Consider the following 230686-nt stretch of genomic DNA (forward strand, 5'->3'; position numbering starts at 1 on the left):
AGGCTGAGTGGAGGGATTGATCCGGGCGTGGGAGCGCAGCGACCGTCTGGCGCAGCCAGACACAGCGGAAGGAGGTGCAGCGAAGCAAACCGGAGCCGCTGCGCCCGGATCAGTCCCGGAGCGAAGGAACCCGAGCCTGCGAGGGCCGAACGCAGGAGCAAGCGTTTTTTGCTTACTTTTTTTGGCGCTTGTAAAAAAGTAAGTCGCCGTCAGGCGAAACCGCCAGCCGCCGCACCGAAACCTTCGGATATTCACACCAGACAAACCAAGGCATGGTCGGCCCAGAGGCCGCCAAGACAACCCGAGCGAGAAAATGTTAGCGTGCTTGCAATCAAGCCCCGACGAGCCCAACCCCAATGAAAAAAACAGTCCTGGCCTTCAGCCGCATCACCCCGCCCATGATCGAACGCCTGCAAGAAGAATTCGACGTCATCGTCCCCAACCCCAAGACCGGTGACATCAACGCCCAGTTCGACGAAGCCCTGCCCCACGCCCACGGCCTCATCGGCGTCGGCCGCAAACTCGGCCGCGCACAACTGGAAAGCGCAACCAGACTCGAAGTGGTCTCGAGCGTCTCGGTCGGCTACGACAACTACGACCTCGACTACTTCAACGAACGCGGGATCATGCTCACCAACACCCCCGACGTGCTCACCGAAAGCACCGCCGACCTCGCCTTCGCCCTGATCATGAGCAGCGCCCGCCGCGTCGCCGAACTCGACGCCTGGACCAAGGCCGGGCAATGGCAGGCCAGCGTCGGCGCCCCGTTGTTCGGCAGTGATGTGCACGGCAAGACCCTCGGTATCGTCGGCATGGGCAACATCGGCGCCGCCGTCGCCCGCCGTGGCCGTTTCGGCTTCAACATGCCGGTCATCTACAGCGGCAACAGCCGCAAGACCGAGCTGGAACAGGAACTCGGCGCGCAGTTGCGCAGCCTCGATGAGCTACTGGCCGAAGCCGACTTCGTCTGCCTGGTGGTGCCACTCAGCGACAAGACCCGCCACCTGATCAGCCACCGCGAGCTGGCGCTGATGAAGCCCGGTGCAATTCTGGTCAACATCTCTCGCGGCCCGGTGGTCGATGAGCCGGCACTGATCGAAGCCCTGCAAAACAACCGCATCCGTGGGGCCGGCCTGGACGTCTACGAAAAAGAACCGCTGGCCGAATCGCCGCTGTTCCAACTGAAGAACGCCGTGACCCTGCCGCACATCGGCTCGGCCACCACCGAAACCCGCGAAGCCATGGCCAACCGCGCCCTGGCCAACCTGCGCAGCGCCCTGCTCGGCGAACGGCCGCAGGATCTGGTCAACCCGCAAGTCTGGCGCGGTTGAAAATAAGGGCCAGCGCAACATTGCGCTGGCCCTCACCTTACATAACTTGCAACCGAACAAGAACGCCAGACCAAGTAACTGCCATATAAGCTCTCGCAACTTATCAACTCATTGATTAATTGCCATGGAGAGCCAATCCCGTGAACACCCTGACCACCGACAAACTCATTCGTTACAGCAAAGTCATCCTGATGGCTTATATAAGTTTCTTTGGCCTGCTGGTGATGATTCATAACTTCACTGACTACGAGTCCAACTACACTTACGTTGCACATATCCTGAGCATGGACACCACCAACTCCAGTGAAAACATCATGTATCGCGCGATCGATTCGCCGATGATCCATCACCGGATCTACTGGTTCATCATCACCATGGAAGTCACCTATACAGTGCTTTGCCTGATCGGTACTTGCCAGTTGTATCGCTACATCGATGCATCGCCAGCGGCATTCCATGAAGCCAAGAAATTTTCGATCATGGGCATATTGGTCGCCATTTTCATTTATTACGTATGCCTGCAAACGGTCGGTGTCGAGTGGTTCGACATGGACACTTCGCAATCCTGGAATGCCAAGGACTGGGCAAGACACATTGTCGACTTCGTCTTCCCGGCAATGATTTACATCACTTTGAAAGTCGAGCGCTGACTATCAGCGCTCGAGTTATCAAGCCAACTTCCCATGCCCGGCAGACACCAACGCTTTGGGTTTACGGAACACCAACACGTTGCCCAGCATCACCAGCACCAGCCCGACCAACGCCGGTGTTGTCCATTGATATCCTTCGGCAAACGCCGACACGTTCAGCGCCACCACCGGGAACAGCACCGTGCAATAAGCCGCCCGCTCCGGCCCCATGCGCCCGACCAGCGTGAGATAGGCAGTGAAGCCGATCACCGAGCCGGGAATCACCAGATACAACAGCGCCCCGACATAACGGGGCGACCAGTCCATGTCGAAGGGGATGCCTTTGAACAGACACCACACCGTCAGCATCGCCGCGCCATAAGCCATGCCCCAGGCGTTGGTGGTCAGCGGTCGGAGGCCGGCCTTCTGTTGCAGACTCGACAACATGTTGCCCGCCGAAAAACACAGGGTGCCGCACAACGCCAATCCAAGGCCGAGCAGGGTTTGCGGACTGGCCTGATGCCCGGCCAGTTCCGGCCAGAACAACAGCCCCAGACCCGACAGCCCCAACGCACCGCCCAGCAACACATTGCGCGCAATGCGCTGGCCGAAGAACACCCGCGCATTCAGGGCGTTCCACAGTGTTGCCGTGGAAAACACCACCGCCACCAGCCCGCTGGGAATCCACTGGCTGGCCGTCAGAAAGCACATGAAGTTCACGCAGAACAGGCACAAACCCTGTGCCACGCAGATCAAATGGCCACGGCGGTTCATCGGTTGCAGGCGTCGGCTGAGCAGCAACAACGCAAACAACACCAACGCCGCGAGGCCGAAGCGATAGACAATCGACACAGGGATTTCGACCACGCCCAATTGCCATTTCAAGGCAATCCAGGTGGTGCCCCAGATCAGCACGGTCAGCAGGTACAACGACAGGTTCATGGCACACACTCCTTAAGCAGGCCTTGAGTGTCTGCCTCGGGCGTCATTCGGCGCTTGCACAATCTTGCGCTTTTGTCTGGCGGCAGGCTGGCAGCGCTGCGTCTACGGAGTAGGATGCAAGGCGTTGGAGAGAACCGAACATGGCCGCTATCGATACCCTGCAAGTCTTTCAAGCCCTCAACCGCTCGCCGAATGCACGCCTTGTGCACAGCGCCGAGCTCGGTGACGGCATGTCTGCGGCCTTGTGGACCAACCACCACGATGCCCAGGAATACGAAGCGCCAAGTCATCACACGCTGTCGTGCTACGTCGCCGGCGGCACCGGCACCTTCCGTCGTGGCCAGCCGGGCCGCAAGGGCGGGCCGGACAAGCTGTGCATCCTGCCGGCCGATCATGAATCGGGCTGGGTGATCAATGGCGATATCCGTCTGGCGCACCTGTATTTCAGCGCCGAACAATTCGCCCTCGGTTGCGTGACGTTGCTCGATCGCGAGCCGCGCGAGATGCAATTACGCGAGCAGACCTTTCTCGAAGATCCACAGCAGGCGCAGCGTTTCCGGCAATTGCTCAACCTGAACTGGGAAGAGCCGGCCGAGCGTTTGCTGACCAGCAGCCTTGCCCATGAATTGATCAGCCACACCTTGCTCAGCCAGGTGGGCGCACGACAGGGCCTGCGCCTTAAGGGCGGGCTGGCGCCGCATCAGCGCCGACAATTGGTGGAGTTCATCGACAACCAGTTGAGCGAAGCCATCAGCCTGGGACAACTGGCCGGATTGTGTGCGCTGTCGGAATATCACTTTGCGCGGATGTTCCGCGTCAGCTTCGGGCTACCGCCGCACCAGTACGTGCTGGCGCGGCGCTTGAGCCGGGCGCGGGAATTGTTGCGCGGCACGGCGTTGCCGCTTGGCGAGATTGCGCTGGCGTGCGGGTTTGCCAGTGCCAGTCATTTCACTAATCGGTTCAGGCAGGTTTTGGGCGGGACGCCGGGCGAGTATCGGCAGGCGTTTTTGCGGTAACCCCATTCCCCTCACCCCAGCCCTCTCCCGGAGGGAGAGGGGGCCGACCGAGGTGTCTTGCGGTGTACATCGACCTGAAAAATCGCATCGATTATGGATTCCAAGCATTACTTTCAGGTCGGTGTATCTCTCGAATATCCCACGGTCAGTCCCCTCTCCCTCCGGGAGAGGGCTAGGGTGAGGGGCTTTTGATCTTGCCTCAAAACTCCAGAGTGCTGGAAAGCGAAACCTGCCGCGAATCCCCCATCGACACAAAGAAGCGGCTCGCCGACGAGGTGTAATAGGTGCGATCAAACAGATTCTTCACGTTCAACTGAAACTTGACCTTCTGCCCTTCAACCATCGTGTCGTAAGTGGCAAACGCATCCGCTACGGTGTAGCTCGGCAGATCGAAATCATTCACCGCATTGCCTGCGCGTTCGCCGACGTACCGCGCACCGGCACCGACACGCAACTGATCACCACCAAACACATTGCCGAAGTCATACACCGCCGACAGCGAGCCGGAATTCTTCGCTACGTTTTGCAGGCGCTTGCCTTTGTATTCCGGGTCTTCGGTGACTTCGGCATCGGTGTAGGCGTAGCTGCCGATCAGGTTCCAGCGCTCGCTGAGTTGCCCGCTCAGGTCAACTTCCAACCCACGGGAACGCACCTCGCCTGCCGCACTGTAAATCGTTGTCGGGCCTTCGGAGTTGGCCACCAGCACGTTGCGTTTCTTGATGTCGAACAGCGCGATATTGCCGGTGATGCTGCCGGGCATATCCAGCCGCGCCCCCAGCTCCCACGACTTGGCTTCTTCTGGCGCAATGCTGCCGTCGAGCACGGCACTGCTGCCGCTCAGGGGGGCGATGGTCGAGTTGGGTTTGAACGATTCGGTGTAGCTGCCGTAGAACGACAGCGCGTCGGTGTAGCGATACACCAGCCCTGCGCGCGGCACCCACTTCTGCCCGTTGCTGTCGGTATTGGCCTTGAACGGCACGCCTTTGCCGGCGTACTGGTCGTACTCCTGAAAACGGCCGCCAGCGACCAGAATCCACTGCTCGTTGAGGTGAATCGAATCCTGCAGGAACAGCGAATCGCTGCGCAGTTTGTCGGTCTGCGCGCTGTCGGGCGCACTCACCGTAGTGCCCATCACTTCGCGACCATAGACCGGGTTGAGATAGCTGAACGTGGTCAGGCTTTTCTGCCGGATCAGATCCTCGCGGTAGATCTTGCGGTATTCGTCATCAACGCCGAACACCAGATCATGCTGCATGCCCAGCACATTCACTTTGCCTTCGAGGCTGGCCGTGGTGAAGCGGTCGGTGCTGATCGCATTCTGGGTGCCGTCCATGCTGCGGGTCAGTGTGCCTTTTTTCGTGTCGATCGCCGTCACGCGGACTTGGCTGGCGTCGTAGGTTTCACGGTTCCAGCTGTAGCCGAAGTGAGCTTTCCAGTCGTCGTTGAGTTCGTGGTCGGCTTCGAAATGGTAGAGGTCCGAGCGCCCTTCCATGTCGTTGAACGGCTCATCGAGACGCTGCTTGCGCGAGATATCCAGCGGATGATTGGTGCGCGGATCGATCAAGGTGCCACGGTCGAACGGCGTGAGAAATTCGCGGTGTTCGTAGGCGAACAACAGCTTGGTGCGCTCGCCGTACCAGGCCAGCGACGGTGCGATCAGCGTCTCGCGGTGGGTGCCGAAGTTGCGCCAGTAATCTTCGTCTTCATGATCGACGACCATGCGATAAGCGAAGCCGGAATCGCCCAGCGCCCCGGTGCTGTCGAAGGCGCCGCCGCTGCCGTTCTTGCCGTCACCGTAGGTCGAACCGCGTACGGTCACGGCGTTGTACTGGGTCAGTTCCGGCTTCTTGCTGACCAGGTTGACCACACCACCCGGATCCTGAATCCCGTAGAGCAACGAGGCCGGGCCCTTGAGCACTTCGACGCGATCCACGGTCGCGTTCATGCCACGGCCCTGCACCAGCGGCATGCCGTCGCGCATGATCGAGCCGTTGCGGTTGTCGCCAAAACCGCGAGTCATCACCGAGTCTTGGGTACTGCCCAAGGTGTTGCCCTGGGTGATGCCGCTGACATTGGCCAGCGCGTCGTCGAGATTGCGCGGCGCCTGATCGCGAATGACCTGCGCCGGGATGACATTGACCGTCTGTGGAATTTCTTGCAGCGGCGCCGATGAGCGCATCACCGAACTGGTTTCCGGCGGCTGATAACTCATCGATTCGTCGCGCGTGGACGTGATAGTGGTGGCGCCGAGATTGAGCGCGCCTGCGGTCGGTATCGGCTCCAGCGCCAAGGTATGACTGTCGGTGCGGCGAAGGCTCAGGCCGGAGTTGCCGAGCAGGCGTTGCAGGGCCTGTTCGGCGCTCATCTGGCCGTTGACTGCCGGAGCATTGAAGCCGTACGGCGCTTCGTCGGTGTAGACCACGCTCTGCCCGGTCACGCGGCTGAAATCGCTCAGGGCCTGCGGCAACGGTTTGGCGGCGAGGGCAAAATTGAATTGCTCTTGCGCCTGACTACCTACCGCTTCTGCCGCCAACGCGATACTCATCGGCAGCAATGCCAACGCGGAAAAACTCAGCGCCGACATGCCCAACCACTGTTTGACCGAACCGGATTTTGCCCTGGACTTCATTGCTCAATGACCTGTGTAGAACCGCAACGGATGCGAATGGCTCGCAGTTTCAGTCACTACACGGATGGGGCTGGGGGTTACCTCACCTTTAATTTGAAAATATTTTTCGGGGAATTTGTTGCCTGGGCTGACGCCTTCGCGGGCAGGCCCGCTCCCACCTTTGGAATGCGTTCCCTGTGGGAGCGAGCCTGCTCGCGAAGAGGCCGGCAGCCTTAGCGCAAAATAATCAGCTGCCCCAACACCCGATGCTGCTCAAACCCCAACACCCCCTGCAACGAATTGAGCACTGCTTGCGGGTCCTTGCTCGGAAAGCTGCCGCTGACCTTGCGCGCCGCCAGCTCATCGTTGAGCAGCACAATCCGCCCCGGGTGATAGCGGCGCAGATCCTCGACGACATCGGCCAGCGTGGTCTTGTAGTAGGTCAGCCAACCCTGACGCCAGGCCAGTTGCGCTTCACTGTCCACGGCAAGCAGTTTTTCCGCAGTGCCGTCGGCATAAGCAACCTGCTGGCCGGCCGTGAGAATCTGTTGTTGGCCATGCTCATCTGCCGTCACCGCGACACGTCCGGACAACACCGTCACTTGCGCGCCATGAGGTTGCCGGCGCACTTCGAACTGCGTGCCGAGCACCCGCGCCTCGCCCTGCTCCGCCGCCACCACAAACGGGTCGCCGGTGTGGGTGACGCTGAAGAAAGCAGCGCCTCTGATCAATTTCACGCGGCGCTGGCCATGACTGAAATCCACAGCAATCGCGCTATCGGCATCCAGCGTCACTTGCGATTGATCGGCCAGTGTCACCGTGCGAATTTCCCCAGGCGCCGAGACATGATCGGCGCGCAGATCGTCGAGCCAGCGTTGCGCCTGCCACCCCGTGCCGAGGCTGATCATCAACAGCAGACACGCGGCCAGCGCCAGCGCGCCCGACCAATGCAAAATCGGCGAGCGACGCGGGGCGTCCATCGCCTGCAGATAACCCTGCAGCGCGAGCGCATCTTCATCGGCCAGCGTGCGCGCGGGGCTTTCGCTGAGTTCCCAGATCACCTGCGCCTGCGCATACGCTTGGGCATGGGCCGGATCGGCGCGCAGCCATTGGCTGAAGGTCAGCTGATCGCCAGTGCTCGGGCGGTCGTGCAACAGGCTCAGCCAGGCCAGCGCGGCCTGCTCCTGGGCCGGCGTCGGTGTGATCGGATCGGATGGCTTCACGGTGCTTTCCCTGGCAGGCGTGGCGCGGGATCGCGCAGGCTGGCCTTGCAGGCCTCGAGGGCGCGCATCATATGTTTTTCCACGGCACTTTGGGACAGGCCCATGGCCTTGGCGATGTCGGCGTACTTGCGCCCATGAATGCGATTGAGCAGAAAAATCTGCCGCGTACGCTCGGGCAAGGCGCGCAACGCGGCTTCGACATGGCGCAGATCGTTGCCCGCTTCCAGCGCGGCCTGAGGCTCACTGCCGTGGCTGTCGGGTTCGTCCGGCTGCCAGCCTTCGTTGACCCGCGTGCGCGTGCCTTCACTGCGCAAATGATCGATGGCGATGTTGCCGGCGCAGCGCAGCAGATAAGTGCTGAGCTCTTCGACCTGGACCAGCGGCCGCCGCCAGAAGCGCAAAAACAGATCCTGGACCAGATCCGCCGCGGTCGCCCGACAACCGACGCGCCGATTCACCAGCGCCTCCATTTGCGCACGCTGGGACAGAAACACCTGAAGAAAATGCGCACGCGCGCCACGCGCTTCGTCATCGCGCGATTCCGGTGGCAGACCGATCAGCACTTCAGCACTGCGCCCAGGCGGCGACCGGGCTCGCCAACAGGCTCAACCCGGCCAGTGCCATGGCCAGACGCGGGCGATACGGCAGCAACAGCACCAATGCCAAAGCGCTGAGCATCAGCACCGCGAACCAGTCGACCAGACCGAAACTCCAGCCACTGGCCGCGACCGCCGCCCACAGCGAAAGCGCCAGCAACAGCCATCCCGCCAACGCCAGACCCTGACGGCGGCGCGTCGACGGTTTGGCGCCGAGCAATTCGGCGTGATGACGTGGCATCGACAGGCACAACGCGGTGAAGCCGGCATAGGTGAGCAACAGGGCCAGCAGCATCAGTTGGCCCCCTGTTCGACTGTGATCGAGCGAGACGAAGAACTTGCTTTGCGAACGCTGACGCGCTCGCCCGCACGCTGCATCTTGCGTGCAGCCCAGCCAAGAAAAAGCCCCGTCGCCAGACACGTCAGATCAAATCCGGCCAGTGCCCAGTCGCGCTGCATCAGGCTGGCGCCAAGATTCCACGGCGTAGTCAGCGCATTGATCAGCGGCACCGCGATAAACAGCGCAGCGCCGAGCGTCAGCTGTTCGATCCACGCCTTGCGTCCCGGACGCAACACCGCGTGCACCACGCTCAGACCCCAAGCCATGAAAAACGCATTCACTTCCCAATCGGCCCGCCCTGCCAGACTCACCGGCAGCAGTCGATTGGCCAAAAAGAACACCGCCACCGCCGATACCAGGCCGGCCATGCTGGCGATATTCAGCACCTCGACCAAGCGCAATTCGAACGGCAGCGCCGCGCTTTTCACGTGCTTGAGCTGCCGCTTGCCGAGCCAGATCACCAGCCCGGTGCCAATCATCGCCGTGCCGGCCAATCCGCAAACGAAATACAGCCAGCGCAACAGCGGCCCGGCGAAATGGCCCATGTGCAAACCGTAAAACGCGCCACCCACCGCCATCGCTACGGGTTGATCGGGTGTACTGCTCAGAAGCTGCCCGGTGACGCCGTTGAACGTCACCGCCCGGCCGAAATCATGCACCACCCGATCGCCCGCGCGGGACAGCACCACCGTGGCGCTGGCATCGCCCGGGTTGCTCACCGACAGGCGCGCGGTATGGCCACCCGGCCACTGCTCGCTGGCCTTGGCCAGTAGCGGCGCCATGGCGGTCAGCGGTGCGGCGACATCGGCGCGCTCGGGCGTCTTCGAGGCGGGAAAGACTTCGTCGTAGAACTTGCGCACGTCGCTGCCGTAAGAGGCAACGATGCTCGCCGGCATAACCATCGACATGAAAATCACCAGGCTGCTGTAAGTGATCATCAAGTGAAACGGCAGCACCAGCACACCCACGGCGTTATGCCCGTCGAGCCAGGAACGCTGGCCCTTGCGCGGGCGGAAGGTGAAGAAGTCCTTGAAAATTTTCTTGTGGGTAATGATGCCGCTGATCAACGCAACGAACATCACCATCGCGGCGAGGGTCGCCAGCCAGCGCCCCCACGGGTAAGGCATCTGCAACTGGAAGTGAAAGCGGTAAAAGAACTCGCCGCCCATGCTTTCGCGGCCCTGTACTTCGGCCCCGGTCTGAGCGTCGAGAGTTCGGGATTCGAAGCGGCCGCGCTCGCCGGGTTTGCCCGGCGCCTGCTGCCAGCGCACCGTCAGGCCGGGGTCGCGGGCATCGGGCAAATCGATCAGCCAGCGCGAGGCGCCGGCGGTGTGTTGTTGCAGATAATCTTGCGCCAGCGCCAGGCTCGCTTCGCTATCAAGCGAATGTGCAGCGATTTCCGGCTGCATCCAGTGGCTGATTTCATCTTTGAAATAAGCGAGCGTGCCGGTGAGAAAAATCGCGAACAGCAACCAGCCGAACACCAGCCCGGCCCAAGTGTGCAGCCATGCCATCGCCTGCCGGAAGCCCTCTTTCATGCCAGCCCCAGACCGCGCGCGGCACCGGAAACGGTGGCGAGAATCACGCTCGGCACCAACAGGCCGACCCACGCCGACCACGCGCTGCGGCAGGCAAAGCACCAGAGCACTGCGACCAGATAGACCAGAAAGGACACGGTCATGCCAGTGACCACCGCTTCGGCGCGGTTCAGCGGCAGCCACAACGTCAGGGTGACACTGGCCAGCGCCGCGACCAGATAGCCGCCGAAAACCGCCGCCAGCACTCGTGAAGTGACGGCCAGACGATAGGACATGGGGAGCGTGGCGAGTTTGCCTTTCATGTTTCGACCCTGAAACGAAAAACGTTCGGCCGACAAGCCGAATCTACAGGCGAGCAATATTAATGATAAATATTCTCATACGCAAAAGCATCTGATTGCCGGACACTGTCGTCAGCCTCTACAATGCGAACCGTTCTTGTTCTCTAATGCACGTTCTCTACGCAAATTTTGCGTCCGGAGTGATTTCGTTGCCGCCCGCCCATCCCGTCGAATCGCTCTACCACGCTCATCACAGCTGGCTCACCGGCTGGTTGCGGCGCAAGCTCGGCTGCCCGGACAGTGCGGCGGACCTGGCTCAGGACACGTTCATCAAGGTGCTGACCGCCCGCGAGCCACCAGTGATCATCGAGCCGCGCGCCTTTCTCACCACGCTGGCCAAGCGTGTGCTGTTCAATCATTACCGACGTCAGGATGTGGAACGCGCCTACCTCGAGACGCTGGCGCAGATGCCGGAAATGGTCGCGCCGTCGGAAGAGCACAAAGCGATCATCCTGCAGACGCTGGTCGAACTCGATGAGCTGCTCGACGGTTTGCCGCGCCAGGTCAAACGCGCCTTCCTGCTCGCTCAGGTCGATGGTCTGACTTATCCACAGATCGCCGCAGAACTGGGAATCTCGGTGGCCACGGTCAAACGCCATCTGAACAAAGCGGCCATGCGCTGCTATTTCGCCCTGTGAATCGCGCGCCGGATTTCTCCGCGCAGGTCGCCGAACAGGCGGTGCACTGGCTGCTGGAAATGCAGCAGGGCACGCTGACCCCGCGCCAGCAACAGGCCTGGCAACAATGGCTGGATGCGCACAGCGAACACCGCCGGGCGTGGGAACACATGCAACGGGTCAACCAGCGCCTACGCGGCGTGGCGTCGCCGTTGGCCCACGCGGCGCTGAATGGGCCGAAGTCGGGCAGCCGCCGTCAGGCGTTGAAAATGTTGCTGATTCTCGGTGCCGGCTCAGCAGCGACCTGGGGCCTGCGCGAGCACACGCCACTGCCATCGCTGCTCGCCGATTACCGCACGCCGGTCGGCCAGCGGCGCAAGATTGCCTTGGGCGGTGCCGATTCGTTGCAGCTCAATACCGCCAGCTCGGTTGATGTTGATGATGCGCAGCGGTTGATTCGTCTGCTTGAGGGCGAAATGCTGTTGAGCGCTGCAAATCCGTTCGAAATACGCACGGCACACGGCGTCCTGAAAACCCAAGATGTGCGCCTCAATGTGCGGCAGTTTGTTGATCGCACGCAGATCGCCCTGTTTGAAGGACGTGTCGAACTCATCGCCGAGCACCGCGCGCCGATGCTACTGCCGGTCGCGCGGCAGTTGAGTTTTACGGCCAGCTCCGTCAGCGCGGCCAAACCACTGGACGCCAACAGCGGTGCCTGGACTGACGGCATGCTGGTCGCCGCCCATATGCGCCTCGGCGATTTCCTCGAAGAGCTTGGCCGTTATCGTCGTGGGCAGCTGCGGTGCGACAGCAAGGTTGCCGATCTACTGATTTCCGGGACGTATCCGCTGGATGACAGCGAGCGGATTCTTGACCTGTTGCAGATCAGTCTGCCGGTGCAAGTGAAGCGCTTTACCCGTTATTGGGTGAGCGTCGAAGCGCGGGTTTGAACAGCAAGATCAAAAGATCGCAGCCTTCGTGTAGGAGCTGCCGAAGGCTGCGATCTTTTGATTTTTTATAAAAATGAGCCGTTTTTCAGATCTGGCGTGACAGAGAAGGAAAGCCCCCTTGATTCCACCTTCTCAGGATCATCCACATGCAGCCCACCCGTCTTACGCCACTGACCCGCAGCCTGCGCAATCTTCTGCTCGGCGCCAGCCTGAGTTTCACCGCCCTGCCCGCTGCGCTGGGCGCCGAGACCAAGGTTTATCACATCGCCCCGACGTCGCTGGAAACCGCGCTGAACCAGTTTGGCCGGGAAGCCGGCGTACTGATTTCCTTCGGTTCACAAGTCACCAGCGGTGTGCAGAGCCGGGGTCTTGAGGGCAGTTACACGACGCAACAAGGCCTCGATGCCTTGCTCGAAGGCACCGGCCTGCAAGCCCGCGCCGAAGGCGACAATGCCTTCAGCCTGCAACCGCTGGCTGACGCGGCGCTGGAGCTGGGCACCTCGACCGTGGTCGGCGACTGGCTCGGCGATGCGGCGCAGATCAACGTCTTCGAACACCCGGGCGCGCGCGATGTGATCCGCCGCGAAGAATTCGAACGCCAGGGCGCGACCCAGGCCCGCGATGTGCTCAATCGCATCCCCGGTGTGAATGCGCCGGAGAACAACGGCACGGGCAGCCATGATATGGCGCTGAACTTCGGCATTCGCGGTTTGAATCCGCGCCTGGCCGCACGCTCGACAGTGCTGATGGACGGCATCCCGGTGCCGTTCGCGCCGTATGGTCAGCCGCAGCTGTCGTTCGCGCCGATCAGCATGGGCAACATGGATGCGGTGGACGTGGTGCGCGGCGGCGGCGCGGTGCGTTATGGCCCGCAGAACGTCGGCGGCGTGGTCAACTTCGTGACCCGGGCGATTCCCGACGAGCCAACGGTCAAGGGTGGATTCCAGACTGAAACCAGCCCATCGTCGAGCCACGACGGTTTCAAGACCAGCGCCAATCTGCTGGCCGGCGGCACCAACGCCAACGGCCTCGGTGGTGCGCTGTTGTACTCCGGCACCCGTGGCGGTGACTGGCGCGAACACAGCGATACCGAGATCGACGACCTGATCCTCAAGGGCAAGTACCAGCTCGACGAGGCCAACAGCTTCAACGCCATGGCCCAGTATTACGAAGGCAAGGCCGACATGCCCGGCGGTCTCAACGTCGCCGATTACGATGCCGATCCGTATCAGTCGACGCGACCGAAAGACCAGTTCTGGGGCCGCCGCACGATGTTCAACTTCGGCTATCGCTATCAGGAAGATCGCCGCGAATTCACCGCCAACACCTTCTTCACCAAAACCCTGCGCAGCGGTTATCTGGATCAGGGCACATTCCTTTCGTTGTCGCCGCGCGAGTATTGGGTACGTGGTCTGGAAACCCGTTTCGCCCAAGGCTTCGATCTGGGTCCTAGCAGCCACGAAGTCGGCGTCGGCTACCGCTACATCAACGAGGCCGGCCACGAACTGCGTTATCGCACGCCGATCAGCGCCAACGAATACCCGACCACCAGCAGCCGCAACGACCGCGACACTCGCGGTGGTACCGAGGCCAACGCATTCTTCGTCGATGACCGCATCGACATCGGCAAATGGACCATCACCCCGGGCGTGCGCTACGAGATGATCGAGTCGCAGCAGACCAACAACCTGACCAACGTCAAATACAAGGGCGACTACAACACCGCGCTGCCGGCGCTGAACGTGCTCTATCACCTCACCGACAGCTGGAATCTGTATGCCAACACCGAAGGCTCGTTCGGCAGCGTGCAATACAGCCAGATGCCCAATCGCGTGAGCAGCGGCGAAGTGAAACCGGAAAAGGCCCGCACCTGGGAACTCGGCACGCGCTATGACAACGGTGCCCTGCGCGCGGAAATCGGCGCATTCCTGATCAACTTCGACAACCAGTACGAAAGCAACCAGACCAACGACTCGGTGATCGCTCGCGGCGAAACCCGCCATCAGGGCATCGAGACCAGCGTCAATTACGCGCTGGATGACTTGAGCCCGGCGCTGGCCGGTTTCGATGTCTACGCCAGTTATGCCTATGTCGACGCCACCATCCGCGAGGACGGGCCGAACAAAGGCAACCGCGTGCCGTTTTCCTCCAAGCACAAAGGCACGATTGGCGTCGGTTATACCGAAGGGCCATGGAAGCTGAATCTGGACAGCAGCTTCCAGAGCGACCAGTTTGCCGACAACGCCAACACTTCGAAGGAAAGCGCCGATGGCAGCACCGGCAAGATCCCCGGCTACATGCTGTTCAGCAGCCGCGCCGGGTATGACTTCGGACCGCAGTTGTCTGATCTGAACGTGGCGGTAGGAGTGAAGAACATCTTCAACACGCAGTACTTCACACGCTCGTTCGATGACAACAACAAGGGCAAGTACGTGGGGGAGCCGCGGACGGTTTATGTGCAGACTTCGGTGGCGTTCTGACCGCAACCCATTGAAGATCAAAAGCCCCTCACCCTAACCCTCTCCCAGGGGGAGAGGGGACTGACCGAGGTGTATTTACGATTTGCGCTCGCCTGCAATATCGAGCCGAACGCTGGACTTGAAAACAACCGGAATCGGCCCCCTCTCCCAGACGGAGACGGAACTGACCGAGGTGTATTTACGATTTACGCTCGCCTGCAATATCGAGCCGAACGCTGGACTTGAAAACAACCGGGTTCGGCTCCCTCTCCCTCGGGAGAGGGCTGGGGTGAGGGGCTACGGTCTTAAACCCTGCGAGCAATCACCAACACCACAAACAAAAAAACGGGCCTGCATCAGCAGGCCCGTTCTCCTTTGGTGACTTGTGAACTCAGCGCATCAACTGTTGATCGCTGCCTGTTCGTTCTCATCGAATTCTTCCGCCAACAGCTTGTCATTGGCCTTGCCGGTAAACGGCACTACAGCGGCGCGTGGTTTACCTCGCAGTTTGCCGAACAGGTGCTCCAGTGCGTGCTCAAGTTTTTCGGCAGCGCCGTCGATTGCCAGTTCCAGCGAATCGGCTTTGTGGGTCACGGAAATCGGTTGGTGGCCTTTTGGCCGCGCTTCCAGCTGGCAGCGCAAGTCATGGGGACCTGGTTTGTCACCGTTCTCGTCGCTCAGGTGGACTTCGACACGGGTCAGGTCTTCTTCATAACGTTCGAGCGTGCTCTCAATAGTTGTACGTACCCACTCCTCCAGTCGCTGACTACTTTGAATATGGTTATCGCTGTTGACTTGGATTTGCATAGTTCATCCCTTATTTCAGCTAGCTCGCTGGAGGCCTTGAAGTGAATTTCCTGACCTCCTGGTTACAACAATCGGCCCGACTGCCGAACATTTCAACCCCTGAAAAAAGAAAAATATTCATTCGCAAAAAAAGCCGGACAACCGAGCGAGGCGCTGTTAATGTCGGGAGTTGGGTCGACCCGCTCCGCAGAAAAATCTGCTCACATCTGCTGCTCATTCAGCGGGTGAAGACTGCGGAAAATTCCCGCCTCCTCCACCAGCCAGTCATGCACAGCGCGCACGCCCGGATGGCTCAACGCCCCCGGCGCATACAGCAGCACATACCGTTTATGGTTGGGCACCGACAAGCCGAACGGCACGATCAACGTGCCGCGCTCCAGCTCATCGTTGAGCAACGTGCGCCGGGCAATCGCCACGCCCATGCCGGCGATCGCCGCTTCGATGGTCAGGTGATTGCGATTGAAAGTGTGGCCGCGTCGCACATCGGCGCCTTCGAAGCCGATCGCGTTCAAATAGAACTCCCATTCCGCGTATTCGTAACTGCCACGCCAGGCGGTGATGTCGTGCAGCAGCGGGAAATGCACCAGATCGGCCGGCCCGTGCAACGGCGGGCGGCCGCGCAGCAGGCTCGGCGCGCACACCGGAAATATCTGCTCGTCGAGCAAGGCTGTGGATAACAATCCGGGGTAACTGCCATCGTTGAGATCGATGGTCAGATCGAAATCGCCCTCATGCAGCGGCACGCTGCTGTCCTCGGCCACCAGGCGCAACTGGATATCCGGAAAGCGTTGCTGCAAGCGCGGCAGGCGCGGGGTCAGCCACTTGCCGAGAAACGACGGGATCGAACGCAACCGCAGAGTCCCGCTGATCATCCCCGCGTCGAGTCGGCGCAATTCGGCATCGATGCTGCCATAGGCTTCGTTGACGGTAATCGCCAGCCGCTGCCCCTGCGCACTCAACTCAACGCCCCGCGCGCGCCGATGAAACAGGCGAAAGCCCAGGCGTTCTTCCAATTGACGAATCTGCTGGCTGACCGCGCCCGGGGTGATGTGCAGCTCTTCGGCACAACGGGTGAACGACAGGTGCCGCGCCGCACAGGCGAATACCTGCAGCCAGACGTAGGTCTGGGAATGCAATTGACGACTCATTGTTTAGTCCTGCTAAAGGCTGTCTTAGAAGGTTTCGTTGGTCAGCTCGAACCGAGCGAGGCAGTATCGCCGACATTGCGCTTGTCCGACAAAAAATGGCAGCGATTCCTACTCCATTGCTTGTGAGGGTTTAGCATGGCTATCAGTGTTTTCGATCTATTCAAAGTCGGCATCGGCCCGTCCAGTTCCCATACCGTCGGTCCGATGCGCGCAGCGGCGACGTTTGCCCAGGCTTTGATCGATCAGCATCTGCTCAACGATGTGCGACGAGTTGAAATCCGTTTGTACGGTTCGCTGTCGGCCACCGGCATTGGCCATGCCACTGACCGCGCCACGGTCATGGGCCTGATGGGCGAGTGGCCGGACAGCGTCGATCCTTCGACCATCGATCCACGCATCCAGCAACTGCGCGAAACCGGGCAACTGTCCCTCGCCGGTCAACGTTCGATTGCCTTCGACTGGCAGAGCGATCTGCTGCTGCTCGACGAAAGCCTGCCCTACCATCCCAATGCGATGTCGCTGAGCGCCTTTGGCGCAAGCGCCGAGCTGTTCACGCAAACCTATTACTCGGTGGGCGGCGGTTTCATCGTCGAAGCGGCTGAAGCCGAATCTGGCGTGGCGCCCGCCAGCGACGTGGTGTTGCCCTATGATTTTTCCAGTGCCGCCGAGCTGCTCGCTTTGTGCAAACAGCACAATCTGCGCGTGTCCGAACTGATGATGGCCAACGAGCGCGCCTGGCGCAGCGACGCCGAAATCCGTCACGGCCTGCTGCACATCTGGTCGGTGATGCGCGAGTGCGTCGAACAAGGTTTGCGCCACGAAGGCATCCTGCCCGGCGGTCTGAAAGTACCGCGTCGCGCAGCGAAACTGCACCGCAGCCTGTTGGAAATCGGCAAACCGAATGTGATCAGTTCGACTCTGTCGGCGATGGAATGGGTCAACCTGTTCGCTCTCGCGGTCAATGAAGAAAACGCGGCCGGCGGGCGCATGGTCACCGCGCCGACCAATGGTGCTGCCGGGATCATTCCGGCGGTTCTGCACTACTACATGAAATTCAACCCGGATGCGTCTGACGATGACGTCGTTGCGTTCTTTCTAGGCGCAGCCGCAGTCGGCATTTTGTGCAAGAAAAACGCATCGATCTCCGGTGCCGAAGTCGGCTGCCAGGGCGAAGTCGGTTCGGCTTGCGCAATGGCCGCCGCCGGCTTGGCCGACGTCCTCGGCGCGACACCGGAGCAACTGGAGAACGCTGCCGAAATCGGCCTGGAACACAACCTCGGCCTGACCTGCGATCCGGTCGGTGGTCTGGTGCAAGTGCCGTGCATTGAGCGCAATGCCATCGCGGCGGTGAAGGCGATCAACGCCACGCAAATGGCCCTGCGCGGCGACGGCAATCACTTTATTTCCCTCGACCGGGTGATCCGCACCATGCGCGACACCGGCGCCGACATGCACGACAAATACAAGGAAACTTCACGAGGCGGGCTGGCGGTGAACTGGGTGGAGTGCTGATCGGCCTGATTGCACTGTCAGCGATCATCGGCCCATTCCTGCCCTGAAAACGCGCCATAAAAAACGGCGAGCCCCGAGGCTCGCCGTTTTTTTCGCCGTGTTTATTGTTCGACAATTTTTCCGGCATGCCCCTTGCTACACCACCCTTGAGGCAAACGGACATTGCAAACCTCAGCGAACGAGATGCCAGTGGTCTGGTGTTGCGAACCAAATCAGATCATGGCCGGTCAACAACTGCACGTTCAATCAGGCGGTGACGCATCATGGACAACCCATTTCAAATCATTACCGATGCTTTCGCGCCGGACTATCAGATCAATCTGAGCATTCAGGGCCTGGACGGCAGCATCATGCTGACCCTGTCCAATGCCGGCCGCATCGTGGCCAAGCGCATGATCAGCGCCGAACAGCGCAACGATCCCGAGCGTTTGAAACGGCTGGTACAAAGCATCCAGTTTGGTATCGCCATCGAACAGGGCCACAGCGCCATGTCGATTCTTGAAGCCATGACCAGCGGCGCCGGGCTGACCCCGCCACCGCCACGCGTCAAAGGCCAGCCGGGCCAGGCGGCGGGTCTTTAGAGCTCGCCCTTCTCCACTTCCGGATGCTCGCTGGAGCCCGTGCCGATCTTGCGCTGCGGGTTCTCGATCTTCACCGAAGGGAATTGCGAGGAAGCGTAACGCACCACCAGGATCGCAAACGCCAGCAGCAGAATGCCGCCGCACAGGTAGATGATGCCCATGTCCGGCGGGTTGTGGTGCGAGACGTTGGAGATCAGCAGGCGCGTCAGCGCGGTGATCGCAACGTAAATCAGAAAGCGCACCGGCATGTGGTTGGTCTTGAAATACATCTGACCAATTCTGAGCAAAAATGTTGACGCAACATCCCACCCAGGCTCCATCCGCATCTCAAAAATCTCTGCCGCACTTTCTATTTTCGAAATTCTCGCCCAAGACATTTGCACTCAGTTGACATTGCTATCCTTGACACTATGATGGCACTTGGCCTACGCGTATTAGATGGTTTTTCTAGGAAAGCAAATCACCTTAGACAACGGAAGTCTCATGATTATAGAAAACCGCCTAGAAACATTAGAACTTTTGAAATTGCTGATCACATACCTTGCTGGTCTGATGGGCTTGTATCATCCGCCGCGACCGCAACACATTACATTAGCCGACAGCGTAACAATTTATACATTCTGGATTCGATTACAGGCAACTCCAGTATAGGTACCAAAAAACCACACAGACTCGTTGGTAAGCTTTCGCCTTATCGCTAACAGACCTAACTCAAACAATCCTGAAAAACCAAACTTAAGGACATTATATGCCATCTAAGAAAATAGATGATTTGGAAAATCAAATTCTAGAGCAGCAGAAAACCGTAGACTTCGACACTAGAGAGTTCACGATTGAGATAATTGTTCAAAAATACCTTGAAAATATTGACTCGGACGAGAATGAAATTTATGTTCCTGACTACCAAAGGGAGTTTGTTTGGGACGTCATTAGGCAGTCTAGGCTTATAGAATCCATAACTCTCGGCCTTCCTATCCCCATCATATTTGTTGCTGAGAACTCTAGCGGTCGATTAGAAATAGTCGACGGTTCGCAGCGTGTAAGAACATTAGCGGCATTCTTAAATGGCGAATTAAAGCTGAGTAACCTTGAAAAGCTTACAAAGATGAACGGATTTAGTTTTAGTGAACTACCAATCTCAAGACAAAGAAAAATAAAAAACACACCCATAAGAATGATCGTTCTTTCAGAATACGCCACTGAAGATGTCAAGAATGACCTATTTGAGAGAATCAATCGGGGTAGCGATCTTCTACGAAACATGGAAAAACGCAAGGGAATTTATCGAGGCCCATTCACCAGTTTTATATATGACGAATGCGCAAAGAACCCCCTTCTTAAGGCACTCGCACCTCTCGCAAAAACAGTCGACAACCGTCAAGAACATGAAGAACTGATCCTAAGATTCTTCACATTAATAGACAACGCCCCGAAGTATTCATCCTTCAACAAAGGAGTTGGCTATACGCTTGATGACTATCTGAAAAATCAAAATTTAAATTTCACTGAGAATGAGAAACAAATAAAGAAAAAACAGTTTGACGACATGCTGAATTTCGTCGCAAAAAATTACGAGCACGGATTCTGCAAACGCCCAGGCCAAGGAGTGTCTCGTATATTCTTCGAAGCAATATCTGTAGGCTCTCATTTGGCCCTACAAGAAAGACCCGATCTTACATTGAATAAAATCAACGTATCCACATGGCTGAGCGACCGTAATTTCCATTCTGCGGTGGCAGGTAAATACCATACCCATACTCCTGAAAAGATACGACTCCGAATCGACTACGTAACAAGAAAATTGATTGGCGCATAAGCATACTGCAACAAGGCAGCTTATAGCTGCCTTTCGGAGATTTATGAAACAGATTCTAAATGACAAAAATTCGCGAGCAAGCTCATGCACAATACTTTTAAACCACATTAAAGAACTTGAAGAAAAAGCCGGAAAAATTTTAGAGTCATCAATTATTAAATCCAGCCTATTAATTATGCTCTATAACAACATAGAAGCAACCGTATACGCTGCCTTTGAAAAGATCCACGCCACCGCCAATGCTATTGAGTATGAAGATCTTTCTATTTTCACAAAGAAAATATGCACCAACTACCACTTCAACAACCCTAAGTATGCATTTGAGAACATAGAGAAGATACTCTCCAAGTCATTATCTCTACCGCTGCTAGAAGAGTATGGAAAAAGAATCAATTTATTTTCTGGGAATCTTGATGAAAAGAAAATAAATGCTATAGCTAAGGTGTATGGCATACCAATAACAAAGCCTTCAGGAACCAAAAACATGCTAGTCGTCAAGCAAAAAAGGAATAAACTAGCTCATGGCGAAGAGAGCTTTTTAGCATCTTGTCGAGGATATACCTCAAAAGACCTTTCACAAATACAGGAAAGTTGCGAAGACTTTTTATCTAGATTCATAATCAATGTGGAATTATATTTAAATAAGCGAATGTATTTAAAAAAACCAGCCGTTTGAATTGGTAGAACACAGTCGAGGCTAGCTTTGGAAAGCAATGACAATCCAAAGCCAAGCTCTCATAAATCAATGTTACTCAGACCAATCCTTCCTCCTCACCTACGGCCTCTGATAAAAACTCGATATCGTCCATCTATGAAAATCACTCTGCTCTTTCCTTGGCAGATGGAAATCTTGCTGACGCAAATCGCACAACTAAAATAGAAATAGAAAGCAGCACCACCCCACCAGTCAGGTAGAGAATCCCTTCGTCTGGAGACTTGTGATGCGAAACGTCGCTAATCAGCAGTCGAATTAAAGCGGTTACGCCTATGTAGAGCAGAAACCTGAGCGGCATATGATTTGTGCGAAAATAGATTCCGCTCATCGCCAGCAATTCGAGATAAATGAACAACAGCAGAATGTCATCGACGCTGATTTTGTCTTGATGAAGCATGTCGATGAATGTCGTAATACCTGCATATACAGTGATCGTACCGATTCCAAACAGGGCGAGGTAGTGAAACAGTTCAACCCCAAGATTCCCAAGGCTGTTCGCCCCTGCATGCAACCTTAGCCGCATCCTATCTGCCCATTTCATACTACCCCTCCCCTCGCACACCAAACCAATAAAAAATATCTGAACAGAAATTCAGAGCCTCAGAAATGCGACCTATGCCATAACCTATGATTTTTCTGGTTTTTCTAAATTTCGAAGGACCGAGAAAAATTGTTAGTAACGGGTAGCTTGGTCTTGAAATAAATCCCGACCATCGCGCCCAGTTCCAGATAGATGAACAGCAACAGAATGTCATCGATCTTGATGTGCCCGACTTCGAGCATCCCGAGAAACTCCATCACCGCCGCCCACGCCGTCACCGCACCGATGGCAAACAGCGCCAGGTAATGAAAGGTTTCGACGAACAGGTTGCCCAGGGACTCGGCCAGTTGATGCACGTTACGCCGCAGTTTCTCGGCCCAGTTTATTTTCACGATGAGTTTCCTTAGCCCGTTTCGGGCGGATGATGCGTATCGCACGTGACGGTTTTGCGCGCGCGCCTTGTTGCAATGGTTTTCATGCAGGTTCAGGGCCACGCATCATGGCGATCCGCCGCAAATCCCGCGCCGTGGCGTTTGGTCGCAGGCTCGCGGCTTTGCACAATCCCCGTGGGAGCGAGCCTGCTCGCGAATAGCAGCCACACCGTCGCCCTGACAAACGCCAAATCCGGTCTACATTGAAAAGCCACTACCCATGGCGCAGGGATTCGCTTATCCTTTTCGCTGTACATGGATACAGTAGTCGTCAAGACAACTTAACGTGAAGGCATGTGAGGTGGTGAATGGCCGTCGAAGTGGTATACCGCAGCAGCCGAGATCTGGAGCGCTTGTTCATGGATAAAGCCGAAGCTGATCGTCATGACAAAATGCTCGAACTGGCCGAATATCTGGCCGATGTGCTGCAAAAAGCCGTTCCGTCCCTGACCGAACAGCAAGTGGAAGAAGCCGGGATCTACATGGCGAAGAATCGCGATGTGTTCGCCCGGGCGTTCAAGAGCCAGCCCGATGCGCTGTCGGAGCTGATCAACGCGCCGGCCGAGCCTGTCGAAAAAGCTGAAGCGGCAGAACCTGACGAGGCGCCGGCGAAGCCCGCCAAAGCAGCGAAAGCGCCGAAGTAATTACAAAGATCGCAGCCTTCGGCAGCTCTTACATTCTGAGTGTAAGAGCTGCCGAAGGCTGCGATCTTTTGCTTTTTTAGCGATACAAAACTTTCTCCGCCAACTCATCCGCCACCCGCGCCGGCGAACGTTTTTCCGCCTGCGCGTGAGCGAAGACTTCTGTGAGCCGCGAACTGATTTTCGACAGATGCGCCGTAATCGTCGGCAACTCCTCGCCACGATGTTTAAGCGAAACGTAAATCAGCCCGCCGGCATTGATCACATAGTCAGGCGCATAAAGAATCCCGCGCCGTTCCAGTTGATCCGCCACATCCAGATGGGAAAGTTGATTGTTCGCCGAACCGGCCACAGCGGAACAGCGCAGTTGCGACACCGAGTGACTGTTGAGCACACCGCCCAACCCACAAGGCGCGAGAATGTCGCACGGCGTGCTGAGCAATGCGTCGTTGGCGATCGGGTGAGCATTGAGCTGTTCCATCGCCAGTTGCACTTTGCCGTGATCGATGTCACTGACCAGCAACTCGGCGCCCGCCGCGTGCAGTTGCTCGGCCAGTGCATAACCGACATTGCCTAGCCCCTGAATCGCGATGCGCAGGCCTTCGAGGTTGTCGCTGCCCAGACGCGCCATCGCCGTGGCGCGAATGCCGGTGAACACGCCCATGGCCGCATGCGGTGCCGGGTCGCCTGCCGAGGTGGTGCTGGTGACATGCCGCGTCTGTTGGGCAATGCAGTCCATATCCGCCACTGAAGTACCGCTGTCGATCGCGGTGATGTAGCGACCGTCGAGCTGCTCGATGCAACGGCCGAAAGCCTCGAACAACGCGGCGCGATTCTCGACATGGGCCGGGCGCACGATCACCGCCACCCCGCCGCCCTGCGCAAGGCCGGCCAGCGCGGCTTTGTAGCTCATGTTTTGCGCCAGGCGAATGGCGTCCTCGACCGCAGATTCGTCGTTGGGATAGGCAAGGTAACGGCAGCCGCCCAGGGCTGGCCCCAGGCGACTGTCATGAATGGCAATGACCGCCTTCAACCCGGTGACCGGGTCCACGCTCAGGTGCAGCGATTCCAGGCGAGTGCTTTGCATGAGAGCGAACATCGACAGGCTCCCGAATCACTTCTTGTAGAACGCCAGTATAGGCTTGCCCCTGAAAATTGCTGGCGCGCACCGGCATGAGCCGCCGAGCGGACAATGTTGCGCCGCTATAACTCGCGCTCAACGCGCCCGGTACTGGACGAACAACCCGGACGGGGCTAAAACGAGGCATTGGAGGGAGATTCAGATGAGTGCGCGCCAACGCTTTTTCGAATGCCTGCATCGTTCACCGCCAGCCCTGCTGGAAGCTGCGCTGTGGATAAGTGCCGAGCACGACAAAACCCTCGAGCCCGAGGCATGGTTGCGCACCTTCAAGGATCTGCAACTACGCGTCAGCTATGGCCTGCCGATGCTGCCGGTCAGCGAACTGGCGCAACCGTTGTTGCGGCGCATGGTCGATCTCGGTTTTGCACAGGATGATTTCCTGCCGCTGCGCCCACAGGCGGCGCTGCTGCACCGCGTGTTGCACACCCAGCGCGGTCAGCCGCTGGCATTGGCGTTGATCGCACTGGAACTGGCGCATGGCCTCGAGATTCCTTTGGTCGGGGTCAACTTCCCCGGGCATTTCCTGTTGCGGGTACCCGGCGCCGACCACTTGCTCGACCCTTGCGGCGGGCGACGCTTGTATCCCAACGACTGTCGCGAACTGTTGCAACGCCAATACGGGCCGAACATGCAGCTCAGCGCCGAACATTTGCTGAGCGCAACGCCAGTGCAGATGCTGCAGCGTCTGTCACGCAACCTGCGCCAATTGCACCTGACCCACGACGATTACATTGCCGCGCTGATCGACGCGGAACGAGTGCTCGAACTGGGCGGCGCCAAAGCCGCCGATTACATGGCCCGGGCCAGTCTGTATCAACGGCTGGACTGCCCAAACGCCGAGCGCTTCGACCTTGAGCACGCGTTGCTGCTCAGTGAAGACCCGATCCAGCGCCTGCGCCTGACCGAACGCCTCGGCCATCTGCCGCCCAACTCCGTCGTGCATTAACTACCTTCCGCGGGCTGCCCCCATCCTTGAGGCCCCACAAACCTGTGTGGGAGCGAGCCTGCTCGCGAAGCAGGCACCTCAGTCTCCGGTCAAACCACGTTATCGTTCTTCGCGAGCAGGCTCGCTCCCACGGTGGCTCGGGAGGCATCAGTGGGCGAGCGCACCTGAATGATCAGCAGTGCGGCAATCACCGCCGGGATCGCGCAGAAGAAGAAAATCTGCGCCACCGGTATGTGCATCGCCAGCAGCAGGCTGCCGAACAGCGGCCCGAGGATCGAACCGAAACGGCCCACACCCAATGCCCATCCGGTGCCGGTGGCACGCACATGGGCCGGGTAGAAGTTACTGGCAAAGGCATTCAGCGTCAGTTGCCCGCCGATGATGCAGAACCCGGCGGCAAACACACAGGCCACCAGAAAACGCGGATCGTCGTGGTTGAGCCCGAGCAGAATCGTGCACAGCGCCGCCCCTGCCAACACCCCGGACAGCAGGCGCACCTTGCGTTGCAAACGGTCGGCGAACCAGGCCATGCAAATCGCTCCGAGGGTCCCGGCGAACAGGAACATCGACGTCACCAGATTGGCTTCGTTGAGTTTCAATCCGCTTTCCAGCAGCAGCGTTGGCAGCCAGCTGATCATGAAATACAACAGAATCAGGCTGACAAAAAACGTCGCCCAGATCAGCAAGGTTGGCCGCGCGTAGCCGTTGCGAAACAACTCGACCACGGTCAGTTTGCTGCCCTGCTCACGCTCGTTCTGCTCGACGCTGGCCAGCGGTGGCTGCCAATCCGGCAACATCTGCGCGCTGACTTTGCGCAGCCGGGCATACGGCGGTGCATCACGCAGCAAACGCGGCAGCGATTCCGGCAACATCCACCAGAGAAACGGGAACAGCAGCAACGGCGTCACGCCGCCGGCGAGGAACACAGCCTGCCAGCCGAACTGATCGATGAAACCGGCGGCAACAAAACCGCCCGCCGCCCCACCGAACGAGAAACCACAGGCAGCCAGCGTCACCATCAGCGTGCGCAGACGCGGTGGTGAATATTCCGACATCAAGGCCATGGCGCTGGGCATCGCGCCGCCCATGCCGATGCCGCAAATGAATCGCGCGATCATCAGCGTGTTCAGCGAATCGGCGAAAACCATCAGCACCGTCAGCGTGGCGTAGATCAATACGCAGGCAAGCAGAATGCGACGCACACCGAAGCGGTCAGCCAGCGGCGTAACCGCGAGCGACCCGAGGGTCAGGCCGAGCAGGTTGGCACTGAAAACCGGCCCGAACGCGGATTTTTCCAGCCCCCAGTCCTGGGCCAGCGCCGGCACTACATAACCGAGCACCTGGGCGTCATAACCGTCGGTGACCAGCAGCAACGCCAGCAGAATCAACAGCAACCACTGATACCGGGACACAGGCCGGGCGTCGAGCGCCGCACGGAAACTGGCAATCTGGTTATGCATCGCAAGGTACCTGTTTTTTGTTTTTATGATTATTTCGCTATTGCCACCTCGATCCCTGTGGGAGCGGGCTTGCCCGCGATGGCGGCGGCACATTCAACACAAGGGTGTCTGGACGATCGCTATCGCGGGCAAACCGCCCCCACAGGTTTTTGGTCTTCAGTTACGGGGTGTCCGGTTGATTGGCAGGATGCGCGTTGATAAACGCCGGATGTTCAGCCGCCAACGCAGCCACACGGCAAATCTTCGGATACGCCTCCAGGCTGACGTTGAACCGCTCTGCGGCATACAACTGCGGAATCAGATACACATCCGCCACACACGGCCATTCGCCAAAACAGAAACCGCTGTCGCCGATCAACTGCTCCACCGTCGCCAGCCCTTGGCTGATCCAATGCCCGATCCACTCCATTACCTGCGTTTCATCCTGCCCGGACTGGCGCAGGCGATTGAGTACGCTGACGTTGTGCAGCGGGTGCACGTCGCAGCCGATCACCGCCGCCACACCGCGCACCCGCGCGCGGGCCAGCAGATCATCCGGCAGCAGCGGCACCTGTGGATAACGCTCCTCCAGATACTCGATGATCGCCGGCGACTGAATCAGCAGCGCGCCGTCATCGGTGCGCAAGGTCGGCACCCGCCCCTGCGGATTGAGCGCCAGATACGCCGGTTGCCGATGTTCACCACCCGACGATGCGATCAGGTTGACCGGCAGCGCCTGGTAATCGAGGCCCTTCAACGCCAGCGCGATCCGCACCCGGTACGACGAAGTGGAACGGTAATAAGTGTAGAGATCCATGAGCCGCTCCCGTCAGCGCGCAGCGATCACGGTGCCGCGACATTCGCCGAAGCCGATCGAGGCAAAACCTTCGCGGGCGCAGCGAGCGCGCAGGATGATTTCGTCACCGTCCTCAAGGAATTTGCGCACCTCGCCTGAGGCCAGTTCGATCGGCTTTTTACCGCCCTCGGTGATCTCCAGCAGGCTGCCGAACTGGCCGTTTTCCGGGCCGGACAAAGTGCCCGAACCGAACAGGTCACCGGCCTGCAATTGGCAACCGTTGACGCTGTGGTGCGCGACCATTTGCGCGACGGTCCAGTACATGTAGCGGGTGTTGCTCAAGGTCAGGCGATGGGCCGGCAGATTCTGCTCGCGCATGGCTTCGGTGCGCAGCAGCACTTCCAGTTCGATGTCGAAGGCGCCGCCGTCCTGATCTCGCTTGTCGAGCAGATACGGCAACGGCTGCGGATCACCTTCAGGACGCGCCGGCTGTGCCGTGCGGAACGGCTCAAGCGCTTCGGCCGTCACCACCCAGGGCGAAACACTGGTGATGAAACTCTTCGACAGAAACGGCCCGAGTGGCTGGTATTCCCAAGCCTGGATATCCCGTGCCGACCAGTCGTTGAGCAGGCAGAAACCGGCGATGTGCTCGGCAGCGTCACCGATGGCAATCGGCTCGCCCATCTCATTGCCCTGGCCGATCCAGATGCCCAGTTCCAGTTCGTAATCCAGACGTGCGCAGGGGCCGAATACCGGTTCGGTCTGCCCGGCTGGCAGCGTCTGGCCTTTCGGCCGACGCACGTCGGTGCCGGACGCTCGCACCGTGGAAGCGCGACCGTGGTAACCGATCGGCACGTGCTTGTAGTTCGGCAACAGCGGGTTATCCGGACGGAACAGTTTGCCGACGTTCTGCGCGTGCTCGATGCCGACGTAGAAGTCGGTGTAATCGCTGATTCGCGCCGGCAGGTGCATCTGGCAATCGGCAGCCAGTGGCAAGACTTTCGCGCCTTGCGCTTCGATGCTGCCGCGCAGGGTGCTGCCTTCACTGAACAGTTCGACCAGGCGTTCGCGCAGGGCAACCCGCGCCTCACGGCCAAGTTCGAAGAACGCGTTCAACTGCCCGCCGTGCATGGCTTCCACCGCACTGCGTGCGACACCGTCGAACAGCCCGGCCTCAAGCGCCACCTGCAAATCGAAGATGTGCTCGCCAATCGCTACGCCCGCGCGCGGCGTCGAACCGTTGAGACTGAACACGCCCAGCGGCAGATTCTGCAAGGGGAAATCGCTGTGACCGTTGGCCGAAGCGACCCAACTGCGGGGGATGGAATTCTGTGTCATGGGTTATCTCCGGGTCGGGTCGAACGTGGCGGGCAGCGAGGCCCAGCAAGCGTCATAACTGGATTGCAATTGAGGGCAGTCGAGGGCGAAACGGCTTGGGCGCAGCACCTGGCTGGTCTCGAACATGAAGGCCATGGTGTTATCGATTTTTGCAGGTGCAAGCTCGGCGTTGATCGCCCTGGTGCAGGTCTCGCCGTCGGGGCCGTGGGCGCTCATGCAGCTGTGCAACGAGGCGCCGCCGGGCACGAAACCTTCAGCCTTGGCGTCGTATTCGCCCTGGATCAGGCCCATGAATTCGTTCATCAGGTTGCGATGGAACCACGGCGGCCGGAAGGTCTTTTCGGCGACCATCCAGCGCGGCGGGAAGATCACGAAATCGAGGTTGGCCAGACCGTGCACGCTGGTCGGCGAGGTCAGTACGGTGAAGATCGAAGGATCGGGATGATCGAAACTCACTGTGCCGATGGTGTTGAAACGGCGCAGGTCGTATTTGTACGGCACGTTGTTGCCGTGCCAGGCGACCACGTTGAGCGGTGAATGATTGAGTTCGGTGGCCCACAACTGGCCAAGGAACTTCTGCACCAGAGTGGTCGGTTGCTGGAGGTTTTCGTAGGCAGCGACCGGGGCAAGGAAATCCCGTGGATTGGCCAGACCGTTGCTGCCGATCGGCCCCAGATCCGGCAGGCGCAGCGGCGCGCCATGGTTCTCGGCGAGGTAACCGCGTGCCTGCGGGTCGAGCAATTCGACGCGGAATTTCAGGCCACGCGGCAGCACGACGATTTCCAGCGGCGCCACTTCGAGTACGCCCAGTTCGGTGGCGATACGCAGGCGACCGAGTTGCGGCACCAGCAGCATTTCACCGTCAGCGTTGAAGAACACCCGCTCCATCGAACGGTTGGCGGCGTAGTTATAAATGCTGATGCCGGACGGTTTCTCGGCGCCGGCGTTTGCGGCCATGCTGACCAGGCCATCGATGAAATCCGTCGGTTCGGTCGGCAGCTCCAGTGGATTCCAGCGCAGGCGATTGGGCGTCACTTCACCCAACGGTCCGCCGGCCAGTTGCCGTTCCAGTTTGACGAACGCCGGGTGATTGGCCGATGGCTGAATCCGGTACATCCAGGTGCGGCGCGCTTCGCTGCGCGGCATGGTGAACGCGGTGCCGGAGAACAGTTCGGTATACAGGCCGTATGGGGCTTTTTGCGGGGAATTCTGGCCAACGGGCAGCGCGCCGGGCAACGCTTCAGTGCTGAATTCGTTGCCGAAGCCGGACTGGTAAACCAAGTCCTGCGCGGTTGAATCGAGGTTCATGGAGCCTCCTGAACAGGGAGTCGGCAATGGCCCATCGCTCTGGCTCAGAGGTCTCGGCACGCCGGGGTTGTTATTATCGTAATCTGATTACGCATAACGTAATTTGCTCGCTATCCAGCGTCAAGCTATAAAGACGCCCACTCGAACCGGAACCGCCAGCCCCATGGAAAAAACCAGCGACAGCAACGGCAAACAGAAAGTCCGCTCCGCCGAGGTCGGCACCGACATCCTCAAGGCTTTGGCCGAGTTGTCACCGTCGACTTCGCTGTCGCGTCTGGCCGAACACGTGCAGATGCCGGCGAGCAAGGTGCATCGCTATCTGCAGGCGTTGATTGCTTCGGGATTTGCCGAACAGAACGCCGCCACCAACCATTACGGCCTCGGTCGCGAAGCGCTGCGGGTGGGCCTGGCCGCGCTCAACAGCATGGACGTGTTGAAGGTCGCTGCCCTGCCGCTGTCCGAGTTGCGCGATGAACTCAACGAAACCTGCTTCCTCGCGGTGTGGGGCAATCAGGGCGCAACCGTGGTGCACATCGAACCAGCGGTGCGCGCGGTGACGGTGGTGACGCAATTGGGTTCGGTGCTGCCGCTGCTCAGTTCGTCCACCGGGCTGGTGTTCAGCGCTTACCTGCCGCATCGGGAAACCGACGACTTGCGTGAGCAGGAAATCGCTGTCGCGGAGCATCCGCTCAAGGATGAAACAGCCTATGCAGCGCTGTGTGAACAGATCCGCGAACGCGGTCTGCATCACGTGCATGGTTTGTTGATGCCGGGTGTGGATGCGCTTTCTGCGCCAGTGTTCAACGCGGTCGGGCAGATCGCTGCGGTGCTGACCATCGTCGGCCCGACCTCGCTGTTCCACGCCGACGAAAACGGCCCGGCGGCGCAGCGGTTGCTGGCGGCTACGCGGGCCGTGAGTTGGCGGATGGGCTACGAACGATAACGCTCTTGCCCATTGAACGAGCGGTAACTATTCACAATACGATCAATGAACGGTGGTTTTGCTCAGGCTGGCATCAGCGCCTTCCATCAACGTGTTGAACAGTTCGACGAGTATCTCTTTCAAGTCTTCCTGGCCGGTGTAATACGTGACCAGTTCCGCAACCGTCCGCGCGTCCTCGAACAGGCTGAGAAACGACCGCTGTGCATGGGTGACTTCCTTGACCGGGTTACCCGCCGCCACGGCTTTGCCCAGGGTCAACAGGCCGGTCAGTGTTTCCTGCACATGTCCCAGCGCAGCGCGGTAGTCGCCTCGTTTATGCGATTGAGAGGCGTCGTAAATGCTTTTCATCATCTGCACAGCCACCACGACAGTGCCCACAGGAGGCACCAGCAGGCTCACGATGTTTGCCGCTTTCAACAGGTTGTCGTAAACCAGACCGACGATGATTTCATTGAGACTGGTGGTGCGCTCGTCGATATCACTCAATGCACGGCGCACTCGCTCGTCATGGAAAGTGAACAGATCCGGCAGTAACGACCGCTGCTGCGTGCGAATGACCGGTTTGGCATCGACTGTTGCAACCAGCTTGTCGAAATAGTCGTTGATCACCTTTTGGTCTACCAGCAGTATCCGCTCGCTGTAGTAGCTCCTGAACGGATCGTTTCGCAGACGAATCGAGGGAATGAACTCAGCGATTGGCCGGAAGCTGACCAGGTCCGGCGCATCCGGCGTATAGAGCAAATCGGCGAACCCTGAAGACAGCTTCAGTCGGAAAATATAAACGCCGCCAACCGTACGATCCCCGGCAGTCGTCAGACCCAGCGCGCCGATATTGAATTTATACACACCGACGTCACCTTCGGAGACGCTATTGGAGATTGACTCATAGCCGCCGCTTTCTTTCAGATTATCGATGACCCGTTGGATGGCCGAGAACGACTCCGTGGATAACCTGCCGTTGGTAAAGTCGGCAAAAGCATTGCAGTACATCTCACAGCGGATTTTGCAGGCGTGCACTGCACGTTTGAATGCGTAACCGGGATGCGCCTTGTTCTGATATTGCTCTTTCAGCATCGCGGCATATCGATCACCTGGACGGAACGTTTTCGACAGCGAGGACAGGTCTCGGATATCCAGTTTTTCAACGAGGGGATGCCCATTCACCAAATAGTACTTCGGGCTGAATTTCGTTTCGTAAGCTGGGTTTACCGCGTCAAAAGCGAGCCCCTCAAGCAATAGGTCGGTAACGCTTTTACGGAAATCTTCGGTCTGAACAATAATCTGGTCAGGATTGACCGAAACGTTGCTGCCACGTGTACGCAAAATATCTTCTATCTGAGTTTTCACCGAGTCATAGGTGAACTGCTCAAATGTCGGGAAACCATTGTCTCGAGCATCAACCGTAGACAGCGCCTTGAGTTCGGTGGACAGGCGCGAATAGCGCTTGCGGCCTTCAACGCCAAGCGCTCGATAACCTACTGGTGCAATAGCCTTGTGCAGGGCAACTTCGGCTCGGTAGGCGGCATTCACGTAATCGGCAAGCGGTGCTTTGGTATCCAGATGAAGATCGGCCGGACGGCTATCGAGGGTGTAGCGATAGCTCAGTTGTGTGCGAGCGCTGCCGAGCAACTCGCCTGCTTCGTGCAGGTAGTCTGGATGGATCAGCAAGGCAGCGTATTCACGATCGGCGGACATTGCCGACTCCAGCCAACGGTTCGCCGCATAAAGATCGGAAAACTTCTGCAGCTCGAATTCACCGCCAGGCATTCTGACCAACATCAGCGAAGGTACATATTCTCTGGCCGAAATAACCAGGACGTCTTTCAATGCCGGCGCCTGCAATCTGATTCGCAAACCCTGGACGGTCACCGCAGGGTCATTGGCCATGGCGCGAGCAATGATATTCGCATCGGTGGAATCCAACTTCCCAGAATGTCGAGCAACGAAAACTGCAAACTCCATCTGGCTATACAGGCAGTTTCGATAAGCCTGCTGATAATCATCGGAAGGCGAGAATGCAAAACTTCCGGCAAACTCCAGTCGCAGGTTACGATGCTCCAGCCATTGTTCTAGCGCCTGCGTCGTCAGCCGGCTTCCGACAGGAGCGCCAATGATAGTCAGATTGGCTTTATAACCATTGTCGTGCAGACCGGAAACAATAAACTCTGTCAGCGTTCGTGTTTCTTCCTGCTCGATAGTTCGCCCGCCGATCTGCAAAGTGTAGGAACTGTGGACACGTATCACTTGCGCATCAAGATGTTCGCCCAGCACGCTGTCTGCCCATTCAGCGAACTTCCGCACCACATAATCCTTGAGTGAAAAACATGCATCGAACGCATTCGAATAAATAGCCTGGTATTGGTCCCTGGACTTTTCCAGCTGGCTATATCGCTCTTGAATGTCGCTACCAGCGGTCTGCAGCCAAAGCGGCCAGTCGGTACGTTTCAGTGCAGCCCAGAGCAGATCGAAGCGGCTATCGATACCGCGGCGCAGCACGTGCAGGCCCTGATTGTCCTGCAGCGCGGATATGAGCGGGTTATCTCGGCTATTGACCAAGGACGACACGCTTTCAAGCTGGCCTTTGAGATGAGTCTCTACACTAAAGGCATAAGGACTTTGCGTGGCTTTCGGATATCTGATCTGGTCGCTACCCAGCAACAGCCGCTTCTGAAGTTCGCGATGCAAATCAACATTCTTGTCAAAATACTCGAAGCCTTTTTCCGGCGTATGCAAGAGGTAAGAGGTGGATTCATTTACCAGCGGCATCTCTGCGCCCGCACGCTCGGCGTTGTCCAGAACGAAACAGGGCTGGCACGCCAGAAGGTAATTCTGCGGCGGTTGCAGGTTGACTTCAAACGCCGCGCGACCGCTGTCCGATCTGAGCAGAAGGGCGAATCGCTCACCCAGCCCGGCATCAAGCACATTGGCCATGACCGACAGCGACAGCTCTGCACTTGTGACCATGGCATAGGCTTGGATGAAAGCCTGCTTATTGGACAACGGCGCACTGTCAGCCAGAACGGCTTTCACGGGCGCCGCCCAGAATTTTGCGATCTCGCCGCGCAACGTTTTTTCCAGTCCGGCAGCTACGGCAGCAATCAGATCTTCGACAATAATGGTGTCGATGATCTTTACTTTGAACTGCTCACTGAACGTGTCCGGCAGATAAAAAACCCCATCGCCGCCCATAATGTAAGCAGGACTGACATTGTTATCGAGGCAGTAAACGGTGACTTCCCAAAGAGTGCCCGAAGGCCGGTCTGCACTGGCGGGAAAAGCAGGATCGGTATTGACATAGACCTTGTCGATATCGACTGTTTTGCCCAGACGTTTCAATTCACCTTGAAGCATATTGCGCAGAATATCCATAACGCTCGGCACGGCGCCGATAATCTTGAACATCTCCGTTTTGACATGGCTTGCCTTTTTCCACTCTTCAGCCCATGAAACCTGTTCACCCAGCGAATCACACATCAAACTTTTAAATAACTTGATCACAACGTTCCCTTACTTGACCATCCAGAGCCGCAAGTGCGGCCACTGCAGATAGTTGCAAGGTAGTTTCTTTTCCAAGCCACTTGAAGCTTGAACAATTTACAAAACATGCCCACAAATAAAGCAAACCATTTACATTCAAAGCAAAGCAAAATACTAAACAAGTATTCCCAGCAACTTCGCCTTGGCCACAGCCTGAGTTCTGCGCTCCACACCCAACTTCCCATTAATACGTCTCGCATGGGTTTTTACAGTATGCAGCGAGATAAAAAGTTGTTCTGCAACTTGCTGGTTCGAAGCACCTTGGGCAATCAACATCAGCACTTCGCGTTCGCGCCGACTGAGGCCTGGTGCCTGATCAACCTCGTCGCATTGCCAGTCAGGAACCTGCCTGGCAGACGTTGTGCCGATGTTGCCTCGGCGTAATTCCCACTCGCGCAGGGCTTGCTGCAACTGGCAGCGCTCCACCAGCATTGCGGCTCGCTGGAAAGCCTGCTGCGCCTGCACCGCCTCACCGCTGGATTCGGCCAACTGGGTGTAGGCCAGCAGCAACTCCGTTTCTGCCGCCAACATGCCTTTGGCCTGAACATGTTTCAACAATCGATCAATGCCTGGCAGACCGGTTTCGTCCGGATTCAATTGCGCATGCGCGCAGGCCAGCAAGTATTCGATGCGAATAATCAGTTCGAACGTCGCAGGTGGCGCCTGCAACGCAGAGGGTCCTCGGTAATGCCGTAGCAGTCGGCCCAACGCTTCCTGGACAAGATGCGGTCGCCCCTGCTGCAACCAGAACTGGCTGCTGACCTGCAACACGACACCGCGATAGACCGTATCGGGAATCTGCCGCTGCTGCATGACCCTTTCGGCCTCGCGCAGGCGCTCGAAAGCGCACGCGTAATCACCGCGATTGCCGGCCAGTTGCGCCTGCCCCAGATAACCATACAGGACCCGCTTGTCCTGGCTGCGCAAGCAGTCTTCGAGACCTTGGCTGAACAGCTGCGCAGCCTGCTCTTCAAGCCCCATGCACAGCGCCAGCCGTCCGCGTCGCAGGGCAATCCGCCCCAGCAGCGGCGTGGGCACCATAGTGCGCTGACGCAGCAATTGCTCGATGTCCACCAGCAGACTTTCAGCGCGTACAGGCGCTCCTCGCTGCTCAAGCCATTGCGCATGATCAAGCTCCAGCAACCCCTCGAACAACAGGGAGCCATGCGCGCGCGCCAGGCACAGCGCCTCGCGGTTAAGGGCGTGGGCCTGATCGAGTTCACCGCATAGCAACGCCTGCTGGGTCAGTCCCGACAGGCACATCACACGCGCCTGCCAGGCATCGTCAGCCAGCGCTGACAACGCCTCCTGAAAACAGGCGCGCGCCGGCTCCATTTGCCCTTGCAGGTGGCAAAGCCAACCCTGTTGCGCCTGCCAGCGGGCCAAGAGTTGCTGCTCCAGTTGCGCTGTCGGCTGCGGCATGAAGCGGCCGAGATGGACCATGCATTGCCCGGCCTGTTGAAATCGCCCGGCAAACAATAAGGCGCCCGTGACCAGTCCGACCAGCTGCGGTGTCATCAGGGTCAGCTCCTGACTTTGCTGCTCGTGCAAGCGCAACAGCAGGACGACCGCCTGGTCCTCGAACAAGTCTTCGAAGTTGAAATGCTGCAACAGGCTGACGGCGGTTTCGTACTCCTCGGCCAACAACGCTTGCTCGAACGCTGCTCGCCAATCCTGCGCCGCAGTGAACCACTGACAGGCGCGCCGGTGCCAGGAGCGTGCACATGGCCAGTGCGACGCCTGCATGATTCGCGACAGCGGCCGGAAGACCTGCAACCAATCGGCGGACTCCTGCCATGGCTCGATAAAGCAGCCCAGTACTTGCAGATCATGCAGCAGCCGGGCGCCTTCGCCGGGGCCGAACAAATGCTCGCACAACGACGCATTGAACCGTGGCAGGTGCGCCAGAACACGCCATGCCTCGTCCTGCTCCGGCGTCAGGTTGCTGAAGAGTTCGTGCTGCAGATAATCCAGAAGAGTGTCGACACGCTGCTGTGGTTGCGGGTTTTGCGACCAGTCACATTTTTGCAGGAGTGCCATGCGCGCCCCCGCGCACCAGCCACCGGTACGCTGAATGATGCGGCCAGCGACACGGTCCGCCTGATCTGGCGGCAAATGGCGCAACACCGATACCACCTCATCGTGAGTCAGCGCCAGGCTGGCGGGTTCGGATTCGTAGAGTTCATCATCGAGCAACAGCCGCGGCCAGTTGCACTGCGGCCGGCGGCGAGTGCTGATCCACCAGGTGAGCGCCGGGCTGCTGATTGCCAGCAAGCGATCAAACAACGCATCCAGAGCCGGATCCGGCAGACGACTGTAATCGTCAATAAACAGCGAAGTCGGCCTCGACCAATGGGCCAGCTCCGCCATCAGTTGCGTTTCGTCAAGGCCTTCGACCAGCCCGAGCGCCCGCCTCAGACGCAGGCAGAATTCTTCGGTGCTGAGCGCCGCGCCTGCCAGCGGCAGCCAGATTGCCTCGCACTCCGTACGCACCTGCAGAAGACATTCGGTGAGCAGTGCGGTTTTGCCACTGCCCGCGGGCGCGCACAACAGCTTCACCCGCGCGCTGGATGCCAGCAAAGGTGCGCTCAAACGGCTGCGAGGTTGATGATGCGAAGAAAGCCTGGGCAAAAATCCGGGTCGATCCAGGCACGGGGTCATGGCGGTCATCGGCTGAGCCTTCTTATCGTTGTGCGCTCACCCTAGCCCTCTCCCGCGCCCTTGTTGACGAGTATTCAGCACGCTGATTGATGGCCATAAAAAAAGGCGACCGTGCGGTCGCCTTTTGTCCAGCGGTGCAGCTCAAGCGTTAGCGCACACCCTCGGCGCGCAGGGCCGAGGGTGTGTAATCCGCGGCCTTGGCTTCAAAGCCGAATTCGAAGCTGTGCTTCTCTTCGTTCTTCATGCCCAACGCAATGTAGCGGCCGGCAATGATGTCGTAGAGCGCTTCCAGCGTGTAGGCCTGGGCCTGATGATCGTAGTAGTACTGCGCGTGACCTTCGGCGACGCGCCACAGTTGCCCGCGACCGTCGTAGTGATCGGCCAGTGCCACTTGCCAGCTGTCCTCGTCGATGTACATGTGGCGCTTGGCGTAGATGTGCCGCTCGTTCGGTTTCACCGTGCCGATCACTTCCCAGACGCGGTGCAGTTCGTAACGGGTCAGGTCCTGATTGATATGCCCGGCCTTGACGATGTCGTCGTACTTGAGCTTCGGCGAGTCGAGTTTGTAGCTGTTGTAGGGAATGTACATTTCCTTCTTGCCGACCAGTTTCCAGTCGTAGCGATCCGGCGCGCCGGAGAACATGTCGAAGTTGTCGGAAGTCCTCAGGCCATCGGCCGCGGTACCCGGACCGTCATAGGCCACTTGCGGTGCCCGACGTACGCGGCGTTGACCGGCGTTGTAGATCCACGCCAGACGCGGTTCCTTCACCTGATCGAGGGTTTCGTGCACCAGCAGCACGTTACCGGCCAGCCGCGCCGGAGCAGTCACCGATTGCTTGAAGAAGGTCAGCACGTTGGCGGCTTTTTCCGGGTCGATGTCTTTCATCAGTTGCGGCACGGCGATCTCTTCTTCGAAGCGGATCGGCGTGTAGCTGCCGTTGGTCTGCGGCGTGACCTGGGTGATGATCCGCCGCAGATTGCCACCGTGATAACGGGTGATGTGGTTCCACAGCACCTCGACGCCGTTCTTGGGAATCGGGAAGGCGTAGTAGCGATTGCCGGTGAAATTGGCCAGGCCGTTGCCGTCGTTGATCGCGTTGACGTTCAGCGCGCTGCGCTTGGCCGACTCATAGATTTCCGCTGGCGCGCCCACGGTGCGGTGGGTCGGGTAGACCGGAATCTTGTAGGTTTCCGGGTAGCGTTTGAACATCGCCACCTGGCCATCGGAGAGCTTGCTTTTGTACTGCTCGACGTTCGCGGCGGTGATGGTGAACAGCGGTTTTTCGTTGGCGAAAGGGTCGGCGAGGAAGCCCTTGCTGTCCACCGCGCCGGCGTTTTTCGGGATGCCCCCGGTCCATGCCGGGATCGAACCGTCCGCGTTGCCGGCTTTTTCCGCTCCGAGCGGGGTCAGGCTGGTGCCGAGTTTGTTGGCTTCATCCGGCGACACCGCCGCCATCACGTTGGCCGCCAGCAAACTCAAGGCCAGCACGCCACATTGCAGAATCGTTTTGCGCATTGCAGTCATCCTTCTCGGGCAGATCAGAAGTTCACGCCGAAGCTCAGGGCCACGAAGTCACGGTCTTCGAGGACGTTGTAGTCGCCACCGAAAAAGTCGGTGTAACTGAGGCTTGCGGTGTAGGTGTTGCGGTAGTCGGCATCGACGCCGACGCTGATGGCTTTCGCACCTTCGTTGAACAGGCCGTTGGGGCCGTAACCGGCGACGTCATGGGACCACGACAGGTTGGGCTTGAGGTTGATCCCGCCGATGACGTTGGCGTAATCGAGAATCGCCCGGGCGCGATAGCCCCACGAAGTCGAGGTGACGAAGCCGTCGGTATCGCCGCCGAAACCGTACTGGCCATAGACCGAATCACGGCCATAACGCAGCTCACTGCGGGACTCCAGACCACCGACATGCACCACCGCCGCTTCACCGACCACGGTCAGGCGTTCGGCGCCGAGCACCTGATCGAAGAAGTGCGTGAGGGTGCTCTGGACCTGTGTGACTTCCTTGCGCCGGTAGCCTTTGTTGTCGGCACCCGGCGAAGTGGCGAGTGGCGATGCGGTGCCGCCGGCAATCGGGTTGACCAGCGCCAGGGTCAGGTCGTTGGTGTTGACCTGCACCGGCGCGTTCGGCCGGTAGCTGATCTCGCCGGTCCACGCGGTGCCGGTGGGCAGCGTGGTGGAGAAACTCGCGCCGTACAGACGAATGTCTTCCGGGTATTCGAGGTAATACTGACCGCGCCCGAGCATCACGCTCTGCGCCAGCCCCGCACCGCTGCCAGGCGCGAGGCCGTTGGCAATGCCGACCATGCCTGGCAACGCCGCCAGTGTCGACAGCCCCGCCGTGGTGGTGCCGACCGTCGGTGTACGGCTGTGGTAGTTCATGAAGTAGAGGCCGTATTCGGTGTCTTCGCCGAGCCAGCGCAGCGCCGTGCCCCACTGCCCGGAATCGCGCGCATCGCGATCGCCGCCACGGGGGATCACCACGCCCTCGCGGGTGACCTGAATGCCTTGGCCGAACGCGGTGGTCAGCGGCACCAGTGGCGCCACCGCCGGACTGCCGACGGTGTAGCCGTTGTTGCAACCGTCCGCCGCGACGTCGACGCCAAAGAACGTGCCGCAGTTGTCGAGAACGGTCTGGTCCCACTCCAGTTGGTAGAAGCCTTCGACCGAAAGTTTGTCGGTCAGGCTCTGCGAGCCAAACAGCATGTTTACCGGAATCAGGCCTTCCTTGATCTCGGCACCGGGACGGCGGAATGCTGAGACGTCAACCGGGTTGATGCTGTTGATCGAGTTGCCGATGAAGGTACTTTCGCCCCAGCTCACCACCTGCTTGCCGGCCCGCACGGTGCCGGGCAAATCGGCGATGGCGTAGTTGTGATAGACGAATGCATCGAGGATCTGCGCGCCGGAAGATTTGGCGCCTTCCTTGCGGCCGCTGTCGCTGATCTGTTTGAACTCGCGGTCTTCGTCCTTGAGTTCGAAGTCGTACCAGTATTTGCCCCGCACGAACACGCCGGTATCGCCGTACTTCAGTTCGAGGTCGTGGATACCCTTGAAGATTTTCGAGAAGGTTTCGCCCTTCTTGAAATTCAGCCGCCCGTCATCACCGGTGGACGATTGTCCGCTGCCGCCATTGACCGTGCCGACCAGCGAACTGTCGGCATCGCGCAGGCCCCAGCTCGCGCCGACCGAAAGTGACGAGTCGAAGGTGCCTTCGATTTCGCCGATGTTGAAGGCGACCGCGTGCGCCTGGGCGCAGCAACCCAAAGCCACCGCAGCGGCCAGCGCCTGCGGTGTGAAGATGGCGCGCATTGTTGTTTTTGTCATGCGTCTTCCCCGGTGAGTGACAGAAGGCCCCACCCTACTGCCGGGCGCTGCGGTCGATAAGCGCACCAAGGAGGTATTTGCGTTGTCGCTCGAAAGGATGAATGGCCTTGCCCCGCGTGGGCTGGAGCGGTTCATGGACTGGCTGGATGGCGCATCATCAGCGCCATGCATGGGCACGCCACTGTTGCGCGCCCCGTAACAGTGCATGTCCGGAATCGGTATTTTTCCTACAGGCTCAAGCACTTATTCTGAGCGCGCTTTCCCGGACATTGCGGAAAGCGCTGAGCCCGCTCCGCTGCATGCGGCTGCGATTGGCTACAGGTTTCGGATAAATCGATTTTCCGGTTTATCACCCCGGTGTTCACTGACGTTGATTTGTAGCTCCTTGATCCAACGTCTTACCTTGGCCGCTGCGTTTGCAGCGGCCTTTTTTATGGGCGTTTAAAAAGGCTGGATAGCGGTTCGGCAACGCTTCCGATCAGCGCGTCGGACATTTCTTCGAAGCTCGGACGAATTCCTTCTGCATCGATGAAAACCCGCGAAAACCCTTTCGACACAAGGCCCTGTTACTGACGGGCTTCTCGGATTTGATAACCGTCACTCTGATGTAACTTGAAACACCTCAACCATTCGCTGGTGACACGGATGTCATCGCCATCCGTGCGCACTTTCAAGCGAGTGAAAACGCACATTCAAAAGGATATGAATATGCCAAAGCCTCCACCGTTGGAACTGGATCCAGTACATATCAGGGAGCTCGGCCCTGATGGCTTCGAACCATTCAAAGAACGCGACATGAATTACTCCTACAGCGGCATGTTCGGCCCTGCCGGCGCCAATCCGCAGACGCGTGAATTGATGCATGAAACGCAAGTCGCCGTGGAACAGGAATTCAACGCAAGAACCGCCTCGATTCCACAAACCATTGAGGTCGAACTGGCGGCGACCAGGCTGGAAGGACCGACGAATCCTCTGCCACCTGCCGCAGCACTGGCCGGCGAAGTGGGCGTCAGGAACACGTTGATTCAACGCAAGAGCGCCGAGTTTCAACGGCAGACTGCCATCGCCAACCGCTTTTATGGCAGCGATCCACTGGGAAAAACCTTCAAGGATTACCTGAATCAGGCATCGGCCAATCGCCGAGCCCACGGCGCAGCGGTCCGCAGCAGAGCGTTGTGGAGCGAGTCCTTTCGGGCCGCCCACGAAGCGCGGCTGCTGGGCCAGACATTGGCGCTGCTCAACCAGCAACAGGCTGGCGTACTCAATTGGCTGGCCACCGTGCAGGCCCAGGATCAGGCCCAGGCGGCAGCGGCAGAGGCGCAACGCCAAGCTGCAGAACATGCCCGCATTGCCGCGGAGCAACAGCGCCAGCGTGACATTGCCGAAGCGGCGCGCCGGGAGCAGGAAGAAATCCGCGCACGCGAACAGGCACGTCTGGCCGCGTTGGCGGAGCAACAGCGTCGCGATGCCGAACAGGCTCGACTGGCGGCTGAGACCGCGCGCCTGAATGCTGAGGCTGAAGCTCGGGAGAAAGAGCGGATGGCTGCGTTGAAAATCGCCCAGGCCGAGGCAGATGCCAAAGCTGAAGCAGCGGCGCTGGCCCATGCGGCAGAACAGGCTCGGTTACAGGATGAAAGGAAACATGTCTTTCCGGCTTCTGGAGCAGTGGCAAGCAACGGCCCGGCCGTCTCTTTCGCTTCGACAGCCGTCCCGCTCAGCCCGGCTATCTCGGCGGGAATACTCAATGCGCTACGTACGGCAAAAGCGACCCTGACAGCGACGGGCACGGCGCTGTTCGGCAGTCCGGTACTGATGGGATTCGCAGCGCTGTTGATGCCGTCACCTTTGGGCAACGGCGAACGCTTCGCCATGAGCGTTCCACTGGCCGAGTTGTCGTCCGAGCCGGCCGAGACGCTACGTGAAATCGCGGACCGGCAGGGTAGTTTGGAGATGCAGGTCGGGCTAGGCGTCAGGCGACTCGGGGCTGGCACGCAAGTGTTCGTCGCTACGAGTGATGACTTCCATATTCGCTCAAGTGTGCTGGTCCTCAATGCCGCATACGATTTGCTCAACGACGTATACAAGGTCGCACTATCGGACTCGCCCACCGATTTCCTGACCTGGACGCCGGCAATCTCGCCGGGTGACCAATCGACCGCTTTGCCAATAGTGGATACCGATTCGCCCGCCTATTCCGGCGCTTCTCTTGTTCCGGTTGAAGGGCGGCTGGATCTGAACCCGATCCTGGTTGAAGGCTGGGATCGATTCATCATTGTGTTTCCGGCTGATTCGGGGATTGAGCCGCTTTATGTGGTGTTCAGCAGTCCTTATAAAGGGGCGACCGTAGAAGGGAAGCACAGTGGGCGTAGTTTCAACCCTGACGAGATTGGAGATGAAATATCAGATTTGCAGTGGGCAACAGCCGCTGTTTCATCGGAAGGAACGGACATTGTGAAGTTACACATTTCAAAGTTTCCGCAATCAGCTGCCAATGACGTAATGCTTGATCGCCTGGAGCGAATCGCTCGTGGAGAACTCGAAGCTACCGACACTGACAGACGTTTCTACACTCACGAGATAAGAGAGTTCGAACGATTCACAGCTTTAGGCTTCGGTGATACCGAGATGCCAGAAATCGGGTCACCGATCTGGAATAACGTGCATACAGCAACGTTGGAAGATTTCCGGCTAAAAGATGATCCGGCGCTTCTTTACACGCCCGAAGCACTGGCTGCCGCAATGGAGCAGGAAGAACGTGATTATCAGAAGTTGCTGAAGGAGATGTGGCAATGAGCACCGTTGAGATGATTGTTAAAAATGAACCTCTGGATGACATTGTCACGGTGTTCGCGTTACTTCAGGCAACGCCACATCTGGACATGATGATCAGACGCCACAATCGAGACCTGATCAACGAGTATGGGACCCTGGAAGCATCGTACTCTCGGCTCTTCGCTGCAGGAATCTTGCTGGAGGGAGAAAAGGGCCTGGCTATCAAAGGACCTAACTGGAAGCCGCCCAAGTTCATGACAGAAAAAAGATACATTTGACAACTGGAGCCACCAGCCGCGAGGGCTGGTGGCTCCGTTACCTTCAAATCGAATATTTCTGCAAATTCGCCATCATTTCCTTCAACGCTTCAATATTGTCCTTGGGATGCGCCGCGCCCTCGAAATTACAAATCTGCTGCCAGTGCGCCGCCACATCCTCTGGCGAGAACCCCTCGCGCGGATCGAAGCCGGCACCGAGGCTGCGCTCCCAGCGCACCTTGCCCATCCAGCCGCCGCCGACTTCGAACAGGCCGGACGTTTCCTGGCATTGCTCGCTGGCCAGATATACGACCAATGGGCTGACCAGTTCCGGCTTCAGTTGCTCGAATACTTGCGGCGGGATCAGGCCCTCGGTCATGCGCGTGCCGCCGGTTGGGGCGATGGCGTTGACCAGAATGTTGTTCTTGCGCCCTTCGATCGCCAGCGTTCGGGTCAACCCGTACAGCCCGAGTTTGGCCATGCCGTAGTTGGACTGGCCGAAATTGCCGTAGATGCCCGAAGTTGATGCCGTGAAAATCACTCGACCGTAGTTTTGCTCGCGCAGATGCGGCCAAGCGGCACGGGTGACCTTGTAGGCGCCTTCGACGTGGACGCGATAGACCAGATCCCAGTCGGCGTCGTCCATCTTGTGAAATGACTTGTCGCGCAGGATCCCGGCATTGTTGACCACGACGTCGACGCGGCCGAAGGCATCGAGGGCGTTCTGTACCAGTTTGTCGCCGTCGGTCACCGAGTCGTGGTTGGCTTCGGCGATACCGCCGGCCTCGCGGATTTCCGCCACCACGCGGTCGGCAGCCGAGGCGTTGGCGCCCTCGCCCTGTGTCGAGCCACCGAGATCGTTCACCAGCACCTTGGCGCCCTGTCTGGCGAACAGCAGCGCATGGGCACGACCGAGGCCACCACCGGCGCCGGTGACAATCACGACTTTATCTTCGAAACGCACAGGTTCATTCATCGCGGCAACTCCAGCAGGCCAAGGGATATTGCCCCGAGTGTCAGGCACGGCGCTTTGGCTCACAACGAACACGGCTGCGGCTGAATGGTGCGCGATAAGGCTGGGGGATGATCGAGACTGTCAGGTCGCCGAGAGCTTGTGCACTCGGCGAAAATCAGGAGTACGCCACCTTGCGCTGAGGCAAAACCAGACGATCGCGAAACGCCAGATAGTGCTTGAGCACCTGTACCGGCGCCTCGGTTTGCGGATAGTGGCCGATGCCCGGCAACAGCACAGTGTCCGGATCGGGGATCAACTCGTGATAACGCTCGACCATGTGTACGCCGGAAATCGGATCGACCGCACCGTCGATGACCCGCAAAGGAATATCACCACGCTGCATGGCCGTCACCCAGCGCTCGCGCTGCACCCGGCGCTCAGGAATGTAAGTGATCAATTTGTGCATGATGCGCGGGCCATGGTTGCTGTCGACCAGGCTCCAGTAATCATCCAGCTCGCTTTCAGTCGGCTGGGTCTGCGGGCCGAAGATCTGCCGGAAACCCTTGACCAACGCCTCACGGCTGAACGCGCGGCCGAGCAACCAGCCAATCGGACTGAGCAGCAGTTTCTGCATCAGCAACGGACGATGGGTTTCCGGAAACAGACCGCCATTGAGGAACACGCAACTGGCAACTTCGATGCGTTTTTCGTAGTGCCGAGCGAGCAGCTCCTGAGCAACGCTGTCGCCGTAGTCGTGGGCGAGGATGTGCACGGCTTGTTCAACCTGCAGATGGGCAAGCAGTGCCTGTTGCAGATCGGCCTGTTCCAGCAGGCTGTAGGTGTGATTGCGCGGTTTTGCCGAATCGCCGAAACCGAGCATGTCGCAGGCGATCACCTTATAACGCTGGGCCAGTGGCTGCCACAGGTAGTGCCAATCCCAACTGGCGGTGGGAAAACCGTGAATCAGCAACAGCGGTTCACCCTGCCCGACTGTCCAGTAGCGGATCGACTGGCCACGAAAGACAAAAGTCCGGCTGCGCTTGCGCCAGACACTCAGAGGAATCTCGGCGAGTGGCATTAGAATTTATACCCCGGATCCTGTAGATCGAGTTTGCGCAGCAGCGCCGGCCACGCCAGCGCGCCGCCCATGCCCTGCGCGCTCTTGGTGACGCCGGCAATCATTGCCTTGGCGCCGGCGAGAATCTGCGGTTCGATAGCGATCAGTTCGGCACCTCCCGTCTGCGCCATGACCTGAATGTCGCAGGCTCGCTGGAAGGTGAACATCATCAGAAACGTATCGGCAATAGTGCCGCCACAAGTCAGCAGACCGTGGTTGTGCAGCATGAGGAAACTGTTGTCGCCGAGGTCGGCTTGCAGGCGCGCCTTTTCTTCATGATTCAGGGCCACGCCCTCGTAGGCGTGATAGGCCAGGCTCGACAACACAAACAGTGACTGTTGACTGATCGGCAGCACCCCCTGCCTTTGCGCCGACACCGCAACGCCTGACGCAGTGTGGGTGTGCAGCACGCAAACCACATCGTGGCGCACTTCGTGGACGGCGCTGTGAATGGTGTAGCCGGCGGGGTTGATTTCGTACGGGCTGTCCATGAGCTTGTTGCCGGCCTGATCGACTTTCACCAGGCTCGAAGCGGTGATCTCGTGGAACATCAGGCCAAACGGATTGATCAGGAAATCTTCGGTGCCGGGCACCTTGGCGGAGATATGGGTGAAGATCAGATCGTCCCAGCCGTGCAGCGCCACCAGACGATAACAGGCGGCAAGATCGACGCGGGTCTGCCACTCGGCAGCGCTGACCTGGTCTTTGACATTCGGCGACGATTGGACGGGGGCTACGCTCACTGTATGCACCTCTGCGTTCTTCTTGTTCTGCTCGTGTCAGCAGTCTAGTCAGGCGCAGGGCATCGCGTAGTTGCATTGGCAGCCAGCTTGATGACTGAACGGGTCAGCCGGGCAAACATCCTGGATCCGTTGCAATGCAACAACGCTTAGAAGGTGCAGCGATTATTGCCCGCGATCAGCCCTTGAGCGCTTCAATCAACTGCGCCAGCCACGGCTCGGCATCGGTTTCCGGCGTGACGCTTTCGCTGGCGTCGATGCGCAGCATTTCCTGAACCTCGTTCACGCCCAGTTCGGCAAACAACTCCCGCATCTGCTCGCCACCGCCGCAGAAGGTGTCGCCATAGCTGGCATCACCCAACGCAATCACCGCGCCGGGCAGACCGCGCCATGCCGCAGGCAATTGATCACGAATAGCCGAATACAACGGTTGCAGGTTGTCCGGCAGCTCGCCCATGCCAGTGGTCGAAGTCACAGCCAGAAGCGCCTCGGGGCCGAACGCCTGGATATCGGCCAGCGTGGCGCGCGAGTTGTAGAAGGTTTCAAAGCCGGCGGCTTTCAGCAGGTCCTGGGCGTGGCGGGCGACTTCTTCGGCGGTGCCGTAGACTGAACCTGAGAGGATGGCGACTTTCATCAATCTGATCCTGGAACTGAAAAAAAGAGCCGCGATAGTAACAGCCCATGCCGCGAAGTTGCGATTGGCTCTCAATGCAAGCTGCTGGCCTATAGACAGCCTGTGGCTTTCTTCTAGAATGCCTGCCACTGACATAACGGAAGGGATTCTCGGATGATCAACGCCAGCCTGCTGCAAATGGTGATCAACGCATCAAACGACGGAATCGTGGTCGCTGAAAAGGAAGGCGAGCAGGACAACATCCTGATTTACGTCAACCCCGCTTTTGAACGGCTGACCGGCTACAGCAGTGAGGAGATTCTTTATCAGGATTGTCGTTTCCTGCAGTCTGGAGACCGCGACCAACAGAGCCTGGAACTGATTCGCGATACATTGCGCGAGGGCGGCTCATGTCGTGAAATCCTGCGTAACTACCGCAAGGATGGCACCCCGTTCTGGAACGAACTGTCGCTTTCGACCGTTAAGAACGCCGATGACGGGCAGACTTATTTCATCGGCGTGCAAAAGGATGTGACGGTTCAGGTCAAGGCGCAGCAGCGGGTTGCGCAGCTGGAAGCGCAAGTGGCGGCGCTGCAAAGCGAGCTAGCGGCGTTGAAAGCGACGAACGGCGCAAACAAAACCGCGAACTGATGGTCATTAACTACAATCACCAATGACTTTGTAACTATCCACTTCGAGTTAGCCATGCAGCGCGACGCCCTCCTCACTCAGGACGAGCTGGATTTCATCCAGACCATGCAGCACAACCCGCAATTGAACGTGCGGGATGCGACGTCGAGTCTGCTGGTTAATGGCGGTTCGCAGATCCGCGATCTGCTGACGCGCCTTGCAGCACATGAGCAAGTGACGATCCAGGCCAACTTCGAAAATCAACAGATGACCTTCCCTCTGCATCTGGTTGAAGACGAGTTCCACGCGCTGCATCTGCGTCTCGGTGTGCCGAGCATCTACGAAGACGGCCCGATGGTGCGCCCATGGCGTCTGGTTCTTGAAGAGCCGGTGGCGCTGGAAAACGCCAAAGGCCAGCCCGGCACGCTGTGGGTACACGAGGTATCGCACAAAGGCGTGTTGCTGGAAGTGCGCAACAAGACCAAACCACCGAAACATTTCGCCCTGTGGTTCAGCCCTTCCGGTTATGAGCGCATCTCGTTGCGCGGCCATTTCGAGCGTGAAACCGAGCAAGGTTTCTTCGCCTACGAACTGAGCCAGACCGATGCCGACGAAACCGAGCGCTTGCGCCAGTTCATTCTGCAACAGCATCGTTTGACCCACCCCGCCCTGCACGCCTGAGTTTCAGGTATCCAGCGTGCCTGCCATGAATTGCTTCATGCGTTGACGCATTGTTGCGCCCTCATTCCCCAGACATGCCACGGATGAACCGGCCAGACTATCTTCTGCAAGTTCGGAGGCATCGCCGGCCAGCATCAACTGACAGTCGAGGCTAAGCGCGAGGCGATTCAGACGCCGTGGCAGTTCAGCGCCAGGCGCATGATTGGAAAATAGCACCAGTACGTCAGGTTTGACCTTTTCGCAGACCAGCGTCAATTCATCGAATGGCTGGCCCGTGGTCAGCACCCGCACGCCAGAGTCGTTGCCACTGAGAAACAGCGCCGCGACCAGCAACTCAAGCTCTCTGCATTGCCCCGCAAGCGCACTGACGACCACCCGGCGCGGTTGAGCCCCCCGCAGCATGACGATGCGCTGCAGCACGCGCGCCCTCAGAAATCCATCGAGAAACAACCATTCGCTGGTTTGCCCGAAAGCGTCCTGGCGCTGCAGCAATTGCCGCCACAACGGCATGATGATGGCTTCGAACACCACCGGCAGCGTGTACGACGAGAAAATCTGCCCGTAGACGCGATCCAGCTGCTGATCGTCGAACGCACTCACCGCCTGCTGAATCTGCTCCTGCCATTGCCTGTAATCGGCCTGCACATGGTCATCGGGGATGAAATTGGCCAACACCTTCAACGGCTCTGTCTTCGCCAGAATCTTGCCGACCTTGCTCACGGCCACGCCGCGATCGATCCAGTCGACGATGCTGCGAACACGCTCGATATCGTTCATGGAATACAAACGATGCCCGCTTTCGGTGCGGGTCGGCTGGATCAATCCGTAGCGACGCTCCCAGGCCCGCAGGGTCACCGGATTGACGCCGGTCAGGCGCGCCACTTCGCGGATGGGGAACAGCTCTTCGCGTTCGAGCGTGCCGGGTGCTGTTGAGGCCGGGCGAGTATCCGTGATTACAGGCATCTGGCGGTCAACTTCCATGTCGGTTTATTGGATCCCATTTTAAACATGATGGACTGGAAACCTTCAAGTAGTGATCTGCGACGAATATGGCTGGTTTAATCGACAAAATCAGGAATAATCCTTGCTTGTTGTAAAGCGCAGGCCTCTACCCCGGCCTGCGTCAGGCGAAGTTCCTACCCGGAACGACGCGCTCGAAATACGGAGATACAAAATGTCTACTTCCCCCGTTACGTTGATGGTAGCGCGTCGCGTCGCTGATGGCCGCTATCACGATCTCATTGCATGGTTGCGCGAAGGCGAACAACTGGCCACCGACTTCCCCGGCTACCTGGGTTCCGGCGTCCTTGCGCCACCGCCCGGTGACAACGAATTCCAGATCATCTTTCGCTTTGTCGATGAGCAGACCCTGCATGCTTGGGAATACTCGGCGTCGCGTACCGCCTGGCTTAACCGCGGCAGCGATTTGTTCCAACATCCCAAAGAGCACCGGGTCAGCGGCATTGAAGGCTGGTTTGGTGCTGCCGGGCAACGCCCACCGCGCTGGAAACAGGCCGTGGCGATCTGGCTTGCGTTTTTCCCGGTGTCGCTGATTTTCAACTTTATCCTCGGCCCACTGCTGGCTGAGTTGAGCCTGTTGCCGCGGATATTGATCGGCACGGCGTGCCTGACGCCGCTGATGGTGTATTTCTTCATCCCGTTGTCGACGCGCCTGCTGGCGAACTGGTTGAACAGCACGCCGACCCGGCCACTGGCGGCCACACCGTCGGCGCAAAATCGCTGATCTGCTGCGGGCGGCGAGCCTGTTATAGTTTTCGCTTCAACCGCGATGCGAGCCGCCCATGCCAGATTCCGCAGCCCCGATCCTCATCACCGGCGCCGGCCAGCGTGTCGGCTTGCACTGCGCGCAGCGCTTGATCGAGGACGGCCACCCGCTGATTTTCACTTACCGCACCGAGCGCCCGGGCGTGCAGGCACTTCGCGATCTTGGCGCGACAGCGCTGTTCGCGGACTTTTCCAGCGAGGCAGGAATACTGGCCTTCATTGATTCACTGAAAGCGCACACCGACAGCCTGCGCGCCATCGTGCACAACGCCTCCGAATGGCTGGCAGAAACCCAGGGCAGCGAAGCACAAGCCTTCAATCGCATGTTCAACATTCACATGCTCGCGCCTTACCTGATCAACCTGCACTGCGCCGAGTTGCTGCAGCGCTCGACACCTGCCGACATCATCCACATCAGCGACGATGTCACCCGCAAAGGCAGCAGCAAGCACATCGGTTATTGCGCCAGCAAGGCCGGGCTCGACAGTCTGACCCTGTCGTTTGCCGCGCGCTTTGCGCCGGCCATCAAGGTCAACGGCATCGCCCCGGCGCTGTTATTGTTCAACCCAGACGATGACGCGGCGTACCGCGCCAAGGCGCTGGCCAAGTCCGCGTTGGGTATCGAGCCCGGCAGCGAGGTGATCTATCAGAGCCTGCGCTATCTGCTCGACAATCCCTATGTCACCGGCACGACCCTCACCGTCAACGGTGGACGGCACGTCAAATAGGCCGTCCCGCTTCGGCCGCGAGTCGAGTAAGATCCACCAGAACGCCTGCAATAGACTGGACGGAGCAAATCAATGCCACAACTTCAACCGGGGATGGCGCGCATCCGGGTCAAGGATCTGCGCCTGCGCACCTTTATCGGCATCAACGAGGACGAAATCCTCAACAAGCAGGATGTGCTGATCAACCTGACCATCCTGTACGCGGCACAAGAAGCGGTGCGCGACAACGATATCGACCACGCGCTGAATTACCGCACCATCACCAAAGCGATCATCGCCCACGTCGAAGGCAACCGCTTCGCCCTGCTCGAACGCCTGACCCAGGAACTGCTCGACCTGGTGATGACCAATGCATCGGTGCTGTACGCCGAAGTCGAGGTCGACAAGCCGCACGCCCTGCGCTTCGCCGAGTCGGTATCGATTACGCTCGCGGCAAGCCGCTGAGCTTCAAGCTTCAAGCTTCAAGCTTCAAGCTTCAAGCTTCAAACGGTAAGCTAACAGCCGACCCCGATCCATCTTGCAGCTTGCAGCTTGCCGCTTGAAGCTGTCTCGAAGAGACCCCCCATGACTGATCAACAACGCCTTGAACTCGAAGCCGCCGCCTTTCGCCGACTGGTCGCCCACCTCGACAGCCGCAAGGACGTGCAGAACATCGACCTGATGAACCTCGCCGGGTTCTGCCGCAACTGCCTGTCGAAGTGGTACAAGGCCGAAGCCGACCAACGCCAGATCGAGGTCAGCCTCGATGACGCCCGCGAAGTGGTGTACGGCATGCCCTACGCCGAGTGGAAAGCTCAATACCAGCAAGAAGCCAGCGCCGAACAGCAAGCGGCGTTTGCCAAAGGAAAACCCAATGACTGATCTGAACACCCTGCGCGCCAGCCTCAAGAGTGGCGAGCATGCTTTCGCCGACACCCTGGCGTTCATCGCCGCCGGTTACGACTACCAGCCTCAAACGTTCAACAACGGCGGCGTGGAAAACGCTGCCGGCCAGAACGAAGGCTCCTGCAAGACACTGGGCCTGGCATTGCTTGAGGGTCTGAGTGATGAAGAAGCGCTGCTGGCGTTCGGCGAGCATTACCGTTCGGTACTGGCGACGCCTGAGGGCAGCGATCACGGCAATATTCGCGCGTTGATCAAGCACGGCCTGGCCGGGGTGAAATTCACCGCGCAACCGCTGAGCCGCCGCTGATCCCAATAGCCACACCTATCCCCTGTGGGAGCGAGCCTGCTCGCGAAGACGGACTGACATTCTTCGATGATGTCGACTGATACACCGCTTTCGCGAGCAGGCTCGCTCCCACACTGGATGCGTGGCGGCTGCGAATCTCGGGCACAAAAAAACCGGCCAATCTCTGGCCGGTTTTTTTGTGCCCTGCGGTCTTAGAACGTGGCGTTCTGCAGGCCGTCCAGGTAGCGCTCGGTGTCGAGTGCCGCCATGCAACCGGCGCCGGCCGAGGTGATGGCCTGACGATAAACGTGGTCGGCCACGTCACCGGCAGCGAAGATGCCTTCGACGCTGGTGGCCGTCGCATTGCCTTCGCGGCCGCCCTGCACAACCAGGTAACCGTCCTTCAGAGTCAGCTGACCTTCGAACAGCGAAGTGTTCGGGGTGTGGCCGATGGCGATGAACACGCCGTCGACTTTGATCTCGTCGAAGCTGCCATCGTTGTTGCGCAGACGCGCGCCGGTTACGCCCATGTTGTCGCCAAGGACTTCGTCCAGATTGGCGTTCAACTTCAAGATAATCTTGCCTTCGGCCACACGGGCGTTGAGCTTGTCGATCAGGATCTTCTCGGCGCGGAAGGTTTCGCGACGGTGGATCAGGGTTACGGTGCTGGCGATGTTGGCCAGGTACAGCGCCTCTTCGACAGCGGTGTTGCCCCCGCCAACCACGGCGACCGGCTTGTTGCGGTAGAAGAAACCGTCGCAGGTCGCGCAGGCCGACACGCCTTTGCCCATGAACGCTTCTTCCGACGGCAGGCCCAGGTAGCGGGCGCTGGCACCGGTGGCGATGATCAGAGCATCACAGGTGTAAACCGCGCTGTCGCCGGTCAGAGTGTACGGCTTGGCAGCGAAGTCCACGGCGTTGATGTGATCGAAGACGATCTCGGTCTCGAAACGCTCGGCGTGCTCGCGCATGCGCTCCATCAGCACCGGGCCGGTCAGACCGTGGACATCACCCGGCCAGTTGTCGACTTCGGTGGTGGTAGTCAGTTGACCGCCGGCCTGCATGCCGGTGATCAGCAGTGGCTTGAGGTTGGCGCGGGCCGCGTAGACCGCAGCGCTGTAGCCGGCGGGGCCGGAACCGAGAATGATCACTCGCGAATGACGGACTTCAGACATGAATCTGCTCCTGTTGGCCGGCCATGAAAAATCTGGCACGGACGCCGGACGGCCGGCGGAATAAAAAAGGACCGTGGACACCTTGGGGAAGGCTTGAACTCGACAGTCCTGTAAAAAGTTGGGTGCAGCGTATCGAGGGGGGCAAGATTAAGGAAATACGGTTTAACAATCCAGCTCATAGGTGGTCTCTATGCCGAGACGCTGACGAGATAGACCTCTTTGTTACAGTGAATGTCGATTGCCCTGCCGCGCTTTCGCCGCTGTGGCAAAGCCGGTAACGTCGGCGCGTTTTCCCTTGCTTCGGAGCACCTTATGCCCGCCCCTGTTCTGTCCGGCCCGCAATACCTGCGCGAAGGCCTCAAACTGGTCCTGAGCCCTGGCCTGCGCCTGTTCGTGTTGTTGCCGCTGGCGATCAACCTGGTGCTGTTCGTCGGATTGATCTATCTGGCCGGCCACCAGTTCAGCCTGTGGGTCGACACGCTGATGCCGTCGTTGCCTGAATGGCTGAGTTTCCTCAGCTATATTCTGTGGCCGTTGTTCGTGGTCCTCGTGACCTTGATGGTGTTTTTCACCTTCACCATGCTCGCCAACATCATTGCCGCACCGTTCAACGGCTTCCTTGCAGAAAAAGTCGAAGTGGTGGTGCGCGGCACCGATGATTTCCCGGCGTTCAGTTGGGGCGAACTGATCGCGATGATCCCGCGCACCCTTTCCCGGGAAATGCGCAAGCTCGGCTACTTCCTGCCGCGCGCCATCGGCCTGTTCATCCTGTCGTTCATCCCGGTGGTGAATATCGTCGCCGCGCCGTTATGGCTGCTGTTCGGCGTGTGGATGATGGCCATCCAGTACATCGACTACCCGGCGGACAACCACAAACTGGGCTGGAACGAGATGCTTGCCTGGCTGCGGCAGAAGCGCTGGCAGAGCATGAGTTTTGGCGGGATCGTCTATCTGGTGTTGCTGATTCCGGTGGTCAACATCCTGATGATGCCGGCGGCGGTAGCCGGGGCGACGTTGTTTTGGGTGCGTGAGCGTGGCGCCGAAAATCTGGTGATCCAACACTGACCGCGTCACAAATCCATCATCCGACCGTAACAAGCTCGACATGGCCTCAGCCGACACTGAGGTCATGACGACAGCTCTACATATCACTCTCATCAGCGAAACCTTCCCACCGGAAATCAACGGCGTGGCCAATACCCTTGGCCGCTTGTGCGAGGGTTTGCGCGCACGTGGGCATCAGGTGGAGCTCGTGCGCCCGCGCCAGGCCATCGATCCGCAACGCAGCGAAGACGATGCACTGTTGCTGTGTCGTGGATGGCCACTACCGGGCTATCCGGGGCTGCAATGGGGCCAGTCGTCGATGCATAAACTGCTGCGCCGCTGGAAACGCCAGCGCCCGGATGTGCTGTACATCGCCACGGAAGGCCCGCTCGGGTTGTCGGCACTGCGCGCGGCACGGCGGTTGGGGATTGCGGCAGTGAGCGGCTTCCACACCAACTTCCAGCAATACACCAGCCAGTACGGCCTCGGCCTGCTGACGCGAATGCTCACGCATTATTTGCGCTGGTTTCACAATCGTTCGGCAATGACTTTGGTGCCGAGCGCCAGTCAGCGCCTGGAGCTGGAGCGGCGGCATTTCGAACGGCTGGCGTTGTTGTCGCGGGGTGTGGACAGCCAGTTGTTCCATCCGAGCAAACGTCAGAGCGCGTTGCGTGAGCAATGGGGACTCTCTGATAAAGATATCGCGGTCATCCATGTAGGAAGGCTCGCCCCCGAGAAAAATCTGGGCCTGCTCAAACGCTGCTTCGAGACCCTGCGGGAAACTTATCCACAGCGCCATCTGAAGCTGATCGTGGTCGGAGATGGACCGCAGCGTTCGGCGCTGGAGAAAGAACTGCCGGAGGCGATCTTCTGCGGCGCGCAGCGGGGAGAAGCACTGGCGGCGCACTACGCCTCAGGAGATCTGTTCGTATTTCCCAGCCTGACCGAAACCTTCGGCAATGTGGTGCTGGAAGCCCTGGCTTCGGGACTCGGCGTCGTTGCCTATGATCAGGCAGCGGCGGCGCAGCATATTCGCCACGGCTACAACGGCGTGTCAGCCATGCCCGGTGATGAGCAGGCGTTCTGCGAAGCGGCGGCGTGGTTACTGGAGGAGGATGAGCGGTTGCGCTGTGTGCGGCTGAATGCGCGGCAGCATGGCAGTCGCCAGGGCTGGGCGGCAATTATCGAGCAGTTCGAGGGGTATTTGCGTGGGGCTTGTGTGGGGGAGCTGGTGGTGCCTGGGGCGCAGACACAACCTTAGATTTTCGGCGACATAGAAACAGCTTTCGCGAGCAGGCTCGCTCCCACATGGGTACTGCATTCTTTCAGATGGAATGCGGTCGAAGGTGGGAGCGAGCCTGCTCGCGAATGGTTCGAACTGGCGCCGCTTAGACCAAGGTCATCAACGCCTCACGACTAAACGGAAGAATGTCCTGCTCCCGCCCTTCACGGACTTTCTGCGCCCAGTCCGGATCGACCAGCAGCGCGCGGCCCACTGCTACCAGGTCAAACTCTTCTTTGTTCAGACGCTCCAGCAGGTTTTCCAGGCTGGCCGGTTGCGCGACCTTGTCGGTGTTGACCATGAACTGCAGGAACTCGCCATCCAGGCCGACGCTGCCCACGGTGATGGTCGGTTTGCCGGTCAGCTTGCGGGTCCAGCCAGCAAGGTTCAGATCCGAACCGTCGAACTCCGGCTCCCAGAAGCGTCGGGTCGAGCAGTGGAAAATGTCCACGCCGGCGTCGGACAGCGGCTTGAGAAACTCGCCCAGCGCTTCGGGGGTTTGCACCAGACGCGCAGTGTAATCCTGCTGTTTCCATTGCGAAAAACGGAAGATGATCGGGAAGCCCTCACCGACAGCCGCGCGCACTGCTTGAATCAATTCGATGGCAAAACGCGAACGATTGGCCAGGCTGCCACCGTATTCGTCGCTGCGCTGGTTGCTGCCTTCCCAGAAGAACTGGTCGATCAGATAGCCGTGGGCGCCATGGATTTCCACACCGTCCATGCCGATGCTTTGCGCATCTTTGGCAGCCTGGGCAAATGCAGCGATCACGTCCTGGATGTCCTGCTTGGTCATGCCGTGAACCACGACCTGACCATCCTTGAGTTTTTCCGACGGACCGTAGCCCGGCACGCTGGCGTCCGGCTCGGTGCCAAGGCGACGTACGCTGCCGACATGCCACAGTTGCGGGACGATCTTGCCGCCCTCGGCGTGCACGGCGTCGACAACTTTTTTCCAGCCGGCCAGCGGCGCGTCACCGAAAAACTGCGGCACGTTAGGATAGCCGTTGGACGCGATGTGGCCGACCGTGGTGCCTTCGGTGATGATCAAGCCAACCCCAGCGGCCGCGCGACGGCGATAGTACTCAATGACTTTGGAATTCGGCACGCCGCCCGGCGAGAACGAGCGGGTCATTGGCGCCATGACCACGCGGGTCGGCAGTTCGAGGGCACCGAGATGGAACGGTTTGAACAGGGCTTGAACAGGCATCGAGAGGCTCCATAGCGATCGATTTATGACGGCGATAATATGGAGGGCCGGAGCCTTTGAACAGCATTATTGATTTGGGTGATTAAGGATTAAAAGAATGAAAAGCAAAAGATCGCAGCCTTCGGCAGCTCCTACACGGGATTTGTGGTCCCCCTGTAGGAGCTGCCGAAGGCTGCGATCTTTTGATCCTGCTTTTCAGCCCAGCGCTTTTTCAATCGCATGCACGATCGTCGGATCATCCGGCGCCGTGCGCGGCGAGAACCGCGCCAGCACGCGGCCGTCCTTGCCGAGCAGAAACTTTTCGAAGTTCCAGGTGATGTCACCGGGAAACTCGGCGCCCTCGCCCGCCAGCAGGCGATACAACTGATGCCGCTCGTGGCCGTTGACTTCGAGCTTGCTCGACAACGGAAAGGTCACGCCATAGTTGAGGCTGCAGAACTCCTGGATTTCTTTCTCCGAGCCTGGCTCCTGACCGGCAAACTGGTTGCACGGCAGGCCCAGCACAGCAAAGCCTTTATCTTTGTATTGCTGGTAGAGGTTTTCCAGTGCCGCGTACTGAGGGGTCAAGCCGCATTTGGAGGCCACGTTGACCACCAGCACGACTTGGCCCTTGAACGGCGCCAGCGGTAGCTCCTGACCATCCAGGGCTGTCAACTTAAGGTCGTGAAAAGCACTCATGCCGAACTCCAGGATTCTCGTGTTCTACTCGAAACAGCCACTTGGCGAGGCCACCAAGGACAGCCGCGGACTAAAAAGGCGCCCACAGGCGCCTCTCCAGTACTCGAAGCTTAGCGCAGAAAATCAGTGGTGATGGCCACCTTCGCCATGGACGTGACCATGAGCGATTTCTTCCTGGCTGGCGTCACGGATATCAACGATCTTCACTTCGAAGTTCAGGCGCTGACCGGCCAGAGGGTGGTTGCCATCAACGGTGACGTCGTCGCCGTCCAGATCACGGATGGTGACGATCTGCATCTGGCCGTCCGGCGCCGAAGCGTGGAACTGCATGCCGACTTCCAGCTCGTCAACGCCTTCGAACATGCTGCGGCTCAGGGTGCTGACCAGTTCAGCGGCGTATTCGCCGTAAGCGTCTTCCGGCTCAACGGCCACTTTCAGCTCGTCACCGACAGCTTTGCCTTCAAGGGCTTTTTCCAGGCCCGGGATGATGTTGCCTGCGCCTTGCAGGTAAACCAGCGGAGCGCCGCCGGCGGAGCTGTCGATGACCTCACCAGAGTCGTTGGTCAGGGTATAGTCGATGGAGACAGCCTTATTGGCGGCGATCAGCATGGGGCGAGACCTTTTGCATAAGAATATAGAAAGGCCAAGTTTAGCGAAGCAATCGCGTGAAAGCGACCACAAGCCGGACAAACGGGTTTCGACCATCACCGGCTTCCATCAGGACGAAGACGGCCATTGGGTGGTCGAGCTTTCCTGTGGCCACACCCAGCACCTGCGCCACCAGCCGCCGTGGCAAACCCGCGCCTGGGTCCTGGATCCGGCGCAACGTATTGAAAAAACAGGTCAACCCTTTGCCTGCGGTTGGTGTGCACAAGGCTCGGTTAGCGCTAACCTTGGCGACTGAATTTCGGTAGTCGGCCAGACATAGGCTGACACCCTTGCATAGAGAATTCCCATGCAAACTTTTTTTATCGCCCCCACCGATTTTGGCGTGGGTCTGACCTCCATCAGCCTCGGGCTGGTGCGCACGCTTGAACGCGCCGGCCTCAAGGTCGGCTTCTTCAAACCGATCGCCCAGCCGCACCCGGGCGACACCGGCCCTGAACGATCCACCGAACTGGTGGCGCGCACCCACGGCCTGAAACCGCCGCAGCCGTTAGGCCTGGCGCACGTCGAACGCATGCTCGGCGACGGTCAGCTCGACGAACTGCTCGAAGAAATCATCGCCCTGTATCAGCAAGCGGCGGTCGGCAAAGACGTGCTGGTGGTCGAAGGCATGGTGCCGACCCGCAGCGCCAGTTACGCGGCGCGGGTCAACCTGCACTTGGCCAAGAGCATCGATGCCGAGGTCATTCTGGTCTCTGCGCCGGAAAACGAAGTGCTCGCCGAGCTGTCCGGCCGCGTCGAGTTGCAGGCGCAAATGTTCGGCGGCCCGAAGGATCCGAAGGTCCTCGGGGTGATCCTCAACAAGGTCAAGACCGACGAGAGCATGGACGCCTTCGCCACGCGTCTGAAGGAGCATTCGCCGTTGCTGCGCAGCGGTGATTTCCGCCTGCTCGGCTGCATCCCGTTTCAGCCGGAACTCAACGCGCCGCGCACCCGCGACGTCGCCGACCTGATGGGCGCACAAGTGCTCAACGCGGGCGACTACGAAACCCGGCGCATGAGCAAAATCATCATTTGCGCACGGACCATGCGCAACACTGTCGAGCTGCTCAAGCCCGGCGTGCTGGTGGTAACGCCGGGCGATCGCGACGACATCATCCTCGCCGTCAGCCTCGCAGCGATCAACGGCGTGCCGCTGGCCGGCCTGTTGCTGACCAGCGACACCCTGCCCGACCCGCGCATCATGGACCTGTGCCGGGGCGCGTTGCAGGCCGGTCTGCCGGTGTTGTCGGTAAGCACCGGCTCGTACGACACCGCCAATCTGCTCAATGGCCTGAACAAGGAAATTCCGATCGATGACCGCGAGCGCGCGGAGATCATCACCGATTTCGTCGCCAGCCACCTCGACGCCAACTGGCTGCACCAGCGCTGCGGCACGCCTCGGGAGATGCGCCTGTCGCCGGCGGTGTTCCGCTACCAATTGATCCAGCGCGCGCAAGCGGCGAACAAGCGCATCGTGTTGCCCGAAGGCAGCGAGCCGTTCACCGTGCAAGCGGCGGCGATCTGTCAGGAACGCGGGATCGCTCGCTGCGTATTGCTGGCCAAACCCGAAGACGTCGAAGCCGTCGCCCGCGCGCAAGGTATCGTGCTGCCGCCGGGTCTGGAAATTCTTGACCCGGACCATATCCGCGAGCGCTACGTCGAACCGATGGTCGCCCTGCGCAAGAGCAAAAGCCTCAACGCACCGATGGCCGAGCAGCAACTGGAAGACACTGTGGTGATCGGCACCATGATGCTTGCGCTGGACGAGGTCGACGGCCTGGTCTCAGGCGTGATCAACACCACCGCCAACACCATCCGCCCGGCCCTGCAACTGATCAAGACCGCACCGGGCTGCACGCTGGTGTCGTCGGTGTTCTTCATGCTCTTCCCGGAAGAAGTGCTGGTCTACGGCGACTGCGTGATGAACCCGCACCCGAGCGCTGCCGAACTCGCCGAGATCGCCCTGCAAAGCGCTGACTCGGCGGCCTCATTCGGTATCACTCCACGGGTGGCGATGATCAGCTATTCCAGCGGGGAATCGGCGCGCGGTGAAGAAGTCGAGAAAGTCCGCGAGGCGACCCTGCTCGCCCATGAGCAACAAAATTCGCTGTTGATCGACGGCCCGTTGCAATACGACGCTGCCGCCAACGCCGACGTGGCGCGGCAACTGGCGCCGAACAGTCAGGTCGCCGGGCGCGCCACGGTGTTTGTGTTCCCCGATCTGAACACCGGCAACACTACGCACAAAGCCGTGCAGCGCAGCGCTGATTGCGTCAGCCTCGGGCCGATGCTGCAAGGCCTGCGCAAACCGGTGAACGACCTGCCGCGCGGCGCGCAAGTCGATGACATCGTCTACACCATCGCGCTCACCGCGATTCAAGCCGCCAACCGACCTATGGATGTGTAAATGCTGGATTTTCTCCCTGCACCGTTGCGCGGCGTGATCGCCTCGCTGCTGTTGGCGCTCAACACGATTCTGCTCTGCTCGTTCCTGTTCTGCGTGGCGTTGGTCAAGGCCCTGCCGTTTGCCTTTACCCAGCGCATCGCCGGTTGGCTGATGAGCCACACCCATGAAGCGTGGATCAGCAATAACAAGGGCTGGATGAATCTGGTACGGCGCACCCGCTGGCACGTCAGCGGCCTGCAAGGCCTCGACTATCAGCACTCGTACCTGATCACCAGCAACCACCAGAGCTGGGTGGATATTCTGGTGCTGCAATACGTGCTCAACCGCAAGATTCAACCGCTGAAGTTTTTCCTCAAGCAGGAGCTGATCTGGGTTCCGGTGATTGGCCTGGCCTGGTGGGCGCTGGGCTTTCCGTTCATGAAGCGCTACTCCAAGGCGTACCTGGAAAAACACCCGGAGAAGAAAGGCAAGGACCTGGAAACCACGCGCAAGACCTGCGCGAAATTCCGGCATAACCCGGTGGGAATTTTCAACTTCGTCGAAGGCACACGCTTCACCGAAGGCAAGCATGCGCAGCAGCAGTCACCGTTCAAGTACCTGCTCAAGCCCAAGGCCGGCGGGATCGCCTTTGTGCTGGATGCGATGGGCGAACAGCTGGAGTCGATCGTCAACGTGACCATCCACTACCCGGCCGGACGTCCGGGGTTCTGGGACTTGCTCTGCGGCAATGTGCGCGATGTGGTGGTGCATTTTGAAGAAATCAAAATCCCGCCGGCCTTCATCGGCAAGAACTACGACCAGGACGGCGAGTATCGATTGCAGTTCCAGGGCTGGATCAACCAGCTGTGGCTGGACAAGGATGCGTTGCTGGAGCAGATGCACCGCGAATATCCAACCAAACACTAACCCCCTGTGGGAGCGAGCCTGCTCGCGAAAGCGGTGGATCAGCTTGCAAAGATGTTGAATGAGATAACGCTTTCGCGAGCAGGCTCGCTCCCACAGTTTTGATCGCCGTATGCCCGAATAAAAAAGCCCGCCGATGATTGCTCATCGGCGGGCTTTTTGGTTTGCAGCCAACGCTTAAATCGCGCCACGCTTGCGCAGCAGATCCAGCACTTGCTTGACGCTTTCTTCCAGCGTCAGCGACTGGGTATCAATCACCAGATCAGCATTCAGCGGCACGTCATACGGGAAAGACTCACCCGGAATGTTATCGCCACCCGCCGCATACAACCCTTGCGGATCACGCTCGGCGCACACGGTCGGCGAGGCCTGCACATAGACCGTCAGCAAGCGATCCTTGCCGATCAGTTCCTTGGCCTGCTCGCGACCTTCGGCACTCGGCGCAACGAACGCGGCCAGGGTCAGCAGCCCCGCTTCGTTGAACTGACGCGCCACGTGGGCGGCTCGACGCCAGTTCTCGGTACGCCCGGCGCGATCCTGTGGCAGACCTTTGTTCAAGTCATGACGCAGGTTCTGGCCATCCAGTACAAACACCGCGCGGCCCATGTCGAACAGCTTGCGCTCGACCGCGTATGCCAGGGTGCTTTTACCCGCGCCCGACAGGCCGCTGAACAGCACGGTGGCCGGTTGCTGGCCGAAGCGCTGGGCACGCTCTTCGGTCGCCACGTGCGCCAGTTTGCCGTGATGCGTGGCAGTGCCGTGCGCTACAGGCTGAGCGACGATCATGCCAGCGCCAACGGTGCCATTGGTCAGGCGATCGATAACGATGAACGCGCCGGTGGTGCGGTTGCTTTCGTAACCGTCGAGGGCGATCGGCGCATCAAGTGCGATCTTCACCTTGCCGATTTCATTGAGCTGCAACGCGCTCGCCGGGCCTTCTTCCAGAGTGTTGACGTCGACCTTGTTGACGATGCTGGCGATCGAGCCCGGCACGTAACTGGTGGCGCGTTTGATGTCGTATTTCTTGCCCGGCAGCATCGGCTCTTCAGCCATCCACACCAGCATCGCTTCAAAGCTGTCGGTGACCGGCGGCACGTTGTCGGCATGCACCAACAGGTCGCCACGGGAGATGTCGATTTCGTCTTCCATGGTCAGCGTTACCGCCTGACCTGGGCCTGCGTGTTCCAGTTCACCTTCAAAAGTGACGATGGACTTCACGCGGCTGCTCTTGCCCGACGGCAGCACCACGACTTCGTCGCCCTTGTGCACGATGCCGCTGGCCAGGGTGCCGGCGAAACCACGGAAGTTCAGGTTCGGACGGTTGACGTACTGCACCGGGAAACGCAGATCGGTGAAGTTGCGGTCGCCCGCCACTTCCACAGTCTCGAGGATTTCCATCAGCGACTGGCCTTTGTACCACGGCGAGCGCTCGGACTTGTTCACCACGTTGTCGCCTTTAAGGGCAGACATCGGCACGAAGTGCATGCTGGTCGGCTTCATCTTCAAGCCTTCGGCGAACTTCAGGTAGTCGGCCTTGATCGACTCGAACACGCCTTCGTCGAAGTCCTTCAAGTCCATCTTGTTGATGGCGACGACGATGTGTTTGATACCCAGCAGGGAAGCGATGAAGCTGTGGCGACGGGTCTGGGTCTGCACGCCGTAACGGGCGTCGACCAGAATGATCGCCAGGTCACAGGTGGACGCACCGGTGGCCATGTTGCGGGTGTACTGCTCATGGCCGGGGGTGTCGGCGATGATGAATTTGCGCTTGGCGGTGGAGAAATATCGGTAAGCGACATCAATGGTGATGCCCTGCTCACGCTCGGCCTGCAGACCGTCGACCAGCAATGCCAGGTCGATGTCGTCACCGGTGGTGCCGACTTTCTTCGAATCGCGGGTGATCGCTTCGAGGTGATCTTCGTAGATCATTTTCGAGTCGTGCAGCAGGCGCCCGATCAGGGTGCTCTTGCCGTCATCGACGTTACCGCAGGTCAAAAAGCGCAGCAGCTCTTTACGTTCGTGCTGGCCCAGGTAGGCGAGGATGTCCTCGCTGATCAAATCAGAAACATGCGACATGACAGCCCCTTAGAAATAGCCTTGACGTTTTTTGTCTTCCATCGAGCCTGCGCCATCGTGGTCGATGACCCGGCCCTGGCGCTCGGAAGTTCGCGTCAGGAGCATTTCCTGAATGATGTCCGTCAGGCTTTCGGCCTCGGACTCCACCGCGCCCGTCAACGGGTAGCAGCCAAGGGTGCGGAACCGCACTTTCTTTTTCACGATGCGCGCTTTGTCTTCATCGGACAGGTGCTCGAGGATGCGCTCGTCGTCGATCATGATCAGCGTGCCGTTCTTCTCGATCACTTCGCGTTCGGCGGCGAAGTACAGCGGCACAATCGGGATGCCTTCGAGGTAGATGTACTGCCAGATGTCCAGTTCGGTCCAGTTCGACAACGGGAACACACGAATGGATTCGCCCTTGTTGACCTTGCCGTTGTAGACGTTCCACAGCTCCGGACGCTGGTTTTTCGGGTCCCAGCGGTGCTTGCTGTCGCGGAACGAGTACACGCGCTCTTTGGCGCGGGATTTCTCTTCATCGCGACGGGCGCCGCCGAACGCTGCGTCGAAACCATGCTTGTCGAGTGCCTGTTTCAGGCCTTCGGTTTTCATGATGTCGGTGTGTTTGGCACTGCCGTGGGTGAACGGGTTGATGTTCTGCGCCACGCCATCGGGGTTGATGTGGGTGATCAGGTCCAGGCCCAAGTCTTCGACCATCTTGTCGCGGAACTTGTACATTTCCTGGAATTTCCAGCGGGTGTCGACGTGCATCACCGGAAACGGCAGTTTGCCCGGGAAGAACGCCTTGCGTGCCAGGTGCAGCATCACGGCGGAGTCTTTACCGATGGAGTACAGCATCACCGGGTTATCGAACTCGGCGGCCACCTCGCGGATGATGTGGATGCTTTCCGCCTCCAGCTGTTTCAGATGCGTCAGTTTGTCGACCATGGCTACTCACGAAAGCTTTCTTATGAACGGCCAGCGGGCCGTGTTCGAGCGAGGAATCCTAGCACAGCGACCTCTTCTAATCAGGACGCCAACTAGATCGAAAGGGTATATGAATATGCCCACCAGTTCGGCCCGTCAGGGCCGAATGTGGGAGCGAGCCTGCTCGCGAAAGCGGATTGTCAGGCACCTTTGTATTGAAGGTCTGAGGCGTTCGCGAGCAGGCTCGCTCCCACAGGAGTTTGCGGCGAGCTCAGATCGGATTCGGGCAATCGATGAAGATGTGCTCAAGGGCAAAGCGCTTCGCCAGATACTCGCCCAGCGCCTGCACGCCATAGCGTTCGGTGGCGTGATGGCCAGCGGCGATGAAGCTGATGTCGTTTTCCCGGGCGCTGTGGAAAGTCTGCTCGGAGGCCTCGCCACTGATGAACAGGTCGACCCCCGCCGCCACGCCCTGATCGATATAACCCTGGCCACCGCCGGTGCACCAGCCGACGCGGCGGATCATGCCGCTGCCTTCGATCAGCAGCGGCTCGCGCCCCATGACTTCCTGCACCTTGCGCGCGAAATCCCGCGAAGTCATTGGCTCATTCAGCGAGCCGACCAGCCCGACGACTTTCGGATTGCTCGGGTCGAGCGAACCTTCGACAGTGATGTCGAGCTGACGCGCCAGTTGCACGTTGTTGCCGACGTCCGGGTGCAGATCCAGCGGCAGGTGATAGGCGAGCAGACTGATGTCGTGCTTGAGCAAAGTCTTCAAGCGGCGCTGTTTCATGCCGGTGACGCAAGGATTTTCGCCTTTCCAGAAATAACCGTGGTGGACCAGGATCAGGTCGGCCTCGGCTTCGACGGCGGCATCGAGCAACGCCTGGCTGGCGGTGACGCCACTGACGATGCGCATCACCTGCGGGCGGCCTTCGACCTGTAATCCGTTGGGGCAATAATCGGCAATTTTCGCACTGCCCAGGTAACGGTCGGCTTCTTCGACGAGGGTGCTGAGGGCAACGGCCATGAAAGACTCCTAAATATCCCGTTCAGAGGCGCGCGCGGCCTCGTATAATGCGCGACATTATGGGCGGTCTGACCTCGCCTGCAACCTTTCCAGGAACGTGCTTAATGCTCAAGGCGCTGCGTTTTTTTGGCTGGCCGCTGTTGGCCGGTGTGCTTATCGCTCTGTTGATTATTCAGCGTTACCCCGAGTGGGTCGGGCTGCCGAGCCTCGACGTCAATCTGCAACAGGCCCCTCAGACCACGATCGTGCAACAGGGGCCGGTGTCCTATGCGGATGCGGTGGGCATCGCCGCGCCGTCGGTGGTCAACCTGTACACCACCAAGGTCATCAACAAACCGGCGCATCCCTTGTTCGAGGATCCGCAGTTCCGCCGCTTCTTCGGTGACAACTCGCCGAAACAGAAGCGCATGGAATCGAGCCTCGGTTCCGGGGTGATCATGAGCCCGGAAGGCTACATCCTCACCAACAACCACGTCACCAGCGGCGCCGACCAGATCGTCGTGGCGCTCAAGGATGGTCGCGAGACGCTGGCACGGGTGATCGGCAGCGATCCGGAAACCGACCTTGCTGTCCTGAAAATCGATCTGAAAAACCTGCCCGCAATCACCGTCGGCCGCTCCGACAGCATTCGCATCGGCGACGTTGCGCTGGCCATCGGCAACCCGTTCGGCGTCGGCCAGACCGTGACCATGGGCATCATCAGCGCCACCGGCCGCAATCAGTTGGGCCTGAACAACTACGAAGACTTCATCCAGACCGATGCGGCGATCAACCCGGGCAACTCCGGCGGTGCGCTAGTCGACGCCAACGGCAACCTCACCGGTATCAACACGGCGATCTTTTCCAAGTCTGGCGGCTCGCAAGGCATCGGCTTTGCCATTCCGGTGAAACTGGCGATGGAAGTGATGAAATCGATCATCGAGCACGGTCAGGTGATTCGTGGCTGGCTGGGCATTGAAGTGCAACCGCTGACCCAGGAACTGGCGGAGTCGTTTGGCTTGTCCGGGCGTCCGGGGATTGTCGTCGCGGGGATCTTCCGTGACGGCCCGGCGCAGAAAGCCGGCCTGCAACTGGGCGATGTGATTCTGAGCATCGATGGCGAGCCCGCCGGCGATGGTCGCCGCTCGATGAACCAGGTGGCGCGGATCAAACCGACCGACAAGGTGACGATTCAGGTCATGCGCAACGGCAAGGAGCTGAAGTTGACCGCTGAAATCGGCCTGCGTCCCCCACCGGCACCGGTGAAAGAAAAAGAAGAGTAAAAATGTTTTCGCGCCAGCGGCGCGAATAACAGACATTCTCAACGGGCATGTTATATTGTTTCAATTCTAGCAATTGGAACAACATAACATGTCGTCTCGCAAAAAGGCCTCGCTGTTGGGCCTGACTCTGGGTTTGCTCTGCGATCCCGCCTTCGCCGATGAGCCGCAGCCCGTTGAGCTCGAAGCCATCAGCGTCACTTCCGACTACGAATCACCCACCGGCCCGGTCAGCGGATATCGCGCGACTCGCTCGGCCAGTGCGACCAAAACCGACACGGCGATTCGCGATATCCCACAAGCCATCAGCGTCGTGCCGGCCAGTGTGCTCTCGGATCTGGGCAGCACCAGCGTTGAACGCGCGCTGGATTTTGCCGGCGGCGTGTCGAAGCAAAACAACTTCGGCGGCCTGACCCTGTACGAATACAGCGTGCGCGGCTTCACCACCTCGGAGTTCTACAAGGATGGTTTCAGCGCCAATCGCGGTTACCCGAGCACGCCAGATGCGGCCAATATAGAACGCATCGAAGTGCTCAAAGGCCCGGCCGCCAGCCTGTACGGCCGGGGTGATCCCGGCGGCACGGTGAACATCGTCACCAAGAAACCGCAGCCTGAAGCGTTCACCACTCTGCAGACCAGCGCCGGCAGTTGGGACCGCTACCGCACCGCGCTGGACGTCAACACGCCCCTTGATGATCAGGGCAATGTGCTCTCGCGCATCAACCTCGCCGTGGAAGACAACAAAAGCTTTCGCGACCACGTCGACAGCCAGCGGGTATTCGTCGCGCCTTCGATCAGTTGGCAGTTGAACCCGGACACCTCGCTGCTGGTGGAAAGCGAAATCGTCCGTCACAACTCGACGTTCGATCGTGGCGTGGTGGCGCCGAACAACAAGTGGAGCGGCGTATCGCGCTCGACGTTCTTGGGCGAGCCCAACGACGGCAACATCGACAACCACAACAACCTGCTCCAGGCCACCCTTGAGCACCATCTGAACGACAGCTGGAAACTGCGTCTGGCCAGTCACTACAAGGAAGGCAAACTCTGGGGCGACGCCACGGAACAACGCGCGCTGAACGCCGACGGCCACACGGTCAATCGCCGCTTGCGCGAACGCGATACGAGTTGGCACGACAGCATCACCCAACTGGAACTGCGCGGTCTGTTCGACCTCGGCCCGTGGCAGCACGAATTGCTGATCGGCACCGAGTACGAGAATTACCGCAAGGACGAACGCGTCACCACCATTGCTGGCGGCCCCTACGCCATCGACATCTATAAGCCGGTTTACGGTCAGCCTAAGCCCAACGACGCACGCTCGGGCACCGACTTCTTTGAACACGTCGAAAGTCATGCGCTGAATCTGCAGGACCAGATCATCATCACCGACAAGCTGCGCGGCATGGTCGGCGCGCGCTTCGAGCATTTCGATCAGCGCATCGACGATCACAGCCGCAACGCCAAAAGCCAGCAGCGCCACGACGCACTGACTCAACGCGCCGGCCTGCTCTATCAGCTCACGCCGAACACCGGCCTGTTCGCCAACGCCTCGACCTCGTTCAAACCGAACAACGGCCTGGATGCATCGGGCAAATCCTTCGACCCGGAAGAAGGCGTCGGTTACGAAGTGGGGATCAAGAACGAGCTGTTCGATGAGCGGGTGAGCAACACCCTCTCCTTCTTCCACATTGACAAGGAAAACGTTCTCGCCCTCGATCCGGGCACCGACACCAGCCGCGCCATGGGCAAGGCGCGCAGTCAGGGTTTCGATTGGCAAGTGAGCGGTCAGGTGACCGACGCAGTGCGGGTGATCGGCGCCTTCGCCTACATCGACGCCGAGGTGACCAAGGGCGACGCGACCATTCCTACCGGCAGCCGCATCCTCGGCGTGGCTAAACGCAGCGGCAGTCTGCTGGGTGTTTATGAATTTCAGGATGGCCATCTGCGCGGTTCAGACGTCGGTGCAGCGTTCACCTACGTCGGTGATCGTTCGGGCGAATCCGGCAGCGACTTCGAATTGCCGGCCTACCAGACCGTCGACTTGCTCGCGCATTACAAGGCAAGCGACAACGTCACGCTCGGCCTGAATCTGAACAACATCTTCGACGAGAAATACTACGAGCGCTCCTACAGCAACTACTGGGTCAACCCCGGCGAGCCACGCAATTTCACTGTCAGCCTGACACTCAACCTGTAAAAGGACGTCACCATGCACTACGGCAAATCCCTTCTGCTCATCGCTGCGCTGTTCACCGGTCAGGTGTCAGCCCACGGCCTGTGGACAGAGGAACGACGCGGCAACATCGAAGTGATCTACGGCCACGGCGCCGAAGACAACGCCTTCAAGGCGCAGAAAATCAGCGGTGCCTGGGCTTATGACGCAAGCGGCAAAATGATCCCGGTCAGCGTCGAGCGCCTGGCCGATCATGCCCGTTTGAAACCATTGAAGCCGCCGGCGCTGATGGCCGTGGCGCTGAACAACGGCATGTGGTCGCAGACGGCGGACAAGAAGTGGATCAACGAAGGACGCAGCAAAGTACCCGGCGCCACCGAGGCCACGCAGACGTTCAAGTACAGCCTGGCGATTTATCAGCCAGGGGCGAAGTTGCCGAAACTCGATCAGATCAAACTGCTGATCCTGCCGGAGGTCGATCCGTTGACGGTCGGGCCGGGTAAATCGTTACCGGTGCGGGTGCTGCTCGATGGCAAACCGGCGGCGGGGGTGAAGTTGTATGGCGACTATCGCAGCGCGCCAAACACCCTGAGCACCGAGACCGACAAGGATGGGCGTGCGCAGGTGCTGGTGCGTAATGAAGGGTTGAATGTGATTGCGGCGCAGGTTGAAGTGCCGGTGAAGGACAGTGTGGATGTGGAAAGTAGAGGTTTGTTTACCTCACTGACCTTCCTTGGCGAGCCGCATCACGAGTGAGCAAGGGTCGTTTTCAAAATCCATGTTCGATCTGAATACCATCCCCCTCACCCCAGCCCTCTCCCCCAAGGGGGCGAGGGGGAAAGGGAGCCGATCTGTTTGCTTTTCAACACTGGAGTTCGACTCGGTATCTCACGTCGGTGCAACTCTAAAGTGCGCCTCGGTCAGTCCCCTCTCCCTCTGGGAGAGGGCTAGGGTGAGGGGCTTTTGCTTTTAGAGGTCGCCAAGGCCGTTGATCAACGCCTGATTCTGCTCAGGCGTCCCCACCGATATCCGCAGGAACTGCGCAATCCGCTCCTGCTTGAAGTGCCGCACGATCACGCCCTGCTCGCGCAGCTTGGCCGCCAGGCCCGCCGCATCATGCTGCGGGTGGCGAGCGAAGATGAAGTTGGCCGCCGACGGCAGCACTTCAAAGCCCTTGGCCTGCAACTGCGCCACCACCCATTCGCGGCTCTCGATCACCTGACGACAGGTCTTGTCGAAATACTCGCGATCGGCAAAAGCCGCCGCCGCGCCGACAATCGCCAGACGATCCAGTGGATAGGAGTTGAAGCTGTTCTTGATCCGCTCCAGCGCTTCGATCAGGTCCGGATGCCCTACCGCCAGACCGACACGCAGGCCGGCCAGCGAGCGTGACTTGGACAGCGTCTGCGTCACCAGCAGATTCGGATAGCGGTCCACCAGAATGATCGCCGTCTCGCCGCCGAAGTCGATGTACGCCTCATCCACGACTACGACCGAATCAGGACTGGCCTTGAGGATTTGCTCGACCGCGTCCAGCGCCAGCAGGCATCCGGTCGGGGCGTTCGGGTTGGGGAAAATGATCCCGCCATTCGGTTTGGCGTAATCGGCCGGGTTGATCTGGAACTGCGCATCCAGCGGCACCGCGTCGAATTCAATGCCGTACAGACCGCAGTAAACCGGATAGAAGCTGTAGCTGATGTCCGGGAACAGCAGCGGCTGATCGTGTTGCAGCAAGCCGTGAAAGATGTGCGCGAGCACTTCGTCCGAACCGTTGCCGAGGAACACCTGACTGGTTTGCACGCCGTAATATTCGGCAACGGCGTTTTTCAGCAGATCACTGTTCGGGTCCGGATACAGGCGCAGGTTGTCGTTGAGCTCGGCTTGCATCGCCGCCAGCGCTTTTGGCGACGGGCCATACGGATTTTCGTTGGTATTGAGCTTGACCAGTCTGGTCAGCTTCGGCTGTTCGCCCGGCACGTAGGGCACCAGATCCTTGACGAACGGGCTCCAGAATTTACTCATCGCTCAGTTCCCCTGCCCTTTCAGAAAGTCTTGGTCTTTGATGCGGTATTCGGCGCTGCGTGCGTGGGCGCTCAGCGATTCACCACGGGCCAGTACCGATGCAGTTTTGCCCAGCTCGGAAGCGCCGGCCTCGGAGCAGAAGATGATCGACGAGCGCTTCTGGAAGTCGTAGACGCCCAGCGGCGAGGAGAAACGCGCGGTGCCGGAAGTCGGCAACACGTGGTTCGGGCCGGCGCAGTAGTCGCCCAACGCTTCGGAAGTGTGGCGGCCCATGAAGATCGCACCGGCGTGGCGGATCTGCGGCAGCCAGGCTTGTGGATCAGCGACCGACAATTCCAGGTGTTCCGGGGCGATGCGGTTGGCGACTTCGATGGCCTGGGCCATGTCGCTCACCTGAATCAGCGCACCTCGGCCATTGATCGAAGTTTCGATGATGGTCGCGCGGTCCATGGTCGGCAGCAGTTTGTCGATGCTCGCGGCCACCTTGTCGAGGAACTCGGCGTCGGGGCTGACCAGAATCGCTTGCGCGTCTTCGTCGTGCTCGGCCTGGGAGAACAGGTCCATGGCAATCCAGTCCGGATCGGTCTGGCCGTCGCACACCACAAGAATTTCCGAAGGGCCGGCGATCATGTCGATGCCGACCTGGCCGAACACATGGCGCTTGGCCGTGGCCACATAGATGTTGCCCGGGCCGACCACTTTATCGACGCGCGGCACGCTTTCGGTGCCGTACGCCAGGGCGGCAACCGCTTGCGCGCCGCCGATGGTGAACACGCGGTCGACACCGGCGATGCAGGCAGCGGCCAGCACCAGCTCGTTGATTTCACCGCGCGGGGTCGGCACGACCATGACCACTTCGGTCACGCCGGCCACCTTGGCCGGAATCGCGTTCATCAATACCGACGACGGATACGAGGCCTTGCCGCCCGGCACGTAAAGGCCTGCGCGATCCAGTGGCGTGACCTTCTGGCCCAGCACTGTGCCGTCAGCCTCGGTGTAGCTCCAGGAATCCTGCTTCTGTTTTTCGTGATAGCTGCGCACGCGGGCGGCGGCTTTTTCCAGAGCCTCGCGTTGCGGCACAGTGATGCGGGTCAGGGCCAGTTCAAGGCGCTCGCGCGGCAGGATCAGGTCGGCCATCGAGGCGACTTCAAGACCGTCGAACTTCTGGGTGAATTCGACCAGCGCCGCGTCACCGCGCTCGCGCACAGCCTTGATGATGTCGAGCACGCGCTGATTGACCGAGTCGTCAGACACACTTTCCCAGCTCAGCAGATGATCCAGATGATGCGCGAAATCCGGGTCAGCAGCGTTGAGTCGGCGAATTGCAGTCGGTGCGGTCATAGCGAGAGCCTCATAGGAATTGGCAAAAAAACTCAGGCGCCCGAAACTAGCATTCGATCCGCTTGGGCACCTGAGAATTCTGGCTATGAGGCGGATAGACGGCGCGGCCTCGGGCCGCGCTGGTAGATCAGCCGCGGTGTCGCGATTCCACTGCGTTGCGCAGGGTGTCGATCAACGCCTGGATTCGGGCGTGCTGCATTTTCATCGAAGCCTTGTTGACCACCAGACGCGAGCTGATCGTGGCGATCAGTTCCTGTGGCTCCAGGCCGTTGGCGCGCAGGGTGTTGCCGGTGTCGACCACGTCGATGATCTTGTCGGCCAGGCCGATCAGCGGCGCCAGCTCCATCGAGCCGTACAGCTTGATGATGTCGACCTGACGGCCCTGCTCGGCGTAATAACGCTTGGCAACGTTGACGAACTTGGTCGCCACGCGCAGACGGCCCTTGGGCTCGGCCGCGCCGATCTTGCCGGCGGTCATCAGCTTGCACTGGGCGATCTGCAGGTCCAGCGGCTCGTACAGGCCCTGGCCGCTGTATTCCATCAGCACGTCCTTACCGGCGACGCCGAGGTCGGCCGCGCCATGCTCGACATAGGTCGGCACGTCGGTGGCACGCACGATCAGCAGACGCACGTCGTCCTGGGTCGTGGGAATGATCAGCTTGCGGCTCTTGTCCGGATTCTCGGTCGGCACGATGCCCGCTTCAGCGAGAAGCGGCAGGGTGTCGTCAAGGATGCGGCCCTTGGACAGTGCGATGGTCAACATGGGAAACGTCAGTCCTTATCAAGGTACTCATGCCCGGTCGCAATCGGCGCCGGACACACATCGAGGGTGCGTACACCCTCGACTCGAAACGAATTCAGTGGACACGTCCTTGTGTCCCGATGCAGCGGTCAGCCCGGAACGCGGCGGATCTTGGCACCCAGCATTTGCAGTTTTTCTTCGATGCACTCGTAACCACGGTCTATGTGGTAGATGCGGTCGATCAGCGTGTCGCCTTCGGCAACCAGCGCCGAAATCACCAGGCTGGCCGATGCGCGCAGGTCGGTGGCCATGACTGGCGCGCCCTTGAGCTTCTCGATACCGGTGACGATGGCAGTGTTGCCTTCAACCTGGATGTGCGCGCCCATGCGGTGCAGTTCGTACACGTGCATGAAACGGTTTTCGAAGATCGTCTCGATCACCGCACCGGTGCCTTCGGCAATGGCGTTGAGCGAGATGAACTGGGCCTGCATGTCGGTCGGGAACGCCGGGTACGGCGCGGTGCGCACGTTGACCGCTTTCGGGCGCTTGCCGTGCATGTTCAGCTCGATCCAGTCTTCACCGCAGGTGATTTCCGCACCGGCTTCACGCAGCTTTTCCAGCACCGCTTCGAGGATGGTCGGATCGGTGTCCTTGACCTTGACGCGACCACCGGTGACGGCAGCGGCGACCAGGTAGGTGCCGGTTTCGATACGGTCAGGCATGACCTTGTAGAACGCCGAACCCAGACGCTCGACGCCATCAATGGTGATGGTGTCGGTGCCAGCACCGGAAACCTTGGCGCCCATGGCATTGAGGAAGTTCGCCAGGTCGACCACTTCAGGTTCGCGAGCGGCGTTCTGCAACACGCTGCGGCCTTTGGCCAGTGCAGCGGCCATCATGATGTTCTCGGTACCGGTCACGCTGACGGTGTCGAAGAAGAAGTGTGCGCCGCGCAGGCCGCCTTCAGGCGCCTTGGCCTTGATGTAGCCGCCTTCGACGTCGATGACCGCGCCCATGGCTTCCAGACCGCGGATGTGCAGGTCGACCGGACGCGAACCAATGGCGCAACCGCCAGGCAGTGCGACTTCGGCTTCACCGAAACGCGCGACCATCGGGCCGAGCACAAGGATCGACGCGCGCATGGTTTTCACCAGTTCGTACGGCGCGATCAGGGTCTTGATGGTACGTGGGTCGATTTCGACGCTGAGCTTCTCGTCGATCACCGGCTCAATGCCCATGCGCCCGAACAGCTCGATCATGGTGGTGATGTCGTGCAGGTGCGGCAGGTTGCCAACGGTAACCGGGCCATCGCACAGCAACGTCGCGGCCAGAATCGGCAGGGCGGAGTTCTTCGCGCCGGAAATGCGGATCTCGCCATCGAGACGAGCGCCACCGGTAATAATCAATTTATCCATTAGTATCTCGACGCCCTAGGGCTCAGGTGCGCTCGGCCCAGGCCGTGCTGCTGAAAAATTTCATAGTGACCGCATGGATGCTGCCATCGACGATCCATGGGTTCAAATGGGCATAGACCTGCTGCTGACGCTTCACCGGGCTCAACGCCGCCAGTTCATCGCTGATCACGTTCAGCTGGAAGTTGCAGCCTTCGCCTTCAACTTCTACCAGCGTTCCTGGCAGCTTTCCTTCAAGGAAGCTCTTCACTTCTACGGCCTGCATGCTCAACCTCAATCGGCGCCCTGTGCGCACGGGTCGGACATCATACAAAAAAGCCCCGCGCCTGCGAACCCCGCAACGCAGGACTCTGACGGGGGGCTTCTTTATAGATGCTGGTTCAGGGATGCGCCAACAGCTCGGTCAGTTCACTGACCTGAGCGATTTCGCGCATGTCTTCGGGCATCGCGCGGATGCTGACGGCCTTGCCGGCCGCCTGTGCATCACGCATGAAGCACAGCAGCAACGACAGGCCGACGCTGCTGGACTTCTGCACCGCCGAACAATCGATGACCAGCGCCGACGCCTTGCTCGACTTGATCAGCGCCTGTCCTTCCTTGCGCAGCTCAGGCGCGGTGCGGTAATCCAACACGCCGCTGAGCACCAGCTCGTCGACATCACTCATACGAACTGCCGCCTCACTCATTGCGCTGGCTTCGCGGCGGCTTTGTCGGTTTCCTGCTTGGCCTTGGCCACTTCACCGGCCCAGCCATCGATGGTCTTGTCCAGATCGTTGCCATTGCGCTGCATGGCGTCGGCGAACTGGTCACGGAACAGCTTGCCGATGTTGATGCCGTTGATGATCACGTTACGCAGCTTCCACTCGCCGCTGATCTTCTCAAGCGTGTACTGCACCGGATAGATCGCGCCGTTGCTGCCCTTGACGGTCATGTTGACGCTGGTGCGCTCGCCCGATTCGTCTTTGGCCGGGTCAACGGTGATGCCCTGGTTGTTGTATTCCAGCAGAGCGTTACCGTAGAACTGGAACAGACCACGCTTGAAGTTTTCCTGAAAGCGCTGCATCTGCTCAGGCGTGGCCTTGCGCGAATACTTCACGGTCATGATGCTTTTGGAGATGCCCTCGGCATCCACCACCGGGCCGACAATGTTGTTCAGCGCCGCATAGAAATCCTGCGGATCCTGCTTGTACTTCTCTTTGTTTGCCTGCAAGTCGGCAAGCATCCGGTTCGTGGTGTCCTGAATCAGGTCATGAGCCGATTGCCCCGGTGCAGCGTTAGCCATCAACGGCAGGGCCGCGAGCAACACCAACAGGCCACGTCGCAAGATAGAGATCATTCAAAAGCTCCTCATTTGGCGTCTTTGCTAACGGTATTGAGCAGGAATTTACCGATCAGGTCTTCCAGTACCAGTGACGACTGCGTGTCGTGGATGGTTCCACCGTCTTTCAACTGGGTGTCTTCACCGCCGACGCTGATACCGATGTATTTCTCGCCCAGCAGACCCGCGGTGAGGATAGACGCTGTGGAATCGACCGGCAGGTTGTCGACCTTCTTATCCACTTGCAGCGTGACCCGACCGGTGAAGCTGTCGCGATCCAGATCGATAGCGGTGACCTTGCCGATGGTCACACCGGCCATGGTCACTTTGGCTCTGACCGTCAGACCGGCGATATTGTCGAAATACGCATACAACTTGTAAGTGTCGGTGGACGAAGTCGGAGACAGGCCGCTGACGCGCAAGGCGAGCAGCAGCAAAGCCAGGATCCCTGCCAGCAGGAACAGGCCGACACCGATTTCCAGGGTGCGGTTTTGCATCAGAAATCTCCAAACATCAAAGCGGTCAGAATAAAGTCCAGGCCGAGCACTGCCAGCGAGGCAAACACCACGGTCTTGGTGGTGGCACGACTGATCCCCTCGGAAGTGGGCTCACAGTCATAGCCTTGGAATACGGCGATCCAGGTCACCACAAAGGCGAAAACGACACTCTTGATCACGCCATTGAGCACGTCACTGGTGAAATTCACGCTGTTCTGCATGTTCGCCCAGTACGAGCCTTCATAAACGCCCAGCCAGTCGACTGCGACCCACGAACCGCCCCAGATGCCGACGACGCTGAAGATCATCGCCAGCACCGGCAGGGAAATGAAGCCGGCCCACAGGCGCGGGGCAATGATGTACTTGAGCGGATCGACACCGATCATTTCCAGGCTGGACAACTGCTCGGTGGATTTCATGTTGCCGATCTCGGCGGTCAACGCCGAACCGGCGCGCCCGGCAAACAGCAACGCGGTGACAACCGGCCCCAGTTCACGCAGCAGCGTCAGGGCGACCATCTGCCCCACCGCCTGCTCTGAACCATAGCTGGAAAGAATGCTGAAGCCCTGCAACGCCAGGACCATGCCGATGAAAATGCCGGAGACCACGATGATCACCAGCGACATGACGCCGACCGAATGCAGCTGCTTGACCAGCAGGCCGAAACCACCGCTGATACCGCCACGGCCCAGCAGGGCGTGAAACAGGAACAGGGTCGCCCGACCAAACACCGCGACCGCGTCGATCGCCGATTCGCCGAACCGACGCACGCGTTCCATCAATGAAATTCTGCGCATCAGCGCTTCCCCAGAAGATCTGCGCGGTAATCCGTCGCTGGAAAGTGATACGGCACCGGGCCATCGGGATCACCGGTCATGAACTGGCGGATACGCGGGTCATCGGATTTCATCAGCTCATCCGGTGTGCCTTGGCCCAGCACCTGACCATCGCCCACTACATAGATGTAGTCGGCAATGCTCGCGGTTTCTGCAAGATCGTGCGAGACCACGATGCTGGTGATGCCCAGGGCATCGTTGAGCAGGCGGATCAGGCGCACCAGCACGCCCATGGCGATCGGGTCCTGGCCCACGAAGGGCTCGTCGTACATGAGAATCTGCGGATCGAGGGCAATCGCCCGGGCCAGCGCCACGCGGCGCTTCATGCCGCCGGACAGTTCGTCCGGCATCAGATCGATGGCGCCACGCAGACCCACTGCCTGCAATTTGAGCAGGACGATGTCGCGGATCATGTCTTCCGGCAGTTGCGTGTGCACCCGCAGCGGGAAGGCCACGTTCTCGAACACATCAAGGTCAGTGAACAGCGCACCGCTCTGAAACAGCACGCCCATGTGCTTCCGCGCATCGAACAGATCACTGCGCGACAGCGTCGGCAGATTCTGCCCGTTGACCCAGACTTCACCGCTGGACGGCCGCAACTGTGCGCCCATCAGGCGCAGCAGCGTGGTCTTGCCGCAGCCGGAAGGCCCCATGATGCCGGTGACCTTGCCGCGGGGGATGCGGATATCGACGTTATTGAAAATGCTCCGCGCACCGCGCTTGAAGGAGACTCCCTTCAGCTCGACCGCGTAGGCGTTATCGGCACTCATCTAAACTCCTTGCGATGCAGCCTCTCACTGGGATGCCAGACTTTCCTCGGAAACACCTGCATCCCGGGCAGGCCGAACTGGCGGCGAACTATATCACTGCAAAGGCTGAGCGCCCAAGCGAGAACCCGGCCAGAATCGCCGACACATGAGGGTCGCAGCGACTTTCAGAGTGTTTTGGTAACCAGTAATGACAAAGCACGACGAACTTGCGTGAGGCTTTGCCACATAACCGCTATAATCGCCGCCTTTTCATCGGCCCATACGATTCTGACATGAGCAAAACCCGCGACCTGATTCAGTCGGCACAACGCACCATCCGCCTCGAAGTGGAAGCCGTCCAAGGCTTGATGGCCCATATCGACGCCGATTTCGTACGCGCTTGCGAGATGATTCTGGCCAGCAAGGGCCGCGTCGTCGTGGTCGGCATGGGCAAATCCGGGCACGTCGGCAACAAGATCGCCGCCACCCTGGCCAGCACCGGCACCCCGGCGTTTTTCGTGCATCCGGCCGAAGCCAGCCATGGCGACATGGGCATGATCACCCGCGACGACGTGATTCTGGCACTGTCGAACTCCGGCTCGACCAACGAAATCGTAACGCTGCTGCCATTGATCAAACGCCTGGGCATCCAGTTGATCAGCGTTACCGGCAACCCGCAGTCGCCCTTGGCGAAGGCCGCCGAGGTCAATCTCAATGTGCATGTCGAGCACGAAGCCTGCCCGTTGAATCTGGCGCCGACTTCTTCTACTACTGCAGCACTGGTCATGGGCGATGCCCTCGCCGTGGCCTTGCTGGAAGCGCGTGGTTTCACCGCTGAAGACTTTGCCTTCTCGCATCCGGGTGGCGCCCTTGGCCGTCGCCTGCTGCTGAAAGTGGAAAACGTCATGCACGCCGGGCAGGAGCTGCCGCAAGTACAACGCGGCACCCTGCTCAAAGACGCGCTGATGGAAATGACCCGCAAGGGTCTGGGCATGACCGCTATTATTGAAGCCGATGGCAAGCTCGCCGGGATCTTCACTGACGGCGATCTGCGCCGCACCCTGGATCGTGCCATCGACATTCGCAGCGCCACCATCGATCAGGTGATGACCGCCCACGGCAAGACCGCCCGGCCCGACATGCTCGCCGCCGAAGCCCTGAAAATCATGGAAGACCATCGAATCAACGCCCTGGTAGTCGTCGACGAGGAGGATCGCCCGATCGGCGCCTTCAACCTCTCCGATCTGCTGCGCGCAGGAGTCATGTAATGAGCAACGATCTGCTGCAACGCGGCAAAGCAATCAAACTGGCAGTGTTCGACGTCGACGGTGTGCTCACCGACGGCCGCCTGTACTTCCTCGAAGACGGCAGCGAGTTCAAGACCTTCAACACCCTCGACGGCCAGGGCATCAAAATGCTGATGAATGCCGGCGTGCAAACGGCGATCATCAGTGGCCGCAAAACCCCGGTGGTCGAGCGCCGCGCGAAAAACCTCGGCATCCCGCACCTGTTTCAGGGGCGCGAAGACAAACTGGTGGTGCTCGACGGCCTGCTCGGACAACTGGGCCTGAGCTATGAAGAAGTCGCCTATCTCGGTGACGATCTGCCAGACTTGCCGGTAATCCGCCGTGTAGGGCTGGGCATGGCGGTGGCCAACGCTGCCGACTTTGTCCGCGAACACGCCCACGGGGTTACCCGCGCCCGCGGCGGCGAAGGTGCCGCCCGCGAATTCTGCGAATTGATCCTGCGCGCCCAGGGCCGCCTTGAAGCGGCCAACGCCGCGTACCTGTGAGCCTGACCATGTTTAGCAAAAAGTTTCGCAACTTCCTGCTGTTCGGCTGCATCGCGGCGATTTTCGCTGCGGTCGGCTATTGGAACATCAGCCCGGAACGCTTCCTCGACAAGCCACCGCTTTCGGCGGCCGAGAATCCGATCGACTGGTACGCGACCAACACGCATACCATTCAGTACCTGCCCGACGGTAAGGTGCAGTACGAGATGACTTCCGACAAGGCCGAGCACGTCAAGGCTACCGATATCACCCTGGTGACCAAGCCTGATTTGAACATGTACCGCGGCACCGACTTCCCATGGCACGTGACCAGTGAGCGCGGCGAAGTGAATTCGGGCGGTACCGAAGTGGAATTGATCGACTCGGTACGCGTACAGCGCACCGACGAGAAACAGCGCGGCACCCTGATCACCAGCACCCGCATGACCGTGTTCCCGCAGCAGGAATATGCGCAGACTGCGCAACCCGTTAGAATCGAGGGCGCTGGCGGTGTATCGACTGGCGTCGGAATGAAAGCGTACCTGAAGGAAAGCAGGATACACCTGCAATCGAACGTAAGAGGACAGTATGAGGCTCGTTAAAACCCTCCCTATTTTGCTCAGTCTGGGCGCAGCACTGGGAAGCGCGAGCGCCTGGTCCCTGCCGAACGATCAGCAGCAGCCTATCCGCATTCAGGCCGACGACGCGCAACTGGACGACAAGAATGGCATCGCCACCTATAAAGGTGACGTGATCATTACCCAGGGTTCGATGATCGTCAAAGGCAACACAGTGACCATGACTCGCGCGCCCAATGGCGACATCGACGTGGTGACCTCGGTGGGCAACCTGGCTTACTTCGAGCAGCTGCAGACCCAGGGCGACGCCAACCCAGTCAAGGGCTACGGCGTGACGATTCAATACCACGCCCAGCAGAACCGGGTGGTGCTGATCGACAAGGCCAAGGTTATCGACAAGGATAACAACGTCACCCAGGGCGAAAAAATCGTCTACGACACCGTGAAGAAACTGGCCAGCGCCGGTCGCGCCACGGGCAGCAAGGTCACCGAATCGCGTCCGCGCATCGACATGGTGATCCAGCCGAAGAAGAAAACCGAAGAGAAATCCCAGTAATGGCAACTCTGAAAGCTCAGCACCTGGCCAAGGCCTATAAAAGCCGCCAGGTCGTGCGTGACGTCAGCCTGTCGATCGACAGCGGGCAGATCGTCGGCCTGCTCGGTCCGAACGGCGCCGGCAAGACGACCTGTTTCTACATGATCGTCGGCCTGGTGCAGGCGGATCAGGGCCGCGTGCTGATCGATGATCTGGACGTCAGCCATCAGCCGATGCACGGCCGCGCCAAGGCCGGTATCGGCTATCTGCCGCAAGAAGCGTCGATCTTCCGCAAACTGTCGGTCGCCGACAACATCATGGCGATCCTCGAGACCCGCCCGGAACTCGACAAGGCCGGCCGTCGCAAGGAGCTGGAAAGCCTGCTGCAGGAATTCCACATCAGCCACATCCGCGACAACCTCGGCATGAGCCTGTCCGGTGGTGAACGCCGCCGAGTGGAAATTGCTCGCGCGTTGGCCACTGCGCCGAAGTTCATCCTGCTCGACGAACCGTTCGCCGGTGTCGACCCGATCTCGGTCGGCGACATCAAGCAGATCATCCATCACCTCAAGGCCAAGGGCATCGGTGTGCTGATCACCGACCACAACGTCCGTGAGACGCTGGACATCTGCGAAACCGCTTACATCGTCAACGACGGTCAACTGATCGCTGAAGGCGATGCCGAAACCATCCTGGCCAACGATCTGGTCAAGGAAGTGTATCTGGGTCACGAGTTCCGCCTGTAAGCGCGACAGCGCTGTATCGATTCAAGGCGCATTTATCCGCTTTAATTGTTACAGCGCTCTAGGCAAACACTTCAGTTTCAGGCATATAATTTGCTTAAGTTTGGCGCTTCGGCGCCCTGTAGTGGATGGCGCAAAGCGCCGGCGAATAAGGTGTTAAGCCCCTGCCATGAAACCATCGCTAGTCTTGAGAATGGGCCAGCAGCTGACGATGACACCGCAGCTGCAACAGGCCATCCGCCTGCTCCAATTGTCGACCCTGGACCTGCAACAGGAGATCCAGGAGGCTCTGGAATCCAATCCGATGCTCGAACGCCAGGAAGAAGGCGACGACTTCGACAACGCCGATCCTCTGGCCGACAACGCCGAACAGAAGCCCGCCGAAATCCAGGAACCCTCCTACCAGGAAACCGCCCCGACGGTGGACAACCTCGAGGATGGCGAATGGAACGAGCGCATCCCCAACGAACTGCCGGTGGATACCGCCTGGGAAGACGTCTACCAGACCAGCGCGAGCAGCCTGCCCAGCAGCGATGACGACGAGTGGGATTTCACCACCCGCACCTCGGCCGGCGAGAGCCTGCAAAGCCATCTGCTCTGGCAACTGAACCTGGCGCCGATGTCCGACACCGATCGCCTGATCGCCGTGACCCTGATCGACTGCATCAACAATCAGGGCTATCTGGACGAAACACTCGAAGAAATTCTTGAGGCGTTCGATCCTGAACTGGACATCGAGCTCGACGAGATCGAAGCCGTCCTGCATCGCATCCAGCAATTCGAGCCCGCCGGTATCGGCGCCCGCAACCTCAGCGAATGCCTGCTCCTGCAACTGCGCCAGCTGCCCGCGAAGACGCCGTGGCTGACCGAGGCCAAGCGGCTGGTCGCCGATTACATCGACCTGCTGGGCAGCCGCGATTACAGCCAGCTAATGCGCCGGATGAAGCTCAAGGAAGACGAGCTGCGCCAGGTCATCGAGCTGGTACAGAGCCTCAATCCGCGTCCGGGCTCGCAGATCGAATCAACCGAAGCCGAATACGTCATTCCCGATGTGATCGTGCGCAAGGACAACGAGCGCTGGCTGGTCGAGCTGAACCAGGAATCGGTGCCACGCCTGCGCGTCAATGCCCAGTACGCCGGGTTTGTTAAGCGTGCCGACACCAGCGCCGACAACACCTTCATGCGCAACCAGTTGCAGGAAGCCCGCTGGTTCATCAAGAGCCTGCAGAGCCGCAACGAAACCCTGATGAAAGTGGCCACGCAGATCGTCGAACATCAGCGCGGCTTCCTCGAATACGGCGACGAAGCGATGAAGCCGTTGGTATTGCATGACATCGCCGAAGCGGTCGGCATGCACGAATCGACGATTTCCCGGGTGACCACACAGAAATTCATGCATACCCCGCGCGGTATTTATGAGCTGAAATACTTTTTCTCCAGCCACGTCAGCACCTCCGAAGGCGGCGAATGCTCGTCCACGGCGATCCGCGCGATCATCAAAAAACTGGTCGCAGCGGAAAATCAGAAAAAGCCGTTGAGTGACAGCAAGATCGCTGGTTTACTGGAGGCACAAGGCATTCAGGTGGCTCGCCGCACCGTCGCCAAGTACCGCGAATCCCTCGGAATCGCGCCTTCGAGCGAACGCAAGCGGTTGATGTAAGCCACGTTACAGCGTTCCAGTGGCAGGCTTTTCGGCCTGCCGCTTTATGCACTGGCAACGAAGGAGAAGCTGTATGCAAGTCAACATCAGTGGACACCAACTGGAAGTGACCCAACCTCTGCGTTCCTACATCGAGGAAAAACTCCAACGACTGGAGCGACATTTCGACAAGATCACCAACGTGCAAGTCACGATGTGCGTCGAAAAGCTGAAGCAGAAGATCGAAGCCACCTTGCATATCCCCGGCAGCGAAGTGGTCGCCAACGCAGAAGATACCGACATGTATGCTGCGATCGACTCACTCACCGACAAGCTGGATCGCCAACTCAAAAAGCATAAGGAAAAGACCCAGAGCCTCCTCCAGGGCGCGACCGGTCGTTAACCCCCCTATCCCATGATCCGACTTGAAACCATCCTGACCCCCGGCCGTTCCCAAGTGAACGCGCCGGGCGGCAGCAAGAAAAAAGCCCTCGAACATATTGCCAACCTGATCCACCGCGAAGTGCCGGATCTGGCGATGCAGGATGTCTTTGAGGCGTTGATCGCCCGTGAAAAACTCGGTTCTACCGGTTTTGGCAACGGCATCGCCATTCCTCACTGCCGCCTCAAGGGCTGCACGGCGCCTGTCAGTGCCCTGCTGCATCTTGAAGCGCCAATCGATTTCGACGCCATCGACGGCGCTCCGGTCGACCTGCTGTTCGTGCTGCTGGTCCCGGAAGCCGCGACCGATGCGCATCTGGAGTTGCTGCGCCAGATCGCCAGCATGCTCGACCGCAAGGAAGTTCGTGAAAAACTGCGCAGCGCCGCGAGCAACGAAGCCTTGTACCAGGTTGTACTGGACGAGCAGAACGGGCACTAATCATGCGTTTGATCATTGTCAGTGGCCGTTCGGGCTCGGGTAAAAGTACCGCCCTGAATGTCCTTGAGGACAACGGCTACTACTGCATCGACAATCTGCCGGCCGGTTTGCTGCCGGAACTGGCCGAGCGGGCGCTGATTCACACGGAACTGGCGCAGCCGCTGGTCGCCGTGTCGATCGATGCGCGCAACCTGCCCAGCCATCTGTCACGCTTCCCTGAACTGCTTGAAGACGTGCGTGCCAAGCATATCAAGTGCGATGTGCTGTACCTGGACGCCGACGAGGAAACCCTGCTCAAGCGTTTTTCCGAGACCCGTCGTCGTCACCCGCTGAGCAACGCCAATCGCTCACTGGCCGAGGCAATTCACGATGAAACCGCCCTGCTCGGCCCGATCGCCGATCTGGCTGACCTGAAAATCAACACCACCAACCTCAATCTGTATCAACTGCGCGATACCCTGAAGTTGCGCCTGTTGAATCAGCCGGAGCCCGGCACGGCGTTTCTGGTTGAATCATTTGGCTTCAAGCGCGGCATGCCGGTCGATGCCGATCTGGTCTTCGATGTGCGCTGCCTGCCCAATCCGTACTGGAAACCGGAGCTTCGTGCGCAGTCGGGCCTTGATGCACCGGTGGCGGAGTACCTGGCGCAGCAGCCGGATGTCGAAGAAATGTATCAGGACATCTACGCCTACCTGAACAAGTGGCTGCCACGTTTCGCCGCCAGCAACCGCGCTTACGTGACCATTGCCATCGGCTGCACCGGCGGGCACCACCGCTCCGTCTACCTGACCGAACGTCTGGGTCAGGCCCTGCAGAAAACCCTGAAGAACGTCCAGGTTCGCCACCGCGACCTCACCTAAAGGATTCACACCGCGATGCCTGCTCGTGAAATCGAAATCATCAATAAGCTGGGCCTGCATGCTCGGGCATCGGCCAAATTCGTCGGCGTGGCGGGTCAGTATCCAGACTGCACGATCAGAGTGGGACGCACACCTGAAACGACTGTCGACGGCAAGAGCATCATGGCAATGATGATGCTCGCGGCGGGTAAAGGCACCAAAATCCATTTGAGCACCGAAGGCGAACAGGCTCAGGAAGCCATGGACGCATTGGTCGATCTGATCGAAAGGTATTTCGACGAAGGTGAATAATCCTCGAGGCGGGGACACTGTTCCTCGCCTCCATTCACCCCAACGCCGTATCCATCACCATCATCAGACAAAACCCGACCAACAGGCCCAGACTGGCCAGCTTGTCATGCCCATGACGACGCGACTCCGGAATCACTTCGTGGGTCACCACCAGCAACATCGCCCCGGCCGCCAACGCCAGCCCCAGCGGCAACAGCACTTGAGCCAGACTCACCAGCCACGCGCATAACAGTGCAAATACCGGTTCGACCAGCCCAGACGCCGCGCCAATCAAAAATGCCCTGACCCGCGACATCCCTGCCCCGGCCAGCACCAACGCAATCACCAGCCCTTCCGGCACATCCTGCAGAGCGATGCCCATCGCCAGGCTGTCGGCGTCCGTCATCCCGCCGCCGGCAGATACGCCAACCGCCATGCCTTCCGGAATGTTGTGCGCGATGATGGCGAACACGAACAGCCAGATTCGCGGTGGAATCACCGGATGCTCCAGCGTGCCGACGAGCATCTCCGGCGAGGCACCCGAAACGCGCCGATCCACCAGATACAGACCGAACGCGCCGAGCAGGATGCCGAAGCAGGTCAGGCTACTGGCGGCCCACGGCGTCAGACCAAGACTTTCGGCCGCAGCGATCCCCGGCACGATCAACGAAAACGCCGTCGCCGCCAGCATCACCCCGGCACCAAACCCAAGCAAGGTATCGCTGAGTGCCTGCGGCATGCGCCGGATCACCAGCACCGGCACGGCGCCAAGCGCCGTGCCCAACGCGCAGATGGCACCGCCCTGCAAGGCGCGCAACAGCCGCGGTTCCAGATTCAGCCACTGCAAACCGTGGGCGACCAGCAAAGCCATCCCCGCCAGCAGCAACAGCGAGCCCACCGCGTAACGAAACATGCGCCCGCTGGCAATCGCCAGTGTTTCCGTGCCCATAGTCAGCCCTGATTGTTTTTATGGAAGGCTTAAACCAGTGCGGCCTGATAGCGCGCAGCAACTTCCGGCCAGTTGATCACGTTGTAGAACGCGTTGATGTATTCCGGGCGACGGTTCTGGTAACGCAGGTAGTAGGCGTGTTCCCAGACGTCGAGACCGAGGATTGGGGTATTGCCGTTCATCAACGGGCTGTCCTGATTGCCGCTGCTTTCCACGACCAGTTTTTTCTCCGGGGTCACGCTGAGCCAGGCCCAGCCGCTGCCGAAACGGGTCAGCGCGGCTTTGGTGAACGCGTCCTTGAAACTGTCGAGTCCGCCCAGTTGCTCATCGATGGCCTTGGCCAGCTCGCCGTCAGGTTTGCCGCCACCGTTGGGCACCATCACTTCCCAGAACAGCGAATGATTGGCGTGACCGCCGCCCTGATTGATCACCGCCGCGCGAAGCTTTTCCGGCAGTTGCTGAACGCTGGCGACGAGTTTTTCCACCGGCCACTCGGCGAACTCGGTGCCTTCCACGGCTGCGTTGAGGTTGTTGATGTAGGTCTGGTGATGCTTGGTGTAATGGATTTCCATGGTCTGCGCATCGATGTGCGGCTCGAGGGCATCGTAGGCGTAGGGCAAGGCAGGCAAGGTAAAAGCCATTTCAGTGGACTCCATACTGATGGGGATTTGAGGCGCGGCGAGCATTGCCGGTGTCTGGATGCAGCAGACGCTGGGTGCGCGGGTATTCGCCGTGCTCGCTGATGAAATTCAGCAGCTCGACGTAGGTCTTGCTGCTCTGGCGTAACGCCGCTTCACGCAGGGCCGGGCGCAGGCGTTCGTCCTGCATGGTCTGCAACAAACGTTGATGGATAGCGCACAGGTATTCGGCGCTCTCCTCCGGTTGGTTCAGGCGCAAATGCAGGTCGGCGAGGTTGTGATGAGAGACGACGCAGGCCGCCACCGCTTCGTCGGCATCCGCCCAGCGTTCGAACAACACTTGCGCCAGGGCCAGGGCTTGCAGGTAAGCCTCACGGGCGTCGATCAGTTCGCCCAGCATGAAGCAGCGATTGGCCCGTTCGATCGTGCGTTTCCAGTGCTCCATGGTGAGCCTCCAAAGCGGTTGCGGGGTTTACACGCCGCCGGCGGTGAGTTTCTCGGGGTTGAGCAACTCTTCCAGTTGGCTGCGCGACAGGTCGGTGTGTTCCAGAGCGACGTCGATCACCGCGCGGCCTTCCTTGTAGGCCTGCTTGGCGATTTCGGCGGCTTTCTGGTAACCGATGATGGGGTTGAGCGCGGTGACCAGAATCGGGTTGCGCGACAACGCTTCTTGCAAGCGCGATTCGTTGACCTTGAAAGTAGCGATTGCCTTGTCACCGAGCAGGCGACTGGAATTGGCCAGCAGTTCGATGCTGCTCAGCAGGTTGTGCGCGATGATCGGCAGCATCACGTTCAGTTCGAAGTTGCCGGATTGACCGGCCACGGTGATCACCGAGTCGTTGCCGATCACTTGCGCAGCGACCATCGCAGTGGCTTCCGGGATCACCGGGTTGACCTTGCCGGGCATGATCGATGAACCCGGTTGCAGCGCTTCGAGTTCGATTTCGCCGAGACCGGCCAGCGGACCAGAGTTCATCCAGCGCAGGTCATTGGCGATTTTCATCAGCGACACGGCGGTGGCCTTGAGCTGGCCGGAAACGGCGACGGCGGTGTCCTGCGAGCCGATCAGCGCGAACAGATCCTTGCCTGGGGTGAACTGCACGTCGGTGAGTTGGCTCAGATGCCGACTGAATCGGGCGGCGAACTCCGGATGCGCATTGATCCCGGTGCCGACCGCGGTGCCGCCCTGCGCCAGCGCTTGCAGGCTTGGCAGCAAATCCTGCAGATGGCCGATATTGGCCTTGAGCTGCTGTGCCCAGCCGTTGAGCACCTGGCTCATGCGCACCGGCATCGCGTCCATCAGGTGGGTGCGCCCGGTCTTCACATGATGATGCACCTGCCCGGCCTTGCGCTCGATGGCCTGGACCAGATGCAACAGCGCCGGCAGCAATTGTTCATGCAGGGCCAGCGCGGCGCTGACGTGGATGGTGGTCGGGATGATGTCGTTGCTGCTTTGCCCGCAGTTGACATGATCGTTGGCGTTGACCGGCTCGCCGAGCATGCGACTGGCCAGCGTGGCGATCACTTCGTTGGCGTTCATGTTCGAGCTGGTGCCGGAACCGGTCTGGAAGATATCCACCGGGAAGTGCTGCATGAAATCGCCTTCGAGCAGACCTTGCGCGGCATCGCTGATGGCTTTGCCTTGCGCAGCGCTGATCTGGTTCAGCTCAACGTTGGCCCGGGCAGCGGCGGCTTTGGCGAGGATCAGCGCGCGGATGAACTGCGTCGGCATCGGTATGCCGCTGATCGGGAAGTTGTCCACGGCGCGCTGGGTCTGCGCGCCATAGAGCGCATCGACCGGCACCTGCAGTTCGCCCATGCTGTCGCGCTCAATACGTGTCTTGGTCATGCGAATGTCCTTGCAGCAAATCAATGAGAGGAATCGACGGTTGCAACTCGCAAGTGGCGAGCTGCCAGGTGTAGCGTTGCCAGCGCCGCAAGCGGCATTGGCATAGCGACAGGCGCTCCATTTCACGCAAGGGGCGCCAGGCTTGATCGAGACAGACGCTGCGCCAGTGCCACGGCAACGCAATGTCGGTGGCGGTATCGAGCAGCAGACGGAAAGACGTTTCGGCGACAGTCCAGGGCGAAGTGGCTGTGCAACAGGGGAGATAGCGCCCTTCGGCGAGGTAGTGTTCGATCAGGCGCGGTTCGTCAGGATCCAATGCGCAACGGATCTGGCGGCTCATCCAGCGCCAGCTTTCGAGGTAGGGCTGCTCGTGCAAGGCAGAACTCATGATCCGGGACTCGTTCGGAGATGAGATTTATTATTAGATGATAATGAGAACCAACACAAGCACTCGAGTTTGCGCTGCTCACTTGTGGGAGCGAGCCTGCTCGCGAATGCGCTGTGTCAGTCAGCACATTTACAACTGATCCACCGCTTTCGCGAGCAGGCTCGCTCCCACAGGGGATTTGTGCGAAGCGAATAAAAAAGGCGCGCCTTCCAGAACGGAGGGCACGCCTTTTTTTGTTGGCGAATTCGCGGCTTAGCTGCCGGCGACAGTCATCCGCTCGATCAACACCGAGCCGGTGCGGATGTTGCTGCGCAGCTCCAGATCATTACCCACCGCGACAATCTGCTTGAACATGTCGCGCATGTTGCCGGCGATGGTCACTTCCTGCACAGCGAACTGGATCTCGCCGTTCTCGACCCAGAAGCCCGCCGCACCGCGCGAATAGTCGCCGGTGACCATGTTCAGGCCGTGGCCCATCAATTCGGTGACCAGCAGTCCTCGGCCCATGCGCTTCAACAGCGCTGCCTGATCCTCATCACCGTGGGTGACGAACAGGTTGTGCACCCCGCCCGCGTTGGCGGTGCTCGGCATGCCCAGTTTCCGTCCGGAGTAAGTGCCGAGGATGTAGGAGACCAATTCGCCCTTTTCGACGAACGGTTTGGCGTAGGTCGCCAAGCCGTCACCATCGTAGGAAGCACTGCCCATGGCGCGCATCAGATGCGGACGCTCATCGATGGTCAGCCATTCCGGGAACAGCTTTTGCCCGAGTGTGCCTTCGAGAAACGACGATTTGCGATACAGGCTGCCGCCGGATACTGCCGAGAGGAAGCTGCCGAACAGACCGCCCGCCAGTTCGGCGGAAAACAGCACCGGCACTTCGCAGGTCGGCACCGGCCGCGCGCCCAGACGGCTCGCCGCCCGTTGCGCGGCACGCTGGCCGATGCTCACCGGATCGGCGAGCAAACTGCCCTGGCGATTGACGTCGTACCAGTAATCGCGCTGCATCTGGCCGTCAGCTTCGGCGATCATCACGCAGCTCAGGCTGTGCCGGGTCGACGCGTAGCCGCCGATGAAACCGTGGCTGTTGCCATACACCCGGCAGCCCTGATGGGTGCTGAGGGTGGTGCCGTCGGCGTTCTTGATCCGCGCATCAGCATCGAACGCCGCCGCCTCGCAGAGCAAAGCCTTCTCGATGGCCTGCTCCGGGGTAATGTCCCACTCGTGGAACAGGTCGAAATCCTGCACATCCCTGGCCATCAGTGCGGCGTCGGCGAGGCCCGAGGCTTCATCTTCGGAAGTGTGCTTGGCGATGGCCAGTGCTGCTGCGACGGTTTCACGAATCGCCTCCGGCCCGGTGGCCGAGGTGCTGGCCGAGCCTTTGCGCTGGCCGACATACAAGGTAATGCCAAAACCCTGATCACGATTGAATTCAACGGTTTCGACCTCGCGCTGACGCACCGAAGTCGACAGCCCCTGCTCCAGCGACACCGCGACTTCACAGGCGCTGGCGCCCTGGCGCTTGGCTTCGGCGATGATCTGCTCGACCTGTTCTTGCAGTGCCGGCAATGCCTGCGGGCCGACGCTTTGAACTGCACTCATGCTCATCTCCACTCAAATTCTGCTTTCGGCTGGGGTCATCGAGCGACCGGGCCGGACAAGCGGCCCCCGACTGGTTATCATGGCGGCGTTTCTTTGCGGACTGCCACCATGGTTGATTCTTACGACGACTCCCTCGATACGGGAGAAAAAAGCAAATCTCAGGTCAAACGCGAGTTGCATGCGCTGGTTGACCTCGGCGAGCGCCTGACCACACTCAAGCCTGATCTGGTCGCCAAACTGCCGTTGACCGACGCTTTGCGCCGGGCATTGGCCGATGCGCCCAAGCACACCGCGAACATCGCGCGTAAACGGCATTTGCAGTTCATCGGCAAACTGATGCGCGACCAGGACACTGACGCGATTCTGACTCTGCTCGATCAACTCGATGCCTCCACTCGCCAGTACAACGAGCGCTTCCATAATCTGGAACGCTGGCGTGACCGCCTGATCGCGGGCGATGACGCCGTGCTGGAGAAATTCGTCATCGAGTACCCGGACGCCGATCGCCAGCAATTGCGTTCCCTGATCCGTCAGGCCCAGCATGAGGTTGCGCAAAACAAACCGCCTGCTTCGAGCCGCAAGATCTTCAAATACATTCGGGAGCTGGACGAGACTCAACGCGGCCTGCGTTGAAAATCGCCACCGGGTGGCCGTCCTGCGCGCCACCCGAAAGCCCCACCGTTCTTATGCGCCCGTGCCACCCACGGTGATCGCATCGATTTTCAGCGTTGGCTGGCCGACACCCACCGGCACCGACTGCCCATCCTTGCCACACGTACCCACACCGCTGTCCAGCGCCAGATCGTTACCGACCATCGACACCCGGCTCATCGCCTCGGGACCATTGCCGATCAATGTCGCGCCTTTGACCGGTGCAGTAATCTTGCCGTCCTCGATCAGATAAGCCTCGCTGGTGGAGAACACGAACTTGCCGCTGGTGATGTCGACCTGACCGCCGCCGAGGTTGGCGCAGTAGATGCCCTTCTTCACCGAAGCGATGATTTCTGCCGGATCGCTTTCACCGCCGAGCATGTAGGTGTTGGTCATCCGAGGCATCGGCAGGTGCGCATAGGATTCGCGGCGACCGTTACCGGTGCGCGCCACGCCCATCAGCCGCGCGTTGAGCTTGTCTTGCATATAGCCCTTGAGTACGCCGTTTTCGATCAGCGTGGTGCACTCGGTCGGCGTGCCTTCGTCATCGACGCTGAGCGAACCGCGACGGCCGCTCAAGGTGCCGTCATCGACGATGGTGCATAACTTGGAGGCAACCATTTCGCCCATGCGCCCGCTGTAGGCCGAGCTGCCCTTGCGGTTGAAATCGCCTTCCAGGCCATGGCCGACCGCTTCGTGCAACAGCACCCCGGACCAGCCGGAACCCAGCACCACCGGCAAGGTACCGGCCGGCGCCGGAATCGCTTCCAGATTGACCAGCGCCTGACGCAACGCTTCACGGGCATAACCCATGGCGCGGTCTTCGGCGAGGAAGTAGCGGTAATCGGTACGCCCACCGCCGCCGTGCCCGCCGCGTTCGCGGCGGCCATTCTGTTCGACGATGACGCTGACATTGAAACGCACCAGCGGACGCACATCGGCAGCCAGGCCACCGTCCGTCGAGGCCACCAGAATTCGCTCCCAAACCCCGGCCATGCTCACGCTGACTTGCTGAATCCGTGGGTCGAGCGCGCGGGTAGCAACGTCGATACGCTTGAGCAGCTCGACTTTTTCCGCGCGGCTGAGCACTTCCAGCGGATTATCCGGCGCGTACAGTTGCGCGACGTCCTGGGTGCTGAACGCCTGCACCGTGCCGTTCTGCCCGGCGCGGGAAATCGAGCGCGCAGCACGGGCAGCAGCACCGAGGGCTTCGAGGGTGATCGCGTTGCTGTAGGCAAAACCGGTCTTCTCCCCGGACTGCGCGCGCACGCCGACACCCTGATCGAGGTTGAAGCTGCCTTCCTTGACGATGCCGTCTTCCAGCGCCCATGACTCGGAAATCTGGCCCTGGAAATACAGGTCGGCGGCATCGATGCCCGGCCCGGCCAGATCGCCGAGCACGCCTTGCAGGCTCTCGATCGTGACACCGCCGGGTGCCAACAGGTGATCACTGACTGAGGACAACAACTCGCTCATAGGTTTACGCCTTAAATTCGTGTTCTGAAGCAGGCCGCTGGGCGCCCTGCGAGAAAAACCGCCGATGACGCGTCACCGGCATGCGCGCCCGGATGGACGCTTGTTCATCGCTGTCGCGGGCGGCCAGCAACACCGCCTCGCCTTGATCCTGCTGGGCCAGCACACGCCCCCACGGGTCGACAATCGCCGCATGCCCGAAGGTCTCGCGTGGCCCTGGATGACTGCCGCCCTGTGCGGCCGCGAGGATATAACACTGTGTTTCGATGGCCCGCGCGCGGATCAGTACATCCCAGTGCGCGGCGCCGGTTACGGCCGTAAAGGCCGACGGTGCAGTAATCAATTCGGCACCGGCGGCACGCAATTCACTGTACAGCTCCGGGAAACGCAAGTCGTAACACACGCTCAGACCGACGCGCCCCACCGGCGTATCCGCCACCACTACATTACCGCCATAAGCATAGTCATCGGATTCACGGTATTGGCCGCGATTGTCGGCGACATCGACATCGAACAGATGCAGCTTGTCATAGCGCGCGACGATCTCGCCGTATTCATTGATCAACAACGAGCAGGCATTGGCTTTGGCCGTGGGTTGACCCAACGGTGGCAACGGCAATGTGCCGGCGACTATCCATAAGGTGAGGTCACGGGCGGTCTGTTTCAACCAGGGCAGGATCGGCCCTTCGCCCAAGGCCTCGGCGCGGCCGATATCGGCGACGTCACGACGGCCCATGGCGGCGAAGTTTTCCGGCAACACCGCAAGTTTCGCCCCGCCGGCGGCGGCCTGTTCAAGCAGGCGTCGGGCCTGGGCCAGATTGGCCGGCACGTCGCTCTGGCTGACCATTTGAATCACCGCTAAAGACATGGCCGCTCCTCGGAATTTGCATATGACTGTGTAGGAGCTGCCGAAGGCTGCGATCTTTTGATTTTTTTTTAAGAGCCAGATCAAAAGATCGCAGCCTTCGGCAGCTCCTACAGGGGTAGTGTCTGCTAGTTAAAAAGGCTTGTCGAAGGTGATTTTAGGCTCTTTCCATGGGCCTTTGACGGTGTACTTGACGCTGGCGAAGCGCGCCACGCGGTCGCCGATCAGCTTGTCGATGAGGAACAGCGCGCCGCCGACCGCCGGTGCGCCGACGAGCAGCGCGGCAATCGGCAGGTTGTTGGTCACCGGCAAGGTCACCAGCAATTTCGCATCGACCTTGTCACCGACCAGATCCAGCGTGCCGTCCAGCTCAAGATTGCTCGAAGGCCCGGTCAGGCGAATCGGCTCACGGGTGACGTAGACACCGTTGTTCGCCACCAGCAAACCTTTGACCCGGTCGTAGCTCAGGCCTTTGCCGAACAGGTCGGAGAAGTCCAGACGCAGACGCCGGCCGATGGAGTTGAAGTTGAGCAGGCCGAACACCCGCAGCGCCTGAGCACCGCCTTCCACTTCAACGAACTGGCCCTTGTTCAGCGAGGCATCGAGCGTGCCGGAGAAGCGCTTGGTCGCCAGCCATGCTGGCGATCCTGGCCAGCGGCCATCGACGTCCATGTGGAATTCTTCGCTGGTCACGCTCGGGGCGAAGCCCCAGCCTTTGAGCACGTCAGCAAGGTTCTTGCCGCCGACCCTTCCCTTGTACCAACTGCTGGTCGCCCCTGGCGCGCCTTCCCAGCCACCGTTGCCTTGCAGCAGGATGCCTTTGAGGCCCATGTCGAGGTTGTTCAGGGCGATGCCCTTGGCGGTCGGCCGCACTTTCAGCGACCAGCCACCGACCAGATCAGGGCCGAGAAACAATTGGTTGAGGGTAATATCGAGTGCCGGGATTTTCGTCGGGTCGACCGATGCCAATGGATCAGGCGCATTCTCGTCTGCCTGCACTGCCGGGTCCGGCGCCGGCAGTTTCACGTATTGCAGATTCACCGCAATGGGCACGCCTTTGGCGTCCGGCAGGCTGGCACTGCCCTTGGCCTGTTGGCTGTCGAGCGCCAGATTCCACGCGCCGGGCTTGCGATTGATTTGCACCGAGGCCTGATCCAGCGTGGTGCCGAACGCTGTCAACTTGCCGACTTTGACGTCAGCGCTGCTGAGCAATTGTTTGGCGCTGCCGCCCGGATCCTGGCCGGCGTACTTGCTGGCCAGATCCTGCCACGGCGCGACATCGAGTTCCGACAGCACCCCGCGAATGCGCAGGCCCTTGGCGCCCGGCAACACCGCTTCGCCAGCGCCGAGAAACAGTTCGCCACGGCCATCGGCGAAATTGCTCGGCGGCGCGGCAAAGGTGAAATTGGCCAGTTGATCGTAATTGAACCAGTACCGCCGCTCCTGCCCTTGCAAGGTCATCCGGAACACCGTGTCGCGCCCGACATCGGCGGCCATGCCGAACGGCGCCGGCAGATCCACTGCAACGCCTTTGAGGCTGGAACTGACTATCAACTGACTGTCGGCCCCTGAGAGGTTCAGCTGCAATTGATAAGGAACAGTCCCGGACACAGGCAACGGCTGGGTCACGCCGAGCCAGTCAGTGAGCTTTTTCACTTCGACCTGCCCCGAGGCAGCCACCCGAGTCTTGATCTGGTTGGGGCTGCCGTCGGCGAATATCTGCGCAGTGACCGGTTTGTCGAAGGCCCGTGCAGAGATGTTCTGGCCGCTGAGGCCTTTATTGCTGTCGAAGCGGAAATCGCCCTTGAGCTGGCTAAGTTCCAGTTTCGGTTCGGCCAGTTTCAAACGCGCATTGGCGGTCTTGAAATCGACGAGGATTTTCGGTTGTTCGCCCTTGGCCAGCGGAATATCCAGCTTGAGCTTGCCGTTCAGATCACCCGCGCCCTCCCAACCGGCAAAGGTTTCGCCGGTGCCGATCGGCGCGTCCTGAAGAATCTTCAAGCCATCGCCCAGGCCACCAGCAAACGCGCCGTCGAGGAACAGATGGCTATTCTGCCCGGCCGGTACGTGCGGAATATTGACGAAGACATCGCTGACTTGGGTATCGAGCAACTGGCCCTTGCTGGCCCAGATGCGCACGCCGCTGTCCTCGATGAACACGTCGCCGCTGACCTTGCTCACATGCGGCCAGCCCGGCTGAAAGGCCAGTTCGGCGTCATGGACCTTGAAGAACAGGCTGATGCTGCGATCAGCCTCGCCGGCGTTCTTGCTCAGTGAGCCCTGATACTGGAAGAAGCCCTGGTCCACCGCGCCTTTGAGGATCGCCGTGCGCAGCCACTCATCGAGCGCCGGGCTCAACACAGCCGGCAGGTATTTGGCGGTGTAGCGACCGTCGCCATCGACCAGGCCGACGCGCAGGTCCATGTAGTCTTCCTGGCTATGGTCGAAGTGCAGGCGGATGAGGAAGTCGCCGGCAATCTTGCCCTCCTCGCCCAGCACCTTCAGGTACGGCGCAATCAGCGTGAAGCCGTCCTTGTCGAGCTTCCAGGTCAGCCGCGCATTGGCCTGCAAGTATTGCCATGGCTTGGCGAAAATCGGATCGAGGTGCAGGACGAAGTCCTTGCTGTCGAGGCGCAACTCACCGCCGTCCAGATTGCCACTCAGGCTGCCACTGACATTCCGCGCCGCCGGAGCGCCGTGGTAGGCATTGAAACCGACGTTGTCGAGATTGGCGGCAAAGCCGAATTTGCTGCCATCGGTGGCGGTCGGGCGGAAGTCCAGCATCACATTACGCAGGCCGCCGGTTACCTTCAAACGCTCGACCACAGTGGCGAAGCTTTGCGGTAACGGCCCCAGCGCATTGAGCAGCGGCGTGATCGGGGTCAGATCGAGGCGATCGGCCTGCAAATGCCAGAGCTCTTCAGCGTTGGCGCTGGCGCGAGTCTGCTGCACCTGCACATGGGATTCCCAACGGGTGTCGCCGAAGCTCATCGCCAGTGAATCAAGAGTGACCTTTGCGCCCTCGGCGGTGTTGCGGTAATAGGCGTTGAGCGCCAGATTGTTGATCTGGATCGGCTTGCGCTCGGCGTAGGCACCGGTCACTTGCGGCGCATTCAGGCGCAACGCGGCGCTTTGCAACGCGCCTTCGGCCCAATCGACCCAGAGTTCACCGCCGGCCTTGATCTCGGAAAAATTCCATTGCTGGGTCAGGCGCTCGGGCAGCCATTTCGACCAGTCGCTTTGCGGCAGGCTGGCATAACCCTCGATGACGCTGTTCTGCCACTGATCAGGACGCAATTGGCTGCGCAGGCTCAGCGCCACAGGCTGGCCGTCGGGCAAGGTCAGACGCGCATCGAGACGCTGGCGACTGGCGCCGGTACGCACATTGAGGCCGACATAGGTGAGCGTCATGGGCGGGTGATCGAGCGGTTGCAGGGTCACCTGGCTGTCTAGTACCGACAGTTGCTTGATCATCTGCGAGCGCTGGAACAGTTGTGCCGCATCGAACGGTTGATCCTTCTGCACCGGCAGGCCTTCCAGCGCCCAGGTGCCGTCTTCGGCTTCCTTGAGGCTGATCTTCAAACCGTTGAGTTCGATATGCGCGAGGCGCACTTCGCGGGCGAGCACGCTGCCCCACATATCCGGCACCACCCGCACGCGGTCGAGGCGCAGAGCGTTGGCACCGTCGCCGACCATCACGTCGTGGGCCAGCAGGATCGGCGCGAAACCGCTCCAGTTGCCTTCCAGCTCACCGATCTGCAAGGGCATGCCGAGGGCGGCGCTGGCCTTGTCTTCGATGTCGGCGCGGTATTCCGCCACCAGAGGGGTCAGCTCGCGGCCGAGGCTGACGTACAACGCCATCAACACCAGAACCAACGCGCACAGGCCCAGCCCCCAGCGGGTGAGTGCGGCCAGAATGCGTGTCAGACGCTCCATGTCAGTTGGCTCCCATGGCAAAAATACTGCGAAAAGCTGAGGCCAGCCGCGTTGAATGAGTGGTGATGCAGGGCTTCAGAGCAGCACCACGTCATATTGTTCCTGGGAATACATGGTTTCCACCTGGAAGCGTATGGTGCGGCCGATAAAGCCTTCAAGCTCGGCGACGTTACCGGACTCTTCATCGAGCAGACGATCGACTACTTTCTGGTTGGCCAGCACCCGATAACCCTCGGCCTGATAGGCCCGCGCCTCGCGCAGAATCTCGCGGAAGATCTCGTAACAGATGGTTTCAGCGGTTTTCAGCTTGCCGCGTCCCTGGCAACTGCTGCACGGTTCGCACAGCACCTGTTCGAGACTTTCACGGGTGCGCTTGCGGGTCATCTGCACCAGGCCCAGCTCGGTAATGCCGATGATGTTGGTCTTGGCGTGATCGCGCTCCAGCTGTTTCTCCAGAGTGCGCAGGACCTGACGCTGGTGCTCTTCATCTTCCATGTCGATGAAGTCGATGATGATGATCCCGCCGAGATTGCGCAGGCGCATCTGCCGGGCGATCGCCGTGGCCGCTTCGAGATTGGTCTTGAAAATGGTTTCTTCGAGATTGCGATGACCGACGAACGCCCCGGTGTTGACGTCAATGGTGGTCATGGCTTCCGCCGGATCGATCACCAGATACCCCCCGGACTTCAGCGGCACCTTGCGCTCCAGCGCGCGCTGGATTTCGTCTTCGACGCCGTACAGATCGAAGATCGGCCGCTCGCCCGGATAGTGTTCCAGACGATCGGCGATTTCCGGCATCAGTTCGGCGACGAATTGCGTGGTTTTCTGGAAGGTTTCCCGCGAGTCGATGCGGATCTTCTCGATCTTCGGATTGACCAGATCACGCAGGGTGCGCAGGGCCAGGCCGAGGTCTTCGTAGATCACGCTGGGCGCGGCGATGGTCTTGATTTGCTCGTTGATCTGGTCCCATAGGCGCCGCAGGTAGCGGATGTCCATCAAGATTTCATCAGCGCCCGCGCCTTCAGCGGCTGTACGCAGAATGAAACCGCCGGCCTCCTTGATGCCTTCTTTGGCCACGCAATCGCTGACCACCTGCTTGAGACGCTCGCGCTCGGCTTCGTCTTCGATCTTCAGGGAAATTCCAACGTGGGCAGTGCGCGGCATGTACACCAGATAACGCGAAGGAATCGACAGTTGCGTGGTCAGGCGTGCGCCTTTGGAGCCGATCGGGTCTTTGGTGACTTGCACCACCAGGCTCTGACCCTCGTGCACCAGCGAACTGATGCTTTCCACTGCCGGGCCTTCGCGCAGGGAGATTTCGGCGGCGTGAATGAAAGCCGCACGATCGAGGCCGATGTCGACAAATGCCGCCTGCATGCCCGGCAGGACGCGGACGATCTTGCCTTTATAGATGTTGCCGACGATCCCGCGTTTCTGCGTGCGCTCGACGTGGACTTCTTGCAGCACACCGTTTTCGACCACCGCCACGCGCGATTCCATCGGCGTGATGTTGATCAGAATCTCTTCACTCATGGCAGGATCTCGTTCAGGCATGTTCACGATAGTGGCCGCATCTGGATTCGTACGACGCTCAGGGCGTGTTCAGGTTTTGCCAACAGGGTATGCCGAAATGGCCCAACACCTCGCAGGTTTCGCACAACGGCAGGCCGACCACCGCCGAATAGCTGCCGTCGAGCCCGGCGACAAACACCGCCCCCAGGCCCTGAATGCCATAGCCGCCGGCCTTGTCGCGCGGTTCGCCACTGGCCCAGTAGGCGCCGGCCTCTTCGCGGCTGATGCTGCGAAAACGCACGCGACTGCGCACCACCCGCGACTCGCAGCGCTCACCTTCAAGCACGGCGATGGCGGTCAGCACTTCGTGTTCGTTGCCGGACAACATCATCAGCATGGCGCATGCATCGGCTTCGTCCACCGGTTTGCCAAGTATTTTGCCGTCGAGTACCACAGCGGTGTCGGCGCCAAGCACGCAGAACGGCTGGTCAGAGACGACCGAGCGGCGCCCGGCCTCAGCCTTGCCACGCGCGAGGCGCTCGACATAGGCCGATGGGGATTCTTCAGAAAGCGGGGTTTCGTCGATGTCCGCGCTGATGGCAGAGAAATGCACGCCGATCTGCGTGAGCAATTCACGGCGGCGCGGTGAGCCGGAGGCGAGGTAAAGCAGTTTCATCAAAACATCTCCCTGTTCAGTGCCCTGCTTCACCGGCTCAATAAATTCTGTAGCGTCGGCACATCCCGCGTAGGGCGAAGCTGACCCACGGCCAGAGCAAGGCGCTGACCAGCGCCGGCAAGACCAGCGCCAGGGTTGGCTGACGGTTGCCGGTCAGAGCGCTGAGCCACAGTTGCGCCAATTGTGCGAGGCCGAAGATCACCAGGATCACCAGACACTGCTGCCACATCGGGAACATGCGCAGACGCTGCTGCAACGACAACACGAGGAAGGTAATCAGGGTCAGGATCAGCGCGTTCTGCCCGAGCAGGTCCCCCTGCAGAACATCTTCGGCCAGCCCCAGACAGAACGCCGTGACCATGCCGACCGTGTGCGGCATGTACAGCGCCCAAAACGTCACGAGCAAGGCCAGCCACAGCGGGCGCAGGATTTCCATAAAGATCGGCAACGGTGAAACGCTGAGCAGGATGCCGACGAAGAACGTCAGCCAGATCATCCAGCCGTTTGCAGATTTTTTCGCGCCGACCATTACTCTCGTCCCCCGGTAGTCGCTGGCGGTTTCGCCGGTGGTTTGCTCGCGGCCGGCGGTTTGGCAGCGGCCGGAGCGGCAGCGGGCGGCTTGCTCGCGGCGGGCTTGGCAGGCGTGGTGGCAGGCGTGGTGGCAGGCGCCGCTGCTTCAGCGGCCGGCGCTGCGGCAGCGGTCGACGGCGTGGCAGGCATGATCAACGGTTTCGGCACGCTGGCCGGCAACATCGGGCCGCCGCCGTGGGCATCGAGCTGTTCCTGGGCCTGGGCGGCGTCATTGGCGCGTTCCTCGGCGGTGCGGCTATCGCTGAACACCAGCAGCAGGTAGCGGCTGCGGTTCAGGGCGGCGGTAGGTACCGCACGGACAATGGCGAACGGTTGGCCGGAGTCGTGGATGACTTCTTTTACCGTCGCCACCGGATAACCGGCCGGGAATCGCTGGCCAAGACCGGAGCTGACCAGCAGATCGCCTTCCTTGATGTCCGCCGTGTCGGCGACATGACGCAATTCCAGGCGTTCCGGGTTGCCGGTGCCGCTGGCAATCGCGCGCAGACCGTTACGGTTCACCTGCACGGGAATGCTGTGAGTGGTGTCGGTCAGCAGCAGGACACGCGAGGTGTAAGGCATCAATTCGACCACCTGGCCCATCAGCCCGCGCGCATCAAGCACCGGTTGGCCGAGCACCACGCCGTCGCGCTCACCTTTGTTGATGATGATGCGATGGGTGAAGGGGTTGGGGTCCATGCCGATCAACTCGGCCACTTCGACCTTTTCATTGACCAATGCGGAGGAATTGAGCAACTCGCGCAGCCGAACGTTCTGCTCTGTCAGGGCCGCGAGCTTTTGCATGCGTCCCTGCAACAGCAGGTTTTCGGTCTTGAGTTTTTCGTTTTCGGCGACGAGCTCGGTGCGGCTGCCGAACTGACTGGCGACCCCTTCCCACAAGCGGCCGGGCAGGTCCGTGATCCAGTAGGCATCCATGAGCACCAGCGACGCTTGCTTGCGCGCGGGCTTGAGCAGGTCGAAACGTGCATCGACCACCATCAGTGCGACCGCAAGCACGGCCAGCACCAACAGGCGCACGCCCAACGAAGGGCCTTTGGTGAAAAGCGGTTTAATAAGCCGCTCCTCCCAGGCAAATGTTCTGTTTATTCATACGGCATCAAACCGGCCTGGATGAAGACTGACAGAAGATAAACGCCAACAGGCAGCACTGCAAAGTGCTGCCTGTGCGTTCACCCACGTATTGCATTCGAAGCTTATTCGCTCGAAAGCAGATCCATGGTGTGCTTATCCATCATTTCCAGCGCACGGCCCCCGCCGCGAGCGACACAGGTCAGCGGGTCTTCGGCAACGATCACCGGCAGACCGGTTTCCTGGGCCAGCAACTTGTCGAGGTCACGCAGCAGCGCGCCACCACCGGTCAGCACCAGGCCACGCTCGGCGATGTCGGAAGCCAGTTCCGGCGGCGATTGCTCCAGCGCGCTTTTCACCGCCTGAACGATGGTGGCCAGCGACTCTTGCAGAGCCTCGAGCACTTCGTTGGAGTTCAGGGTGAATGCGCGTGGAACGCCTTCGGCCAAGTTGCGACCGCGAACATCGACTTCGCGCACTTCGCCGCCCGGGTAGGCAGTACCGATTTCCTGCTTGATGCGCTCGGCGGTGGATTCACCGATCAGGCTGCCGTAGTTGCGGCGCACGTAGGTGATGATCGCTTCGTCGAAACGGTCGCCGCCGACACGTACGGATTCGGCGTAAACCACACCGTTGAGGGAGATCAGGGCGATTTCAGTGGTACCACCGCCGATGTCCACGACCATCGAACCGCGCGCTTCTTCAACCGGCAGGCCGGCACCGATCGCAGCAGCCATCGGCTCTTCGATCAGAAACACTTCGCGGGCACCGGCGCCAAGGGCCGATTCACGGATGGCGCGACGCTCAACCTGGGTGGACTTGCATGGAACGCAGATCAGCACACGAGGGCTGGGCTGCAGGAAACTGTTTTCGTGAACCTTGTTGATAAAGTACTGCAGCATCTTTTCGCAGACGCTGAAGTCGGCGATCACGCCGTCCTTCATCGGACGAATGGCGGCAATGTTGCCCGGCGTACGGCCGAGCATGCGCTTGGCCTCGGTGCCGACAGCGACGACACTTTTCTGGTTACCGTGTGTCCGAATGGCCACAACCGATGGCTCATTCAGGACGATACCGCGCTCGCGCACGTAAATAAGGGTGTTGGCAGTGCCCAGGTCAATGGAAAGATCGCTGGAAAACATGCCACGCAGTTTCTTGAACATGGGAAAGGGACCCTAGGCAACGCGTGGGTAAAAAAGTGCGGCAAACTCTAACAACGACAGGGATTTTGGGCAAGGCGCCAATATGTTAAATTGGCCGCTTTTCTGTGCACCAAGCCCCACAATCGCGGCCTTATGACCGTAGAAGTGCGGTAGTGTTCCGACAATCTAACACACGGACGCCGTCCGTTCTGTTTTCCACTGGAGAATCCCGATGGCGCTAGAACGCTCCGACGTGGAAAAAATCGCGCATCTGGCCTGCCTTGGCCTCAACGATGCCGATCTTCCGCACATTACTTCCGCCCTCAACAGCATTCTCGGGCTGGTCGACGAAATGCAGGCCGTTGATACCGACGGTATCGAGCCGCTGGCCCACCCCCTGGAAGCCAGTCAGCGCCTGCGCGCCGACGTGGTGACCGAGACGAATAATCGCGAGGCCTACCAGTCCATCGCACCAGCGGTCGAAAACGGCCTGTATCTGGTTCCGAAAGTCATCGACTAAAGGGAAAGAGCCTGCAATGCATCAAATGACTCTGGCCGAGATCGCCCGCGGTCTCGCCGATAAAAAGTTTTCCTCCGAAGAGCTGACCAAAGTCCTGCTGGCGCGTATTACCCAGCTCGATCCGCAGCTCAACAGTTTCATCAGCCTCACCGAGGATCTGGCCGTCGAGCAGGCGAAAGCCGCCGATGCACGCCGGGCCAATGGTGAGAGCAGCGCCCTGCTCGGCGCGCCGATCGCCCACAAGGATCTGTTCTGCACCCAGGGCATCCGCACCAGTTGCGGCTCGAGGATGCTCGACAACTTCAAGGCTCCCTACGACGCCACCGTGGTCGCGAAACTGGCCGCTGCCGGCGCTGTGACTCTGGGCAAGACCAACATGGACGAATTCGCCATGGGTTCGGCCAACGAGTCGAGCTGGTACGGCGCAGTGAAAAACCCGTGGAATCTGGAACACGTACCGGGCGGTTCGTCCGGCGGCTCGGCGGCGGCGGTTGCTGCTCGTTTGTTGCCAGCGGCCACGGCCACCGACACCGGCGGTTCGATCCGTCAGCCGGCGGCGTTCACCAACCTCACCGGCCTGAAGCCGACCTACGGTCGCGTTTCGCGCTGGGGCATGATTGCCTACGCTTCCAGCCTCGATCAGGGCGGCCCGTTGGCGCGCACGGCCGAAGACTGCGCGATCCTGCTGCAAGGCATGGCCGGCTTCGACCCGAACGACTCCACCAGCATCGATGAGCCGGTTCCGGATTACTCCGCCAGCCTCGGCGAGTCGCTGCAAGGCCTGCGCATCGGCGTGCCGAAGGAATACTTCAGCGCCGGTCTCGACCCGCGCATTGCCGAGCTGATCCAGAACAGCATCCAGCAGTTGCAGAAGCTCGGTGCGGTGATCAAGGAAATCAGCCTGCCGAACATGCAGCACGCGATCCCGGCTTATTACGTGATCGCCCCGGCAGAGGCCTCCTCGAACCTGTCGCGTTTCGACGGCGTGCGTTTCGGCCATCGCTGCGAAAACCCGGAAAACCTCATCGACCTGTACAAGCGTTCCCGTGGCGAAGGCTTCGGCGCGGAAGTGCAGCGCCGGATCATGGTCGGTGCCTACGCGTTGTCCGCCGGTTACTACGACGCCTACTACCTGAAAGCGCAGAAGATTCGTCGCCTGGTGAAGAACGATTTCATGGCTGCCTTCAATGAAGTCGACATCATCCTCGGCCCGACCACGCCGAACCCGGCCTGGAAGCTTGGCGCGAAGAACAGCGACCCGGTCGCTGCCTATCTGGAAGACGTCTACACCATCACCGCCAACCTCGCCGGCCTGCCGGGCCTGTCGATGCCGGCCGGTTTTGTCGATGGTCTGCCGGTGGGCGTGCAGTTGCTCGCGCCGTATTTCCAGGAAGGCCGTTTGCTCAACGTTGCGCACCAGTATCAGCTCAACACTGACTGGCACACCCGCACCCCAACCGGCTTCTGAGGAGACACACATGCAATGGGAAGTCGTGATCGGGCTGGAGATTCACACTCAGCTCACCACCCGGTCGAAAATCTTTTCCGGTAGTTCCACCACCTTCGGTTCCGAGCCGAACACCCAGGCCAGCCTGATCGACCTGGGCATGCCCGGTGTGCTGCCGGTGCTCAACCAGGAAGCGGTGCGCATGGCGGTGATGTTCGGTCTGGCGATTGACGCCGAGATCGGCCAGCACAACGTGTTCGCCCGCAAGAACTACTTCTACCCGGACCTGCCGAAGGGCTACCAGATCAGCCAGATGGAGTTGCCGATCGTTGGCAAGGGCCACCTGGACATCGCCCTGGAAGACGGCACGGTCAAACGCGTCGGCATCACCCGCGCGCACCTGGAAGAAGACGCCGGCAAGAGCCTGCACGAAGAATTCAACGGTGCCACCGGCATCGACCTGAACCGTGCCGGCACGCCGCTGCTGGAAATCGTGTCCGAGCCGGACATGCGCAGCGCCAAGGAAGCCGTGGCTTACGTCAAGGCCATCCACGCGCTGGTGCGCTACCTGGGTATCTGCGACGGCAACATGGCCGAAGGCTCGCTGCGTTGCGACTGCAACGTCTCGGTGCGCCCGAAAGGCCAGGTTGAGTTCGGCACTCGCTGCGAGATCAAGAACGTCAACTCGTTCCGCTTCATCGAGAAGGCAATCAACTCCGAGATCCAGCGTCAGATCGAGCTGATCGAGGACGGCGGCAAAGTGATCCAGCAGACTCGCCTGTACGACCCAAACAAGGATGAGACCCGTCCGATGCGTTCGAAAGAGGAAGCCAACGACTACCGTTACTTCCCTGATCCGGACCTGCTACCGGTGGTCATCGAAGAGTCGTTCCTCGGTGAAGTGCGTTCCACCCTGCCGGAACTGCCACCGCAAAAGCGCGAGCGCTTCCAGAGCCAGTTCGGTCTGTCGGCCTACGACGCCAACGTGCTGGCCACCAGCCGTGAACAGGCGGATTACTTCGAGAAAGTCGCAGCCATCGGTGGCGACGCGAAACTGGCGGCGAACTGGGTGATGGTCGAGTTGGGCAGCCTGCTCAACAAGCAGGGCCTGGACATCGAGGATTCGCCGGTTTCCGCCGAGCAACTGGGCGGCATGCTGCAGCGCATCAAGGACAACACCATCTCCGGCAAGATCGCCAAGGTGGTGTTCGAAGCGATGGCCAACGGCGAAGGCAGTGCTGACGAGATCATCGAGAAGCGCGGCCTCAAGCAAGTCACCGACACCGGCGCGATCTCCGCCGTGCTCGATGAAATGCTCGCGGCCAACGCCGAACAGGTCGAACAGTACCGCGCGGCAGACGAAGCCAAACGCGGCAAGATGTTCGGCTTCTTCGTCGGCCAGGCCATGAAAGCCTCGAAAGGCAAGGCCAACCCGCAGCAGGTGAACGAACTGCTGAAAAGCAAGCTCGAAGGCTGACCACCAATGGAGCCGGATGCAAAGCCTGGCTCCATCCCCTGTGGGATTGATCTTCTGTGGCAGAAGATCAGTCCCACATTTGTATTCGGGAAACCTTGAATGAAGCGTCTGTTGCTGAGCAGCGCCCTGCTCTCTCTGCTGGCCGGTTGCGCCAGTACCGACACCATCGACCCGCACGGTTACGACCAGACCGGCGTCGCCTCCTACTATGGAGCCAAACATCACGGTAAGCGCACCGCCAGCGGCGAAGCGTTCAACCAGCATTCCCTGACCGCCGCCCACCGCCAGTTGCCGTTCGGCACGCGGGTGAAGGTCACCAACCTGAAAAACGATGAATCAGTCGTGGTCCGCATCAATGACCGTGGCCCGCACACCCGTGGCCGGCTGATCGATCTGTCACGCGAGGCCGCCGATGAGATCGGCATGCTGCGCAGCGGCACCGCACGGGTTCGCGTGCAGGCCCTCGACTGATGGAGCGCCGACCATTTTCGGACTAGCCGATCTGCCGCTGATCAACGTCATCGAATTGCTCAGCGGCCTGGTTCTTTTGCTCATCGGCGCCGAGCTGATGGTGCGCGCCGCCGTGCGTCTGGCCGAGCGCCTGCATGTGCGTCCGTTGATCATCGGCCTGACCATCGTCGCCCTCGGCAGCAGCGCGCCGCAAATGACCGTGAGCCTGCAAGCGGCGTTGACCGACAACCCGGACATCGCCGTCGGCAGCGTGGTCGGCAGCGGCATATTCAATATCCTCGTAACCCTTGGCCTGTCGGCACTGATCATTCCGCTGCGCGTGTCGCGGCAGTTGGTGCGTCTGGATATCCCGCTGATGATCGGCGCCAGCCTGCTGGTATTCATCCTCGCCTGGAATAAAGACCTCGGGCGTTTCGACGGCGTCCTGCTGCTCGGGGCCTTGGCGCTGTACCTCGGCTTGCTGTTGCGTCAGTCGCGACATTCGACTCGCCCCCATACCGAACGCTCGCAGGATACGCAGCAATCCTGGCTGATCAGTGTGCTGATGATTCTCGCTGGCCTGGCCATGCTGGTGTTCGCCGGGCGTCTGCTGCTCGGCGCCGCCGTGGTCGTGGCCACCGACTTGGGCCTGTCCGAACGGGTCATCGGCCTGACCGTGGTCGCGGTCGGCACTTCGCTGCCGGAACTGGCGACTTCGCTGATCGCTGCGTTGCGCGGCCAGCGCGACATTGCCGTGGGCAATGTGATTGGCGCCAACCTGTTCAACCTGCTCGGGGTGCTGGGGCTGACCGCGCTACTCGCACCGACGCCGCTTTCCGTTTCCCCGAATGCGCTGGATTTCGACTTGCCGGTGATGCTCGGCGTCGCGGCGCTGTGCTTGCCGGTGTTCTATTCCGGCTATCGCGTGACCCGGGCCGAAGGCTTGCTGCTGCTTGGTTTGTATCTGGTCTACGGGCTGCATGTGGTGTCGTTCACCACTGGTATGCCGCTGGCCGGCAAACTCGAGCGCTTGATGCTGTTTTATGTCCTGCCAGCGCTGCTGACGTTTCTGCTGTTCACGTCGATCCGCGCCTGGCGTCGCCAACACCACAAGAGAGATGTGCCATGAGCGAGTCGAAGCAGTCCGGGGTTGAAATCCGTCGTCAGGTCATGGGCGATGCGTTCGTTGATCGCGCCCTGGGCAACGCCACCGAGTTCACCCAGCCGTTGCAGGATTTCGTCAATGAACACGCCTGGGGCGGGGTGTGGAATCGTGAGGGGCTGCCGCTGAAAACCCGCAGCCTGATCACCCTCGCCGCGCTGACCGCGTTGAAGTGCCCGCAGGAGTTGAAAGGCCATGTGCGCGGTGCGCTGAACAACGGCTGCACGGTGGAAGAGATTCGCGAGGCGCTGCTGCATTGCGCGGTGTATGCCGGCGTACCGGCGGCGATCGATGCGTTTCGCGCGGCGCAGGAAGTGATCGATACCTACCAGAAAAGCTAAAAGATCGCAGCCTTCGGCAGCTCCTACAGGAGACCGCATTTCCATGTAGGAGCTGCCGAAGGCTGCGATCTTTTGATCTTGCCTTTAGATCCACCCACCCCACTGCAACACAAAGATCCCGACATTGGTGGTAATCGCCGCCATCAACGTGGTCATCACGATGATCGCCGCTGCCAGCTCATGATTGCCCTGCGCTGCCCGGGCCATGACGAAACTTGCCGCCGCCGTCGGGCTGCCAAAGTAGAGAAACAGAATCCCCAGCTCCGCCCCGCGAAAGCCCCACAGCCAAGCGCCCACGGTTGCCAGTAACGGCAGACCGACCATCTTCACCAGGCTGGAACTGAGCGCCATCTTGCCGCTCTTGCGCAACGCCGCCAGCGACAGCGTGCCGCCGATACAGATCAGCGCCAGCGGCAAAGTGGTCTGCGCCAGATACTGGCCGGAGGTTTCCAGCCAGCCCGGCAAACCGATCTTGAAATAAGCGAATGGCGCCGCCGAAATCACGCTGATGATCAGCGGGTTGCTGAACACGCTTTTGCAGATGCTCCACGGATCGGACTTGATCACCGGGCTGTACACCGCCAACACGATGGTCGACAGCGTGTTGTAGAACAGGATCACCAGCGCCGCGAGAATTGCCCCGAGGGAAATGCCGTAATCGCCGTACATGCTCGCCGCGAGCGCCAGACCGATCACGCCGTTGTTGCCACGAAACGCGCCCTGGGTGTAGATGCCGCGATCTTCCCGCGGACATTTGAAAATCGCCCAGCCCCAGGCCACGGCGAAACTCACCAGGGTGGCAAGGGAGAAGTAGATAAGCAGCGAAGGTTGCAGGGCGGCGTGCAGGTCGGCGTGGAGAATGCCGAGGAACAGCAGCGCCGGCATGGTCACGTTGAACACCAGCGACGAGGCGGTGTGGATGAAGTTGTCGTTGATCCAGTCGATGCGCTTGAGCAGCACACCGAGAAACAGCATGGCAAACACCGGCGCGGTGATGTTCAGGGTTTCAAGAAAGATTGCCAGCATGCCGGAGAGCCTTGGGTGAGCGTCGATAGGGGGCTAATGATAAGCCACTTTCACCCTGATCGTTCCCACGCTCTGCGTGGGAATGCAGCCCCGGGACGCTCTGCGTCCCAAAGCGTGACGCGGAGCGTCACATGAGGCATTCCCACGCAGAGCGTGGGAACGATCACAGGCACCGCAAGTCCTTCGGCGTCTGGCAGATCGCATTCGCGAGCAGGCTCGCTCCCACATTTGCAATGCATATCCCTGTGGGAGCGAGCCTGCTCGCGAAGAACGATGACGCGGTCTCAGGTAATCGGCGCCGGGTTGAACAGGGTGATGTCGTTATGCAGCTTGTGCTTTTCCGCCCAGGTCTGTTGCTTGCCACTGGCAACATCCAGGTAATAGTGAAACAACTCCCAGCCGAGTTCTTCGATGGTCGCGCGTCCGGTAGCGATACGCCCGGCATCAATGTCGATCAGATCTGGCCAGCGCTGCGCCAGTTCGGTCCGCGTCGACACCTTGACCACTGGCGCCATGGCCAACCCATAAGGCGTGCCGCGACCGGTGGTGAACACGTGCAGGTTCATCCCCGCCGCCAGTTGCAACGTACCGCAGACAAAATCGCTGGCCGGCGTCGCGCAGAAAATCAGGCCCTTGTGCTTGAAACGCTCGCCCGGGCCAAGCACGCCGTTGATCGCGCTGCTGCCCGATTTGACGATCGAACCCAGCGACTTCTCGACAATGTTCGACAACCCGCCCTTCTTGTTGCCCGGCGTGGTGTTGGCGCTGCGATCGGCTTCGCCCTTGGCCAGGTAACGATCGTACCAGTCCATCTCGCGCACCAGCTCTTCGGCGACGGTTTGCGTTTGCGCCCGCGACGTCAGCAGATAGATCGCATCGCGCACTTCGGTGACTTCGGAAAACATCACCGTCGCCCCCGCACGCAACAGCAAGTCCGAGGCATAACCCAGCGCCGGGTTGGCGGTGATGCCGGAGAACGCGTCGCTGCCGCCGCACTGCATACCGAGAATCAGCTCGGAGGCCGGCACGGTTTCGCGGCGGCGCTGGTCGAGTTTCTTCAAACGCACTTCGGCCAGTTCCATGATCTGTTCGATCATTTCGGTAAAACCGTGACTGGAATCCTGCAAGCGGTACAGCCACGGATCGCTGAGATCCACCGAGGCATCGTCCTCGTGCATCACCTGCCCGGCCTGCAATTTCTCGCAGCCCAGACCGATCACCAGCGCCTCGCCACCCAGGTTCGGGTTGCGCGCAAGATTGCGCACGGTACGAATCGGGATATAGGCGTCGGTGGCGGTGATCGCCACACCGCAGCCATAGCTGTGGGTCAGCGCCACCACGTCATCGACGTGCGGGTACTTCGGCAGCAGCTCTTCCTTGATGCGCTTGACCGCGTGATCGAGCACGCCGGTGACGCACTGCACGGTCGTAGTGATGCCGAGAATGTTGCGCGTGCCGACGGTGCCGTCGGCGTTGCGATAGCCCTCGAACGTGAAGCCTTCCAGCGGTGCCTGCGCGTCCGGCACCTCGGTGGACAGCGGCAGGCTGTCCAGCGGCGGCGCGGTGGGCATGCGCAGTTGATCTTCCTTGACCCAACTGCCGCGACGGATCGGCTGCAAGGCGTAGCCGATGATCTGCCCGTAACGAATCACCGGGCCGCCTTCGGGAATATCCTCCAGAGTGACCTTGTGGCTCTGCGGCACGAAATCCAGCGTGACCAGGCCGTCGGCGAACTCGGTACCGGCCGGTACGCCCTGATCGTTGACCACCACTACAACGTTGTCCCGCTCGTGCAGGCGGATGTAGCGCGGCGAGTCGGAATGTTCAATCAACTGCATGACGCCGCTCCTCAGGAATGCGCTTGAGACAAATTGCCGGTGGCTTCATTGCCGCCCTTGGCTGGCGGCTCTTTCAAGACCACACGCTTGATCGGGCCGACGATCACCAGATAGCTGAACACCGCGACCAGTGCGTTGGCGCCGACAAACACCAGCGCCCACTTGAACGAGCCAGTGGAGCTGATGATGTAGCCAATGACGATCGGCGTGGTGATCGAAGCGATGTTGCCAAAGGTGTTGAACAGGCCACCGCTCAGACCGGCGATCTGTTTCGGCGAAGTGTCGGAGACCACCGCCCAGCCCAGTGCGCCAACGCCTTTGCCGAAGAATGCCAGAGCCATGAAGCCCACGACCATCCATTCCACTTCAACATAGTTGCACGCGACGATGCTGCTCGACACCAGCAGGCCGGCGATGATCGGCGCCTTGCGGGCGAAGGTCAGCGAGTGGCCCTTGCGCAGCAGGTAGTCGGAAATCACCCCGCCAAGCACGCCGCCGATAAAGCCGCAGATCGCCGGCAACGAAGCGATGAAACCGGCCTTGAGAATGGTCATGCCACGCTCTTGCACCAGATACACCGGGAACCAGGTCAGGAAGAAATAGGTGATGCCGTTGATGCAGTACTGGCCCAGATACACGCCAAGCATCATGCGGTTGGTCAGCAGTTGACGGATGTAATCCCACTTCGGACCGTCGGACTTCTTGCCCTTCTGATCCATGTCGACCATGCCGCCGTTTTCAGCGATGTGCTTGAACTCGGCCTCGTTGACCCGTGGGTGCTCGCGCGGGCTGTAGATGACTTTCAGCCACACCAGCGAGAACACGATACCGAGAATACCCATGACGATGAACACGTGCTCCCAGCCGAAGCTGTAGACGATCCAGCCCATCAGCGGCGCGAACAACACGGTGGCAAAGTACTGCGCCGAGTTGAAGATCGCCGAAGCGGTGCCGCGTTCAGCGGTCGGGAACCACGCCGCCACGATGCGAGCGTTGCCGGGGAACGATGGCGCTTCGGCCAGGCCCACCAGAAAGCGCAACATGAACAGCGCAACCACTGCCGTGGACATGCCGAATTCACCGACAAAGCCTTGCAGCACGGTGAACAGCGACCAGGTGAAAATGCTCAGGGCATAGACTTTTTTCGAGCCGAAACGATCGAGCAGCCAGCCACCGGGAATTTGCCCGGCGACGTAGGCCCAACCGAATGCGGAGAAGATGTAGCCGAGGGTAACGGCGTCGATGCCAAGATCCTTTTGCAGGCTGGAGCCGGCAATGGCGATCGTGGCACGGTCGGCGTAGTTGATCGTGGTCACCAGAAACAGCATGAGCAGGATCAAATAGCGGACGTGAGTCGGCTTGGAGGATTGCATGCAGATGTACTCCCACTGATTATTTTTATGCGGGGTGAAGCTTCTTTGGTCTTGCATCTATTCCCTGTAGGAGCTGCCGAAGGCTCGGGCCGCGATCGGACGATCTTTTGATCCTGATCTTAAAAACAGGATCAAAAGATCGCAGCCTTCGGCAGCTCCTACAGGGGTATTGCGTGTATCAGGAGCCTACGTAGGCGGTTTTCACCACGGTGTAGAACTCTTGTGCATATCGGCCTTGCTCGCGGGAGCCGTAGGACGAGCCTTTACGCCCGCCGAACGGTACGTGGTAATCCACACCGGCGGTCGGCAGATTGACCATCACCATCCCGGCCTGGGAGTGGCGCTTGAAGTGGTTGGCGTACTTCAGCGACGTGGTGGCGATGCCGGCCGACAAGCCGAATTCGGTGTCGTTGGCCATTGCCAGCGCGGCTTCGTAATCGGCCACACGAACAATGTTGGCCACCGGGCCGAAGATCTCTTCGCGGCTGATGCGCATCGACGCTTCGCTGTCGGCGAACAGGGTTGGCGCGAGGAAGTAGCCCTCGGTGTCGCAAGTCACCACACCGCCGCCGCTGACCAGACGCGCACCTTCGGACTGACCGATGTCGATGTACTTCATGTCCTGTTCAAGCTGCGCCTGGGAAACCACCGGACCGATGTCGGTGCCGGCCTTCAGCGCGTGGCCGACCTTGATCGACTTCATGCGCTCGGCCATCGCTTCAACGAACTTGTCGTGGATGCCAGCGGTGACGATCAGACGGCTCGACGCTGTGCAGCGCTGGCCGGTGGAGTAGAACGCGCTCTGCACCGACAGCTCGACCGCTTGCTTGAGGTCGGCGTCGTCGAGAATGATCTGCGGGTTCTTGCCGCCCATTTCCAGCTGCACCTTGGCCTGGCGCGAAACGCAGTTGACCGCGATCTGACGACCCACGCCCACCGAACCGGTGAAGCTGATGCCGTCGACTTTCGGGCTGTTGACCAACGCCTCGCCAACCACGCGACCGCTGCCCATTACCAAGTTGAACACACCGGCCGGGAAGCCCGCGCGGGAGATGATTTCCGCCAGCGCCCAGGCGCAGCCCGGCACCAGATCGGCAGGCTTGAGCACGACGCAGTTGCCGTAGGCCAGGGCCGGGGCGATTTTCCACGCCGGGATGGCGATCGGGAAGTTCCACGGGGTGATCAGACCGACCACGCCCAGCGCTTCGCGAGTGACTTCGACGTTGACGCCCGGGCGTACCGACGGCACGTAGTCACCGGACAGGCGAAGGCATTCACCGGCGAAGAACTTGAAAATGTTGCCGGCGCGGGTCACTTCACCGATCGCTTCCGGCAGGGTCTTGCCCTCTTCACGGGCCAACAGCGTGCCGAGCTCTTCGCGACGGGCGAGGATCTCGCTGCCGACTTTATCCAGCGAATCGTGACGGGCCTGAATGCCCGAAGTGGAGTACGCCGGGAACGCAGCGCGAGCAGCGTCGATGGCGGCGTTGACCTGGGTCAGGTCAGCCTTGGCGTAGTCGCCGATGGTGTCGCTGAGTTCGGACGGGTTGATGTTGGCCGAGTAATCGGCACCGGCGACCCATTCGCCATTGATGTAGTTGTCGTAGCGTTTTGCAGTTGTCACAGGGCAGCCCTCAACTCTAAAAGCCTTCACGCAAAAAGCCGCTGATTGCTCAGCGGCCTCGCTTTTCTCGTTTATTGCGCGCCTTGCTTGTCGATCAGCGCGGCGAGCATTTCGTACTCTTCGCCGGTCAGGTCGGTCAGCGGCGCACGCACCGGACCTGCGTCATAGCCGGCGATTTTTGCACCTGCCTTGACGATGCTCACGGCGTAACCGGCCTTGCGGTTGCGGATGTCCAGGTACGGCAGGAAGAAGTCGTCGATGATCTTGCCGACGGTGGCGTGATCTTCGCGAGCGATCGCGTGGTAGAAGTCCATCGCGGTTTTCGGGATGAAGTTGAACACCGCCGAGGAGTAGACCGGCACGCCCAACGCCTTGTAGGCAGCGGCGTAGACTTCAGCGGTCGGCAGACCACCGAGGTAGCTGAAGCGATCACCGAGGCGGCGACGGATCGACACCATCAACTCGATATCGCCCAGGCCATCCTTGTAGCCGATCAGGTTCGGGCAGCGCTCGGCCAGACGTTCCAGCAGCGGCGCGTTGAGGCGGCAAACGTTGCGGTTGTAGACGACCACGCCGATCTTCACCGATTTACACACGGCTTCAACGTGAGCGGCAACGCCGTCCTGGCTCGCTTCAGTCAGGTAGTGCGGCAGCAGCAACAGGCCCTTGGCGCCCAGACGCTCGGCTTCCTGAGCGTATTCGATGGCCTGGCGGGTCGAACCACCGACGCCAGCGAGGATCGGCACGCTGGTTGCGCAGGTGTCGACGGCAGTCTTGATGATTTCCGAATACTCGCTGGCGGCCAGGGAGAAGAACTCACCGGTGCCGCCGGCGGCGAACAGAGCCGAAGCGCCATACGGAGCCAGCCATTCCAGGCGTTTGATGTAGCCCGCGCGGTTGAAATCGCCCTGCGCGTTGAAATCGGTCACCGGGAAAGACAGCAGGCCGGCAGAGAGGATGGACTTCAGTTCTTGTGGATTCATTATTCGAACACCCTGGTAGCAACGTTTTATTGTGAGTGGACCGTTCAGCCTTCGCCGAAGTTGTAGGTCATCGTACAACTTAAAAAATAACCGTCAACTGCATTTCATCGTTGGCAGCGCTTTTTTGTCGGACAAGATTGGCTTTCGCGCTTAACGAAATGGCTACGAGGCGCGTGCTTGACGTCTTCGATGGCTGAAATATCCGGTCTGGATTCGTTTAATTCTGAGGGGACCAGCGGCTCGTAAAGTACGTCGACTGCCACGAAGGATCGTGGCGAACCACTCAAAGGAAGCCGTTATGTCGATGCACTTTGCTGCCCCTACCCTCACCCACATCGCCCCCGCACAGGACGACTGCGTCACGCTTCAGCTCTCGCAATTGCCGGACATCCTCACCGTGCAGGTCCCGGATTCCAGCGATTTCGCAGCAAACTGGAGCGTCTATGCGATTCTCGGCAGCGATGGAGAAGAACCTGAATGGGAAGGTGATGAAGTGGACACTGGCGCCTGGGATGACGCCGAGGATGAAATGGAAAAGCTCTTCGACATCGAGGTGCAGCTGCCGAAAGAAGCATTGCAACCGTACCTGAACCGCGAGGTGGAACTGCGCTACAAGTTTCGGGATGAGTCGAGTATGGAGCCGTATTCGCAGGGGTTGAGGTTGCGGATCGAGGCGTGAACACGGCGTTTCTCATCACCATTTCACGTTTCCAGGCGCAGCCGCTTTGCGTGACGACCGTTGGTCGGGACTGGTATTTCTAACAGGTGCGCAAGAAGGGGCCTAACTGAGCTAATGACCGCAGGGGATAGCGAACCGGCTCCTATCGTAGCGCGTCATTACTACGGAATTAAAAGGTTTGATTAGGTATAAAAGGAATTTCAATCATGACTGCAAACCCAACAAACCTCGCCCCGCCTCAACTTCTCGAAGCCACCGTGCATGACGGGAAACTCACGCTTTACATCCATAATTTGGTTGACCCTGCTCACGGCAGCGTCGAGTCGTACCCAAATGTTATGGAGGGAGACAAGGTGATCTTCGAGGTGAGCACTTCCACAGGGAACCAAGATAAGCAGGAGCTCGAAGTAAAATCACCCACCGACGCCTCATTTGTATTCGTTATTGCGAAAAAAATCTTTGCAGAAAAATTTGAGCCGGGTGCCATCGCTACATTGAGCTATAGCGTGCAGAGATCATCTGGTAATACTGCACAGTCTGAAGAGCAGAAGGTTTATCTCGAACTCTGACAACATCACCCCTGCGCCTGCGCCTCTTCATGGGCCTGGCGCAGTCTTTCGCGGCTGTTCGTCAGGTGCAGACGCATCGCCGCACGCGCTGCATCGGAATCCTGGCGGGCAATCGCGTCGTAGATTTCTTCGTGCTCGCGGCTCAGGCGGCCCATGTAGTGCTGCTGATCATCATGGGCCAGGCGCGCCGAGTTCAGCCGCGTACGCGGAATGATGCTGGTGCCCAGGTGCGTCATGATGTCGGTGAAATAACGGTTGCCAGTGGACAGGGCAATTTCCAGGTGGAAAGCGAAGTCCGACGACACCGCATCGCTGGCATGCGAGGCGCTTTCGTTCAAAGCGTCGAGGGCGGCGCGCATGGTTGCCAGCTGTTCGGGGCTGCGGCGTTGCGCGGCGAGGCCGGCGGATTCGACTTCGAGGCTGATGCGCAATTCGAGAATCGCCAGCACATCACGCAGAGTGACAACGGTGGCCGGGTCGATGCGGAAACCGCTCGGGCTTGGCGTGTCGAGGACGAACGTGCCGATGCCGTGGCGGGTCTCCACCTGGCCGGCGGCCTGCAGACGGGAAATCGCCTCGCGCACCACGGTGCGGCTGACACCATGGGCTTCCATGATCGCGGACTCGGTGGGCAACTTGTCGCCACGCTTGAGCAGGCCATCGCGGATCTGCTCGCTCAACACCGTCACCAATTCCTGGGCGAGGCTGCGGCGCTTGCGGGGGAGGCGCGGGGTGTCGATCAGCTTTTCCATGGTCTGCATCTTGTCTCGAAAGTTCGGCTTGGCGCCATCATAGCTCAAGCGAGTTGTACGATCACCGGGCAGATCACATTACCCCACTGTGGGAGCGAGCCTGCTCGCGAAAGCGGTGGTTCAGACGACAGATTCGTCGACCGATATGGCCCCTTCGCGAGCAGGCTCGCTCCCACAGGTGAGTGTTCAGACAGTTATGGCCTGTTCGACCAGACGCCCACTATCGATCCGCACATGCCGTGGATGGAATCGTTTCAAACTGCTTCGGTGACCGACGCTGACGATGCTCAGACCCGGAATCTCGTCGATCAACGCCTGATACAACGTGGCCTCGTCTTCTTCATCCATCGCCGAAGTGGCTTCGTCCATGTACAGCCATTGCGGTGCATAAAGGAGCGCGCGGGCGAAGGCCAGGCGTTGCTGTTCACCGGGCGAGAGCATGCGCTGCCAATGATTGGCTTCATCCAGCCGCCCAACCAAGTGCGGCAGACGACAGGTTTCCAGCACCTGTGCATAACGCTCCGGCGTGTAAGTGTCGCCCGGTTGTGGATAACTCAACGCTTCACGCAATGTGCCGATCGGCAGATAAGGCTTCTGCGGCAGGAACAGATAACGCGCCGCCGGCAAACGAATATTGCCGTGCCCCGCCGGCCACAAATGCCCCATCGCCCGCAACAACGTGGATTTGCCGCTGCCGGAACGGCCGCTGAGCATCACTCGCTCGCCCGGTTCAACAGTCATGCCGGCGTTGGTCAGCAGGTGACGACCATCGGCCAGATCGAGGCCGAGGTTGTGCACCTGCAACTCACTGCCCTGGTTCTGCACATTGATGGCGGGCACCCGCTCTTCGTTGTTGCTCATGGCATTGCGGAAACTCAGCAGACGATCGCAAGTGGCGCGCCACTCGGCCAGATCCTGGTAAGCACTGATGAACCAACTGAAATTCTCTTGCACATTGCCGAACGCCGAGTTGATTTGCATCAGCTCGCCCAGCTCGATCTTGCCGCTGAAATACCGTGGCGCCGCAACGATGAACGGGAAAATAATCGCGATCTGCCCATAGCCCGAAGTGAAGAATGTCAGACGCTTGGACACCCGCATGATGTCCCAGAAGTTATGCCAGACCAGGCCGAAACGATTGCTCAAGCGGCGGTTCTCATTCGGCTCGCCGTTGTAGAGGGCGATGCTTTCTGCATTTTCACGAACCCGCACCATCGAAAAACGCAGGTCAGCTTCGAAACGCTGCTGGTTGTTGTTCAAGCCGATAAGGCGTCTGCCGATCAGATGGGTCAGCCAACTGCCGACCGCCGCATAGACCAGTGCACACCAGAACATGTAGCCGGGAACAGTGAAACCGAACACCTCGATGCTCCCGGAGACGCCCCACAGGATGATCGAAAAGGACACCAGACTGACGATCGTGCGGATCAACCCCAAGCCAAGGGCCAAGGTGTTCGCGGTGAATTTATTGAGGTCTTCGGAGATGCGCTGGTCCGGGTTATCGGTATAACCGCCCTGCTCCAGCTGGAAGTAATTCTTGTGTTCAAGCCAACGGGTGAAGTGTTTTTCGGTCAGCCACGCCCGCCAGCGGATGGTCAGCATCTGCGTCAGATACTGCCGGTAAACCGCGGCGAGAATCGCCACAGCGGCAATACCGCAGAAGTACAGGATCAACTGCCAGAACGCCGCCTCATCCTTTTTCTGCAAGGCGTTGTAGAAATCCTTGTACCAACTGTTCAACCACACGGCGATCCATACGCTGAACAGCGTCAGCGCGATCACGGCAATCAGCAACGTCCAGGCTTTGCCCTTCTCTTCGCTGCGCCAGTAAGGCGTGGTCATCGCCCAGACCTTGCGAAAAAACTGCCCGCGCACAGCATCGTTGACCGCGGAATATTCAGCGTTCTGATTCATGGATAAGGCTCGATAGTAAAAAGAACGGACACGCGCCGATCATAGATGATCGGCGCGATTTATCGCGAGGGCTGGCGATAGTCGTTCAGCGCAGGTTCAGCGACGCACCGGGCGCTTCTGCAGTTTGCGCTGCAAGGTGCGGCGGTGCATGCCCAGCGCGCGGGCCGTGGCGGAAATGTTGCCTTCGTGCTCGGTGAGCACGCGCTGGATGTGCTCCCATTGCAGGCGGTCGACCGACATCGGGTTTTCCGGCACCAGACTGTCGAGGTCGGCGTGCTCGGACAGCAACGCGGCCAGCACGTCGTCGGCATCGGCTGGTTTGCACAGGTAGTTGCAGGCGCCACGCTTGATCGCCTCGACCGCCGTGGCAATGCTCGAATAACCGGTGAGGATCACCACGCGCATTTCCGGATCGAGTTCCAGCAGCTTGGGCAGCAGGACCAGACCGGAATCGCCGTCCATTTTCAGGTCCAGCGCGGCATAGTCAGGCAGATCGGCCTGGGCGATGGTCAGGCCTTCTTCCGCAGAACCGGCAGTGCTGACGCGAAAGCCGCGGCGGGCCATGGCGCGGGCCATGACGCGGGTGAAGGTCGCGTCGTCGTCGACCAGCAGCAGATGCGGCAGTTCTTCGCCTTCGACTTGGATTTCGTCACTCATGTTGGTCTCCTCGGGCGCCGTGGGGCAGGCGCAGCTCGGTGAGCGTGCCGCCTTCCTCATGACTATAGAGTTTCACTGAGCCGCCGGCGCGTGTCACGCTGGCCTTGCTCAAAAACAGGCCCAGGCCGAAACCTTTGCCCTTGGTGGTAAAAAACGGCTTGCCAATCTGCTCGGCGATGGCCAGCGGCACACCGGCGCCGTGATCGCGAATGCTGATGGTCAAAGTCTCTGCGTCCCAGTCCAGCGTCACCTGGAGGTTTTCCGGGCAGGCGTCAGCGGCGTTATTGAGCAGATTCAGCAAAGCCTGGGTCAGATCCGGCGGCGGCGCCATGCGCGGCACCGCCCCCTGGCCGAGACGCTGGAAGCGGTAACTGGCCTCCGGGCGCATCAGGTGCCAACGGTTCAACGCCTCGTCGAGCCAGTCGGTAACGTCCTGCATCTCCACCGCCAGGCGCCGATTGGCCTCAGCGGCGCGGACCAGTTGCTGCAAGGTTTCCTTGCACAGCTTGACTTGATCCTGCAGCACTTTCAGATCGTCCTGCAGCAGCGCATCGGGATGGTCCTGCTGCATTTCCTTGAGCAACACGCTCATGGTCGCCAGCGGCGTACCCAGCTCATGCGCCGCACCGGCGGCCTGGGTGGCAACGGCGAGCAACTGCTGATCGCGCAGCCCCTCCTCCCGACGGATCGCGCGCAGTTCTTCCTGCCGGCGCAGCTCTTCAGCCATGCGCGCGGCGAAGAAGGTAATCACCGCAGCGGCCAGGGCAAAGCTCAGCCACATGCCGTAGATCTGCAGATTCTCACGGGCGACCGGCAGGGTTTCCAGCGGATAGAAACGCGTCAACATTACCGTGTAAAGCGCCAGCGCGATGCCCGACAGAATCACCGAATAACGCCACGGCAGCGTCACCGCCGCGATGGTCAGCGGCACCAGATAATAAGAAACGAAGGGGTTGGTCGAGCCGCCGGAGAAATACAGCAGCGCACTGTGAATCACCAGATCGCAGGCCAGTTGCAGCGCGTATTCGAGCTCGGTCACCGGCCACGATGTGCGCAGGCGCACGGCAGTGAACACGCAGAGCAGAATCGAGCAGCCCAGGGTCATCGCCAATTGCACCCACGGCAACGGCAACAATTGCAGCCAGTAGGCCAGCCCCACGGACCCGGCCTGCGCGGCGAGCACCAGGGTGCGGATGAAAGTCAGCCGCCAGAGGTTCTGGCGAGTGGCGGAAGTCAGTTGTACGGGGGCGAGCATGAGCTCTCCTGATGAGCGCTCCAGGCGGATCGCACGGAGTATAACCAACGTGCGGGGTTCAGAGGCGAAAGTGCGGCAAACGACCACATGGCGGCGATGGAGAATTCATCTGAGTTGAAGAAGATGCCGAGGGCTATTGGAGATCAATTGTGGCGAGGGGATTTATCCCCGCTGGGTGGCGGAGCCGCCCCAAGTCATGCGACCTCATTTAACCCGACATACCGCATCAGCCGGATTTGCGACTGCTGCGCAGCCGAACGGGGATAAATCCCCTCGCCACAGAAGCACTTCCCACTGCGCGCAGGTATCTGTATAGAAGTTGTAACTGGGCGAACCGGATCATAGAAGTTAGGGTCTGATGGTTCACGCAGGCCGCGACCCATCACCTGCGCCTCACTCAAGGAGCCTTCATGCACACATTTCGCCGCAGCGCCGCCCTCCTCGCTTTGACCGTCGGCAGCGTCGCCAGCCTCCCGGCGCTGGCCGCCGATGAGCTGCACTACAACCAGATTTCCCTGCGCGCCGAAGTCAGCCAGGAAGTGGCCCGCGACCAGATGATCGTGACGCTCTACACCGAAGAGCAGAACACCGACCCGGCCAAACTCGCCGCCGCCATCAGCACCACCATGAACAAGGCCACCGCCCAGGCCAAACAAGTCAAAGACATCACCCTGCGCACGGGCAGCCGCAACAGTTATCCGATCTACGACACCAAAGGCCAGAAGATCACCGGCTGGCGCGAACGCGCCGAACTGCGCCTGGAAAGCACCGACTTCGCCGCCCTGTCCAAACTCACCGGCGAGTTGCTGACCGAGCTGAAAATGGGTGGCATGGACTTCGCCATCGCCGATCCAACGCGCAAGGCCAGCGAAGACCAGTTGCTCAAAGAAGCCGTCACCGCCTTCAAGACCCGCGCGCAACTGGCCACCGATGCACTGGGCGGCAAGGGCTACAAAATCGTCAACCTGAACCTCAACAGCAACGGTTACCCACAACCGTACCTGCGCGCGCCGATGATGATGAAAGCCGCGGCCATGGATTCCGCGCCGGTGACCCCGGAAGTTGAAGCCGGCACCAGCCAGGTCAGCATGACCGCTGATGGCTCGATTGAAGTGCTGATGCAGTGATTTGAGCTTGGCTGAATGAAAGACCGGCAATCAGTAAATGGTTGCCGGTTGTGTCCGGGTTTTGTAGTGAATGATCCACCGCTTCGCGAGCAGGCTCGCTCCCACAGGTTGAACGCATTTGAATGTGGGAGCGAGCCTGCTCGCGAAGAACGATGACGCGATCTCAAGCGTGCGGATCAACCCGATCCAGCGCCCGATTCACCGCCAGCTCCGCCAGCATAATGATCTGCTGAATCGCCAGCGCCGTATTGCGCTGCGGACGACCAAGCTGATCGGCGAAATCGCTGGCCAGCGTATTGGCTGAAGCAAGGGACTCACAGGCGTGAGCCAGCAGGCTTTCGGTGTCGATGTCGGGCCGGATCTGAAACATCGTGCCGGGTGGATGGGGTTTGCCGGGGGGCGGGCAGAGATAGAAATCGAGGGCACGCTTGATGGCTTCGCGGTTTTTTGCGAGATCGTCGGCGCGCAGCGCGGCTTCGAGGGGGGTTGAGGTTTCTTCGGGTGGGTCGGGGACTGGTTTGGTCATTAAATAGCCCTACTTTGCTAAATGAACGCCATCACCTGCCGTTTCTCACGCGGCGAAGTGGGTGGCAACTATGTGCGGGGTGAGAAACCGGAAAAATAGGAAAACCGGCCAGACCGAAGTCTGCCCGCACACAGTCGCCATATCGCTATTGCAGACAACTGAAGAGCTGGCGGCAATTATGCGGACATGCGCACTGAATCACTAATTTTCCGGGTTCTCACACCCGATCGCTGAACAACCAGCGACGACCCAAGCCTAGAGAGCGGACGTCCGACGGACAACCTGAAAACCTTGTGGGAAGGTTCTGGCTGTTTCGCATCGAATTTAAACAGCCAAAAAGCAAACCCTCACCCTAACCCTCTCCCAGAGGGAGAGGGGACTGAACGAGGTGTTTGGGGGAGATACGCCAACGTGAAATTCCGAGTTGAACTCAGGATTTGAAAAGCACACAAATCAGCCCCCTCTCCTCGGGGAGAGGGCTGGGGTGAGGGGCAAATCCACAACAAAAATAACGCCGAACACCCGCTCTTCACCACTCAATAGGCCGAGTGCCAGCTCGCCTGCTCTTGATCTTGATCCACCGGCGACGTCGGAAGGCTGAGTGGAGGGATTGATCCGGGCGTGGGAGCGCAGCGACCGTTCGACGAAGTCGAACACAGCGGAAGGAGGTGCAGCGAAGCAAACCGGAGCCGCTGCGCCCGGATCAGTCCCGGAGCGAAGGAACCCGAGCCTGCGAGGGCCGAACGCAGGAGCAAGCCTTTTCGGTTACCTTTTTGGCGTTTGAAAAAGGTGACTCGCCGTAAGGGCGAAACCGCCAGCAGCCGCTACCGAAGCAACGGATATTCACCCAAACCAACCAACACCCTGATCGGCCCAAAGCCCGCCAAGGTGCCACCAATCGAAACACCCAGTTGCACCAAGTAAAACTCCCCAATCCCTGCCCCAATCCACCCCACCCTAAGCCACCCCAAAAACCCCTCAACCCCGCCCATCCCCAAGGGTATAAATAAGTAACACCAAGCCCCACCCAAGCGCACCCGACACCTCCAGCGCACCAATTCAGTGCCCCGAATGCACCGCAAAAACCACCCGCAAACGGTCAAATGCGTCAAAAGTTATACGGATGCGACATTAAGGTACGTTCGTGCCACCGTTTAACGCCGCCGACCGCTCTGGATCTTGCATTGGGTATGGGGCCTGCATAAGTATCCGCAGGCACGACTCACGAGGTCGTACCTCACAACTAAAAAATGACAACAAATCATGAGGCCAACATGCTTAAACACGCGGTCATTCCGTTTCTAGTCGGCGCAGGCTTGTTAGCCTCCGCACCTTTCGCCACCGCTGCGACTAACCTGGTGTTCTGCTCCGAAGGGAGCCCGGCCGGTTTTGATCCAGGCCAGTACACCACCGGAACCGACTTCGACGCCTCAGCCGAAACCATGTTCAACCGCCTGACCCAGTTCGAGCGCGGCGGCACCGCCGTGATTCCTGGCCTGGCGACCAAGTGGGACATTTCCGATGATGGCCTGACCTACACCTTCCACCTGCGTGAAGGCGTCAAGTTCCACACCACCCCGTATTTCAAGCCGACTCGTGAATTCAACGCCGACGACGTGCTGTTTACGTTCAACCGCATGATCAACAAGGACGACCCGTTCCGTAAGGCCTACCCGACCGAATTCCCGTACTTCACCGACATGGGGATGGACACCAACATCACCAAGATCGATAAAGTCGACGACCACACCGTCAAGTTCACCCTGAAAGAAGTCGACGCCGCGTTCATCCAGAACATGGCCATGAGCTTCGCGTCCGTGCAGTCCGCCGAATACGCGGCCCAACTGCTCAAGGATGGCAAAGCCGCCGACATCAACCAGAAGCCGATCGGCACCGGCCCGTTTGTGTTCAAGAGCTACCAGAAAGACTCGAACATCCGTTACACCGGCAACAAGGATTACTGGAAACCTGAAGACGTGAAGATCGACAACCTGATCTTCGCCATCACTACCGACCCGTCGGTGCGTATTCAGAAGCTGAAAAAGAACGAGTGCCAGGTCACCCTGTTCCCGCGTCCGGCCGATCTGAAAGCGCTGAAAGAAGACAAGTCGCTGAAGATGCCGGATCAGGCCGGCTTTAACCTCGGCTACATCGCTTACAACGTGATGGACAAGGTCAAGGGCAGCAACGAGGCCAACCCACTGGCTGACCTGCGCGTGCGTCAGGCGCTGGACATGGCCGTGAACAAGCCGCAGATCATCGATTCGGTTTACCAGGGCGCCGGCCAACTGGCCGTCAACGCCATGCCGCCGACCCAGTGGTCCTACGACACCACCATCAAGGATGCCAAGTACGACCCTGAGAAAGCCAAACAGCTGCTCAAGGAAGCCGGCGTCAAGGAAGGTACCGAGATCGTCCTGTGGGCGATGCCGGTGCAGCGTCCATACAACCCGAACGCCAAACTGATGGCTGAAATGCTCCAGTCCGACTGGGCCAAGATCGGCTTGAAAGTGAAGATCACCAGCTACGAGTGGGGCGAGTACATCAAGCGTTCCAAAGGTGGCGAGAACCAGGCCATGATCATTGGCTGGAGCGGTGACAATGGTGATCCGGACAACTGGCTCAACGTTCTGTTCGGCTGCGACTCGCTGAGCGGCAACAACTTCTCCAAGTGGTGCGACAAGAAGTTCGACGGCCTGGTGAAAGAAGCCAAACGCACTACCGACCAGGGCAAGCGCACCGAGCTGTACAAACAGGCGCAACACGTCCTCAAAGATGCAGTTCCAATGACACCTATCGCTCACTCGACGGTGTATCAACCCATGCGCGCCAACGTGCAGGATTTCAAGATCAGCCCATTTGGCCTGAATTCCTTCTACGGCGTCAGCGTCAGCAAGTAAGACATTGCAACGGCGGCGTTTCTGACGTCGCCGTTGCTTTATCTACCGGGAAAAAAGGAAAAGGCCTACACCCAAATCCGCCGCAGATGATTGCTTCGGTATAGGCGCGTCGACTTTTCCTACGAGCATTAAGGCAATTACGTATTTACTGCCAGAGGCACGGTGCCTACCGTCGCGTACTGACCAGTGTCTGCGTGGGCCACCGGTTTTGCCGTACGTATTGGATTGAGCTCAATGCGACCAGAAAGTCCCGGGATAGGGACCCTGACGCATTGCACAACACTAAAAAGAGGGAGCGTCATGCGCCATACCTTGATTTTTTCCGCACTGTTGGGCGCCGGCCTGTTGGCCGCCACGTCTGCAAGCTACGCCGCCAGCGACAGCCTGGTGTTTTGCTCGGAAGGCAGCCCGGCGGGTTTCGATACCGCGCAGTACACGACGGCCACCGACAACGACGCCGCCGAGCCGCTGTACAACCGCCTCGTCGAGTTTGAAAAAGGCGCGACCAATGTCGTACCGGGCCTGGCGACCAAGTGGGACATTTCCGAAGATGGCCTGAAATACACCTTTCACCTGCGTGAAGGCGTGAAATTTCATACAACCCCTTACTTCAAGCCGAGCCGCGATTTCAACGCTGACGATGTCGTGTTCACGTTCACTCGCATGCTCGATGCGCAACAGCCGTTCCGCAAGGCGTATCCCACCGAGTTTCCGTACTTCAACGGGATGAGCCTGAACAAGAACATCGCCAAGGTCGAGAAGACCGGGCCGCTGACCGTAGAGTTCACGCTCAACAGCGTCGATGCCGCGTTCATCCAGAACATCGCGATGAGCTTCGCTTCGATTCTGTCTGCCGAATACGCCGACAAGCTGCTGGCCGACGGCAAGCCGAGCGACATCAACCAGAAGCCGATCGGCACCGGGCCGTTCGTATTCAAGAGCTACCAGAAAGACTCGAACATCCGCTATACCGGCAACCCGCAGTACTGGGATCCGAGCCGGGTCAAGCTGAAGAACCTGATTTTTGCGATCAACACCGACGCTTCGGTACGCGTGCAGAAGCTCAAGGCCAACGAGTGCCAGATCACCCTGCACCCGCGGCCTGCCGATGTTGAAGCACTGAAGGCCGACCCGAAACTGCAACTGATTTCCAAGCCGGGCTTCAACCTCGGCTACATCGCCTACAACGTGCGCCACAAGCCGTTCGATCAACTGGAAGTGCGTCAGGCACTGGACATGGCGGTGAATAAACAGGGAATTCTCAACGCTGTTTATCAAGGCGCCGGCCAACTGGCCGTCAACGCCATGCCACCGACCCAGTGGTCCTACGACGACACCATCAAGGACGCCGCCTACAACCCGGAAAAAGCCAAGGAACTGCTCAAGGCCGCCGGCGTGAAAGAAGGCACCGAGATCACCCTGTGGGCAATGCCGGTGCAGCGTCCATACAACCCGAACGCCAAGCTGATGGCCGAAATGCTCCAGTCCGACTGGGCCAAGATCGGTCTGAAAGTGAAGATCGTCAGCTACGAATGGGGCGAGTACATCAAGCGCACCAAGAACGGCGAGCACGACGTCAGCCTGATCGGCTGGACCGGTGACAACGGGGACCCGGACAACTGGCTGGGCACGCTGTACAGCTGTGACGCCATCGGCGGCAACAACTATTCGATGTGGTGCGACCCGGCGTACGACAAGCTGATCAAACAGGCCAAGGTCGTCACCGACCGCGACCAGCGCACCGTGCTTTATAAACAGGCCCAGCAATTGCTTAAACAGCAAGTGCCGATCACGCCTGTCGCCCACTCGACGGTCAACCAGCCGTTAAGCACCCGGGTCGAAGGGTTCAAAGTCAGCCCGTTCGGCCGCAACGTGTTCTCGGGTGTCAGTATCGATTAAACCAACCGATTAGCCGCAATGCTGAGGGGAGCCGTCTACTCCCCTCACGCAAGCGCTTTGCCGAAATTCGCCCATCCGGCTTTTTGCAAACGTTTGCGATGTGTGAACGAGTTCTAAACCAATAACCGGCATACCAAAAAAAGCCGGGATAAAAAGAAAGTAAAGGAGCTTCACCCATGAAACTGAGCAGCACCGCGATACTGGCCCTGGCCATCAGCAGCATCACTGCTACCGCGTACGCCGAACCTGCAAGTCAGGAGTTCGTCCCTACCACATTGGCCGGCAGCAGCGCCCAAAGCGAGGCCAAAGGCTTTATCGATGGACAAAGCCTGGGCGGTACAACCCGTAACTGGTACGCCAACGAACTGAAGCGTCGTGATGACCGTTTCAGCTACGTGAAAAACAGCGACAAGAATACTTCGCCATTGGTCAAGACGCCGACTGCGCGTCGCATCAACTGGGTGCAAGGCACCATCGTCAACTACACCTCGGGCTTCACCCAAGGCACCGTGGGCGTGAGCACCGAAGTCGCCGCTTACAACGCCATTGTGCTGGATCGTGATCGCAAGGACATCGCCGGCGGTTCCAACCGTACTCTGGCGGACTCCGACGGCGACGCCGTTGACCAGTGGAGCAAACTGGGTCTGGCCAACGTCAAGTTCCGCGTGTCGAACACTACCCTGACTGCCGGCCGCCAGAACTTCAGCACGCCGATCGTTGATGTCATCGGCAACCGACCGCTGCCTTCGAGCTTTGAAGGTATCAGCCTGCACAGCGAGGAATTCAACAACCTGTCGTTCGACCTGGGCGGTTTCGACCGCGTATCGCCGCGTACCGAGCAGAGCCTGTCGAAATTCCGCACCGAATATTCGCAAACGGGCGTGGAAACCGACAAGGTCTACACCGCAGGCGTGAACTACCAGCCGCTGAAAAGCCTGAAAACCAGCCTCTATGTGGCCAATGTCGAAGACTTCTGGAACCAGTACTACTTCGGTGGCACCCACGAACTGGGTGACAGCCAGGTGCTGAGCCTGACCACCGGTCTGAACTACTACAAGACCGTCGATGAAGGCAAAAAGCTGATGGGTAACATCGACAACGATACCTACTCGCTGTCGCTGGGTCTGACTCACCAGGCCCATAGCCTGACGTTCTCGTACCAGGAAGTTAACGGTAACGAGTACTTCGACTACCTGCACGAAACCAACGGCATCTACCTGGCCAACTCCCTGCTGTCGGACTTCAACGGTCCGAACGAGAAGTCGTTCCAGATTGCCTACGGCATCAACATGGCCGAATACGGCGTACCTGGCCTGAAGTTCAATATCTACCAGGCACGCGGTTGGGGCATCGACGGTACTCACTACCGCGGCACCGCCTACACCGATCCGGGCGCCAAGCGCGGCGACCTGAGCCTGATGGATGGCGAGTCTCACTATGAATACGGTGTCGGGGCTTCCTACGCTGTGCAAAGCGGCCCGCTCAAAGCCACTGCAATTCGCGCGACGTACACCACTCACCGCGCCAGCGAGCATCAGGCTGACGGCAACATCAACGAGTTCCGTCTCGTGACCACCATCCCGTTCAACATTCTGTAAAAACGCCAACCGACGGCTGACTCATGATGAGTCGGCCGTTCGGTTTTCTGTCTTCAACCGATTGCAGAGGGTTATCGATGAAAATGCTTCCCCTACGTGCGGCCATCGCGGCTGCGTTGCTGAGTGTCGCTGTCGGCGCCTCGGCCAAACCCTTGGTGGTCTGCACCGAAGCCAGCCCGGAAGGCTTCGATATGGTCCAGTACACAACTGCAGTCACGGCGGACGCTGTGGCCGAAACCATCTTCAACCGCCTGGCCGATTTCAAGCCCGGCACCACCGAGGTGATCCCTGCACTCGCCGAGTCGTGGGACATCAGCGAAGACGGCCTGACCTACACGTTCCACCTGCGCAAAGGCGTCAAGTTTCACACCACCGAATATTTCAAGCCGACCCGCGACATGAATGCCGACGACGTGGTCTGGAGCTTCCAGCGTCAGCTGGACCCGAATCACCCGTGGCACAAACTGTCGAGCGTGGGCTTCCCGTACTTTGAAAGCATGGGCTTCAAGGAATTGCTCAAAAGCGTAGAAAAAGTCGACGACAACACAGTCAAGTTCACCCTGACCCGCCGCGAAGCGCCGTTCCTGGCCGACATCGCCATGGCCTTCTCGTCGATCTACCCGGCCGAATACGCCGACCAGTTGCTCAAGGCCAACAAGACTGGCGATCTGAACAACAAGCCGATCGGCACCGGCCCGTTCATCTTCCAGCGTTACGCCAAGGATGCGCAGGTGCGCTTCAAGGCCAACCCGGATTACTTCCGTGGCAAGCCGCCGGCCGACGCGTTGATCCTGGCGATCGCCACCGACAACAACGTGCGCCTGCAAAAGCTCAAGGCCAACGAATGCCAGGTCGCGCTGTATCCGAAACCGGATGACATCCCGAGCATCAAGAAAGACAGCAAGCTGAAAGTCGACGAGCTGGACGCGATGACCGTTTCGTACATCGCCATGAACACCCAGCACAAGTACATGAGCGACGTGCGCGTGCGCAAAGCCATCGACATCGCGTTCGACAAGGAAGCCTACGTCAACGCGCTGTTCGGCAAGGGCAATGCGTCGGTGGCGGTCAACCCGTACCCGCCGACCCTGCTCGGCTACAACCATGATCTGAAGAACCCGCCGCGCGACCTCGACGCAGCGCGCAAGCTGCTCAAGGAAGCCGGGGTTCCGGAAGGCACCACCTTCACCCTGTTCACCCGTAACGGCGGCGGTCCGACCAACCCCAACCCGATGCTCGGTGCGCAGATGATGCAGGCTGACCTGGCGAAAGTCGGGATCAAGATCGACATCCGCGTGATGGAATGGGGCGAGATGCTCAAGCGCGCCAAGGCCGGCGAGCACGACATGGTCTCGGCCGGATGGGCGGGCGACAACGGCGACCCGGATAACTTCCTGACGCCTATGCTCAGTTGCGAGGCCGCCAAGAACGGCGAAAACTACGCACGCTGGTGCAACGAGAAATTCCAGGCACTGCTGGATGAAGCACGGGCTAAAGTAGATCCGGCCGAACGCGCCGCGCTCTACGAACAGGCCCAAGTGCTGTTTAATCAGGACCAGCCATGGATCAGCATGGCCCATACTCGGATGTTCACTGCAATGCGCAACAATGTAGAGGGCTACCACATCAGCCCTCTCACCACTAATAACTTCGCCACCACCCAGGTGAAGTAGATAAGAAACGCCCGGTGCTCCTGACCTATGGAACACCGGGCACGCCTAACCGGCTGATGAGGTACCACACAAGATGTTTAGTTTTATTGCCCGCCGACTGGGGTTGTTGATCCCCACGTTTTTCGGCATCACCTTGCTGACTTTCGCGTTGATTCGCATGATTCCGGGCGACCCCGTGGAAGTGATGATGGGCGAACGTCGGGTCGACCCCGAAATGCACGCTCAGGCAATGGAACGCCTGGGGCTGAACAAGCCGCTGTATGCCCAGTATCTGGACTACATCGGCAAACTGGCCCAGGGCGATCTCGGTGAGTCCTTGCGTACCCGTGAAAGCGTGTGGACCGAGTTCACCTCTCTTTTCCCGGCGACCCTGGAACTGTCCATGGCCGCCCTGCTGTTCGCTGGCATCCTCGGGCTTCTGGCCGGGGTGATCGCGGCACTCAAACGAGGATCGCTGTTCGACCACGGGGTGATGGGCATCTCCCTCGCGGGCTATTCGATGCCGATCTTCTGGTGGGGCCTGATCCTGATCATGTTCTTCTCGGTGAGCCTGGGCTGGACCCCGGTCTCCGGGCGCATCGACCTGCTGTATGACATCGAGCCGAAAACCGGCTTCATGCTGATCGACACGCTGCTGGCCGATGACGTCGGCGCGTTCTTCGACGCCCTGCATCACCTGATCCTGCCGGCGATCGTGCTCGGCACCATTCCGCTGGCGGTAATCGCGCGGATGACCCGTTCGTCGATGCTCGAAGTGCTGCGCGAAGACTACATCCGCACCGCCAAGGCCAAAGGCCTGTCGCCGTCGCGCGTGGTCTTCGTGCACGGTCTGCGCAATGCGCTGATTCCGGTGCTGACCGTGGTCGGCCTGCAGGTCGGCACGCTGCTGGCCGGTGCGGTCCTGACCGAAACCATCTTCTCCTGGCCCGGCATCGGTAAATGGCTGATCGAAGCCATCGGCGCCCGGGACTATCCGGTGGTGCAAAACGGCATCCTGTTAATCGCCTGCCTGGTGATTCTGGTCAACTTCGTGGTGGACATCCTCTACGGCTTTGCCAACCCACGCATCCGTCATCAGCGCTGAGGTCAATACCCATGAGCACTCCAACATCCTCAGTAGCCACCGCCACGTCCGCCGTGGATCAAAGCCTGCTGTACCCGTCGCCGTACAAAGAATTCTGGCAAGCGTTCTCGAAGAACAAGGGCGCCGTTGCCGGCCTGCTGTTCATGCTGCTGATCATCTTCTGCGCGATCTTCGCGCCGTGGGTCGCGCCGCACAACCCGAGCGAGCAATACCGTGACTTCCTGCTGACGCCACCGGCGTGGCTCGAAGGCGGGCAGATGCAGTTCCTCCTCGGCACCGACGAACTCGGCCGTGACCTGCTGTCGCGTCTGATCCAGGGTTCGCGCCTGTCGCTGCTGATCGGCTTGTCGTCGGTGGTGATGTCGTTGATTCCGGGGATCCTGCTGGGTCTGTTCGCCGGTTTCTTTCCGAAAGTGGTCGGTCCGACCATCATGCGCCTGATGGACATCATGCTGGCTCTGCCGTCGCTGCTGCTGGCCGTGGCGATCGTCGCCATCCTCGGCCCTGGCCTGATCAACACCGTGATCGCGATTGCTGTGGTTTCCCTGCCGTCCTACGTGCGTCTGACCCGTGCCGCCGTCATGGGCGAACTGAACCGTGACTACGTCACCGCCGCGCGTCTGGCCGGTGCTGGTCTGCCGCGCCTGATGTTCATCACCGTGCTGCCCAACTGCATGGCGCCGCTGATCGTGCAGGCAACCCTGAGCTTTTCTTCGGCCATTCTCGATGCCGCCGCACTGGGCTTCCTCGGCCTCGGCGTACAACCGCCAACCCCTGAGTGGGGCACCATGCTGGCCTCGGCCCGCGACTACATCGAACGCGCCTGGTGGGTGGTGAGCCTGCCTGGTCTGACCATTTTGCTCAGCGTGCTGGCAATCAACTTGATGGGCGACGGCCTGCGCGATGCGCTGGACCCGAAACTCAAGAACGCCGCCTGAGGAGATTCAAATGTCACTGCTAGAAATCAAGAATCTCAACGTCCGCTTCGGCGACAAGACCGCGACCCCGGTGGTCGACGGCCTCGACCTGAAAGTCGACAAAGGCGAAGTATTGGCCATCGTTGGCGAGTCGGGTTCGGGTAAATCCGTGACCATGATGGCGCTGATGGGCCTGATCGAGCATCCCGGCATCGTCACCGCCGACTCGCTCAGCTTCGACGGCAAGGACATGCTCAAGCTGAGCAATCGTCAGCGTCGGCAGATCGTCGGCAAAGACCTGTCGATGGTCTTCCAGGACCCGATGACCGCGCTGAACCCGAGCTACACCGTCGGTTTCCAGATCGAGGAAGTGCTGCGCTTGCACCTGAAAATGTCCGGCAAGCAAGCGCGCAAGCGTGCCATCGAACTGCTGGAAAAAGTCGAAATCCCGGGCGCCGCCAGCCGCATGGACGCCTACCCGCATCAACTGTCTGGCGGTATGAGCCAGCGTGTCGCGATCGCCATGGCGATTGCCGGCGAGCCGAAACTGTTGATCGCCGACGAACCGACCACCGCGCTGGACGTGACGATTCAGGCGCAGATCATGGATCTGCTGCTGGCGTTGCAGAAAGAGCAGAACATGGGCCTGGTGCTGATTACCCACGACCTCGCCGTCGTGGCTGAAACTGCCCAGCGCGTCTGCGTGATGTACGCCGGCCAGGCGGTTGAAGTCGGTCAGGTGCCGCAACTGTTCGACATCCCGGCGCACCCGTACAGCGAAGCGCTGCTCAAGGCGATTCCCGAGCACAGCCTCGGCGCCTCACGCCTGTCGACCCTGCCGGGCATCGTTCCGGGCCGCTACGACCGTCCGCAGGGTTGCCTGCTGTCGCCGCGCTGCCCGTACGTGCAGGACAACTGCCGCACCCAACGTCCGGGCCTTGATCCGAAAGCCAACAGCCTCGCCCGCTGCTTCTACCCGCTGAACCAGGAGGTGGCGTAATGGCCGTCGTACTTACCGCCCGCGACCTGACCCGTCACTACGAAGTCTCCCGTGGCCTGTTCAAGGGCCACGCCACCGTGCGCGCGCTCAACGGCGTGTCGTTCGAACTGGAAGCCGGCAAGACCCTCGCCGTAGTGGGGGAGTCGGGCTGCGGCAAATCCACTCTCGCCCGCGCCCTGACGCTGATTGAGGAGCCGTCATCGGGCTCGCTGCAGATCGCCGGTCAGGAAGTTGCCGGCGCCGACAAGGCCGAGCGCAAGCAACTGCGCAAAGACGTGCAGATGGTGTTTCAGAGCCCGTATGCGTCGTTGAACCCACGGCAGAAAATCGGTGATCAACTGGCCGAGCCGCTGCTGATCAACACCAAGCTGTCGGCCACCGAGCGTCGCGAGAAAGTCCAGGCGATGATGAAGCAGGTCGGCTTGCGCCCCGAGCATTACCAGCGCTATCCGCACATGTTCTCCGGCGGTCAGCGCCAGCGTATCGCTCTGGCGCGGGCAATGATGCTGCAACCGAAAGTGCTGGTCGCGGACGAACCGACTTCGGCGCTGGACGTGTCGATTCAGGCCCAGGTGCTGAACCTGTTCATGGATTTGCAGCAGGAGTTCAACACCGCCTACGTGTTCATCTCGCACAACCTCGCGGTGGTGCAGCACGTAGCCGATGACGTGATGGTGATGTATCTCGGTCGCCCGGTTGAACTGGGCCCGAAGAACGACATCTACGAGCGCCCGCTGCACCCGTACACCCAGGCGCTGCTGTCAGCGACCCCGACCATTCACCCGGACCCGAACAAGCCGAAAATCAAGATCGTCGGCGAACTGCCCAACCCGCTGAACCCGCCATCGGGCTGCGCCTTCCACAAGCGCTGCCCGTATGCGACCGAGCGTTGCACCACGGAAGAACCGCTGTTGCGTGAACTGGATAACCGGCAGGTGGCTTGCCACTACGCCGAGCAGTTTCTCGACGGCGCGGCGTAAGACCACGGAATATCCATGTGGGAGCGAGCCTGCTCGCGAATGCGGTGTAACAGTCACCAACATTGTCGACTGAAATGACGCTTTCGCGAGCAGGCTCGCTCCCACAGGGAGTTCGTGTTGATTCAAGAATTCATGCGATAACAAAACCCCCTCCACCTCGATTGCGCATCAGTCGAGGCCGAAGGGTTTTTTGTTTGGCCGGCGATCTATGTCTGGCTATCGCCTTCATCATCCGGGTCATCGGTATCCGGATCGTCCGTGGTCGAGTCGTCGTCATCGGCGCTGCCGCCCTGATTCATATCCCCCGGTTCCGACTCGGACTTGGCGAGCATCAGCCCGCTATGCCCGACCTGCCCATTGAACGCCTGAGATTCGTGATCCTCGCACTCGGCCCATGCCGTTGCGGTGCCGAGGGATAGCATCACCATCACTTTCAACAACATCAAAATCCGTAGCAATCTGCTTTTCATGGCCGACTCCATCCTGTTGCGCTAAGACATGCTTGCCGGACTGGCTCCGTGTGAAATCTAGTTGCGATCCGACCGGCTCACCACTTAGGACGCGACCGCGCAGGCAGAAATGCCATTGACCGCCAGATTGCTTTCGAATAACCCCGATAACCGAAACAGCTAAGCGCCGCGCGTCGCCTGCCACGTCAGCGGGATGGAGATCAGTACCAGCAGCGCACTCATCAGCCAGACGCTGTGCCCGCCAAACTCGCCATAAAGCTGACCGCTGAGCACCGGCGACAACAGCGCGCTGGCACTCCAGCTCATGAAGAACAGCCCGAAGTACTGACCGCTCTTGCCGCTCTGCGCAAACTGCATCGCCAGTACATTCAACGGGGGCATGAACAAGGCCTCGCCCAGCGTCCAGATCAGCGTCGACAGACAGACAAAAGCCAAGCCGGAACCGAACGGCAACATGCCCAATCCGCAGGCCAACAGCACACTGCCGACGAGCATTTGCCAACGCGAGCCCCAACGCTCGACCGAGTGCGACAGCGGAATCTGCAAAGCGATCACCAACAGCGCATTGAGCCCGAACTGCCAACCGATCGCTTCGGTGCTCAGGTGGTAGTAATCACGCAGATAATTGCCCAGCGTGCTGTAGACCGTGTCGAATGCAATGCCGAGCACGGCCGTCGCCGCCAGCAGCCAGAGGAACGGCTTGTCGCGATACGGCACGCTTGAGCCATCGGCGGATTCGTCTTCAAGCACCAGCACCGGCCGCCGCCACGTCGTGCGCACGAACCAGAGCAACGCCAGCATCGTCATCGCCGCACTGACAAAGAACACCCAACGAAAATCCGCCTGCGCCAACACTCCGCCCGCCACCCCGGCAGCGGCCATGCCCAGATTACGCGCCACCCGACTCAGGGCCTGCGCACGGGAACGTTGCGCGACTTCGCAATACTCCATGATCAGCCGCTGATGCAACGTCCGAATCGCCCCATCGATGACACCGCTGAGCAACAACAAAGCGGCCAGCCACGGCACCTGCGTCACCAGCCCCAACAGCATCAGCACCCACACCGAAACGAAAAACAGCGCCGCCGTCAGCCGCGCCGTGCGCACATGATCACTGAGCCAACCACCGAGCATCGAACCGACCAGCAACCCGGCGCCATAGGCTGAAAGCAACCAACCCACGGTTTCAATCGCCAGGCCCAATTCCTGACGCAGGTACAGCGCCATGAACAGCTTGACCATGGCGTTGAGGCGGTTGATGAACAACAGCGCCGCGAGGACCCAGGCCATGGGGGTGAAATAGCCGTTGGGGCGCAGGAGTTGGGTCAGTCCTTTGAGCATGTAACGTCCGATGGGCGCGAGGGTTTGCTGAACAGTAGACGGGTTGGATTGGAATGTCGTGGGGGTGAGGTCAGCCGAAGTAAAACCAGAGTATGGCTACGACGTAGAGGGAAAACGTCTTACGGAAAAAATCGCCGCGCCCGAATTCAACTTGATTTTGCACGCGGCGTTAAAGACCAAAAGCCCCTCACCCTAACCCTCTCCCGGAGGGAGAGGGGACTGACCGTGGTGATTGGGCGAGGTACGCCGACGTGGAATACCAAGTCGAATGCAGATTTTGAACAACCAACAGATCGGCTCCCTCTCCCTCGGGAGAGGGCTGGGGTGAGGGGCAGCAACAATGCAAATCAAAAGCCGAACACCCACGCTTTTCACCACTCAATAGGCCGAGTGTCAGCTCGCCTGCTCTTGATCTTGATCCACCGGCGACGTCGGAAGGCTGAGCGGAGGGATTGATCCGGGTGTGGGAGCGCAGCGACCGTTTGACGAAGTCGAACACAGCGGAAGGAGGTGCAGCGAAGCAAACCGGAGCCGCTGCGCCCGGATCAGTCCCGGAGCGAAGGAACCCGAGCCTGCGAGGGCCGAACGCAGGAGCTAGCGTTTTTTGCTTACTTTTTTTGGCGCTTGTAAAAAAGTAAGTCGCCGTCAGGCGAAACCGTCAGCAGCCGCTACCGAAGCAACGGATATCCACCCAAAACGAAAAGCAAAGAAAAACCCCCAAGGCATTCACCTTGGGGGCTTCAGAAAAACCAACTCAAACCTTAATGATGCTCCCGCGTCGCGCGGAACTTCACATCAGGCCAGCGCTCTTCCATCAATGCCAGATTCACCCGCGTCGGCGCCAGGTAAGTCAGGTGACCACCGCCATCCAGCGCGAGGTTCTCCACCGCCTTGTTGGAGAATTCCTCAAGCTTCTTCTTGTCGTCACACTCGATCCAGCGCGCCGAATACACAGTGATCGGCTCATATGAGCACTCAACCTTGTATTCCTCTTTCAAGCGGCTGGCGACCACATCGAACTGCAGCACACCGACGGCGCCGAGAATGATGTCGTTGCTGCGCTCCGGGAAGAACACCTGCGTCGCGCCCTCTTCCGCCAACTGCTGCAAGCCCTGACGCAACTGCTTGGATTTCAGCGGATCACGCAGACGCACGCGACGGAACAGTTCCGGGGCGAAGTGCGGGATGCCGGTGAAACCGAGGACTTCGCCTTCGCTGAAGGTGTCGCCGATCTGGATCGTGCCGTGGTTGTGCAGACCGATAATGTCGCCGGCGTAGGCCTCTTCCAATTGCTCACGCTCGGAGGAGAAGAACGTCAGGGCGTCGCCGATGCGCACGTCCTTGCCGGTACGCACGTGGCGCATCTTCATGCCTTTTTCGTACTTGCCCGAGCAGATACGCATGAAGGCAATGCGGTCGCGGTGTTTCGGGTCCATGTTCGCCTGGATCTTGAAGATGAAGCCCGAGAACTTCTCTTCCACCGGCTCGACAGTACGCTCGTTGGCCACACGGGCCAGCGGACGCGGCGCCCAATCGACGACAGCATCGAGCACGTGGTCGACACCGAAGTTGCCCAGCGCCGTACCGAAGAACACCGGGGTCAACTGGCCGTCGAGGAATTCCTGCTGGTTGAATTCGTGGCAGGCGCCCTGCACCAGTTCCAACTGCTCGATGAAACGATCGTACTCGTCGCCCAAGTGCGCGCGCGCCTCGTCGGAGTCGAGTTTCTCAATGATCTTGGTTTCGGTGCGCTCGTGACCGTGACCGGCGGTGTAGACAATGATGTAGTCGTCGGCCAGGTGATACACGCCCTTGAAATCGCGGTAGCAACCGATCGGCCAGGTGATCGGCGCAGCCTTGATCTTCAGGACCGCTTCGATTTCGTCGAGCAGTTCGATCGGGTCGCGGATATCACGGTCGAGTTTGTTGATGAAGCTGACGATCGGCGTGTCACGCAGACGGCAGACGTCCATCAGCGCAATGGTCCGTGGCTCAACACCCTTACCGCCGTCGAGCACCATCAGGGCCGAGTCAACCGCTGTCAGGGTGCGGTAGGTGTCTTCGGAGAAGTCTTCGTGGCCCGGGGTGTCGAGCAGGTTGATCATGTGTTCGCGATAGGGGAACTGCATCACCGACGTGGTAATGGAAATACCCCGCTGCTTCTCCATCTCCATCCAGTCGGATGTCGCATGGCGATCGGATTTACGGGATTTCACCGTACCGGCCACTGCAATCGCCTTGCCCATCAACAGGAGCTTTTCGGTGATCGTGGTTTTACCGGCATCGGGGTGGGAAATAATGGCGAAAGTGCGGCGTTTCGCGACTTCGGCGGCCTGTTGGGTCATGGGAAATCGCCTGGCGGTGATTCAAAAAAGGGCGGCGATTATAGCCCAACTCGATGCAATAACCGAACCGTTGAGCACATTAAGGGTGGCCAAATGCTGCCGCAGATGGGAACCTTTTAAAGCATGGAGACGTCCATCCCCTGTTACGAATCTTCGTCAGGGGCTGAAAAATCAGCAAGTTAGCCTGACGAGGCTGCGCTCATGGCTCGCTTTCGCACCGCTTGGCCGGTGCTGGAAAACGGCTACTTTTCGCGAACGCTGACTTCGGCAGCCAGGAATGGCTTGCCACGCGGAGCAGCGCTCGCCGACTACAAAAAAAGGAGTCCGCCTGTGGCTATCCGCTATGGCAAAGGGCTGATGGGAGGTGCGGTGGTGATCGCGCTCCTGGCCCTGCTGGTCCACTGGATCGGCATCAACACGATCGAACACTACCGCGACGATTTGTTGTTTTACCTGCAAGCTCATCTGATTCTCGTCCTCGCCTCCATGCTGGCCGCCCTCGTCGTGGGCATCCCCGCCGGTATCTTCCTCAGCCGCCCGAGCATGGTCGGCCGCGCCGAACGCTTCATGCAGATCTTCAATATCGGCAACACCGTGCCACCGCTGGCGGTGCTCGCGATTGCGCTGGGCATCCTCGGCATCGGCAGTGGCCCGGCGATCTTCGCCCTGTTCCTCGCCTCGCTGTTGCCGATCGTGCGCAACACCTATGAAGGCCTGAAAAATGTGCAGGGCTCGCTGAAAGAAGCCGCTGTCGGCATCGGCATGACCCCGCGCCAAGTGTTGTGGAAAGTCGAATTGCCCAACGCCGTGCCGATCATCGTCGGTGGTGTGCGTGTCGCACTGGCGATCAACGTCGGTACCGCGCCGCTGGCGTTCCTGATCGGCGCCAACAGCCTCGGCAGCCTGATCTTCCCCGGCATCGCCCTGAACAATCAGCCGCAACTGCTGCTCGGCGCCGCGTGCACCGCGCTGTTGGCGCTGTTGCTCGATGGCGTGGTCACCCTCGCCAGCCGCTTATGGCTGGAACGCGGTTTGCGCCCGTCTTAAGGCTTTGCGAAGGAATATTTATGAAACGATTTAGCTCGTCTTTGGGATTGATAGCAGGCTGCGTCCTGCTGTTCGCAGGAATCGCGCAAGCCGCTGAAAAACCGGTCATCCGCCTCGGCGCCCGGGTCTTCACAGAGCAGACCCTGCTCGCCGAAATCACCGCGCAATACCTGCGCAGCAAAGGCTACGACGCGCAGATCACCGGCGGTCTGGGCAGCAACCTCGCCCGCAGCGCCCACGAAAGTGGCCAATTGGACCTGCTCTGGGAATACACCGGCGTGTCGCTGGTGGCCTACAACCATGTCACCGAGAAACTCGACAGCGCGCAATCCTACGCCCGGGTCAAAGAACTCGACGCGAAAAAAGGCCTGGTCTGGCTGACGCCGTCGAAATTCAGCAACACCTATGCCCTCGCTTTGCCGAAAAAAGTCGCCGAGCAATACCCGCAGATCGGCAATATCAGCCAGCTCAACGAAGTGCTGCGCGCCGAGGCCAAGACCAACCACCTGGTGGCGCTGGATACAGAGTTCGCCAACCGCTCCGACGGTCTCGACGGCATGGTCAAGCTCTACGACATGAACCTGACCCGCAAGAACATCCGCCAGATGGATGCCGGCCTGGTCTACACCGCGCTGCGTAACGGTCAGGTGTTTGCCGGTCTGGTCTACACCACCGATGGCCGCCTCAATGCCTTCGGCCTGAAATTGCTGGAAGACGACAAGCATTACTTCCCCGACTACACCGCCGCTCCCGTGGTGCGTCAGGCCACGCTGGACGCCAACCCGAAACTGGCCGAACAACTCAAGCCGCTGGCCGAACTGTTCGACGACGAAACCATGCGCCAGCTCAACGCGCGGGTCGACGTCGACCACGAGAGCCCATCGTCCGTTGCCGCCGATTTCCTGCGCCAGCACCCACTGAATTAAGAGAGGAGAAGTCATGGAATTTCTGAACGCCTTTTCCCATCTCGACTGGCAGCAGGTGATGCACCTGACCTGGCAGCACATCACTCTGGTCGGCATCGCCGTGACCCTGGCGATCGTCATCGGCGTGCCGCTGGGCATCCTGATGACGCGCTTCCCCGCCCTCGCCGGCCCGCTGCAAGCCAGCGCCACGGTGCTGTTGACCGTGCCGTCGATTGCCCTGTTCGGTCTGCTGCTGCCGTTCTACTCCAAGTTCGGCCAGGGCCTCGGGCCGCTGCCGGCAATCACCGCCGTGTTCCTCTATTCGTTGCTGCCGATCATGCGCAACACCTACCTCGCCCTCACCGGCGTCGAGCCGGGCATCCGCGAAGCCGCGCGCGGCATCGGCATGACCTTCGGCCAGCGCCTGCGCATGGTTGAACTGCCGATCGCGGTGCCGGTGATTCTTGCTGGCGTGCGCACCGCCGTGGTGATGAACATCGGCGTGATGACCATTGCCGCAACCATCGGCGCCGGCGGCCTCGGTGTGTTGATCCTCGCCTCCATCAGCCGCAGTGACATGTCGATGCTTATCGTCGGCGCGCTGCTGGTCAGTCTTCTGGCGATTTTCGCCGACCTGTTTCTCCAATGGCTGCAACGCTCGTTGACTCCAAAAGGACTCCTCAAATGATCGAACTTCAAAACCTCAGCAAAACTTTCCAAAGCAACGGCAAAGATGTCAAAGCTGTGGACTCGGTAAGCCTGACCGTCAATGAAGGCGAGATCTGCGTGTTCCTCGGGCCATCGGGTTGCGGCAAAAGCACCACGCTGAAAATGATCAACCGCCTGATCAAACCGACCTCGGGCAAGATCCTGATCAACGGCGAAGACACCACCGATCTCGACGAAGTGACCCTGCGCCGCAACATCGGCTACGTGATTCAGCAGATTGGTCTGTTCCCGAACATGACCATCGAAGAGAACATCGTCGTGGTGCCGAAACTGCTCGGCTGGGACAAACAGAAATGCCACGACCGCGCCCGCGAACTGATGAGCATGATCAAGCTCGAGCCCAAGCAGTATCTGCATCGCTACCCGCGTGAATTGTCCGGTGGTCAGCAACAGCGTATCGGTGTGATTCGTGCGCTTGCGGCTGACGCCCCACTGTTGTTGATGGACGAGCCGTTCGGCGCGGTCGACCCGATCAACCGCGAGATGATCCAGAACGAATTCTTCGAGATGCAGCGCGCACTGAACAAGACCGTGATCATGGTCAGCCACGACATCGACGAAGCGATCAAGCTGGGCGACAAGATCGCCATTTTCCGCGCCGGCAAGCTGCTGCAGATCGACCATCCGGACACCCTGCTGGCGCATCCGGCGGATGATTTCGTCAGCAACTTCGTCGGCCAGGACAGCACGCTCAAACGCTTGCTGTTGGTGAAGGCCGAAGACGCGGCGGACAACGCGCCGTCGGTGAGCCCGGAAACGCCAGTGGCCGATGCGCTGGAATTGATGGACGAGCACGACCGTCGCTACGTCGTGGTCACCTGCGCCGAGAACAAGGCGCTGGGTTACGTGCGCCGTCGCGACCTGCATCGCCAGACCGGCACCTGCGCGCAATTCCTGCGTGAGTTCAACGCCACCGCAGCGTACGACGAGCACCTGCGCATCCTGCTGTCGCGCATGTACGAGTTCAACCGCGCCTGGCTGCCGGTGATGGATGCCGAACGAGTGTTCCTTGGCGAGGTGACGCAGGAATCGATCGCGGCGTACCTGAGCTCGGGACGTTCGCGGGGGATGAAGACCAGTATCGTCTCGCCGGCTGAGACGGTGGTCGCGTAAACCATCTGCGCTGGTTGAAACCCGATCCCTGTGGGAGCGAGCCTGCTCGCGAAGCGCAATTTCAGTCGACGCTGATGGCGGCTGTGAAAATGCCTTCGCGAGCAGGCTCGCTCCCACAGGATCTGCGTGATTTTGTTGATCTTCGCAGGGTGACAAAGAATCTCAACAGCCTCTCCTGCAAGAGCGTCGTCAATCCAGCTTCTTCAAGATCCAAATCCCCCTTCAACACCCTCTCTCGACGCCAACGTCGCCGATGTTGCGGCTATCACACTTACCTGTGATCTAGCCGACAAAAGCCACGAACGTGCAGATATGTTTAACACCCGAAAATTCGCCGGGAACATCTGCCCGTCATCTCGGTCGGGTAGAAGGAGTGATGAACGCGACGCACGTCAGAAGCGTGCAAAAACGCGACATTTTTAGTTGATCTCGCGCCCCTCACGCCCTAAAGTTCGCGCCGAACGTCCATGCTGGAAACGATCCATCCGGCTCAAGTACTGACGACGAGACAGCGAGGCCAAGGGATAGCTGCACATCTCTGGGCCTTTTTTGCTTTCGGCGACATGCCTTGGGAAGTAGGCGAACCAAAGTGGGGATACGGAGGGCGTTCATGCACCCATTGTTTTTACGAGTTTGCCCATAGGAGCACCCAGCATGTCGATCCAGGTCGAAGATTATTTCGCGCGCGCTACATTCGACAAAATGAAGGCGTTCGCCGACAAACAGGAAACCCCGTTCGTGGTGATCGACACCGCGATGATCGCCCAGGCCTACGATGACCTGCGCGCCGGTTTCGAATTCGCCAAGGTCTACTACGCGGTCAAGGCCAACCCGGCCGTCGAGATCATCGACCTGCTCAAAGACAAGGGTTCGAGCTTCGATATCGCCTCGATCTACGAGCTGGACAAAGTCATGGATCGCGGCGTCAGCCCGGACCGTATCAGCTACGGCAACACCATCAAGAAATCCAAGGACATCCGCTACTTCTACGAGAAGGGCGTGCGTCTGTTCTCCACCGACTCCGAAGCCGACCTGCGCAACATCGCCAAGGCTGCACCGGGTTCGAAAGTCTATGTGCGCATCCTCACTGAAGGCTCGACCACCGCTGACTGGCCACTGTCGCGCAAGTTCGGCTGCCAGACCGACATGGCCATGGACCTGCTGATCCTCGCCCGCGACCTGGGTCTGGTGCCGTACGGCATCTCGTTCCACGTCGGTTCGCAACAGCGCGACATCAGCGTCTGGGACGCGGCGATCGCCAAGGTCAAAGTGATCTTCGAACGTCTGAAAGAAGAAGACGGCATCCACCTCAAGCTGATCAACATGGGCGGCGGCTTCCCGGCCAACTACATCACCCGCACCAACAGCCTGGAAACCTACGCCGAAGAGATCATTCGCTTCCTCAAGGAAGACTTCGGTGATGACCTGCCGGAAATCATCCTCGAGCCGGGCCGTTCGCTGATCGCCAACGCCGGTATTCTGGTCAGCGAAGTGGTACTGGTTGCGCGCAAGTCGCGCACCGCTGTCGAGCGTTGGGTGTACACCGATGTGGGCAAGTTCTCCGGCCTGATCGAAACCATGGACGAAGCGATCAAGTTCCCGATCTGGACCGAGAAGAAAGGCGAGATGGAAGAAGTCGTGATCGCCGGCCCGACCTGCGACAGCGCCGACATCATGTATGAGAACTACAAGTATGGCCTGCCGCTGAATCTGGCGATTGGTGATCGTCTGTACTGGTTGTCGACCGGTGCGTACACCACCAGCTACAGCGCGGTCGAGTTCAATGGCTTCCCGCCGCTGAAGTCGTTTTACGTTTAAGAGGCAGCGGCAAGTTTCGAGCTGCAAGCTGCAAGAGAAAAGCCCACGAATTTGTGGGCTTTTTTGTGGGTGTTCGGCTGGGGAGGTTTTTTGTACTAGATACCATAGCCCCTCACCCCAGCCCTCTCCCGAGGGAGAGGGAGCCGACCGAGTGGTCTTCCGTCCGACATCGACCTGAACCACCTTGGCGATTATGGATTCGGCAAAACCATTGCAGGTCGGCGTACCTCCCAAACATCCCTAGGTCGGTTCCCTCTCCCCCTGGGAGAGGGCTAGGGTGAGGGCTCGGCGGTTTCAGCCGCGCTGCAACTCTGCATACCGAGCGGCATACCGACTAGCCATCGCCTGAATTCGCAAGCCTGTCGCATCAGCCAGCGTCTGGCTCGCCACCCGCAGAAAATTCAGATTGCCGGCGGCCAAGGCTTTCTCCAGCCAATCGACCGTTTCATCAACCCGTCCCTCAGCCGCCAACACCGCGGCATAACTGAACTGCCCACGAAAATCCCCACCCTCGGCCGAACGCCGATACCACTCGCGTGCAGCAATTGGATCCGCCTGACACACCTGCCCTTCCTCCAGATAGCGCCCCAGCAGGTTCATCGATTTCGCATGGCCCAACTCAGCTGCACGCCGGTACAACGCCAGCGCCTGCTGATGATCAACCGTCACCCCGCGCCCGGTGGCCAGTAGATTGGCCAGGTTGTACATCGCCCAGTCCAGCCCCGACTCGGCAGCGATTCGATAATGCTGCGCCGCCACCGAGGCATCCGCCGCACATCCCCAACCATGCTCATGACAACGCCCGAGCATGTTGCGCGCCATCAGATGCCCGCGCCCGGCGGCGATGCCGAACCAGCGCAATGCAAGCGGTTGATCCTGCGCGATGCCCTGACCGTCCAGCAGGATCTGCCCAAGCAGCGCCTGCGCTTCAAGCTCGCCCTCGCCCGCCGCCAGCAAAATCGCCTGCGCAGCGCGGGCCGGGCTTTCTTCAAGCATTGCCGCCAACCCGGCGGCGTCGAGAACTTCCTCGCGGCGCAACTGGAAACTCATACCTCGACCCAGCGCCGCAGCAAGTTGTGATATGTGCCAGTGAGGCGGATCAGCGAGGGGTGATCGGGAACGTCCTGGGTCAGCTGCTGAATCGCCCCGTCCATTTCGAACAGCAACGCGCGCTGGCTGTCTTCGCGCACCAGGCTTTGCGTCCAGAAAAACGAGGCATAACGCGCACCACGGGTGACCGCATTGACCTTGTGCAAACTGGTGCCCGGGTACAACACCATGTCGCCGGCCGGCAGCTTCACCCGTTGCGTGCCGTAGGTGTCCTGGATTTCCAGCTCACCGCCGTCGTAATCTTCCGGTTCACTGAAAAACAACGTCGCCGACAAATCGGTGCGCACTCGCTCGATGCTGCCCTTCGGCTGGCGCACGGCGTTGTCGATGTGAAAATCGAAACTGCCGCCGGCCGTGTAGCAGTTCACTAGCGGCGGGAAGACTTTGTGCGGCAGTGCGGCAGACATGAACAGCGGATTTTTCCACAACCGCTCCAGCATCGCCGCGCCGATTTCCTTGGCCAGCGGGTGGCCTTCGGGCAGTTGCAGATTGTGCTTGGCCTTGGCCGACTGGAAGCCGGCGGTGATCTTGCCGTCGGCCCAATCCGCTTGCTCCAGGGCCTGGCGGATGCGCTGCACTTCGTCTTTTGCGAACAGCCCGGGAATGTGCAGCAGCATGGCGATGTCACCTGATGGCAAGAAGGCGGCAATGGTATTGATTCTTATTGACCGTGTAAAACCCGCAAGACGAATGAACGGGCAGAAACCGTAAGGGCAAATTGTAAAGAATGTAAATTCAATGCGAATAACAATGTTTCGCAATTGATACGAATACCTGTTTACCCTATATTCCGCCGCCTCAAATCCTTGGGGAGGGGAATAAAAATGGCACGTCAACACGCACAATTACCGGTCAGTTCACCACGTCTGCTCGCCTCGGCAATCGGTGTCGCAATCACCGCCGGCTCCGCTGGGCAGATGGTCTTCGCGGCGGAAAAAACCGACAGCAAAGCGTCCGGCAACGCCATCGCCCTGGACGCCACCGCCATCACCGGCGAAGCCCAGGACTCGACGTCCTACCAGGTCGAAAAAGCCTCCTCGCCCAAGTACACCGCGCCGCTGGTCGACACGCCGCGCTCGGTCACCGTCATCCCGCAACAAGTGCTCAAGGACACCGGCGCGCTGAACATGCAGGACGCGCTGCGCACCGTGCCGGGCATCACCTTCGGCGCCGGTGAAGGCGGCAACCCGCAGGGCGATCGTCCGTTCATTCGCGGCTTCGACGCCCAGGGCGACACCTATCTGGACGGCGTGCGCGACACCGGTTCGCAGAGCCGCGAGATCTTCGCCGTGGAAAACATCGAAGTCAGCAAAGGCCCGAACTCGGCGATTGGCGGTCGTGGCGCGGCCGGCGGCAGCATCAATCTGGTGAGCAAGAAAGCGCACCTGGGCAACTCGTTCGACGGCGGCTTCACCTACGGCTCCGACCAGACCCAGCGCTACACCCTCGACGGCAACTACCAGTTCAGCGACAGCGCTGCCGGCCGCCTCAACCTGATGAGCCACGAGAGCAACGTCGCCGGTCGCGACAAAGTCGATTACGACCGTTGGGGCATCGCGCCGTCGCTGGCCTTCGGCCTGGGCACCGATACCCGTGTAAACCTCGACTACTACCATCTGGAAAGCAACGACACCCCGGACTCGGGCATCCCGTACACCATCCCAACCGGTGGTTCGGCCGCACGCACCAAGTCCAACCCGGACAAGCCATACGCCGGGGGCGATCACGACAACTTCTACGGTCTGGATCGCGATTTCCGCAAGGGCCGCACCGACACCGCGACCTTCGCCATCGAGCACGACCTGAACGATGCGCTGACCATCAAGAACACCCTGCGCCACGGCAGCAGCATGCAGGATTACATCCTCACCCAGCCGGACGACAGCAAGGGCAACGTCAACAACGGCAGCGTCTGGCGTCGGGCCAACACGCGGGTGAGCAACACCGAAACCACCACCAACCAGACCGACCTGTTCGGCACCTTCTACGTGGCCGGTTTCAAGAACAGCTTCTCCACCGGTGTCGAATACACCCGCGAGCAGAGCGAGAAATCCTCGTACAACGTCAACACCGACACCACGCCGCGTACGACCAATGTGCCTTCCAGCAGCAACTGCACACCGGCGATGATTGGCGCCTCGAGCAATTACAACTGCACCTCGCTGTCGAACCCGAACCCGAACGATCCGTGGAACGGCGCGATCTCGCGCAACTACGCCGGCACCGACACCCAGGCCGACACCTACGCGCTGTACGTGTTCGACACGCTGGAGTTGTCCGAGCAATGGCTGGTGAACATGGGGCTGCGCTACGACCACTTCGACACCGACTACAAAACCTACAACGCCGCAGGGACCACCAGCTCCAAGGGTGATGACACCAGCGAATTCGTCACCGGCCAGTTCGGCGTGGTCTACAAGCCGGCGGAAAACGGCAGCATCTACGCCTCTTATGCGACCTCGGCGACGCCGCCGGGCAACACTTTGGGCGAAGGTCAGGAAGGCAACCCGCTGGGCGGCACCCCGGATCGCAGCGGCAACCTGCTGAGCAGCGACATGGAGCCGGAAACCACCAAGAACTACGAGATCGGCACCAAGTGGGATCTGCTCAATGATCGCCTGTCGCTGACCGCCGACATCTTCCGCACCGAGAAGGAAAACGCTCGCGTGCAGGTCGACACCAGCTCCTACGAGAACGCCGGCAAGACCCGCGTACAAGGCTTCGAACTGTCGGCCAGCGGCAAGATCACCGACAAGTGGCAGGTGTTCGCCGGTTACGCCTTCATGGACAGCGAACAGGTTGACGGTGGTCCGTTGGGTCGCGCCAACGACGGCAACGATCTGCCGAACACGCCAAAAAACAGCGCCAGCCTGTGGACCACGTATCAGGTCACGCCCAAGCTGACGATCGGTGGTGGCGCGTTCTACGTCGACGACGTCTACGGCAGTGTTGCCAACACAACGATGGTCGATTCGTACGTGCGTTACGACGCGATGGCGGCCTACAAACTGACCAAGAACGTCGACCTGCAACTCAACGTGCAGAACCTGACCGACGAAACCTATTACGACAAAGCCTTCTCGACCCACTTCGCCAATCAGGCGGCGGGACGCACGGCGCTGTTGAGCACCAATTTCCACTTCTGACCGATGTGAAAACCTGTGGGAGCGAGCTTGCTCGCGAAAGCGGTGGCTCAGTGAAGTCGATGCTGACTGACACGACGCCTTCGCGAGCAAGCTCGCTCCCACATGAGATCTGCGAAACGGATCAGGCCCCGTTCATTCAGTTGAACGGGGCTTTTGTGTGTTACGCAAAACGCTTCTTGATAACCCACGGCATAATGCGCGCCGTGATGACAATTTCCGAACGGACGGCGAGTGACGTGTTGAAGAAAACCCTGTTCCAGTTGCACTGGTTTTTTGGCATCACCGCAGGACTGGTGCTGGCCCTGATGGGCATCACCGGCGCGGCCTATTCGTTTCAGGACGAGATCCTGCGAGCGCTGAATCCGTCCGTTCTGCAGGCGGAAAAACAGGTCGCCGGCGTGCTGCCGCCAGTGGAACTGGTGGAGCGCATTGAAGCTGCGTCCGGCAAGAAAGTCGCGATGCTCTGGGTCGAGACCGACAGCGGTCACGCCGCACGGGTATTCTTCACTCCGCCCAAGGGCGAACGGCGTGGCGAGATGCGCTACTTCGATCCGTACACTGCCGAATTCAAGGGCGATGCCACCGGCCAGGACTTCTTCGGCCTGATGCTGCAACTGCACCGCTTCCTCGCCATGGGCGACACCGGGCGCAACATCACCGGCGCCTGCACCTTGATGCTGTTGTTCTTCTGTCTCTCTGGCCTGTATTTGCGTTGGCCGCGCCAGTGGAACAGCTGGCGCGTGTGGTTGACCCTGGACTGGAAAAAGAAGGGCCGCGCGTTCAATTGGGACCTGCACTCGGTGGCCGGCACCTGGTGCCTTTTGGTCTATCTGCTGCTGGCGTTGACCGGTTTGTCATGGTCGTACGAGTGGTACAACAAAGGCCTGACCCGACTGCTTTCCGACGCGCCGCAAAACGAACGCGTACGTGGCGGTCGCGGCCCGGCGCCGGAAGGTCCGCCACCGACCGCCGACTACGCGGCGATGTGGAGCAGCATCTACAGCGCTGCCGGCCCGGGCCTGGCCGCGTACAACATTCGCATGCCGGCGGTGGCCGGCCAGCCGGCGACGGTGTTCTACCTGCTCGACAGCTCGCCCCATGACCGCGCGCTGAATCAGATCACCCTCGATCCGGCCACCGGAGTGGTCAAACGCGTCGACCGCTATGCCGACAAAAGCTTCAAGGCCCAACTGCTGACCAGCATTTATGCGCTGCACGTGGGCAGCTACTTCGGCCTCGTCGGGCGCATCATCGTGACGATCGCAGCGGTGTGCATGCCGCTGTTTTTCATCACTGGCTGGCTGCTGTATCTGGACCGTCGACGCAAGAAAAAGCAGATCAAGGATGCCCGCCAAGGTCTCGCACAACCGTCCGCCGATGCTTCGGCATGGCTGATCGGTTTCGCCAGCCAGAGCGGTTTCGCCGAACAACTGGCGTGGCAGACCGCCGGACAATTGCAGGCCGCCGGATTGCCGGTCAACGTGCAGCCGCTGGCCAATCTGAGCGAACAGGATCTGCGTGAGTCGAACAACGCCTTGTTCGTGGTCAGCACCTTCGGCGACGGCGAAGCGCCGGACAGCGCCCGTGGTTTCGAGCGCAAAGTGCTGGCCAAGGCCTCGACACTCGACAGCCTCAACTACGCCGTGCTCGGCCTCGGCGATCGGCAGTACGCGCACTTCTGCGGCTTCGCCAAGCGCTTGCATCAATGGCTCGGCGAGCACGGCGGCAAGACCTTGTTCGCCCCGGTGGAGGTCGACAGCGGAGATCCTTACGCGCTGCGTCACTGGCAAACCCAACTCGGCCAGCTCACCGGACAGGCGCCGAGCGAAACCTGGCAAGCACCGAGCTACGACAACTGGACGCTGGTCCGTCGCGAATTGATGAACCCCGACAGCAGCGGCGCGCCGGTCTACCTGCTCGGCCTCAAAGCCCCGGACACCCGCAGTTGGCTCGCCGGTGACCTGGTCGAAGTGCTGCCACGCAACTGCCCGTGGGCCATCGAACATTTCCTCGACGGCCTCGGCATCCGTGGCGAAACTCAGGTGAAGGTCAACGGCATCGACGAGCCGCTGGAGGTTGCCCTCGCCTCACGCCAACTGCCCGAACACCGCGCACATCTGGTCGGTTTGCATGCGCAGTCGCTGGTCGACGCGATGGTGCCGCTGGCGATGCGCGAATACTCGATCGCCTCGATTGCCGCCGACGGCGTGCTGGAACTGATCGTGCGCCAGGAACAGCACAACGACGGCAGCCTCGGCATCGGCTCCGGCTGGCTCACCGAACACGCGCCAGTGGGCGGCAGCATCAGCCTGCGCGTGCGGCGCAACAGCGGTTTCCATCTGCCTAACGAACCCGTGCCGATGATCCTGCTGGGCAACGGCACTGGCCTGGCCGGCCTGCGCAGTTTGCTCAAGGCGCGGATTGCCGATGGTCAGCAGCGGCAGTGGCTGCTGTTCGGCGAGCGCAACCGTGAGCACGACTTCCTCTGCCGCGCCGAGCTCGAAGAGTGGCTGGTCAATGGTGATCTGGCGCGGCTGGATCTGGCGTTTTCCCGCGATCAGGCTGAAAAGGTTTATGTGCAGGATCGCTTGCGTGAGTCGGCGGATGAATTGAAGAAGTGGTTGGCAGAGGGAGCGGTGATTTACGTGTGTGGCAGTTTGCAGGGGATGGCTTCGGGGGTGGATCAAGTCCTCAATGATGTGCTGGGTGCTGATGAAGTTGAACGACTGATCGAGCTGGGACGGTATCGCCGCGACGTTTACTAACGCCTGCGAGAAGCCCCTCACCCTAACCCTCTCCCAGAGGGAGAGGGGACTGATTGGGGGATGCGGGAGAACGACGCCGACCTGAGCGTTTTTCACTGAATCCAAAGCCATAATCGGCCCGGTGTCTCAGGTCTGTGCGTGATGCAAGACACCTCGGTCGGCTCCCTCTCCCTCCGCGAGATGGCTGGGAGGGAAATGGGCTACTGTTAAATCTCCAGTCAACTTCACAAGGACCGTGAAGCCATGCCAAGCCGCCCTACCCTCGCCCAATTCGCCCGCCACTTACGCACCAACCAGACAGATTGCGAACACCTGCTCTGGCAGCGCCTGCGTTCCCGGCAAATCGCCAATCTGAAATTTCGCCGACAGTTTCCATATCCGCCGTTTGTGCTGGATTTCTATTGTGTAGAGTTGAGGTTGGCGATTGAGCTGGATGGTGGCCAGCATTATGAGACGGCCGGGGTGCTTCACGATCGGCGCCGGTCGAACTTCCTGTCTCAACAAGGCATTGACGTCGTGCGATTCAGCAATCTTGAGGTGCTTCAGCAGATGGATGATGTGTAGGAGCAGATCATCAGAATTGCGGCAGAGCGGAAAATGCCCTCACCCTAGCCCTCTCCCAGAGGGAGAGGGGACCGACCGCGAATCATTCACGCTATGTGCCGACCTGAACGTCATTCGCCGAATCCAAATCCGACACGACCGCGTGCTCGACCCTGAACTCAGACGACGAAAGTTCCTTTATCCTCAATCACCTCGGTCTTCCAGGTCGATGCATGACGCAAGACACTTCGGTCGGCTCCCTCTCCCTCCGGGAGAGGGCTGGGGGGAGGGGCTTTTGATCCAGCGTGATTAAACAGGCTGCAACTTCTGCTCAAACACTGCTACCCCATCCAGATCCCGCAACACCACACTCATCTCGCCGCTCTGCCCTTCGATATTCACCTCACCAAAAAACTGAAACCCGGCAAACGGCGAGGTGTTCTGTGCGGGCGGTGCTTTCTCGAAAACCACCTCCGGGCCAAACGTCTTGTCCAGTGGATTCGGCCCGAAACTGCCGGCGTTCAACGGCCCGGCGACGAATTCCCAGAACGGTTCGAAATCCTGGAACGCGGCGCGGTCCGGGTGGTAGTGATGCGCCGCGCAGTAGTGCACGTCCGCCGTCAGAAACACGAAATTGCGCACCTGCTGCGAGCGCAGAAAGCCGAGCAATTCGGCAATTTCCAGTTCGCGCCCCTGCGCCAGGCCGGGATCGCCGTTGGCCACGGCTTCCCAGCGTGCAACGCCCGGGCTGACCTCGCCGTCGGGGACGCCCAGGCCGATGGGCATGTCGGCGGCGATGACTTTCCACTGCGCCTTCGATGCCTGCAACTCACGCTTGAGCCAGTCCAGCTGCTCGCGGCCGAGAAACGGTTTTGCAGCGCCCAGGTTGGCATCGTTGGCTTCGCGATAGCTGCGCATATCCAGCACGAATACGTCGAGCATCGGCCCGTAACTGAGCTTGCGATAAATGCGCCCGCCGCCGTCCGCCGCTTGCAAGCGCATCGGCGCATATTCCAGCCACGCCTGCCGGGCGCGGCCGACCAGCTTGTGGATATCTTTCTCCTGATAACGCTCATCCAGCTGCTTGCCCGGCGACCAGTTGTTGACCACTTCGTGGTCGTCCCACTGCCAGATCTGCGGCACTTCGGCGTTGAAGCGGCGGATGTTTTCGTCCATCAGGTTGTAGCGATAGTTGCCGCGATAATCGTCGAGGGTCTGCGCGACTTTGCTCTTGGCTTCGGTGGTGATGTTGCGCCAGATGCGCCCGCTTTCGGTGGTCAGTTGCGCGGGCACCGGGCCGTCGGCGTAGATGGTGTCGCCGCTGTGGATAAAGAAGTCCGGCAGGCGCAGGCGCATGGCTTCGTAGATGCGCATGCCGCCGATGTCCGGGTTGATCCCGAAGCCCTGGCCGACGGTGTCACCGCTCCAGACAAAACGGATATCGCGTTTTGTCGTTGGCACGCTGCGCAGATGGCCGAACCACGGTTCGCTGGCGACGCCACTCTGGGCATCTTCGAAGTGCACGCGATAGAAGATTGCCTGGTTGGCCGGCAGGCCGGTGAGTTCGACGCGGGCGGTGAAATCGCTGCGCGCATCGGCCAGTGGCGAGACGAATTTGCGCGGGTTGCCGAACAGGCTGCCGGTGTCCCACTCGACCACCATGCGCGCCGGGCGATCGCTGCGGCTCCAGATCATCGCGCGGTCGCCGAGCAGGTCGCCAGACTGCACGCCGTCGGTGAGCTGGGGACGATCCTTGACCGAAGCAATCACCGCCGGCGCCAGCCCCGGCAGCAACAGACCGGCGCCGACCGCTTGCATGACGCGACGCCGACCGAGATTGAAATCGCTCATGGTGTTCTCCCTGCAAAAGGGAAAACTTAAGCATGGGTGTATGAACCCGCTATGACAATGCAGACTCCTGTGGGAGCGAGCCTGCTCGCGAAGGCGTCCCGCCAGCTACCACATCTTCAGCTGACACTCCGCTTTCGCGAGCAGGCTCGCTCCCACAGTGATTTAGTGTTGTCGGTCAGGCGTTGACGGGTTCGACTGCCAGTTCGACAGCCTCCGGCCGTTTGAGCAGCGCATACACCACCGCCGTAACCAGGCTCCCCGCAACAATCGCCAGCAGATACAGCAGCGCATGGTTGATCGCATTGGGGATCGCCAGCACAAACAAGCCACCGTGCGGCGCCATCAGTTTGCAGCCGAAGTACATCGACAAGGCGCCGGTCAGCGCGCCGCCGGCGATGCTCGCCGGGATCACCCGCAGCGGGTCTTTCGCAGCAAACGGAATCGCCCCTTCGGAGATAAAGCACAGGCCGAGCACGAAAGCCGCTTTGCCGGCCTCGCGCTCGGTCTGGGCGAACTTGCGCCGGGCAATGAAGGTGGCGATGCCCAAGCCAATCGGCGGCACCATGCCGGCGGCCATGGTCGCGGCCATCGGTGCGTAACTCTGCGAGGCCAGCAGCCCCACCGAAAACGCATAGGCAGCCTTGTTGATCGGCCCGCCGAGGTCGACGCACATCATGCCGCCGAGCAATACGCCGAGCAGAATCGCGTTGGTGGTGCCCATGCTGTCGAGGAACTGGGTGAGCGCGGCGAGCATGCCGGCGACCGGTTTGCCGACCACGTAAATCATCACCAGGCCGGTGGCCAGACTGGCCAGCAACGGGATGATCAGAATCGGCTTCAACGCTTCCAGGCTCTGCGGCAACTTCACATAGCGGGCGATGGCTTTGGCCGCATAACCGGCGATGAAGCCGGCAATGATCCCGCCGATGAATCCAGCGCCCAGAGTGCCTGCGAGCAAGCCGCCGATCATCCCCGGCGCCAGGCCCGGGCGGTCGGCGATCGAGTAGGCGATGTAACCGGCGAGTAGCGGCACCATCAGTTTGAACGCGGTTTCGCCGCCGATCTGCATCAGCGCCGCCGCCAGCGTGCCTTCTTCCTTGTACGCGGTGATGCCGAACACGAAGGACAACGCGATCAGCAAACCACCCGCCACCACCATTGGCAGCATGTACGACACACCCGTGAGCAGGTGCTTGTAGACGCCGGTTTTCTCGGACTTAGCCGGGGCCTTGCCGTCGCTTGCCGCACTTTCCACTGCGCCTTCGGCCAGGGCTTTTTTCAGGGTCGCTTCGGATTGCTTCAGGGCAACGCCAGTGCCGCAGCGATAGATTTTCTTGCCGGCGAAACGCTCGGTGGCGACGTCGATATCCGCCGCCAGCAGCACCACGTCAGCCTCGGCGATGGCCGTTGCGCTAAGCGGGGTTTTCGCGCCCACCGAGCCTTGGGTTTCGACCTGCAATTCATAGCCCAGGCGCTTGGCAGTCTGCTGCAACGCTTCGGCGGCCATGAAGGTGTGGGCGACGCCGGTCGGGCAGGCCGTGATGGCGACGATGCGTGGCGCACGTGGCGTATCGATCGCCGGTTCGACTGCCCTGGCGACGTAGACTTCGGCTTCTTCAGCACCACGACGCAGCACCGCTTCGACATCCTGCAAGGCCTGCGCCGGAGCGATCTGGAACACGCGCTTGCCGACGAAGCGACTCATGTCCACCGCGCCAGTGGTGACCAGCAACACCCACTCGGCGGCTTCGATGGTCGCCGCCGACAATTCGCGTTCCGGGTGCGCCGGATCGACCACTTCAACGCTGGTGCTCCAGCCCTGACGCTGCGCCGCTGCATCGAGCAGACGCGCGCACAGCACACTGGTGACCATGCCGTTCGGGCAAGCCGTAACAATGGCTAACTTCATGACAAACCCTCTTATTGTTCTGTCAGGGGGCGCACGCGCACGCCCTGTTCGAGCTGCGCCAGTTGCGCTGCGTCGTTGATACCAAAACCGATCTGGGTCACCGCCATCGCCGCAATCGCGGTGGCGGTGCGCAGGGTTTGCTCCGGCGTATCAGCACTGAGCAGACCGTGAAGCATGCCAGCCAGCAACGAATCGCCGGCACCGACCGTGCTGGCCACGCTGACCTTCGGCGGCGAGGCATGCAGGGCCGAGCCGACACTGAACCAGTTGACCCCGTCGGCGCCGTGGGAAATCACCACGTGCTCGATGCCTTGGCCGTGCAAGCGTGCAGCGGCTTGTGCTTCAGCGATTGGCGAGACCACTTCGCAACCTAATGCGTCGGCGAGTTCCTCGGTGTTCGGCTTGATCAGCCACGGGCTGGCCTGCAACGCCGCGCGCAAGGCTTCGCCGCTGGAGTCGAGGGCGACTTTCAAGCCGAGCGCGTTCAACCTTTCAATCAGCTCACGCAACCACTGCGCAGTGACGCCACGCGGCAGACTGCCGGCGACCACCACCGCATCGTGCCCCGGTGCGATCTGCTGCAAGCGATCAAGCAAGGCTTGCTGCGCCGCTGCATCGACCATTGGCCCCGGACCGTTGATGTCGGTGATGCGCCCGTCCTGTTCGGCGACTTTGATGTTGCTGCGCGTCTCGCCCGGCACGCGGATGAACGCGTCGACGAAACCGCGCTTGGCGAACAGGGTTTCGAACGCTTGCTGATTGTCTTCGCCGAGAAAGCCGCTGACGGTGACCTGATGGCCGAGATCCGCCAGCACCTGGGCGACATTGACGCCTTTGCCCGCAGCGTGGGTGTGCATTTCCTCGCTGCGATTGACCTGACCGGCATCCAGCCGCGACAGCTCGACAGTGAGGTCGAGTGCCGGGTTGAGGGTCAGTGTGAGAATCTTGGCCATTACAGGGCCTCCACTAATGCGCGCACTTCATTCGCGCTGCCCACGGCCAGGGCCTGTTGAGCGAGGGTTTGCGCCTGGGGCAGGCTGAGTTCACGGATGCGCGCCTTGACTTCGGCAATGCTGCGCCCGGACACGCTGAGCTCGTCGACACCGAGGCCGACCAGCACCGGCACCGCCAGCGGATCAGCCGCCAGTTCGCCGCAGACGCCCACCCATTTGCCATGGGCATGGGCGGCGCGCACGGTGATGTCGATCAGTTGCAGCACCGCCGGGTGCAAGCCGTCCGCTTGCGCCGACAGGGTCGGGTGACCGCGGTCGATGGCCAGGGTGTATTGGGTCAGGTCGTTGGTGCCGACGCTGAAGAAGTCGACTTCCTTGGCCAGCACTGGCGCAAGCAACGCGGCCGACGGCACCTCGATCATGATCCCCAATTGCAGGTCGGCGACCGGAATTTCCTTGCGCAGACGCTCGGTCATGTCGCGGGCCTGACGCCACTCTTCGACGCTGCCGACCATCGGGAACATGATTCGCAGCGGACGGTTGTCGGCCGAGCGCAGCAAGGCGCGCAGTTGCGCTTCCATGATCTGCGGCCGCTGCAGGGTCAGGCGAATACCGCGCACGCCGAGGAACGGATTTTCTTCCTTGGCGATCGGCCAGTACGGCAGCGGTTTGTCGCCGCCGACGTCGAGCGTGCGCACCACCAGCGGCCGCCCGGCCAGACCATCAAGCACGCGACGGTATTCGGCTTCCTGGGTCGCCTCATCCGGCGCCTGTGGGTGGGCCATGAAAATCAGTTCGGTGCGCAGCAGACCAATGCCTTCGGCGCCCTGCTCCACCGCGCTGGTCACCCCTGCGCTTTCGCCGATGTTGGCGAACACTTCAACGGCGTGACCGTCGGTGGTGTGTGCCGGTTGATGGCGTTGTTCGGCGGCGATCTTCAGGCGTTGCTCGCGGGTGTCGCGCTCTTCAGCGGCACGCTTGAGGGTCGCGGCATCGGCGTCGACATGCAGACGGCCACGCTGACCGTCGAGCAATAGCGGCGTGCCGGGCTCGAGCAACAGCACCGCTGCACCCGCGCCGACCAGTGCTGGAATACCGAGCGCGCGGGCGACGATGGCGCTGTGCGCGGTAGCACCGCCGCGCGCGGTGAGAATCCCTGCCACTCGCGCAGGATCCAGGCGCGCGACATCGGACGGGCCGACTTCGTCCATCACCAGAATGTACGGTTGCTCAGGTTCGTTCGCGGTTTGCACGCCACACAATTGCGCCAGCACCCGTCGACCGATGTCGCGCAGATCGGCGGCACGCTCGGCGAGCAAAGCGTCCTGCAGCGACTCCTGCTGTTTGGCGGCGGCTTCAATCACTGCCATCCACGCCGCTTCGGCGCTTTCGCCTTGCTTGAGGCGGCTGTCGACTTCGTCGGTCAGATCCGGGTCGTCGAGCATTTCCTGGTGAGTGATGAAAATCTCGCGAATCGCCTTGGCCTTGCTGCGTTCGATCAAGCCTTGGATGTCGCGGCGCACGTCGCTCAGCGCTTGCTTGAGGCGCTCGCGCTCGATCGCGGCAGATTCGCCGCGCAACGGGTAATCGATGGCTTGCAGCACCTGAATGTGCGCAGGACCGATGGCGATGCCCGGTGCGGCAGGAATCGCCTGCAACAGGCTGCCGGAGGCCGGGGCGATCAGCACTTCGGCGATGTCGGCGATCACTTCGCGCTGCTGACTCACGGCCGGCAGCGGCTCGACTTCCTCACCGAGGCCTTCTTCAATCGCCGCGAGCAGGGCCGGCAAGGCATCGGCGGCGATGCTCGGCTCGGCGATCAGCTCCAGCACCTGACCGCGGCGGGCACCGAGACTGAGCAGTTTGCTCAGGCTCTTCACCGACACGGCGCTGTCCTGGCTGTCGACGATGCGCACGCGAATTTCGCCGTCGAAACTCTTCGCCAGTTGCGCAAGAATCTTCGCTGGTCGTGCGTGCAGACCATGGGCGTTGGCCAGGGCAATACGTGCGCTCGGCCAGTCGGCCGGCAGTTCACCGCCGAGCACTTCGAGGACTTTGCGGCTGCTGGTGGCGCGGCCCAGTTCGTGGCCGCGACCTTCGATCAGCAACGCGCACAAACGCTCGAGCAGCGCCTGATGCGCTTCGCCCAGGCTTGCGAGGCAGAACAGTCCGCTGAGCGGCTGGCCGAGGTAGCGCATCGGTTTGTCCGGGGTGACGAACGCCAGTCCAGGACGCTTCACGGTCTGCTCGCTGTGCAACCACCACAGGCCATCACCCAATGGCAGCGCTTCGACTTGCTGCAACACACCGGCAAAGCCGTTGCTCACACAATCGGCCTGACGCAGCAGACGTGCGCCGCGCCAGACCAGTTCTTCGAAGTCGTCGGCCGACACGCCGAGGCCGATCATCTGTGCATCGAGCGCCAGTTCCTGCGGCGCGCCTTGCAGCAGTTTCAGCAGCGCTTCGGGCGAGCTGGCGCGACGCAGGGCCTGGCCCAGATCGGTCTCGCCGAGGGCGCGGGTCAGCAGTTGCAGCAGGCGCAGGTGTTCATCGGATTTCGCCGCGATGCCGATCGCCAGATAAACGATCTGGCCATCGCCCCAGTCGACGCCGTCGGGAAACTGCATCAGGCGCACGCCGGTGGCGAATACCTGATCGCGGGTTTCCGGCGTACCGTGGGGAATGGCGATGCCTTGACCAAGAAAGGTCGAGCCCTGGGCTTCCCGGGCCTGCAGGCCGGCGAGGTAGCCGTCGGCAACCAGACCGTCGGCGACCAGATGACTGGCCAGCAATTGCAGGGCAGCGGGTTTATCCACGGCCGACTGGCCCATGGATATCTGCTCTATAGTGAGCTCGAGCATGCGATCTCCTTTTTGGCGCAGTTCAACGCCAGGTATTGTTTTGAATGTTCACAGCTTAGGCGCTCTACCGCGCTTTTCAGCGGCAGTTTTGGCGGTTTCACGGCAGGACCGGCCAAAGGCGTCTAAAACGTAGAAAATACGCTTGCTGAAACGTTTAATCTAGATTGATCGGCACGTTACTCGATAATGTCTCATCCTTGAAGTCCAACTTGTCGGAAGCGCGTAGACAATAAGTCGGCTGCCCTTATCGGGTAGGATTGGCGAAAATGTCGCGGCATGCTCGAAAAAACAAGGAAATACCGGGTTGAAACTCAGTGATATCGCGCGGTTGGCCGGCGTCTCCGTCACCACCGCCAGCTACGTCATCAACGGCAAGGCCGAACAGCAACGCATCAGCAACGCGACCGTCGAGCGCGTGCGCGCGGTGGTCGATCTGCACGGCTTCACGCCCAATCCGCAAGCGGCCGGCCTGCGCAGTCGGCACACGCGCACCCTGGGCTTTATCCTGCCGGATCTGGAAAACCCCAGTTACGCGCGGATCGCCAAGTTGCTCGAACAAGGCGCGCGGGCGCGCGGTTATCAATTGCTGATCGCCAGCTCCGACGATGCGCCGGACAGCGAGCGCCAGTTGCTGCAACTGTTCCGCGCGCGTCGCTGCGATGCGCTGATCGTCGCCAGTTGCCTGCCGGCCGGCGATGACAGCTACCGCCAGTTGCAGGCCAAGGGTCTGCCGATCATCGCCATCGACCGGGTCATGGAGCCGGAGCATTTCTGCTCGGTGATCAGCGACGACCGCGAGGCCAGCCTGCACCTGACCCAGAGCCTGCTCGATCCGCAGCCTAAGCAGATCGTGCTCCTCGGCGCCCGCCCGGAGCTGAGCATCAGCCAGGAGCGTGCCGCCGGTTTCCGCGAGGCTCTCAAAGATTTCAAAGGTGAGGTGCTGGTCGAGCACGCCGAGTCGTTCAGCCGTGAGTGCGGCAAGCAACTGATGGAAGAACTCCTGCAGCGTCTGGGGCATTTGCCTGACGCGCTGGTGACCACTTCCTACGTGCTGCTGCAAGGCGTGTTCGATGCCCTGCATGATTTCCCGCTGAAATCGCGGCCGCTGCGCCTCGGCACCTTCGGCGACACGCAGTTGCTGGATTTCCTGCCGCTGCCGGTCAACGCCATGTCCCAGCAACACCAGTTAATCGCCGACAAGGCCTTGGAACTGGCCTTGGCCGCGGTCGAGCAGGATGACTACCAACCGGGCGTGCAAGCCATCGCGCGGACCTTCAAGCAGCGTATTCATCGGGACTGAAGCGTGGAGCTGATCGACAGTCACACCCACCTCGATTTCCCCGACTTCGACGCCGATCGCGCCGAGTTGCTGGCCGAAAGCCGCGCTCTCGGCGTGCGGCGCATCGTCGTGCTGGGCGTGCATCAGGGCAACTGGCAACGGGTGTGGGATCTGGTGCAGAGCGATGCCGAGCTGTACGCGGCGTTCGGATTGCACCCGGTGTTTCTCGATCAGCATCGGCCCGAGGATTTGCATGCGCTGGGGGACTGGCTGACGCGCTTGCGCGGGCATCGGCAGTTATGCGCGGTGGGCGAGATCGGTCTGGATTACTTCATCGAAACCCTCGATCGCGAACGGCAACAGGCATTGTTTGAAGCGCAGCTGCAACTGGCCGCGGATTTCGAGTTGCCGGCGCTGATCCACGTACGCCGCAGCCACGCAGCGGTGATCGCCACGCTCAAGCGCTTCAAGCTCAAACGCGCCGGCATCATCCACGCCTTCGCCGGCAGCCGCGAAGAAGCGCGGGAATACATCAAGCTTGGTTTCAAACTGGGCCTCGGCGGCGCACCGACCTGGCCGCAGGCATTGCGCATGCATCGGGTGCTGCCGGAACTGCCGCTGCAATCGGTGGTACTGGAAACCGACTCACCAGACATGGCCCCCGCCATGTTCCCCGGCCAGCGCAACAGCCCGGCGCATTTGCCGGCAATCTGTGCGGCGTTGGCCGAGCTGATAAATATCACGCCTGAACAACTGGCCAACGCCAGCACCGCCAACTGCTGCGCAGTCTTCGGCTGGTAACACCGCCATCCCCTGTGGGAGCGAGCCTGCTCGCGAAAGCAATCTGTCAGTGACATCGTCAATGCCTGACCCACCGCCTTCGCGAGCAGGCTCGCTCCCACATTTTTGATCCGGTTCCAGCCTTTCAGACGCGAAACGCGCTGATCAGTTGTTTGAGCTCAACCACCTGCGCCGACAGCGCGCGGCTGGCATCTTCGGTCTGGTGCGCACCTTGCGCTGTGCGTTCGCCAGCGCGGTTGATTTCGACGATGTTCTGGTCGATGTCATGGGCCACGGCGGTCTGCTGTTCGACGGCAGCGGCGATCTGCTGGTTCTGGTCGACGATCATGCCCACCGCGCCAAGAATGTTTTCCAGCGCCTGCTGGACCTTTTCCGACTGGCCCACCGTGCCATTGGCCATTTGATGGCTGACGCCCATGGCCTTCACCGCCGCGCCGACGCCGCCATGCAGTTTGGCAATCATCTGCTCGATCTCCTCGGTCGATTGCTGGGTGCGCTTGGCCAAGGTGCGCACTTCGTCGGCGACCACGGCAAAACCGCGCCCCTGCTCGCCGGCCCGGGCCGCTTCAATCGCGGCGTTGAGCGCCAGCAGGTTGGTCTGTTCGGCGATGCTCTTGATCACCTCAAGCACACGGCTGATCGACTGGCTGTCGCTGGCCAGTTGATTGATCACCAGCACCGACTGATCGATTTCGCTGGCCAGCGCGGCAATGCTGCCCTGCTGCGATTCCACCAGACCGCGACCGCTCAGGGTCTCATCGTTGACGCTGTGGGCGCTGCTCACCGCAGCGGCGGCACTGCGAGCGACTTCCATTGAAGTCGCCGACATCTGGTTCATCGCCGTCGCAACTTGTTCGATCTGCGTACGTTGCCCGGCGACCGCCTGATTGCTCTGCGCCGATACGCTTTCGACCTGCCCGGCCTGACGTTCGACCTCGCCGACGGTATGACCGACGCGCTCGATCAGGTCGTGAATCTTCTTCACCGTGCCGTTGAACACCTCGCCCAACTCGCCCAGTTCATCGCGGCTGCTGGCCTTGAAGTTGACAGTCATGTCACCGGCCGCAACCTTGTCCATCATCGCCCCCAGGCTTTTCAGGGTGGTGCGGGTCGAGGCGTAAAAACCGCCATAAAGATAGAAAATCAGCACGAACACCACCGACAGCGCCGAGGCTTGCAGAATCATGTGCGTGCGGTTCTGCGCCAGTCGCTGCTGCAACTGGCTGTCGAGGAATTTCAGCGTGGCCTGATTGAGCTGGTAGGTGTGTTCCATCAGCCCGGTGACCTGATCGTAGAATGCCTGCCACGGCGCATCGAGGGTGTCGGCCATCACCACTTGCTCTTCGAACAGCTCGCTGGCCTGTTTGAGCGAAGCCTTGCTGCTGTCGGCCTGGGCACTGAGGGATTCGCGTGCGGCGTTGCTGGAGCCGAGGGCGTCTTGCAGTTTCAGGGCGTACTCGGCCTGGAGTTTTTCGATCTGCACCAGCAACTCGTCAAAACGCGTGCTCGAGGAACTGTTGAGAAAGCCCTGGCCCAACGAATACGCACCCATCGCTCGGCCTTCGCCGAGGGTTTGCGTCACGCTGGGGGTAATCAGCGTCACCAGTTCGCTGAGCTGACGAATGTCGCTCTGGTTGTCGCGGCTCAACCCGGCCTGACTGGTGATGATCTGGCTGAAAATCTGCGCACTGGCCAGCAACTTGCCGATCAACGCGCTTTTGCTTTGCAGCGAGCTCTCCGCCTGCTGGGCCTTGAACGCGGCGATCATTTCATCGCGCTTGGCCTCGAATTGCCTGATCTGTTCGGGATCCTCGGTCATCGCCGTCAGCCCTTCGAGGCGCGCGAGCACAGCCTGCTCCAGCGTCTGGATCTGCGCTTCGACATTGCCGGCCTTGCCGGACTGGCCGAGGGTGACATCGATCTGCACCAGATTGTTCAGGGTTTCCAGATCCCGACGCAGGGTCAGGCTGCTGCCCAGCAGGTCGAGGCTCTGCAGTTCGACGCGGGTGCCCTGAAATTCGCGATAGGAATCGCGCACCAGATAGAAATTGGTCACCAGCATCGGCACCAGGAACAGCACGCTGATCAGGCTGAACTTCATGCCGAAGCTCAGACGGTTCATCAGCGAGACGGCGGGATAGAGCAAGCTCTTCACTGGAAGTCTCCCTTGGTTTTTCTTGTTTTTATTGGCAGGCGCGGGACGACAGCAGATAGCCACTATCGGGCGCTATCTCTGTATAGCGTAAATCGGCGGGAGGTTTTGTAACTTAAGGTTAATGGCGATGCAGTGATCGCCGAATCAAAAGCAAAAAGATCGCAGCCCGAGCCTTCGGCAGCTCCTACAGGGAAATGCGTTCCAAGGTAAGAGCTGCCGAAGGCTCGGGCCGCGATCGGACGATCTTTTGATCTTGCTGTAATCAGTGAACCAGAACCGTCCACAAGGCAAACCCGGCATACCACAGCACCGCCGCACGCAGCAGCAGTTCCCACAGGCAATCGAGGGTGTTGATGCCGTCCGGGCCGACCACTGGCGGTGGAACTTCCCCGGCTGCCAGGCCGACCTTGTTGATCAACTGCGCAGCGCTGATGTTCCAGTTCAGCAGCTCATGCAGCATCACCCGGCTGACCGCGACGAAGTTGCCGACCAATGCAAGACTCGCCGCCAGCAAACGCACCGGCACCCAATCGAAGGCATGACGCAGCTGAGCAGCACGCTCGACCAGCGCCACAGTGCTGCCGTGCTCTTCGGCCAGCGCCAACAGGCGATAGGCCAATGCCGCCACCGGGCCGAGGAGGAAATACCAGAAGATCACCGCAAAGAAACTCTGGTAGGCCTGCCACAGCAGATGCCCCTGCACTTGCTCGAGCAATTGCTCGCCGCTGTCGGCGCAGATGTCCAGGTCGCGCTTGGCCACGTGGGCCGCCGCTTGCAGATCCTCACGGCGCCAGGCATCGCGGAACGGCCCGAGGCCGCCGAGCAGATCGCCGCGTCCGAGGCTGTAAATCACCACCAGCAAATGCACCGGCAGCGCCAGCAGACCGTACGCCACCGGTTCGAGCACCAGCAGCAACAGCGCCAGCAACGCCACCGGGCACAGCACCAGAATCGTCAGCACCAGCCACGGTTGCCTGGCCAGCCGTTTGCTGTTTTCGAGTTTGTGCAGTTCGCGGATCCATCCGCCGTCGCGTTGAAGCCGATGGCGCAGGGCCGAAAATTTCTCGATCCACACCGCCAGCAGTAACACCAGAAAACTCATTGTCCTTCCTCTTTTGCCAGGGCCGCGCGGTAGCGTGCCCAGTCGAATGCCGGTCCCGGATCGGTCTTGCGCCCCGGAGCGATATCGCTGTGGCCGCAGATACGCTGGTCGGTGATCGCCGGAAAGCGTTTCTGCAACTGCCGGGTCAGCGCCGTCAGCGCCCGATACTGTTCGTCGGTAAACGGCAGATCATCGGTGCCTTCCAGCTCGATGCCCACGGAAAAATCGTTACAGGTTTCGCGGCCTTCGAACAGCGAAACGCCGGCATGCCACGCCCGCGCAAGACAGGAGACAAACTGGGTGATCTTGCCGTCACGTTCGATCAGGAAATGCGCCGAGACGCGCAGGTCAGCGATGCCTGCAAAGTACGGGTGTTCGGTGACATCCAGACGATTCTGGAAAAATTCCTGGACCTTGCCGGTGGCGAATTGCGCCGGCGGCAGGCTGATGTTGTGGATGACCAACAGTGACACTTCGCCCGCCGGGCGCTCATTGAAGTTGGGCGACGGGCAGATCTGCACGCCATGACACCACCCGCTCGCGGGATCCAACTGCATACCGATTCCTTCAACGCCGACCATGTGGGCGCCCAGTATGCCGCGATCCGCCCCCGCCGCGCGATCACTTGCCGCGATTGAGTTGCCGCAGGTCGCCCAGCACCGATTCCAGTGCGCGGTCGAACAGCAAGGTGTCATCCAGCGCACGCGCGGCGCCACGGCTGAAAGCCAAGGCGAGGTCGGTGCGGCTGTGCTCCAGCACTTTCGTCCCGGTGCGGTCGACGAAGACATATTTGCCGGTCTCTTCGATGATCGCGGCGAGTTTGCAACGCAAGGTCTGTTCGTCGTCTGCGTCGAACACCACCCAGTGGCCCACACGCAACTGCTCGACCTGAGACAGACCGGCAGCGTCTTGCGCCAGGCGCGGCGCCGGGGTGGCTGCTGCCTGGTCGGCGCTGTGCTGCAAGACCTCGGGCGTGATTTCGATCAGCGGCGTAACGCTGTGCTCGGCTTCGTCGGAACGCTCCAGTACGCGCACGTGCAGAGCCTCCAGCTCGCTGAAGAATTCGCTGGTGGCAAACGGGTCGAAAGCCGTGCTGCTGAGGCCATCGCGCAGCGACTTGAGCAAACCCGGGACCAGTGCCAGCAGGCGCAGGCTGGATTCGCCGTCGTCATGGCGCTGCACGCTCCAGACCAACTGTTCCATGGTCTGCACATCGGCGTGCCATTCGGCGGACTGATCACCGTGCTTGAGGCAGGTCAGCAACAGCACTTTGCTCCAGGCCTGCTGGACGAAACTCACCACCGTCGCCGGCAGCACTTTGCCCAGCAGCGCCTGTTGCAACGCCTGCGCAACGCGATGCTGAGCCAGCTCGGCCTTCGCCCGGCCTTCCTCGGCATCGCGCAAGCGTTGTTCGAGCAGTTCAGTGCGATGGCGTTCTTCCTGAGTGAAGGCGAGGAAGTCGGCGAGCAGTTCGGAGAAGATCGCCGGGTCGTCAACAAAATCACTCAGCAAGCGTTGCACCACTTGCTCGATGCGCACGTAGAGGCTGTCCCGCTCAGCGCCGTCAAAATCGCTCCAGCCCATTGCGGCCTCGGCGATTTCGTTGAGCAGGCGCCGCGCCGGGTGCGTGCTGCGGCTGAAGAAATTCTTGTCGAGCACGGCGACCTTGAGCATCGGAATCTGCAATCGGCCGATCAGCGCCTTGAGCGCGTCAGGCAGGTTGCGATCATCGAGGATGCAGTCAAAGACCATGGCGATCAGGTTGATCACATCTTCGTCGGCAGTCGCGACAACGCGGGAACGACCGCTTCTGACGCTGACCCGGGTCAGCAACTGCTCGAGCTGATGGCGCAGATCGAAATCTTCCTGAGCCTCGAGCGCCGGTACGTATTGCTGCAAGTGCGACAACAAGCGCAGCAGATCACGGGTATTGATCGGGTGCGCCGGGGCGCCGGGTTCCAGTGTGGGTGTGACGCGGCCACGCACCTGGGCGAGCAATTGCTGCATCGCCGCGAATACTTCCTCGACGCCTTCGTCCGCTGGCGGCGACTCGTCGAGATCTTCAATCAATGTGTCGCTGTCCGCAGGCTCGACAACACGACGAGCCATGGCGGGCTTCAGATGTGGCAACACGCCGGTGGCGAGCAACAACTGATTGGCCTCGCCATACAGCTGCTCGGTGTCAGCCAGCACATAGCGTTCGAACAACTTGAGCAGGATCAGCTTGACCTTGATCTCGACGCCGAGGTTACGCCCGGCCTGCAGGAAATATTCGCAGAGCATCGCCGGGCTCAGCGGGTTGTGCTGATCGTCCAGGCGCTTGCCGAGCATGGAGCTGAAGCGTGCAGTCAGTTGATCGAGAGCGAAGCCGTCGCGCTTGAGCACGCGACTGACCATGGTCTGCACGGCCACGGTGCGCTCCATGGCATCGGTGCGCGGCGCCGATTCTTCGACCACCGGCGTGCGTGGCAGGGTGTTGGCGGCGGGATCGTATTGGGTAAGGCTGGCGAAAGCCTCAAAGAACAGTTCAAGAAAGCCGCGCTCGATGTTCTTGCGCTTGAGGCGCAGGTCGCGCATTGCTTCGAAAAAGATGTTCTGATCGACGTCGTTGCGCGCCCGGTCGGCCATTTCGAACAACGTGTCGTCGGCGTTATCGAACAGCTCCTGCAAATCGTGGCGCAGCTGCTGCGCAGCCTTGTCGCGAACCTGCAACAGAATCACCGGCAAGCGGGCAAGCGGCGAGTGGTCCGCCAGATCGGCAGTCGCCCGGTGCAAAGGCACCACTTTCCCGTCGTTGCGCATCCAAGCCTCCTGGAACGGTGATTCGGTTCGTCGCTTTCGACACTGCCCCAGCGGAGTCGTTCGTCAAAGCCATGACGTCAAATACAAGGCGGATTATCTGGCAAAAGATGTCGACGATGCTATAGGCCTCAGGGTTTCCCCTATACGCCACGCCCACGCACTCGGCTCAGAAAAATCGACCAGATGCGTCAGGCACGCGCGTTCTCGCCTTGGGTTGGCTCGCGCCCTGCCCCTATAATCGAACCACTTTGTTTGTGGAGTTCGTTATGCCGAATCTACGTCTCGCCGATCTGACCGCCGAAATCGAAAACAACGTGCGCCGTGCGTTGCTCGAAGACGTCGGCAGCGGCGACATCACCGCGCAACTGATCCCGGCCGAACGCCTGGCCAAAGCCACCATCATCACCCGTGACGACGCGGTCATCTGCGGCACCGCGTGGGTCGATGCGGTGTTTCGCCAGCTCGATCCGCGCGTGGCGGTGCATTGGCAAGTGGTCGACGGCCAGCGGGTCAAAGCCAATCAGCCGCTGTTTCATCTGGAAGGCCCCGCGCGCTCACTGCTGACCGGTGAACGCAGCGCGCTGAATTTCCTGCAGTTGCTGTCCGGCGTGGCGACGCGCGCGCAGTACCTGGCGGACTTCGTCGGCGAAACGCAGGTCAAGTTGCTCGACACGCGCAAAACTCTTCCCGGCCTGCGCCTGGCACAGAAATACGCAGTGACCTGCGGCGGCTGCCACAACCACCGCATCGGTCTGTACGATGCCTTCCTGATCAAGGAAAACCACATCGCCGCCAGCGGCGGCATCGCCGAAGCCGTGGCCGCCGCACACAAGATCGCCCCGGGCAAACCGGTGGAGATCGAAGTGGAAAGTCTTGAAGAGCTGAAGCAGGCGCTGGAAGCCGGCGCCGACATCATCATGCTCGACGAACTGAGCCTGGACGACATGCGCGAAGCGGTACGCCTGACCGCCGGCAACGCGAAACTGGAAGCCAGCGGCGGCATCAACGAAAACACGCTGCTGCCGATCGCCGAAACGGGTGTGGATTACATCTCGATCGGCGCAATGACCAAGGATGTCAAAGCGGTGGACCTGTCGATGCGACTGAGCCTCTAAACGCAGCGGCAAGCTACAAGCTACAAGCTACAAGCTACAAGCTACAAGCTACAAGCTACAAGCTACAAGCCAAGCGACTTTGCTTTGACTTGCAGCTTGTAGCTAGAAGCTAGAAGCTCGCATCTGCTCTTATACGACGAGATTATTCATCTCGCAGTACTCATACCACTCGACACCCAATACTTCCGCCGCTTCCTTGTGCAGCACGAGGCGCTGCGCCTCGAACTCCTCCGGCGTGCTCGTGTACTTGAGGGTCAGCTCCCACGGCTGCAAGCCCCGCGCTTCGGCTTCGTCCTCGAAGGCCCACTGGATCTGGTCTTTCTGATCATCGGGACTCAGGTCCTTGATCTCTTCCTTCAGGTCCGGCACATCCAGAAGGTATTTTTCCAGCGCTTGTTCGTGGCGTTGCTGTTGGGTCAATTCAGTCATGGGGTTCTCGCTGATCTTAGGAATGGAGGATGGATCTGGATCATCAAGGATCTCTCTGACGCAGGAAGTCATTGGAAGCTCGGTTTTTCCTGGCCTTCAGGACCATTCGTGGATCATCTGAAAACAACGGCGCTTGCTTGTCTGGTACGAAGGAATCCTAACAGAGACGCAAGCCAGTGCAACCGGCGGAATGAAATGAAGGGTGGTATGCGCTTGGTTACAGTTTCCTGTTTCCATGCGCGAAATTCACTGCGTATAAATCCTCGCCATCGCCTTTGAGGTCAAGGCGAACGAAACCTTCACATTGACCGCCCAAAAACAGGCAACTATATTCAGTTGCAATCATAGGCCAGCATGTCAAAGACTGAAAAACTTCTCGCCAAACTAGTCAACGGCCACAGCGCATTCACATGGTCCGAGCTTGTTACCCTGTTGGGGCGCCTTGGTTACTCTCAGCTGGAAGGATCAGGTAGCAGGATCAAATTCGACAACGGGAATCCGAGCGCAATGATCAACCTGCACAAGCCACATCCCGGAAATGAAATCAAAACATACGCAAGACGTCAGATTATCGAGCAACTGAAAACAGGAGGCCTGATTCCATGAGTTCCCAGCTGCACTACAAAGGCTATGTTGGCTCTATCGAGGCGAGCACGGAAGATAAGTGCCTGTTCGGAAAACTCCTTTTCATCAGGGCGCTGGTTAATTATGAAGGACAAACGGTGGCTGAACTGGAAGCAGCCTTTCGCGAGGCGGTAGATGACTATTTACAAACCTGTCAGCAGCTCGGGCAGAAGCCTGAAATCCCATGCAAAGGATCGTTCAATGTTCGCATCGGTCACGATCTGCATTTAGCAGCGGCTCTGGCGGCAACCCGTCAAAATTTGTCGCTGAATGATCTGACACGTCAAGCACTGAACGAATACCTCCAACACCACGCATAAAACCGACGGCGAAAATTTTTTGCCCGAGACAGGAATCGAACCTGCGACCTTCGCGTTACGAGTGCGCTGCTCTACCGGCTGAGCTACACGGGCGGTGGGCTAAACCTAGCACCGGTCTCGAGCTGCGGCAAATTTGTGGGTTGTCTGATGGTTTTCTTTTGAGAACTACAATTTCTTTATTTCAGATAAAAAAATGCCCCCGCCGTTTGCACGGCGGGGGCATCTTCATTGCGCTAAAGCGTTGGGGTGATTAAACGCCCGAAGCCTTGGCAGCTGCCACGTCTTTGATGGACAGCTTGATACGGCCGCGGTTGTCCACGTCCAGTACCAGCACTTCCACTTCCTGGCCTTCTTTCAGGATGTCGGTGACTTTCTCTACGCGAGCGTCGCTCAGCATCGAGATGTGCACCAGACCGTCCTTGCCCGGCAGGATGTTGACGAACGCGCCGAAGTCGACGATGCGCTCAACCTTGCCGACGTAGATCTTGCCGATCTCGGCTTCTGCAGTGATGCTCAGAACGCGCTGACGCGCTGCTTCTGCGGCATCCTTGGTTTCGCCGAAGATCTTGATCGAACCGTCGTCTTCGATGTCGATCGAAGCCTTGGTTTCTTCGCAGATCGCACGGATGGTCGCGCCACCTTTGCCGATAACGTCACGGATCTTGTCGGTGTCGATCTTCATCGCGATCATGGTCGGAGCGTTGGCCGACAGTTCGGTACGCGACTGGCCAATGATCTGGTTCATCTGGCCGAGGATGTTCAGGCGCGCTTCAAGGGCCTGGCCCAGAGCGATTTCCATGATCTCTTCGGTGATGCCCTTGATCTTGATGTCCATCTGCAGTGCGGTAACGCCTTTGGCGGTACCGGCTACCTTGAAGTCCATGTCGCCCAGGTGATCTTCGTCGCCGAGGATGTCGGTCAGAACGGCGAACTTCTCGCCTTCTTTAACCAGACCCATGGCGATACCGGCCACCGGTGCCTTCATCGGTACACCAGCGTCCATCAGCGCGAGGGAAGCACCGCACACGGAAGCCATCGAGCTCGAACCGTTGGATTCGGTGATTTCCGACACCACGCGGATGGTGTATGGGAACACGTCAGCGGCTGGCAGCATGGCCGAAACCGAACGACGGGCCAGACGGCCGTGACCGATTTCGCGACGACCGGCACCACCCATGCGACCACACTCGCCTACCGAGAACGGCGGGAAGTTGTAGTGCAGCATGAACGGGTCTTTCTTTTCGCCTTCCAGGGTGTCCAGCAGTTGCGCGTCACGGGCGGTGCCCAGTGTTGCAACAACCAGTGCCTGGGTTTCGCCACGGGTGAACAGTGCCGAACCGTGAGTCTTCGGCAGAACGCCGACTTCGATGTTCAGCGGACGTACAGTCTTGGTGTCGCGGCCGTCGATACGTGGCTTGCCGTTAACGATGTTTTCGCGAACAGTGCGGTATTCGATTTCGCCGAAAGCGGCTTTGACTTCAGCAGCGCTTGGCTGGCCTTCTTCCCCGGACAGCTTGGCAACCACCTGGTCCTTCAGCTCACCCAGGCGAGCGTAACGGTCGGCCTTGATGGTGATGGTGTAAGCCTGGGAGATCGCTTCGCCGAACTCGGCACGGATCGCGCCCAGCAGCTCGGTGGCTTCTGGCGCAGGAGCCCAGTTCCAGGTTGGCTTGGCGGCTTCGGCAGCCAGTTCCTTCACAGCGTTGATCACAACCTGGAATTCGTCGTGAGCGAACAGTACCGCGCCCAGCATCTGGTCTTCGGTCAGTTCTTTGGCTTCCGATTCAACCATCAGCACGGCGTCGGAAGTACCGGCAACGACCATGTCCAGGCTCGAAGCGGCTTGCTGTTCGTAAGTCGGGTTCAGCAGGTAGCCGGTGCTTTCGTGGAAAGCCACGCGAGCGGCGCCGATCGGGCCGTCGAACGGAATGCCGGAAATGGCCAGGGCAGCCGAGGTACCGATCATCGCAGCGATGTCCGGATCGGTCTTCTTGCTGGTGGAAACGACGGTGCAGACAACCTGCACTTCGTTCATGAAGCCTTCTGGGAACAGCGGACGGATCGGACGGTCGATCAGTCGGGAAGTCAGGGTTTCTTTCTCGGAAGGACGGCCTTCACGCTTGAAGAAACCGCCAGGGATCTTACCGGCAGCGTAAGTCTTTTCCTGGTAATGAACGGACAGAGGGAAGAAGCCCTTGCCCGGATCGGCTTGCTTTGCACCGACAACAGTCACCAACACGCTGACGTCGTCGTCAACGGTGACCAATACTGCGCCGGAGGCCTGACGGGCGATACGGCCTGTCTCGAGGGTAACGGTCGATTGACCGAACTGGAATTTTTTGATTACCGGGTTCACGGTGTCCTACCTTCTTTGTGGCTCTTGGGGGAAACGGTTTCTTGCGAATTCTTGGGCAATCTCGGGAATCGGCCCGATGGCAATTGTCCGGGTGCTACAGGTAAAGCCATGCTGCAGATAAAACTTGAGGCTGGGAGCCTGCAAGGCGCCAGCGGAAAACCGCTGACGCCCGACAGACCACCAACCTCATAGCGCAATCGCTGATTAGCGACGCAGACCCAGGCGAGCGATCAGCGCGGCGTACCGGCTTACGTCCTTGCCTTTCAGGTAGTCCAGCAGCTTGCGACGCTGGTTAACCATGCGGATCAGACCACGACGGGAGTGGTGATCTTTACCGTTGGCCTTGAAGTGACCTTGCAGTTTGTTGATGTTGGCGGTCAGCAGTGCAACCTGCACTTCTGGCGAACCAGTGTCACCAACAGCTTGCTGGTAGTCAGCAACGATTTGAGCTTTTTCTTGAACGTCGAGAGCCATGAGGCAATCCTTCCTTATCAGGAAACTGTTTCAGGGAAACAGCTTCAACAGGCCAGGGACAAATCCCTGTATCTATAAATGAGTAGTGACCATGCCTGTTAACAGCCACACTCGCCGGCCCGCTTAACGCAGACCGGTTCCGGTCATTCTGACCGAATCAAGCGACGCGGCGCGATGCGCCCGTCTTCGCTCACTTCACCGATACCGATGAAGCGACCATTGTGATCCTGTACTCGTACCATGCCGAACTTCGGCGCATCCGGGGCACGTACCGGCTGGCCGTTGAGCCAGTAGAACGCGCTCGCTTCGGAAAAGTGCAGCAACGGCCAATCCTGCAGGCCGCTGTCCGATGGCATCAGGAAGCGATCGACCGCTTCGTTGCCGCCTTCGGCATGTACCGCTTCCAGCTCTTCGAGGGTCACGGTCTGCGCCAGGGTGAAAGGCCCGGCCTGGGTCCGGCGCAATTCTGCGACGTACGCACCACAACCGAGTTGCTCACCGATATCCTCCACCAGGGTGCGAATATAGGTGCCTTTGCTGCAGTCCACCGCAAGCCGCGCAGTATCGCCTTCGAAGGCCAGCAATTCCAAGCGCGCAATAGTAACAGAACGCGGTTCGCGCTCCACTACTTCGCCTGCACGTGCCAGTTTGTACAGCGGCTGGCCATCACGCTTGAGTGCCGAGTACATCGGCGGTATCTGACTGATTTGCCCACGAAATTTCGGCAGGACCGCTTCGACATCGGCGCGACCAACGGTCACCGGACGCTCCTGCAAAACCTCGCCTTCGGCATCGGCCGTGGTGGTGGTCTTGCCCAGTTGCGCCAGGGTCTCGTAGCCCTTGTCGGAATCGAGCAGGTATTGCGAGAACTTGGTCGCCTCGCCGAAGCACAGCGGCAACACGCCGGTGGCCAACGGATCGAGGCTGCCGGTGTGCCCGGCCTTCTCGGCATTGAGCAGCCAGCGCACCTTCTGCAACGCGGCGTTGGAGGTGAACCCCAACGGTTTGTCGAGCAGGATGATGCCGCTGACGTTACGACGGATACGTTTGACCTGAGCCACCGAATTACTCCTTGGTGTCTTCAGGTGCAGGAGCGGCAACGTGCTGATTGTCTTCAGCCACGGCGCGCTCGATCAGCGCCGACAGATGCGCGCCACGCACGACGGATTCGTCGTAGTGGAAGTGCAATTGCGGCACGCTGCGCAGCTTCATTTCGCGAGCCAGCTGCATACGCAGGAAGCCTGCGGCGGCATTGAGCACCTTGATGCTTTGCGCGATGTCTTCAGCGTTGTCCTGGCCCATCACGGTGATGAAAATCTTCGCGTGACCAACGTCACGGGACACTTCCACAGCAGTGATGGTGACCAGGCCGACGCGCGGGTCTTTGACTTCGCGACGGATCAGTTGCGCCAGCTCGCGCTGCATCTGATCGCCGATACGTTGGGTACGGCTGTATTCTTTTGCCATGATTTGTTACCTGTTACTGCCCAGCGGTGAAACCCGCAAGGTCTGAAAGCGGCAAACGCCCGGCCTGACAAAAGCCAGACCGGGCGTTGCGTTTAGAGTCCGGACGCTGTGCCGTGCATTTGCATGCTACGGCCCATCGTGGCCCTTGAAGTGCGCGAGTCAGAGGCTGCGAGCAACCTGAACCTTCTCGAAGACTTCGATCTTGTCACCGACTTTGACGTCGTTATAGCTCTTCACGCCGATACCGCATTCCATGCCGGCACGTACTTCGGAAGCGTCATCCTTGAAGCGGCGCAGGGATTCCAGCTCGCCTTCGAAGATAACGATGTCTTCACGCAGTACACGGATCGGACGGTTACGGTGCACGACACCTTCGATCACCATGCAACCGGCGATCGCGCCAAACTTCGGCGAACGGAACACATCACGCACTTCGGCCACACCCAGGATGTTCTCGCGAACATCGCTGCCGAGCATGCCGGTCAGGGCTTTCTTGACGTCTTCGATGATGTCGTAGATCACGTTGTAGTAACGCATATCCAGACCTTCCTGCTCGACGATCTTGCGAGCGCCGGCATCGGCACGCACGTTGAAGCCGAACAGTACAGCGTTGGAAGCCAGTGCCAGGTTGGCGTCGGATTCGGTGATACCACCGACACCGCCACCCACGACGCGCACTTGTACTTCGTCGTTGCCCAGGCCATTCAAGGCACCGTTCAACGCTTCCAGCGAACCACGGACGTCGGACTTGAGGACGATGTTGAGCGTCTTCTTCTCGGCCTGACCCATGTTTTCGAAGATGTTTTCCAGCTTGCCGGCGTGAGCGCGAGCGAGTTTGACTTCGCGGAACTTGCCTTGACGGAACAGAGCCACTTCACGGGCTTTCTTCTCGTCGGCAACCACGCTCATCTCGTCGCCAGCGTCCGGGGTACCGTCCAGGCCGAGGATCTCGACAGGGATGGATGGACCGGCTTCCTTGATTGGCTTGCCGTTCTCGTCGAGCATGGCACGTACACGGCCGTAGTTCGAACCGACCAGGACCATGTCGCCTTGACGCAGCGTACCATCCTGAACGAGCACGGTTGCCACCGGGCCACGACCTTTGTCGAGACGCGATTCAACCACCACACCACGGCCAGGAGCCGACGGAGTAGCTTTCAGTTCGAGAACTTCGGCCTGCAGCAGAACGGCTTCAAGCAGCTCGTCCACGCCAGTACCCATCTTCGCCGAAACCGGAACGAATGGTGTGTCGCCACCCCAGTCTTCGGAAGTCACGCCGTGAACCGACAGCTCGCTGCGGATGCGATCGAGATCGGCGCCCGGCTTGTCGATCTTGTTCACTGCAACCACCAGCGGCACGCCAGCTGCCTGAGCATGCTGAACGGCTTCGATGGTTTGCGGCATCACGCCGTCGTCCGCTGCAACCACGAGGATCACGATGTCGGTCGCCTTGGCACCACGGGCCCGCATTGCGGTAAACGCAGCGTGACCCGGGGTGTCGAGGAAAGTGACCATGCCGCGATCAGTCTCAACGTGGTATGCACCGATGTGCTGGGTGATACCGCCGGCTTCGCCAGCAGCTACCTTGGCACGACGGATGTAGTCGAGCAGGGAAGTCTTACCGTGGTCAACGTGGCCCATTACGGTCACGACTGGTGCACGGGAGAACGACTCACCTTCAAACTTCAGGGACTCGGCCAGGGAATCTTCCAGAGCGGTGTCGCTGACCAGGGTCACTTTGTGGCCCAGTTCTTCGGCTACCAGTTGAGCAGTTTCCTGATCAAGCACCTGGTTGATGGTCGCTGGGGTACCCAGTTTGAACATGAACTTGATGATTTCAGCCGCTTTGACCGACATCTGGTTGGCCAGATCGCCAACCGTGATGGTCTCGCCGATCTGCACGTCACGCACGACAGGGCCGGTCGGGCTCTGGAAACCGTGGGCGTTGCGCTTCTTCAGCTTGGCCTTGCCGCGACCACCACGACGGAAGCCATCGCTTTCTTCGTCGGTAGTGCGTGGCGCCACACGTGGCGCCGGGGCTTTTTCCTTGACCGATGCGCGATGCGGAGCGTTTTTGCGCTCGCCATCACCACCACCGCTGCGACGATTGTTGTCGTCGGCACGTGGCTTGTCCGGACGGCGCTGTTCGTTCTGCTTGTTGCGAACGTCAGCCGATGGAGCAGGAGCAGCAGCCACCGGTGCGCTTTCGCGAACAGGTTCGGCAGCGGCAGCCGGCGCCGCAACGGCGTCGCTGGCAGCGGTTTGCGCAGCAGCAGGCTGGCGACGCGCTTCTTCTTCGGCGCGCTGCTTGGCTTCTTCTTCAGCCTTCTGACGGGCAGCATTCTCTACTGCGCGACGCTCATCCAGTTCACGCTTGCGCTCGGCTTCGATTTCTTCCGGGCTGCGCTGTACGAAAACTTTCTTCTTGCGAACTTCAACGCTGATGCTCTTGCTACCAGCCACACGCAGGGTGCTGGTGGTTTTACGCTGCAGCGTGATCTTGCGTGGTTCTTCCACTTTCGCCTTGTGACTGCTCTTCAAGTGAGTCAGCAGGGATTGCTTCTCACTGTCAGTCACATTTTCGTCGGCGGCGGTGTGCGGCAGACCTGCCTCACGCATCTGCTGCAACAGGCGCTCTACCGGTGTTTTGACCTCATCGGCCAGTTGTTTCACCGTGACTTGCGTCATGCACTTCTCTCCTCAGGCCGCGCCTAATTACTCGAACCAGTGGGCTCGGGCGGCCATGATCAACTTGCCGGCACGATCATCGTCAATGCCGTCGATGTCGAGCAGGTCGTCAATAGACTGCTCGGCCAGGTCTTCGCGGGTAATTACGCCGCGCACCGCCAGTTCCATCGCCAAATCCTTGTCCATACCCTCAAGCGAGAGCAGGTCTTCGGCCGGATGGGCGTCTGCCAGCTTTTCCTCAGTAGCGATGGCTTTGGTCAACAAGCGATCCTTGGCGCGAGCACGAAGCTCGTTGACGATGTCCTCGTCAAAGCCGTCGATGTTGAGCATTTCCTCCACCGGTACGTAGGCAATCTCTTCCAGGCTGGTGAAGCCTTCATCTACCAGCACCTGAGCCAGTTCTTCGTCGACTTCCAGCTCGTCGATGAAGTTGCGCAGGATGTCGCCGGTTTCTGCTTGCTGCTTAGCCTGGATGTCCGATTCGGTCATCACGTTCAGGGTCCAGCCAGTCAACTGGCTGGCCAGACGCACGTTCTGACCACCGCGACCGATGGCCTGAGCCAGATTGTCTGCGCCAACGGCGATGTCCATGGCATGGGCATCTTCGTCAACGATAATTGCCGCAACCTCGGCCGGGGACATGGCGTTGATCACGAACTGGGCCGGGTTGTCGTCCCACAGCACGATATCAACACGCTCACCGCCCAACTCACCCGATACCGCCTGGACGCGCGAACCGCGCATACCGATGCAGGCACCTTGCGGGTCGATGCGCTTGTCCTTGGAGCGGACGGCGATCTTGGCACGCGAACCCGGATCACGGGAGGCGGCCATGACCTCGATGAGGCCTTCGGCGATTTCCGGCACTTCGATACGGAACAGCTCGATCAGCATTTCCGGCGCGGTACGCGAAAGGATCAGCTGCGGGCCGCGGTTCTCGGTGCGGATTTCCTTGAGCAGCGCACGCAGACGCACGCCGACACGGAAGGTTTCGCGAGAAATGATGTCTTCACGGGCCAGCAATGCTTCGGCATTGTTGCCCAGATCGACGATCACGTTGTCGCGGGTAACTTTTTTCACGGTGCCGGAGATGATTTCTCCCAGGCGCTCGCGATAGGCGTCGACCACTTGAGCACGCTCGGCTTCGCGAACTTTCTGCACGATGACCTGCTTGGCAGTCTGTGCAGCGATGCGGCCGAACTCGATGGATTCGATTTTCTCTTCGACGACGTCACCGACCTTGGCACCAGGATGCGTTTCGGCAACCTTGCTTGGCCAGGTCTCGATGGCCGGATCGTCGAGATCATTCTCTTCGACGACCGTCCAGCGACGGAAGGTTTCGTAGGAACCGGTGTGGCGGTTGATTTCCACACGCAGGTCCACTTCGTCTTCAAAACGCTTTTTGGTAGCAGTGGCCAGAGCCAGCTCCAGCGCTTCAAAAATTACGCTTGCCGGTACACCCTTTTCATTGGATACCGACTCAACAACCAGCAGTACTTCTTTGCTCATCGTACGCCTCGCCTTTCGCAAGCCATTGGATCCGCGGGATCCGCGTCTCAGTCAAAACTGGGAATAATGTTGGCCTTGTCGATCATATCGATCGGCAACAGGAACTCGTGGTCTTCTACCTGCACCACGACGTCCTGCTCTTCTACACCGCGCAGAAGGCCCTGAAAGTTGCGTCGACCTTCGAAAGGCGAGCGCAGCTTGATCTTCACTTGTTCACCGGCAAATTTGGCAAACTGCTCAAGAGTGAACAGCGGGCGCTCCATGCCAGGCGAGGAAACTTCAAGGGTGTACTCAACGGAGATAGGATCTTCAACATCCAGAACACCGCTGATCTGACGGCTGACAATGGCGCAATCGTCCACCAGCACGCCACCCTCTTTATCGATATAAACGCGCAACATCGAGTGACGACCCTGAGCCGAAAACTCGATACCCCAGCATTCATAGCCCAGGGCCACGACCACCGGGGCCAGCAAGGCCTGCAACTCTTCTAGCTTGCTCGACACCTGAACCCCCTAGTGCATGATATGTGCATGCTTTGCAAAATAAAAAAATGGGCATAACGCCCATCCTTGAAACGCCGTCGAACAGCGGCGTTGAAAGTATCCAGCTAACAAAAAGCCCCTTAAAAGGGGCTCCTTAAACTGGTTGCGGGGGCCGGATTTGAACCGACGACCTTCGGGTTATGAGCCCGACGAGCTACCAGACTGCTCCACCCCGCGACAAAGCTGGGGCGGAAGTATACGACCGATCCCTTTTAGGGTCAATGTAACCTTCCACCTGCAAGAAAGCCCGCAACAGCGGGCTCTCCTGACTAATTGGTACCGAGAAGGGGACTCGAACCCCTACACCCTATGGGCACAACCACCTCAAGGTTGCGTGTCTACCAATTCCACCACCTCGGCAATACTACGTTTGAAACTCTTCTTACTTCTGCTCTTGAGCTGGAGGCACGTCAGTCGCTGGAGTAGCCGACTTTTGCTCTTGAAGCACCGGGACATCATCAGAAGCCGGTTGTTGCTTAGGTACTTCCAACACTGCTGGATCTGGAAGACCTGCTTGAGTCAGCTGATGAGCTTTCTCTTTAGCAAAGTAACCTAACCCCAAGCTGGTTATGAAGAAACCGGCGGCAAGTATAGCAGTAAACTTACTAAGAAAGGTAGAGGAACCTTGGCTTCCGAACACAGTATTTGAAGCACCTGCTCCGAAAGACGCGCCAGCATCCGCACCCTTACCCTGCTGCAGCAAAACCAGAGCAACTACGCCCAATGCACCCAGCAGATGAAAAACGACTACGACTGTTTCCAGCATTTTTTCAGTTTCCCGCGGCGCGACAGATCGCACCGAACTCATCTGCATTCAGGGAAGCTCCACCAATGAGCCCCCCATCGATATCCGGCATGCCGAACAGTTCGACCGCATTGGCCGCCTTCACGCTGCCGCCGTATAGAAGCCGCACACCTCGTGCGACTTCAGAATTCTCTGCCGCCAACTGCTCGCGAATAGCCTTATGCACATCCTGAGCCTGTTGCGGCGTTGCAGTCAGCCCGGTACCAATGGCCCAGACCGGCTCGTATGCAATCACTGCCTTGGCAAAGGCACCGACACCAAGCTCCTCGATGATGCTGCCCAGCTGACGCCCGACAACTTCAAGAGTTTTTCCGGCTTCGCGCTGCTCGAGGGTTTCCCCTACACACAACACCGGAATCAAGCCACATGCCTGTGCCGCTGCGAACTTGCGATTCAGCATCCCGTCTCGCTCGCCCATAATCTGGCGGCGTTCGGAGTGCCCGACAAGCACCAGGGAACAACCTGCATCCACCAGTTGGCTGGGAGCAATCTCACCAGTCAACGCACCTTGCATGGCTTCCACCGCAGAATTCTGCGCGCCGACCGAAATCGACTTGCCTTTCAAGCCATCAATCACTTGATTGATATACAGGCAAGGCGGGAACACCGCGACATCAACACCGCTTGGCAAGGCCAGATGACGAAGGCCGTTGATCAGCTCAGCGACGCTGGCGCGGGTACCGTGCATCTTCCAGTTACCAGCTACCATAGGGCGACGCATGCTGTACCTCGTCGGTCAAAGTGGGCGCAGATGTTACCCAACACAATCATGGCTTGCAAGCCGTATCAGGCAGAAACTTCGGTTACCAGTTTTGCCAGCTCTTCGGCATAGCCGCGAACCTGGTTTTCGTCCTCGCCTTCGACCATGACGCGCACCAAAGGCTCTGTGCCGGACTTGCGCAGAAGCACCCGACCGCGCCCCGCCATCGCCTGGGTGACACGGGCACTGGCTTCCTTGACAGCCGGATGCTCCAGCGGGCTTTCACCGCCACCAAAGCGAACGTTGATCAGTACCTGAGGGCACTTGCGCAAAGCCTGCCGGGTTTGCGCAAGACCTTCATTGCGCGATTTCAGCGCCATCAACACCTGCAAGGCCGCGATGATCGCGTCGCCCGTGGTGGTGTGATTGAAGCAGACGACATGCCCGGAGTTTTCCCCACCTACCAGCCAATTGCGCTCTTGCAGTTCGGCGATCACGTAGCGGTCACCGACATTGGCACGAACGAACGGGATCGAAAGATCCGCCAGGGCCAGCTCGAGACCAAGATTGCTCATCAACGTACCGACGACGCCACCCTGCAACTTGCCGCGCTCATGCAGATCGCGGGCAATGATGAACAGCAGATCGTCACCATCAACAATGGCACCGGTGTGATCGACCATCAGTACCCGATCACCATCACCATCGAAGGCGATACCCAGGTCCGCATGCTCGGCCAGAACGGCGGCCTGCAACGGCCCCATATGCGTGGAACCGCAGTTATCGTTGATGTTCAGCCCGTTCGGCTGAGCGGAAAGCACGACGACTTCGGCACCCAATTCACGGAAGACGCTCGGCGCTACCTTATAGGTCGCACCATGCGCGCAGTCGATAACGATCTTCAGACCGGCGAAATTGGTCCCGGTAGGCACGCTGCTCTTGCAGAACTCGATGTAGCGGCCCGATGCATCATTGATTCGCGACACTTTACCGATCTTGCTCGACTCGACGACGGTCATTGGCGTATCCAGCAACTCTTCGATCATCAGCTCCAATTCATCGGGCAGCTTGGTACCTTTGCCGGAGAAGAACTTGATGCCGTTGTCATCATGCGGGTTGTGCGAAGCACTGATCACGATGCCGGCTTCAGCCTGGAACGTGCGCGACAGATAAGCGATGGCAGGCGTCGGCATCGGGCCGAGCAGCATCACATCGGCACCCGCCGAGGTCAGCCCGGCTTCCAGCGCCGATTCGAACATATAGCCGGAGATCCGCGTGTCCTTGCCGACCAGCACCTTGCAGGCACCCATCTTGCGGAATGCCATGCCAGCCGCCCAACCGAGCTTGAGCATGAAGTCAGGCGTGATCGGGTATTCACCAACGCGACCGCGAATGCCGTCGGTACCAAAATATTTCTTGCTCATAAGTGCTCCATCATTCTTATTCGGCTGATTCCACGGCCGCGATCATCCGCACCACATCAACGGTTTCCGCCACATCGTGAACGCGCAATATACGCGCGCCTTTAACTGACGCCAGCGCCGCCAGCGCCAAGCCCCCATGCAGGCGCTCGCCCACGGGACGGTTCAAAGCGTGGCCAATCATACTCTTGCGCGAAACACCTACCAGCAGGGGGCGACCCAGCGCATGCAGGGCCTCCATGTGCTTGAACAAGCTTAGATTGTGCTGCAGGGTTTTGGCGAAGCCGAAGCCTGGATCGAGAATGATCCGCTCGGCAGGAATGCCCGCCTGCACACATTGATCCATGCGCTCGGCGAGAAACTCAGCGACCTCGCGGGTGACATCCTGATACTGCGGATTATCCTGCATATCGCCCGGCTCGCCGAGCATATGCATGAGGCAGACGGGCAAGCCGGTTGCCGCTGCCGCATCCAGCGCACCATCGCGACGGAGCGAACGCACGTCGTTGATCAATCCGGCACCGAGCCGCGCAGTTTCGCGCATGACAGCCGGCGTTGAGGTATCGACCGAGATGATGACATCCAGCTCGCGATTGATCAGCTCGACAATCGGCGCGACGCGCTCAAGTTCCTCCAGAGGAGAGACCGCTCGCGCGCCTGGCCGGGTCGATTCGCCGCCGACATCAATCAGCGTCGCACCTGCCAGCACCATGGCTTCGGCGTGGCGCAGGGCCGCATCGAGCTGGCTGAAGCGGCCGCCGTCGGAGAAGGAATCAGGAGTGACATTGAGAATGCCCATGACATGCGTCTGGGCCAAATCAAGAACCCGGTTGCCGCAAGGCAACCGGGTCAGGGACTGAACAGAAGTCATTTCAAGCCTTAAACGTCAGCAGCCGGACCGCCAATCGGTTTTTCCGGACGCTCATCCTGCACAACAGGCGGCGGAGGCGTACCGGCGCCACCCGACCAGTCGCGAGGTTCGCGAGGTGTGCGGCCGGCCATGATGTCGTCGATTTGCTCGGCATCGATGGTTTCGTACTTCATCAGCGCATCAGCCATGGCATCCAGCTTGTCACGGTTATCCGTGAGGATCTGCTTGGCGGTGCCGTAGCACTGATCGATGATGCTGCGTACTTCGGAGTCGATCAGCTTGGCGGTCTCACCGGAGAAGCTGGCAGCCTGGCCGCCACCGCCGCGACCGAGGAACACTTCGCCCTCTTCTTCGGCATACATCAGCGGACCGAGTTTTTCCGACAGGCCCCATTTCGTCACCATGTTCCGGGCAATCTGACTTGCACGCATGATGTCGTTGGACGCACCGGTGGTCACACCATCGAAGCCCAGGGTCATTTCTTCGGCGATACGGCCGCCGTAAAGCGAGCAGATCTGGCTGATCAGCGCACGCTTGGACAGGCTGTAACGATCTTCTTCCGGGAGGAACATGGTCACACCCAGCGCACGACCGCGCGGAATGATGGAGACCTTGTACACCGGATCATGCTCAGGCACGACGCGACCGACAATGGCGTGGCCAGCTTCGTGATAAGCCGTGTTCTGCTTTTCTTTCTCGGACATGACCATGGATTTGCGCTCGGCGCCCATCATGATCTTGTCTTTGGCCAGTTCGAATTCTTTCATCTCGACGATACGCTTGCCGCTGCGGGCAGCGAACAGCGAAGCCTCGTTGACCAGGTTGGCCAGGTCAGCACCGGAGAAGCCCGGAGTACCCCGTGCGATCACTGCCGGAGCAACGTCGTCGCCCATTGGCACTTTGCGCATGTGAACTTTAAGAATCTGCTCGCGGCCACGAATATCCGGCAAGCCGACGACCACCTGACGGTCGAAACGGCCCGGACGCAGCAGCGCAGGGTCGAGTACGTCCGGACGGTTGGTCGCAGCAATCACGATGATGCCGTCATTCATTTCGAAGCCGTCCATCTCCACCAGCAACTGGTTGAGAGTCTGCTCACGCTCGTCGTGGCCGCCACCCATGCCGGCGCCACGATGGCGACCCACGGCATCGATTTCGTCGATGAAGATGATGCAAGGGGCGTGCTTCTTGGCCTGCTCGAACATGTCGCGGACGCGGCTGGCGCCGACACCGACGAACATTTCGACAAAGTCGGAACCGGAAATAGTGAAGAATGGCACTTTCGCTTCGCCGGCAATCGCCTTGGCCAGCAAGGTTTTACCGGTACCCGGCGGACCGACCATCAGCACGCCGCGCGGGATACGACCGCCCAGACGCTGGAACTTGCCCGGATCACGCAGGAACTCAACCAGCTCGCCGACTTCTTCCTTGGCTTCGTCGCAACCGGCAACGTCAGCCAAAGTGGTTTTCACCTGATCTTCGGAGAGCAGGCGTGCCTTGCTCTTGCCGAAGCTCATCGGCCCGCCCTTGCCACCAGCGCCGCCCTGCATCTGGCGCATGAAGAACATGAACACCGCGATGATCACCAGGATCGGGAAGCTGGCCACCAGGAGCTGGGTCCAGATGCTTTGCTGTTCAGGCTGCTTGCCTTCAACCACAACGTGATTGTCGACCAGATCGCCGATCAGGCCATTGTCCTGAATTGCCGGACGAATGGTCTTGAAGCTGTCGCCATCGGTGCGCTTGCCGGTAATCACATAGCCGTCAACAGCTACGCGCTCGACCTTGCCATCCTTGACCTGCTGGATGAAGTCGGAATAGTTGAGGGTCTGCGGCTCGTTAGGGCTGGAGAAGTTGTTCATCACCGTCACCAGGACTGCCGCGATGATCAACCACAGGATCAGATTCTTTGCCATATCGTTCAATTAACTACCCTCTGAAGCAAGCTCCGCTACTGGCGCGCGCTTCGCATGATATTCACCGGCCTAACTTACTACATTACCTACAACTCTGGCAGGCGCCGTCTGTAACCCTTTGTGAAATACTTTCTACACAATATTCGCTTATGCCTGCAGAGCGAAATATGAAAAACCTATCGCCCTGCCGAAAAACCTTGTTTTACGCATCACCGCCGCGATAACCCCAAGCCAGCATGTACTGCTCACGGGAGCTGCCACGGGAAGAGTCTGGCTTGATCATCTGGATCTTGTCGAATTTCTTCCGAGCATCCTTCAGATAAACGTCGAACCCTTCGCCCTGGAAAATCTTGATGACGAAGTTGCCACCGGGCTTGAGGATCCGTTCCGCCAGGTCCAGCGCCAGCTCACAGAGGAACATGGCCTTGGGCATATCCACTTCGGGCGTACCACTCATATTGGGGGCCATATCGGAAATCACAAGGTCGACCTGCGAATTACCCACGGCCTCCAGGATTTCAGCGAGCACCGAGTCCTCTGTGAAGTCGCCCTGGATGAAATGCACGTCCGGAATGCTGTCCATTTCCAGGATGTCCGAAGCGATCAGACGCCCCTGGCCACCGATCAGCCGGCTGGTGACCTGCGACCACCCACCCGGCGCGGCGCCGAGGTCGACGACGCTCATGCCCGGGCGAATGAGTTTGTATTTTTCCTGGATCTCCAGAAGCTTGTAACTTGCACGCGAACGGTAGCCATCCTTCTGCGCCTGCTTCACATAGGGATCGTTGACATGTCTTTTCAGCCAACCAAGGCTTGTCTTGGAACGCGCCATTGGGCACCTCGATGATTAGGGTCGTGATTAGTTGGGCGGATCCACGAACCCTCGGGTAAAATGGCCGCCATTTTACAGAATCCAGACGAAAGGGTCAGATTATGCCGCTCACTCCAGAGCAGAAGAAACAGTACAAATCCATCGGCCACCACCTCAAACCAGTGTTGACGGTAGCGGACAACGGTTTGACTGAAGGTGTCTTAGCCGAACTTGAACGCGCCTTGGCCGATCACGAGCTGATCAAGATCAAGCTCAATATCCTCGATCGCGAGTCGCGCCTGGCGCACATCGCCGAGCTGTGCAAGGTCGGCAAAGCGGACCTGGTACAGGTCATCGGCAAGATGGCTCTGGTCTACCGGAAGAATTTCAGCGCCAACAAGCAGCTGTCGAACGTTCATCGCTTCAAGTGATGCGCAGGGTCAAGGGTGTGCTTCGCGCACCCTGCCACTCCATCCCGGCACCGGCTGCATGACCAGCACCAGCCCGGAAAATCCCAGCACCAGATAACTGAATACCTGCCAGCGCTGCGCATCCGGCCAGCCGACACGCACGGCAACATACATCGCGCACGCGTACAAAGCCGTCAACAGCACCTGCCCGCGAAAATCCCGCCATAGACTGGCGAGGCCCTCGGCCTGTACCAGCACCAAAGCCTGAAAAATCACGCACAGAGCGGCGAACCCCACCACCAGCACTTCGAATGCACTGGCGACTTCGTCGATCAACAGCGGCGCCAGGCCGATCTGGCCCAACGCCGGCTGCAAACCGATATGAATCAACCATAGGCCACCGACCCAAAGCATCTGGGTCAACTGCCAAAGCATGGCGCCCGCATGCAGCGGGCGCCTTCTTTCAGATGTGACGAACTTCGACAATCTCGTACTCGATCACGCCGCTTGGCGTTTTGACGGCGACGACGTCACCCTCTTCCTTGCCAATCAAGGCGCGGGCCAGCGGCGAACCGACGGAGATCTTGCCGAGTTTGAAGTCAGCCTCATCCTCACCCACGATGTGGTAAGTGACGCTTTCATCAGTCTCGACGTTGGCGATCTCGACGGTGGTACCGAAAATCACTTTGCCGGTATGAGGAATGGTCGTGACGTCGATGATGACCTGATTCTGAATCCGGCCTTCGATGTCACGAATCCGCGCTTCGACCATGCCTTGCTGTTCGCGGGCAGCATGGTATTCAGCGTTTTCCTTCAAGTCACCCAACTCGCGGGCCGTGCCGATGTCCTGGCTGAGCTTCGGACGAACGACCTTGGTCAGATGGGCGTGCTCCTCTTCCAGGGCCTTCGCGCCCTGAACTGTCATCGGGTACTTGGTTATGCTCATGCCTTCAATCCTGCGTGTAGATCCTGCAAGCGGCGCACGGTCTTTTCCGGACCGAACTTCAGCGCTTCGCAGATCGCTTCGCCCGCAGCGATAGTGGTGGTGCAGTAAATCTTGTGCTGCAGGGCATTGCGACGAATGGAATACGAATCGGCGATCGACTGACGACCTTCGGTGGTGTTGATGATCAGCGTGACTTCGTCATTCTTGATCATGTCGACCACGTGTGGACGACCCTCGGTCACCTTGTTCACGCGGCGCACTTTCAGGCCTGCGGCTTCGATCAGCTTGGCAGTGCCGGCAGTGGCGACCACTTCGAAGCCCAAGTTGATCAGATCACGGGCCACGCCTGCAACCAGCGGCTTGTCGTCATCGCGCACGCTGATGAACGCGGTACCGCCGGTCGGCAGCACTTCGCTGGCGCCCATCTGAGCCTTGGCGAATGCTTCACCGAAGGTGTCGCCGACGCCCATCACTTCACCAGTCGACTTCATCTCTGGGCCGAGGATCGGGTCAACGCCAGGGAACTTGGCGAACGGGAACACCGCTTCTTTAACGCTGTAGAAGTTCGGGATGATTTCCTTGGTGAAGCCGATTTCCTTCAGGGTCTTACCGGCCATCACGCGCGCAGCGATCATGGCCAGGGAAACACCGATGCACTTGGAAACGAACGGTACGGTACGCGAGGCGCGCGGGTTGACTTCGATGACGTAGATGTCTTCGCCCTGCAGAGCCAATTGCACGTTCATCAGGCCGACAACGCCCAGTTCCAGAGCCATTTTCTTGACCTGTTCGCGCATCTCGTCCTGGATGTGCGCCGGCAGCGAGTACGGCGGCAGCGAGCACGCGGAGTCACCGGAGTGAACGCCCGCCTGTTCGATGTGCTGCATGATCGCGCCGATCACCACGTCTTTGCCGTCGCAGACCGCATCCACGTCCATTTCGATGGCGCAGTTGAGGAAGTGGTCGAGCAGCACCGGGCTGTCGTTGGACACTTGCACCGCGTCACGCAGATAGCGCTTGAGTTCGTCTTCTTTGTAGACGATTTCCATCGCACGGCCGCCCAGCACGTAGGACGGGCGCACCACCAGCGGATAACCGATCTTCGCCGCAGCGCGAACAGCTTCATCTTCGCTACGCACAGTGGCGTTTGGCGGCTGACGCAGGTTCAGGCGCTCGACCATTTGCTGGAAGCGCTCGCGGTCTTCCGCGCGGTCGATGGCGTCAGGGCTGGTGCCGATGATCGGCACGCCAGCGGCTTCCAGAGCACGAGCCAGTTTCAGCGGAGTCTGGCCGCCGTACTGGACGATCACGCCTTTCGGCTTCTCGACGCGGCAGATTTCCAGTACGTCTTCCAGGGTTACCGGCTCGAAGTACAGACGGTCGGAAGTGTCGTAGTCGGTGGAAACGGTTTCCGGGTTGCAGTTGACCATGATGGTTTCGTAGCCGTCTTCGCGCAGGGCGAGAGCAGCGTGAACGCAGCAGTAGTCGAACTCGATGCCCTGACCGATGCGGTTAGGGCCGCCACCCAGAATCATGATCTTGTCGCGACCCGACGGCGCTGCCTCGCACTCTTCCTCGTAGGTCGAGTAGAGGTAAGCGGTGTCGGTGGCAAATTCGGCGGCGCAGGTGTCAACGCGCTTGTAGACCGGGAACACTTCCAGCTTCTGACGGTGCGTACGCAGGTTTTTCTCAGTGACGCCCAGCAGTTTCGCCAAGCGCTGATCGGAAAAGCCTTTGCGCTTGAGCTTGAACATCAGGTCGCGATCGATCGAGGACAGACCGAGGGTCTTGACCTTCTCTTCATCCTTGATCAGGTCTTCGATCTGCACCAGGAACCACGGATCGATCATGTTCATGCCGAAGATGTCTTCGACCGACAGGCCGGCGCGGAAGGCGTCCGCCACGTACCAGATACGCTCGGCGCCCGGCACGGTCAGTTCGCGCTTGAGCACGCTCATGCTGTCCGGGTTGCTCAGATCGAGCTTCTCGTCCAGACCGCAAACGCCGACTTCCAGACCGCGCAGAGCTTTCTGCAAGGATTCCTGGAAGGTCCGGCCGATGGCCATGACTTCGCCGACCGACTTCATTTGCGTGGTCAGGCGTGCGTCAGCCTTGGCGAATTTCTCGAAGGCGAAGCGTGGCAGCTTGGTAACGACGTAGTCGATCGACGGTTCGAAGGACGCCGGGGTCTTGCCGCCGGTGATGTCGTTCGACAGCTCGTCGAGGGTGTAACCCACAGCCAGTTTGGCCGCGACCTTGGCAATCGGGAAACCGGTGGCTTTCGAAGCCAGGGCCGAGGAGCGCGAAACACGCGGGTTCATTTCGATCACGACCATGCGGCCAGTGTTCGGGCAGATACCGAACTGCACGTTCGAACCGCCGGTCTCGACGCCGATCTCGCGCAATACCGCCAGAGAGGCGTTACGCAGGATCTGGTATTCCTTGTCGGTCAGGGTTTGCGCAGGAGCTACGGTGATCGAGTCACCGGTGTGCACGCCCATCGGGTCGAAGTTTTCGATCGAGCAGACGATGATGCAGTTGTCCTTTTTGTCGCGGACAACTTCCATTTCATATTCTTTCCAGCCGATCAGCGATTCGTCGATCAGCAGCTCTTTGGTCGGCGACAGGTCCAGACCACGGGCGCAGATTTCTTCGAACTCTTCACGGTTGTAAGCGATACCGCCACCGGTGCCGCCCATGGTGAAGGACGGACGGATGATGCACGGGAAACCGAGGGTTTCGAGAACCGCGTTGGCCTCTTCCATGCTGTGGGCAATGCCGGAACGCGGGCAGGCCAAACCGATGGATTTCATCGCCTTGTCGAAACGCGAACGGTCTTCAGCCTTGTCGATGGTGTCGGCGTTGGCACCGATCATCTCTACGCCGAACTTCTCCAGAACGCCTTCGCGCTCCAGGTCCAGGGCACAGTTCAGTGCAGTCTGGCCGCCCATGGTCGGCAGTACGGCGTCCGGACGTTCCTTTTCGATGATCTTGGCCACGGTCTGCCACTTGATCGGCTCGATGTAGGTGGCGTCGGCCATGTCCGGGTCGGTCATGATGGTGGCCGGGTTGGAGTTCACCAGAATGACGCGGTAACCCTCTTCGCGCAGGGCTTTGCAGGCCTGGGCGCCGGAGTAGTCGAATTCACAGGCCTGGCCGATCACGATCGGGCCAGCGCCGAGAATCAGGATGCTTTTAATGTCTGTACGTTTTGGCATGGTTTGTCACTCAAATCCGCAGGTCAGTCGGCAAGCCGTCTTGATCGATTTCTGAAGTCCCGAGGGGGCCGCCGGAACCGGGGCCGCCCTCGAGGGCTTCTCTCTACAGTCTCAAGGCGAACGCTTAGCGTCGCTTGGCCATCTCGTTGATGAAGCGGTCGAACAGTGGCGCAACATCGTTCGGGCCCGGGCTCGCTTCAGGGTGACCCTGGAAGCTGAACGCGCTCTTGTCGGTGCGCTCGATGCCTTGCAGGGTGCCGTCGAACAGCGATTTGTGGATCGCGCGCACGTTGGCTGGCAGGGTGGCTTCGTCTACCGCAAAACCGTGGTTCTGGCTGGTGATCATCACCACGCCTGTGTCCAGATCCTGCACCGGGTGGTTGGCACCGTGGTGGCCGTGGCCCATTTTCAGGGTCTTGGCGCCGGAGGCCAGAGCCAGCAACTGGTGGCCGAGGCAGATGCCGAATACCGGCGTCTCGGTTTCCAGGACTTCCTTGATCGCTTGGATCGCGTAGTCGCATGGCTCCGGATCACCAGGGCCGTTGGACAGGAACACGCCGTCCGGCTTCAGCGCCAGCACATCGGCGGCTGGAGTCTGGGCAGGCACAACGGTCACGCGGCAGCCGCGCTCGACCAGCATGCGCAGGATGTTGACCTTGACGCCGTAGTCGTAGGCGACCACGTGATATGGCAGCTCGGAAGCTTCGATGGTCGCGTGGCTGTCGGTTTTCAGATCCCAGACAGTCGAGCGCCATTCGTATTGGGTCTTGGTGCTGACGACTTTCGCCAGATCCATGCCCTTCAGGCCCGGGAAGCCTTGCGCAGCGGCGATGGCCGCTTCTTCGGAGATGTTGTCGCCGGCCATGATGCAGCCGTTCTGAGCGCCTTTTTCACGCAGGATGCGGGTCAGGCGACGGGTGTCGATACCGGCGATTGCCACAACATTGTTGGCTTTCAGGTAATCGGACAGGGACATCGTGTTACGCCAGTTGCTCGCTACCAGCGGCAGGTCACGGATGACCAGGCCAGCGGACCAGACGCGGTCGGACTCGGCGTCTTCCGGCGTGGTGCCGGTGTTGCCGATGTGCGGATAAGTCAGGGTAACGATCTGTTGGGCGTAGGAAGGATCGGTAAGGATTTCCTGATAGCCGGTCATTGCGGTGTTGAACACCACCTCACCAACGGTCTGACCGTCGGCTCCAATGGCTTCGCCGCGAAAAATGCTGCCATCAGCAAGGGCGAGTATGGCTGGCTTAGTCAAGAAGACCTCCCGTAAATAACGCATGAAAGGGCAATCGCAGGTTGTAAAAAAGCGGAGTGACGTATGGACACGTCACCCCGCTTCTTCACTGAAATTATTCTGCGCGCTTTTAGTGGACACACTAAAGCTGTAGCTTACAGAAAAGGGCGTTTTTGGTCCACCGCTAAAGAGCCTTAAAGGCCGGAGAATGCGACAGGTCGTCGCCAAGCGGTAAAAACCGGCGCAAAACGGGACGTTTGCGCCGGGTTCAGCAACGACTCAACGCAGGTCGAGCACGTCTTGCATGTCGTACAGGCCCGGCTCGCGACCGTCCAGCCACAGCGCTGCACGCACCGCGCCCTTGGCGAAGGTCATGCGGCTCGATGCCTTGTGGGTAATCTCGACGCGCTCGCCATCGGCAGCGAACAGCACGGTGTGATCACCGACGATATCGCCAGCACGCACGGTGGCGAAACCAATGGTTTCACGCTCACGCGCACCGGTCTGGCCTTCGCGACCGTACACAGCGACCTTCTTCAGATCACGCCCCAGGGCATCGGCAATCACTTCACCCATGCGCACCGCCGTACCGGACGGAGCATCGACCTTGTGGCGGTGATGGGCTTCCATGATCTCGATATCGACATCGTCGCCCAGCACGCGCGCAGCGGTGTCGAGCAGCTTCAGGCAGAGGTTGACGCCGACGCTGAAGTTGGCGGCGAAGACGATCGGAATGTCCTTGCCCGCCTCGGCCAGCAATTGTTTCTCTTCAACACTGAAACCGGTGGTGCCGATGATCATCGCCTTGCCGTGTTTGCGGCAGAACGCGAGGTTCTTCAGAGTCACGGTCGGGTGAGTGAAGTCGATCAACACATCGAACTCTTCAACCACACGATCCAGATCACCGGACAGTGGAACGCCGATACGACCCAGCGCTGCCAGCTCACCGGCATCCGCACCGACCAGCGTGCTGTCGGGACGATCGACCGCCGCCGTCAGACCGGCACCCGGCGTCTGCTGCACTGCTTCAATCAGGGTCTTGCCCATGCGCCCGGCGGCGCCCATCACTGCAATACGTCGCATGCCGACTCCTTACAAATCGCCGAAGAAACGCTTCACACCGTCGAACCAACCGGTGGTTTTCGGCGAGTGGCTGTTGTCGTCGGCCAGGGAGCTGCGGAATTCTTCCAGCAGTTCACGCTGACGACGGTTGAGGTTGACCGGCGTTTCCACAGCGACACGGCACATCAGGTCGCCGGCACCGCCGCCACGCACTGGCGCAACGCCTTTGCCGCGCACGCGGAACTGCTTGCCGGTCTGCGTGCCTTCGGGAATTTTCAGTTTGACGCGACCGTCGAGGGTCGGAATTTCCAGCTCGCCGCCCAGTGCAGCGTCGACGAAGCTGATCGGCACTTCGCAGAACAGATGCTTGCCGTCACGCTGGAAGATGTCGTGTTCGCGCACGTTGATCACAACGTACAAGTCGCCAGTCGGCCCGCCCTGGGTACCCGCCTCGCCTTCGCCAGACAGACGAATGCGGTCGCCCGTATCGACACCGGCCGGTACTTTGACCGACAGGGTTTTGTACTCTTCGACGCGACCGTCGCCGTGGCAGGAATCGCACGGATCGGAAATGATCTTGCCCTGGCCATGGCAGCGCGGGCAGGTCTGCTGCACCGAGAAGAAGCCCTGCTGCATGCGCACCTGGCCGATGCCGCCGCAGGTCGGGCACGTCGTCGGCGACGAGCCTTTCTTGGCGCCGGAACCATCGCACGGTTTGCAGTTGACCAGTGTCGGAACGCGGATATTCACCGACGTACCGCGCACCGCTTCTTCCAGATTCAGCTCCAGGGTGTAGCGCAGATCGCTGCCACGCTGAGCGCCGCCACGGGCACCGCCGCGACCGCCACCGAAGAAATCACTGAAGACATCACCGAAGATATCCGAGAAGTTCTGGCCACCGAAACCGGCACCGCCGCCGCCCATGCTCGGATCGACGCCGGCATGACCGTACTGGTCGTATGCCGCGCGCTTGCTGGCGTCGGACAACACTTCATAGGCCTCATTGGCCTCTTTGAATGCTTCTTCCGAAGCTTTGTCGCCGGGATTACGGTCGGGGTGGTGCTTCATGGCCAAGCGGCGATAGGCCTTCTTCAGGTCCGCTTCGCTCGTGCCCCGCTCGACACCCAATACTTCGTAATAGTCACGCTTTGCCATAAGTTCTTTGCACTCTTAAGGACGTTCGGCAAACCCCTCCTGAGCCTCGCCAAACTCGTTGAGCCCCCATTAAGGCCCGGACCCAACTCACGTCAATTCAACGATCCTGGTCTTGATTGATGCGGTATCTGCGGCGCGAAAAGCAGGAGCATTCCCGGCCATACCACCAACACGCGAGCGTTGTCGCATGCTGTAAAAATTCACGTATTCCAGATACGCCAACGCGGGAGGCAAGCTCCCGCGCGGCGACATCCTACCAGTCACCGCCGCAAGGCAGTCAACCGGGCGACCAACAACTTACTTGTGGTCTTTGACTTCTTCGAACTCGGCGTCGACAACGTCGTCAGCCTTCTCAGCCGATTCGCCTTGCGGGGCTGCGCCATCAGCTGGCTGAGCCTGTTCGGCGTACATCTTTTGAGCAACCGGAGCGGAGACTTTCGACAGCTCTTCAACCTTGGCTTCGATGGCAGCCTTGTCGTCGCCTTTGACGGCGGCTTCCAGAGCAACCACTGCAGCTTCGATTGCAGTCTTCTCTTCGGCGGTGACCTTGTCGCCCGCGTCAGCGACCATCTTGCGAGTCGAGTGCACCAGTGCATCACCCTGGTTACGGGCAGCGGCCAGCTCTTCGAACTTGCGGTCTTCCTCGGCATTCGCCTCGGCGTCACGCACCATGCGCTCGATTTCTTCGTCGGACAGACCGGAGTTGGCCTTGATCACGATCGACTGGGTCTTGCCGGTAGCCTTGTCTTTCGCGCCGACGTGCAGGATGCCGTTGGCGTCGATGTCGAAGGTCACTTCGATCTGCGGCACGCCACGTGGAGCTGGTGGAATGTCGGCCAGGTCGAACTTGCCCAGCGATTTGTTCTGTGCGGCTTGCTTGCGCTCACCTTGCAGAACGTGAATGGTCACAGCGCCCTGGTTGTCGTCAGCAGTCGAGAACACTTGCGATTTCTTGGTAGGAATCGTGGTGTTTTTCTCGATCAGCGCAGTCATCACGCCACCCATGGTTTCGATACCCAGGGTCAGCGGACTGACGTCGAGCAGCAGCACGTCTTTCACGTCACCGGCCAGAACAGCGCCCTGGATCGCAGCACCCATGGCAACGGCTTCGTCCGGGTTGACGTCTTTACGCGCTTCTTTACCGAAGAAATCGGTCACCAGCTTCTGCACCAGCGGCATGCGAGTCTGACCACCGACCAGAATCACGTCGTTGATCGCGCTGACGTCGATACCGGCGTCTTTCATGGCAATGCGGCAAGGTTCGATGGTGCGCTGAACCAGGTCTTCAACCAGTGCTTCGAGCTTGGCACGCGAGATCTTCACGTTCAGGTGCTTAGGACCGGTCGCGTCTGCAGTGATGTACGGCAGATTGACGTCGGTCGACTGAGCGGACGACAGCTCGATCTTGGCTTTCTCAGCGGCTTCTTTCAGACGCTGCATCGCCAGCGGGTCACCTTTGAGGTTCATGCCGCTTTCTTTCTTGAATTCGTCAACGAGGTAGTCGATCAGACGAATGTCGAAGTCTTCACCGCCGAGGAAGGTGTCACCGTTGGTGGCCAACACTTCGAACTGGTGCTCGCCGTCAACTTCAGCGATTTCGATCACGGATACGTCGAAGGTACCGCCACCCAGGTCATAAACGATCACGGTGTGATCGCCCTTGGCCTTGTCCATACCGTAAGCCAGAGCAGCTGCGGTTGGCTCGTTGATGATACGTTTTACGTCCAGACCCGCGATGCGGCCCGCGTCTTTGGTAGCCTGACGCTGGCTGTCGTTGAAGTAGGCCGGAACGGTGATCACCGCTTCGGTCACTGCCTCGCCGAGGTAGTCTTCGGCGGTCTTCTTCATCTTCTTCAGAATTTCAGCCGAGATTTGTGGCGGTGCCATTTTCTGGCCGTTCACTTCTACCCAGGCATCGTTGTTGTCAGCCTTGACGATCTTGTAAGGGACCATCTGGATGTCTTTCTGCACAACTTCTTCGTCGAAACGACGACCGATCAGACGCTTTACCGCGTACAGGGTGTTGTGCGGGTTGGTTACAGCCTGACGCTTGGCCGACTGACCTACCAGAATTTCGCCATCGTTGGCGTAAGCGATGATCGACGGCGTGGTACGCGCGCCTTCAGCGTTTTCAATAACTTTGGCTTTGCCGTTTTCCAGCACGGAGACGCAGGAGTTGGTAGTCCCCAGGTCGATACCGATAATTTTGCCCATGTTCACTCTCCCGAAACTTTGGATTTTGTTGCCGCAGCAGTGGTGGCTGACTGCGGTAGCACTTAAACGCTTGACTTCTAAATGGGGGCCTTGCGGCTAATTTCAAGCCTGCTCGTCAATCGAAGGCGAAACCGGTGCCGGCGCCTTGCTGACCACGACCATCGCCGGGCGCAGCAGGCGACCATTGAGCTGGTAGCCCTTCTGGAAAACCTTCAACACGCTGTTCGGCTCGACGTCGGCACTTTCCTGCATGGCCATCGCCTGATGGTGAACGGCGTTGAACGGTTCGCCATGCGGATCGATCGCTTCAAGCTGGTAGCGCTTGAGGGTGTCGTGGAACATTTTGAGGGTCAGCTCGATGCCTTCGCGCATCGGGCGGATGCTTTCGTCGTCCGGGCTCGACAGCTCGAGGCCGCGCTCCAGGCTGTCGACGATCGGCAGCAGGTCGCTGGCGAATTTTTCCAAGGCAAACTTGTGCGCCTTCTCGACGTCCTGCTCGGCACGGCGGCGAACGTTCTGCAGATCGGCAGCAACACGCAGAGACTGATCCTGCGCGGCGGCCAATTGCTCTTCGAGCACTTGCACACGGGTCGCCAGGTCGTCACCCGAACCTTCGGGCGCCTGATTGGCATCTGGGTTTTGCGTATCTACTGTCTGTTCGTCAGCCATAGAATTCTCCTTTCAATTTCGTCCGCGAGCCTGACTCGCGCTTCTGCCCCGATATATGGGGCCGCAAAATCAGGCTTCAAGGGCTGGAATCGATTGTCCTTACAAAAAAGTGCTGATTAGTCATTCTTGAATGCGCTAAGAAAACTTTTCGTTCAAGCAAATCGAGCTAAGGGAGGGCATTGTCAGGCCTGAACAAAACACTGTATAAATAACCAGACCTCAAGCCTGGGAGCGGCCTTTATGCTGGTGCACCTGTCCGTACACAACTACGCCATCGTTGAACATCTCGATCTTGAACTCGATCGCGGGATGAGCGTGATCACAGGGGAAACCGGCGCCGGCAAGTCGATCATGCTCGACGCCCTGGGCCTCACCCTCGGCGATCGCGCCGACAGCGGCGTGGTTCGCCCGGGCGCTGATAAAGCCGACATTCTTGCCACTTTCGATCTGGCTGATATCCCCGAAGCCAGCGCCTGGCTGGCCGAGCGCGATCTGGAAAACGACGGGCCGTGCATCCTGCGCCGGGTCATCACCTCGGAAGGTCGTTCGCGCGGCTATATCAACGGCACACCCTGCCCGCTAGGCGACCTTAAAGCCTTGGGCGAGCTGCTGATCGATATCCACAGCCAGCACGAACATCAGTCGCTGCTGAAGACCGACACCCATCGCCGCCTGCTTGACGAATACGCCGGCGCGACCGATCTGGCGCGTCAGGTGCAACTGGCCGCACAGCGCTGGCGCCAGACTCGCCAGGAACTGGAGCGCCTTTCCAACTCCGGCGACGAACAACGCGCACGTCATCAGTTGCTCAGCTATCAGCTTGAGGAATTGGAGAACCTCGGCCTCGGCGAAAATGAACTGGAGCAACTGGAGCAGGAACACAAGAACCTGACCAACGCCGAAACCTTGCTGGGCATTTGCCGGCAAGTGGTCGAGCAATGCAGCGAAAGCGACTCCGGCAATGTGCTGAATGCGCTGACCGCCAGCCTCAATCGACTTTCCAGCGTCAACAGTTCGGTGGGTGCGCTGGGTGAAGCCAGCAGCCTGCTGACCAGCGCACAGATTCAGGTAGAAGAAGCAGTCGGCGAGCTCAATCGCTTCCTCGACAACTTCGATGCCGACCCGGCTCGCCTGCAATACCTCGAAGAACGCCTCGACGCGATCTACACCCTGGCGCGCAAACACCGGATTCAACCGACCGAAGTCGGCGAGATGCAGCAGAAGCTGCTGGATGAAATCGAAACCCTCAACGCCAACGATGAATCCATCGAGCGCCTGGGTGAGGAACTGGCGTCCTATGCCCGCCACTATCAAGAGAAAGCACGCGAGCTGAGCGACCTTCGTCATCAAGCCGCCGGCAGCCTCGCCAGTGCGGTGGAGCAGGAAATCCAGCGCCTGGGCATGCCCGGCGGCCGGTTCACCATCGAACTGAAAGCCAACAGCAGCGACGAGTTGCTGCCAAACGGGCTGGAGCAGGTCGAACTACTGGTCAGCGCCAACCCCGGTCAACCGCTCAAGGCGCTGGCAAAAGTAGCTTCCGGTGGTGAGCTGTCACGGATTAGTCTGGCGATTCAGGTCATTACCGCCCAGACCTCCCGCGTGCCGACGCTGGTATTCGACGAAGTGGACGTGGGCATTGGCGGACCGACTGCCGAGATCGTCGGCCAGTTACTGCGCCGTCTCGGTGATCGCGGCCAGGTCCTGACCGTGACGCACTTGCCGCAAGTGGCGGCGCAAGGGCATCAGCATCTGTTCGTGCACAAGGTCCGCGACGAGAAGGCGACTCACACCGCCGTCGCAAAGCTGAGCAAGAACGAGCGCATCGAAGAAGTCGCGCGCATGCTCGGCGGCATCGATCTGACCAAGGAATCTCTGGCTCACGCGAAAAAAATGGTGGTGACCGCCAAGGCGTAACAAATAGTAGAAAGCACGAAGGCGACCCTTGGGTCGCCTTCGTTCGTTTCGCGAATGTGAAATTCGCGCGACATGCTTACTTTTTCTTGCGTACGTACAGCACCAGGTTGTGATCAACCATTTCGAAGCCATGCTTCTCGACGATCGATTTCTGAAGTTTTTCGATTTCTTCGTCGAAGAATTCGATCACTTCACCCGATTCCACGTTGACCATATGGTCGTGGTGGCCACCGTCAGCCAGTTCGAAGACCGCGTGGCCGCCGTCGAAGTTGTGGCGGACCACGAGGCCGGCCGCTTCGAACTGAGTCAGTACACGGTAAACCGTGGCCAGACCGACGTCCTCACCAGCTTCCATCAACGCCTTGTAGACGTCCTCGGCACTCATGTGGCGCTGCTCGGTGGAGTCGAGCATTTGCAGGATCTTGACCCGTGGCAGGGTCACTTTGAGGCCGGCTTTGCGTAGTTCGCTATTTTCAACCATGGTCAGCTTTCTCGCGATGCTGCTTCGCAGCTTCTCTTAATGCGGGTATGATCGGCGTTTACGTTGTCCCAGCCAAGATAGTGGAAGTCGCCCACCGATGCAAAACACCAAGCTCTTGCTAACCAGTTTCACCTTTGTGGGACTGCTCGCACTCGCCGGTTGTTCATTCCCCGGGGTTTACAAAATCGACATCCAGCAGGGCAATGTCGTCACGCAGGACATGATAGACCAGTTACGCCCGGGAATGACCCGGCCGCAAGTACGGTTTATCATGGGCAACCCTCTGCTTGCCGACACGTTCCATGCCGATCGCTGGGATTATCTGTACAGCCTGCAACCGGGTGGCGGTGAACGCCAGCAGGAACGAATCAGCGTTATCTTCAATTCCAACGACCAGCTTGTCAGCCTGTCCGGTGACTTCATGCCCGGCGTGAGCCGTGACGAAGCCATTCTCGGCAAGGACAGCGGTACTACCGTGACCGCGCCTGCTGAAAACGCCGACAAGCCAGAAGCTGAAAAGCCAGCCAAACCAGGCTCCTTGCTGGATCAGATCCAGAAGGACGTCGATGGTGTGGAAACCGTACCGGTTCCGACACCAGAGCCGCTGGACACCTCGCCGCAGTAAATGGCGAGGCAATAAAAAACCCGGAGATTCCGGGTTTTTTATTGCCGGCCGTTTGGCCTGATCAAATATTCCGCGCTTTTGCCTCAGCAGCCTTGGCCGCACGCAAACGTCGAACTTCTTTGGGATCAGCCAGCAGCGGTCGATAAATTTCGATGCGATCGCCCGCCTGAACAGGGCGAGAATCCGCGTCAGTCACGACCTTGCCAAAAATCCCTAGTGGGCACTCCGCCAGATTCAGCTCAGGAAACTCAGCCGCGATGCCCGATGCGTGCACCGCCGCCCGAACGCTAGCGCCTTCAGCTACGCTGATCGCACGCAGAACCTGCCGATCAACCGCCGCGTACACGACTTCTATCTCGATCACCGGCTTAACCATGCATCTGCTTGGCGCGCTGGCAGAAAGCATCAACCAGCTGGTTAGCCGCCTGATTGAACAGCGGGCCCAACGTAGCGCGCACCAGCGGCCCGGCATAATCGAACGACAGATCCAGACTGATCTTGCAGGCCTTTTCGTTCAGTGCCTTGAATACCCAGATGCCGTGCAACTGAGTGAACGGGCCCTCCTCAAGATTCATCTCGATCGACTGCCCCGGAACCAGCATATTGCGCGTGACGAAATGCTGACTGAGGCCGCCTTTGGCCACGCCGACACTGGCGCGCATGTGTTCTGGGGAGCTTTCCAGCACTTCAGCCTCCGAGCACCACGGCAGAAACTCCGGGTACCGCGCGACGTCGTTGACCAGGTCGTAGAGAAACTGCGCCGGGTACGGCAGGAGCGCGGATCGTTGGATATGTGTCGTCATGTAAGCGTTACTTCCAGAGCTGAGCGGCAAAGACTACAAGAATGCCGATAGGCGCCACGTAGCGCATCAAGAACAGGGACAGGGCAAACAGAACCGGGCTACGGATGGACAATTCATCCCGCACCGCTTCACGCCCCATCACCCATCCCGCGAACAGCACGAAACACAAGCCACCGAGGGGCAACATGATCCGCGAGGTGAAGAAATCGATCACGCCGAAGAAGTCGAGACCGCTCTGCGCACCCCATTGATAGAGGCTGAACGCTCCGCCTTCGTTCACGAAAAACTTGGCTTCCTTCCAGATATTGAAAGAAAACACCGTACCCAGACCAACGAACCAGCAGGTGAACGCAAGCCAGAACGTCACCCAGATGCGGCTGATTTTAGTGCGTTCAACCAGGTAAGCCACCATCGGTTCGAGTAGCGAAATAGCCGAACTCCAGGCAGCCACCGCGACCAGCACAAAGAACACCACGCCCATCAACTGGCCGAAAAAGACGTTACCAAAAGCAAACGGCAGGCTGACGAACATCAGCCCCGGGCCTTCGCTTGGGTTCAGGCCAGCAGCGAACACAATCGGAAACAGCGCCAGACCGGCCACCAGCGATACGAAAGTATCCAGCAGCGCGACACCGACCACCGTGCCCGACAGCGAGGTGTTCTTCGGCATGTAGGCGCCGTAGATCATGATGGAGCCGACGCCGACGCTCAGCGAGAAGAACGCGTGCCCCATCGCTGGCAGCAGGCCGTCGAGGACTTTTTCCGGGTGGAAGTCGAACATGAAATGCACGCCTTCCATGAAATGCCCGGTGGTCATGCTGTAGCCCAGCAGCACCAGAATCATCACGAACAGCAGCGGCATCATGATTCGCAGGCTGCGTTCAAGCCCGGCGACCACGCCTTTGGCGATCACGAAGGCCGACAGCAGCATGAAAATCGTGTGCCAAAGTGTCAGGCGCCATGGATTGGAGATGACATTGCCGAAATAGGCGCCGACCTGATCGGCCGTCGCGCCCTGGAAATCGCCACGGCCCATGTCGACGATGTAGTCCAGCGACCAGCCGCCGACCACACTGTAGAAAGACAGAATCAGCAGGGCCGTGATCATCCCGGCAAACGCGCCCCACGACCATTTCGCCGAGTGCCCTGCTTCCAGCGCCAGCACCTTCAAGGCGTTCGCCGGACTTTGCCGGGCGCGCCGGCCGATCAGGGTTTCCGCGAGCATGACCGGGACACCGATGAGCGCGATGCATGCCAGGAACATCAGCACAAAGGCGCCGCCACCGTAGACCCCGACCATGTAGGGGAACTTCCAGATACTACCCAGTCCCACGGCCGAACCGGTCGCGGCGAGTATGAATACCCAGCGGCTAGCCCAACTGCCGTGGACAGAAACCTTGTCTGTCGACATCGTTTATCACGCCCAAGCGTTAGAAAAAGAGGCCGCATTGTCCGGGATTCACTCAACCTGCTCAAGCACGCAGCAACACCGTAGCCGACAGCCGAACAACTCCATATAATGCCGCCCCTATGGCTAAACAGAAGAAACACCCAACAGGGACCATCGCGCAGAACAAAAAGGCGCGACACGATTACTTCATCGAGCACAAGTTCGAGGCTGGTCTGGTCCTGGCCGGCTGGGAAGTAAAAAGTCTGCGGGCGAGCAAGTTGCAGCTGGTCGACAGCTATGTGCTGCTCAAGGACGGCGAAGCATGGTTGCTCGGCAGCCACATCACGCCGTTGATGACCGCGAGCACTCACGTCATCGCCGACCCGGTGCGCACACGCAAACTGCTGCTCAACCGCCGCGAGCTGGACAAGCTTGCCGCCGCCGTGCAGCAAAAGGGTTACGCCTGCGTCTGCCTGTCCTGGTACTGGAGCAAGCACATGGTCAAGTGCGAGATCGCTCTGGGCAAGGGCAAGAAGGAATACGACAAGCGTGACACCGAGCGCGAGCGCGACGCCGGTCGTGAATTGCAGCGTGCGGTGCGCAACAAGGGCAAGGAAGACTGATCTTCCTCCTTTGAAAGCAAAGATCGCAGCCTGCGGCAGCTCCTACAGGGAAATACATATTTCTGTGTAGGAGCTGCCGCAGGCTGCGATCTTTTGCTTTGAAGAATCACATCCCCTTGCGCCGCTCCGCCCGAGCCATGCGCTGCACCTCCTGACGCACCTCTTCCAGCACTTCCTGCACATACAGAATATGTCGGCTGGACACTTCCCGCGCCTGCTCGGCACGCCCTTCGATAATCGCCAGATACAATTCCCGATGCTGCGAGATCAGCATGTCGCGGGTTTCCGTGCGCTGCTTGTACATGCCGCCGATGTTTGTGACGACGTTGCGCTTGAGCAGATCGAACAAGCCGCGAATCGTGTGCAGCAACACCGCGTTATGACTGGCCTCGGCAATCGCCAGATGAAATTTCGCATCCGCCGCGCCCTCTTCCGCGCGACTGACTTCGTCGTGGCGTGAGTAGCAGTCCTGCAGCTCTTCGAATGCAGCCGTCAGGCGCTCGCGATCGACATCGGTGGCGCGCAATGCGGCGTAATAGGCGCACGATGCCTCCAGGGTATGCCGGAATTCGAGCAAATCACGTTGCGCTTCGGGATTGCTTTCAAGCAATTGCAGCAGCGGATCGCTGAACGTCGATCCGAGACCCTCCACCACATAATTGCCGCCGCCCTGGCGACTGACCAGCAAGCCTTTGGCTGCCAGTTTCTGAATCGCCTCACGCAACGACGGGCGTGATACGCCAAATTGTTCGGCCAGCGTGCGCTCGGCCGGCAACCGCTCGCCCGACTTCAGCGTGCCCTCAAGGATCATCCCTTCGAGGCGCTCGACAATATCGTCAGACAAACGGCGCTGACGTATCTGATCAAAGCCCATAACTCATTTCTCCACGATCCCGACCGCTCGCCGGGGTGTCTATTCTGGCCTATCCGCGCGCCGCCGACACCTGCCAGACGCCACTTCGCCAAAGCGGATCAGTTGCCCTCTGCACCGCATCTTCGACGAAAGTTTCAGAGCGGCAAATTGACACACCGCTACCAAGGCTTTTACCCTAGCCGACAGCGCTTGTAAATTGGTCTTACCAATTATCCAAGATTGCTCTCAGTGCCTGACCAACAACAATTAGGGGCCACCCCACCATGCAAACCTGGCAACAGCTCTACAGTCCGCTCGGCAGCCTTGGCGTCTCCGCTCTCGCGGCCGTCATTCCCATCGTGTTCTTCTTTCTCGCCCTGGCGGTGTTCCGCCTCAAAGGCCATGTGGCCGGCAGCATCACCCTCGCGCTTTCGATTGCCGTGGCGATTTTCGCCTTCCAGATGCCAGTGGACATGGCCTTCGCCGCCGCTGGTTACGGTTTCGCTTATGGCCTGTGGCCGATTGCCTGGATCATTGTCGCAGCGGTGTTCCTCTACAAACTGACGGTGAAAAGCGGTCAGTTCGAGGTCATCCGCAGTTCGGTCCTGTCGATCACCGATGACCAGCGCTTGCAGGTGTTGCTGATCGGTTTCTGCTTCGGCGCATTTCTGGAAGGTGCTGCCGGATTCGGCGCGCCGGTAGCGATTACTGCCGCACTCCTTGTAGGACTGGGCTTCAACCCGCTGTACGCCGCCGGCTTGTGCCTGATTGCCAACACTGCGCCGGTAGCGTTCGGCGCGCTGGGGATTCCGATCATCGTGGCGGGCCAGGTCACTGGCATCGACGCCTTCAAGATCGGCGCCATGACCGGTCGCCAGTTGCCACTGCTGTCGCTGTTCGTGCCATTCTGGCTGGTATTCATGATGGACGGCCTGCGCGGTGTGCGCGAAACCTGGCCGGCCGCGCTGGTGGCAGGTCTGAGTTTCGCCATCACCCAATACTTCACTTCCAACTTCATCGGCCCGGAACTGCCGGACATCACCTCGGCACTGGCCAGCCTGATTTCCCTGACCCTGTTCCTCAAGGTCTGGCAACCACGCCGCGCCGCCGGCCAGCACATCGTTGGCGCCGTATCCGCTTCAGTGGTCAGCGCCAGCGTCGGCGGCTTCGGCCAGAAGCGCACCACCGTCGCTTCGCCCTACAGCCTCGGGGAAATTTTCAAGGCGTGGTCGCCGTTCCTGATCCTCACCGTACTGGTGACCATTTGGACGCTGAAGCCTTTCAAAGCGATGTTCGCTGCCGGCGGCTCGATGTACGGCTGGGTGTTCAACTTCGCGATTCCGCACCTTGATCAACTGGTGATCAAGACTGCGCCAATCGTGGCCAACCCGACCGCGATTCCAGCGGTGTTCAAACTCGACCCGATTTCCGCCACCGGCACGGCGATTTTCTTCTCCGCGCTGATTTCGATGCTGGTGCTGAAGATCAATTTCAAAACTGGTCTGACCACTTTGAAAGAAACCTTCTACGAACTGCGCTGGCCAATCCTGTCGATCGGCATGGTGCTGGCGTTCGCCTTTGTCACCAACTATTCCGGCATGTCCTCGACCATGGCCCTGGTGCTGGCGGGTACTGGCGCGGCATTCCCGTTCTTCTCGCCGTTCCTCGGCTGGCTGGGCGTGTTCCTCACCGGTTCGGATACCTCGTCGAACGCGCTGTTCAGTTCGTTGCAAGCGACCACCGCACACCAGATCGGCGTCAACGACACCTTGCTGGTGGCGGCCAATACCAGCGGCGGCGTGACCGGCAAGATGATCTCGCCGCAATCGATCGCCGTGGCCTGCGCCGCGACCGGTCTGGTCGGCAAGGAATCGGATCTGTTCCGCTTCACCCTCAAGCACAGCCTATTCTTTGCAACGATTGTCGGTTTGATCACCCTGGCTCAGGCCTACTGGTTCACCGGCATGCTGGTGCACTAAACCTACAAGAAAGACGGAAATAACCGACGCCGGCCCGTGATCCGGCGTCAGCAATTCACCACCGGGTCTGTAAGGCTGCTGAAAGCAATGCGCTTTATATTCGGCAGCCGCAGCAGACGGATAACCGGGCCTACCCGGAGACACGCCTGATGAGCGAGCTTTTTTACAACGCTGTGCCGAACGCGACCCGCGTGGCATCGCCACTGCCCGAACCTCGGCAATACCCCAGCGAGAAACCGTCGCGGGTCTACCTGTTCGGCACGTGTGTGGTCGACCTGTTCTACCCCGAAGCCGGGATGGACGCGATCCATCTGCTGGAGCGCGAAGGGATCCGGGTCGAGTATCCGCAAGGGCAGAGCTGCTGCGGCCAACCGGCCTACACCTCGGGTTACACCGAGCAGGCGCGGACGGTAGCGCGCTCGCAACTGGCGCTGTTTGCCGGGGATTATCCGGTGGTGGTGCCGTCGGGTTCCTGCGCCGGCATGCTGCGCGAGCATTACGCCGACTTGTTCAAGGATGAGCCGGAAACGTTGAAACAGGTGCAGGCCCTTGCGGCTCGCACTTATGAATTGGCCGAATTTCTGCTGTTCGTCTGCAAGGTGCAGCTCAAGGACAGCGGTGAACCGGTGAAAGTCGCGCTGCACACCTCGTGTTCGGCACGCCGCGAAATGAATACCCACCTGCACGGCCGCGAGTTGTTGGCGCAGTTGAGCAATGTGGAGCGGGTCAATCACGACCACGAAAGCGAATGCTGTGGCTTCGGTGGGACATTCAGCGTCCGTATGCCAGACATTTCCGGCGCGATGGTGGCTGACAAGACCCGCGCATTGAAGGAGTCCGGCGCGCACAAGGTACTGAGTGCCGACTGCGGCTGTTTGATGAACATCAACGGCGCGCTGGAGAAACAGCAGGAAGCGTTACGCGGGCAACATCTGGCGAGCTTCCTCTGGCAGCGAACCGGAGGTGCGCAATGAGCACCTCGACGATTATTCCTACGGTCGCCGTAGAAGAAGATTTCCGCACTCGGGCACACAATGCCTTGGGTGATCAGCAGCTGCGGAACAACTTCCGCACTGCCATGGATTCACTGATGACCAAGCGGGCAGCGGCTTTCAGCGATGCCCACGAAAGAGAACACTTGCGCGCACTGGGCAATTCGATCAAGGCCCGCGCGCTGTCCAAGTTGCCCGACCTGCTCGAGCAACTGGAACAGAACCTGACCCGCAACGGTGTGACAGTGCACTGGGCGGAAACGGTGGACGAGGCCAATGGCATCGTCTTATCGATCATCCGCGCTCACGAGGCGCGGCAAGTGATCAAGGGCAAATCGATGGTCAGCGAAGAGATGGAGATGAACCATTTCCTCGAGGCTCGGGACATTGAATGTCTGGAGTCCGACATGGGGGAGTACATCGTCCAGCTCGACCACGAGAAGCCTTCACACATCATTATGCCGGCGATCCACAAGAATGCCGGTCAGGTCGCGTCCTTGTTCCACGACAAACTTGGCGTGGAATACACCAAGGACGTTGACCAACTCATTCAGATCGGTCGCAGGGTCCTGCGGCAGAAATTCTTCGAAGCCGACATCGGCGTCTCCGGCGTCAACTTCGCCGTGGCCGAAACCGGCACCCTGCTGCTGGTGGAAAACGAAGGCAACGGGCGCATGACCACCACCGTGCCGCCGGTGCATATCGCCGTCACCGGCATCGAAAAAGTCGTGGAAAACCTGCGCGACGTGGTGCCGCTGCTGTCACTGCTGACGCGCTCGGCGCTGGGCATTCCGATCACCACTTACGTCAACATGATCTCTGGCCCGCGCAAGGAACATGAACTCGACGGCCCGCAGGAAGTGCATCTGGTGTTGCTCGACAACGGTCGCAGCCAAGCCTTCGCCGACAGTGAATTGCGCCAGACCCTGAACTGCATCCGCTGCGGCGCCTGCATGAATCATTGCCCGGTTTACACGCGAGTCGGCGGCCACACCTATGGCGAGGTCTACCCAGGCCCGATCGGCAAGATCATCACCCCGCACATGGTCGGCCTGGCCAAGGTTCCGGACCACCCGAGCGCGTCCTCACTGTGCGGCGCCTGCGGTGAAGTCTGCCCGGTGAAAATTCCGATCCCGGCGATCCTGCGCCGTCTGCGCGAGGAAAACGTCAAAGCCCCGGACGCGCCGAATCAGGTGATGCGCGGTCAGGGCAGCAAGTATTCGCGCAAGGAGCGTTTTATCTGGAACGCCTGGGCCAGACTCAACAGCTCGCCGACGCTGTACCGCTTGTTCGCTTTTTTCGCCACGCGCCTGCGCGCCCTTACGCCGAGCAACGTCGGCCCATGGACGCAAAACCACAGCGCGCCGAAACCGGCCGCGCGTTCGCTGCATGACATGGCCCGCGAGCATCTGGCCAAACAGGGAGAGCGTCGATGAGCGCCAAGCAAAATATCCTCGGCAAGCTGCGGAAAAGTCTGACCGGCACCACGCCAATTGCCGACAACTTCGACGTCGATCTGGTCACCCAGCCCTACACCTACAGCGCCGAGCAACGCATCCCGCAACTGCGCAAACTGATGGAGGCGGTGCACACCGAAATCCACCTGACCTCGGGCGCGGAGTGGCCGGCATTACTGGCGCAACTGCTGCGCGACCGCCAATTGCCGAGCCTGCTGATCGCACCGACCACACCGCACGGGCAACGCATCGCACAGCACTGGGCGAACAATCCCGAGCTGCCAGAACTGAAGTCCTACGACCGGCCAATGGAAGCGTGGAAAGCCGAGCTGTTCAACGACACCCCGGCCAGCCTCACCGGCACCCTCGGTGCGATCGCCGCAACCGGCAGCCTGATTATCTGGCCAACCCGTGAAGAACCGCGCTTGATGAGCCTGGTGCCACCGGTGCATTTCGCCCTGCTCAAGGCCAGCGAAATCCGCGACAACTTCTATCAGGTGCAAGAGGAATTCGAATGGGCGCAAGGCATGCCGACCAACGCGCTGCTGGTCTCCGGCCCGTCGAAAACCGCCGATATTGAACAGGTCCTCGCCTACGGCGCGCATGGCCCGAAAGATCTGGTCGTGCTGATTCTGGAGGATCAATGAGTCTTCCTGCTGCTTTCCTGCGTGATGCCGAGCAACTGATTCCAGCAGACCGGCGTTTCGACGATCCGCTGTCGACCCTGGCCTTTGGCACCGACGCCAGTTTCTATCGACTGATTCCGAAACTGGTGATCCGCGTTGAGTCCGAAGATGAGGTAGTGGCGCTGCTGCAACTGGCTCAGCGCGACAAGGTGCCGGTGACCTTCCGCGCCGCCGGCACCAGCCTGTCCGGGCAGGCGATCAGCGATTCCGTGCTGATCGTGCTTGGGGATAACTGGAACGCCCGCGAGATTCGCGGCCAGGGCACGCAGATCCGCCTGCAACCGGGCGTGATCGGCGCGCAGGCCAATGCCTGGCTGGCACCGTTCGGGCGCAAGATCGGCCCGGACCCGGCGTCGATCAATGCCTGCAAGATCGGCGGCATCGTCGCCAACAACGCCAGCGGCATGTGCTGTGGCACCGCGCAGAATACCTATCACACCCTGGCCGGGATTCGCCTGGTGCTGGCCGATGGCACGCGCCTCGACACTGAAGACCCTGCCAGCGTCGCTGCATTTCGTTCAAGCCACGGCGAGTTGCTCGAACGCTTGGCGACATTGGGTCGCGAGACCCGCGCCAACGCCGAACTGGCCGCAAGAATCCGCCACAAATACCGTCTGAAAAATACCACCGGCCTGTCGCTCAACGCCCTGGTGGATTTCGACGAGCCTGTGGATATCCTGAGCCACCTGCTGGTCGGCTCCGAAGGCACGCTCGGCTTCATCAGCGCGGTGACTTACGACACCGTCATCGATCACCCGAACAAAGCCTCGGCGCTGATCGTGTTCCCCGATGTCGAAACCTGCTGCAACGCGGTGACCGTGCTGAAAAGCCAACCGGTATCCGCCGTGGAACTGCTCGACCGACGCAGTCTGCGCTCGGTGCAGGACAAAAAAGGCATGCCCGCTTTCGTACAGCGGCTATCGGAAAATGCCTGCGCACTGCTCATCGAATCCCGCGCTGCTTCGTCGACATTGCTACAGGAACAACTGGCGCAAATCATGGCGTCCCTGCGCGATTTCCCCGTAGAGAAGCAGGTCGATTTCACTGAAGACCCGGTGGAAAACGCTCGCCTCTGGGCCATCCGCAAGGACACCTTCCCCGCCGTCGGTGCCGTGCGCAAAACCGGCACCACGGTGATCATCGAAGACGTGACCTTCCCTGTCGAACAACTGGCCATCGGCGTCAATCGCCTGATCGAGCTGTTCGACAAACATGCCTACGACGAAGCGATCCTTTTCGGACACGCACTGGAAGGCAATCTGCACTTCGTCTTCACCCAAGGCTTCAACAGCCCGGAAGAAATCGCACGCTACCAAGCGTTCATGGACGACGTCGCGCAACTGGTTGCAGTGGAATTCGGCGGCTCGCTGAAGGCCGAACACGGCACCGGCCGTAACATGGCGCCCTTCGTGGAACTGGAATGGGGAAGCGACGCCTATCAACTGATGTGGCAGCTCAAACGCCTGCTCGACCCGAACGGCATTCTCAATCCGGACGTGGTGCTCAGCGAAGATCCGCAGATCCACCTCAAGCACCTGAAACCGCTGCCGGCGGCGGACGAGATTGTGGATAAGTGCATCGAGTGCGGTTTTTGCGAACCGGTCTGCCCATCGAAAGGCCTGACCCTGAGCCCGCGCCAGCGCATCGTCATCTGGCGTGATATCCAGGCGAAAAAGCGCGCCGGCGTCGACACCACAGAACTGGAAAAAGCCTACGAGTACCAAGGCATCGACACCTGCGCCGCGACCGGCCTGTGTGCGCAACGCTGCCCTGTAGGCATCAACACCGGCGAACTGGTGAAAAAGCTCCGTGGCCGACACGCCACGCATCAGAAAACCGCTGACTGGATCGAAGGAAATTTCGCCAAAACCCTGCAAGGCGCACGCTTCACCCTGCACGTCGCCAACGGCGCGCGAATGATGCTCGGCGCACCGCGTCTGGCAAAGTTGTCGGCGACGCTGACGCGCTTGTCCAAAGGCCAGGTGCCGCTGTGGACCAACGCCATGCCACAACCGGAAAAAGCCATTCGCTTCAGCCCGAGCGTGGCCGACGAGCGCCCGCGCGTGGTTTATCTGGCAGCTTGCGTCTCGCGGGTCATGGGCCCGGCGGCGGGCGACAAAGAACAGATGTCGCTATACGACAAAACCCGTGGCCTGCTGGAAAAGGCCGGTTACCAGGTCGTCTTTCCCGACAACCAGGACAATCTCTGCTGCGGCCAGCCGTTCGCCTCCAAAGGCTACGCCGAACAGGCCGAGCACAAGCGCCAGGAACTGATCAGCGCCCTGCTCCACGCCAGTCGCGGCGGCCTTGACCCGATCTATTGCGACACCAGCCCGTGTACGTTGCGACTGGTGCAGGACATCGGCGAAACGCGACTGGATCTGTACGATCCGGTGCGCTTCATCCGTACGCATCTGCTGGATCGCCTGGACTTCACACCCCAGGAAGCGCCTATTGCCGTCCACGTGACCTGCAGCACTCAGCACTTGGGCGAAAGCCAGGCGCTGATCGATCTGGCGCGCAAATGCAGCAACACCGTGGTGATTCCTGAAGGCATACATTGCTGCGGATTTGCCGGCGACAAAGGCTTCACCACACCGGAGCTGAACAGCCATTCGCTGCGTACGCTCAAGGACGCCGTGCAGCACTGCAGCGAGGGTATTTCCACCAGCCGCACCTGCGAAATCGGCCTGACCCAGCACGGTGGCATCGACTACCACGGGCTGGTTTATCTGGTGGATCGGGTGACACGGGCGAAGGCTGTCTGAAAAAAAATAGAACTCTTGAGCGAGACGGCAATCCACAGAACAGGCCCCGAAAAATCGGGGCTTTTCCTCCATTCGGTGGCTCGCCCAGCGGTCAGCGAAGCCTGGATCCCTCAGTTCAAGGAGATACACATGAAGCGTTCTGTACTGTTAGGTCTGTTCGTTACTGCCTCGATGATGGCGTCCACTTCGTTCGCCGCAGACAAGCCTGCTGATCTGTGCGATGCCAATATTCAGACCATTCAAAGTGGCAAGGCGCAGTTGTCGTCGAACCCAGAACTGAGCCAGCGCGCTGAAGCCAGTGTGACTAGAGCTCAGTCGTTGAAGGCCGAAGGCAAAATCGACGACTGCGTTGCCGAAACCTCGCAAACCATCGTGGAACTGCGCAAAGCCACCGGCACCAACAACTGATCCATGCTGACGGGCCAACCTGCGGGTTGGCCTCGTCGGCAGATTGACGTACACTGTGCACGCTTGTTGCCCGATCAGATTCACCGGGCAATGAGTTCGGGGCCGTTTAGGATTCGACGCCGGTTGCGAAACTCTAGGTGCATGCCGACTTGGTAACAGAAGTCGTAAATCCACTGTTGCAACTACTTATAGTTGCCAATGACGACCAATACGGTGTTGCTCTCGCTGCTTAATTGCAGCTGACAATGCTCCTGGTACCTTCGGGTCCAGCAATCATCAGGGGATGTCTGTAAACCCGAAATGATTGTCATATAGAACAGAATCGCCGTGCAGTACGTTGTGGACGAAGCGGCTAAAACTTACACAACTCGCCCAAAGCACCCTGCCCGTCGGGTCGCTGAGGGTTAACTTAATAGACACGGCTACGCATGTAGTACCGACAGCGGAGTACTGGCGGACGGGGGTTCAAATCCCCCCGGCTCCACCACTTCATCATCTAAAGACGTCCACGGACGTCTTTTTTTGTGCCTGAAATCCAGTAAATACGGGGGCTTCAGGGCTATAGAAGGCTTTCTAGGTTTTTTGAGTTCCAGCCGATTTGGTATTCCCAATGGTATTCCCGGCTACCCGGCGCTAATCTTGGGAATACCAAAAGGTGTCATGGAGTACTTCTCATGTGCGCTCAAACCACCCGCCTCTCCGACCGCCAGCTGAAGGCGGTCAAACCGAAAGACAAGGATTACGTCCTCACCGATGGCGACGGGCTCCAACTGCGAGTCAGGGTCAATCGCTCGATGCAGTGGAATTTCAACTACCGACATCCCGTGACCAAGAACCGAATCAACATGGCACTCGGATCCTATCCCGAGGTTTCTCTTGCGCAAGCCAGGAAGAAAACCGTTGAGGCCAGAGAGCTGCTTGCACAGGGCATCGACCCCAAAGCTCAGCGTAATGAACTGCAGGAAGCCAAACGAGCGGAAACGGAACATACGTTCGAGAACGTAGCCACCGCGTGGTTCGAATTGAAGAAGGATTCCGTCACCCCGGCGTATGCCGAAGACATCTGGCGCTCACTCACGCTGCATGTATTTCCGAGCATGAAATCAACGCCGCTATCAGAAGTGAATGCCCCGATGGTCATCAAGCTCCTTCGGCCGATTGAGGCCAAAGGTAGCCTCGAGACCGTGAAGCGGGTAAGCCAGCGCCTTAACGAGATCATGACTTACGGGGTCAATTCCGGAATGATCTTTGCCAACCCTCTCAGCGGCATTCGAGCGGTCTTCAAGAAACCCAAAAAAGAGAACATGGCCGCGCTACCAGCTGATGAGCTTCCCGAGCTCATGATGGAGATCGCGAACGCCAGCATCAAGCGGACGACCCGCTGCCTGATCGAATGGCAGCTGCACACCATGACCCGCCCCTCCGAAGCGGCGACCACCCGATGGGCAGATATCGACTTCGACAAACGCCTCTGGACCATCCCTCCGGAGCGAATGAAAAAGCGTCGTCCGCACACAATCCCGCTGACCGAACATGCACTCTCGTTATTGGAGACGCTTAAGCCCCATAGCGCCCACAGGGAATATGTGTTCCCGTCAGATAGAAACCCGCGCACCCACGCGAATAGCCAAACAGCCAACATGGCGTTGAAACGAATGGGTTTTCAGGACCGCTTGGTAAGCCACGGAATGCGCTCCATGGCCAGCACAATCCTGAACGAGCATGGATGGGATCCGGAGCTGATCGAAGTCGCGCTGTCGCATGTCGATAAAGACGAAGTTCGAAGCGCCTACAACCGGGCGGATTACATCGAACGCCGGCGTCCGATGATGGCCTGGTGGAGTGAACATATCCAGAAGGCAGCCACCGGCAGCCTGTCGGCATCCGCCATCAATCAAACCAGGGACCGTAACGTCTGCCGATACGCTGAGCCGGCGACAATCCGTGTCGTGCAGCAGGGCGACTGAAGTGGCGACTGTCGCTAAATCTGCCGCATGCCTGCGCTTCTTCGGCCAAGCCCCTGAGTATGGGAAGGCTCCGCATTCCCATACTTAGGGGCTCACGCTTAAAAGCGTCTATCAGACAACCACGAGTTGCGCCTTTCTGCGGCGGATCAGCCCTGCTGTTAACTCATAGTAATAGACGGTCGCTGGTGCTGAGCAACGCAGATAGTGCTCTAAAAACCATCTGGTGTGCTTTTCCCTCCAGGACCAGGGGGTCGCACAACTCCAGCGCTCACGAATCGCCTCGTGCATCCTTTCTGCCTGCCTGATATGCCGCTGCCGCGTGGCATGCGCACCTTTGAGCACGGGACTCAGAAACAACGCCATATCGAACTCGGACTTCATCGACGACCTCCGATGTAGGCACTCACCACGTCGATGCGGTTATGCCCCAACTCGTGGCTGATCTGCTGGCGTGCACGCTGATCGAGTGCTCGATCCTCTCGATTACCACGACCGCCATTGATGGGCGCGGAGAAACCGGTCAGTTGCTCATAGCGCTCACAGGCGTAAGCCGCCCGAAGTTCATGAAAGCCTTTCAATCCATGCTCATGCAGGATGTCCCGTGCCGGTCGCACGACTGTCTGTAGGAAATCTTTGTAGCTTTCATCAGGTGTTAACAGATTCCGACTGCCCTTGGGTGAAGCCTCGCTGGCCCTGTCGAGGGCGCCACGAACTTGATCCGTGACCGCAATCCAACGCGGTGCCGATGCGCCTGATCGACCGCCTTTGGTGCCGTCCTGGATATTGATCTTGCCCAGTTGCCGAGCCTCAAGTTGCAGCCGGGGCAAGTCCGCCAAGATCGCTTCACGCAGGCGCATTCCGGTCTCCCGAGCAAGGAGCACAATGGCACTCACCCTCAGTTGCTGTCGCTCTGACAGCGCTTGCGCAATCAGCCTGACCTGCACACGGTCTTGGCCTTGTGGCGCCTCACTACGCACGCTTGAGCGCTGCAAGCCAAGCGCCTTGCTCGGACTCGGAATTTTGACGTATTGATCACCGCGCAGCGCGGCCATCGTTCGGTTCACGCTGGACAGTCGGTTCTGCGCAGTGGCAATGCCGACGTTGCCCTGATCAACCTGCTCCCGCACGTGGACGGCGTACCGCATGAGGATCTCGCGGTCTATCTGGCGCGCGTCGTTGACCCTCGGCCCTTCATCAGATCGACACCAATGCACGAACGCCTGCCAGCGATCACTATGGGCTTTGACGGTAGCAAAATGGCCGTCGCCAAACAGGTCTTTCAGTGCCTGCGGTCCGGCATAGCTGAGCTGGCGACCGAAGCCGAAATTGCGCCCTGCTCGCTTACCGACCCGAGCCATTTTTCTGTTCCTGATCGGCTGCTGCGAGATCATGCAAAAGGGCTCGCCAGTGCGCACTTACAATCGCGAACTGAGCCCAATCAGTCGGGCGAAAACACAGCGTGTTGTCGGTGACGTAAAGATGCGCGCCCTGCTCTTCCAACCATTGGATAATGGAGGTCGTCGAGGTGATAGTTCTATGGAGGGTGGCGACACCGGCGACACCGGCGACAACCCTTGCCTTGCCTGCCTTTGAGCGTGGCGACAAAGTGGCGACAGTACCGGCGACAAATCGCACTTTCGGCTCCTTTTGGCGTTGAGCCAGATGGTTGCGCAGCGCTTCATCAAGATTGAACATGGCGCACCTCGAAGGTGTGGCCGTCGGAGATCAACCACTGATGATCAATCAACTCGACCAACAGCTTTGCGGCATGACGACTGCTCTTGCGGGCAAAGCGGGGACCGTTGCGATTCAGATCTCGAATACTGAAGCGCGTCCACTCCTTGACCTGCAGCCAGCGCAACAGCCGGTCCGCCTCTTCTTTTACCCTGCACACTGGCTCCTGCTCGGTCAGGCGCTGGATCTCGGTGAGGTAGTAGCCAACTAAGGCCGAGGCCCGCTGGATATGGTCGACCTCCACGACACTGCTCTCCTCCACAACGGCCAAAATGCCGGCGACGCGCAAAAGGTTGTCGGCGGCCTTCGAACCGCTGGGCCGCACGCTGGCCAGCTCGCCAAACTCACCCAGTTGAGCTTCGATAGCATCATGCAAATCAATCCAGCGACGACGCGCCAGCGGACTGAGGCTCAGCTTTGACAGCTGCAAGGCTCCGTCAGCGGAAAGTGACCAAGGCTGATAAAACAGAGCCGAAAGGCGATGATGATAGCGCTTGAGGGCAGCGTCTTTGGACAAGTCGACAGCCAGGTAGCTACGTTGCCCGGCTAGACTGGTGGGCCAGGTCATCAAGCAGCGCCCTAGAATGCCTTGCCCCTGCAGCAACGGGTCACTGAGTAACTGCATGGCCAAATACGGTTGCAGCATCAGGTGCAGGCTCAAGCGTCGGTCATAGGCTCGCAAGCTTTCACCAACCATGGAACGCGCGCGATCTATCGGGCTGCCATCCCAGAGTGACGACAAGGTCGTGACCGCTTTCAAACGGTTATCCCGACTCATGGTGCTGCTGCCGAGGAATTGTCCACCCTCATCACAGAACAGACCCATGCTAGGCAGATCATGACAGAGCCCCTTGATCAGGGCCTCGATAGTCGGGTCGGTGGTGATCAGTCTAGGGGCTGAGGGCTCCGCTTCGAGCGACATTCCGTTTACGGGCTCAGGATCGCCAGGCTTGATACGCTGCGCCTGTCGCTGTGCGGCACGGTACCGGGCAAGTTGTTCGCGATAGCGCTGCCACTGTTCACGCTCCCATTGCCGTGCAGGCAGCAATGCACATCGGTCTGCGGCGGTCTTGCGATCACCTGACGCGGCCACCGTGATCAGGTACAGCGACAGGGGATAATTTCTCCCGTCGAGTTGTAAGCCCGCATGACCTTGAGTGGCTAGGGCCGAGGCAGCCAACACTGATTGCGCGGCCAATGCATGAGGCACGCCGATGACCTCGGCCATTCGCTCTACCGCAGGCCCAAGAATCCCACCCAGTGCCTGCACCGGATAAGGCTGGGCCACGGGATTCGACTCAATCAGCGGTCGAGGTGGTCGTGGTAGTTCAAGCTTCGGATCTAACTGCTGCATGGGCCCTCTCCACGTTCATTGCTGGTTGTCCTCACGTAGTCCCGCCACGGCTGTTGAGTGTTATCAGGGATCAAGGCCCCTGCGGCCTGTGAGGTGTTCACTGACGTGGAACGAACGGCTCCTTACGACCGGGAGCAAGGGCATGACCCCATGAATCTGGCCTCCTTAGACGCATCCGAAGATACGGGCGGGTGGAGGCTGTGCCGACTGACGAGTTCGGCACCTGGAGATCCTGGGTGAGAGAAGGCAACAACATCGACACCTGGGGCATGCCTAACTGTCAGTCAGGTGCAGCCTTTCCATAGGCTGCGGCACCGGTGCCTGTGTCGTTGTGGATGGCGACGAATCGGACTTGTCACGCCGATTGTCACGAGGAGAATTACGGCAATGCCATGTAAGACGTGGATTGCAGCAGTGATACGAGCGCCCGTCTCTTTCCAGGAGAAAGAGACGGGCGCGATCTGGCGCAGCGAAGTGTGCCGAGAGGTGAGGTTGCTGCAGTGCAGCGAGGTAGGTCCATCGTCTGCCGCAGTGGGCAGATAAGTGAAGTAGGCATCCATCACTCTTGGGGAGTAATCGTGCGAGCCGCCGGATGCTAATCGCACTTTGGGAGAACCACCACGCAAGTGGCGTAGCCTTGAAGGTTCTGGCTACCTGGGCAGGTGCTGTCAACGACAGCGATCCGTGCGCCAATTTTTATACCCACTCGAAAAGGCGGTCAAGCGTCCCGGCCAATGCGCTCAGAAAGTGGCGACTGTCGCCACTTGTGTCGCCACGCTCCAGGCCCGGTCTGCATGGGTTGTCGCCGGTGTCGCCGATGTCGCTACACCTAGATCCACGCCTCGACGAAACGATCCGTCCTGACACTTAAACGGCGCTGCGCTTAGTAGAATCGCGGGCGATTAACGACGGTAAAAGAATGTGTGGCGCTAATCAGATATCAAAATGAGCCGGTGGCACGACGTGGCTTTAAAAAAAAGCGAGTGAACCCTCCAATCAGCGCGATCAAAGATCGCTTGATCGGAGGGTTTGACGGGAAAAGCAAATCTCAAACGTCAATTACAGACTCAGGCATCAAAGCTGGTTGATTGGGAGGTGACGGCTTCACGTCGCATGATCAGCGTCTGCTGCAATCGCAGCAGAAAGCCCGCTTCAAACGCTTCTTGGGGATCACCTGGACGATGACGCTTTCGGTTTTGCGCCAGTGCCCACCACAGCGGCAACGATGAGCCATCGAGCCAGGCCTCAGCGCATCGAACGCCCTCCTCAATCATCGGGCGAAATTCATTGCCCCATGGTGTTCGGATACCGGGACAGCCTTCAGCGGAAGGGACAGATACGTACTCACCAATCTGTTGATGAACGCGCTGAGCAGGGATACCCGACAGATATCGAAATGCCTTGTCGAACAGCACTGCCGCGTCATCCAACAGCTCTACCGCGAGCTCAACGTCTTGCGGACAATGAAGCAGAATACTCTGTGCTCCATTAAGCCGAAGAGTGGCAGCCTGCCGTAGTTTAATCGCGGCATCTTCAGGGGTAAGCAACGCGGTATCGATGCTGTTGGGTTTGGGGAGGCCGATGAGAAGCGAGAGATCAAACATCGCGGAATCCTCCGAGATAGTTTGCAGTGCGAAACAGACAGCCAAGGTGGCGCACGGGCTTAAAAGGGGGACATGCCATTTTCCTTATCTCCTTGGTTTGATTAAGGAATGCCATCCACCGTTGCGACACGGATGGGTGGCACACCGTACAGGGGTCGCAAACCGGAAACCAAGGAACCCGGCCAGGCCGAAGCCTGCCCTGCACGGTGCGCCATAGAAAAGCAGCAGCTAGCACTTGAAGTGCTGACTGTGCGATATGGCACATACCGCGCCTTGGTTTCGATTCAGGTTGCGACACCCGGTCACGGGATTGACCGCGACGGAGCAAAGCGTAAATGTGAAGCCGCAACAATACAAGCAGAAGTGTCAATAAGTGCAACATTCAAATCAAAGCGCCGGACAAAAAACGTTCGTTGTCATGTGGTGGTTCTGGTGAACCCGGTACCACGCAGCGTCTTCTTACTACCGGGTTCCATAACGCTGGTAGAATCCGAGCGATATACATGACATGCTCTCGGGAAATGATATGACTATAGAATTGACGGAAGAAGAAATGCGTCAGGCATTATTTGGTGAGCTCGAGGTCCGTGCATTAGTAATCGCTCCACGTGTACAGCACACTGCGCTGAATATCGTGACTACGGAGCCAGAAAATACAGCAAAGAAAAAGAAATCTTCACATAAATTCACCCCAAGAATGAGAGTTACACTAAGGGTGGGAAATGAATTCGAAGGCAAGATGCACGAAGTCGTGCATGAGGCCGATACGTTAAGTTCTCTAGTTGCGGAGCAAGAAGCCGCTAGAGCGGCTAGAAAAAAATTCAGGTTTGTAGAAGTAGTTTCGGTCAAGTCGACGTAGGCGGGCCCTACAACTTTATTACCGCAGCTTGTACCGTTCATACATAATAAAAATATTTAACCTAACCACTATACGATGCACGCTCACCTAAATAAGTGCAATTAGACTGCCTACAGACTAGCGAGAATATTTACTAGAGAGATTCGCCTTGCTGGTCGCTAGCGCTTTCAATGCTTTGGTTCTTAAGCTCCTAACATTTTCAACATCGATGTCGTAATTCAAAATAACATCATTCTTTAGACGCACAGCTTCGCTTGTATTTTGCTCTTCATCTGCAAAATATAGCCGCTTTCGAATTTCGACTGCAGTTTGGTGGTAGTTATCCAATGCTTTGGCAGCGTCGTCCTCTCCTTGTGCCTCCATCAAGAAAATCCCTCGCTTAATAGATTTATGCTCTGAAAGAACCGCATCAGACGCAGTCTTCACTTGGGCAGAAATGTCAGAGACTATAGGAACGAGCTGTAAATCGCTCCGAAATTTTTTGTAGCTTAACGAATGATAAAGCCCAAACGCATCAGAGAAACTAAAAAAACAATCCATCACGTCATACAAAGCCTCAACCTCTCGTTCAATGAGCTTTTCATTAAGAACTTGTGACGCATGTCTCTTAAAAAAGATATAGCTCAACCCCGCGGCAATTGCTGGTACTACAACGGAGCAAATAAGAGTTGTGTAATCAAACCAGTCATGGTCGGTCACTATCTCGGTTATTTGTTTTATCTCTTCAAAAGTCATAGCCCACCCCAAAAAAATGATTAGAACCATCAAATTACATAAACAGAATTGTACTAGACCAGTCAAGCCAGAGCTAGCAGCTCATGAAGACCAAAAAAACATTGCACCTCCAAGCAAAACGTAGTAGGAATGCAACAATTTCTACCTGCGGAGGGAACCATTTTGAAATTATCTGACCACATCTCAGTGGGGTTTGATGCTGTGCGCCTGTGCGAGGCTATAGCCAAGATCGGCTATGAACCTTATACCGCGATCATGGATCTAGTGGACAACTCAGTAACTGCAGGGGCGAAGGAGATCAAAGTAACACTCGGCTTGCATGAAGGAAAAACATTAAAATCAAAAAACGGTGTCGCATATTACCAAATTGTAGACAACGGCAAAGGGATGAATGAAGACGAAATAGTTAACGCATTTAAGATCGGCTCTGAAAGAAACTATTCCGAAAACAGCTTATCCAAATATGGCATGGGCCTGAAATCGGCCGGACTATCGTTAGGTACAAGCATTTCGATATTCAGCAAGAAAAATAAAGCACTATCATATAAATACACCTTTGACCTCGAAGTCATCAAAAAAATCAACCAAATCTCTGTCGTACGGACTCAATTGACAGATGAAGAAACCGAGCAAGCAAATATTCTTTTAAGTGGGAAGTCCGGTACTGTTGTGACCATCTCCGGATGCGAAAACATAAACCAGTCATCGCCAAACTTAACTATAACGAAATTACGGGAGCGCCTAGGCGTTGTATATAGTAATTTTCTAAGTCGTCCAAAGCCGCCTCTATCTATCCTATTCAGAGTAGTCAAGAACAACGAAGATACTGACTTCGAAGAAGCAACCCCAAAAGATCTTCTTTTTTTGGAGGAAGCCAAAAAGCATACTGACTGGAACCCAAAAACTTATGATTTCGCCACCCCATATCTGGTACTCGATGAACTCTGGGACGCTTTCAAAGACAAGAATGACGAGCCATTATCAAAAATAAGAATTCAAGCAGTTGCTTTTCCACAAGCTGTCTTAGCGGATACGAAGTCTCCTTTAAGTCCCGAAAGCAAGGAAAAAATCCGGGCATATCGGATATCTAGAGAAAACAGCGGATTCTTCATCTACCGTAACGGTAGGCTCATTCGCTGGGGTGATAGCCTTGGTAGGCCCAACGGTAAACCCCTAATCGGGAAAGATGACATCAACCTTAGGTTTAGGTTTGAGATCCTCACTGAACATGACGACATATTGCACGTAGACGTCTCAAAACAGCGGCTGGAAATTGACGACGAAATTTTAGGTAGTTTGGAAAACGTGGTATCGCAAGCGATACGAACAGCTAAACAGATTCGACAGGCCTGCCAGGAAAAACTAAAGGTTCGCCACACAGAAGGCGAGTCCTTCAACCAAACTGTCATTGATGTCACTGAGGATGATCCGCAAGAGCTCTCTAAAGGATCTCCAAACAAAACGACTCTGGAACGTCAAAACAAATTAAATCAAGAGGCACAGAAGAAGCTTCAAGAAATCAAGTCAAAAAGAGAAAGTAACGATACCAGTGATAGCGAGTCTGTCGCCACAGACAGCAGCCTATTCAAAAAAATCAGGTATGAAGAAAATTTCCCTCCGAGGCAGCTTTGGAAAACTTTTTTCGACTCTCTACATGGCGCTTTTATCATTGTAAATAAGTCACACCCATTCTTCGAAGAGTTCATCAGCCGTTTTGAAAACGGCACACCTGAGCGCCTTACAATTGAAGCTTTGATGTTTTCCGCAGGAGTCGCCGAAAACAATGTTTTCAACTACGAGCATGATATCGATACCACCAAACTAGAAAATGCCTTCAGAAGATTCCACCGGAATATTGATAGCTTTTTAGTTGATTGGGCTTACGAAAATCTAGGTGAAGAGTGATAGTACATTGTGGAACGGTATGGGGACGAAGAGGCGGATCGTACCTCTATGCAATTTTCACGACAGATCACGCTTACATTGGTGAAACTGGAAACATGCCAACTGCGAGATGGGGGTCGCACCTGGGAAAAACTGACAGTTCATTTATGGAAAAGCTGAAGAAGGAGCTTGACTACCATGAGCTCCCCATATACGAAGACGACATTGTTTACATAGGCTTACACTGCAAAGTTATCGATGATGAAATTGAAAGCAAAAGAAAGTTCGCTCGACTTGCAATTGAAGATGAAATACATAAACAATTCGGGCTAAATATAAATTCATTTGGATCATACAAAAAACTACTTTCACGCCCAACAAAGCGATCTGCCAGAATCACATTAAATTTTGATGTTGAATCATTCGCAAAGTATGCAACAAAAGTCATCATCGAAGAGTACAATAAATATGACATCAACCTTGTTAGTTCAAAAAAATAAACTGCAGCCCGACTTGGAAAGGAACAGTGGTCATTGAACCTATAGAAATACCTTCTATGGTCACCAGCGCATCAAAGCGAGGGAGGAGGTTGAAAAGGACCGCTAAATAGCCCCGCCAGAGTCCCGGATGGCGAAAAGCGCAATCCGGGGCGATCAAAATGACTACCGGTCACGAAAGAGACAGGCTAACACTCGGGTACTTTTATTCGACCAACTTCATAAGTGACTCAACGAGATACTCATCCTCTTTTCCTGCGAGATAAGAGAGGCCTCGGTGCACGTGACTAATACATACTTTCTTGAGATTCTCAGAGTTAGCAATACAGCCATCCTGCTGCAGACGATACAGCAAAATATTAAGGTAGAGGTCTTCATGCCCCCCCGTAAAAACCCTCCAGTCTATTTCAATCCCGCCATTAAAACTGAACTCCTCATCTGGGGGAACTGACGCTTCAGCGAGTGATAAACAAAGCGCATGCCGACAAATGGAATTGTAGTGCTCCATCCCTGTCTTACGCTTTAGAGTAGAAAGCTGTATCTTGGCAGCAGCAGTCAGACGAATACGATCAATCATTGAATATCCCCCAAATGCAGCTGATGAGCTTTCACACTAGCTAGGCTGCGGCGCTCTTCATCATCGAAACACAGTTCATATTCACGGCTCATGTGCTCTTCGAGTGCTGCATGCACACTGCCTTCAACCTCCTCATCCGTGGACAGCACTAAAACCTGATGAGAGATTTTAGCAAAAAAATTATGAATCAAAGCCTCACGATGACTCCGATCCAGACGTGCTAACGGCGTATCTACCACTACTGGGAAACGCCCTTTACGCTCTCTAATCAATGCACTTAACACCGCGATTGCTAGAATTTGTCGCTCACCTGCTGATAAACGCTCCATCGGTAATGTGTAACCATTCACATCCTCGATGGAAACTGTATAAGTTTGTGGCTCGACTAATACGCGAGAAATTAAATTGCGCTTACGTAGTAACTTTTTGAATTCGGTAGTTATCATTTCCGACAGCCACTTCGCCTTTGAAGCTAGTAAACGGTCCCGGAAGAGATTTAGCGCTACCTTAGCGCGATCAGCCGCTTGCAGAGTGATAAGCTGAAAAGCGCCTTCCTTAAGTTCAGCGCGAGCGCGCGCCATTGCGGCGTTATAACGAGTCTCGAAATGAGCTTGTTTACCACGCAACTCTTCCAGTTCGCGGCTCTGTTCCTGCACTTTCAACTCAGCATTCGAAACCGCTAAAGTGTGTTTCTGCATGGCCTCGAAGACAGCACCGAGCTGTTCATAAGCTGGTATTTGATCCACTGCCTGCAGTGCTTTATCCATAGCCTGTTTTGTGACTGCAAGGGCTTCCTCCGAGTCCTTAAAACGCTGCTTGGCTATCTGTAAGCTCGCCTCTAATTCGATAGGATCGCCCTGATGCGAGAAAACTGGCAAATGACGCTCGGCCGATTGTAGCCCCTGGATGTCTGCCGCGAGTAATTGCGCTACTACTGGCTGCGTTCTAGGAGCTTCATGAGTTAACAACTCCAGAATTCGCTGGTCACGGCTGGCAAACTCTTTAATAAGCATATGAGCGTGTCGAGCACGTTGATCTTTCTGCCACTGCAGTTTGTAGTCGTTCCAGAGAGGCCCCAACCACGCAAGCGGCAGTAATGAATCCTCTAGGACCTCAATAAAAGCAGCACGCGCTTGCAGGTGCTGTTGCTGACAAAAATCGACACGAGCACGCAGCTCTGCAGCCTGCTGGTACGCTTGCAAGCCACTTCGCTGCGCCTCAACAGAAAAGCGCTCTAACTTACGCTGGACGTCATCTAGTTCGGTTCTGGCTTGCCCCTGATTCTGCAACAATATTTCGATACGGCGCTCTAGTTCTCTAAGCTGCAGTTCATATTCATCTGCTTGTTGCTGATCACCACTGGATGCGCGCGTTGAGTATTTTTTGCCGCTGCGACGCTCCAGAGCCTTGAGATCTCCGGCTAAAGCATCGATACCTCCAAGTCCCAAAAAAACCTCGGTCGCACGGCGTAACAACTCCGGAAGCCGCTCAGGATTTGCCAATGCCTCGATTTTTTCACCATCGAACAGGAACAGATTTACAAGCTCCACCGGCAAGATGCCGTTGATGAAGTCATCCCAATTTTCAGCCAGTACACGATCTTCAAAATCACCGGCAAATACAAGGAATTGCTCTCTGCACCCTTTTTCTTTAGCAGACCATTCACGGCGAATCGTAAGTATCTGGGTATAATCAGCCACTTCTATGCCAAGCTGCATCTCGATTCGAGCAGGCCCTGTAGCATCCTTACGCTGCAGACCAATAATGAGCTGCTCATATTCAGTTCGGCGAGCTACGTTGATGGCCTTATAGCCATATAGGCCAACTTGCAGTGCAGTAAGCAGAGTGGTTTTGCCACTCCCATTCAGAGCTTTTATTAAGATGACGGGGCGTTTAGCCTGGACGCTAAGATCGAAAGTTTGCCGCTCACGAAATGGACCAAGGTTCTCAATGGAAATTTGGTTAATAGTTAACTTGGCCATGTTTATTTTTCTTCCGCCTCTACTGCGACTAGAGGAATTAGCTCTAGCTCGTCGGGAGCGCTAGGCTCTTCCTGAGCGTCATCACGATTGCTTTTTGCAAAATTTAAAGCTTCGAACTCGGTACGGAACGCGTTAGCTTTGAGGACATCGTCCAATCGATCTAAATGCCGCGAGCGCTTTTGGGTCTGCATAGATTGGAACTGTGCTGCCAACAAATTACGCGTTAGCTGATAAAGATTGTCGCCCGCTTCTGGGTCAAGCTCATTAGTGACTTCACGTAGCAAGGCTAGATCCTCAGTCTCCAGAGGTACCGGCTCCATCGATCGACCAGGGTACTCCTCTTGGAAAACGAGCTCGTATATCCCGGGAACTAAGTCTTCAATTTCGCCCTTTTCCTCAACCCAGATACGTCGTATAGCATCTAGCTCGTCGATAGATATCAGTTCAATTTGAACATGCCCAGGGACTTCGGCTTCGCGCACAGCGCGCTGGGTACGCAATAATTGCTCAAGCAATTTAGCACGATAGCTCTGTAAATATGGGCCGTGGATGAGCTCAGCAGTTTCCCCATTACCCATCAACTTTACACGACCATTCATTCGTTTGAAGTCACGAACGCCCCAATCCTGCACACTTAGGTAATTGTTTCGAAAGTCCAGAATCGGCTGCATCCATGACTTTTGGTCATCATTTTGAATCATGGCTTGCATTGATTTATCTTGCGAGACCATGGTGCAGACGTAACAACCAAAACGGCTATCGCCACAGCTTGGAGTAGATTTGTCGACTACAACTGGGCACTCAGCATCCGGAGTGGCGCCTTTGTAAATGCTAAACAAATTCTGGTTATCGACACCCCAAGGGTTATCATGGGTGAGGACATACATCCAGACGTCATCACTGGTCCACGTTTCGATAGGAAGATAAACCCAAACACGCGAAAGTTTGGGGTCTCGGTTACGACTCAAACGATCACGCGTACTCCCACTATAATTGTCTATAACTTTGTCACGCGCTTGGCTCTCGCCACGACGCTGACCGAGCACCAGAATGGCCTCGTTGTTGGCCTCGGAAAGCTCTTGGATAAATTTGGTAGAGGCACTGATCTTCAAGCGATCTGTGCACCATCGGAAACGGTTACGCGGAGCAGGATAGCCTTTGCCTATGAGATTGACCCAAAAGCGGTGCTCAAGGCTAGGGGTAAGTCTGTGAGGGCGAATGGGGAGCTGCTGCCGCTCCGCCGCCTCCTTCATATGCTCGAGTGATGACGCAACCCAAGCGGCAATAACTGGATTCTCTACCAGTGTGTCCGTACTGATGACGTGTATATCCTTGGTACGCTGCTCGACTGGCATCGCCGCAACTGCTTTCCAAATAAGCTGCAGGGAGGCCGTTGAGTCCTTACCGCCGCTGTATCCAATGATCCATGGTATAGAGTCGGAGCGGTAGAGCGTCTGAATTTCTTCGATGATAGTTTCGGGAGGCGTGCTCATAGTTTTTTCCGGTGTGTAACCTGCAGCTTTACTGGCGGGCACTAGTAAACGCGCTTTCGATGACCTGCTCTTCAGGAGTCAGAGGAAGCCCGAGCGAGAGTTTGATTTGATTGCATGTCAGGGTGATGTTCTGACTATTCTTTGCCATCCGACCGCCAATCATTGCACGTCCTTCCCAGGTGGCTATGTTGGTACGCGACCAATCAATTTCACGTAGTTTTCTCAGCAACAACTGGAGGTCGGGTTGCCCTGCATTAGTTTTGTAAATGAACTTGCCTACACGCCCTAATGCATGCAGCACGATGGAATGGGAATGAATAAAGTCCTGTCGAACCTCGCCGGCCGTCATACGACCTTCACGCACGTATATCCACTCGGGGATCTGATCCCCAATGACTTCCCAGAAATCTTGGCACTTCTTCGATGCCACGGAGAAGTCTTCAAGCTCCCGCTCGCTTAACATTTCCAAAATCGCAAAATGAAGAGCACTGAGGGTAAATAGCTTCCGCGAACGCTTAGACAGCGAAGATCGCTCCGCCTCAATCAAGTTTCTGAAGACTCGCGACGTAAGCCCCAGGTGCTTCGCCACGCTAGCTGCCGCATTCCGGTGATCGTATAGCACGCTTAGCGAAGGCGAGGGTTTGACCGCATGACGATTAAGATCGGCGAACATTTGCTGACAACGCTCAAGCCCGCGGTCGTGGAAAAAAACCACGGCAATTGTCTCATCACCGAGCTCGGGGCGCTCCCCAATAGCTAACTCAATTGCCGCGCGGCGATGTTGCCCATCGTTGACGATAAACTTAGCGTACATATCGACAGTCAACGTGCCCATTCGAAAATGGTTAGTATCGTCATTCCCCACAGGCGTGAAGCTGACCTTGCCGTCTATAGACGCAGTGATGGCCGAGAATGTGTAGCTATCTGAATTGGAGGTGATGTACCTGGCGAGCTCGGGAATGCGAGAACGATTGATCGACCTCTGCGCCCTCAACTCAGGCATCAGCTCCTCATTATCAAAAACGAAAAGCTTCGCCAACAACCGCAGCGGGCACATGGAGACATAGTATTCCCGTCCCGCTTGGACACCACGGATGGCAGGAAAAGTGTAGGAAAAAGGGCTAGTCATAGGCCAAAAGCTTATCATGTTTGTCTGCATGCAGACAAACACTGAGCAAAAAAAGACATACAGCATCTATTCGAGCGAGCAGGCGCGAACTCAGAAATTTCCAGAACCTCGTTGAGTTCTACCGTCAGCGACACGCCGGCTTCAGGCGAGGTCAGCGGAACTTCGACACCTTTTTTATCTACGCTAGCTTCGAAAACAGCCTTCGACGATAGCCTGGCCCATCCACTGAAAACAGTCGCCCTCTCAGCTTTCAGGACGGAAAGCACACAGAGAGATTCAAGTTCGGAATCTTCGCACAGTTTCTAGAGATTAAAGTCATTCAGATTAGCCCTAAAATGCCCGCTCACCGAGTGACCCGCCAGGTTGCGAAGTCGAATTCCTCAACAGAAATGGCTGTGCTCGCTCTTCAAAGATAACCCCGCTGGGTCGCACTGCATCGCAAGGCAGAAAAGCGCCGGTCGACAGGCCAAGCCACCCATCCAGGGCGAACATCAGGGATCGATCCACTTCTGTAGGGCAAAACTCAACTCAAGCCAGATAAGGATTTGAGATGCTAGGCTTTAGGCTTCCTATAATTTCAGTTAAATCAGCTACCTACTGCCCATCACCTCTCCTTTACTGTGCATGAATGCTACGCCAGCAAATCTCCGACGTACCCAGTCTCGGGGGCCATTGTTGGACCACCTGCATATCCCACGAGCGGGGGCCCGTTACAACACCCCAATAGCTTCGTGCCATTACACTGTTTTTCGGTAATACTCTATGAGTTAAGGATTTGTGGAAGACGAAGAAATGGAATTCACTCGCACCATCACCCAAATTTTGTACGCACCAATCAAAGCTTTCGTGCCCGTGATCCAGATTGGCACGGATCTAGGCAAGCAAAAACGCTGTGGATTTCAGCCACCCCACTCGGGCGTAGTGGCACTCCATCAAACCCACCTACAACCATCGTCAAGAGAATGTGTCGAAGCCAGGTGGAATTCGTTTGCCCCATTAAATCTGACTAAAGACTTAATTTTTCACGCAGAAAAAATTTATAAACTTGCGCGAAACTTACGACGCCTGAAACAACAGTCCCTATCCCCATATATTTAAAAAGTCACTAACTGCGCGCCGCGCTCAACAGCGGCGACCACGAACCTACTAAAGCGAAAAATACATGTCAAATAAAAATATCATCAAAGCAAACCCTACCAAGGAATTTTTCATCAATATGATGACCCGCGACATTGCAACTGACCGGGCCATCCTCGATTTAATCGACAACAGCATAGATGCCGCCATACAAAATGAAATAAAAAACCCCGAAATAATAATTAACGCGACAAAGGAAACATTTCAAATCAAGGATAATTGCGGCGGCTTGGATTTAGAAAAAGCGAAGGGTTACGCATTCCGCTTCGGACGCCCCAAAGATGCGCCAGATACTCCAAATTCGGTAGGCCAGTTTGGCGTAGGCATGAAGCGAACACTATTTAAGCTAGGAACTAAATTTGAGGTCGAGTCCCATCACAACAACACAGCATATAATGTTAGCGTCGATGTAGATGAATGGGTCAGTCTAGAAGAGTGGCACTTCTACTTCAACATACTTGAGCAGTCGGATTTGAAAAGTGGAGAAACAAGAATAAAAGTCACGAAACTAAAAGATGAAACCATAGAAAATTTCTCCGAAGAAACCTACCTTAACAACTTGATGAGAGAAGTCTCTGCAGCCTACTTCAAACAGCTAAACAACAACTTTAAAATTTACTTCAATGGAGTCCCGATAAAAAGCAAAGATATAACAATAAAAAACTCAGAGGAGTTGAGCCTAATAAAGAAAAAATTCACATATGGAAATATAGATATCACTATAACATGCGGTTTATCGGAGCGAAGTAAATACGATAGCGGCTGGTATATAGTATGCAACGGAAGACTAGTAGCTGAAGCAGACCAAACAGAAAAGACTGGCTGGGGAAAAAATGGCATAAACAAGTTCCATACTGATTTTGCGTTTTTTAGAGGTTTAGTCGAATTCTCCTGTGAAGATGCATCAAAGCTACCTTGGACTACTACGAAAACGGGCGTTGATGGCGACAGTAAAGTTTACAAGTACGCTTTACTTCATATGGGACAGTGTATGGAGCCAATCTTAAAGTTTCTAAGAGAGCGTACTGAGGAGAATTACGATTGGGATCAAGCACAAATTGAATCAACCCCTCTTGCCAATAGCATAGCAGCAGCAAACGCCATCAGAATCTTAGACGCTCCACTTTCTGATAGATTTATACGTCCTGAAAAAATTATTCCGCCAAAACAAGACAAAAACAATACAAAAATCTCCTACAGCATTCCTAATGACAAGCTTGAAAAGGCCAAAACCTCTCTGGATGTAAAAACTGCATCCCAAGTAGGCCGCTTAACTTTTGACTACTACTATGAATACGAGTGCGAAAATGAGTAATAGCGGCAGAAAAATAAATTATTCTATACGACCAGCCAAAAGCATCGAACGCAAAATGATGCGAGATGTATTTAGCTGCCTCCGTCACTACGCACCGCTTAGAGACTATCAATATATTGGTTTCGGATCAAAATACTTTGTAGACTTTTCTCTTTTCCATCGTCACTTGGGTATAGAGAACCTAATTAGCATCGAAGCCGACACAACTAACATTGAGCGATATGAGTTCAATAAGCCATACTCATCCATTCAAATGAAGTTTGGCAGATCAACTGACGTGTTACCACAACTTTCCGCCCAACCAGGAAGAAAGATTTATTGGCTTGACTATGACGGGACGTTTTCTCCATACATGCTTGATGATGCCGCAATAATTGCCGGGACAATTGAAAGCGGAAGCATTTATAGCGCTAGCTTCAATTGCGCTCCGTTAATCTCCGGCTCGAACCATAATCTTTCATCAGAAGAAATAGAGTCTAAACTTGTAGACTTAGTTGGAAGGCCCTACGTTCAGCCAGGGATAGATACGAGAGGTTGGAAACAAAGCAAACAATTAGCCGTTTTTCTAAAAGAATGCTTAAAAAAAGAATTGCAGAAAATAATCACCATTAGAAATACGGCATTACCTCCCGAAGAGAGAATAATTATAGATCAAGTGTTATTTTTCAAGTACGCCGATGGTTGCGACATGGCAACAGTCGCTTTTATCGTCTATAAAGAAAGCGATACCCAAATCCACTCTTCGTGCCGATTCAATGAACTTTACTTCCACAAAAACGGAGACTCACCCTTTGAGATAAAAACGCCGAACTTAACTATTAAAGAAATTAGGCATATTATGGAAACCATGCCAGAAAGAGAAAAACTCTCAAAGAGAATTTTCACAGATAAAGATATCGACGCATTATGGGACAATTATAGATATTTTCCTAACTTCACTGAAATCGAGTCAACATGAATCGTCCAAGGACCATTGTCGAGGCCATTGTAGAAATCCTAACCCAAAATAAGGAGGAGCTTTCAGCTCAGCAAATCTATGAGAAAATAGACGCGAAAAAACTTTACGTATTCAACACACAGACTCCTATAGGAGTGGTCCGCCAGCAAATACGAAGGCATTGTGAAGGGCTAGCATTTCCTTCGGCCATGCCACGCAAGTATTTCTTCCAGGCAGAAAGCGGGAAATATGGACTGCTCAAAAACATTGAACCATCAATATCGCTTACTAATATAAGTAAAGATAAAATACCGGAAGAGCATCTCCAGCAAGCTCATGAAAAGCATATCACCGAGACCAAGCATGAGCTCTTGGGAAAAATAATAACATTACAACCTAGGGTTTTTGAATCATTAGTACTCGACTTATTGTTAAAAATGGGCTACGGGATTAATGGATCAATTAAGCACAGTCCCTGCGGAGCAGATGGTGGTATTGACGGTGAAATTCACTTGGACAGATTAGGGTTCGATAGAGTTTATGTTCAAGTCAAACGTTATGCATACAACCGTACAGTCGAGGCTTCCCAAATTAGGGATTTTGTTGGCGCGATGAAGAATGGATTTAGAGGGGCATTTATAACAACGTCAAAATTTTCGAAAGCTGCAATCAATTTTGCGGAAAAAGAACAACAGCAGAAAAACCTAGCTCTAATAGATGGAAATAAT

Annotated in this window: 202 protein-coding genes, 3 tRNA genes, 1 other RNA gene and 4 pseudogenes (1 of these 210 cut by a window edge); 89 read left to right on the forward strand and 121 right to left on the reverse strand. The window is 59.0% G+C overall.

Annotated elements, in window-relative coordinates; genetic code table 11:
* Window positions 1–356 precede the first annotated feature (356 nt).
* Complete coding sequence (locus ND528_RS24405; RefSeq protein WP_263471390.1) at window positions 357–1331, forward strand: 2-hydroxyacid dehydrogenase; 975 nt, start codon at window positions 357–359, stop codon at window positions 1329–1331.
* A 140-nt stretch (window positions 1332–1471) separates the two neighbouring features.
* The gene (locus tag ND528_RS24410; RefSeq protein WP_263471391.1) at window positions 1472–1981 is read left to right on the forward strand and encodes a DUF2165 domain-containing protein; all 510 of its coding nucleotides are present in this window, start codon (window positions 1472–1474) and stop codon (window positions 1979–1981) included.
* A gap of 18 nt (window positions 1982–1999) precedes the next feature.
* Here the strand turns inward: ND528_RS24410 and ND528_RS24415 are convergent, their stop codons facing one another.
* A complete protein-coding gene (locus tag ND528_RS24415; protein ID WP_263471392.1) occupies window positions 2000–2902 on the reverse strand; it encodes a DMT family transporter in 903 nt (300 codons plus the stop codon).
* 140 nt (window positions 2903–3042) lie between these two features.
* Between ND528_RS24415 and ND528_RS24420 the strand changes: the two genes are divergently transcribed.
* Window positions 3043–3918: a helix-turn-helix domain-containing protein gene (locus tag ND528_RS24420; protein ID WP_263471393.1), complete on the forward strand. Its 876-nt coding sequence runs from the start codon at window positions 3043–3045 to the stop codon at window positions 3916–3918.
* A 199-nt stretch (window positions 3919–4117) separates the two neighbouring features.
* On the opposite strand, the gene ND528_RS24425 is transcribed toward ND528_RS24420, so the two are convergent.
* From ND528_RS24425 to ND528_RS24450, 6 genes are all read right to left on the reverse strand, one after another.
* On the reverse strand, window positions 4118–6547 hold the full coding sequence (locus ND528_RS24425; RefSeq protein WP_263471394.1) for a TonB-dependent siderophore receptor: 2430 nt from the start codon (window positions 6545–6547) through the stop codon (window positions 4118–4120).
* A gap of 212 nt (window positions 6548–6759) precedes the next feature.
* Window positions 6760–7749, reverse strand: coding sequence for a FecR family protein (locus ND528_RS24430; protein ID WP_263471395.1), 990 nt, complete (start codon window positions 7747–7749; stop codon window positions 6760–6762).
* Window positions 7746–8312, reverse strand: coding sequence for an RNA polymerase sigma factor (locus tag ND528_RS24435; protein ID WP_071174434.1), 567 nt, complete (start codon window positions 8310–8312; stop codon window positions 7746–7748). Before ND528_RS24435 ends, ND528_RS24430 begins: the two co-directional genes overlap by 4 nt.
* A gap of 1 nt (window position 8313) precedes the next feature.
* Entirely contained in the window at window positions 8314–8640 is a 327-nt protein-coding gene (locus ND528_RS24440) for a DUF3325 domain-containing protein (protein ID WP_122610800.1), read from the reverse strand.
* A complete protein-coding gene (locus ND528_RS24445) occupies window positions 8640–10223 on the reverse strand; it encodes a PepSY-associated TM helix domain-containing protein (RefSeq protein ID WP_263471396.1) in 1584 nt (527 codons plus the stop codon). The genes ND528_RS24440 and ND528_RS24445 overlap by 1 nt, the downstream gene beginning before the upstream one ends.
* Window positions 10220–10525 (reverse strand): DUF3649 domain-containing protein, encoded by a 306-nt coding sequence (locus tag ND528_RS24450; protein WP_212615351.1) that lies wholly within the window; start codon window positions 10523–10525, stop codon window positions 10220–10222. The genes ND528_RS24445 and ND528_RS24450 overlap by 4 nt, the downstream gene beginning before the upstream one ends.
* Window positions 10526–10671: 146 nt before the next feature.
* Between ND528_RS24450 and ND528_RS24455 the strand changes: the two genes are divergently transcribed.
* From ND528_RS24455 to fecA, 3 genes are all read left to right on the forward strand, one after another.
* Entirely contained in the window at window positions 10672–11202 is a 531-nt protein-coding gene (locus tag ND528_RS24455) for a sigma-70 family RNA polymerase sigma factor (RefSeq protein WP_263471397.1), read from the forward strand.
* Window positions 11199–12131, forward strand: coding sequence for a DUF4880 domain-containing protein (locus tag ND528_RS24460; protein ID WP_263471398.1), 933 nt, complete (start codon window positions 11199–11201; stop codon window positions 12129–12131). The genes ND528_RS24455 and ND528_RS24460 overlap by 4 nt, the downstream gene beginning before the upstream one ends.
* A 146-nt stretch (window positions 12132–12277) precedes the next feature.
* Window positions 12278–14611, forward strand: a complete 2334-nt coding sequence (gene fecA, locus ND528_RS24465) for a TonB-dependent Fe(3+) dicitrate receptor FecA (protein WP_263471399.1) — start codon at window positions 12278–12280, stop codon at window positions 14609–14611.
* Window positions 14612–14989: 378 nt separating this feature from the next.
* Here the strand turns inward: fecA and ND528_RS24470 are convergent, their stop codons facing one another.
* Window positions 14990–15397 carry an HPF/RaiA family ribosome-associated protein gene (locus ND528_RS24470; protein WP_130910818.1) on the reverse strand — a complete coding sequence of 136 codons (408 nt, stop codon included), beginning with the start codon at window positions 15395–15397 and terminating at the stop codon, window positions 14990–14992.
* 200 nt (window positions 15398–15597) lie between these two features.
* On the reverse strand, window positions 15598–16545 hold the full coding sequence (locus ND528_RS24475; protein ID WP_263471400.1) for a LysR substrate-binding domain-containing protein: 948 nt from the start codon (window positions 16543–16545) through the stop codon (window positions 15598–15600).
* 135 nt (window positions 16546–16680) lie between these two features.
* On the opposite strand from ND528_RS24475, the gene ND528_RS24480 reads away from it, so the two are divergent.
* Window positions 16681–18057, forward strand: coding sequence for an L-serine ammonia-lyase (locus ND528_RS24480; RefSeq protein WP_263471401.1), 1377 nt, complete (start codon window positions 16681–16683; stop codon window positions 18055–18057).
* Between the two features lie 263 nt (window positions 18058–18320).
* The gene (locus ND528_RS24485; RefSeq protein ID WP_016771632.1) at window positions 18321–18638 is read left to right on the forward strand and encodes a DUF3509 domain-containing protein; all 318 of its coding nucleotides are present in this window, start codon (window positions 18321–18323) and stop codon (window positions 18636–18638) included.
* On the opposite strand, the pseudogene ND528_RS24490 reads toward ND528_RS24485, so the two are convergent.
* Window positions 18635–18907, reverse strand: a pseudogene (locus tag ND528_RS24490) (phosphate-starvation-inducible protein PsiE); the annotation flags it as partial. The gene ND528_RS24485 and the pseudogene ND528_RS24490 sit on opposite strands and share 4 nt — an antisense overlap.
* A 479-nt stretch (window positions 18908–19386) precedes the next feature.
* Between ND528_RS24490 and ND528_RS24495 the strand changes: the two are divergent.
* On the forward strand, window positions 19387–20454 hold the full coding sequence (locus ND528_RS24495; RefSeq protein WP_263471402.1) for a DUF262 domain-containing protein: 1068 nt from the start codon (window positions 19387–19389) through the stop codon (window positions 20452–20454).
* 43 nt (window positions 20455–20497) lie between these two features.
* The gene (locus ND528_RS24500) at window positions 20498–21130 is read left to right on the forward strand and encodes an MAE_28990/MAE_18760 family HEPN-like nuclease (protein WP_263471403.1); all 633 of its coding nucleotides are present in this window, start codon (window positions 20498–20500) and stop codon (window positions 21128–21130) included.
* A 142-nt stretch (window positions 21131–21272) separates the two neighbouring features.
* Here ND528_RS24500 and ND528_RS24505 read toward each other — a convergent pair whose 3' ends face one another.
* Together ND528_RS24505 and ND528_RS24510 are read right to left on the reverse strand one after the other, a co-directional pair.
* Complete coding sequence (locus tag ND528_RS24505) at window positions 21273–21710, reverse strand: phosphate-starvation-inducible protein PsiE (protein ID WP_263471404.1); 438 nt, start codon at window positions 21708–21710, stop codon at window positions 21273–21275.
* 137 nt (window positions 21711–21847) lie between these two features.
* A pseudogene (locus ND528_RS24510) lies at window positions 21848–22102 on the reverse strand (phosphate-starvation-inducible PsiE family protein); the annotation flags it as partial.
* Between the two features lie 347 nt (window positions 22103–22449).
* Here ND528_RS24510 and ND528_RS24515 point away from each other — a divergent pair.
* Window positions 22450–22704, forward strand: a pseudogene (locus ND528_RS24515) (YebG family protein); the annotation flags it as partial.
* Between the two features lie 157 nt (window positions 22705–22861).
* Here the strand turns inward: ND528_RS24515 and ND528_RS24520 are convergent.
* Window positions 22862–23881 carry a Glu/Leu/Phe/Val dehydrogenase family protein gene (locus ND528_RS24520; protein WP_016771635.1) on the reverse strand — a complete coding sequence of 340 codons (1020 nt, stop codon included), beginning with the start codon at window positions 23879–23881 and terminating at the stop codon, window positions 22862–22864.
* 184 nt (window positions 23882–24065) lie between these two features.
* Between ND528_RS24520 and ND528_RS24525 the strand changes: the two genes are divergently transcribed.
* A complete protein-coding gene (locus ND528_RS24525) occupies window positions 24066–24869 on the forward strand; it encodes a SirB1 family protein (protein ID WP_130910821.1) in 804 nt (267 codons plus the stop codon).
* 89 nt (window positions 24870–24958) lie between these two features.
* On the opposite strand, the gene ND528_RS24530 is transcribed toward ND528_RS24525, so the two are convergent.
* The 4 genes from ND528_RS24530 to hmgA all read right to left on the reverse strand — a co-directional run bounded on the left by ND528_RS24530 (window position 24959) and on the right by hmgA (window position 29750).
* Window positions 24959–26329: an MFS transporter gene (locus ND528_RS24530; protein ID WP_263471405.1), complete on the reverse strand. Its 1371-nt coding sequence runs from the start codon at window positions 26327–26329 to the stop codon at window positions 24959–24961.
* A 160-nt stretch (window positions 26330–26489) separates the two neighbouring features.
* The gene (gene maiA, locus ND528_RS24535; RefSeq protein ID WP_263471406.1) at window positions 26490–27125 is read right to left on the reverse strand and encodes a maleylacetoacetate isomerase; all 636 of its coding nucleotides are present in this window, start codon (window positions 27123–27125) and stop codon (window positions 26490–26492) included.
* A 12-nt stretch (window positions 27126–27137) separates the two neighbouring features.
* Complete coding sequence (gene fahA / locus ND528_RS24540; protein ID WP_263471407.1) at window positions 27138–28442, reverse strand: fumarylacetoacetase; 1305 nt, start codon at window positions 28440–28442, stop codon at window positions 27138–27140.
* A 3-nt stretch (window positions 28443–28445) separates the two neighbouring features.
* On the reverse strand, window positions 28446–29750 hold the full coding sequence (hmgA, locus tag ND528_RS24545; RefSeq protein WP_263471408.1) for a homogentisate 1,2-dioxygenase: 1305 nt from the start codon (window positions 29748–29750) through the stop codon (window positions 28446–28448).
* A 163-nt stretch (window positions 29751–29913) separates the two neighbouring features.
* On the opposite strand from hmgA, the gene ND528_RS24550 reads away from it, so the two are divergent.
* Window positions 29914–30693 (forward strand): IclR family transcriptional regulator, encoded by a 780-nt coding sequence (locus ND528_RS24550; protein ID WP_130910825.1) that lies wholly within the window; start codon window positions 29914–29916, stop codon window positions 30691–30693.
* Between the two features lie 42 nt (window positions 30694–30735).
* On the opposite strand, the gene ND528_RS24555 is transcribed toward ND528_RS24550, so the two are convergent.
* From ND528_RS24555 to ND528_RS24570, 4 genes are all read right to left on the reverse strand, one after another.
* On the reverse strand, window positions 30736–34191 hold the full coding sequence (locus ND528_RS24555) for a dermonecrotic toxin domain-containing protein (protein ID WP_263471409.1): 3456 nt from the start codon (window positions 34189–34191) through the stop codon (window positions 30736–30738).
* A gap of 153 nt (window positions 34192–34344) precedes the next feature.
* Window positions 34345–36900 carry a helix-turn-helix transcriptional regulator gene (locus ND528_RS24560; protein WP_263471410.1) on the reverse strand — a complete coding sequence of 852 codons (2556 nt, stop codon included), beginning with the start codon at window positions 36898–36900 and terminating at the stop codon, window positions 34345–34347.
* A 139-nt stretch (window positions 36901–37039) separates the two neighbouring features.
* Window positions 37040–38407: a DUF1329 domain-containing protein gene (locus tag ND528_RS24565; RefSeq protein ID WP_039759308.1), complete on the reverse strand. Its 1368-nt coding sequence runs from the start codon at window positions 38405–38407 to the stop codon at window positions 37040–37042.
* A 23-nt stretch (window positions 38408–38430) separates the two neighbouring features.
* A complete protein-coding gene (locus tag ND528_RS24570) occupies window positions 38431–40224 on the reverse strand; it encodes a DUF1302 domain-containing protein (RefSeq protein ID WP_137215478.1) in 1794 nt (597 codons plus the stop codon).
* 795 nt (window positions 40225–41019) lie between these two features.
* Here ND528_RS24570 and ND528_RS24575 point away from each other — a divergent pair.
* A complete protein-coding gene (locus ND528_RS24575) occupies window positions 41020–43017 on the forward strand; it encodes an S-type pyocin domain-containing protein (protein ID WP_263471411.1) in 1998 nt (665 codons plus the stop codon).
* Window positions 43014–43274: a hypothetical protein gene (locus ND528_RS24580; RefSeq protein WP_130911336.1), complete on the forward strand. Its 261-nt coding sequence runs from the start codon at window positions 43014–43016 to the stop codon at window positions 43272–43274. Before ND528_RS24575 ends, ND528_RS24580 begins: the two co-directional genes overlap by 4 nt.
* Window positions 43275–43317: 43 nt before the next feature.
* On the opposite strand, the gene ND528_RS24585 is transcribed toward ND528_RS24580, so the two are convergent.
* The 4 genes from ND528_RS24585 to ND528_RS24600 all read right to left on the reverse strand — a co-directional run bounded on the left by ND528_RS24585 (window position 43318) and on the right by ND528_RS24600 (window position 46699).
* Window positions 43318–44229: an SDR family oxidoreductase gene (locus ND528_RS24585; protein WP_130911337.1), complete on the reverse strand. Its 912-nt coding sequence runs from the start codon at window positions 44227–44229 to the stop codon at window positions 43318–43320.
* A 154-nt stretch (window positions 44230–44383) separates the two neighbouring features.
* The gene (locus ND528_RS24590; protein WP_263471412.1) at window positions 44384–45286 is read right to left on the reverse strand and encodes an alpha/beta fold hydrolase; all 903 of its coding nucleotides are present in this window, start codon (window positions 45284–45286) and stop codon (window positions 44384–44386) included.
* Window positions 45286–46068, reverse strand: coding sequence for a class II aldolase/adducin family protein (locus ND528_RS24595; protein WP_024011642.1), 783 nt, complete (start codon window positions 46066–46068; stop codon window positions 45286–45288). Before ND528_RS24595 ends, ND528_RS24590 begins: the two co-directional genes overlap by 1 nt.
* A 175-nt stretch (window positions 46069–46243) precedes the next feature.
* Window positions 46244–46699, reverse strand: coding sequence for a flavodoxin (locus ND528_RS24600; protein ID WP_130911338.1), 456 nt, complete (start codon window positions 46697–46699; stop codon window positions 46244–46246).
* A gap of 153 nt (window positions 46700–46852) precedes the next feature.
* Here ND528_RS24600 and ND528_RS24605 point away from each other — a divergent pair, with 153 nt between their 5' ends.
* Window positions 46853–47329 carry a PAS domain-containing protein gene (locus ND528_RS24605; protein ID WP_130911339.1) on the forward strand — a complete coding sequence of 159 codons (477 nt, stop codon included), beginning with the start codon at window positions 46853–46855 and terminating at the stop codon, window positions 47327–47329.
* 54 nt (window positions 47330–47383) lie between these two features.
* A complete protein-coding gene (locus ND528_RS24610) occupies window positions 47384–47989 on the forward strand; it encodes a hypothetical protein (RefSeq protein ID WP_024011639.1) in 606 nt (201 codons plus the stop codon).
* A gap of 3 nt (window positions 47990–47992) precedes the next feature.
* Here ND528_RS24610 and ND528_RS24615 read toward each other — a convergent pair whose 3' ends face one another.
* The gene (locus ND528_RS24615) at window positions 47993–48952 is read right to left on the reverse strand and encodes a MerR family transcriptional regulator (RefSeq protein ID WP_137215572.1); all 960 of its coding nucleotides are present in this window, start codon (window positions 48950–48952) and stop codon (window positions 47993–47995) included.
* Window positions 48953–49163: 211 nt separating this feature from the next.
* Between ND528_RS24615 and ND528_RS24620 the strand changes: the two genes are divergently transcribed.
* The 5 genes from ND528_RS24620 to ND528_RS24640 all read left to right on the forward strand — a co-directional run bounded on the left by ND528_RS24620 (window position 49164) and on the right by ND528_RS24640 (window position 51694).
* Window positions 49164–49733 carry an antibiotic biosynthesis monooxygenase gene (locus tag ND528_RS24620; protein ID WP_263471413.1) on the forward strand — a complete coding sequence of 190 codons (570 nt, stop codon included), beginning with the start codon at window positions 49164–49166 and terminating at the stop codon, window positions 49731–49733.
* A 58-nt stretch (window positions 49734–49791) separates the two neighbouring features.
* On the forward strand, window positions 49792–50502 hold the full coding sequence (gene folM, locus ND528_RS24625) for a dihydromonapterin reductase (RefSeq protein ID WP_130911342.1): 711 nt from the start codon (window positions 49792–49794) through the stop codon (window positions 50500–50502).
* A gap of 72 nt (window positions 50503–50574) precedes the next feature.
* Window positions 50575–50946 carry a dihydroneopterin triphosphate 2'-epimerase gene (gene folX / locus ND528_RS24630; RefSeq protein ID WP_016771653.1) on the forward strand — a complete coding sequence of 124 codons (372 nt, stop codon included), beginning with the start codon at window positions 50575–50577 and terminating at the stop codon, window positions 50944–50946.
* A 120-nt stretch (window positions 50947–51066) separates the two neighbouring features.
* Entirely contained in the window at window positions 51067–51363 is a 297-nt protein-coding gene (locus tag ND528_RS24635) for a DUF1244 domain-containing protein (protein WP_056782977.1), read from the forward strand.
* The gene (locus ND528_RS24640; RefSeq protein ID WP_263471414.1) at window positions 51356–51694 is read left to right on the forward strand and encodes a HopJ type III effector protein; all 339 of its coding nucleotides are present in this window, start codon (window positions 51356–51358) and stop codon (window positions 51692–51694) included. The genes ND528_RS24635 and ND528_RS24640 overlap by 8 nt, the downstream gene beginning before the upstream one ends.
* Window positions 51695–51885: 191 nt before the next feature.
* Here the strand turns inward: ND528_RS24640 and trxB are convergent, their stop codons facing one another.
* On the reverse strand, window positions 51886–52848 hold the full coding sequence (trxB, locus tag ND528_RS24645; protein ID WP_016771656.1) for a thioredoxin-disulfide reductase: 963 nt from the start codon (window positions 52846–52848) through the stop codon (window positions 51886–51888).
* A gap of 312 nt (window positions 52849–53160) precedes the next feature.
* Here trxB and cysZ point away from each other — a divergent pair, with 312 nt between their 5' ends.
* Both cysZ and ND528_RS24655 read left to right on the forward strand, forming a co-directional pair.
* A complete protein-coding gene (cysZ, locus tag ND528_RS24650; RefSeq protein WP_263471415.1) occupies window positions 53161–53913 on the forward strand; it encodes a sulfate transporter CysZ in 753 nt (250 codons plus the stop codon).
* 40 nt (window positions 53914–53953) lie between these two features.
* Window positions 53954–55153 (forward strand): glycosyltransferase family 4 protein, encoded by a 1200-nt coding sequence (locus ND528_RS24655; RefSeq protein WP_263471416.1) that lies wholly within the window; start codon window positions 53954–53956, stop codon window positions 55151–55153.
* A gap of 127 nt (window positions 55154–55280) precedes the next feature.
* On the opposite strand, the gene ND528_RS24660 is transcribed toward ND528_RS24655, so the two are convergent.
* The 3 genes from ND528_RS24660 to ND528_RS24670 form a co-directional block, all read right to left on the reverse strand.
* A complete protein-coding gene (locus ND528_RS24660) occupies window positions 55281–56384 on the reverse strand; it encodes an NADH:flavin oxidoreductase (RefSeq protein WP_122508236.1) in 1104 nt (367 codons plus the stop codon).
* Between the two features lie 195 nt (window positions 56385–56579).
* A complete protein-coding gene (locus tag ND528_RS24665; protein ID WP_122610823.1) occupies window positions 56580–57062 on the reverse strand; it encodes a glutathione peroxidase in 483 nt (160 codons plus the stop codon).
* A gap of 123 nt (window positions 57063–57185) precedes the next feature.
* The gene (locus tag ND528_RS24670) at window positions 57186–57671 is read right to left on the reverse strand and encodes an FKBP-type peptidyl-prolyl cis-trans isomerase (RefSeq protein ID WP_263471417.1); all 486 of its coding nucleotides are present in this window, start codon (window positions 57669–57671) and stop codon (window positions 57186–57188) included.
* On the opposite strand from ND528_RS24670, the gene ND528_RS24675 reads away from it, so the two are divergent.
* From ND528_RS24675 to ND528_RS24685, 3 genes are read left to right on the forward strand one after another with little or no spacing between them, the layout of a single operon-like run.
* Window positions 57640–57966 carry a DUF3565 domain-containing protein gene (locus ND528_RS24675; protein WP_263471418.1) on the forward strand — a complete coding sequence of 109 codons (327 nt, stop codon included), beginning with the start codon at window positions 57640–57642 and terminating at the stop codon, window positions 57964–57966. The genes ND528_RS24670 and ND528_RS24675 overlap by 32 nt on opposite strands.
* Window positions 57967–58017: 51 nt before the next feature.
* Window positions 58018–60117: a phosphate acetyltransferase gene (pta, locus tag ND528_RS24680; RefSeq protein WP_263471419.1), complete on the forward strand. Its 2100-nt coding sequence runs from the start codon at window positions 58018–58020 to the stop codon at window positions 60115–60117.
* Window positions 60118–61023, forward strand: coding sequence for an acyltransferase (locus ND528_RS24685; RefSeq protein WP_137215489.1), 906 nt, complete (start codon window positions 60118–60120; stop codon window positions 61021–61023).
* 174 nt (window positions 61024–61197) lie between these two features.
* Here the strand turns inward: ND528_RS24685 and cysN are convergent, their stop codons facing one another.
* The 3 genes from cysN to ND528_RS24700 form a co-directional block, all read right to left on the reverse strand.
* The gene (cysN, locus tag ND528_RS24690; RefSeq protein ID WP_263471420.1) at window positions 61198–63096 is read right to left on the reverse strand and encodes a sulfate adenylyltransferase subunit CysN; all 1899 of its coding nucleotides are present in this window, start codon (window positions 63094–63096) and stop codon (window positions 61198–61200) included.
* A gap of 9 nt (window positions 63097–63105) precedes the next feature.
* Window positions 63106–64023 (reverse strand): sulfate adenylyltransferase subunit CysD, encoded by a 918-nt coding sequence (gene cysD / locus ND528_RS24695; RefSeq protein ID WP_016771664.1) that lies wholly within the window; start codon window positions 64021–64023, stop codon window positions 63106–63108.
* Between the two features lie 250 nt (window positions 64024–64273).
* Entirely contained in the window at window positions 64274–65032 is a 759-nt protein-coding gene (locus ND528_RS24700) for a Nif3-like dinuclear metal center hexameric protein (RefSeq protein WP_263471421.1), read from the reverse strand.
* A 104-nt stretch (window positions 65033–65136) separates the two neighbouring features.
* Between ND528_RS24700 and algW the strand changes: the two genes are divergently transcribed.
* From algW to ND528_RS24715, 3 genes are all read left to right on the forward strand, one after another.
* Complete coding sequence (gene algW, locus ND528_RS24705) at window positions 65137–66294, forward strand: Do family serine endopeptidase AlgW (protein WP_016770590.1); 1158 nt, start codon at window positions 65137–65139, stop codon at window positions 66292–66294.
* A gap of 88 nt (window positions 66295–66382) precedes the next feature.
* Window positions 66383–68488 (forward strand): TonB-dependent siderophore receptor, encoded by a 2106-nt coding sequence (locus ND528_RS24710; protein ID WP_263471422.1) that lies wholly within the window; start codon window positions 66383–66385, stop codon window positions 68486–68488.
* Between the two features lie 12 nt (window positions 68489–68500).
* Complete coding sequence (locus ND528_RS24715; protein ID WP_263471423.1) at window positions 68501–69220, forward strand: DUF4198 domain-containing protein; 720 nt, start codon at window positions 68501–68503, stop codon at window positions 69218–69220.
* Window positions 69221–69433: 213 nt separating this feature from the next.
* On the opposite strand, the gene hisC is transcribed toward ND528_RS24715, so the two are convergent.
* From hisC to ND528_RS24765, 10 genes are all read right to left on the reverse strand, one after another.
* Window positions 69434–70486: a histidinol-phosphate transaminase gene (gene hisC / locus ND528_RS24720; RefSeq protein ID WP_263471424.1), complete on the reverse strand. Its 1053-nt coding sequence runs from the start codon at window positions 70484–70486 to the stop codon at window positions 69434–69436.
* Between the two features lie 3 nt (window positions 70487–70489).
* A complete protein-coding gene (hisD, locus tag ND528_RS24725; RefSeq protein WP_056782950.1) occupies window positions 70490–71827 on the reverse strand; it encodes a histidinol dehydrogenase in 1338 nt (445 codons plus the stop codon).
* A gap of 127 nt (window positions 71828–71954) precedes the next feature.
* Window positions 71955–72590, reverse strand: coding sequence for an ATP phosphoribosyltransferase (gene hisG, locus ND528_RS24730; protein ID WP_016771668.1), 636 nt, complete (start codon window positions 72588–72590; stop codon window positions 71955–71957).
* A gap of 128 nt (window positions 72591–72718) precedes the next feature.
* Window positions 72719–73984: a UDP-N-acetylglucosamine 1-carboxyvinyltransferase gene (gene murA, locus ND528_RS24735; RefSeq protein ID WP_016771669.1), complete on the reverse strand. Its 1266-nt coding sequence runs from the start codon at window positions 73982–73984 to the stop codon at window positions 72719–72721.
* Window positions 73985–74006: 22 nt separating this feature from the next.
* Window positions 74007–74246 carry a BolA family protein gene (locus ND528_RS24740; RefSeq protein WP_137215495.1) on the reverse strand — a complete coding sequence of 80 codons (240 nt, stop codon included), beginning with the start codon at window positions 74244–74246 and terminating at the stop codon, window positions 74007–74009.
* Between the two features lie 115 nt (window positions 74247–74361).
* Complete coding sequence (locus ND528_RS24745; RefSeq protein WP_263471425.1) at window positions 74362–74667, reverse strand: STAS domain-containing protein; 306 nt, start codon at window positions 74665–74667, stop codon at window positions 74362–74364.
* Window positions 74664–75317 (reverse strand): MlaC/ttg2D family ABC transporter substrate-binding protein, encoded by a 654-nt coding sequence (locus tag ND528_RS24750; protein ID WP_110603726.1) that lies wholly within the window; start codon window positions 75315–75317, stop codon window positions 74664–74666. Before ND528_RS24750 ends, ND528_RS24745 begins: the two co-directional genes overlap by 4 nt.
* A gap of 11 nt (window positions 75318–75328) precedes the next feature.
* Window positions 75329–75796, reverse strand: coding sequence for an outer membrane lipid asymmetry maintenance protein MlaD (gene mlaD / locus ND528_RS24755; protein WP_016771673.1), 468 nt, complete (start codon window positions 75794–75796; stop codon window positions 75329–75331).
* Window positions 75796–76593, reverse strand: coding sequence for a lipid asymmetry maintenance ABC transporter permease subunit MlaE (mlaE, locus tag ND528_RS24760; protein WP_016771674.1), 798 nt, complete (start codon window positions 76591–76593; stop codon window positions 75796–75798). The genes mlaD and mlaE overlap by 1 nt, the downstream gene beginning before the upstream one ends.
* Window positions 76593–77402, reverse strand: a complete 810-nt coding sequence (locus ND528_RS24765) for an ATP-binding cassette domain-containing protein (RefSeq protein ID WP_212615328.1) — start codon at window positions 77400–77402, stop codon at window positions 76593–76595. Before ND528_RS24765 ends, mlaE begins: the two co-directional genes overlap by 1 nt.
* A 272-nt stretch (window positions 77403–77674) precedes the next feature.
* On the opposite strand from ND528_RS24765, the gene ND528_RS24770 reads away from it, so the two are divergent.
* From ND528_RS24770 to ND528_RS24815, 10 genes are all read left to right on the forward strand, one after another.
* Window positions 77675–78649: a KpsF/GutQ family sugar-phosphate isomerase gene (locus tag ND528_RS24770; protein WP_041477981.1), complete on the forward strand. Its 975-nt coding sequence runs from the start codon at window positions 77675–77677 to the stop codon at window positions 78647–78649.
* The gene (locus tag ND528_RS24775) at window positions 78649–79173 is read left to right on the forward strand and encodes a KdsC family phosphatase (RefSeq protein WP_212615327.1); all 525 of its coding nucleotides are present in this window, start codon (window positions 78649–78651) and stop codon (window positions 79171–79173) included. Before ND528_RS24770 ends, ND528_RS24775 begins: the two co-directional genes overlap by 1 nt.
* An 8-nt stretch (window positions 79174–79181) precedes the next feature.
* Window positions 79182–79754: an LPS export ABC transporter periplasmic protein LptC gene (gene lptC / locus ND528_RS24780; RefSeq protein ID WP_212615326.1), complete on the forward strand. Its 573-nt coding sequence runs from the start codon at window positions 79182–79184 to the stop codon at window positions 79752–79754.
* On the forward strand, window positions 79741–80286 hold the full coding sequence (lptA, locus tag ND528_RS24785) for a lipopolysaccharide transport periplasmic protein LptA (RefSeq protein ID WP_016771679.1): 546 nt from the start codon (window positions 79741–79743) through the stop codon (window positions 80284–80286). Before lptC ends, lptA begins: the two co-directional genes overlap by 14 nt.
* Entirely contained in the window at window positions 80286–81011 is a 726-nt protein-coding gene (lptB, locus tag ND528_RS24790; protein ID WP_024011621.1) for an LPS export ABC transporter ATP-binding protein, read from the forward strand. Before lptA ends, lptB begins: the two co-directional genes overlap by 1 nt.
* A gap of 166 nt (window positions 81012–81177) precedes the next feature.
* A complete protein-coding gene (locus ND528_RS24795; RefSeq protein ID WP_016771682.1) occupies window positions 81178–82668 on the forward strand; it encodes an RNA polymerase factor sigma-54 in 1491 nt (496 codons plus the stop codon).
* 73 nt (window positions 82669–82741) lie between these two features.
* Window positions 82742–83050, forward strand: coding sequence for a ribosome hibernation-promoting factor, HPF/YfiA family (hpf, locus tag ND528_RS24800; protein ID WP_007912419.1), 309 nt, complete (start codon window positions 82742–82744; stop codon window positions 83048–83050).
* A gap of 12 nt (window positions 83051–83062) precedes the next feature.
* On the forward strand, window positions 83063–83527 hold the full coding sequence (ptsN, locus tag ND528_RS24805; protein WP_130910549.1) for a PTS IIA-like nitrogen regulatory protein PtsN: 465 nt from the start codon (window positions 83063–83065) through the stop codon (window positions 83525–83527).
* A gap of 2 nt (window positions 83528–83529) precedes the next feature.
* On the forward strand, window positions 83530–84387 hold the full coding sequence (gene rapZ, locus ND528_RS24810) for an RNase adapter RapZ (protein WP_076565860.1): 858 nt from the start codon (window positions 83530–83532) through the stop codon (window positions 84385–84387).
* A gap of 15 nt (window positions 84388–84402) precedes the next feature.
* Window positions 84403–84678 (forward strand): HPr family phosphocarrier protein, encoded by a 276-nt coding sequence (locus ND528_RS24815; protein ID WP_016771685.1) that lies wholly within the window; start codon window positions 84403–84405, stop codon window positions 84676–84678.
* 34 nt (window positions 84679–84712) lie between these two features.
* Here ND528_RS24815 and ND528_RS24820 read toward each other — a convergent pair whose 3' ends face one another.
* From ND528_RS24820 to pmbA, 6 genes are all read right to left on the reverse strand, one after another.
* Window positions 84713–85606 carry a ZIP family metal transporter gene (locus tag ND528_RS24820; RefSeq protein ID WP_130910550.1) on the reverse strand — a complete coding sequence of 298 codons (894 nt, stop codon included), beginning with the start codon at window positions 85604–85606 and terminating at the stop codon, window positions 84713–84715.
* 29 nt (window positions 85607–85635) lie between these two features.
* A complete protein-coding gene (locus tag ND528_RS24825) occupies window positions 85636–86247 on the reverse strand; it encodes a superoxide dismutase (RefSeq protein ID WP_263471426.1) in 612 nt (203 codons plus the stop codon).
* 1 nt (window position 86248) lies between these two features.
* Complete coding sequence (locus ND528_RS24830) at window positions 86249–86689, reverse strand: hypothetical protein (RefSeq protein WP_016771688.1); 441 nt, start codon at window positions 86687–86689, stop codon at window positions 86249–86251.
* A 27-nt stretch (window positions 86690–86716) separates the two neighbouring features.
* Window positions 86717–88093, reverse strand: a complete 1377-nt coding sequence (locus tag ND528_RS24835; RefSeq protein WP_263471427.1) for a class II fumarate hydratase — start codon at window positions 88091–88093, stop codon at window positions 86717–86719.
* Entirely contained in the window at window positions 88074–88481 is a 408-nt protein-coding gene (locus ND528_RS24840) for a FagA protein (RefSeq protein ID WP_263471428.1), read from the reverse strand. The genes ND528_RS24835 and ND528_RS24840 overlap by 20 nt, the downstream gene beginning before the upstream one ends.
* A gap of 252 nt (window positions 88482–88733) precedes the next feature.
* Entirely contained in the window at window positions 88734–90080 is a 1347-nt protein-coding gene (pmbA, locus tag ND528_RS24845; RefSeq protein ID WP_024011613.1) for a metalloprotease PmbA, read from the reverse strand.
* Between the two features lie 108 nt (window positions 90081–90188).
* Between pmbA and yjgA the strand changes: the two genes are divergently transcribed.
* The gene (gene yjgA, locus ND528_RS24850; protein ID WP_016771692.1) at window positions 90189–90713 is read left to right on the forward strand and encodes a ribosome biogenesis factor YjgA; all 525 of its coding nucleotides are present in this window, start codon (window positions 90189–90191) and stop codon (window positions 90711–90713) included.
* A gap of 51 nt (window positions 90714–90764) precedes the next feature.
* Here yjgA and tldD read toward each other — a convergent pair whose 3' ends face one another.
* The 8 genes from tldD to mreB form a co-directional block, all read right to left on the reverse strand.
* The gene (gene tldD / locus ND528_RS24855) at window positions 90765–92207 is read right to left on the reverse strand and encodes a metalloprotease TldD (protein WP_093104683.1); all 1443 of its coding nucleotides are present in this window, start codon (window positions 92205–92207) and stop codon (window positions 90765–90767) included.
* 4 nt (window positions 92208–92211) lie between these two features.
* Window positions 92212–93072, reverse strand: a complete 861-nt coding sequence (locus tag ND528_RS24860; RefSeq protein WP_110603717.1) for a carbon-nitrogen hydrolase family protein — start codon at window positions 93070–93072, stop codon at window positions 92212–92214.
* A gap of 129 nt (window positions 93073–93201) precedes the next feature.
* Entirely contained in the window at window positions 93202–97005 is a 3804-nt protein-coding gene (locus tag ND528_RS24865; protein WP_263471429.1) for a YhdP family protein, read from the reverse strand.
* Between the two features lie 75 nt (window positions 97006–97080).
* Entirely contained in the window at window positions 97081–98538 is a 1458-nt protein-coding gene (rng, locus tag ND528_RS24870) for a ribonuclease G (protein WP_016771696.1), read from the reverse strand.
* Window positions 98539–98596: 58 nt separating this feature from the next.
* Entirely contained in the window at window positions 98597–99193 is a 597-nt protein-coding gene (locus tag ND528_RS24875) for a Maf family protein (RefSeq protein WP_212615318.1), read from the reverse strand.
* A 37-nt stretch (window positions 99194–99230) separates the two neighbouring features.
* Complete coding sequence (mreD, locus tag ND528_RS24880; protein ID WP_042608773.1) at window positions 99231–99722, reverse strand: rod shape-determining protein MreD; 492 nt, start codon at window positions 99720–99722, stop codon at window positions 99231–99233.
* Complete coding sequence (gene mreC / locus ND528_RS24885; RefSeq protein ID WP_263471489.1) at window positions 99722–100837, reverse strand: rod shape-determining protein MreC; 1116 nt, start codon at window positions 100835–100837, stop codon at window positions 99722–99724. Before mreC ends, mreD begins: the two co-directional genes overlap by 1 nt.
* A gap of 140 nt (window positions 100838–100977) precedes the next feature.
* Window positions 100978–102015 carry a rod shape-determining protein MreB gene (gene mreB, locus ND528_RS24890; protein WP_002555108.1) on the reverse strand — a complete coding sequence of 346 codons (1038 nt, stop codon included), beginning with the start codon at window positions 102013–102015 and terminating at the stop codon, window positions 100978–100980.
* 211 nt (window positions 102016–102226) lie between these two features.
* Here mreB and gatC point away from each other — a divergent pair, with 211 nt between their 5' ends.
* From gatC to ND528_RS24920, 6 genes are all read left to right on the forward strand, one after another.
* Entirely contained in the window at window positions 102227–102514 is a 288-nt protein-coding gene (gatC, locus tag ND528_RS24895; RefSeq protein WP_024011606.1) for an Asp-tRNA(Asn)/Glu-tRNA(Gln) amidotransferase subunit GatC, read from the forward strand.
* A 16-nt stretch (window positions 102515–102530) separates the two neighbouring features.
* Window positions 102531–103982, forward strand: a complete 1452-nt coding sequence (gene gatA, locus ND528_RS24900; RefSeq protein ID WP_263471433.1) for an Asp-tRNA(Asn)/Glu-tRNA(Gln) amidotransferase subunit GatA — start codon at window positions 102531–102533, stop codon at window positions 103980–103982.
* 10 nt (window positions 103983–103992) lie between these two features.
* Entirely contained in the window at window positions 103993–105438 is a 1446-nt protein-coding gene (gatB, locus tag ND528_RS24905) for an Asp-tRNA(Asn)/Glu-tRNA(Gln) amidotransferase subunit GatB (RefSeq protein WP_263471434.1), read from the forward strand.
* A gap of 99 nt (window positions 105439–105537) precedes the next feature.
* Window positions 105538–105909: a septal ring lytic transglycosylase RlpA family protein gene (locus ND528_RS24910; protein WP_024011604.1), complete on the forward strand. Its 372-nt coding sequence runs from the start codon at window positions 105538–105540 to the stop codon at window positions 105907–105909.
* Between the two features lie 97 nt (window positions 105910–106006).
* Window positions 106007–107017 (forward strand): calcium/sodium antiporter, encoded by a 1011-nt coding sequence (locus ND528_RS24915; protein ID WP_408005063.1) that lies wholly within the window; start codon window positions 106007–106009, stop codon window positions 107015–107017.
* Window positions 107014–107391, forward strand: coding sequence for a carboxymuconolactone decarboxylase family protein (locus ND528_RS24920; RefSeq protein WP_263471435.1), 378 nt, complete (start codon window positions 107014–107016; stop codon window positions 107389–107391). The genes ND528_RS24915 and ND528_RS24920 overlap by 4 nt, the downstream gene beginning before the upstream one ends.
* An 84-nt stretch (window positions 107392–107475) precedes the next feature.
* Here the strand turns inward: ND528_RS24920 and ND528_RS24925 are convergent, their stop codons facing one another.
* The 5 genes from ND528_RS24925 to kdgD form a co-directional block, all read right to left on the reverse strand.
* The gene (locus ND528_RS24925) at window positions 107476–108417 is read right to left on the reverse strand and encodes an AEC family transporter (RefSeq protein ID WP_016770674.1); all 942 of its coding nucleotides are present in this window, start codon (window positions 108415–108417) and stop codon (window positions 107476–107478) included.
* Between the two features lie 284 nt (window positions 108418–108701).
* On the reverse strand, window positions 108702–110255 hold the full coding sequence (garD, locus tag ND528_RS24930) for a galactarate dehydratase (protein WP_137215506.1): 1554 nt from the start codon (window positions 110253–110255) through the stop codon (window positions 108702–108704).
* Window positions 110256–110266: 11 nt separating this feature from the next.
* Window positions 110267–111628 (reverse strand): MFS transporter, encoded by a 1362-nt coding sequence (locus ND528_RS24935; protein WP_133334710.1) that lies wholly within the window; start codon window positions 111626–111628, stop codon window positions 110267–110269.
* Window positions 111629–111806: 178 nt separating this feature from the next.
* A complete protein-coding gene (locus ND528_RS24940; RefSeq protein WP_137215508.1) occupies window positions 111807–113252 on the reverse strand; it encodes an aldehyde dehydrogenase family protein in 1446 nt (481 codons plus the stop codon).
* Window positions 113253–113323: 71 nt separating this feature from the next.
* Window positions 113324–114235, reverse strand: coding sequence for a 5-dehydro-4-deoxyglucarate dehydratase (kdgD, locus tag ND528_RS24945; RefSeq protein ID WP_016771708.1), 912 nt, complete (start codon window positions 114233–114235; stop codon window positions 113324–113326).
* Window positions 114236–114533: 298 nt separating this feature from the next.
* Here kdgD and ND528_RS24950 point away from each other — a divergent pair, with 298 nt between their 5' ends.
* Together ND528_RS24950 and ND528_RS24955 are read left to right on the forward strand one after the other, a co-directional pair.
* Complete coding sequence (locus ND528_RS24950) at window positions 114534–114914, forward strand: hypothetical protein (RefSeq protein WP_130911318.1); 381 nt, start codon at window positions 114534–114536, stop codon at window positions 114912–114914.
* Between the two features lie 206 nt (window positions 114915–115120).
* Window positions 115121–115483: a hypothetical protein gene (locus ND528_RS24955; protein WP_130911317.1), complete on the forward strand. Its 363-nt coding sequence runs from the start codon at window positions 115121–115123 to the stop codon at window positions 115481–115483.
* A 5-nt stretch (window positions 115484–115488) separates the two neighbouring features.
* Here ND528_RS24955 and ND528_RS24960 read toward each other — a convergent pair whose 3' ends face one another.
* The 4 genes from ND528_RS24960 to ND528_RS24975 all read right to left on the reverse strand — a co-directional run bounded on the left by ND528_RS24960 (window position 115489) and on the right by ND528_RS24975 (window position 120061).
* A complete protein-coding gene (locus ND528_RS24960) occupies window positions 115489–116235 on the reverse strand; it encodes a FadR/GntR family transcriptional regulator (RefSeq protein WP_024011597.1) in 747 nt (248 codons plus the stop codon).
* A gap of 186 nt (window positions 116236–116421) precedes the next feature.
* The gene (locus tag ND528_RS24965; protein WP_263471436.1) at window positions 116422–118149 is read right to left on the reverse strand and encodes an ABC transporter ATP-binding protein/permease; all 1728 of its coding nucleotides are present in this window, start codon (window positions 118147–118149) and stop codon (window positions 116422–116424) included.
* A gap of 96 nt (window positions 118150–118245) precedes the next feature.
* The gene (locus ND528_RS24970; protein ID WP_003221630.1) at window positions 118246–118806 is read right to left on the reverse strand and encodes a response regulator transcription factor; all 561 of its coding nucleotides are present in this window, start codon (window positions 118804–118806) and stop codon (window positions 118246–118248) included.
* The gene (locus ND528_RS24975; RefSeq protein ID WP_212615312.1) at window positions 118799–120061 is read right to left on the reverse strand and encodes an ATP-binding protein; all 1263 of its coding nucleotides are present in this window, start codon (window positions 120059–120061) and stop codon (window positions 118799–118801) included. Before ND528_RS24975 ends, ND528_RS24970 begins: the two co-directional genes overlap by 8 nt.
* Before the next feature lie 410 nt (window positions 120062–120471).
* Between ND528_RS24975 and ND528_RS24980 the strand changes: the two genes are divergently transcribed.
* The gene (locus ND528_RS24980; RefSeq protein ID WP_137215511.1) at window positions 120472–121188 is read left to right on the forward strand and encodes an SIMPL domain-containing protein; all 717 of its coding nucleotides are present in this window, start codon (window positions 120472–120474) and stop codon (window positions 121186–121188) included.
* A 163-nt stretch (window positions 121189–121351) separates the two neighbouring features.
* On the opposite strand, the gene ND528_RS24985 is transcribed toward ND528_RS24980, so the two are convergent.
* Entirely contained in the window at window positions 121352–121714 is a 363-nt protein-coding gene (locus tag ND528_RS24985; protein ID WP_137215512.1) for a DUF6124 family protein, read from the reverse strand.
* Window positions 121715–122988: 1274 nt separating this feature from the next.
* Between ND528_RS24985 and ND528_RS24990 the strand changes: the two genes are divergently transcribed.
* From ND528_RS24990 to ND528_RS25025, 8 genes are all read left to right on the forward strand, one after another.
* Window positions 122989–124614: an ABC transporter substrate-binding protein gene (locus tag ND528_RS24990; RefSeq protein ID WP_016771716.1), complete on the forward strand. Its 1626-nt coding sequence runs from the start codon at window positions 122989–122991 to the stop codon at window positions 124612–124614.
* Between the two features lie 300 nt (window positions 124615–124914).
* Window positions 124915–126513, forward strand: coding sequence for an ABC transporter substrate-binding protein (locus tag ND528_RS24995; RefSeq protein ID WP_024011591.1), 1599 nt, complete (start codon window positions 124915–124917; stop codon window positions 126511–126513).
* Between the two features lie 176 nt (window positions 126514–126689).
* On the forward strand, window positions 126690–128111 hold the full coding sequence (locus ND528_RS25000) for an OprD family porin (protein ID WP_122699944.1): 1422 nt from the start codon (window positions 126690–126692) through the stop codon (window positions 128109–128111).
* A 77-nt stretch (window positions 128112–128188) separates the two neighbouring features.
* On the forward strand, window positions 128189–129784 hold the full coding sequence (locus ND528_RS25005; RefSeq protein ID WP_130910323.1) for an ABC transporter substrate-binding protein: 1596 nt from the start codon (window positions 128189–128191) through the stop codon (window positions 129782–129784).
* Window positions 129785–129857: 73 nt separating this feature from the next.
* Complete coding sequence (locus ND528_RS25010; RefSeq protein ID WP_016771720.1) at window positions 129858–130868, forward strand: ABC transporter permease subunit; 1011 nt, start codon at window positions 129858–129860, stop codon at window positions 130866–130868.
* Window positions 130869–130879: 11 nt separating this feature from the next.
* Entirely contained in the window at window positions 130880–131806 is a 927-nt protein-coding gene (locus tag ND528_RS25015; RefSeq protein WP_016771721.1) for an ABC transporter permease subunit, read from the forward strand.
* A gap of 10 nt (window positions 131807–131816) precedes the next feature.
* Entirely contained in the window at window positions 131817–132785 is a 969-nt protein-coding gene (locus ND528_RS25020; RefSeq protein WP_016771722.1) for an ABC transporter ATP-binding protein, read from the forward strand.
* The gene (locus tag ND528_RS25025; RefSeq protein ID WP_263471437.1) at window positions 132785–133765 is read left to right on the forward strand and encodes a peptide ABC transporter ATP-binding protein; all 981 of its coding nucleotides are present in this window, start codon (window positions 132785–132787) and stop codon (window positions 133763–133765) included. The genes ND528_RS25020 and ND528_RS25025 overlap by 1 nt, the downstream gene beginning before the upstream one ends.
* 206 nt (window positions 133766–133971) lie before the next feature.
* Here the strand turns inward: ND528_RS25025 and ND528_RS25030 are convergent, their stop codons facing one another.
* The 3 genes from ND528_RS25030 to ND528_RS25040 all read right to left on the reverse strand — a co-directional run bounded on the left by ND528_RS25030 (window position 133972) and on the right by ND528_RS25040 (window position 137921).
* Window positions 133972–134235 carry a hypothetical protein gene (locus ND528_RS25030; protein WP_263471438.1) on the reverse strand — a complete coding sequence of 88 codons (264 nt, stop codon included), beginning with the start codon at window positions 134233–134235 and terminating at the stop codon, window positions 133972–133974.
* 159 nt (window positions 134236–134394) lie between these two features.
* On the reverse strand, window positions 134395–135576 hold the full coding sequence (locus ND528_RS25035; RefSeq protein WP_263471439.1) for an MFS transporter: 1182 nt from the start codon (window positions 135574–135576) through the stop codon (window positions 134395–134397).
* Window positions 135577–136337: 761 nt separating this feature from the next.
* Window positions 136338–137921 carry a peptide chain release factor 3 gene (locus ND528_RS25040; RefSeq protein ID WP_039759481.1) on the reverse strand — a complete coding sequence of 528 codons (1584 nt, stop codon included), beginning with the start codon at window positions 137919–137921 and terminating at the stop codon, window positions 136338–136340.
* 357 nt (window positions 137922–138278) lie between these two features.
* On the opposite strand from ND528_RS25040, the gene ND528_RS25045 reads away from it, so the two are divergent.
* The 5 genes from ND528_RS25045 to ND528_RS25065 all read left to right on the forward strand — a co-directional run bounded on the left by ND528_RS25045 (window position 138279) and on the right by ND528_RS25065 (window position 143533).
* Complete coding sequence (locus ND528_RS25045; protein WP_166554532.1) at window positions 138279–138968, forward strand: ABC transporter permease; 690 nt, start codon at window positions 138279–138281, stop codon at window positions 138966–138968.
* Window positions 138969–138988: 20 nt separating this feature from the next.
* Window positions 138989–139894 (forward strand): glycine betaine ABC transporter substrate-binding protein, encoded by a 906-nt coding sequence (locus ND528_RS25050; RefSeq protein ID WP_263471440.1) that lies wholly within the window; start codon window positions 138989–138991, stop codon window positions 139892–139894.
* Window positions 139895–139907: 13 nt separating this feature from the next.
* The gene (locus ND528_RS25055; RefSeq protein ID WP_090281735.1) at window positions 139908–140561 is read left to right on the forward strand and encodes an ABC transporter permease; all 654 of its coding nucleotides are present in this window, start codon (window positions 139908–139910) and stop codon (window positions 140559–140561) included.
* Window positions 140558–141715, forward strand: a complete 1158-nt coding sequence (locus ND528_RS25060; RefSeq protein ID WP_016771732.1) for an osmoprotectant ABC transporter ATP-binding protein OsmV — start codon at window positions 140558–140560, stop codon at window positions 141713–141715. The genes ND528_RS25055 and ND528_RS25060 overlap by 4 nt, the downstream gene beginning before the upstream one ends.
* A 654-nt stretch (window positions 141716–142369) precedes the next feature.
* Window positions 142370–143533 (forward strand): type III PLP-dependent enzyme, encoded by a 1164-nt coding sequence (locus tag ND528_RS25065; protein ID WP_016771733.1) that lies wholly within the window; start codon window positions 142370–142372, stop codon window positions 143531–143533.
* A gap of 294 nt (window positions 143534–143827) precedes the next feature.
* Here the strand turns inward: ND528_RS25065 and ND528_RS25070 are convergent, their stop codons facing one another.
* Together ND528_RS25070 and ND528_RS25075 are read right to left on the reverse strand one after the other, a co-directional pair.
* Window positions 143828–144583, reverse strand: coding sequence for a tetratricopeptide repeat protein (locus tag ND528_RS25070; RefSeq protein ID WP_263471441.1), 756 nt, complete (start codon window positions 144581–144583; stop codon window positions 143828–143830).
* On the reverse strand, window positions 144580–145260 hold the full coding sequence (locus ND528_RS25075; RefSeq protein WP_024011586.1) for a Fe2+-dependent dioxygenase: 681 nt from the start codon (window positions 145258–145260) through the stop codon (window positions 144580–144582). The genes ND528_RS25070 and ND528_RS25075 overlap by 4 nt, the downstream gene beginning before the upstream one ends.
* Before the next feature lie 207 nt (window positions 145261–145467).
* Here ND528_RS25075 and ND528_RS25080 point away from each other — a divergent pair, with 207 nt between their 5' ends.
* The 3 genes from ND528_RS25080 (at window position 145468) to ND528_RS25090 (ending at window position 151118) form a co-directional block, all read left to right on the forward strand.
* Window positions 145468–147789 carry a TonB-dependent receptor gene (locus ND528_RS25080; RefSeq protein ID WP_263471442.1) on the forward strand — a complete coding sequence of 774 codons (2322 nt, stop codon included), beginning with the start codon at window positions 145468–145470 and terminating at the stop codon, window positions 147787–147789.
* 236 nt (window positions 147790–148025) lie between these two features.
* Entirely contained in the window at window positions 148026–150554 is a 2529-nt protein-coding gene (locus tag ND528_RS25085) for a PepSY domain-containing protein (protein WP_263471491.1), read from the forward strand.
* Window positions 150555–150797: 243 nt separating this feature from the next.
* Window positions 150798–151118, forward strand: coding sequence for an endonuclease domain-containing protein (locus ND528_RS25090; RefSeq protein ID WP_408005062.1), 321 nt, complete (start codon window positions 150798–150800; stop codon window positions 151116–151118).
* A 288-nt stretch (window positions 151119–151406) separates the two neighbouring features.
* On the opposite strand, the gene ND528_RS25095 is transcribed toward ND528_RS25090, so the two are convergent.
* The 4 genes from ND528_RS25095 to ptsP form a co-directional block, all read right to left on the reverse strand.
* Entirely contained in the window at window positions 151407–152948 is a 1542-nt protein-coding gene (locus tag ND528_RS25095) for an alkaline phosphatase D family protein (protein WP_263471443.1), read from the reverse strand.
* A gap of 175 nt (window positions 152949–153123) precedes the next feature.
* Complete coding sequence (locus ND528_RS25100; protein WP_263471444.1) at window positions 153124–154857, reverse strand: PTS fructose-like transporter subunit IIB; 1734 nt, start codon at window positions 154855–154857, stop codon at window positions 153124–153126.
* Between the two features lie 11 nt (window positions 154858–154868).
* A complete protein-coding gene (gene pfkB / locus ND528_RS25105) occupies window positions 154869–155810 on the reverse strand; it encodes a 1-phosphofructokinase (RefSeq protein ID WP_212615302.1) in 942 nt (313 codons plus the stop codon).
* The gene (gene ptsP, locus ND528_RS25110) at window positions 155810–158671 is read right to left on the reverse strand and encodes a phosphoenolpyruvate--protein phosphotransferase (RefSeq protein WP_263471445.1); all 2862 of its coding nucleotides are present in this window, start codon (window positions 158669–158671) and stop codon (window positions 155810–155812) included. Before ptsP ends, pfkB begins: the two co-directional genes overlap by 1 nt.
* Window positions 158672–158975: 304 nt before the next feature.
* Between ptsP and cra the strand changes: the two genes are divergently transcribed.
* A complete protein-coding gene (cra, locus tag ND528_RS25115) occupies window positions 158976–159971 on the forward strand; it encodes a catabolite repressor/activator (protein ID WP_110646628.1) in 996 nt (331 codons plus the stop codon).
* A gap of 3 nt (window positions 159972–159974) precedes the next feature.
* Window positions 159975–160751 carry a TatD family hydrolase gene (locus tag ND528_RS25120; RefSeq protein WP_263471446.1) on the forward strand — a complete coding sequence of 259 codons (777 nt, stop codon included), beginning with the start codon at window positions 159975–159977 and terminating at the stop codon, window positions 160749–160751.
* Between the two features lie 124 nt (window positions 160752–160875).
* On the opposite strand, the gene ND528_RS28540 is transcribed toward ND528_RS25120, so the two are convergent.
* The 5 genes and pseudogenes from ND528_RS28540 to ND528_RS25140 form a co-directional block, all read right to left on the reverse strand.
* Window positions 160876–161805 (reverse strand): methyl-accepting chemotaxis protein, encoded by a 930-nt coding sequence (locus tag ND528_RS28540; protein ID WP_401205007.1) that lies wholly within the window; start codon window positions 161803–161805, stop codon window positions 160876–160878.
* Window positions 161782–162873: pseudogene (locus ND528_RS28545) on the reverse strand (methyl-accepting chemotaxis protein); the annotation flags it as partial. The gene ND528_RS28540 and the pseudogene ND528_RS28545, both read right to left, overlap by 24 nt.
* A gap of 295 nt (window positions 162874–163168) precedes the next feature.
* Window positions 163169–164008, reverse strand: a complete 840-nt coding sequence (gene ampE / locus ND528_RS25130; RefSeq protein WP_212615298.1) for a regulatory signaling modulator protein AmpE — start codon at window positions 164006–164008, stop codon at window positions 163169–163171.
* Window positions 164005–164565, reverse strand: a complete 561-nt coding sequence (gene ampD / locus ND528_RS25135) for a 1,6-anhydro-N-acetylmuramyl-L-alanine amidase AmpD (protein ID WP_137215527.1) — start codon at window positions 164563–164565, stop codon at window positions 164005–164007. The genes ampE and ampD overlap by 4 nt, the downstream gene beginning before the upstream one ends.
* Window positions 164566–164629: 64 nt before the next feature.
* Window positions 164630–166810 carry a DUF1631 domain-containing protein gene (locus tag ND528_RS25140; RefSeq protein WP_263471448.1) on the reverse strand — a complete coding sequence of 727 codons (2181 nt, stop codon included), beginning with the start codon at window positions 166808–166810 and terminating at the stop codon, window positions 164630–164632.
* A gap of 266 nt (window positions 166811–167076) precedes the next feature.
* Between ND528_RS25140 and nadC the strand changes: the two genes are divergently transcribed.
* Window positions 167077–167925, forward strand: coding sequence for a carboxylating nicotinate-nucleotide diphosphorylase (gene nadC, locus ND528_RS25145; protein ID WP_212615296.1), 849 nt, complete (start codon window positions 167077–167079; stop codon window positions 167923–167925).
* Window positions 167926–168054: 129 nt separating this feature from the next.
* Here the strand turns inward: nadC and ND528_RS25150 are convergent, their stop codons facing one another.
* Window positions 168055–168354 carry a DUF6388 family protein gene (locus ND528_RS25150; protein WP_137215529.1) on the reverse strand — a complete coding sequence of 100 codons (300 nt, stop codon included), beginning with the start codon at window positions 168352–168354 and terminating at the stop codon, window positions 168055–168057.
* A 354-nt stretch (window positions 168355–168708) separates the two neighbouring features.
* Here ND528_RS25150 and ND528_RS25155 point away from each other — a divergent pair, with 354 nt between their 5' ends.
* Both ND528_RS25155 and ND528_RS25160 read left to right on the forward strand, forming a co-directional pair.
* Entirely contained in the window at window positions 168709–168960 is a 252-nt protein-coding gene (locus ND528_RS25155) for a type II toxin-antitoxin system HicA family toxin (RefSeq protein WP_122692821.1), read from the forward strand.
* Window positions 168957–169298 (forward strand): type II toxin-antitoxin system HicB family antitoxin, encoded by a 342-nt coding sequence (locus ND528_RS25160; protein ID WP_122601821.1) that lies wholly within the window; start codon window positions 168957–168959, stop codon window positions 169296–169298. Before ND528_RS25155 ends, ND528_RS25160 begins: the two co-directional genes overlap by 4 nt.
* A 20-nt stretch (window positions 169299–169318) precedes the next feature.
* Here ND528_RS25160 and ND528_RS25165 read toward each other — a convergent pair.
* From ND528_RS25165 to rlmE, 16 genes are all read right to left on the reverse strand, one after another.
* Window positions 169319–169391: transfer RNA gene (locus ND528_RS25165), tRNA-Thr, on the reverse strand.
* Window positions 169392–169548: 157 nt separating this feature from the next.
* Window positions 169549–171654 (reverse strand): polyribonucleotide nucleotidyltransferase, encoded by a 2106-nt coding sequence (gene pnp / locus ND528_RS25170; protein WP_024011572.1) that lies wholly within the window; start codon window positions 171652–171654, stop codon window positions 169549–169551.
* Window positions 171655–171858: 204 nt separating this feature from the next.
* The gene (gene rpsO, locus ND528_RS25175) at window positions 171859–172128 is read right to left on the reverse strand and encodes a 30S ribosomal protein S15 (RefSeq protein ID WP_016771751.1); all 270 of its coding nucleotides are present in this window, start codon (window positions 172126–172128) and stop codon (window positions 171859–171861) included.
* A gap of 143 nt (window positions 172129–172271) precedes the next feature.
* Entirely contained in the window at window positions 172272–173189 is a 918-nt protein-coding gene (gene truB / locus ND528_RS25180) for a tRNA pseudouridine(55) synthase TruB (RefSeq protein WP_024011571.1), read from the reverse strand.
* A 4-nt stretch (window positions 173190–173193) separates the two neighbouring features.
* Window positions 173194–173595 (reverse strand): 30S ribosome-binding factor RbfA, encoded by a 402-nt coding sequence (gene rbfA, locus ND528_RS25185; protein ID WP_016771753.1) that lies wholly within the window; start codon window positions 173593–173595, stop codon window positions 173194–173196.
* A gap of 159 nt (window positions 173596–173754) precedes the next feature.
* Window positions 173755–176283 (reverse strand): translation initiation factor IF-2, encoded by a 2529-nt coding sequence (gene infB, locus ND528_RS25190; protein WP_024011570.1) that lies wholly within the window; start codon window positions 176281–176283, stop codon window positions 173755–173757.
* A 27-nt stretch (window positions 176284–176310) separates the two neighbouring features.
* A complete protein-coding gene (gene nusA, locus ND528_RS25195; protein ID WP_024011569.1) occupies window positions 176311–177792 on the reverse strand; it encodes a transcription termination factor NusA in 1482 nt (493 codons plus the stop codon).
* Between the two features lie 47 nt (window positions 177793–177839).
* Window positions 177840–178298 (reverse strand): ribosome maturation factor RimP, encoded by a 459-nt coding sequence (gene rimP / locus ND528_RS25200; RefSeq protein WP_007973115.1) that lies wholly within the window; start codon window positions 178296–178298, stop codon window positions 177840–177842.
* A 139-nt stretch (window positions 178299–178437) separates the two neighbouring features.
* A tRNA-Met gene (locus ND528_RS25205) sits at window positions 178438–178514 on the reverse strand.
* A gap of 97 nt (window positions 178515–178611) precedes the next feature.
* A tRNA-Leu gene (locus tag ND528_RS25210) sits at window positions 178612–178697 on the reverse strand.
* 22 nt (window positions 178698–178719) lie between these two features.
* Window positions 178720–179103: a preprotein translocase subunit SecG gene (gene secG / locus ND528_RS25215; RefSeq protein ID WP_016771756.1), complete on the reverse strand. Its 384-nt coding sequence runs from the start codon at window positions 179101–179103 to the stop codon at window positions 178720–178722.
* A gap of 4 nt (window positions 179104–179107) precedes the next feature.
* Window positions 179108–179863 carry a triose-phosphate isomerase gene (gene tpiA, locus ND528_RS25220; RefSeq protein WP_007915248.1) on the reverse strand — a complete coding sequence of 252 codons (756 nt, stop codon included), beginning with the start codon at window positions 179861–179863 and terminating at the stop codon, window positions 179108–179110.
* 65 nt (window positions 179864–179928) lie between these two features.
* Window positions 179929–181266, reverse strand: a complete 1338-nt coding sequence (glmM, locus tag ND528_RS25225) for a phosphoglucosamine mutase (RefSeq protein WP_110603491.1) — start codon at window positions 181264–181266, stop codon at window positions 179929–179931.
* Window positions 181267–181282: 16 nt separating this feature from the next.
* Window positions 181283–182134, reverse strand: coding sequence for a dihydropteroate synthase (gene folP, locus ND528_RS25230; protein WP_137215531.1), 852 nt, complete (start codon window positions 182132–182134; stop codon window positions 181283–181285).
* An 8-nt stretch (window positions 182135–182142) separates the two neighbouring features.
* A complete protein-coding gene (ftsH, locus tag ND528_RS25235; protein ID WP_137215575.1) occupies window positions 182143–184050 on the reverse strand; it encodes an ATP-dependent zinc metalloprotease FtsH in 1908 nt (635 codons plus the stop codon).
* A 202-nt stretch (window positions 184051–184252) separates the two neighbouring features.
* Window positions 184253–184882, reverse strand: coding sequence for a 23S rRNA (uridine(2552)-2'-O)-methyltransferase RlmE (gene rlmE / locus ND528_RS25240; protein WP_016771760.1), 630 nt, complete (start codon window positions 184880–184882; stop codon window positions 184253–184255).
* A gap of 101 nt (window positions 184883–184983) precedes the next feature.
* On the opposite strand from rlmE, the gene ND528_RS25245 reads away from it, so the two are divergent.
* The gene (locus ND528_RS25245; RefSeq protein ID WP_016771761.1) at window positions 184984–185292 is read left to right on the forward strand and encodes a YhbY family RNA-binding protein; all 309 of its coding nucleotides are present in this window, start codon (window positions 184984–184986) and stop codon (window positions 185290–185292) included.
* Between the two features lie 9 nt (window positions 185293–185301).
* Here ND528_RS25245 and ND528_RS25250 read toward each other — a convergent pair whose 3' ends face one another.
* From ND528_RS25250 to grpE, 8 genes are all read right to left on the reverse strand, one after another.
* Window positions 185302–185706, reverse strand: coding sequence for an MFS transporter (locus tag ND528_RS25250; RefSeq protein WP_130910359.1), 405 nt, complete (start codon window positions 185704–185706; stop codon window positions 185302–185304).
* A gap of 28 nt (window positions 185707–185734) precedes the next feature.
* Window positions 185735–186211: a transcription elongation factor GreA gene (greA, locus tag ND528_RS25255; protein ID WP_137215576.1), complete on the reverse strand. Its 477-nt coding sequence runs from the start codon at window positions 186209–186211 to the stop codon at window positions 185735–185737.
* A gap of 2 nt (window positions 186212–186213) precedes the next feature.
* A complete protein-coding gene (gene carB / locus ND528_RS25260) occupies window positions 186214–189435 on the reverse strand; it encodes a carbamoyl-phosphate synthase large subunit (protein ID WP_016771764.1) in 3222 nt (1073 codons plus the stop codon).
* 124 nt (window positions 189436–189559) lie between these two features.
* Window positions 189560–190696, reverse strand: a complete 1137-nt coding sequence (carA, locus tag ND528_RS25265; protein ID WP_016771765.1) for a glutamine-hydrolyzing carbamoyl-phosphate synthase small subunit — start codon at window positions 190694–190696, stop codon at window positions 189560–189562.
* Window positions 190697–190954: 258 nt separating this feature from the next.
* The gene (gene dapB, locus ND528_RS25270) at window positions 190955–191758 is read right to left on the reverse strand and encodes a 4-hydroxy-tetrahydrodipicolinate reductase (protein ID WP_016771766.1); all 804 of its coding nucleotides are present in this window, start codon (window positions 191756–191758) and stop codon (window positions 190955–190957) included.
* Between the two features lie 9 nt (window positions 191759–191767).
* Window positions 191768–192892, reverse strand: coding sequence for a molecular chaperone DnaJ (gene dnaJ, locus ND528_RS25275; RefSeq protein WP_016771767.1), 1125 nt, complete (start codon window positions 192890–192892; stop codon window positions 191768–191770).
* A 297-nt stretch (window positions 192893–193189) separates the two neighbouring features.
* Window positions 193190–195106, reverse strand: coding sequence for a molecular chaperone DnaK (dnaK, locus tag ND528_RS25280; RefSeq protein WP_024011565.1), 1917 nt, complete (start codon window positions 195104–195106; stop codon window positions 193190–193192).
* A 102-nt stretch (window positions 195107–195208) separates the two neighbouring features.
* Window positions 195209–195775, reverse strand: a complete 567-nt coding sequence (gene grpE / locus ND528_RS25285) for a nucleotide exchange factor GrpE (RefSeq protein ID WP_039759570.1) — start codon at window positions 195773–195775, stop codon at window positions 195209–195211.
* Window positions 195776–196015: 240 nt separating this feature from the next.
* Between grpE and recN the strand changes: the two genes are divergently transcribed.
* Complete coding sequence (gene recN / locus ND528_RS25290) at window positions 196016–197689, forward strand: DNA repair protein RecN (RefSeq protein ID WP_137215533.1); 1674 nt, start codon at window positions 196016–196018, stop codon at window positions 197687–197689.
* A 76-nt stretch (window positions 197690–197765) separates the two neighbouring features.
* Here the strand turns inward: recN and fur are convergent, their stop codons facing one another.
* Window positions 197766–198170 (reverse strand): ferric iron uptake transcriptional regulator, encoded by a 405-nt coding sequence (gene fur, locus ND528_RS25295; protein WP_016771770.1) that lies wholly within the window; start codon window positions 198168–198170, stop codon window positions 197766–197768.
* A gap of 97 nt (window positions 198171–198267) precedes the next feature.
* On the opposite strand from fur, the gene ND528_RS25300 reads away from it, so the two are divergent.
* Window positions 198268–198795, forward strand: coding sequence for an outer membrane protein assembly factor BamE (locus tag ND528_RS25300; RefSeq protein ID WP_016771771.1), 528 nt, complete (start codon window positions 198268–198270; stop codon window positions 198793–198795).
* A gap of 61 nt (window positions 198796–198856) precedes the next feature.
* On the opposite strand, the gene ND528_RS25305 is transcribed toward ND528_RS25300, so the two are convergent.
* The 3 genes from ND528_RS25305 to ND528_RS25315 are packed head-to-tail and all read right to left on the reverse strand — an operon-like array spanning window position 198857 to window position 201009.
* Window positions 198857–199171: an RnfH family protein gene (locus ND528_RS25305; RefSeq protein ID WP_212615293.1), complete on the reverse strand. Its 315-nt coding sequence runs from the start codon at window positions 199169–199171 to the stop codon at window positions 198857–198859.
* Window positions 199164–199598, reverse strand: a complete 435-nt coding sequence (locus ND528_RS25310; protein WP_263471449.1) for a type II toxin-antitoxin system RatA family toxin — start codon at window positions 199596–199598, stop codon at window positions 199164–199166. The genes ND528_RS25305 and ND528_RS25310 overlap by 8 nt, the downstream gene beginning before the upstream one ends.
* A 7-nt stretch (window positions 199599–199605) precedes the next feature.
* Entirely contained in the window at window positions 199606–201009 is a 1404-nt protein-coding gene (locus ND528_RS25315; protein WP_130910356.1) for a sodium-dependent transporter, read from the reverse strand.
* Between the two features lie 119 nt (window positions 201010–201128).
* Here ND528_RS25315 and smpB point away from each other — a divergent pair, with 119 nt between their 5' ends.
* Window positions 201129–201611, forward strand: a complete 483-nt coding sequence (smpB, locus tag ND528_RS25320; protein WP_007953781.1) for an SsrA-binding protein SmpB — start codon at window positions 201129–201131, stop codon at window positions 201609–201611.
* A 106-nt stretch (window positions 201612–201717) separates the two neighbouring features.
* Here smpB and ND528_RS25325 read toward each other — a convergent pair whose 3' ends face one another.
* Window positions 201718–202485: an FCD domain-containing protein gene (locus ND528_RS25325; protein ID WP_212615291.1), complete on the reverse strand. Its 768-nt coding sequence runs from the start codon at window positions 202483–202485 to the stop codon at window positions 201718–201720.
* Between the two features lie 263 nt (window positions 202486–202748).
* Here ND528_RS25325 and ND528_RS25330 point away from each other — a divergent pair, with 263 nt between their 5' ends.
* The 8 genes from ND528_RS25330 (at window position 202749) to ND528_RS25365 (ending at window position 212721) form a co-directional block, all read left to right on the forward strand.
* A complete protein-coding gene (locus ND528_RS25330; RefSeq protein ID WP_122601818.1) occupies window positions 202749–204443 on the forward strand; it encodes a lactate permease LctP family transporter in 1695 nt (564 codons plus the stop codon).
* 149 nt (window positions 204444–204592) lie between these two features.
* On the forward strand, window positions 204593–205417 hold the full coding sequence (locus tag ND528_RS25335; RefSeq protein ID WP_263471450.1) for a (Fe-S)-binding protein: 825 nt from the start codon (window positions 204593–204595) through the stop codon (window positions 205415–205417).
* Entirely contained in the window at window positions 205414–206871 is a 1458-nt protein-coding gene (locus ND528_RS25340) for a LutB/LldF family L-lactate oxidation iron-sulfur protein (RefSeq protein WP_041477924.1), read from the forward strand. The genes ND528_RS25335 and ND528_RS25340 overlap by 4 nt, the downstream gene beginning before the upstream one ends.
* Window positions 206868–207539, forward strand: coding sequence for a LutC/YkgG family protein (locus tag ND528_RS25345; RefSeq protein ID WP_137215539.1), 672 nt, complete (start codon window positions 206868–206870; stop codon window positions 207537–207539). Before ND528_RS25340 ends, ND528_RS25345 begins: the two co-directional genes overlap by 4 nt.
* Entirely contained in the window at window positions 207536–210346 is a 2811-nt protein-coding gene (locus tag ND528_RS25350) for an FAD-binding and (Fe-S)-binding domain-containing protein (protein ID WP_263471451.1), read from the forward strand. Before ND528_RS25345 ends, ND528_RS25350 begins: the two co-directional genes overlap by 4 nt.
* Window positions 210347–210475: 129 nt before the next feature.
* Entirely contained in the window at window positions 210476–210754 is a 279-nt protein-coding gene (locus tag ND528_RS25355; RefSeq protein WP_130910771.1) for a hypothetical protein, read from the forward strand.
* 98 nt (window positions 210755–210852) lie between these two features.
* Window positions 210853–211241: a transfer-messenger RNA gene (gene ssrA / locus ND528_RS25360) on the forward strand.
* 187 nt (window positions 211242–211428) lie between these two features.
* Complete coding sequence (locus ND528_RS25365) at window positions 211429–212721, forward strand: integrase domain-containing protein (protein ID WP_263471452.1); 1293 nt, start codon at window positions 211429–211431, stop codon at window positions 212719–212721.
* A 111-nt stretch (window positions 212722–212832) separates the two neighbouring features.
* Here ND528_RS25365 and ND528_RS25370 read toward each other — a convergent pair whose 3' ends face one another.
* The 5 genes from ND528_RS25370 to ND528_RS25390 all read right to left on the reverse strand — a co-directional run bounded on the left by ND528_RS25370 (window position 212833) and on the right by ND528_RS25390 (window position 217413).
* Window positions 212833–213102, reverse strand: a complete 270-nt coding sequence (locus ND528_RS25370; protein WP_263471453.1) for a hypothetical protein — start codon at window positions 213100–213102, stop codon at window positions 212833–212835.
* Entirely contained in the window at window positions 213099–214079 is a 981-nt protein-coding gene (locus tag ND528_RS25375; RefSeq protein ID WP_263471454.1) for an integrase domain-containing protein, read from the reverse strand. The genes ND528_RS25370 and ND528_RS25375 overlap by 4 nt, the downstream gene beginning before the upstream one ends.
* Window positions 214063–214416, reverse strand: coding sequence for a hypothetical protein (locus ND528_RS25380; RefSeq protein WP_103392131.1), 354 nt, complete (start codon window positions 214414–214416; stop codon window positions 214063–214065). Before ND528_RS25380 ends, ND528_RS25375 begins: the two co-directional genes overlap by 17 nt.
* Entirely contained in the window at window positions 214403–215809 is a 1407-nt protein-coding gene (locus ND528_RS25385) for a YfjI family protein (protein WP_263471455.1), read from the reverse strand. The genes ND528_RS25380 and ND528_RS25385 overlap by 14 nt, the downstream gene beginning before the upstream one ends.
* Before the next feature lie 1067 nt (window positions 215810–216876).
* Window positions 216877–217413: a LasR-specific antiactivator QslA gene (locus ND528_RS25390; protein WP_263471456.1), complete on the reverse strand. Its 537-nt coding sequence runs from the start codon at window positions 217411–217413 to the stop codon at window positions 216877–216879.
* A 526-nt stretch (window positions 217414–217939) separates the two neighbouring features.
* Here ND528_RS25390 and ND528_RS25395 point away from each other — a divergent pair.
* Window positions 217940–218272, forward strand: a complete 333-nt coding sequence (locus ND528_RS25395; protein ID WP_263471457.1) for a hypothetical protein — start codon at window positions 217940–217942, stop codon at window positions 218270–218272.
* Between the two features lie 117 nt (window positions 218273–218389).
* On the opposite strand, the gene ND528_RS25400 is transcribed toward ND528_RS25395, so the two are convergent.
* The gene (locus ND528_RS25400) at window positions 218390–219007 is read right to left on the reverse strand and encodes a hypothetical protein (RefSeq protein ID WP_263471458.1); all 618 of its coding nucleotides are present in this window, start codon (window positions 219005–219007) and stop codon (window positions 218390–218392) included.
* 129 nt (window positions 219008–219136) lie between these two features.
* Here ND528_RS25400 and ND528_RS25405 point away from each other — a divergent pair, with 129 nt between their 5' ends.
* Together ND528_RS25405 and ND528_RS25410 are read left to right on the forward strand one after the other, a co-directional pair.
* Window positions 219137–220912, forward strand: coding sequence for an ATP-binding protein (locus ND528_RS25405; RefSeq protein ID WP_263471459.1), 1776 nt, complete (start codon window positions 219137–219139; stop codon window positions 220910–220912).
* Window positions 220909–221391, forward strand: coding sequence for a hypothetical protein (locus ND528_RS25410; protein WP_263471460.1), 483 nt, complete (start codon window positions 220909–220911; stop codon window positions 221389–221391). Before ND528_RS25405 ends, ND528_RS25410 begins: the two co-directional genes overlap by 4 nt.
* Window positions 221392–221593: 202 nt before the next feature.
* On the opposite strand, the gene dndE is transcribed toward ND528_RS25410, so the two are convergent.
* From dndE to dndB, 4 genes are read right to left on the reverse strand one after another with little or no spacing between them, the layout of a single operon-like run.
* A complete protein-coding gene (gene dndE / locus ND528_RS25415) occupies window positions 221594–221965 on the reverse strand; it encodes a DNA sulfur modification protein DndE (protein WP_263471461.1) in 372 nt (123 codons plus the stop codon).
* Window positions 221962–223947 carry a DNA sulfur modification protein DndD gene (dndD, locus tag ND528_RS25420; RefSeq protein WP_263471462.1) on the reverse strand — a complete coding sequence of 662 codons (1986 nt, stop codon included), beginning with the start codon at window positions 223945–223947 and terminating at the stop codon, window positions 221962–221964. Before dndD ends, dndE begins: the two co-directional genes overlap by 4 nt.
* Window positions 223948–223949: 2 nt before the next feature.
* Entirely contained in the window at window positions 223950–225440 is a 1491-nt protein-coding gene (gene dndC, locus ND528_RS25425) for a DNA phosphorothioation system sulfurtransferase DndC (protein ID WP_263471463.1), read from the reverse strand.
* Between the two features lie 28 nt (window positions 225441–225468).
* The gene (dndB, locus tag ND528_RS25430) at window positions 225469–226569 is read right to left on the reverse strand and encodes a DNA sulfur modification protein DndB (protein ID WP_057416152.1); all 1101 of its coding nucleotides are present in this window, start codon (window positions 226567–226569) and stop codon (window positions 225469–225471) included.
* 1162 nt (window positions 226570–227731) lie between these two features.
* Here dndB and ND528_RS25435 point away from each other — a divergent pair.
* The 3 genes in view from ND528_RS25435 to ND528_RS25445 are tightly spaced (each overlapping or abutting the next) and all read left to right on the forward strand, a layout consistent with a single transcriptional unit that may run on beyond the window.
* Window positions 227732–229021, forward strand: coding sequence for an ATP-binding protein (locus ND528_RS25435; RefSeq protein WP_263471464.1), 1290 nt, complete (start codon window positions 227732–227734; stop codon window positions 229019–229021).
* Window positions 229014–229979: an O-methyltransferase gene (locus ND528_RS25440; RefSeq protein ID WP_263471465.1), complete on the forward strand. Its 966-nt coding sequence runs from the start codon at window positions 229014–229016 to the stop codon at window positions 229977–229979. Before ND528_RS25435 ends, ND528_RS25440 begins: the two co-directional genes overlap by 8 nt.
* Window positions 229976–230686, forward strand: the 5' portion of a protein-coding gene (locus ND528_RS25445; protein ID WP_263471466.1) for a restriction endonuclease. 96 nt of this gene lie beyond the right edge of the window; only the first 711 of its 807 coding nucleotides appear in the window; it begins with the start codon at window positions 229976–229978; its stop codon lies beyond the right edge, outside the window. The genes ND528_RS25440 and ND528_RS25445 overlap by 4 nt, the downstream gene beginning before the upstream one ends.

It is taken from the genome of Pseudomonas mercuritolerans (assembly GCF_025706525.1).
In the GTDB taxonomy this organism is placed as follows: Bacteria; Pseudomonadota; Gammaproteobacteria; order Pseudomonadales; family Pseudomonadaceae; genus Aquipseudomonas; species Aquipseudomonas mercuritolerans.

Bases quoted from the DNA above. Each gene is read 5' to 3' on its own strand.
- ND528_RS24425 (WP_263471394.1), bottom strand. From the start codon at position 6,547: ATGAAGTCCAGGGCAAAATCCGGTTCGGTCAAACAGTGGTTGGGCATG.
- cysD (WP_016771664.1), bottom strand. From the start codon at position 64,023: ATGGTCGACAAACTGACGCATCTGAAACAGCTGGAGGCGGAAAGCATC.
- ND528_RS24765 (WP_212615328.1), bottom strand. From the start codon at position 77,402: ATGAGTGCCGATAACGCCTACGCGGTCGAGCTGAAGGGAGTCTCCTTC.
- ND528_RS24450 (WP_212615351.1), bottom strand. From the start codon at position 10,525: ATGAAAGGCAAACTCGCCACGCTCCCCATGTCCTATCGTCTGGCCGTC.
- ND528_RS25370 (WP_263471453.1), bottom strand. From the start codon at position 213,102: ATGAAGTCCGAGTTCGATATGGCGTTGTTTCTGAGTCCCGTGCTCAAA.
- ND528_RS24700 (WP_263471421.1), bottom strand. From the start codon at position 65,032: ATGGCCGTTGCCCTCAGCACCCTCGTCGAAGAAGCCGACCGTTACCTG.
- ND528_RS24605 (WP_130911339.1), top strand. From the start codon at position 46,853: ATGATCAACGCCAGCCTGCTGCAAATGGTGATCAACGCATCAAACGAC.
- murA (WP_016771669.1), bottom strand. From the start codon at position 73,984: ATGGATAAATTGATTATTACCGGTGGCGCTCGTCTCGATGGCGAGATC.
- rapZ (WP_076565860.1), top strand. From the start codon at position 83,530: ATGCGTTTGATCATTGTCAGTGGCCGTTCGGGCTCGGGTAAAAGTACC.
- ND528_RS24745 (WP_263471425.1), bottom strand. From the start codon at position 74,667: ATGAGTGAGGCGGCAGTTCGTATGAGTGATGTCGACGAGCTGGTGCTC.
- gatC (WP_024011606.1), top strand. From the start codon at position 102,227: ATGGCGCTAGAACGCTCCGACGTGGAAAAAATCGCGCATCTGGCCTGC.
- mreD (WP_042608773.1), bottom strand. From the start codon at position 99,722: ATGGTCGGCGCGAAAAAATCTGCAAACGGCTGGATGATCTGGCTGACG.
- lptC (WP_212615326.1), top strand. From the start codon at position 79,182: ATGTTTAGCAAAAAGTTTCGCAACTTCCTGCTGTTCGGCTGCATCGCG.
- hisG (WP_016771668.1), bottom strand. From the start codon at position 72,590: ATGTTGACCATCGCACTGTCCAAGGGCCGCATCCTTGACGACACCCTG.
- ND528_RS24750 (WP_110603726.1), bottom strand. From the start codon at position 75,317: ATGATCTCTATCTTGCGACGTGGCCTGTTGGTGTTGCTCGCGGCCCTG.
- ND528_RS25155 (WP_122692821.1), top strand. From the start codon at position 168,709: ATGTCAAAGACTGAAAAACTTCTCGCCAAACTAGTCAACGGCCACAGC.
- ND528_RS24600 (WP_130911338.1), bottom strand. From the start codon at position 46,699: ATGAAAGTCGCCATCCTCTCAGGTTCAGTCTACGGCACCGCCGAAGAA.
- ND528_RS24420 (WP_263471393.1), top strand. From the start codon at position 3,043: ATGGCCGCTATCGATACCCTGCAAGTCTTTCAAGCCCTCAACCGCTCG.
- ND528_RS24655 (WP_263471416.1), top strand. From the start codon at position 53,954: ATGGCCTCAGCCGACACTGAGGTCATGACGACAGCTCTACATATCACT.
- ND528_RS24570 (WP_137215478.1), bottom strand. From the start codon at position 40,224: ATGACAAAAACAACAATGCGCGCCATCTTCACACCGCAGGCGCTGGCC.
- ND528_RS24965 (WP_263471436.1), bottom strand. From the start codon at position 118,149: ATGAATCAGAACGCTGAATATTCCGCGGTCAACGATGCTGTGCGCGGG.
- ptsP (WP_263471445.1), bottom strand. From the start codon at position 158,671: ATGCTCGAGCTCACTATAGAGCAGATATCCATGGGCCAGTCGGCCGTG.
- ND528_RS24935 (WP_133334710.1), bottom strand. From the start codon at position 111,628: ATGCAATCCTCCAAGCCGACTCACGTCCGCTATTTGATCCTGCTCATG.
- ND528_RS24615 (WP_137215572.1), bottom strand. From the start codon at position 48,952: ATGCCTGTAATCACGGATACTCGCCCGGCCTCAACAGCACCCGGCACG.
- ND528_RS25025 (WP_263471437.1), top strand. From the start codon at position 132,785: ATGGCCGTCGTACTTACCGCCCGCGACCTGACCCGTCACTACGAAGTC.
- ND528_RS24985 (WP_137215512.1), bottom strand. From the start codon at position 121,714: ATGACCAAACCAGTCCCCGACCCACCCGAAGAAACCTCAACCCCCCTC.
- ND528_RS24635 (WP_056782977.1), top strand. From the start codon at position 51,067: ATGACTGATCAACAACGCCTTGAACTCGAAGCCGCCGCCTTTCGCCGA.
- ND528_RS25040 (WP_039759481.1), bottom strand. From the start codon at position 137,921: ATGACCCAACAGGCCGCCGAAGTCGCGAAACGCCGCACTTTCGCCATT.
- ND528_RS24565 (WP_039759308.1), bottom strand. From the start codon at position 38,407: ATGCGCAAAACGATTCTGCAATGTGGCGTGCTGGCCTTGAGTTTGCTG.
- ND528_RS24470 (WP_130910818.1), bottom strand. From the start codon at position 15,397: ATGCAAATCCAAGTCAACAGCGATAACCATATTCAAAGTAGTCAGCGA.
- trxB (WP_016771656.1), bottom strand. From the start codon at position 52,848: ATGTCTGAAGTCCGTCATTCGCGAGTGATCATTCTCGGTTCCGGCCCC.
- ND528_RS25045 (WP_166554532.1), top strand. From the start codon at position 138,279: ATGGGAGGTGCGGTGGTGATCGCGCTCCTGGCCCTGCTGGTCCACTGG.
- ptsN (WP_130910549.1), top strand. From the start codon at position 83,063: ATGATCCGACTTGAAACCATCCTGACCCCCGGCCGTTCCCAAGTGAAC.
- yjgA (WP_016771692.1), top strand. From the start codon at position 90,189: ATGGTTGATTCTTACGACGACTCCCTCGATACGGGAGAAAAAAGCAAA.
- rlmE (WP_016771760.1), bottom strand. From the start codon at position 184,882: ATGGCGCGTTCCAAGACAAGCCTTGGTTGGCTGAAAAGACATGTCAAC.
- ND528_RS24675 (WP_263471418.1), top strand. From the start codon at position 57,640: ATGGAGACAGCCTTATTGGCGGCGATCAGCATGGGGCGAGACCTTTTG.
- rpsO (WP_016771751.1), bottom strand. From the start codon at position 172,128: ATGGCTCTCGACGTTCAAGAAAAAGCTCAAATCGTTGCTGACTACCAG.
- mreB (WP_002555108.1), bottom strand. From the start codon at position 102,015: ATGTTCAAGAAACTGCGTGGCATGTTTTCCAGCGATCTTTCCATTGAC.
- ND528_RS24480 (WP_263471401.1), top strand. From the start codon at position 16,681: ATGGCTATCAGTGTTTTCGATCTATTCAAAGTCGGCATCGGCCCGTCC.
- pta (WP_263471419.1), top strand. From the start codon at position 58,018: ATGCAAACTTTTTTTATCGCCCCCACCGATTTTGGCGTGGGTCTGACC.
- ND528_RS24955 (WP_130911317.1), top strand. From the start codon at position 115,121: ATGACTGCAAACCCAACAAACCTCGCCCCGCCTCAACTTCTCGAAGCC.
- ND528_RS24405 (WP_263471390.1), top strand. From the start codon at position 357: ATGAAAAAAACAGTCCTGGCCTTCAGCCGCATCACCCCGCCCATGATC.
- carB (WP_016771764.1), bottom strand. From the start codon at position 189,435: ATGCCAAAACGTACAGACATTAAAAGCATCCTGATTCTCGGCGCTGGC.
- ND528_RS24825 (WP_263471426.1), bottom strand. From the start codon at position 86,247: ATGGCTTTTACCTTGCCTGCCTTGCCCTACGCCTACGATGCCCTCGAG.
- ND528_RS25140 (WP_263471448.1), bottom strand. From the start codon at position 166,810: ATGCGCAACGACGGGAAAGTGGTGCCTTTGCACCGGGCGACTGCCGAT.
- ND528_RS24530 (WP_263471405.1), bottom strand. From the start codon at position 26,329: ATGCATAACCAGATTGCCAGTTTCCGTGCGGCGCTCGACGCCCGGCCT.
- secG (WP_016771756.1), bottom strand. From the start codon at position 179,103: ATGCTGGAAACAGTCGTAGTCGTTTTTCATCTGCTGGGTGCATTGGGC.
- ND528_RS24560 (WP_263471410.1), bottom strand. From the start codon at position 36,900: ATGACCGCCATGACCCCGTGCCTGGATCGACCCGGATTTTTGCCCAGG.
- ND528_RS25395 (WP_263471457.1), top strand. From the start codon at position 217,940: ATGACTATAGAATTGACGGAAGAAGAAATGCGTCAGGCATTATTTGGT.
- ND528_RS24970 (WP_003221630.1), bottom strand. From the start codon at position 118,806: ATGAGTGACGAAATCCAAGTCGAAGGCGAAGAACTGCCGCATCTGCTG.
- ND528_RS25060 (WP_016771732.1), top strand. From the start codon at position 140,558: ATGATCGAACTTCAAAACCTCAGCAAAACTTTCCAAAGCAACGGCAAA.
- ND528_RS24925 (WP_016770674.1), bottom strand. From the start codon at position 108,417: ATGCTGGCAATCTTTCTTGAAACCCTGAACATCACCGCGCCGGTGTTT.
- ND528_RS25150 (WP_137215529.1), bottom strand. From the start codon at position 168,354: ATGACTGAATTGACCCAACAGCAACGCCACGAACAAGCGCTGGAAAAA.
- ND528_RS25335 (WP_263471450.1), top strand. From the start codon at position 204,593: ATGAGCGAGCTTTTTTACAACGCTGTGCCGAACGCGACCCGCGTGGCA.
- tldD (WP_093104683.1), bottom strand. From the start codon at position 92,207: ATGAGCGAGTTGTTGTCCTCAGTCAGTGATCACCTGTTGGCACCCGGC.
- ND528_RS24715 (WP_263471423.1), top strand. From the start codon at position 68,501: ATGCACTACGGCAAATCCCTTCTGCTCATCGCTGCGCTGTTCACCGGT.
- dndC (WP_263471463.1), bottom strand. From the start codon at position 225,440: ATGAGCACGCCTCCCGAAACTATCATCGAAGAAATTCAGACGCTCTAC.
- ND528_RS24815 (WP_016771685.1), top strand. From the start codon at position 84,403: ATGCCTGCTCGTGAAATCGAAATCATCAATAAGCTGGGCCTGCATGCT.
- ND528_RS24840 (WP_263471428.1), bottom strand. From the start codon at position 88,481: ATGAGTTCTGCCTTGCACGAGCAGCCCTACCTCGAAAGCTGGCGCTGG.
- dndD (WP_263471462.1), bottom strand. From the start codon at position 223,947: ATGGCCAAGTTAACTATTAACCAAATTTCCATTGAGAACCTTGGTCCA.
- ND528_RS24830 (WP_016771688.1), bottom strand. From the start codon at position 86,689: ATGGAGCACTGGAAACGCACGATCGAACGGGCCAATCGCTGCTTCATG.
- ND528_RS25030 (WP_263471438.1), bottom strand. From the start codon at position 134,235: ATGAAAAGCAGATTGCTACGGATTTTGATGTTGTTGAAAGTGATGGTG.
- ND528_RS25050 (WP_263471440.1), top strand. From the start codon at position 138,989: ATGAAACGATTTAGCTCGTCTTTGGGATTGATAGCAGGCTGCGTCCTG.
- hpf (WP_007912419.1), top strand. From the start codon at position 82,742: ATGCAAGTCAACATCAGTGGACACCAACTGGAAGTGACCCAACCTCTG.
- smpB (WP_007953781.1), top strand. From the start codon at position 201,129: ATGGCTAAACAGAAGAAACACCCAACAGGGACCATCGCGCAGAACAAA.
- ND528_RS24990 (WP_016771716.1), top strand. From the start codon at position 122,989: ATGCTTAAACACGCGGTCATTCCGTTTCTAGTCGGCGCAGGCTTGTTA.
- folP (WP_137215531.1), bottom strand. From the start codon at position 182,134: ATGACTTCTGTTCAGTCCCTGACCCGGTTGCCTTGCGGCAACCGGGTT.
- mlaD (WP_016771673.1), bottom strand. From the start codon at position 75,796: ATGCAAAACCGCACCCTGGAAATCGGTGTCGGCCTGTTCCTGCTGGCA.
- ND528_RS25390 (WP_263471456.1), bottom strand. From the start codon at position 217,413: ATGTTTGATCTCTCGCTTCTCATCGGCCTCCCCAAACCCAACAGCATC.
- ND528_RS24820 (WP_130910550.1), bottom strand. From the start codon at position 85,606: ATGGGCACGGAAACACTGGCGATTGCCAGCGGGCGCATGTTTCGTTAC.
- gatB (WP_263471434.1), top strand. From the start codon at position 103,993: ATGCAATGGGAAGTCGTGATCGGGCTGGAGATTCACACTCAGCTCACC.
- ND528_RS25340 (WP_041477924.1), top strand. From the start codon at position 205,414: ATGAGCACCTCGACGATTATTCCTACGGTCGCCGTAGAAGAAGATTTC.
- rbfA (WP_016771753.1), bottom strand. From the start codon at position 173,595: ATGGCAAAAGAATACAGCCGTACCCAACGTATCGGCGATCAGATGCAG.
- ND528_RS24495 (WP_263471402.1), top strand. From the start codon at position 19,387: ATGCCATCTAAGAAAATAGATGATTTGGAAAATCAAATTCTAGAGCAG.
- pmbA (WP_024011613.1), bottom strand. From the start codon at position 90,080: ATGAGTGCAGTTCAAAGCGTCGGCCCGCAGGCATTGCCGGCACTGCAA.
- fecA (WP_263471399.1), top strand. From the start codon at position 12,278: ATGCAGCCCACCCGTCTTACGCCACTGACCCGCAGCCTGCGCAATCTT.
- ND528_RS24580 (WP_130911336.1), top strand. From the start codon at position 43,014: ATGAGCACCGTTGAGATGATTGTTAAAAATGAACCTCTGGATGACATT.
- ND528_RS25310 (WP_263471449.1), bottom strand. From the start codon at position 199,598: ATGACGACACATATCCAACGATCCGCGCTCCTGCCGTACCCGGCGCAG.
- ND528_RS24520 (WP_016771635.1), bottom strand. From the start codon at position 23,881: ATGTTCGCTCTCATGCAAAGCACTCGCCTGGAATCGCTGCACCTGAGC.
- kdgD (WP_016771708.1), bottom strand. From the start codon at position 114,235: ATGAATCCACAAGAACTGAAGTCCATCCTCTCTGCCGGCCTGCTGTCT.
- ND528_RS25350 (WP_263471451.1), top strand. From the start codon at position 207,536: ATGAGTCTTCCTGCTGCTTTCCTGCGTGATGCCGAGCAACTGATTCCA.
- ND528_RS25090 (WP_408005062.1), top strand. From the start codon at position 150,798: ATGCCAAGCCGCCCTACCCTCGCCCAATTCGCCCGCCACTTACGCACC.
- algW (WP_016770590.1), top strand. From the start codon at position 65,137: ATGCTCAAGGCGCTGCGTTTTTTTGGCTGGCCGCTGTTGGCCGGTGTG.
- ND528_RS24585 (WP_130911337.1), bottom strand. From the start codon at position 44,229: ATGAATGAACCTGTGCGTTTCGAAGATAAAGTCGTGATTGTCACCGGC.
- ND528_RS24660 (WP_122508236.1), bottom strand. From the start codon at position 56,384: ATGCCTGTTCAAGCCCTGTTCAAACCGTTCCATCTCGGTGCCCTCGAA.
- hisD (WP_056782950.1), bottom strand. From the start codon at position 71,827: ATGACCGCACCGACTGCAATTCGCCGACTCAACGCTGCTGACCCGGAT.
- ND528_RS25405 (WP_263471459.1), top strand. From the start codon at position 219,137: ATGCAACAATTTCTACCTGCGGAGGGAACCATTTTGAAATTATCTGAC.
- ND528_RS24860 (WP_110603717.1), bottom strand. From the start codon at position 93,072: ATGTCTTTAGCGGTGATTCAAATGGTCAGCCAGAGCGACGTGCCGGCC.
- ND528_RS25100 (WP_263471444.1), bottom strand. From the start codon at position 154,857: ATGAAGTTAGCCATTGTTACGGCTTGCCCGAACGGCATGGTCACCAGT.
- nadC (WP_212615296.1), top strand. From the start codon at position 167,077: ATGCCGAATCTACGTCTCGCCGATCTGACCGCCGAAATCGAAAACAAC.
- ND528_RS24500 (WP_263471403.1), top strand. From the start codon at position 20,498: ATGAAACAGATTCTAAATGACAAAAATTCGCGAGCAAGCTCATGCACA.
- ND528_RS24455 (WP_263471397.1), top strand. From the start codon at position 10,672: ATGCACGTTCTCTACGCAAATTTTGCGTCCGGAGTGATTTCGTTGCCG.
- ND528_RS25020 (WP_016771722.1), top strand. From the start codon at position 131,817: ATGTCACTGCTAGAAATCAAGAATCTCAACGTCCGCTTCGGCGACAAG.
- folX (WP_016771653.1), top strand. From the start codon at position 50,575: ATGCCACAACTTCAACCGGGGATGGCGCGCATCCGGGTCAAGGATCTG.
- ND528_RS25055 (WP_090281735.1), top strand. From the start codon at position 139,908: ATGGAATTTCTGAACGCCTTTTCCCATCTCGACTGGCAGCAGGTGATG.
- dnaK (WP_024011565.1), bottom strand. From the start codon at position 195,106: ATGGGCAAAATTATCGGTATCGACCTGGGGACTACCAACTCCTGCGTC.
- ND528_RS25095 (WP_263471443.1), bottom strand. From the start codon at position 152,948: ATGAGCGATTTCAATCTCGGTCGGCGTCGCGTCATGCAAGCGGTCGGC.
- ND528_RS24525 (WP_130910821.1), top strand. From the start codon at position 24,066: ATGAGTGCGCGCCAACGCTTTTTCGAATGCCTGCATCGTTCACCGCCA.
- fur (WP_016771770.1), bottom strand. From the start codon at position 198,170: ATGGTTGAAAATAGCGAACTACGCAAAGCCGGCCTCAAAGTGACCCTG.
- lptA (WP_016771679.1), top strand. From the start codon at position 79,741: ATGAGGCTCGTTAAAACCCTCCCTATTTTGCTCAGTCTGGGCGCAGCA.
- ND528_RS24795 (WP_016771682.1), top strand. From the start codon at position 81,178: ATGAAACCATCGCTAGTCTTGAGAATGGGCCAGCAGCTGACGATGACA.
- ND528_RS24835 (WP_263471427.1), bottom strand. From the start codon at position 88,093: ATGACCAAGACACGTATTGAGCGCGACAGCATGGGCGAACTGCAGGTG.
- ND528_RS24575 (WP_263471411.1), top strand. From the start codon at position 41,020: ATGAATTACTCCTACAGCGGCATGTTCGGCCCTGCCGGCGCCAATCCG.
- ND528_RS25375 (WP_263471454.1), bottom strand. From the start codon at position 214,079: ATGGCTCGGGTCGGTAAGCGAGCAGGGCGCAATTTCGGCTTCGGTCGC.
- glmM (WP_110603491.1), bottom strand. From the start codon at position 181,266: ATGAGCAAGAAATATTTTGGTACCGACGGCATTCGCGGTCGCGTTGGT.
- ND528_RS25355 (WP_130910771.1), top strand. From the start codon at position 210,476: ATGAAGCGTTCTGTACTGTTAGGTCTGTTCGTTACTGCCTCGATGATG.
- ND528_RS24710 (WP_263471422.1), top strand. From the start codon at position 66,383: ATGTCGTCTCGCAAAAAGGCCTCGCTGTTGGGCCTGACTCTGGGTTTG.
- ftsH (WP_137215575.1), bottom strand. From the start codon at position 184,050: ATGGCAAAGAATCTGATCCTGTGGTTGATCATCGCGGCAGTCCTGGTG.
- ND528_RS25305 (WP_212615293.1), bottom strand. From the start codon at position 199,171: ATGGTTAAGCCGGTGATCGAGATAGAAGTCGTGTACGCGGCGGTTGAT.
- dndB (WP_057416152.1), bottom strand. From the start codon at position 226,569: ATGACTAGCCCTTTTTCCTACACTTTTCCTGCCATCCGTGGTGTCCAA.
- ND528_RS25015 (WP_016771721.1), top strand. From the start codon at position 130,880: ATGAGCACTCCAACATCCTCAGTAGCCACCGCCACGTCCGCCGTGGAT.
- ND528_RS24505 (WP_263471404.1), bottom strand. From the start codon at position 21,710: ATGAAATGGGCAGATAGGATGCGGCTAAGGTTGCATGCAGGGGCGAAC.
- ampE (WP_212615298.1), bottom strand. From the start codon at position 164,008: ATGAGTTTTCTGGTGTTACTGCTGGCGGTGTGGATCGAGAAATTTTCG.
- tpiA (WP_007915248.1), bottom strand. From the start codon at position 179,863: ATGCGTCGCCCTATGGTAGCTGGTAACTGGAAGATGCACGGTACCCGC.
- ND528_RS25300 (WP_016771771.1), top strand. From the start codon at position 198,268: ATGCAAAACACCAAGCTCTTGCTAACCAGTTTCACCTTTGTGGGACTG.
- ampD (WP_137215527.1), bottom strand. From the start codon at position 164,565: ATGCAGTTGGATCCCGCGAGCGGGTGGTGTCATGGCGTGCAGATCTGC.
- ND528_RS24775 (WP_212615327.1), top strand. From the start codon at position 78,649: ATGAGCAACGATCTGCTGCAACGCGGCAAAGCAATCAAACTGGCAGTG.
- gatA (WP_263471433.1), top strand. From the start codon at position 102,531: ATGCATCAAATGACTCTGGCCGAGATCGCCCGCGGTCTCGCCGATAAA.
- ND528_RS24485 (WP_016771632.1), top strand. From the start codon at position 18,321: ATGGACAACCCATTTCAAATCATTACCGATGCTTTCGCGCCGGACTAT.
- ND528_RS24620 (WP_263471413.1), top strand. From the start codon at position 49,164: ATGTCTACTTCCCCCGTTACGTTGATGGTAGCGCGTCGCGTCGCTGAT.
- ND528_RS24960 (WP_024011597.1), bottom strand. From the start codon at position 116,235: ATGGAAAAGCTGATCGACACCCCGCGCCTCCCCCGCAAGCGCCGCAGC.
- lptB (WP_024011621.1), top strand. From the start codon at position 80,286: ATGGCAACTCTGAAAGCTCAGCACCTGGCCAAGGCCTATAAAAGCCGC.
- ND528_RS25035 (WP_263471439.1), bottom strand. From the start codon at position 135,576: ATGCTCAAAGGACTGACCCAACTCCTGCGCCCCAACGGCTATTTCACC.
- ND528_RS25345 (WP_137215539.1), top strand. From the start codon at position 206,868: ATGAGCGCCAAGCAAAATATCCTCGGCAAGCTGCGGAAAAGTCTGACC.
- ND528_RS24665 (WP_122610823.1), bottom strand. From the start codon at position 57,062: ATGAGTGCTTTTCACGACCTTAAGTTGACAGCCCTGGATGGTCAGGAG.
- hmgA (WP_263471408.1), bottom strand. From the start codon at position 29,750: ATGAACCTCGATTCAACCGCGCAGGACTTGGTTTACCAGTCCGGCTTC.
- cysN (WP_263471420.1), bottom strand. From the start codon at position 63,096: ATGTCGCATGTTTCTGATTTGATCAGCGAGGACATCCTCGCCTACCTG.
- ND528_RS24995 (WP_024011591.1), top strand. From the start codon at position 124,915: ATGCGCCATACCTTGATTTTTTCCGCACTGTTGGGCGCCGGCCTGTTG.
- ND528_RS25080 (WP_263471442.1), top strand. From the start codon at position 145,468: ATGGCACGTCAACACGCACAATTACCGGTCAGTTCACCACGTCTGCTC.
- dnaJ (WP_016771767.1), bottom strand. From the start codon at position 192,892: ATGGCAAAGCGTGACTATTACGAAGTATTGGGTGTCGAGCGGGGCACG.
- rng (WP_016771696.1), bottom strand. From the start codon at position 98,538: ATGAGTGAAGAGATTCTGATCAACATCACGCCGATGGAATCGCGCGTG.
- fahA (WP_263471407.1), bottom strand. From the start codon at position 28,442: ATGACACAGAATTCCATCCCCCGCAGTTGGGTCGCTTCGGCCAACGGT.
- ND528_RS25075 (WP_024011586.1), bottom strand. From the start codon at position 145,260: ATGCTGCTGCACATTCCCGGGCTGTTCGCAAAAGACGAAGTGCAGCGC.
- ND528_RS24640 (WP_263471414.1), top strand. From the start codon at position 51,356: ATGACTGATCTGAACACCCTGCGCGCCAGCCTCAAGAGTGGCGAGCAT.
- ND528_RS25365 (WP_263471452.1), top strand. From the start codon at position 211,429: ATGTGCGCTCAAACCACCCGCCTCTCCGACCGCCAGCTGAAGGCGGTC.
- mlaE (WP_016771674.1), bottom strand. From the start codon at position 76,593: ATGCGCAGAATTTCATTGATGGAACGCGTGCGTCGGTTCGGCGAATCG.
- ND528_RS24920 (WP_263471435.1), top strand. From the start codon at position 107,014: ATGAGCGAGTCGAAGCAGTCCGGGGTTGAAATCCGTCGTCAGGTCATG.
- ND528_RS24475 (WP_263471400.1), bottom strand. From the start codon at position 16,545: ATGAGTCGTCAATTGCATTCCCAGACCTACGTCTGGCTGCAGGTATTC.
- ND528_RS24685 (WP_137215489.1), top strand. From the start codon at position 60,118: ATGCTGGATTTTCTCCCTGCACCGTTGCGCGGCGTGATCGCCTCGCTG.
- cysZ (WP_263471415.1), top strand. From the start codon at position 53,161: ATGCCCGCCCCTGTTCTGTCCGGCCCGCAATACCTGCGCGAAGGCCTC.
- ND528_RS24440 (WP_122610800.1), bottom strand. From the start codon at position 8,640: ATGCTGCTGGCCCTGTTGCTCACCTATGCCGGCTTCACCGCGTTGTGC.
- infB (WP_024011570.1), bottom strand. From the start codon at position 176,283: ATGACGCAAGTCACGGTGAAACAACTGGCCGATGAGGTCAAAACACCG.
- ND528_RS25385 (WP_263471455.1), bottom strand. From the start codon at position 215,809: ATGCAGCAGTTAGATCCGAAGCTTGAACTACCACGACCACCTCGACCG.
- folM (WP_130911342.1), top strand. From the start codon at position 49,792: ATGCCAGATTCCGCAGCCCCGATCCTCATCACCGGCGCCGGCCAGCGT.
- ND528_RS25250 (WP_130910359.1), bottom strand. From the start codon at position 185,706: ATGCTTTGGCAGTTGACCCAGATGCTTTGGGTCGGTGGCCTATGGTTG.
- ND528_RS25440 (WP_263471465.1), top strand. From the start codon at position 229,014: ATGAGTAATAGCGGCAGAAAAATAAATTATTCTATACGACCAGCCAAA.
- ND528_RS24590 (WP_263471412.1), bottom strand. From the start codon at position 45,286: ATGCCACTCGCCGAGATTCCTCTGAGTGTCTGGCGCAAGCGCAGCCGG.
- ND528_RS24740 (WP_137215495.1), bottom strand. From the start codon at position 74,246: ATGCAGGCCGTAGAAGTGAAGAGCTTCCTTGAAGGAAAGCTGCCAGGA.
- ND528_RS25005 (WP_130910323.1), top strand. From the start codon at position 128,189: ATGAAAATGCTTCCCCTACGTGCGGCCATCGCGGCTGCGTTGCTGAGT.
- nusA (WP_024011569.1), bottom strand. From the start codon at position 177,792: ATGAGCAAAGAAGTACTGCTGGTTGTTGAGTCGGTATCCAATGAAAAG.
- maiA (WP_263471406.1), bottom strand. From the start codon at position 27,125: ATGGATCTCTACACTTATTACCGTTCCACTTCGTCGTACCGGGTGCGG.
- grpE (WP_039759570.1), bottom strand. From the start codon at position 195,775: ATGGCTGACGAACAGACAGTAGATACGCAAAACCCAGATGCCAATCAG.
- ND528_RS25000 (WP_122699944.1), top strand. From the start codon at position 126,690: ATGAAACTGAGCAGCACCGCGATACTGGCCCTGGCCATCAGCAGCATC.
- ND528_RS24445 (WP_263471396.1), bottom strand. From the start codon at position 10,223: ATGAAAGAGGGCTTCCGGCAGGCGATGGCATGGCTGCACACTTGGGCC.
- ND528_RS24915 (WP_408005063.1), top strand. From the start codon at position 106,007: ATGGTGCGCGCCGCCGTGCGTCTGGCCGAGCGCCTGCATGTGCGTCCG.
- ND528_RS24865 (WP_263471429.1), bottom strand. From the start codon at position 97,005: ATGGAGCGTCTGACACGCATTCTGGCCGCACTCACCCGCTGGGGGCTG.
- recN (WP_137215533.1), top strand. From the start codon at position 196,016: ATGCTGGTGCACCTGTCCGTACACAACTACGCCATCGTTGAACATCTC.
- dndE (WP_263471461.1), bottom strand. From the start codon at position 221,965: ATGATTGATCGTATTCGTCTGACTGCTGCTGCCAAGATACAGCTTTCT.
- pfkB (WP_212615302.1), bottom strand. From the start codon at position 155,810: ATGGCCAAGATTCTCACACTGACCCTCAACCCGGCACTCGACCTCACT.
- ND528_RS24610 (WP_024011639.1), top strand. From the start codon at position 47,384: ATGCAGCGCGACGCCCTCCTCACTCAGGACGAGCTGGATTTCATCCAG.
- ND528_RS25330 (WP_122601818.1), top strand. From the start codon at position 202,749: ATGCAAACCTGGCAACAGCTCTACAGTCCGCTCGGCAGCCTTGGCGTC.
- ND528_RS24550 (WP_130910825.1), top strand. From the start codon at position 29,914: ATGGAAAAAACCAGCGACAGCAACGGCAAACAGAAAGTCCGCTCCGCC.
- ND528_RS25380 (WP_103392131.1), bottom strand. From the start codon at position 214,416: ATGTTCAATCTTGATGAAGCGCTGCGCAACCATCTGGCTCAACGCCAA.
- dapB (WP_016771766.1), bottom strand. From the start codon at position 191,758: ATGCGACGTATTGCAGTGATGGGCGCCGCCGGGCGCATGGGCAAGACC.
- ND528_RS25160 (WP_122601821.1), top strand. From the start codon at position 168,957: ATGAGTTCCCAGCTGCACTACAAAGGCTATGTTGGCTCTATCGAGGCG.
- ND528_RS24415 (WP_263471392.1), bottom strand. From the start codon at position 2,902: ATGAACCTGTCGTTGTACCTGCTGACCGTGCTGATCTGGGGCACCACC.
- ND528_RS24910 (WP_024011604.1), top strand. From the start codon at position 105,538: ATGAAGCGTCTGTTGCTGAGCAGCGCCCTGCTCTCTCTGCTGGCCGGT.
- ND528_RS25325 (WP_212615291.1), bottom strand. From the start codon at position 202,485: ATGGGCTTTGATCAGATACGTCAGCGCCGTTTGTCTGACGATATTGTC.
- ND528_RS24875 (WP_212615318.1), bottom strand. From the start codon at position 99,193: ATGAAACTGCTTTACCTCGCCTCCGGCTCACCGCGCCGCCGTGAATTG.
- ND528_RS25065 (WP_016771733.1), top strand. From the start codon at position 142,370: ATGTCGATCCAGGTCGAAGATTATTTCGCGCGCGCTACATTCGACAAA.
- ND528_RS24670 (WP_263471417.1), bottom strand. From the start codon at position 57,671: ATGCTGATCGCCGCCAATAAGGCTGTCTCCATCGACTATACCCTGACC.
- ND528_RS25070 (WP_263471441.1), bottom strand. From the start codon at position 144,583: ATGAGTTTCCAGTTGCGCCGCGAGGAAGTTCTCGACGCCGCCGGGTTG.
- ND528_RS25435 (WP_263471464.1), top strand. From the start codon at position 227,732: ATGTCAAATAAAAATATCATCAAAGCAAACCCTACCAAGGAATTTTTC.
- ND528_RS24950 (WP_130911318.1), top strand. From the start codon at position 114,534: ATGTCGATGCACTTTGCTGCCCCTACCCTCACCCACATCGCCCCCGCA.
- ND528_RS25400 (WP_263471458.1), bottom strand. From the start codon at position 219,007: ATGACTTTTGAAGAGATAAAACAAATAACCGAGATAGTGACCGACCAT.
- ND528_RS24975 (WP_212615312.1), bottom strand. From the start codon at position 120,061: ATGCTCGCCCCCGTACAACTGACTTCCGCCACTCGCCAGAACCTCTGG.
- ND528_RS24980 (WP_137215511.1), top strand. From the start codon at position 120,472: ATGCACACATTTCGCCGCAGCGCCGCCCTCCTCGCTTTGACCGTCGGC.
- ND528_RS25245 (WP_016771761.1), top strand. From the start codon at position 184,984: ATGCCGCTCACTCCAGAGCAGAAGAAACAGTACAAATCCATCGGCCAC.
- hisC (WP_263471424.1), bottom strand. From the start codon at position 70,486: ATGAGTAAATTCTGGAGCCCGTTCGTCAAGGATCTGGTGCCCTACGTG.
- ND528_RS25315 (WP_130910356.1), bottom strand. From the start codon at position 201,009: ATGTCGACAGACAAGGTTTCTGTCCACGGCAGTTGGGCTAGCCGCTGG.
- ND528_RS25010 (WP_016771720.1), top strand. From the start codon at position 129,858: ATGTTTAGTTTTATTGCCCGCCGACTGGGGTTGTTGATCCCCACGTTT.
- ND528_RS24770 (WP_041477981.1), top strand. From the start codon at position 77,675: ATGAGCAAAACCCGCGACCTGATTCAGTCGGCACAACGCACCATCCGC.
- ND528_RS28540 (WP_401205007.1), bottom strand. From the start codon at position 161,805: ATGACTGTCAACTTCAAGGCCAGCAGCCGCGATGAACTGGGCGAGTTG.
- garD (WP_137215506.1), bottom strand. From the start codon at position 110,255: ATGCAGTTGATTGAACATTCCGACTCGCCGCGCTACATCCGCCTGCAC.